The sequence below is a fragment of the Haloarcula montana genome, assembly GCF_035666295.1.
Taxonomy (GTDB): Archaea; Halobacteriota; Halobacteria; order Halobacteriales; family Haloarculaceae; genus Haloarcula; species Haloarcula montana.
In genome coordinates, this window is the sequence record NZ_CP142027.1 from 57,672 (window position 1) to 280,509 (window position 222,838).

General features: G+C 64.3%; 227 protein-coding genes and 5 tRNA genes (2 of these 232 only partly in view). 104 read left to right on the forward strand and 128 right to left on the reverse strand.

All coding sequences use genetic code 11. From position 1 onward, the window contains the following. The 5 genes from VJ109_RS00275 to VJ109_RS00295 all read right to left on the reverse strand — a co-directional run. On the reverse strand, positions 1-236 hold the beginning of the coding sequence (locus VJ109_RS00275) for a YqjF family protein (RefSeq protein ID WP_324758155.1). It extends 466 nt beyond the left edge of the window; the window shows 236 of its 702 coding nt (coding positions 1-236); the start codon lies at positions 234-236; its stop codon lies off the left edge, out of view. Positions 237-400: 164 nt separating this feature from the next. Next, positions 401-1,435 carry a tyrosine-type recombinase/integrase gene (locus tag VJ109_RS00280; protein ID WP_324758157.1) on the reverse strand — a complete coding sequence of 345 codons (1,035 nt, stop codon included), beginning with the start codon at positions 1,433-1,435 and terminating at the stop codon, positions 401-403. Beyond that, entirely contained in the window at positions 1,432-1,851 is a 420-nt protein-coding gene (locus VJ109_RS00285; protein ID WP_324758158.1) for a DUF5805 domain-containing protein, read from the reverse strand. The genes VJ109_RS00280 and VJ109_RS00285 overlap by 4 nt, the downstream gene beginning before the upstream one ends. 384 nt (positions 1,852-2,235) lie before the next feature. Further along, a complete protein-coding gene (locus VJ109_RS00290) occupies positions 2,236-2,967 on the reverse strand; it encodes a hypothetical protein (protein ID WP_324758159.1) in 732 nt (243 codons plus the stop codon). 172 nt (positions 2,968-3,139) lie between these two features. Next, entirely contained in the window at positions 3,140-3,427 is a 288-nt protein-coding gene (locus tag VJ109_RS00295; protein WP_324758160.1) for a winged helix-turn-helix domain-containing protein, read from the reverse strand. Positions 3,428-3,736: 309 nt separating this feature from the next. Here VJ109_RS00295 and VJ109_RS19595 point away from each other — a divergent pair, with 309 nt between their 5' ends. The 3 genes from VJ109_RS19595 to VJ109_RS00315 all read left to right on the forward strand — a co-directional run bounded on the left by VJ109_RS19595 (position 3,737) and on the right by VJ109_RS00315 (position 5,308). Further along, on the forward strand, positions 3,737-4,069 hold the full coding sequence (locus VJ109_RS19595) for a winged helix-turn-helix domain-containing protein (RefSeq protein ID WP_491745813.1): 333 nt from the start codon (positions 3,737-3,739) through the stop codon (positions 4,067-4,069). A gap of 83 nt (positions 4,070-4,152) precedes the next feature. Beyond that, positions 4,153-4,362 carry a hypothetical protein gene (locus VJ109_RS00310; protein ID WP_324758162.1) on the forward strand — a complete coding sequence of 70 codons (210 nt, stop codon included), beginning with the start codon at positions 4,153-4,155 and terminating at the stop codon, positions 4,360-4,362. A 454-nt stretch (positions 4,363-4,816) separates the two neighbouring features. Next, positions 4,817-5,308 (forward strand): type IV pilin N-terminal domain-containing protein, encoded by a 492-nt coding sequence (locus tag VJ109_RS00315; protein WP_324758164.1) that lies wholly within the window; start codon positions 4,817-4,819, stop codon positions 5,306-5,308. A gap of 31 nt (positions 5,309-5,339) precedes the next feature. Here the strand turns inward: VJ109_RS00315 and VJ109_RS00320 are convergent, their stop codons facing one another. Next, a complete protein-coding gene (locus VJ109_RS00320) occupies positions 5,340-5,927 on the reverse strand; it encodes a site-specific integrase (RefSeq protein WP_324758166.1) in 588 nt (195 codons plus the stop codon). A 122-nt stretch (positions 5,928-6,049) separates the two neighbouring features. Then, positions 6,050-6,889: a hypothetical protein gene (locus VJ109_RS00325; protein ID WP_324758168.1), complete on the reverse strand. Its 840-nt coding sequence runs from the start codon at positions 6,887-6,889 to the stop codon at positions 6,050-6,052. A gap of 308 nt (positions 6,890-7,197) precedes the next feature. Here VJ109_RS00325 and VJ109_RS00330 point away from each other — a divergent pair, with 308 nt between their 5' ends. The 7 genes from VJ109_RS00330 to VJ109_RS19600 all read left to right on the forward strand — a co-directional run bounded on the left by VJ109_RS00330 (position 7,198) and on the right by VJ109_RS19600 (position 13,856). Beyond that, a complete protein-coding gene (locus VJ109_RS00330; protein ID WP_324758170.1) occupies positions 7,198-7,593 on the forward strand; it encodes a DUF8023 family protein in 396 nt (131 codons plus the stop codon). A gap of 23 nt (positions 7,594-7,616) precedes the next feature. Further along, positions 7,617-7,820, forward strand: a complete 204-nt coding sequence (locus VJ109_RS00335) for a hypothetical protein (protein ID WP_324758172.1) — start codon at positions 7,617-7,619, stop codon at positions 7,818-7,820. 254 nt (positions 7,821-8,074) lie between these two features. Continuing rightward, complete coding sequence (locus VJ109_RS00340; RefSeq protein ID WP_324758174.1) at positions 8,075-10,624, forward strand: carboxypeptidase-like regulatory domain-containing protein; 2,550 nt, start codon at positions 8,075-8,077, stop codon at positions 10,622-10,624. An 85-nt stretch (positions 10,625-10,709) separates the two neighbouring features. After that, entirely contained in the window at positions 10,710-11,276 is a 567-nt protein-coding gene (locus VJ109_RS00345) for a DUF8063 family protein (protein WP_324758176.1), read from the forward strand. After that, the gene (locus VJ109_RS00350) at positions 11,276-12,088 is read left to right on the forward strand and encodes a hypothetical protein (protein ID WP_324758178.1); all 813 of its coding nucleotides are present in this window, start codon (positions 11,276-11,278) and stop codon (positions 12,086-12,088) included. Before VJ109_RS00345 ends, VJ109_RS00350 begins: the two co-directional genes overlap by 1 nt. 6 nt (positions 12,089-12,094) lie before the next feature. Beyond that, positions 12,095-13,294 carry a hypothetical protein gene (locus tag VJ109_RS00355; RefSeq protein WP_324758180.1) on the forward strand — a complete coding sequence of 400 codons (1,200 nt, stop codon included), beginning with the start codon at positions 12,095-12,097 and terminating at the stop codon, positions 13,292-13,294. A 184-nt stretch (positions 13,295-13,478) separates the two neighbouring features. Beyond that, positions 13,479-13,856, forward strand: a complete 378-nt coding sequence (locus VJ109_RS19600; RefSeq protein ID WP_491745814.1) for a PD-(D/E)XK family putative nuclease — start codon at positions 13,479-13,481, stop codon at positions 13,854-13,856. A gap of 118 nt (positions 13,857-13,974) precedes the next feature. Here the strand turns inward: VJ109_RS19600 and VJ109_RS00360 are convergent, their stop codons facing one another. From VJ109_RS00360 to VJ109_RS00400, 9 genes are all read right to left on the reverse strand, one after another. After that, entirely contained in the window at positions 13,975-14,580 is a 606-nt protein-coding gene (locus VJ109_RS00360; protein WP_324758182.1) for an RsmD family RNA methyltransferase, read from the reverse strand. Further along, positions 14,573-15,244 carry a hypothetical protein gene (locus VJ109_RS00365; protein WP_324758184.1) on the reverse strand — a complete coding sequence of 224 codons (672 nt, stop codon included), beginning with the start codon at positions 15,242-15,244 and terminating at the stop codon, positions 14,573-14,575. Before VJ109_RS00365 ends, VJ109_RS00360 begins: the two co-directional genes overlap by 8 nt. Then, positions 15,241-15,963 (reverse strand): hypothetical protein, encoded by a 723-nt coding sequence (locus tag VJ109_RS00370; RefSeq protein WP_324758186.1) that lies wholly within the window; start codon positions 15,961-15,963, stop codon positions 15,241-15,243. Before VJ109_RS00370 ends, VJ109_RS00365 begins: the two co-directional genes overlap by 4 nt. Before the next feature lie 107 nt (positions 15,964-16,070). Continuing rightward, complete coding sequence (locus VJ109_RS00375; RefSeq protein WP_324758188.1) at positions 16,071-16,268, reverse strand: hypothetical protein; 198 nt, start codon at positions 16,266-16,268, stop codon at positions 16,071-16,073. Further along, positions 16,265-16,732, reverse strand: coding sequence for a hypothetical protein (locus VJ109_RS00380; protein ID WP_324758190.1), 468 nt, complete (start codon positions 16,730-16,732; stop codon positions 16,265-16,267). Before VJ109_RS00380 ends, VJ109_RS00375 begins: the two co-directional genes overlap by 4 nt. Positions 16,733-16,909: 177 nt before the next feature. After that, positions 16,910-17,041: a hypothetical protein gene (locus VJ109_RS00385; protein WP_324758192.1), complete on the reverse strand. Its 132-nt coding sequence runs from the start codon at positions 17,039-17,041 to the stop codon at positions 16,910-16,912. Next, positions 17,038-17,376: a hypothetical protein gene (locus VJ109_RS00390; RefSeq protein WP_324758194.1), complete on the reverse strand. Its 339-nt coding sequence runs from the start codon at positions 17,374-17,376 to the stop codon at positions 17,038-17,040. Before VJ109_RS00390 ends, VJ109_RS00385 begins: the two co-directional genes overlap by 4 nt. Further along, complete coding sequence (locus VJ109_RS00395) at positions 17,377-17,814, reverse strand: hypothetical protein (protein ID WP_324758195.1); 438 nt, start codon at positions 17,812-17,814, stop codon at positions 17,377-17,379. It lies immediately after the preceding gene. A 374-nt stretch (positions 17,815-18,188) separates the two neighbouring features. Further along, the gene (locus VJ109_RS00400; protein WP_324758197.1) at positions 18,189-18,590 is read right to left on the reverse strand and encodes an SWIM zinc finger family protein; all 402 of its coding nucleotides are present in this window, start codon (positions 18,588-18,590) and stop codon (positions 18,189-18,191) included. A gap of 972 nt (positions 18,591-19,562) precedes the next feature. Here VJ109_RS00400 and VJ109_RS00405 point away from each other — a divergent pair. Together VJ109_RS00405 and VJ109_RS00410 are read left to right on the forward strand one after the other, a co-directional pair. Further along, a complete protein-coding gene (locus VJ109_RS00405; protein ID WP_324758199.1) occupies positions 19,563-19,913 on the forward strand; it encodes a hypothetical protein in 351 nt (116 codons plus the stop codon). Between the two features lie 737 nt (positions 19,914-20,650). Then, entirely contained in the window at positions 20,651-20,773 is a 123-nt protein-coding gene (locus VJ109_RS00410; RefSeq protein WP_276221173.1) for a hypothetical protein, read from the forward strand. 423 nt (positions 20,774-21,196) lie between these two features. Here VJ109_RS00410 and VJ109_RS00415 read toward each other — a convergent pair whose 3' ends face one another. From VJ109_RS00415 to VJ109_RS00425, 3 genes are all read right to left on the reverse strand, one after another. Continuing rightward, entirely contained in the window at positions 21,197-21,625 is a 429-nt protein-coding gene (locus VJ109_RS00415) for a CopG family ribbon-helix-helix protein (RefSeq protein ID WP_276221172.1), read from the reverse strand. A gap of 275 nt (positions 21,626-21,900) precedes the next feature. Beyond that, positions 21,901-23,820, reverse strand: a complete 1,920-nt coding sequence (locus VJ109_RS00420; protein WP_324758202.1) for a PDC sensor domain-containing protein — start codon at positions 23,818-23,820, stop codon at positions 21,901-21,903. 2 nt (positions 23,821-23,822) lie between these two features. Beyond that, positions 23,823-25,175 carry an ABC transporter substrate-binding protein gene (locus VJ109_RS00425; RefSeq protein ID WP_324758204.1) on the reverse strand — a complete coding sequence of 451 codons (1,353 nt, stop codon included), beginning with the start codon at positions 25,173-25,175 and terminating at the stop codon, positions 23,823-23,825. Positions 25,176-25,341: 166 nt separating this feature from the next. On the opposite strand from VJ109_RS00425, the gene kdgK1 reads away from it, so the two are divergent. The 3 genes from kdgK1 (at position 25,342) to VJ109_RS00440 (ending at position 29,211) form a co-directional block, all read left to right on the forward strand. Then, positions 25,342-26,301: a bifunctional 2-dehydro-3-deoxygluconokinase/2-dehydro-3-deoxygalactonokinase gene (kdgK1, locus tag VJ109_RS00430; RefSeq protein WP_324758206.1), complete on the forward strand. Its 960-nt coding sequence runs from the start codon at positions 25,342-25,344 to the stop codon at positions 26,299-26,301. 118 nt (positions 26,302-26,419) lie between these two features. Then, a complete protein-coding gene (gene pyk / locus VJ109_RS00435; protein WP_324758208.1) occupies positions 26,420-28,183 on the forward strand; it encodes a pyruvate kinase in 1,764 nt (587 codons plus the stop codon). Between the two features lie 53 nt (positions 28,184-28,236). Beyond that, complete coding sequence (locus tag VJ109_RS00440; protein WP_324758210.1) at positions 28,237-29,211, forward strand: ROK family protein; 975 nt, start codon at positions 28,237-28,239, stop codon at positions 29,209-29,211. A gap of 74 nt (positions 29,212-29,285) precedes the next feature. On the opposite strand, the gene VJ109_RS00445 is transcribed toward VJ109_RS00440, so the two are convergent. After that, entirely contained in the window at positions 29,286-30,461 is a 1,176-nt protein-coding gene (locus VJ109_RS00445; RefSeq protein ID WP_324758212.1) for a Cdc6/Cdc18 family protein, read from the reverse strand. A gap of 167 nt (positions 30,462-30,628) precedes the next feature. After that, positions 30,629-32,161, reverse strand: coding sequence for a glycerol kinase GlpK (gene glpK / locus VJ109_RS00450; protein WP_324758214.1), 1,533 nt, complete (start codon positions 32,159-32,161; stop codon positions 30,629-30,631). A 566-nt stretch (positions 32,162-32,727) separates the two neighbouring features. Here glpK and glpA point away from each other — a divergent pair. The 3 genes from glpA to VJ109_RS00465 are packed head-to-tail and all read left to right on the forward strand — an operon-like array spanning position 32,728 to position 37,131. Next, the gene (glpA, locus tag VJ109_RS00455) at positions 32,728-34,500 is read left to right on the forward strand and encodes an anaerobic glycerol-3-phosphate dehydrogenase subunit GlpA (RefSeq protein WP_324758216.1); all 1,773 of its coding nucleotides are present in this window, start codon (positions 32,728-32,730) and stop codon (positions 34,498-34,500) included. Beyond that, on the forward strand, positions 34,490-35,764 hold the full coding sequence (gene glpB / locus VJ109_RS00460) for a glycerol-3-phosphate dehydrogenase subunit GlpB (RefSeq protein ID WP_324758218.1): 1,275 nt from the start codon (positions 34,490-34,492) through the stop codon (positions 35,762-35,764). The genes glpA and glpB overlap by 11 nt, the downstream gene beginning before the upstream one ends. After that, on the forward strand, positions 35,761-37,131 hold the full coding sequence (locus tag VJ109_RS00465; RefSeq protein ID WP_324758220.1) for an anaerobic glycerol-3-phosphate dehydrogenase subunit C: 1,371 nt from the start codon (positions 35,761-35,763) through the stop codon (positions 37,129-37,131). Before glpB ends, VJ109_RS00465 begins: the two co-directional genes overlap by 4 nt. A 32-nt stretch (positions 37,132-37,163) precedes the next feature. On the opposite strand, the gene VJ109_RS00470 is transcribed toward VJ109_RS00465, so the two are convergent. Together VJ109_RS00470 and ppc are read right to left on the reverse strand one after the other, a co-directional pair. Continuing rightward, positions 37,164-37,616, reverse strand: a complete 453-nt coding sequence (locus tag VJ109_RS00470) for a universal stress protein (protein ID WP_324758222.1) — start codon at positions 37,614-37,616, stop codon at positions 37,164-37,166. A 103-nt stretch (positions 37,617-37,719) separates the two neighbouring features. Next, a complete protein-coding gene (gene ppc, locus VJ109_RS00475) occupies positions 37,720-40,416 on the reverse strand; it encodes a phosphoenolpyruvate carboxylase (protein WP_324758225.1) in 2,697 nt (898 codons plus the stop codon). 229 nt (positions 40,417-40,645) lie between these two features. Between ppc and VJ109_RS00480 the strand changes: the two genes are divergently transcribed. The 10 genes from VJ109_RS00480 to malQ all read left to right on the forward strand — a co-directional run bounded on the left by VJ109_RS00480 (position 40,646) and on the right by malQ (position 51,602). After that, a complete protein-coding gene (locus tag VJ109_RS00480; protein WP_324758227.1) occupies positions 40,646-41,350 on the forward strand; it encodes a helix-turn-helix domain-containing protein in 705 nt (234 codons plus the stop codon). Positions 41,351-41,422: 72 nt separating this feature from the next. Continuing rightward, a complete protein-coding gene (locus VJ109_RS00485; protein WP_324758229.1) occupies positions 41,423-42,868 on the forward strand; it encodes an ABC transporter substrate-binding protein in 1,446 nt (481 codons plus the stop codon). Position 42,869: 1 nt separating this feature from the next. Then, positions 42,870-43,667, forward strand: coding sequence for an ABC transporter ATP-binding protein (locus tag VJ109_RS00490; protein ID WP_324758231.1), 798 nt, complete (start codon positions 42,870-42,872; stop codon positions 43,665-43,667). After that, a complete protein-coding gene (locus tag VJ109_RS00495; protein WP_324758233.1) occupies positions 43,664-44,362 on the forward strand; it encodes an ABC transporter ATP-binding protein in 699 nt (232 codons plus the stop codon). The genes VJ109_RS00490 and VJ109_RS00495 overlap by 4 nt, the downstream gene beginning before the upstream one ends. Beyond that, complete coding sequence (locus VJ109_RS00500; protein WP_324758234.1) at positions 44,359-45,348, forward strand: branched-chain amino acid ABC transporter permease; 990 nt, start codon at positions 44,359-44,361, stop codon at positions 45,346-45,348. The genes VJ109_RS00495 and VJ109_RS00500 overlap by 4 nt, the downstream gene beginning before the upstream one ends. A gap of 109 nt (positions 45,349-45,457) precedes the next feature. Beyond that, positions 45,458-46,621 (forward strand): branched-chain amino acid ABC transporter permease, encoded by a 1,164-nt coding sequence (locus tag VJ109_RS00505; protein WP_324760363.1) that lies wholly within the window; start codon positions 45,458-45,460, stop codon positions 46,619-46,621. After that, positions 46,618-47,631: a 3-oxoacyl-ACP synthase gene (locus VJ109_RS00510; protein WP_324758236.1), complete on the forward strand. Its 1,014-nt coding sequence runs from the start codon at positions 46,618-46,620 to the stop codon at positions 47,629-47,631. Before VJ109_RS00505 ends, VJ109_RS00510 begins: the two co-directional genes overlap by 4 nt. 60 nt (positions 47,632-47,691) lie before the next feature. Beyond that, complete coding sequence (locus tag VJ109_RS00515) at positions 47,692-48,495, forward strand: alpha/beta fold hydrolase (protein WP_324758237.1); 804 nt, start codon at positions 47,692-47,694, stop codon at positions 48,493-48,495. After that, positions 48,488-50,044, forward strand: coding sequence for an AMP-binding protein (locus tag VJ109_RS00520; RefSeq protein ID WP_324758239.1), 1,557 nt, complete (start codon positions 48,488-48,490; stop codon positions 50,042-50,044). Before VJ109_RS00515 ends, VJ109_RS00520 begins: the two co-directional genes overlap by 8 nt. A 55-nt stretch (positions 50,045-50,099) precedes the next feature. Further along, the gene (gene malQ, locus VJ109_RS00525) at positions 50,100-51,602 is read left to right on the forward strand and encodes a 4-alpha-glucanotransferase (RefSeq protein ID WP_324758241.1); all 1,503 of its coding nucleotides are present in this window, start codon (positions 50,100-50,102) and stop codon (positions 51,600-51,602) included. Between the two features lie 61 nt (positions 51,603-51,663). Here the strand turns inward: malQ and malA are convergent, their stop codons facing one another. After that, positions 51,664-53,592 carry an alpha-amylase MalA gene (gene malA / locus VJ109_RS00530; RefSeq protein ID WP_324758243.1) on the reverse strand — a complete coding sequence of 643 codons (1,929 nt, stop codon included), beginning with the start codon at positions 53,590-53,592 and terminating at the stop codon, positions 51,664-51,666. Between the two features lie 117 nt (positions 53,593-53,709). Between malA and VJ109_RS00535 the strand changes: the two genes are divergently transcribed. Continuing rightward, positions 53,710-58,233, forward strand: coding sequence for a DUF7997 domain-containing protein (locus VJ109_RS00535; protein WP_324758244.1), 4,524 nt, complete (start codon positions 53,710-53,712; stop codon positions 58,231-58,233). Between the two features lie 20 nt (positions 58,234-58,253). Here VJ109_RS00535 and VJ109_RS00540 read toward each other — a convergent pair whose 3' ends face one another. Beyond that, positions 58,254-58,757, reverse strand: a complete 504-nt coding sequence (locus VJ109_RS00540) for a hypothetical protein (RefSeq protein ID WP_324758245.1) — start codon at positions 58,755-58,757, stop codon at positions 58,254-58,256. A 119-nt stretch (positions 58,758-58,876) separates the two neighbouring features. Beyond that, complete coding sequence (locus VJ109_RS00545) at positions 58,877-61,735, reverse strand: PAS domain S-box protein (RefSeq protein WP_324758247.1); 2,859 nt, start codon at positions 61,733-61,735, stop codon at positions 58,877-58,879. 204 nt (positions 61,736-61,939) lie between these two features. Between VJ109_RS00545 and VJ109_RS00550 the strand changes: the two genes are divergently transcribed. Then, positions 61,940-62,740, forward strand: coding sequence for a hypothetical protein (locus VJ109_RS00550; RefSeq protein ID WP_324758248.1), 801 nt, complete (start codon positions 61,940-61,942; stop codon positions 62,738-62,740). A gap of 17 nt (positions 62,741-62,757) precedes the next feature. On the opposite strand, the gene VJ109_RS00555 is transcribed toward VJ109_RS00550, so the two are convergent. The 3 genes from VJ109_RS00555 to VJ109_RS00565 all read right to left on the reverse strand — a co-directional run bounded on the left by VJ109_RS00555 (position 62,758) and on the right by VJ109_RS00565 (position 66,552). Continuing rightward, entirely contained in the window at positions 62,758-63,531 is a 774-nt protein-coding gene (locus tag VJ109_RS00555; protein WP_324758249.1) for a CPBP family intramembrane glutamic endopeptidase, read from the reverse strand. A 452-nt stretch (positions 63,532-63,983) separates the two neighbouring features. Then, entirely contained in the window at positions 63,984-65,234 is a 1,251-nt protein-coding gene (locus VJ109_RS00560; protein WP_276221140.1) for a mandelate racemase/muconate lactonizing enzyme family protein, read from the reverse strand. Between the two features lie 124 nt (positions 65,235-65,358). After that, positions 65,359-66,552: an ABC transporter substrate-binding protein gene (locus tag VJ109_RS00565; RefSeq protein ID WP_324758251.1), complete on the reverse strand. Its 1,194-nt coding sequence runs from the start codon at positions 66,550-66,552 to the stop codon at positions 65,359-65,361. A gap of 103 nt (positions 66,553-66,655) precedes the next feature. Here VJ109_RS00565 and VJ109_RS00570 point away from each other — a divergent pair, with 103 nt between their 5' ends. From VJ109_RS00570 to VJ109_RS00585, 4 genes are all read left to right on the forward strand, one after another. Then, the gene (locus tag VJ109_RS00570) at positions 66,656-68,119 is read left to right on the forward strand and encodes a methyl-accepting chemotaxis protein (protein WP_324758253.1); all 1,464 of its coding nucleotides are present in this window, start codon (positions 66,656-66,658) and stop codon (positions 68,117-68,119) included. A gap of 55 nt (positions 68,120-68,174) precedes the next feature. Then, positions 68,175-69,143 (forward strand): sugar phosphate isomerase/epimerase family protein, encoded by a 969-nt coding sequence (locus tag VJ109_RS00575; protein WP_324758254.1) that lies wholly within the window; start codon positions 68,175-68,177, stop codon positions 69,141-69,143. Positions 69,144-69,282: 139 nt separating this feature from the next. After that, complete coding sequence (locus tag VJ109_RS00580) at positions 69,283-70,392, forward strand: Gfo/Idh/MocA family protein (RefSeq protein WP_324758256.1); 1,110 nt, start codon at positions 69,283-69,285, stop codon at positions 70,390-70,392. Positions 70,393-70,458: 66 nt separating this feature from the next. Next, a complete protein-coding gene (locus tag VJ109_RS00585) occupies positions 70,459-71,172 on the forward strand; it encodes a TIGR00266 family protein (RefSeq protein WP_324758258.1) in 714 nt (237 codons plus the stop codon). Here VJ109_RS00585 and VJ109_RS00590 read toward each other — a convergent pair whose 3' ends face one another. Then, positions 71,173-72,063 carry an NAD(P)-dependent oxidoreductase gene (locus VJ109_RS00590; protein WP_324758260.1) on the reverse strand — a complete coding sequence of 297 codons (891 nt, stop codon included), beginning with the start codon at positions 72,061-72,063 and terminating at the stop codon, positions 71,173-71,175. Between the two features lie 77 nt (positions 72,064-72,140). Here VJ109_RS00590 and VJ109_RS00595 point away from each other — a divergent pair, with 77 nt between their 5' ends. The 3 genes from VJ109_RS00595 (at position 72,141) to VJ109_RS00605 (ending at position 74,635) form a co-directional block, all read left to right on the forward strand. After that, positions 72,141-72,587, forward strand: coding sequence for a DUF5799 family protein (locus tag VJ109_RS00595; RefSeq protein ID WP_324758262.1), 447 nt, complete (start codon positions 72,141-72,143; stop codon positions 72,585-72,587). Positions 72,588-72,715: 128 nt separating this feature from the next. Continuing rightward, positions 72,716-73,498: a class I fructose-bisphosphate aldolase gene (locus tag VJ109_RS00600; protein ID WP_276221126.1), complete on the forward strand. Its 783-nt coding sequence runs from the start codon at positions 72,716-72,718 to the stop codon at positions 73,496-73,498. A gap of 3 nt (positions 73,499-73,501) precedes the next feature. Further along, positions 73,502-74,635, forward strand: coding sequence for a hypothetical protein (locus VJ109_RS00605; protein WP_324758263.1), 1,134 nt, complete (start codon positions 73,502-73,504; stop codon positions 74,633-74,635). A 1-nt stretch (position 74,636) separates the two neighbouring features. On the opposite strand, the gene pfkB is transcribed toward VJ109_RS00605, so the two are convergent. The 12 genes from pfkB to VJ109_RS00665 form a co-directional block, all read right to left on the reverse strand. Next, positions 74,637-75,545, reverse strand: coding sequence for a 1-phosphofructokinase (gene pfkB / locus VJ109_RS00610; RefSeq protein WP_324758265.1), 909 nt, complete (start codon positions 75,543-75,545; stop codon positions 74,637-74,639). Further along, positions 75,542-76,303, reverse strand: a complete 762-nt coding sequence (gene glpR, locus VJ109_RS00615; RefSeq protein ID WP_324758268.1) for an HTH-type transcriptional regulator GlpR — start codon at positions 76,301-76,303, stop codon at positions 75,542-75,544. The genes pfkB and glpR overlap by 4 nt, the downstream gene beginning before the upstream one ends. A gap of 68 nt (positions 76,304-76,371) precedes the next feature. Then, entirely contained in the window at positions 76,372-77,355 is a 984-nt protein-coding gene (locus tag VJ109_RS00620; RefSeq protein ID WP_324758270.1) for an isocitrate/isopropylmalate dehydrogenase family protein, read from the reverse strand. A 78-nt stretch (positions 77,356-77,433) separates the two neighbouring features. Further along, a complete protein-coding gene (locus tag VJ109_RS00625) occupies positions 77,434-77,829 on the reverse strand; it encodes a hypothetical protein (RefSeq protein WP_324758272.1) in 396 nt (131 codons plus the stop codon). A 392-nt stretch (positions 77,830-78,221) separates the two neighbouring features. After that, the gene (locus VJ109_RS00630) at positions 78,222-78,962 is read right to left on the reverse strand and encodes an HFX_2341 family transcriptional regulator domain-containing protein (protein ID WP_324758274.1); all 741 of its coding nucleotides are present in this window, start codon (positions 78,960-78,962) and stop codon (positions 78,222-78,224) included. 71 nt (positions 78,963-79,033) lie between these two features. Further along, positions 79,034-79,678 (reverse strand): 3-isopropylmalate dehydratase small subunit, encoded by a 645-nt coding sequence (gene leuD / locus VJ109_RS00635; protein ID WP_324758276.1) that lies wholly within the window; start codon positions 79,676-79,678, stop codon positions 79,034-79,036. Then, positions 79,675-81,096, reverse strand: a complete 1,422-nt coding sequence (leuC, locus tag VJ109_RS00640; RefSeq protein ID WP_324758278.1) for a 3-isopropylmalate dehydratase large subunit — start codon at positions 81,094-81,096, stop codon at positions 79,675-79,677. The genes leuD and leuC overlap by 4 nt, the downstream gene beginning before the upstream one ends. A 36-nt stretch (positions 81,097-81,132) precedes the next feature. After that, positions 81,133-82,155, reverse strand: a complete 1,023-nt coding sequence (ilvC, locus tag VJ109_RS00645; protein WP_324758280.1) for a ketol-acid reductoisomerase — start codon at positions 82,153-82,155, stop codon at positions 81,133-81,135. Then, positions 82,148-82,735, reverse strand: a complete 588-nt coding sequence (gene ilvN, locus VJ109_RS00650; protein WP_276221111.1) for an acetolactate synthase small subunit — start codon at positions 82,733-82,735, stop codon at positions 82,148-82,150. Before ilvN ends, ilvC begins: the two co-directional genes overlap by 8 nt. Before the next feature lie 14 nt (positions 82,736-82,749). Continuing rightward, positions 82,750-84,513 (reverse strand): biosynthetic-type acetolactate synthase large subunit, encoded by a 1,764-nt coding sequence (ilvB, locus tag VJ109_RS00655; RefSeq protein ID WP_324758282.1) that lies wholly within the window; start codon positions 84,511-84,513, stop codon positions 82,750-82,752. A gap of 336 nt (positions 84,514-84,849) precedes the next feature. Further along, positions 84,850-86,058 (reverse strand): LeuA family protein, encoded by a 1,209-nt coding sequence (locus tag VJ109_RS00660; RefSeq protein WP_324758284.1) that lies wholly within the window; start codon positions 86,056-86,058, stop codon positions 84,850-84,852. Between the two features lie 79 nt (positions 86,059-86,137). After that, entirely contained in the window at positions 86,138-86,824 is a 687-nt protein-coding gene (locus VJ109_RS00665; protein WP_324758286.1) for a VOC family protein, read from the reverse strand. A gap of 78 nt (positions 86,825-86,902) precedes the next feature. Between VJ109_RS00665 and VJ109_RS00670 the strand changes: the two genes are divergently transcribed. The 3 genes from VJ109_RS00670 to VJ109_RS00680 are packed head-to-tail and all read left to right on the forward strand — an operon-like array spanning position 86,903 to position 88,394. Continuing rightward, the gene (locus VJ109_RS00670; protein WP_276221106.1) at positions 86,903-87,202 is read left to right on the forward strand and encodes a DUF5779 family protein; all 300 of its coding nucleotides are present in this window, start codon (positions 86,903-86,905) and stop codon (positions 87,200-87,202) included. A gap of 58 nt (positions 87,203-87,260) precedes the next feature. Next, positions 87,261-87,941, forward strand: coding sequence for a hypothetical protein (locus VJ109_RS00675; protein ID WP_324758288.1), 681 nt, complete (start codon positions 87,261-87,263; stop codon positions 87,939-87,941). 42 nt (positions 87,942-87,983) lie between these two features. After that, the gene (locus tag VJ109_RS00680) at positions 87,984-88,394 is read left to right on the forward strand and encodes a JAB/MPN domain protein-containing protein (RefSeq protein ID WP_324758289.1); all 411 of its coding nucleotides are present in this window, start codon (positions 87,984-87,986) and stop codon (positions 88,392-88,394) included. Here VJ109_RS00680 and VJ109_RS00685 read toward each other — a convergent pair whose 3' ends face one another. The 5 genes from VJ109_RS00685 to VJ109_RS00705 all read right to left on the reverse strand — a co-directional run bounded on the left by VJ109_RS00685 (position 88,395) and on the right by VJ109_RS00705 (position 92,640). Then, a complete protein-coding gene (locus VJ109_RS00685; protein WP_276221101.1) occupies positions 88,395-88,604 on the reverse strand; it encodes a ribbon-helix-helix domain-containing protein in 210 nt (69 codons plus the stop codon). Between the two features lie 36 nt (positions 88,605-88,640). Continuing rightward, positions 88,641-88,799, reverse strand: a complete 159-nt coding sequence (locus VJ109_RS00690; RefSeq protein WP_324758292.1) for a hypothetical protein — start codon at positions 88,797-88,799, stop codon at positions 88,641-88,643. Between the two features lie 166 nt (positions 88,800-88,965). Further along, on the reverse strand, positions 88,966-90,138 hold the full coding sequence (locus VJ109_RS00695) for a M24 family metallopeptidase (protein WP_324758293.1): 1,173 nt from the start codon (positions 90,136-90,138) through the stop codon (positions 88,966-88,968). 37 nt (positions 90,139-90,175) lie between these two features. After that, positions 90,176-91,378, reverse strand: coding sequence for an outer membrane protein assembly factor BamB family protein (locus VJ109_RS00700; protein ID WP_324758294.1), 1,203 nt, complete (start codon positions 91,376-91,378; stop codon positions 90,176-90,178). After that, positions 91,375-92,640 carry a PQQ-binding-like beta-propeller repeat protein gene (locus tag VJ109_RS00705; RefSeq protein ID WP_324758296.1) on the reverse strand — a complete coding sequence of 422 codons (1,266 nt, stop codon included), beginning with the start codon at positions 92,638-92,640 and terminating at the stop codon, positions 91,375-91,377. The genes VJ109_RS00700 and VJ109_RS00705 overlap by 4 nt, the downstream gene beginning before the upstream one ends. Positions 92,641-92,732: 92 nt before the next feature. On the opposite strand from VJ109_RS00705, the gene aroA reads away from it, so the two are divergent. The 3 genes from aroA (at position 92,733) to VJ109_RS00720 (ending at position 95,998) form a co-directional block, all read left to right on the forward strand. Beyond that, positions 92,733-94,028: a 3-phosphoshikimate 1-carboxyvinyltransferase gene (gene aroA, locus VJ109_RS00710; protein WP_324758298.1), complete on the forward strand. Its 1,296-nt coding sequence runs from the start codon at positions 92,733-92,735 to the stop codon at positions 94,026-94,028. Between the two features lie 142 nt (positions 94,029-94,170). Continuing rightward, positions 94,171-95,370 carry a chorismate synthase gene (aroC, locus tag VJ109_RS00715; RefSeq protein WP_324758300.1) on the forward strand — a complete coding sequence of 400 codons (1,200 nt, stop codon included), beginning with the start codon at positions 94,171-94,173 and terminating at the stop codon, positions 95,368-95,370. A 1-nt stretch (position 95,371) separates the two neighbouring features. Beyond that, positions 95,372-95,998 carry a uracil-DNA glycosylase gene (locus tag VJ109_RS00720; RefSeq protein ID WP_324758301.1) on the forward strand — a complete coding sequence of 209 codons (627 nt, stop codon included), beginning with the start codon at positions 95,372-95,374 and terminating at the stop codon, positions 95,996-95,998. A gap of 6 nt (positions 95,999-96,004) precedes the next feature. Here the strand turns inward: VJ109_RS00720 and VJ109_RS00725 are convergent, their stop codons facing one another. Next, on the reverse strand, positions 96,005-96,523 hold the full coding sequence (locus VJ109_RS00725) for a hypothetical protein (protein WP_324758303.1): 519 nt from the start codon (positions 96,521-96,523) through the stop codon (positions 96,005-96,007). Between the two features lie 123 nt (positions 96,524-96,646). Here VJ109_RS00725 and VJ109_RS00730 point away from each other — a divergent pair, with 123 nt between their 5' ends. The 10 genes from VJ109_RS00730 to VJ109_RS00775 all read left to right on the forward strand — a co-directional run bounded on the left by VJ109_RS00730 (position 96,647) and on the right by VJ109_RS00775 (position 102,274). Then, positions 96,647-97,384, forward strand: a complete 738-nt coding sequence (locus VJ109_RS00730) for a hypothetical protein (protein WP_324758304.1) — start codon at positions 96,647-96,649, stop codon at positions 97,382-97,384. Positions 97,385-97,425: 41 nt separating this feature from the next. Continuing rightward, positions 97,426-97,507, forward strand: a tRNA-Ser gene (locus VJ109_RS00735). A gap of 141 nt (positions 97,508-97,648) precedes the next feature. Beyond that, positions 97,649-99,055 (forward strand): PGF-pre-PGF domain-containing protein, encoded by a 1,407-nt coding sequence (locus VJ109_RS00740; RefSeq protein WP_324758305.1) that lies wholly within the window; start codon positions 97,649-97,651, stop codon positions 99,053-99,055. 44 nt (positions 99,056-99,099) lie between these two features. Then, positions 99,100-99,399, forward strand: coding sequence for a DUF5785 family protein (locus VJ109_RS00745; protein ID WP_324758307.1), 300 nt, complete (start codon positions 99,100-99,102; stop codon positions 99,397-99,399). A gap of 58 nt (positions 99,400-99,457) precedes the next feature. Beyond that, positions 99,458-99,793, forward strand: coding sequence for a DUF7344 domain-containing protein (locus tag VJ109_RS00750; protein WP_324758308.1), 336 nt, complete (start codon positions 99,458-99,460; stop codon positions 99,791-99,793). A gap of 49 nt (positions 99,794-99,842) precedes the next feature. Continuing rightward, entirely contained in the window at positions 99,843-100,610 is a 768-nt protein-coding gene (locus tag VJ109_RS00755; RefSeq protein WP_324760365.1) for a GTP cyclohydrolase III, read from the forward strand. Positions 100,611-100,681: 71 nt separating this feature from the next. Continuing rightward, positions 100,682-101,257 carry a CBS domain-containing protein gene (locus VJ109_RS00760; protein WP_324758309.1) on the forward strand — a complete coding sequence of 192 codons (576 nt, stop codon included), beginning with the start codon at positions 100,682-100,684 and terminating at the stop codon, positions 101,255-101,257. A 39-nt stretch (positions 101,258-101,296) separates the two neighbouring features. Then, a complete protein-coding gene (locus tag VJ109_RS00765) occupies positions 101,297-101,764 on the forward strand; it encodes a GNAT family N-acetyltransferase (RefSeq protein WP_324758311.1) in 468 nt (155 codons plus the stop codon). A 31-nt stretch (positions 101,765-101,795) separates the two neighbouring features. Continuing rightward, positions 101,796-101,869: transfer RNA gene (locus tag VJ109_RS00770), tRNA-Thr, on the forward strand. A 138-nt stretch (positions 101,870-102,007) separates the two neighbouring features. Beyond that, positions 102,008-102,274, forward strand: a complete 267-nt coding sequence (locus VJ109_RS00775) for a PRC-barrel domain-containing protein (protein WP_324758313.1) — start codon at positions 102,008-102,010, stop codon at positions 102,272-102,274. A 165-nt stretch (positions 102,275-102,439) separates the two neighbouring features. On the opposite strand, the gene VJ109_RS00780 is transcribed toward VJ109_RS00775, so the two are convergent. Then, positions 102,440-102,580: a hypothetical protein gene (locus VJ109_RS00780; RefSeq protein WP_324758316.1), complete on the reverse strand. Its 141-nt coding sequence runs from the start codon at positions 102,578-102,580 to the stop codon at positions 102,440-102,442. Positions 102,581-102,757: 177 nt separating this feature from the next. Beyond that, a complete protein-coding gene (locus tag VJ109_RS00785) occupies positions 102,758-103,705 on the reverse strand; it encodes a hypothetical protein (protein ID WP_324758317.1) in 948 nt (315 codons plus the stop codon). Positions 103,706-103,821: 116 nt separating this feature from the next. Here VJ109_RS00785 and VJ109_RS00790 point away from each other — a divergent pair, with 116 nt between their 5' ends. Further along, complete coding sequence (locus VJ109_RS00790) at positions 103,822-104,271, forward strand: reverse transcriptase-like protein (protein WP_324758319.1); 450 nt, start codon at positions 103,822-103,824, stop codon at positions 104,269-104,271. Positions 104,272-104,355: 84 nt separating this feature from the next. On the opposite strand, the gene VJ109_RS00795 is transcribed toward VJ109_RS00790, so the two are convergent. After that, entirely contained in the window at positions 104,356-105,039 is a 684-nt protein-coding gene (locus tag VJ109_RS00795) for a haloacid dehalogenase type II (protein ID WP_324758321.1), read from the reverse strand. Between the two features lie 198 nt (positions 105,040-105,237). Here VJ109_RS00795 and msrB point away from each other — a divergent pair, with 198 nt between their 5' ends. Both msrB and VJ109_RS00805 read left to right on the forward strand, forming a co-directional pair. Then, positions 105,238-105,645, forward strand: a complete 408-nt coding sequence (msrB, locus tag VJ109_RS00800) for a peptide-methionine (R)-S-oxide reductase MsrB (RefSeq protein WP_324758323.1) — start codon at positions 105,238-105,240, stop codon at positions 105,643-105,645. Between the two features lie 47 nt (positions 105,646-105,692). After that, a complete protein-coding gene (locus VJ109_RS00805; protein WP_324758325.1) occupies positions 105,693-106,370 on the forward strand; it encodes a DUF7978 family protein in 678 nt (225 codons plus the stop codon). A 54-nt stretch (positions 106,371-106,424) separates the two neighbouring features. Here VJ109_RS00805 and VJ109_RS00810 read toward each other — a convergent pair whose 3' ends face one another. The 6 genes from VJ109_RS00810 to VJ109_RS00835 form a co-directional block, all read right to left on the reverse strand. Continuing rightward, positions 106,425-106,670 (reverse strand): glutaredoxin family protein, encoded by a 246-nt coding sequence (locus VJ109_RS00810; RefSeq protein WP_324758327.1) that lies wholly within the window; start codon positions 106,668-106,670, stop codon positions 106,425-106,427. Between the two features lie 76 nt (positions 106,671-106,746). Next, positions 106,747-107,211 carry a nucleoside-diphosphate kinase gene (gene ndk, locus VJ109_RS00815; RefSeq protein ID WP_324758328.1) on the reverse strand — a complete coding sequence of 155 codons (465 nt, stop codon included), beginning with the start codon at positions 107,209-107,211 and terminating at the stop codon, positions 106,747-106,749. After that, positions 107,211-107,603, reverse strand: coding sequence for a 50S ribosomal protein L24e (locus VJ109_RS00820; protein ID WP_324758329.1), 393 nt, complete (start codon positions 107,601-107,603; stop codon positions 107,211-107,213). Before VJ109_RS00820 ends, ndk begins: the two co-directional genes overlap by 1 nt. A gap of 2 nt (positions 107,604-107,605) precedes the next feature. Further along, positions 107,606-107,833, reverse strand: a complete 228-nt coding sequence (locus VJ109_RS00825) for a 30S ribosomal protein S28e (protein ID WP_276221069.1) — start codon at positions 107,831-107,833, stop codon at positions 107,606-107,608. 11 nt (positions 107,834-107,844) lie between these two features. Continuing rightward, positions 107,845-108,207, reverse strand: coding sequence for a 50S ribosomal protein L7Ae (gene rpl7ae, locus VJ109_RS00830; RefSeq protein WP_324758330.1), 363 nt, complete (start codon positions 108,205-108,207; stop codon positions 107,845-107,847). 210 nt (positions 108,208-108,417) lie between these two features. Next, a complete protein-coding gene (locus VJ109_RS00835; protein WP_324758331.1) occupies positions 108,418-109,413 on the reverse strand; it encodes an NAD(P)H-dependent flavin oxidoreductase in 996 nt (331 codons plus the stop codon). Between the two features lie 79 nt (positions 109,414-109,492). Here VJ109_RS00835 and tmcA point away from each other — a divergent pair, with 79 nt between their 5' ends. Genes tmcA through VJ109_RS00850 form a run of 3 tightly spaced genes read left to right on the forward strand, consistent with a single transcriptional unit; the run spans position 109,493 to position 112,388 of the window. Then, a complete protein-coding gene (gene tmcA, locus VJ109_RS00840) occupies positions 109,493-111,721 on the forward strand; it encodes a tRNA(Met) cytidine acetyltransferase TmcA (RefSeq protein WP_324758332.1) in 2,229 nt (742 codons plus the stop codon). Between the two features lie 8 nt (positions 111,722-111,729). Beyond that, positions 111,730-112,227 (forward strand): DUF456 domain-containing protein, encoded by a 498-nt coding sequence (locus VJ109_RS00845; protein ID WP_324760367.1) that lies wholly within the window; start codon positions 111,730-111,732, stop codon positions 112,225-112,227. Continuing rightward, positions 112,224-112,388, forward strand: a complete 165-nt coding sequence (locus VJ109_RS00850; protein ID WP_324758333.1) for a DUF8014 family protein — start codon at positions 112,224-112,226, stop codon at positions 112,386-112,388. The genes VJ109_RS00845 and VJ109_RS00850 overlap by 4 nt, the downstream gene beginning before the upstream one ends. Here VJ109_RS00850 and VJ109_RS00855 read toward each other — a convergent pair. The 12 genes from VJ109_RS00855 to VJ109_RS00910 form a co-directional block, all read right to left on the reverse strand. Beyond that, the gene (locus tag VJ109_RS00855; protein ID WP_324758335.1) at positions 112,385-113,116 is read right to left on the reverse strand and encodes a GNAT family N-acetyltransferase; all 732 of its coding nucleotides are present in this window, start codon (positions 113,114-113,116) and stop codon (positions 112,385-112,387) included. The two genes, VJ109_RS00850 and VJ109_RS00855, sit on opposite strands and share 4 nt — an antisense overlap. 60 nt (positions 113,117-113,176) lie before the next feature. Beyond that, entirely contained in the window at positions 113,177-113,536 is a 360-nt protein-coding gene (locus VJ109_RS00860; protein ID WP_324758336.1) for a DUF8055 family protein, read from the reverse strand. Then, positions 113,533-115,191: an FAD-dependent oxidoreductase gene (locus VJ109_RS00865; RefSeq protein WP_324758338.1), complete on the reverse strand. Its 1,659-nt coding sequence runs from the start codon at positions 115,189-115,191 to the stop codon at positions 113,533-113,535. The genes VJ109_RS00860 and VJ109_RS00865 overlap by 4 nt, the downstream gene beginning before the upstream one ends. After that, a complete protein-coding gene (locus VJ109_RS00870) occupies positions 115,184-116,845 on the reverse strand; it encodes an electron transfer flavoprotein subunit alpha/FixB family protein (RefSeq protein ID WP_324758340.1) in 1,662 nt (553 codons plus the stop codon). Before VJ109_RS00870 ends, VJ109_RS00865 begins: the two co-directional genes overlap by 8 nt. Before the next feature lie 2 nt (positions 116,846-116,847). Further along, positions 116,848-117,702 carry an electron transfer flavoprotein subunit beta/FixA family protein gene (locus VJ109_RS00875; protein WP_324758342.1) on the reverse strand — a complete coding sequence of 285 codons (855 nt, stop codon included), beginning with the start codon at positions 117,700-117,702 and terminating at the stop codon, positions 116,848-116,850. A gap of 281 nt (positions 117,703-117,983) precedes the next feature. Continuing rightward, entirely contained in the window at positions 117,984-118,313 is a 330-nt protein-coding gene (locus VJ109_RS00880; protein ID WP_276221057.1) for a 4Fe-4S dicluster domain-containing protein, read from the reverse strand. 261 nt (positions 118,314-118,574) lie between these two features. After that, positions 118,575-119,582, reverse strand: a complete 1,008-nt coding sequence (locus tag VJ109_RS00885; protein WP_324758343.1) for an arsenic resistance protein — start codon at positions 119,580-119,582, stop codon at positions 118,575-118,577. Between the two features lie 18 nt (positions 119,583-119,600). Beyond that, entirely contained in the window at positions 119,601-120,422 is an 822-nt protein-coding gene (locus VJ109_RS00890; RefSeq protein ID WP_324758345.1) for an alpha/beta hydrolase, read from the reverse strand. Continuing rightward, positions 120,392-120,685 carry a hypothetical protein gene (locus tag VJ109_RS00895; RefSeq protein WP_324758347.1) on the reverse strand — a complete coding sequence of 98 codons (294 nt, stop codon included), beginning with the start codon at positions 120,683-120,685 and terminating at the stop codon, positions 120,392-120,394. Before VJ109_RS00895 ends, VJ109_RS00890 begins: the two co-directional genes overlap by 31 nt. Before the next feature lie 52 nt (positions 120,686-120,737). Further along, positions 120,738-121,775, reverse strand: coding sequence for an aspartate-semialdehyde dehydrogenase (gene asd, locus VJ109_RS00900; protein WP_324758350.1), 1,038 nt, complete (start codon positions 121,773-121,775; stop codon positions 120,738-120,740). Positions 121,776-121,839: 64 nt separating this feature from the next. Further along, complete coding sequence (locus VJ109_RS00905) at positions 121,840-122,274, reverse strand: DUF7960 family protein (RefSeq protein WP_324758352.1); 435 nt, start codon at positions 122,272-122,274, stop codon at positions 121,840-121,842. Positions 122,275-122,340: 66 nt separating this feature from the next. Next, entirely contained in the window at positions 122,341-122,811 is a 471-nt protein-coding gene (locus tag VJ109_RS00910) for a GDP-mannose mannosyl hydrolase (protein WP_324758354.1), read from the reverse strand. 95 nt (positions 122,812-122,906) lie between these two features. Here VJ109_RS00910 and VJ109_RS00915 point away from each other — a divergent pair, with 95 nt between their 5' ends. Next, positions 122,907-124,148, forward strand: coding sequence for an MFS transporter (locus tag VJ109_RS00915; protein ID WP_324758356.1), 1,242 nt, complete (start codon positions 122,907-122,909; stop codon positions 124,146-124,148). Here VJ109_RS00915 and VJ109_RS00920 read toward each other — a convergent pair whose 3' ends face one another. Beyond that, entirely contained in the window at positions 124,149-124,748 is a 600-nt protein-coding gene (locus VJ109_RS00920) for a DUF4864 domain-containing protein (protein WP_324758358.1), read from the reverse strand. It abuts the gene before it with no gap. An 85-nt stretch (positions 124,749-124,833) separates the two neighbouring features. On the opposite strand from VJ109_RS00920, the gene VJ109_RS00925 reads away from it, so the two are divergent. From VJ109_RS00925 to VJ109_RS00950, 6 genes are all read left to right on the forward strand, one after another. Then, on the forward strand, positions 124,834-125,511 hold the full coding sequence (locus VJ109_RS00925) for a DUF4013 domain-containing protein (RefSeq protein WP_324758360.1): 678 nt from the start codon (positions 124,834-124,836) through the stop codon (positions 125,509-125,511). Between the two features lie 48 nt (positions 125,512-125,559). Continuing rightward, positions 125,560-126,597 carry a tyrosine--tRNA ligase gene (locus tag VJ109_RS00930; protein ID WP_324758362.1) on the forward strand — a complete coding sequence of 346 codons (1,038 nt, stop codon included), beginning with the start codon at positions 125,560-125,562 and terminating at the stop codon, positions 126,595-126,597. A 94-nt stretch (positions 126,598-126,691) separates the two neighbouring features. Continuing rightward, on the forward strand, positions 126,692-127,357 hold the full coding sequence (locus VJ109_RS00935) for a class I SAM-dependent methyltransferase (protein ID WP_324758364.1): 666 nt from the start codon (positions 126,692-126,694) through the stop codon (positions 127,355-127,357). Between the two features lie 56 nt (positions 127,358-127,413). Beyond that, a tRNA-Gly gene (locus tag VJ109_RS00940) sits at positions 127,414-127,484 on the forward strand. Between the two features lie 381 nt (positions 127,485-127,865). Then, positions 127,866-128,258, forward strand: a complete 393-nt coding sequence (locus VJ109_RS00945) for a hypothetical protein (protein WP_324758365.1) — start codon at positions 127,866-127,868, stop codon at positions 128,256-128,258. A 10-nt stretch (positions 128,259-128,268) separates the two neighbouring features. After that, positions 128,269-128,862, forward strand: coding sequence for a hypothetical protein (locus tag VJ109_RS00950; protein ID WP_324758367.1), 594 nt, complete (start codon positions 128,269-128,271; stop codon positions 128,860-128,862). A gap of 992 nt (positions 128,863-129,854) precedes the next feature. On the opposite strand, the gene VJ109_RS00955 is transcribed toward VJ109_RS00950, so the two are convergent. The 3 genes from VJ109_RS00955 to VJ109_RS00965 are packed head-to-tail and all read right to left on the reverse strand — an operon-like array spanning position 129,855 to position 131,621. Beyond that, complete coding sequence (locus tag VJ109_RS00955) at positions 129,855-130,250, reverse strand: hypothetical protein (protein ID WP_324758369.1); 396 nt, start codon at positions 130,248-130,250, stop codon at positions 129,855-129,857. A 53-nt stretch (positions 130,251-130,303) separates the two neighbouring features. Beyond that, entirely contained in the window at positions 130,304-131,110 is an 807-nt protein-coding gene (locus VJ109_RS00960; protein ID WP_324758371.1) for an HD domain-containing protein, read from the reverse strand. Between the two features lie 37 nt (positions 131,111-131,147). Further along, positions 131,148-131,621 carry a redoxin domain-containing protein gene (locus VJ109_RS00965; protein ID WP_324758372.1) on the reverse strand — a complete coding sequence of 158 codons (474 nt, stop codon included), beginning with the start codon at positions 131,619-131,621 and terminating at the stop codon, positions 131,148-131,150. Between the two features lie 249 nt (positions 131,622-131,870). Between VJ109_RS00965 and VJ109_RS00970 the strand changes: the two genes are divergently transcribed. Next, complete coding sequence (locus tag VJ109_RS00970) at positions 131,871-132,107, forward strand: twin-arginine translocase TatA/TatE family subunit (protein WP_324760369.1); 237 nt, start codon at positions 131,871-131,873, stop codon at positions 132,105-132,107. A gap of 71 nt (positions 132,108-132,178) precedes the next feature. Beyond that, positions 132,179-132,252: transfer RNA gene (locus VJ109_RS00975), tRNA-Arg, on the forward strand. A 451-nt stretch (positions 132,253-132,703) separates the two neighbouring features. Here VJ109_RS00975 and VJ109_RS00980 read toward each other — a convergent pair. Continuing rightward, positions 132,704-135,358, reverse strand: coding sequence for a 5'-nucleotidase C-terminal domain-containing protein (locus VJ109_RS00980; protein ID WP_324758373.1), 2,655 nt, complete (start codon positions 135,356-135,358; stop codon positions 132,704-132,706). 170 nt (positions 135,359-135,528) lie between these two features. Further along, entirely contained in the window at positions 135,529-136,425 is an 897-nt protein-coding gene (locus tag VJ109_RS00985; RefSeq protein ID WP_324758375.1) for a halocyanin domain-containing protein, read from the reverse strand. A 238-nt stretch (positions 136,426-136,663) separates the two neighbouring features. Here VJ109_RS00985 and VJ109_RS00990 point away from each other — a divergent pair, with 238 nt between their 5' ends. Then, on the forward strand, positions 136,664-137,026 hold the full coding sequence (locus VJ109_RS00990) for an ArsR/SmtB family transcription factor (RefSeq protein WP_324758377.1): 363 nt from the start codon (positions 136,664-136,666) through the stop codon (positions 137,024-137,026). Further along, positions 137,023-137,325: a DUF7521 family protein gene (locus VJ109_RS00995; protein ID WP_276221033.1), complete on the forward strand. Its 303-nt coding sequence runs from the start codon at positions 137,023-137,025 to the stop codon at positions 137,323-137,325. The genes VJ109_RS00990 and VJ109_RS00995 overlap by 4 nt, the downstream gene beginning before the upstream one ends. Here the strand turns inward: VJ109_RS00995 and VJ109_RS01000 are convergent, their stop codons facing one another. Beyond that, positions 137,326-137,922 (reverse strand): halocyanin domain-containing protein, encoded by a 597-nt coding sequence (locus tag VJ109_RS01000; protein WP_324758379.1) that lies wholly within the window; start codon positions 137,920-137,922, stop codon positions 137,326-137,328. Between the two features lie 248 nt (positions 137,923-138,170). Here VJ109_RS01000 and VJ109_RS01005 point away from each other — a divergent pair, with 248 nt between their 5' ends. Beyond that, positions 138,171-139,697: a cryptochrome/photolyase family protein gene (locus VJ109_RS01005; protein ID WP_324760371.1), complete on the forward strand. Its 1,527-nt coding sequence runs from the start codon at positions 138,171-138,173 to the stop codon at positions 139,695-139,697. A 1-nt stretch (position 139,698) separates the two neighbouring features. Here the strand turns inward: VJ109_RS01005 and VJ109_RS01010 are convergent, their stop codons facing one another. From VJ109_RS01010 to VJ109_RS01040, 7 genes are all read right to left on the reverse strand, one after another. After that, entirely contained in the window at positions 139,699-141,408 is a 1,710-nt protein-coding gene (locus tag VJ109_RS01010; protein ID WP_324758380.1) for an ABC1 kinase family protein, read from the reverse strand. 52 nt (positions 141,409-141,460) lie between these two features. Continuing rightward, positions 141,461-141,760 (reverse strand): DUF8011 family protein, encoded by a 300-nt coding sequence (locus tag VJ109_RS01015; protein ID WP_324758381.1) that lies wholly within the window; start codon positions 141,758-141,760, stop codon positions 141,461-141,463. A 107-nt stretch (positions 141,761-141,867) separates the two neighbouring features. Beyond that, positions 141,868-144,456: a heavy metal translocating P-type ATPase gene (locus VJ109_RS01020; protein ID WP_324758382.1), complete on the reverse strand. Its 2,589-nt coding sequence runs from the start codon at positions 144,454-144,456 to the stop codon at positions 141,868-141,870. A 139-nt stretch (positions 144,457-144,595) separates the two neighbouring features. Next, positions 144,596-145,189 carry an AsnC family transcriptional regulator gene (locus tag VJ109_RS01025; RefSeq protein WP_324758383.1) on the reverse strand — a complete coding sequence of 198 codons (594 nt, stop codon included), beginning with the start codon at positions 145,187-145,189 and terminating at the stop codon, positions 144,596-144,598. Between the two features lie 45 nt (positions 145,190-145,234). After that, positions 145,235-145,942: a TMEM165/GDT1 family protein gene (locus VJ109_RS01030; RefSeq protein ID WP_324758385.1), complete on the reverse strand. Its 708-nt coding sequence runs from the start codon at positions 145,940-145,942 to the stop codon at positions 145,235-145,237. Next, on the reverse strand, positions 145,939-146,634 hold the full coding sequence (locus tag VJ109_RS01035; protein ID WP_324758387.1) for a metal-dependent transcriptional regulator: 696 nt from the start codon (positions 146,632-146,634) through the stop codon (positions 145,939-145,941). Before VJ109_RS01035 ends, VJ109_RS01030 begins: the two co-directional genes overlap by 4 nt. A 67-nt stretch (positions 146,635-146,701) precedes the next feature. Next, entirely contained in the window at positions 146,702-146,833 is a 132-nt protein-coding gene (locus tag VJ109_RS01040) for a hypothetical protein (RefSeq protein ID WP_324760399.1), read from the reverse strand. Between the two features lie 92 nt (positions 146,834-146,925). Here VJ109_RS01040 and VJ109_RS01045 point away from each other — a divergent pair, with 92 nt between their 5' ends. Beyond that, positions 146,926-147,414, forward strand: a complete 489-nt coding sequence (locus VJ109_RS01045; protein ID WP_324758388.1) for a metal-dependent hydrolase — start codon at positions 146,926-146,928, stop codon at positions 147,412-147,414. Here VJ109_RS01045 and VJ109_RS01050 read toward each other — a convergent pair. The 9 genes from VJ109_RS01050 to VJ109_RS01090 all read right to left on the reverse strand — a co-directional run bounded on the left by VJ109_RS01050 (position 147,407) and on the right by VJ109_RS01090 (position 154,974). Continuing rightward, positions 147,407-147,655 (reverse strand): MTH865 family protein, encoded by a 249-nt coding sequence (locus VJ109_RS01050; RefSeq protein WP_324758390.1) that lies wholly within the window; start codon positions 147,653-147,655, stop codon positions 147,407-147,409. The genes VJ109_RS01045 and VJ109_RS01050 overlap by 8 nt on opposite strands. A 132-nt stretch (positions 147,656-147,787) precedes the next feature. After that, positions 147,788-148,381 carry a DJ-1/PfpI family protein gene (locus tag VJ109_RS01055; RefSeq protein ID WP_324758391.1) on the reverse strand — a complete coding sequence of 198 codons (594 nt, stop codon included), beginning with the start codon at positions 148,379-148,381 and terminating at the stop codon, positions 147,788-147,790. A 73-nt stretch (positions 148,382-148,454) separates the two neighbouring features. After that, positions 148,455-149,252 carry an HAD-IIA family hydrolase gene (locus VJ109_RS01060; RefSeq protein ID WP_324758393.1) on the reverse strand — a complete coding sequence of 266 codons (798 nt, stop codon included), beginning with the start codon at positions 149,250-149,252 and terminating at the stop codon, positions 148,455-148,457. Between the two features lie 36 nt (positions 149,253-149,288). Next, positions 149,289-150,671, reverse strand: coding sequence for an ATP-binding response regulator (locus VJ109_RS01065; protein ID WP_324758395.1), 1,383 nt, complete (start codon positions 150,669-150,671; stop codon positions 149,289-149,291). A gap of 60 nt (positions 150,672-150,731) precedes the next feature. Beyond that, on the reverse strand, positions 150,732-152,132 hold the full coding sequence (locus tag VJ109_RS01070; protein ID WP_324758396.1) for a hypothetical protein: 1,401 nt from the start codon (positions 152,130-152,132) through the stop codon (positions 150,732-150,734). Further along, positions 152,129-152,851 (reverse strand): ABC transporter ATP-binding protein, encoded by a 723-nt coding sequence (locus VJ109_RS01075; protein ID WP_324760372.1) that lies wholly within the window; start codon positions 152,849-152,851, stop codon positions 152,129-152,131. Before VJ109_RS01075 ends, VJ109_RS01070 begins: the two co-directional genes overlap by 4 nt. A gap of 30 nt (positions 152,852-152,881) precedes the next feature. After that, positions 152,882-153,526 (reverse strand): DUF998 domain-containing protein, encoded by a 645-nt coding sequence (locus VJ109_RS01080; RefSeq protein ID WP_324758397.1) that lies wholly within the window; start codon positions 153,524-153,526, stop codon positions 152,882-152,884. Positions 153,527-153,567: 41 nt separating this feature from the next. Then, a complete protein-coding gene (locus tag VJ109_RS01085; RefSeq protein ID WP_324758398.1) occupies positions 153,568-154,254 on the reverse strand; it encodes a DUF2071 domain-containing protein in 687 nt (228 codons plus the stop codon). Between the two features lie 39 nt (positions 154,255-154,293). Next, positions 154,294-154,974 carry a YqjF family protein gene (locus VJ109_RS01090; protein WP_324758400.1) on the reverse strand — a complete coding sequence of 227 codons (681 nt, stop codon included), beginning with the start codon at positions 154,972-154,974 and terminating at the stop codon, positions 154,294-154,296. A gap of 96 nt (positions 154,975-155,070) precedes the next feature. On the opposite strand from VJ109_RS01090, the gene VJ109_RS01095 reads away from it, so the two are divergent. Together VJ109_RS01095 and VJ109_RS01100 are read left to right on the forward strand one after the other, a co-directional pair. Next, the gene (locus VJ109_RS01095; protein ID WP_324758401.1) at positions 155,071-155,571 is read left to right on the forward strand and encodes a macro domain-containing protein; all 501 of its coding nucleotides are present in this window, start codon (positions 155,071-155,073) and stop codon (positions 155,569-155,571) included. After that, complete coding sequence (locus tag VJ109_RS01100; RefSeq protein WP_324758403.1) at positions 155,568-155,798, forward strand: DUF8145 family protein; 231 nt, start codon at positions 155,568-155,570, stop codon at positions 155,796-155,798. Before VJ109_RS01095 ends, VJ109_RS01100 begins: the two co-directional genes overlap by 4 nt. A gap of 5 nt (positions 155,799-155,803) precedes the next feature. Here the strand turns inward: VJ109_RS01100 and VJ109_RS01105 are convergent, their stop codons facing one another. The 5 genes from VJ109_RS01105 to VJ109_RS01125 form a co-directional block, all read right to left on the reverse strand. After that, complete coding sequence (locus tag VJ109_RS01105; RefSeq protein ID WP_324758404.1) at positions 155,804-156,082, reverse strand: hypothetical protein; 279 nt, start codon at positions 156,080-156,082, stop codon at positions 155,804-155,806. Positions 156,083-156,220: 138 nt separating this feature from the next. Then, positions 156,221-157,198, reverse strand: coding sequence for an aldo/keto reductase (locus tag VJ109_RS01110; protein WP_324758405.1), 978 nt, complete (start codon positions 157,196-157,198; stop codon positions 156,221-156,223). Between the two features lie 30 nt (positions 157,199-157,228). Further along, positions 157,229-158,317, reverse strand: a complete 1,089-nt coding sequence (locus VJ109_RS01115) for an ABC transporter permease (RefSeq protein ID WP_324758406.1) — start codon at positions 158,315-158,317, stop codon at positions 157,229-157,231. Further along, positions 158,310-160,193 carry an ABC transporter permease family protein gene (locus tag VJ109_RS01120; protein ID WP_324758407.1) on the reverse strand — a complete coding sequence of 628 codons (1,884 nt, stop codon included), beginning with the start codon at positions 160,191-160,193 and terminating at the stop codon, positions 158,310-158,312. The genes VJ109_RS01115 and VJ109_RS01120 overlap by 8 nt, the downstream gene beginning before the upstream one ends. Further along, the gene (locus VJ109_RS01125; RefSeq protein WP_324758408.1) at positions 160,194-161,111 is read right to left on the reverse strand and encodes an ABC transporter ATP-binding protein; all 918 of its coding nucleotides are present in this window, start codon (positions 161,109-161,111) and stop codon (positions 160,194-160,196) included. A 60-nt stretch (positions 161,112-161,171) separates the two neighbouring features. On the opposite strand from VJ109_RS01125, the gene VJ109_RS01130 reads away from it, so the two are divergent. Beyond that, a complete protein-coding gene (locus VJ109_RS01130) occupies positions 161,172-161,609 on the forward strand; it encodes an SRPBCC family protein (protein ID WP_324758409.1) in 438 nt (145 codons plus the stop codon). 36 nt (positions 161,610-161,645) lie between these two features. On the opposite strand, the gene VJ109_RS01135 is transcribed toward VJ109_RS01130, so the two are convergent. The 4 genes from VJ109_RS01135 to sucC all read right to left on the reverse strand — a co-directional run bounded on the left by VJ109_RS01135 (position 161,646) and on the right by sucC (position 165,232). Continuing rightward, positions 161,646-161,879 carry an HVO_2901 family zinc finger protein gene (locus VJ109_RS01135; protein ID WP_276220992.1) on the reverse strand — a complete coding sequence of 78 codons (234 nt, stop codon included), beginning with the start codon at positions 161,877-161,879 and terminating at the stop codon, positions 161,646-161,648. 145 nt (positions 161,880-162,024) lie between these two features. Next, on the reverse strand, positions 162,025-162,996 hold the full coding sequence (locus VJ109_RS01140; protein WP_324758410.1) for a sensor histidine kinase: 972 nt from the start codon (positions 162,994-162,996) through the stop codon (positions 162,025-162,027). A gap of 218 nt (positions 162,997-163,214) precedes the next feature. Further along, the gene (gene sucD / locus VJ109_RS01145) at positions 163,215-164,087 is read right to left on the reverse strand and encodes a succinate--CoA ligase subunit alpha (RefSeq protein ID WP_324758411.1); all 873 of its coding nucleotides are present in this window, start codon (positions 164,085-164,087) and stop codon (positions 163,215-163,217) included. Next, positions 164,084-165,232 carry an ADP-forming succinate--CoA ligase subunit beta gene (sucC, locus tag VJ109_RS01150; protein WP_324758412.1) on the reverse strand — a complete coding sequence of 383 codons (1,149 nt, stop codon included), beginning with the start codon at positions 165,230-165,232 and terminating at the stop codon, positions 164,084-164,086. Before sucC ends, sucD begins: the two co-directional genes overlap by 4 nt. A gap of 126 nt (positions 165,233-165,358) precedes the next feature. On the opposite strand from sucC, the gene VJ109_RS01155 reads away from it, so the two are divergent. Further along, positions 165,359-166,618 (forward strand): glycosyltransferase family 87 protein, encoded by a 1,260-nt coding sequence (locus tag VJ109_RS01155; RefSeq protein ID WP_324758414.1) that lies wholly within the window; start codon positions 165,359-165,361, stop codon positions 166,616-166,618. A gap of 1 nt (position 166,619) precedes the next feature. Here VJ109_RS01155 and VJ109_RS01160 read toward each other — a convergent pair whose 3' ends face one another. Together VJ109_RS01160 and VJ109_RS01165 are read right to left on the reverse strand one after the other, a co-directional pair. Continuing rightward, entirely contained in the window at positions 166,620-166,901 is a 282-nt protein-coding gene (locus VJ109_RS01160) for a hypothetical protein (RefSeq protein WP_324758415.1), read from the reverse strand. Positions 166,902-167,093: 192 nt separating this feature from the next. Beyond that, positions 167,094-167,387 (reverse strand): hypothetical protein, encoded by a 294-nt coding sequence (locus VJ109_RS01165; protein WP_324758417.1) that lies wholly within the window; start codon positions 167,385-167,387, stop codon positions 167,094-167,096. Between the two features lie 93 nt (positions 167,388-167,480). Between VJ109_RS01165 and VJ109_RS01170 the strand changes: the two genes are divergently transcribed. Further along, positions 167,481-168,263 (forward strand): Sir2 family NAD-dependent protein deacetylase, encoded by a 783-nt coding sequence (locus tag VJ109_RS01170; protein ID WP_324758419.1) that lies wholly within the window; start codon positions 167,481-167,483, stop codon positions 168,261-168,263. Here VJ109_RS01170 and VJ109_RS01175 read toward each other — a convergent pair. Continuing rightward, on the reverse strand, positions 168,260-168,682 hold the full coding sequence (locus VJ109_RS01175) for a DUF5793 family protein (RefSeq protein ID WP_324758420.1): 423 nt from the start codon (positions 168,680-168,682) through the stop codon (positions 168,260-168,262). The genes VJ109_RS01170 and VJ109_RS01175 overlap by 4 nt on opposite strands. A 133-nt stretch (positions 168,683-168,815) precedes the next feature. On the opposite strand from VJ109_RS01175, the gene VJ109_RS01180 reads away from it, so the two are divergent. The 5 genes from VJ109_RS01180 to VJ109_RS01200 all read left to right on the forward strand — a co-directional run bounded on the left by VJ109_RS01180 (position 168,816) and on the right by VJ109_RS01200 (position 175,978). After that, positions 168,816-169,316, forward strand: a complete 501-nt coding sequence (locus tag VJ109_RS01180) for a TIGR04206 family protein (protein WP_324758422.1) — start codon at positions 168,816-168,818, stop codon at positions 169,314-169,316. A 97-nt stretch (positions 169,317-169,413) separates the two neighbouring features. Continuing rightward, the gene (locus VJ109_RS01185; RefSeq protein ID WP_324758424.1) at positions 169,414-171,036 is read left to right on the forward strand and encodes a type II/IV secretion system ATPase subunit; all 1,623 of its coding nucleotides are present in this window, start codon (positions 169,414-169,416) and stop codon (positions 171,034-171,036) included. Position 171,037: 1 nt separating this feature from the next. Continuing rightward, the gene (locus VJ109_RS01190) at positions 171,038-173,482 is read left to right on the forward strand and encodes a type II secretion system F family protein (RefSeq protein WP_324758426.1); all 2,445 of its coding nucleotides are present in this window, start codon (positions 171,038-171,040) and stop codon (positions 173,480-173,482) included. Positions 173,483-173,520: 38 nt separating this feature from the next. After that, positions 173,521-175,185 carry an ATP-dependent DNA ligase LigA gene (ligA, locus tag VJ109_RS01195; RefSeq protein ID WP_324758427.1) on the forward strand — a complete coding sequence of 555 codons (1,665 nt, stop codon included), beginning with the start codon at positions 173,521-173,523 and terminating at the stop codon, positions 175,183-175,185. A 46-nt stretch (positions 175,186-175,231) separates the two neighbouring features. Further along, entirely contained in the window at positions 175,232-175,978 is a 747-nt protein-coding gene (locus VJ109_RS01200) for an MBL fold metallo-hydrolase (RefSeq protein WP_324758429.1), read from the forward strand. Here the strand turns inward: VJ109_RS01200 and VJ109_RS01205 are convergent, their stop codons facing one another. Both VJ109_RS01205 and VJ109_RS01210 read right to left on the reverse strand, forming a co-directional pair. Beyond that, on the reverse strand, positions 175,979-177,292 hold the full coding sequence (locus VJ109_RS01205; RefSeq protein WP_324758431.1) for a coiled-coil domain-containing protein: 1,314 nt from the start codon (positions 177,290-177,292) through the stop codon (positions 175,979-175,981). Next, positions 177,289-177,870, reverse strand: coding sequence for a hypothetical protein (locus VJ109_RS01210; RefSeq protein WP_324758433.1), 582 nt, complete (start codon positions 177,868-177,870; stop codon positions 177,289-177,291). Before VJ109_RS01210 ends, VJ109_RS01205 begins: the two co-directional genes overlap by 4 nt. 93 nt (positions 177,871-177,963) lie before the next feature. Here VJ109_RS01210 and VJ109_RS01215 point away from each other — a divergent pair, with 93 nt between their 5' ends. Both VJ109_RS01215 and VJ109_RS01220 read left to right on the forward strand, forming a co-directional pair. Next, on the forward strand, positions 177,964-178,419 hold the full coding sequence (locus VJ109_RS01215; protein WP_324758434.1) for a DUF7992 family protein: 456 nt from the start codon (positions 177,964-177,966) through the stop codon (positions 178,417-178,419). A gap of 46 nt (positions 178,420-178,465) precedes the next feature. Then, positions 178,466-178,645, forward strand: a complete 180-nt coding sequence (locus tag VJ109_RS01220; protein ID WP_324758437.1) for an HEWD family protein — start codon at positions 178,466-178,468, stop codon at positions 178,643-178,645. Positions 178,646-178,720: 75 nt separating this feature from the next. On the opposite strand, the gene VJ109_RS01225 is transcribed toward VJ109_RS01220, so the two are convergent. Further along, entirely contained in the window at positions 178,721-181,621 is a 2,901-nt protein-coding gene (locus tag VJ109_RS01225) for an oligosaccharyl transferase, archaeosortase A system-associated (protein WP_324758439.1), read from the reverse strand. Between the two features lie 94 nt (positions 181,622-181,715). Between VJ109_RS01225 and aglG the strand changes: the two genes are divergently transcribed. Together aglG and VJ109_RS01235 are read left to right on the forward strand one after the other, a co-directional pair. After that, positions 181,716-182,651: a glucosyl-dolichyl phosphate glucuronosyltransferase gene (aglG, locus tag VJ109_RS01230; protein ID WP_324758441.1), complete on the forward strand. Its 936-nt coding sequence runs from the start codon at positions 181,716-181,718 to the stop codon at positions 182,649-182,651. 3 nt (positions 182,652-182,654) lie between these two features. Further along, positions 182,655-183,794, forward strand: a complete 1,140-nt coding sequence (locus VJ109_RS01235) for a glycosyltransferase (RefSeq protein WP_324758442.1) — start codon at positions 182,655-182,657, stop codon at positions 183,792-183,794. On the opposite strand, the gene VJ109_RS01240 is transcribed toward VJ109_RS01235, so the two are convergent. After that, positions 183,791-185,209, reverse strand: a complete 1,419-nt coding sequence (locus VJ109_RS01240; RefSeq protein WP_324758443.1) for an oligosaccharide flippase family protein — start codon at positions 185,207-185,209, stop codon at positions 183,791-183,793. The two genes, VJ109_RS01235 and VJ109_RS01240, sit on opposite strands and share 4 nt — an antisense overlap. Before the next feature lie 111 nt (positions 185,210-185,320). Beyond that, a complete protein-coding gene (locus tag VJ109_RS01245) occupies positions 185,321-186,376 on the reverse strand; it encodes a glycosyltransferase (protein WP_324758445.1) in 1,056 nt (351 codons plus the stop codon). Positions 186,377-186,749: 373 nt separating this feature from the next. Here VJ109_RS01245 and VJ109_RS01250 point away from each other — a divergent pair, with 373 nt between their 5' ends. Next, the gene (locus tag VJ109_RS01250; RefSeq protein WP_324758446.1) at positions 186,750-187,865 is read left to right on the forward strand and encodes a glycosyltransferase family 4 protein; all 1,116 of its coding nucleotides are present in this window, start codon (positions 186,750-186,752) and stop codon (positions 187,863-187,865) included. A gap of 100 nt (positions 187,866-187,965) precedes the next feature. Here VJ109_RS01250 and VJ109_RS01255 read toward each other — a convergent pair whose 3' ends face one another. Then, on the reverse strand, positions 187,966-189,042 hold the full coding sequence (locus tag VJ109_RS01255) for a glycosyltransferase family 4 protein (RefSeq protein WP_324758448.1): 1,077 nt from the start codon (positions 189,040-189,042) through the stop codon (positions 187,966-187,968). Between the two features lie 327 nt (positions 189,043-189,369). On the opposite strand from VJ109_RS01255, the gene aglJ reads away from it, so the two are divergent. Then, the gene (gene aglJ / locus VJ109_RS01260; protein WP_324758449.1) at positions 189,370-190,377 is read left to right on the forward strand and encodes an S-layer glycoprotein N-glycosyltransferase AglJ; all 1,008 of its coding nucleotides are present in this window, start codon (positions 189,370-189,372) and stop codon (positions 190,375-190,377) included. Positions 190,378-190,400: 23 nt separating this feature from the next. On the opposite strand, the gene VJ109_RS01265 is transcribed toward aglJ, so the two are convergent. Together VJ109_RS01265 and VJ109_RS01270 are read right to left on the reverse strand one after the other, a co-directional pair. Beyond that, a complete protein-coding gene (locus VJ109_RS01265; RefSeq protein WP_324758451.1) occupies positions 190,401-190,727 on the reverse strand; it encodes a DUF5789 family protein in 327 nt (108 codons plus the stop codon). An 83-nt stretch (positions 190,728-190,810) separates the two neighbouring features. Next, on the reverse strand, positions 190,811-191,155 hold the full coding sequence (locus tag VJ109_RS01270) for a winged helix-turn-helix transcriptional regulator (RefSeq protein ID WP_324758452.1): 345 nt from the start codon (positions 191,153-191,155) through the stop codon (positions 190,811-190,813). Positions 191,156-191,291: 136 nt separating this feature from the next. On the opposite strand from VJ109_RS01270, the gene VJ109_RS01275 reads away from it, so the two are divergent. Further along, positions 191,292-191,711, forward strand: a complete 420-nt coding sequence (locus VJ109_RS01275) for a DoxX family membrane protein (protein WP_324758453.1) — start codon at positions 191,292-191,294, stop codon at positions 191,709-191,711. A 66-nt stretch (positions 191,712-191,777) separates the two neighbouring features. Next, entirely contained in the window at positions 191,778-193,445 is a 1,668-nt protein-coding gene (locus VJ109_RS01280; protein WP_324758454.1) for a rhomboid family intramembrane serine protease, read from the forward strand. Here VJ109_RS01280 and VJ109_RS01285 read toward each other — a convergent pair whose 3' ends face one another. The 5 genes from VJ109_RS01285 to dph2 all read right to left on the reverse strand — a co-directional run bounded on the left by VJ109_RS01285 (position 193,446) and on the right by dph2 (position 198,674). Continuing rightward, the gene (locus VJ109_RS01285) at positions 193,446-194,072 is read right to left on the reverse strand and encodes an METTL5 family protein (protein WP_324758455.1); all 627 of its coding nucleotides are present in this window, start codon (positions 194,070-194,072) and stop codon (positions 193,446-193,448) included. A 52-nt stretch (positions 194,073-194,124) separates the two neighbouring features. Further along, a complete protein-coding gene (locus VJ109_RS01290; protein ID WP_324758456.1) occupies positions 194,125-195,195 on the reverse strand; it encodes a hybrid sensor histidine kinase/response regulator in 1,071 nt (356 codons plus the stop codon). Positions 195,196-195,197: 2 nt separating this feature from the next. After that, a complete protein-coding gene (locus tag VJ109_RS01295) occupies positions 195,198-195,644 on the reverse strand; it encodes a response regulator (RefSeq protein ID WP_324758458.1) in 447 nt (148 codons plus the stop codon). After that, entirely contained in the window at positions 195,637-197,565 is a 1,929-nt protein-coding gene (locus tag VJ109_RS01300; RefSeq protein WP_324758459.1) for a PAS domain S-box protein, read from the reverse strand. The genes VJ109_RS01295 and VJ109_RS01300 overlap by 8 nt, the downstream gene beginning before the upstream one ends. Before the next feature lie 62 nt (positions 197,566-197,627). After that, a complete protein-coding gene (gene dph2, locus VJ109_RS01305) occupies positions 197,628-198,674 on the reverse strand; it encodes a diphthamide biosynthesis enzyme Dph2 (RefSeq protein WP_324758461.1) in 1,047 nt (348 codons plus the stop codon). Positions 198,675-198,903: 229 nt separating this feature from the next. Here dph2 and VJ109_RS01310 point away from each other — a divergent pair, with 229 nt between their 5' ends. The 4 genes from VJ109_RS01310 to VJ109_RS01325 all read left to right on the forward strand — a co-directional run bounded on the left by VJ109_RS01310 (position 198,904) and on the right by VJ109_RS01325 (position 201,645). Next, entirely contained in the window at positions 198,904-199,305 is a 402-nt protein-coding gene (locus VJ109_RS01310) for a YlbF/YmcA family competence regulator (RefSeq protein ID WP_324758462.1), read from the forward strand. A gap of 127 nt (positions 199,306-199,432) precedes the next feature. Continuing rightward, on the forward strand, positions 199,433-200,635 hold the full coding sequence (locus VJ109_RS01315; RefSeq protein ID WP_324758464.1) for a DUF7343 domain-containing protein: 1,203 nt from the start codon (positions 199,433-199,435) through the stop codon (positions 200,633-200,635). 67 nt (positions 200,636-200,702) lie between these two features. Then, positions 200,703-200,777: transfer RNA gene (locus VJ109_RS01320), tRNA-Glu, on the forward strand. A gap of 139 nt (positions 200,778-200,916) precedes the next feature. Then, a complete protein-coding gene (locus VJ109_RS01325; protein WP_324758465.1) occupies positions 200,917-201,645 on the forward strand; it encodes a hypothetical protein in 729 nt (242 codons plus the stop codon). Positions 201,646-201,647: 2 nt separating this feature from the next. On the opposite strand, the gene VJ109_RS01330 is transcribed toward VJ109_RS01325, so the two are convergent. Beyond that, positions 201,648-202,865: a PQQ-binding-like beta-propeller repeat protein gene (locus tag VJ109_RS01330; RefSeq protein ID WP_324758467.1), complete on the reverse strand. Its 1,218-nt coding sequence runs from the start codon at positions 202,863-202,865 to the stop codon at positions 201,648-201,650. A gap of 33 nt (positions 202,866-202,898) precedes the next feature. On the opposite strand from VJ109_RS01330, the gene VJ109_RS01335 reads away from it, so the two are divergent. After that, positions 202,899-203,393 (forward strand): TRIC cation channel family protein, encoded by a 495-nt coding sequence (locus VJ109_RS01335; protein ID WP_324758469.1) that lies wholly within the window; start codon positions 202,899-202,901, stop codon positions 203,391-203,393. A 27-nt stretch (positions 203,394-203,420) separates the two neighbouring features. On the opposite strand, the gene VJ109_RS01340 is transcribed toward VJ109_RS01335, so the two are convergent. Both VJ109_RS01340 and VJ109_RS01345 read right to left on the reverse strand, forming a co-directional pair. Continuing rightward, complete coding sequence (locus VJ109_RS01340; RefSeq protein WP_324758470.1) at positions 203,421-204,080, reverse strand: RAD55 family ATPase; 660 nt, start codon at positions 204,078-204,080, stop codon at positions 203,421-203,423. 10 nt (positions 204,081-204,090) lie between these two features. Continuing rightward, positions 204,091-204,675 (reverse strand): response regulator, encoded by a 585-nt coding sequence (locus tag VJ109_RS01345; RefSeq protein WP_324758471.1) that lies wholly within the window; start codon positions 204,673-204,675, stop codon positions 204,091-204,093. Positions 204,676-204,800: 125 nt separating this feature from the next. Between VJ109_RS01345 and VJ109_RS01350 the strand changes: the two genes are divergently transcribed. Then, positions 204,801-205,382, forward strand: coding sequence for an MBL fold metallo-hydrolase (locus tag VJ109_RS01350; protein WP_324758472.1), 582 nt, complete (start codon positions 204,801-204,803; stop codon positions 205,380-205,382). A 30-nt stretch (positions 205,383-205,412) separates the two neighbouring features. Here VJ109_RS01350 and VJ109_RS01355 read toward each other — a convergent pair whose 3' ends face one another. From VJ109_RS01355 to VJ109_RS01370, 4 genes are all read right to left on the reverse strand, one after another. Next, positions 205,413-206,228, reverse strand: coding sequence for an ATPase (locus VJ109_RS01355; RefSeq protein ID WP_324758473.1), 816 nt, complete (start codon positions 206,226-206,228; stop codon positions 205,413-205,415). Beyond that, positions 206,225-206,494 carry a DUF5827 family protein gene (locus VJ109_RS01360; protein ID WP_324758474.1) on the reverse strand — a complete coding sequence of 90 codons (270 nt, stop codon included), beginning with the start codon at positions 206,492-206,494 and terminating at the stop codon, positions 206,225-206,227. Before VJ109_RS01360 ends, VJ109_RS01355 begins: the two co-directional genes overlap by 4 nt. Before the next feature lie 93 nt (positions 206,495-206,587). Continuing rightward, complete coding sequence (gene sod / locus VJ109_RS01365) at positions 206,588-207,199, reverse strand: superoxide dismutase [Mn] (protein ID WP_324758475.1); 612 nt, start codon at positions 207,197-207,199, stop codon at positions 206,588-206,590. A gap of 424 nt (positions 207,200-207,623) precedes the next feature. After that, positions 207,624-209,027: a cryptochrome/photolyase family protein gene (locus tag VJ109_RS01370; RefSeq protein ID WP_324758476.1), complete on the reverse strand. Its 1,404-nt coding sequence runs from the start codon at positions 209,025-209,027 to the stop codon at positions 207,624-207,626. Between the two features lie 90 nt (positions 209,028-209,117). Here VJ109_RS01370 and VJ109_RS01375 point away from each other — a divergent pair, with 90 nt between their 5' ends. Both VJ109_RS01375 and VJ109_RS01380 read left to right on the forward strand, forming a co-directional pair. Beyond that, positions 209,118-209,912: an enoyl-CoA hydratase/isomerase family protein gene (locus tag VJ109_RS01375; protein WP_324758478.1), complete on the forward strand. Its 795-nt coding sequence runs from the start codon at positions 209,118-209,120 to the stop codon at positions 209,910-209,912. 71 nt (positions 209,913-209,983) lie between these two features. After that, a complete protein-coding gene (locus tag VJ109_RS01380; RefSeq protein WP_324758479.1) occupies positions 209,984-210,496 on the forward strand; it encodes a winged helix-turn-helix domain-containing protein in 513 nt (170 codons plus the stop codon). 37 nt (positions 210,497-210,533) lie between these two features. On the opposite strand, the gene VJ109_RS01385 is transcribed toward VJ109_RS01380, so the two are convergent. Both VJ109_RS01385 and VJ109_RS01390 read right to left on the reverse strand, forming a co-directional pair. Next, positions 210,534-210,815, reverse strand: coding sequence for a UPF0058 family protein (locus VJ109_RS01385; protein ID WP_276220923.1), 282 nt, complete (start codon positions 210,813-210,815; stop codon positions 210,534-210,536). A gap of 71 nt (positions 210,816-210,886) precedes the next feature. After that, on the reverse strand, positions 210,887-211,102 hold the full coding sequence (locus VJ109_RS01390) for a ribbon-helix-helix domain-containing protein (RefSeq protein WP_276220921.1): 216 nt from the start codon (positions 211,100-211,102) through the stop codon (positions 210,887-210,889). A gap of 230 nt (positions 211,103-211,332) precedes the next feature. Between VJ109_RS01390 and VJ109_RS01395 the strand changes: the two genes are divergently transcribed. Beyond that, positions 211,333-212,667, forward strand: coding sequence for an isochorismate synthase (locus tag VJ109_RS01395; RefSeq protein WP_324758481.1), 1,335 nt, complete (start codon positions 211,333-211,335; stop codon positions 212,665-212,667). After that, positions 212,664-214,433: a 2-succinyl-5-enolpyruvyl-6-hydroxy-3-cyclohexene-1-carboxylic-acid synthase gene (gene menD / locus VJ109_RS01400; RefSeq protein WP_324758482.1), complete on the forward strand. Its 1,770-nt coding sequence runs from the start codon at positions 212,664-212,666 to the stop codon at positions 214,431-214,433. The genes VJ109_RS01395 and menD overlap by 4 nt, the downstream gene beginning before the upstream one ends. Positions 214,434-214,450: 17 nt before the next feature. On the opposite strand, the gene VJ109_RS01405 is transcribed toward menD, so the two are convergent. Next, the gene (locus tag VJ109_RS01405; RefSeq protein ID WP_276220915.1) at positions 214,451-214,903 is read right to left on the reverse strand and encodes a UPF0179 family protein; all 453 of its coding nucleotides are present in this window, start codon (positions 214,901-214,903) and stop codon (positions 214,451-214,453) included. 32 nt (positions 214,904-214,935) lie between these two features. Beyond that, the gene (locus VJ109_RS01410) at positions 214,936-215,313 is read right to left on the reverse strand and encodes a DUF5820 family protein (RefSeq protein ID WP_324758483.1); all 378 of its coding nucleotides are present in this window, start codon (positions 215,311-215,313) and stop codon (positions 214,936-214,938) included. A gap of 436 nt (positions 215,314-215,749) precedes the next feature. Between VJ109_RS01410 and VJ109_RS01415 the strand changes: the two genes are divergently transcribed. The 4 genes in view from VJ109_RS01415 to VJ109_RS01430 are tightly spaced (each overlapping or abutting the next) and all read left to right on the forward strand, a layout consistent with a single transcriptional unit that may run on beyond the window. Continuing rightward, positions 215,750-217,822 (forward strand): PrkA family serine protein kinase, encoded by a 2,073-nt coding sequence (locus VJ109_RS01415; protein ID WP_324758484.1) that lies wholly within the window; start codon positions 215,750-215,752, stop codon positions 217,820-217,822. Continuing rightward, complete coding sequence (locus VJ109_RS01420; RefSeq protein WP_324758485.1) at positions 217,822-220,104, forward strand: PrkA family serine protein kinase; 2,283 nt, start codon at positions 217,822-217,824, stop codon at positions 220,102-220,104. The genes VJ109_RS01415 and VJ109_RS01420 overlap by 1 nt, the downstream gene beginning before the upstream one ends. After that, complete coding sequence (locus VJ109_RS01425; protein WP_324758486.1) at positions 220,095-221,408, forward strand: YeaH/YhbH family protein; 1,314 nt, start codon at positions 220,095-220,097, stop codon at positions 221,406-221,408. Before VJ109_RS01420 ends, VJ109_RS01425 begins: the two co-directional genes overlap by 10 nt. Then, positions 221,405-222,838, forward strand: partial view of a SpoVR family protein gene (locus tag VJ109_RS01430; protein ID WP_324758487.1) — the 5' portion only. 600 nt of this gene lie beyond the right edge of the window; only the first 1,434 of its 2,034 coding nucleotides appear in the window; the start codon lies at positions 221,405-221,407; its stop codon lies off the right edge, out of view. Before VJ109_RS01425 ends, VJ109_RS01430 begins: the two co-directional genes overlap by 4 nt.

Consider the following 222,838-nt stretch of genomic DNA (forward strand, 5'->3'; position numbering starts at 1 on the left):
CCGTCCCTGGTAACGTAGGTCCTGACGTTGAGTTCCGGCAGTCGGACGCCGAACCGCGCCGGGACGCCTTTGGGGCGAACAGCGACGTTGGTGAACGGAACGACCGAGAGCCATGCGGACCCATCAAACACATCCGGTTCCAATCCGTCGGGAAGGTGTGTGTCCATAACGACTGGATCAATCGGCCAGTTCTCGAATAACAGATGCCGCCACCCCATTTCCAGTGATACGACCATAGGTTATCTGCGAGACACGAACAGAAGGCCGTTGCGGACGTTTGCGGATCACACGATATTGCTGTCCCGCAGAGAGTACGGTAACTGTCTCATTCGGACGACCAGCGGGTCGATTGAGTATAGCGATATATGATTTACGAGTTCGAAGCTCGCCACCAATATTGTCAAATTACTGAATATATGTGGGTCGAGTATACGTCCCGAACGCGCGATCCCCACTCGTGTGTGTACGTATCGATGACATCCTGGGCGACATCTCCGCGGAGATACTTCACGATCCCCCTGTCGCCGGTCCGATCACGGAGGTGTGTCGTGAAGAAGTGTCGGAAGTAGTGTGGTGTCACGTTTACTTCGGCTCCACCCCCGGACTCGTACCAGCCACGTTCCCGTGCGTGGGTCTCGACGATGTGATGGACCATATCCGGCGTGAGGCGCTCACCCCAGCTGTCGACCGTCGAGACGAACAGCGGATCAGCCTCGGACTGCGTATCGGGACGAATCGCCAACCAGTGGCGTAACACGGTCGCAAGTTCACCGTCAATCGGTATCGTCGTATCGCGTTTTCGCTTGTTCGATGCGGATCGTTCCTCGCCGTTGACCACTGCCCCGCGAGTCGGTTCCGAATCGACATACAGCGAGTCCGGTCGTCCGTCGATAGTAGCCCGGATCGGAACGGCCGGCCGTGGCCCCGATCGGTCGAGATGGAGATCTTGGAGGTCCAGATTACAGAGTTCACCGGCCCGTATCCCGGTCTTGAGCAACGTCACGACGACAGCGCGGTCGAGTGGGTGTCCAATATCGGCGACGAACGAACGCATGGACTGAATATCTATCTCCCGGCGTGTCGGATCGGTGTTGATCGATTCGTCCATCTCTTCCATGACGAGAGCCATCGGATTCGAATCGAACACACCCACCTGTGCCATATAGTCGAAAAACCGGTGCAGATAGGACGCGTAGGTCGCAACAGTGCCCTCTCCGAGGTTCCGCCGAAGTCCATGGACGTACGCCAGACAGTCCCGGTGTGCTGCCTCGCTGATCGAATCCCCTTCGAGAAACGCCTCGAAGTCCCGCAGTACTCGTTCGTAGAACGCACGAGTTCGTTCGCTTTTCCCATGGAACGTGATATCGTCGAGGAAGTACGCAATCGGATCGTCGGTGGCCTGTGGATCGGCCGAGTGGCTCCGTTCGGGACTCATGTGTCGATCACGTACCCACCATGGCGACCACTGTGCGTCACAGTGTCTTCAGCCTGCAACTCCCGAAGCGCGTCTTCAAGTTGATCTTCAAGTCCATTTGTCAATTCATCGAGTAGGTCATCCCAGTCGTGGTACTCCCCGTCGGCTAAAACATCTTGAACCCTGGTCTTCACCCCGTTAACCCCCGGGGTAGCCTCGGGAGAACCGGGTTGCTCGCTGTGTTCCGTCGCACTGCTCGCCGACGTGTCGTCTTCGGACGGGTCGAACCCACTCCGACCTGCCTGGACCATCGTTCGAACGAACTCGCTTTGACTCATGCCCAGTTCGTCGGCGTGGTCCTGCCAGAGTTGTTTCTGATATGCAGGGACGTACGTGCGAACGGAAGTCCGTTCAGTGTCTCCACGTTCGTCTGCCATACGACAGTCGTCACCCGGCGCCCATATCAAACTATCCCTAGGTACACCGATAAAGAGCCTTATTTGGGAAACTCGACTCACATTCGGCCGTCTTTGCAGTGTCACACTCACAGTTCTTAGGGGCCGTGTCGGGCTTATAGGTCATTTTCACAAATATATGGGTTCCTGTCGGCGTTCTGGTACAACAGGGCCAAACCACGGGCGAGTTCGTGCTTACTGATCCGGTCTTTTCCCGTCGACTCGGCTCCGGTAGCTTCTCGAAAGGCGCGCAAAACTCCCTTTCGCTCAAGCCGAAACGCGAGCCAATCAGCTTGGTGTTCGAGTGGCCACCGTCGCCACCCCGGAGGAAGGTCCGGGGGTTCCTGTTTCCCTCAGTGTCTGGGGTCATTGTGCTAGTGCCTCCTTCTCCTCAGAGTGGGCTAGCTTCTCAGCTAGAAGCGTCCGGCGATACTTCGGGGCGACTCGGTAGCGGTACGGTCGTTCGCTCTCGTCACGTTCGAGAAAACCGCGCTTGTGAGCTTTTCTGAGGTTCTTGGTAGCGGCGTTAGTGGGATCGCCTCGGTGGTCCCACGTATCCTTTCGCTCGGCTACCTCCTCACTGGTCAGATACTCGGCGTCGGCTTCGACTATCGCCATCACCGCGTCGTATGTCTGTGTCTCTGGATTCAGGACAGGGTTCTCGGCGTGTCCGTTCGTCTCCTCCTCGACGGGTTCGGCGTCGGACTCGACGGCGGTGGGCTCCTCGACGGGCTTGGGTGCCGTCTCTACCTCGATCCGTAGCCTCTGGATTCGGTCGGCGTCGACAGCGCCGAGTACCGCGTTCGCTCTCTCTGCGACGTTGCCACCGGCGAAATCGTAAACGTCGGTGTTGGGACTCGTAAACTCTTTATCGCTATACGTTTCGGTCCCCCCGTCGCACCGAACTGGGGCCTCTTTCCAGCGGTGTTGTGGGTCCCTGCTACTCCCCCCGGCACACTGTGAGGGTGGTGGTACCTCACCCTCGGGGGAGACAGCTTCACATCGGGTGCAAACGTGGCGGTTTTCGGGCTCGTGGTCCGTCTCGAAGTGGTCCGTGTCATAGTCACTCGGCGGATCGGCAGCAGCGACCGGCGTCACACCGCACAAGCGGTTACACCGACCACAGGTTTGGGCTCCCGTGCCGGGGCGAGAGTCGGAGACGTCCCGGTTGCCACAGTCGGGACACCGAAGAACGAACTGCTCGGGGTCGTGCCGGTCGACAGTGTAGCCGGCGGGGAGCCGGGGACCACCGACCGACCGGGTGGCCGTCTTACTCATCGTCCCGGCTCCGTTCGTCGAGGAAGGTACTCACGGCCTCGCCCGCGTCGGTGAGCCCGTAGATACGGCCCTTCTTGCGGTCCTCGGAGACGAGAAGCTCCACGATCTCGGCGTCTCGCATCTCCTGAAGCGCCCGCGAGACGTGAGAAATATCGTGAGGCGTACCGTCCGCGATCTCCGAGGGAGTGGCCGGCCCGTGGGCGAGTTCACGGACGGCGGATTCTCGGAAACTGCTGGACTTCACAACCGACACGTTGTCAAAATCAACGTCGGCGCTCATGCTCTGACGCCTCCGTTCACCGCAGTCTTTTCACCGCTCGATTCGAACCGTCCAGTCCGGGCCAGCATACGGCCCGGCGAGTTGGTTCCGTTCATGTTCCACAGCGGAACCACCTTTCTCGGGCCTGCGGTGCAACGCAGGCCCGATATTACCGGAGTAGTAGGCCCCGGCATAGTGGTACGTAGGTGGTTCCTACATACACTACTAAGCCACTATTACAAAAATGCAACGGTAAACTAAAACCGACTGAACCAGTCTGTATTGTAAATTTCATAGGTTGTTCCTAAGGCTGTCTCAAATGCTTAATCAATGCGCAAATCTGGTTCGTGGATGACTATATGGGATGACCGGGTTCTAGAATTTCTTAGGGAAAATGGGCCGAGTTCAGTAGGCACAATAACTGATTCCCTCCAAGTGTCGAATGCCACAGTTTCCCGAAGATGTCGGAAACTCACAGAACACGGTCTAACTCGCGCCGTAGGGAATGGTGTCTACATGATCGAGGAGCGGGGAGAACTCTATCTTGACGAGGAGATCAGCACCTACGAGGACGAACCGGACGAAGTACCGGAGGTAGACGATTCGACCGAGCCGCCGAGTACAGAGGAACCCGACGGTCCCAACGGAGTCGGTAACTCGTGAGGCAGCCGGCGCAGTGGATGACCCGGGAAGATGATCGGATACTCGAACACCTCGATAGCGTACGGTGGTCAACGCCTCGGATCATGGCGACGGAGTTGTTCAAGCAGGTGAGGGAAGGCCACGTTCGGGAGCGGCTACAGTATCTCGAATACGCGGGACTGGTGGCTCGGTTGTACGCGGATACCTGGATGATAACGAGCGAAGGGAGCCGGTACGTCGACGGCGATCTAGACGTTGCCCACCAACCACGGCCGAACCGGGGAAACGTGTTCGAGAAGTGGGTACTGGTCTGAATCTAACTCGTCAGGTACTTTACGCACAATTGGATAGTATCTAGTGCGGGGAACCTACGTCTCATCCCCCCTTCCCCGCATTTCTGAAACGAGATTACCGATCAAAACGGGCTTGAGGGGAATAACATCAATTCCCTCGATTTCAAGGGTTTGACCGGGTTTCAAGGCCGGCTTGAAGCTACACAGGGCCGGGTTGTAGCGGGGGAGAGTAACCAAACAAAATCCAGTAGATATTTGCGTAGTAACTGGGTATTGTCTTGGTGCGGGCAGACGCCCGAATCTTGGGGTAATACGGCATTCCCGGGCCTTGAACAGGCCACTAGGATCCATTACAGGGGGCGACTTTGCCCCCCTTTCAGCGCGAGATTGTTACTTCCAAGAGAGGTTTGAGAGTCTGGTAAATTCTGAAAGGTCTGGCTACTTTATTACAGTACCCTCCTACTCGATAGCTGGAATGCGCATCAAAGAACTGTTCAACGACGATGACGCTGTTTCGCCGGTTATCGGCGTCATCCTGATGGTCGCGATTACGGTTATCCTCGCCGCAGTGATTGCATCGTTCGTCCTCGGACTCGGGGACCAGACGCAGAGCGCCACGCCACAGGCCAGCTTCTCGTTCGACTATGATGCTGGTCCCGGTAACGATACAGAAGGTGTCCTGAGCATCACTCACGACGGTGGTGACACGCTCAACGGAGATGAAGTGTACGTGCGTGGGAGTGGCTTGACGGACGACGGTGCTGGGTCAATCCCTGCAGCCGACTACGATCTCGACAGGAATACTTCACCAGCCTCTTGGAGTAATGCTGGTGGCTCCACGGAAATCAGTGCTGGAAACGGTGTTGATGTCGCAGTCCGGAACTTCTACGATATCCGTGTCGTCTACGAGTCCGCAGAGGGCGATTCCTCGGCCACGCTTGGTCAGGACACCGGTCCCGAAGCGTAACTGACTCGCCGCTTTTCCGTTTTTTCAGCTGCTATAGCCAGTCGACTTTCTCCCGTTCTCGACGTTGTGCCTCGGGGCTGTGGGTTCCTCGATAGTGGTCTAAGAACGTCTGTAGATCGTCCCACCCGCCCCAGTCGCAGACTACCATAGCGTCGACATCGGCCGACCGGAGAGAGGTAGCCCACGTTCGGCGTAGATCGTGCATCCCGACGTAGCTCCATCCCGGGTCATTTGTCACAGATTCAAGTTCGTCGGTAGCGTCTCCTATCCAGTTCCGAAGGGTCCGGGTGGTAGCGTCGACGGCGGGCTCGTCGGCGGGCTCGTCTCGAATGTCTCCGACGGTTCGGATTGTCGTTGCCAGATTCGGCGGCACAGGCGTCTCTCGGTACTTGTCGGTCTTGGCCGACTCCCACACCCTGAGCATGGTACCGGCGTCTGTGTCGGCTACGTGGGCCGGTGCGACGTTCAATACCTCGGCCGACCGAAGGCCACACCGAGCGGCTAGCTGTATCGCTATCCGTCTCTCGGTATCCTCGAATTGCTCGATTAGTTGCTCTACCTCTCCCTCGGACAGCCACACCTTCATACCGTCCTGGTTCTCGTATTCTTCTAGATTCATTTCCGGTATGTTTGCATAGCGGAAGGATAACCTAGAGTCTTGGGGTGCCGGCGGGGGTGTTCGGGGGTAGATCGGGCCGATTCTTTCCGGGTCTATGGACAGAACCGGAAGTAGGATATTGATTAACGGACTGGATCATCGTAGAGGTCGGATTGAATCACCTCGAAATCAAGATTATAACTTGAACAAATACTCTGCAATAAGTCCTTCATCCATCCCGGGGAAGTCGGTGATAAATAAATTGTCTCGATGAGAGATTCAATATCCACGGAAACATATTTTCCATCATCTAAATCATCCCAATTAATCCTTCTAGCCGGTGCCTGGACTTCTTCATCATATTCGACTTCTCCCGTGGTTGGTAAATCATCTATAATTGCTCTCAGCTCTTTTTCATGCTCAAAGCTCTTTCTTTTGTGTAAGAATCGGTGGTACATATTGTCCTCTGGTATAGAGGTGTCTTGATAATCAATGTATTTTACCTCACCAATTCGAACCAGATAATCTGATTTTTCAAATGCAGAAATCATGGACCTAACAGTTGATTGAACGGCTATTCCAGCGTCTGAATCAGAATAAACATCCCACATGGCCGCAGATTCGTACTCATTCATGTGCCAGCAATTTAGGAAGAACATTTCTCGCGAATACTCAAAATCATCTAACACAGGACCAGATTTAACGCTATCAACAACTGCCTGAGTCAATCCAGGACTCCAGTACGAGGTTAGTTCTTCAAGCTTCTCCCCACGTTTCTTTGTCTCTGAGACGATTTCATCCCTATTCTCAAAGTTCGCTGGAGGATATTCACCTTCAAATGGGTCCTCAAATTTATCAGATCTATTGAAAAATAGAGATTCTCTTTCTACCAGAGACATGAATTGGCTGAGTCCCATATATCTCCAAATTTTGGCTTCATGATCTTCAGGGGTAGTAACTGATGGGTGGGGTTCGTATGGCATTGGGGAGAATATAGTCTGGAATAAGTAGAATCTACTGGGGTCAATAACCCCTGGAACGATTGAATTCGAATTTTTCGGACATGGAATCTGTGTAGGGGATCGGAAGCATCTGAACACACCCCTATCAAGATAAAGACTGGGAGAAACGCACAGTCTGTACGGGAACGGTGGTTAGTGTACGGGGTGGCCGGCTACCCAGTCATTTAGTCACGCAAATAATCGGCTTCACTTTCACTGTGCATTGTGAGATATACTTACCCTGTGGCTTTGGAATCGAAACTATCGGTCCAGTCCGGGCCGGTGATCCAATGGCAACAGGCAGATTCGACCTACCCGACGCGGCTCTCTCGCCCATTTTCGTAGCGGCGAGTATGATTTCGCTCGGGTTGATCGACTCGCAGTGGTTCGGTATCGACTTCGCTAACGCGGTCTACACGTTTTCGGGCTCGTCGGGCTCGACGGAGATCACGATAGCGACAGTAATCAGCCTCGCCGTAATCGGCTACGCCTACTATACCAACAGGCAGGACATTTCGTCCTTCGAGCGGCTGGAAATCTGGATTATCACGGCTACAGTGGCCCTAATCCTCGCTCCGCCGTTCGTGCCGATTCTGGAGGACTTGGTTAGTGGGGGCGACTTCCCGGCGTTCATCGCTCTCATCATCCAGGCAGGCGGGTACTACTCCCTGAGTTTCACAGGCTAAACAAATCGCTCAGAACACAACACATGGACGACCTACTTAACATCGCGACTTGGGCAGTAAACGGAGTGGCCGCCGTCAACTGGGGGCTACAGGAAGCAACGGACACAAACCTCCTGACAGACACGCTGTCGCTCGATCCGGGAGCGGCCGGGATCGTGTATATCATCATCGGACTGTCCGGGGTTCTCGGACTATACCAGCTGGTCGAAGCGGAGTACATGGAGTAAACCATGTTCCGGCTCGACAGTCTGGAATCCACAATCAAGCCATTCGAGGTACTGACGGCGCAACTCAGTATTACCTCTGTGGCGGCTCTGTGGGTTCTAGCACCGAGTGAACCAGTGAGTCTCGTCCCGTCGCTCGGGCTGGCCTACGTGGTTCACTCGGTGCATAGCAGGAAACAGGAAGCGGAATCGTGGGTCGGAAACGACGAGATCGAGGGGGCCGAACAGTGAGGCTACGCGGTCATAGAGCTTTCTCTGTGTTCATCGGGATCCTCGTCGTTACGTCGACAGTCGCCGGGCTCGGGATCATCAGTATGCCAGTTGCAGCGGGGTCTACAACCTCAGACTTTGAGGATGGTAATAACCCGTTTAGCAACTCAGCTATCAGGACTGGTGACGCCGCAAGCGGCGATAAGTATATTGAGGTAACTGGTTATCCCGCGATGGCGAGTGTATCGCCAGATAACAATGTAGTGATTTATGTCCGGCCGACCAGCGGAAACGGACAATCTCAAGTAGCGACACAAGACAGTGGCGGAAACTTAGTACATAATCTGGAGATAAACAAAAACGGTGGGTTTGACATATACGACGCCTATGGAAGCCAATTAGCGGATACTCAAGAAGGAGTGTGGTACAAACTCAAAATTGGGACCGACAACACGCTGCAAATCACGGATACGAGGGACGGAACAACCCTCTACAGCGGGAGTCTTGGGACCGGCAGCGGAAGCGGAGTCTCCGATATATTCGCAGATCAAGGGGTAGACCTAGATCTGCTGAAAGTGGATGAGACACCACTAAGAACCGTTAACGGAACGGTACAGGATGCAAGCGGCCAAGCTCTCACTAACGCAGGCATCCGGGTCATGGAATCATCAGGGAGTCTAGTCGACTCAGCAACGACAGACGAAAACGGGACGTTCTCAATCGAAGCTCGGGGGCAAAAGCAGGTAACGGTTGGCAGTGATAAGACCGGATACCGGCCGGCTTCGACTAGCTTCACGGTTAATCAGTCGGTGTCCCCGACTCTGACTCTCTCAGAACAGACGGACCCGGCAACCGGGAAAGTTTTAACCGGATTTCAGGAGCCCGCGACGGGCGCACTGATCGAGGTTCGGGACGATACCGGTACGGTAGTCGAGACAACCCGAGTCGACGGGAACGGGACGTACTCGGTGGGCTCAGACGTTACGAACGGCTCGGTGCGAGCCTCCGGTTCGGACTACGTGACAAATGACACGGCGTACGTCGACACGGTGAACGGGGCGAGTATCCCGACGCTGTACCTCGAAGTGGAGGCTACGCCCCGCGACGGGTACGCGGAGGACGTGACGGACCCGATCATCCACTCGGACTATCGGCAACTCAATACCGAGAGTGTCGTCGAGAAGTGCGGAGGCACGAACACCGACACGGCTACCACAATCGCAGAGGACCGCCATCTGATAGACTTAGGCTCGATGACGTGGCAGGGTTGGGACGGCATCGGTCCGGATGAAGTGGCCTGCGAGGTAGAAGCGGACTCGGAGAACCAGACGCGGAACAACATGGTCGCGGTTAGTGCCGTCACGAACACGACGGGACAGACGACGCGGGCGACCATGCGGAATTACCTCACCGACAGCCGTGGGGCGTCGATCAGTGAGGCGAAGGTGAACGCCTGGAACGCGCTGGCGAATAATTCGACGGCGAAGCAGGCGAAGATCGAGACGAACGCCTCTGTTGATGGGTTCTACCACGCACAACAGGAGAACCTCGGAGCGTCTTGGTCTGCGGCCGTCGAGCAGGCTCAGTACGCCTATCAGGAGGAACAGAGAGTAACCGGAGAAGTAGGCGACTGGGTGACGGTGAAGACGGCTAGCGGGACGGTCCAGCTAGACCACTCTAACCCGTTCCAAACGTCGACGGTGGAGACGGGACACGACAACTTCACGATCACGACGTTCAGGACGGCGAACGGGAACGTGGTAACACCGTTCCCGTCGTCTACCACCGCTCCGAACGGTGGGCCGTACGTCCAGGGACCAGTCCTGCAAGTGTCGGCCGACCCTGTGGCGACGGCAGAGGATCAGGGCGACGGAACGGGAGCCTACACGACCCTGGCCCGGTCGTCGGACTACAACGGGATCGTCAGCACCATCGACACGCAGAACCAGCAGACGAAGGACAACGCCGCGAAGGTGATAGACGACGTGTACACGAACTACACGGCCGAGAACATCACCGAGGCGAACGCGACGGACTTCCTGACGCCTAACGAGATCGCTAGCCGGGCGGCAAGCGACTACAACAGTACCGGCTACTACTCGTATTCGGCGGTTCAACTCGCCGCGAGCGGGTACGGGGGGAACGTGACGGCGGCTCACGTAATCGAGCTAGGCGACGGGACGCGGAAAGAGGGAGCCCTGTTCTACACTGGGTTTGACGACCTCGCCAAGTTCGAGCGAAACAAGACGTACGATCCGGCAGACTACAACGGCACGTTCCTGATAGCGACCAACGACGGAACGGAGACAATCGGTCAACCGTTCGAGATCGTCGAGCAGTACAACACCAAGACAGGGAACACGACGGAGAACGCGACAGTCGAACAGTACACCTACGAGACGACCGATGTAACGGGGCTCTCGGACCAGTTAGACGGTCTGTCGGAACTCCAGACGGCGTATGATAGCGCCGACACCCGGACGATCCTAGGCGGTGGCGGTGGAGGGTCCGGCGGGTCGCTCGTCGGCGGAGACATGGCGATGTTCGCGCTGGTGTTCTTGGGGGTGATTATCCTAGTCGGCTCTCTCATCAACTGACGGTATCGGCACGTTCCTATCCCCTACCCTTAGCGACCCTGTGGAGGTTCCGAGACGGCGGTTCAAATCCGCCGGCAGGGAGTGTATGAAACGGATAACAGCGATTATCGTAACGCTGGCACTGTTGACAGTGGCTCTTTCGGTCGGGCTGGCCGGTACTGGCTCGGCCCAGTCGGTCCCCGAGAATCCTGTGACAAATGACACTCAGGACGCGACGGAGACGCCGGAAAGCGACGGCGTAGTAGCTTACATAGACGGCCAGACGAGAATCCTGAATCAGAGCTACAATCAGGAGGCAGGCACGGTATCGCTAGTGATCGAGAGCGACGGCCCGCAAAGGATCACAGTCTCAGACGGCGGCTTTCTAGCAGACGGCAAAAGTGGACACATCCCTACTCAGTCCGTCCGAGGGAGCGGGAAACACACTATCACGGTGTCAGTAACACAGGTGGACGGGATGATAGCGGTCGGAATCACCACGCAGGCAAGCAACTACGGGCACGTGATCGAGCCTAAGCGAACGTCGATTTGGGAGCGAACGAACTCCCGAGACGGCTGGTTAGGCGGGGTATCGGTGACGATCGCTATGGGGTTCGTCGCCGCGTATCGAGTCAAGAACAACGATCCAGATAGCCCGGAGGAACCTGAATAATGGACTTTGACCCTGGCACGGTAGTCCCGACGTTCAAGAACAACAAAGACCGAGCGGTGTACCTCGCCGCAGAGTACAAGATTCCACTGTCGATCATGGCGCTGGCCGCCGGTGTATGGGCGTTTGCCGTCTCTCCCGACCTCCCGACGCCGACACAGAGGCAACTCACGTTTGCGACTCTGTGGGGAGTGCTGGCCCTCCCGACCTACTACGCGCAGAAACAGATAGCCGAGTATCTATACTCTCCTGACTGGGTGTACGTCGGTATCTGCGACCCCGGAGAGGAGGAGATTTACCACGTCGAGAAGGTCCCGCCGGAACTGTGGGAACGCAAGCAGGTACACGGAGCGAACCCGTTAGTCCCCGATGACGGAATCTGCGACTACGTGGTAGTTCGGTACAACTACTACGAGGAGATAGACGAGTTAGAGGTTCGAGGAGTCGAAAAAGAGGATATGAGTCCGGCGGAGGCTACGCGGTACGAGACGCGGGTGGACGAATACTATGAACACCACCACGAGGTTCGGCGGGCGTACGCCTCTCTCAAAGCGACGGTACAGAGGTTTACGACGCAGGTTCACGACGATACGCTAATGCGGTTAGTCGAGGAGCAAGAGGAGTCTCAGCTAGTGCCGGGATCGTCCTCGCTGGAATTGATCGAGGAGATAGAGGAGGAAATCGGGGATATGCCAGACGGCCCGGCAGGAGAGCCACCGGAGCCCGAGACCGTCCTCGATGAACAATTCCCCGATCTAGACGAGGCTAACATTCCCGAGCCCGTCGAGAATCAAGAACCCGAACTAAACGACTGAGTGACTATGACAGAGAACGGAGAAAGCGACGGGTGGGCCTACTCGGAGTCGAAGGACTGGAAAGACGGCCGACACAGACGGGAGAATCGGTTTGTACGAGACGAAGCGGGAGAGGTAACGAACTCCCGAGCCCGTCGAACTCTCACGAAAATGCGGGCGGCGTATGAGAGGATGTACCGACAGGGACGGCTAGCGGCCGACGCGCCGGCCAGTATCGAGGATACCCACGCCTACAGGGAGATTCGAGAACACTACGATACGGAGGCTTTCGCCCGTCGAGTCGAGGAGGGAGACGCCGAGGGACTGCGGGCACAGGTAGGCTCTCAGAACGACGAGGTAGACGTCTCTGGGTGGCACGACATCGAGACGGTCAGGAGCATAGCGACCGAGCAACACCTTCGACTGTACGAATTTGGGGAACCGGGGACCGGCAAGACAAGCGCGGGGTGTCTCGTCGCCCGGCACTGGTTAGACGCTCGCAGGAAGGAGGGACACACAGACGCGCGGATACTTACTAACATCCGGTCGCTGGCCGAGCGAGTCGAGGCGTGTATCTACGTCGGTAGCTGGCCGGCTCTAGACGAGAAGATCAGGGAAGAAATGGCCGATGTTCTCGATGAAAACGTGACGCCGTTTCTGTTCCTGTTTGACGAGGCTAGTAGCCAAGCGTCCGGCGGGAAGGACGGCTACGAGGCTTCTACCAAGCTCGCCACGCTAGTCTACAAGATTCGGAAGTACGGCGGGGCGCTCATCATCATCGGCCACGACGGGAAGGACGTTCACCCATCGATCCGGCTCCTGTGTACCGTTCTAGAGAAGGAGAGCAAGAAACAGGCTCGATTCTACAACACGGTGAAGAATAGGAGCGGGAAAGACCCTCTCACGCCGGAAATCACAGGCTGGCCTGATTCAAAGTGGAGTCCCAACGACAAAGATCCGGCTCCGTGGTCGTGGTCGGACGACGCGGAGGACGATTCCGCCGATAGTGATGGACACATAGCCCGAGAGGAGGCTTATCGGGAGATGGCGATTTGGACGGTAATCAACGAGAGAACTGGGAGCGGCAAACCTACCTCGTTCGCAGATATAGCCGACAAGAGGCTTGACGGACTCTTTAGCGCGGAATGGTGTCGCCAGCGGTGGAACGAGTACGACGGCGGGCAACACGCCGAGGTAGTTGGGAACGTCACGGAGACAATTGGGTGAGGGCGGTACGATGGACGAATCCCAACCACCACGGACCCCCACTTGTGTTAGAGGAAAGACCGCAGGGATAGACGATAATTATGGTATGACATGACTTGCCAAGCCGGGGGGTGGAAGAAATATATCAAACGCGGGCGCGAAAGTGTCGGACTCAAAGCAACAGAATACAGGAGAACGAGAAAAAATGAAAAATCGCAGTAGTAACGCGGCTCGGTACGGTTCGAGAGCGGAGTACAAGATAGCCGAGAAGTACGGGCTCCAGATCGAGGGCACTCACGCAAGCTGGAAGGACGCCGAGTTTCAGAACGGGAGCCCGGTAGAAATCAAGTCTTGCATGGTCAGCACGGGGTATTTCCAGATATACAAGAAGTATCACAATATCCTACGGCGAAAGGGTGGCTGGTACGCTCTCGGCGTCTACAAGCCTCACGGGCGAGGGATACGGCTTCTGAAAACCAAACTCAAGCGGCCGAGTGAGCTACCACTGTCGACATGGAGCCCGACGAACCATAGCCAACGGCAGTCAGAGAAAGCCCGGCTCAAAATCGGGGACGTGTTCTAGAGCGGTCGCTATCCGGTTACAAACGGCGGAACCCGGAAAAGTTCTCCCGCAGTCAAGACGGGAGAACCGGGCTCCGTACCTACGGATATGTAGGACGCTAGGAAAAAGGTTCGGGTGGCTATTCGTCCGGCTTCCCGCCAGTATCGGATAGGGTCATCTGCGTCTTTTTGTCGACCGTCATCAGTATGGGGTGTCGGCCCGGCATGGCTCGACGAAAGAACCGCTTGTGTTCCCGGCTCCATAGGTCGAAGTAGTCAGACGCCCCCCACATATCCCAGCCAAATTCTACGATTCGGCCGCCGGGTTTCACGAGTGGCGCGACGGCTCGACGAATGTCTCCCATATCTCGGGCGTGAAGTCCGTCGTATAGTTCATCTGACTGCGTTTGGTCAAACGGTGGGTCAAGTACCACAACGTCGAACGTGTTTTCGTCGAACATCTGACCGAGTTCGACAGCGTCGACGTGATAATCCGCGTCTCGCTCCGGGTTGAGGTCGTTACGGACTTCCTCAATGCCGTTCTTGTAGTCTGAGAGTCGCGTTTTACCAGCAAATGCGTTCAATACCCGACCTTCGAGCCACGAGAGTAACTCGTCTCGGACCTTCTTTGTCTGAAAGGTCCACCGCCCGATAGCGGCAGGCTTTCCGTTCGGCTCTTTGCCACCGACGTTTACGAGGTCTTCTTCGTCAATCTCTCCGGTGTCGGGTTCCCTCGTCTTACTCATTTACAGATTCCTCCGAGTTATCCTCATAATCGGTGCCCCCATCCGCGAGGGTCTGCTGGTCGGTTCCCGAGCTGGCTTCGAGCGTTCGGAGCCGATGCCAGTACCCATTCCGAACGATGCTGGTCGTGTCGACGCTGTCGGCCCCGAGGTCCGCTGCCCACGTGAGCCGGTCGCCCGGTTTGCCGATGTGAGCTAGGATTCCGTAGTCGTGGGCCGTCATCACGTACTGGCCGGCGTACTCGCGTTTGAAACCGTCCGAGCCGCCGACAAACACACCCGACGCGCCGAGGTCGACGGCGGCCCGAACGGTCTGCTCGACGTTCCGCATCCCGTCTTGGACCGGGAGGTAGTGGTCATACCCGTAGGCGTCCGCCAGCCCGGCGTAGCGCGCGCTTCGGACAAGCGAGCGCATCCCTTCCTGATACACGTCGGGGAGTACCACCCAGTCCGGCCCGCCTGCGTACTCGCCAGCTCGTTCCAGCGCCCCGACCCACTCCGCGAGGTCGAACGCCGACGTGTACGCGCCGTTATCGAGTATCCAGCGGGCCGAGTGTGACCGGCTCATCCGGTACGGTGGGTATTCCGCGCCGTGTTGGAACGACGGGGCTTCACGGCGGGCGCGGGCCAGTTTCGACTCGGATGGGACGCCGTGGTAGATGTTCATGCTGTCACGCTCCCAAGAGTCGACTGTTCATCGCTGCCGAGTTCGTTTTCACGCCGACGGCGATACGCTTCGCGCGCTTCGGGTTCGCAGTCGATAGCGACCCACTCACGGCCGAGTCGTTCGGCAGCAATCGCAGCCGGAGCAGTGCCAGCACACGGGACGACAACCCTCTCGTCGAGGTCCGTGATGCTCTCAATCCACGCTTCGTATGGCGCGACCGGCTTCACGCTCCCCCAGCCGTATCGATCCTGCGGCCGCCGGGCTATCTGCCGGGCGGACTCGGACCACCGGCGATCCGTCTCGCCTTTGTGAGCGAAGACGACAGGGTAGCCACCCGTAGAGCCGTACATTCCGGGCGTGCTCCGGTCGGGCTCGCCGCTCGACGACGTGAGCGTAACTCCGCCGACCTTTCTATACCCGTTCTGGTACGTCTCCGCGGCGTTCCCCCAATTCTCGGTCAGATAGTCGAGAAGTTTCGGGAGAAGCCAGTCGTCGGCGTCCGCTATCAGCCAGCCACCGGGTTTGAGCACCTCTCGGCAGGCGGAGAGGATCTCCGCCGTCTCCTCGAAGCCGTGGGTCGGGTACTCCACGCCGAAGGCGTCCCCGCGCTTCGGTCGCGCCCAAGCGTCGTCGAGACAGACGACCGCCGCGCTTTCGCTCCCGAGCTGGCGTAGCTCCTCGGCGGCGTCACCGATGAGGTAGCGGTCAGTATCGCCCATCTATACATCATCCTCCGACTTTCCGACAGTCTCGGTGGTGGGTACGGGCCGGTTCTGCGGGTGGTTCTGGTGTCCGGTTCTCCGGTCGTTCTCTGTTTTTCGGATAGTCATTTGTCACACCGTTTTCTGTCGGTTAGCTCGTCCTTCTCGAAGGTCCCACAGTCGGGACAGTGGTAGTTACCTGACCGAACGTGGCCGTGGACTTGACGGCCACAGTCGGGACAGGCGAACCGATAGGGCTCCTCAGAGTCGGGCTTACGGGCGTCGGAAGGGCTGATCGGCTCGGGGTCGGATAGATCGCTCATAGATTGTCCCTCCTGTGTATCCAAAACCCAACAGCGAACCAGAGAATGATGATAGGCTGAGGGATGCCAAGCATGGCGGATAGGCTGGATACACTATCAAATATCGTGGGGAAGGCTTCAATAGCGAAGCCGGCAGAGATACCAGCGATAACAGCGTAAGTACCGAAAGATGAAATAAAACCTACTGTGTCTTTGAGGGCAGTTCGCAGGAGGTTCTGAGGCTCTATCTCTCTGGCTTCTCGAACGATACGCTCCGTAGTAGTTTCCTCAAGGGGTACGTCTAGCGTTTCCTCGATACACCCAGCACACAGGTTTCCGGCCGTCTCTCCCCCGACTTCGATACCGCGCACTTCGTCGGGTTTCCACCACTGGTTACAGTTCCGACACCGAATTTCTTCGACTTCCTCCGTCTTCTCGACCACTTCGGTCGTCTCGATCTCGCGGGTCCGAATGTCATCTGTCATGTTACCACCGCGCCACAGTCGGTACAGCGGTATATCTCGTCTATCCTAATCCCTCGGTAGGAGCCGGGAGAGTAGGGATAGATGTGTGTGAGCCACTGAATCGTATCCTCGTGGCATTCGTAGCAGTAGGCGATCCGACGGGGACAGACAGGGCGACCGAGGGTAGGGCTCTTGGGGCTACTCATGGCGGGCGTCCCTCACGATTTCCAGCAGGCTCCGGTTCTGGCCGTGTCTCTCCCACTTGTAGAGGGCATAGACGCCCCACAGGACGATAGAGACGGCCGTGCCGAACATCTCGAAGGGCGTCACTGTTCGGCCTCCCGGTCGACAGCGGTGGGCTCCTCGTCGGACTCGTCTATCCAATCGGGGCGGGCCATTCGGTCGGCAAAGTAGTTCTCCGTGGTGTAGTTCCGATAGGCGAAATAGAGACAGGCGGCGAGTACGAGGGCCGGAACAAGTATCATCGTCTCGCTAACGGGGAGATAGGCGGCGTTATAGCCGTACTGGGTAGATTCGCCGGGGGTAGCGACTCCTCGATCCGGCAGGGAGAGGATAGTAACGAGCGTCCCGACGACGTAGGCGGCTCCGAAAGCGGCCAGTCCGACCGAGATTTCCCGGTCGGTGAGGCGGTCCCTAAGGGTCATTTAGTCATGCACCTCCGTTTTGAGAGTGAGGGATGGGACGGCTAGACGGCCCCATTTGACGGTAACGGGAAAGTCTGAGTCTCCGAGCGGGCGGAGAATACCGTCCTCGATTTGCTCTTTAGAGGTGTTCGGGAAGGCTGTGTTCGCTAGCTCGGTCTTAGCCTTCTCGACGGAGAGAACCCGTTTCTCCCCACAGGCCAGCGCGAGGTAGGCGTCTGCCAGTTTGGGGTCTTTCGGGACGGCGTAGGGAGTCGTTTCGGCGGCGGGTAGGTACTCGTCTAGCGCTTCGCGGACGAGTTCACTCTTGTTCATCCCGTGGTCGTTGATGTACTCTCGGGCTCGGGTTTCGAGATCGCCTTTTAGCCGTGATTCGACTCGATACTCGGATTTGTGCCGGTCGTTGCTAACCGAGTCTCCGGGGAGTCGGCTACCGCTCATTGTTCGTTCTCCGTGTCCGCAGATTGGCGGGTGGCTGCGGGTCCACATGAAACGGGGGTTGGATCGCCCCGGATGCGGGGGGTTCGATTACTGGGGTCGTTTCGGCTGGAGTGTATGGTGGCGGCACCCCCCTCCCCACTACGCTCTGAGGGGTGTGGGGGGCTTCCTGTGTTCGCTGTTCGTACCGGACGACGGCCAGAGTAACACCGGCTCCAGCGACAGCGCCGACGGCGGCGGCGACGGCGGGGCTACTGGCGAGGGGCATTAGTGGGCCTCCTCGCAGTTCTCGAAGTGGTCTATCTTGATGTGCTGGCCGTCGTGGACATAGAACGTCTGTCCGCAGTGGTCGCACCGTAGGCGTCCCTCGGCTCGGCTCACTGGCCTACCTCCTGATCGTCAACAGACAGCCATGCGGGGGGCCGTCGAAGGGTTCGGTCGGCGTCCTGGTCGACTAGCCACGTTTCCGAGCGGGTCCAGTGCCACCAGATCGCGGCGACGTGGGCGCAAAAGCGGCGGTGGGTCCATCCCCGGCAGTCACAGTCACAGCAGAGAGTTCCGTCTTGGACGACAGCGGTAGTGCGGTGGATACTCCCGTCGCCTACCTGAACCATGTATTCGGCGTCGTTAACGGAATTCACGGCCGTCTCCTCGTCTTGAACCCGTTGCCAGCTAGTCGACATAGGCCAGTCGGCGGGGAAGGTGAGGGCGTCGGGGCCGGCGACTGTCTCGCGTTCGGGCTCGGGCTCCTCGACGGCGGGGTAACGGGCTCCGCTCATAGTTCTCCACACTCCGGGCAATAGCGGCGAGGGATAGCCGAACCTGATGTGGTGCCGGTTTTCATCCGAGCGCCACATTCTGGACAGTATCGAAGACTAGACATTATGCGACCACTCCGGTAGAAATGTGACGGAACAACCGCAAGACAACGGTGGGAGACGAGACTTCTAAGGAAGTGTCAGAAAGGAGAGCCTTATCTGGGAACGTGGTCCTATATTTCGCCGTCTTTTCGGTTCACATTCACAATTCAAAGGAGTCCTGTCGGGCCTATAGGTCACTTTCACAAATATACGGGTTCCTGTCGGCGTTCTGGTACAACAGGGCCAAACCCCGGGCGAGTTCGTGCTTACTGATCCGGTCTTTTCCGGTCGGTTCGATTCCGACAGCTCCCAGATACCCTCGCAGGACTCCACCTCTCTGCAGCTGGGAAATCACAATTGGGCTGTCGATGACAGTCACGATCCTACTTAGCTGGAAGTCGAGAACCCGAGTTCCTCCCAAATTCTGATATTATCCATCTGAACACTCTGACAGAGCCGAGTTTCGTGTTCGAGCATTATACAATCTGCCCCGAAAGGTGAACAGTGTTGCCCGTCTCTGTCTGACCCTGCACTCGTAAACTACTAACCGCTATACAATTCAACCCTCTGTGAATCGCCATACAGTTGCTCGTTTTACCTCGTCATTATGTGTGAACCTTCCGACTTGGTGAGTTAAACGAGAATGGGAAATTAGCAAGCTATCGTAGCCAATGAAAATCAATACAGACCCAATCGCACGACTGCAGTTCGATCAGTGTGGTAATTGTTTGAATTGGTACTGTAGTGTCGACAAACCGATTGAGAGGCAAAGTGCAAGCATATGTGTTGAAACTGGTGGGGCTCGTCTAACTGGGAGTTTCTATCGCGAGTCTCGTTGCTGGACCGAGAGTCGTGCATTCAAGGTCGTTGCAGTCAACCTATCAGGTAACAATGGAACGAAGACACTTCCTGAAGCTGACGGGCTCTTCTCTGTTGGCGACCAGTAGTATCCTTGTATCCGGATGCTCCGCATTCGGGGGATTAGAGGTATCAAGTGTCGACGCCGATACCACTGCGCTGGGGAATATCGAAGTGCTAGTCGTTGTAGAAAACACGGCCAATAGCTCTCAGGACGGGGAACTAACGACACAAGTCGACGTGCAGGGCGGAGACACCTACACCCAGGGTGAGGAAATCACAGTCCCCGGAGAGTCCGAGAACAGCTACCGACACACCCACGATCTTTCCCTTTCAGAATCACTCTCAGCGGATTCCTTTGACTATTCTGCGAGTGTAGAATAGCACTGGTGCGCTGTGAAGAGCACTCTCTACGCGGGCGTGTTCTGTGCTGTCTCGCGACTGCTGAACAGTAAGGGGTAAGATACGCATCTTCGACATCTGAGTCTACGTTTTCCCGTAATTGGCCTGTTCGATCCCAGTCTTCGAACGTTCTGATCCGGAGCCTCGCCGATCACATCGTCTCGGCATCGAGAGTCCTCGTCGTCTCTTCGGACAACTCATGGCTGGCGATAAAAATTCTACACCTCCCACCAGCGAGCGCGACAGTTCGGATCGTATACGCTCTGTCTCCTCATATTATCTATCTACCAGTTCAGCGACTGTGGTAGAGCACCGTCCCGGTTGCAGCAACTTCAACCGTTTACACTGCCTTCTTCCTACCCAGTACCGTCTAAGGGATCTGTAACACGTGCTCATGTCTTGACGAGAGCTTCTCCGAGCCCTTGCCTCCGCCGGCCCTGAATAGAACGAACTAGAGTGTCATGGAACGGTCCACATATCTTAGTAGCTTCCAGAAAGCCCGCGTTCAAATTTGTCATATTATCTATTCAGAAGCGGTAATAGCGGTCGACTCGATCAATTTTAGAAGACCATGAACTGTTCCATGACACCGGCCTCTACGATATCTGAGACAGTCTTCCCGACGAGTAATGACGGAACCCATTAGGTGTCTCGTGGCAAATCAGTAGCCATGTGTACGACAGGTCCGTCGACGATCATGGAGCAGGCCGGTGGTTCCGATGGCTGATCCTGGAGCTGTTCGGGTCATCATGATCGGTATCGTTCTTCTTGCGATGGTCGGTAGCATTTTGGGATCGGTACTCTTGCTCAAGTTCCTCATGCGGTACACCTTCGAATCCTGACTGGCTGCTCCCCCCGCCAAACCGACCTTCGTGTCGTGTATATATCATTAATTTAGTCACAGGTCCGTTTCCAGCAAGACAAATAAACTGTATAGTGCTATATCGAATAGATGGAAGAGCTCTTCGGACTTCGGGTTTGGACTCCCACAGACCACCGACTAGCTAATACTTCTCGCCGAATGAACACAACTGGAACTCCTCGATCGGACGGTTGCTGACGGCCCCGCGTGTATCCTTCCGCTCCGACGACGGTTTCGGGGATCACGTAGGCGTGCGTGGAACGGTCGGAATACCGCAGTCCCCGGCGCCCGGATCTCGATCTCCTTACTGTTCGCTGTACGACGCTTCCATCGCTGTCTGGCAGCGATGCTACCGATTGGCTGTATCGGCACCCCAGCAGAGCAGTTTAACGCGGTCGGAAAATCAGTTCATATCCGCGAGCGGGCCGAAGTCGTCGACGGGTAGCACCGAGTAGTCAATCGTGAGCGTATCTTTGGTCGCACGGATCTTCCCGACGAACGTCGAGATCTCTTCGAGCGAGCCTTCGAGGACGAACAGCTCCATGCAGTGGTGACCACCGACGTGACTGTGGAAGTTCGCGGCGACGATGCCCTCGTGTTCGTGCCGGAGATGCATCATCTTCTCTTCGACACTCGTCGTCTCGTAGTCGAAGACGACAGTAACCACACCCATGAGGTCTCGATCTTCGAGTTTCTTGTCCTCAAACTCCCCTAGCAGATTACGGCTCGCTTCTCGAAAGACTTCACTGCGACCCGTGTATCCGTGGTCTTCAGCGAACTGATCGATCCGTTCGAGCAGTTCCTCAGGCATCGAGACGCTTACGACACTCATATAACAACTCAGGGCCGCTGAAATATTAAAAGTTATTATTAACGATGTAGGGGTTGCGATAATTACGGAGACGAGAGTCCTCGCTACGGATTCGCCGGAACTCAGCGAACAAAAAGCACACAGCAATCCCAGCCTCCGAAGCGGGTGATTTCGATCCCCTGTTCGTTGGACAGGATCACGAGACCTGCTCCGTGAGCGGCATCGGGACCCCATCAACGCGACAGACGACCGCAAAGAGCCAACGAAAGACGGCGCGACAGTGCCGTCGCGTGGTATCAGTTGTTGTCGTCGTTCTCGCCGAGGCCCTGAGAGGGGCCACCGGAGAAGACGAACTCGTGTTCGGCTTCGGTCTCGAAGCGGCCGAGGATGTCACCCAGCGGCTGGGCGTAGCGTTTCAGCTGCTCGGCACGCGAAGAGACCTCGTTGAGTTCGGCGGCTTGCTCCTCGGCAGCACCCGCGACCGTCTCGGATTCGGCCATCATCTCCTCGCTGGTGTCGGCCGCGTCCTGCAGTGTCGTCGCGACCACCCGGAACTGGTCTAACGACTCCTGAATCTCGACATCGGGGTTCGTCTCCTGGAGCTGTTCGAGCGTACTGACCAGTTCGTCGAGGTCCTCCGAGAGTTCCTGGAGTCGCTCTTTCTGATCGTAGGCGTCGTCGGAGACCTTCTGGATGGATTCGGCCACCTGTTCGGAGGCTTCACGCACCGACTCGGAGCTGGTCAGGACGACATCCCCGGACTCGGCGACCTCGCCGGCGAAGCTGTTGAGCTGCCCGACCGTCTTTTCGAGTTCGTTGATCATGCCGTTGAACTCGCTGGCGATGCGGTCCATCGACTCGTTCTCACCGTCAGTCTCCATGCGCTTTGTGAGGTTCCCACCGGCAGCAGCCTCCATGACGTCGGAGAACTCCTCGGCTTTCTCCTGGAGGTAGTTGTTCATCTCCATGGCCTCGGCCCGGGAGACTTCCGCCTCCTTTCGGGCACTCTCGGCCTCTGTGATCTGTTCTTGCAACGCGTCACGCATCTCGGAGAACCCGTTGTACAGTTGGCCGATGTTGTCGATCCGGCTCGTCGAGATGTCGACATCCAGGTTGCCCTGGCGCATCTCTTCGGTCTTGCGAGTCAGTCGGTCGATGGAGGTCGCGGTGTTGTACCCGAGAGCGGCACCGACACCACCGATGACCAGGACCATCAGTCCAGTCCCGATGAACCCTAGGAGACGGACGTTCTCGACGAACCCGAAGACCGCCGAGTACGGCGCGTGGACGAGGACGACCCAGTCGGTTCCCTCGATGGGCGCGTAGCCGACCGTGTAGCGTTCGTCGATGACGTTGCTGTTTCCGGGCATCTCACGGATGACGCCGGCCGCCTGGGTCGAACCGCGCAGCGTCTCGGCCTCCTGGATCGGCAGGCGTGCCTGGTCGCTACCGCCATACGAGGAGAGTGTCGCCTGCCCGCTGGCGGTCCCGGACCCGACCGGCTCGTCGATCATGACGACGTTCGACGCGTTGACGACCTGTGTAAACCCTCCTTCGGCCCGGTCGGCACCTTGGAGAGAGCCGGCGATCCTGTCAGTGGAGTACTCGACGACGATAAACCGGTTCTGTGAGGCGTCGACCTGGCTCATGAACCCGACGACGGGGCCGTCCTGTGATTGATACACGTTCGACATCTGTACTTCGCCGGCCCGGCTGAACGTGGTGTCTTCGGTCCATCCACGGCCCGCGTCCTGGACACTCGTCCCGGAGCTAAGCGCCGTACTCGCGATAATCGTCGTTCCCGACGGACTTCGTTCGAGGACGTGGATGTGCTCGACATCGGCAGAGAGCCCCGCCCGCTGGTTCTGGAGTTCTGTCTCCAGATCCGCAGTGTCGTCAGCGGTCCAAGCGCTACTCGAGGAGATAAACTGTGCTGCCAGCTCGTTGCGCTCGATCCAGCGCTGGATGATATCGCTTTCCTGTGCCGCGAGCCCCTGGTACTCGCCTGTCACCTGTTCTTCGGTGTAGTCCTGGAACTGCTGGGTGGCGACGATACCGACAGCACCGACGGAAAGCGCCATGATTACCAGGACGATACCGAACTTGAGCGCGAAGTTCTTCCGGATGAAATCCGGAACCACCGTCCCAAGGAGACCCGCACTCGGTCCGTCTTCAGAAGCCGTTCCACCTGTCTGTGATTGGTCCTGCGAACTCATTGTTAGCTACCTCCCAGCGAACACTCGCTCGCTGGTTCTTCTTGACACGAATACTCAATGTCACGGGTCGTCTTGATCACGTCGAAATACCGGCCGAAGTCCTGCTGGCTCTCCGGGCGCCCACGGACGATTGGGACCGGACGGATCGCCTGGTGGTCACACGCTCGCATCGTCTGTGCCCCGATCCCTGCACCGTACTGTGCTCCCTCTAGCGCACTGATGACCTGGTTCGGGTTGAACGTCCCTGCCCGTGCGACAGCACTCGCGTACAACAGCGTTTGGGTATAGGCGATGTGGGCCGGACCCGACGGAACCGACGAACTGGACGAGGCGGTTCCCCCCTGATACTCGTCGGCGAACGCCGACCGGAACGTGCTCGACAGCGGCGTATCGATCGACGGGTCCCAGGCTGCCGTTCCGATGACGTCCTCGATGGCCCCACCTGCCGTCTGTGCGACTGCTCTAGTGTACACCGGAACGACAATGTTCTCGTCCGGGAACGCTTCGCGGAAGGTCCGGAGGGCGTTCGCTGCGTCCAGCCCACGGAGGTTGAGGATCAATACGTCCTCCGACGAGTTCTCGATGTCGGAGACGTACTGGGAGAAGTCACGGGTCCCGACCTGTGCGACCAGGCTGCCGGTGAACTGCCAGCCGGCATCCCTGAGCGTCTTCGCGAACAGTTGGCGCTGTGCGTTCCCCCAGTCGTCCTGCGAGTAGATCTGGAAAAACTGCGCGTCCTCACCGTATTCGTCGAGGAGAACCGGTGTCAGCGCCCTGGTCGTCATCGTGGAGTTGAACATCTCCCGGAAACTGAAACGGTTGCAGTTCTTGCCGGTGAGACTGTCGATCTGTGCCATCGTCGCCATGTAGATAACCTCGGACTCACCGGCGATCCGTTGATGTTCGAGGGCCGTATCGCTCGTCGATCCCCCCGAGAGCATGATCACGTCCTGGTTGTCGACCATCGACTGGGCCGAAAGTCGGGCGGATTCGGGGTCACTCTCGGTGTCGCCCACGACGAAGTCAACGGTCTTTCCGAGGAGTCCCTCGCCGCTGAGGCTACTGAAAAGACTCTCCCCGACCCACCCACCGCCGTCGTTGATATGTTTGACAGCGAGTTTGTGTCCGCGGAGTTCCTCTTCTCCCGCGGTCGAGAACGGGCCGGACTGTGCGACGTTGAATCCGAACGTAGCGGTCTCGCCAGTTAGTGGGTAGTTACCGATCCGCTCGCCAGTTGGGGTCCCGTTACCACCGCCACCACAACCGGCCAGACCAGCGATACCCGCTGCCCCGACGGTTCTGAGAATCGACCGACGTGAGACACCGGACTCACGACGCACTGACCTACGTCCCATAGACTTGTGTGCAATATTCGAGTACAAAAGCTTTTGGAGCGTTTCGGCTGTTCGATGGACGAACGTAAACAGGGAGCCCCTATTCGTGCTAGACAGTACCACATATGGACGGTATCGGCCACTCGTTTCTCCAGGATTTATACCGGCTCCGGGTCCACTGCGGAGTATGACAGATCTCGTTACATTCGGCGAGACGATGCTCAGACTCTCTCCACCCCAACAGGAACGGCTGGAGACGGCCGACCAGTACGATGTCCATATCGCTGGGGCGGAATCGAACGTTGCCGTCGCCGCACAGCGGCTCGGGCTCGATACGGCGTGGCTCTCGAAACTCCCGGACTCGCCGGTCGGGCGACGCGTCACGGGAGAGCTTCGGCGCCACGGCGTGACGGTCGAGGTCTGTTGGGACGACAGCGACGATGGGCGGCAAGGGACCTACTACCTGGAACAGGGAGACATACCGCGTGGAAACGAAGTCATCTACGACCGGGCGGGTGCGAGCATCACGACACTCGCCACTGGTGAAGTCCCCGAGGGACTCGTCGAGGACGCAGACGCGATCCACACCTCCGGGATCACACCGGCGCTCTCCGACCGGGTCGAAACGACCACCGCAGACCTGCTCGAACGGGCGAGCGATGCCGGAACGACGACGTGTTTCGATCTGAACTATCGGTCGAAGCTCTGGAGCCACGCCGAGGCACAATCCGTCGTCACCGAGCTGTTCCCGGATATCGACGTGCTCGTCGTCGCCCAACGTGATGCCGAACAAGTGCTCGGGCGGACCGGCGATGCCGTCGACGTCGCTGCTTCGTTGACCGCCGACCACGGGTTCGACGTGACTGTCGTGACACGGGGCGCGGACGGCGTCGTCGCGGCGACGCCCGACGACGAGTACGTCCAGGGTTCCTTCGAGGCCAGCGATGCACACCCGGTGGGCTCCGGGGACTCGTTCGTGGGCGGGTTCCTCTCGCAGTATCTCACGACGGGGTCGGTCCCCGAAGGGCTCGAATGGGGCGCTGCAACTGCTGCTCTGAAACGCTCCGTCCCCGGAGATATCGCGGTCGTCTCACCCAGCGAAGTCCGCGAACTCATCAGGGGGGAGACGGCAGCGATCAGTCGATAACTCTCGGTTCCGTCGGTGGGTTTCGCGCATCCGACAACCTTCTTATCCCCGGCCACGGTATCCACCGCTATGTTCCCACGAAATATGCGCGCTCTCCGAGAGATGGAGGGTTCTGCTGATGCGTAGTGCGAAGATCGTCTGTACACTGGGGCCGGCGAGCGAGTCGCCGGACCAGATCGCCTCTCTCGCGGAAGCGGGGATGTCTGTCGCCCGGTTGAACGCCAGCCACGGCTCTCCGGAGCACCGCCGGGAGATGATCGACCGGATTCGAGAAGCCGACAACCGGGTCGAGACACCGATCGCGGCGATGCTCGACATGCCGGGGCCGGAGGTCCGGACCGCACCGATCGAGGAACCGATCGAGTTGATCACGGGATCGACGGTCGAGTTCGTCGTCGACGACGACGCGACACCCGAACGCGTCGGTCTGTCGAAGTCGATCAGCGCCGCGAAGGCGGGTGACAAGGTGTTGCTCGACGACGGCCGGATCGAGACGACCGTCGAGCGCGTCGAGGGAGAGACGGTCTACGCCCACGTCGAGAGCGGCGGCAAACTCAGCTCCCGGAAGGGGGTCAACGTCCCCGGTGTCGAACTGGACCTGCCGACGATAACCGAAAACGACGAACAGGAACTCGACGTCGCCGCCGAGAAGGAACCGGACTTCGTCGCCGCGTCGTTCGTCCGCACGGGGCAGGATATCTACGATATCAACCGTGCTCTGGAGGACCGCGGCGTCGACATTCCAGTCATCGCCAAGATCGAGCGGGCGGGCGCCGTCGAGAACCTCGATTCGATCATCGACGCGGCCTACGGCGTGATGGTCGCCCGGGGCGACCTCGGGGTCGAGTGCCCACTCGAAGACGTGCCGATCATCCAGAAACGGATCATCCGGAAGTGCCACCAGGCCGGCGTCCCGGTGATCACCGCCACGGAGATGCTCGATTCGATGATGCACTCCCGGCGGCCGACCCGTGCGGAGGCCTCGGACGTGGCAAACGCCGTCCTCGACGGCACCGACGCCGTGATGCTGTCGGGAGAGACGGCGATCGGCGATCACCCGACGCGGGTCGTCGAGACCATGGATCGGATCGTCCGCGATGTCGAGGCAAGCGAGGAGTACGCCGAGTCCCGGGAGCAACGGGTCCCGGCGGCCGGGGACACCCGGACAGACGCGCTGGCCCGCTCGGCGCGGTTCCTCGCCAGGGACATCGGCGCTTCGGCGGTCGTCGCCGCTTCAGAGTCGGGATACACGGCGCTGAAGTCGGCGAAGTACCGACCGTCGATCCCGATCGTCGCCTCGACGCCCAACGAGCGAGTCAAACGGCGGCTCGCGCTCTCGTGGGGAATCATCCCGGTCCTCACCGAGTACACCACACAGGGGGCGGACGCGATCATCCAGAGCGCCGCCCAGGCGGCCCTGGACACGAACGCCGCGGAGGGCGGTGACACGGTCGTGGTCCTCTCGGGGATGATGACCGAACTGGAAGGGCTCAACACCGCCAACATGCTGAAAGTCCACGTCGCCGCCGAAACTGTCGCGAACGGCCGCTCCGTGGTCGAGGGTGTCACGACGGGGAAGGTCTACCGGACCGACGACGGGAACATCGAACACATGCCCGACGGCGCGATCGTCTGCGTTCCGAGCGGCTTCGAGGGCGAGTTCGTCGGGGACACCGAGCGGATCGGCGGGATCGTCGACAGCAATCAAGGGATGACCAGTTACGCGGCGATCGTCGCTCGCGAACTCGGAATCCCCATGATCGCGGACACGAAACTACCTGATAGCGTCGGTGACGGATCGACGGTCACGCTCGACGCCGAACGGGGGGTCGTCTACGAACAACCCGTCGATCGCGAGGGTGACGCGGACCGGCGGCGCTGAGTCAGCGTTGAATATGTGTAGTTAAGTATCGGAAGGGCCACGTTCCCACCAGCATGGGCGCATACGCTGGGGTCGACCTCGGTGCGACACACATCCGGGCGTTGATCGCCGACGAGACCGGATCGAAGATCGCGTCACACAAACTCAAGACCCCGCGCGGGCCGACCGGCATCGCCGTCACGGAGGCGGTGCTCGAAGCGCTGCGCGAGGCCGCTGACGCCGCCGGTATCGTCCCCACCGACATCGTCGCAGCCGGTATCGGTTCCTTCGGTCCGATGGATCTCGCCGAAGGCGTTGTCACCAATCCCGCGAACCTCCCGGATACGATCGACCGGATTCCGCTGACCGGCCCCGTCGAGAACCTCATCGGAAGCGACCGGGTCTACCTCCACAACGACGCCATCGCCGGCGTCATCGGCGAACGGTACTATTCTGATCGCAACCCCGACGACATGGTGTATCTCACGATCTCCTCGGGGATCGGTGCGGGTGTCGCCGTCGACGGAAACATCCTCTCAGGGTGGGACGGCAACGCCGGCGAAGTCGGCCACATCACGATCGACCCGACCGGCTACATGACCTGTGGCTGTGGGCACGACGGGCACTGGGAGGCGTACTGCTCCGGTGAAAACATCCCGCGGTACGCCACGCGACTCCACCGCGAGGACCCCGTCGAGACGGCTCTGCCAATCGACGAGGAGGAGTTTACGGCTGCGGACGTCTTCGAGTACGCCGGCGAGGACGACTTCGCTGCCCACGTCCTCGAACAGGTCAACCACTGGAACACCATCGGCGTCGCCAACATCGTCCACTCCTACGCGCCCATCGTCGTCTACGTCGGTGGAGCCGTCGCGCTCAACAACCCCGAACAGGTCCTCGATCCGATCCGCGACCGTCTCGACGATATGGTCATGGCGAACATCCCGGATATCCAACTGACCACCCTCGGCGACGATGTCGGCGTTCGGGGCGCGCTTGCGTCCGCGCTCACCGGCGGGACCGGCGACCCGAGCGACGGGGTACAGTAGATCGGGTCCGCCGTCGGGATAGGCTGGGCGGTGGACACCCTGCGCGTTTCGGAACCGAAACACGCCGGACGGCCCTACTGGGACAGATCGTAGAGCTGGCGGAACGCAGTCGGTGGAAACCGTGGTTCCAGCCTGCTTGGCGGGCGCCCTTGCCCCGTGTCCGTCGTCGACTGTACGCGCTCGACGATTCCGACCTCTGCGAGTTCATAGAGGAACCGCTTGACGGTCCCCTGTGAGAGATCAACTGCAGCCTGCTGGGCGATCGCCTCTGTCGTCTTCGTCACCGAGGCAGTCTCGTCGGTACCGAGATCGACGAGTTCCCGAAGGACCCGTTGTCTGTTGGCCGGCAACGAGAGGACACGACCCAGTGACACACAGGGCTCGGGGATCTCCTCGATCGCGGCAGTCACATCGGTCTCGGCGATCCGATCACGGCCACTGCTGTCGGCGTGGACGGCGGCGATCAACAGGGCTGCGAGCGCGTCGTGTGCGTTCCCGTCGGCCCAGTCCGCGATCGTTCGCGCCGATCGATGGTCGAGCGCCTGCTGGGCGAGGCCGTCAGAGGCCCGCGTCATCACCACGTCGACGAGCATCTGTCGGCGGTAGCGATCCACGCGGATCGACCTGGCGGTGTACTCGGTCACCTCGGTCTGAGATGGATCGAGTTCACCGATAGCCAGCCAGCTGGCCTTGCTCGGGAGGCCGGCGAACAGATCGACGAGATCGGTCGTGTCGGTCCCACTCGGATCGTCGATGTGGTCGACGCCGACGACGACCCCGGAGTGGCGTCCGGAGAGTGTCTCGTGAAGCCGGGATCGTAAGGTCTCGGTCCCGATCCCGTGTTCGGGAACCGACTCTTCGATGATATTGTCCAAGATCGCGTGATAGAACGCGAACTCACTCGTCGTCGTCCGCGTGTCGACGTAGACGAACGCCGGTGAGGTCGGCGTCTGTGCACGCGTCGTCGTGTGGATGACCGCCCGTGCGTCCGTCGGGAGCTGTTCGAGATGACCGAACAACGCCGTGACGACGGCCGACTTCCCGGCTCCAGCGGGACCGTGGACGTACGCGTTCGGCGGTAACTTCCCCTCGAAGACGGGATCGAGGTGGTCCAAGAGCCGTTCGAAGACCGGGCCGCGGTCTGTCGGCTCTGTGGCGTGGGACACCGGTGAGAGGGCCTCGTAGTCGAGGATCAGCCGGTGCTCTCCGTCGCGGCGTTGGCGCCGTTTGATTCGCGCTTCGATATCCATAGGCGTTCGAAATGCGTTCGTTGTCAGCTACCAACGGCTGAAGCCGCCGGTTTCCGCGCTGTTTCCACTGCAGCGATCAGTCGGGTTCCGGCGCGTGGGATCAGGGTGAACTGCTCCCCTCCGATCCCGATGAGCACGTCCCGAAAGAGCGTATCGTGCATCCGTGATCACTCCTCCTGTGCCCAGTCGAGGGAGCGCTCGACTGCGTCGTCCCAGCGGTCGTAGCGTTTGTCGACTTCCGCGCTGGATTTCTCGGGGGTGAACTCGCGGTCGACCTGCCAGTTGTCACGGAGTTCGTCGACCGTGTCCCAGTAGCCCACCGCGAGTCCGGCCGCGTAGGCGCTTCCGAGTGCGGTCGTCTCGTCGACTTCCGGTCGGACGATCTCGGTCTGGATGATATCCGACTGGAGTTGACAGAGGAAGTTGTTCTTGACTGCGCCGCCGTCGACCCGCAGCGATGTCGTCTCGATGTTCGAATCCGCTTCCATCGCCTCGGCTACGTCCCGGGTCTGGTAGGCGATCGACTCCAGTGTCGCGCGGACGATATGCGCCTTCTCCGTCCCGCGAGTCATCCCGACGATCGTGCCGCGCGCCCGCCCGTCCCAGTGGGGAGCACCCAGACCGGTGAACGCGGGAACCATGTAGACGCCGTCGGTCGAGTCGACCGAACGGGCGAGTTCGGCCGTCTGTGCCGCGTTGTTGATCAGATCGACGTCTTCGAGCCATTCGATCGCTGCGCCCGTAATGAAGATCGACCCTTCCAGAGCGTACTGGACGGGTTCACCGGACATCTGGAAGCCGATGGTTGTCAGGAGGCCGTGGTCGGAAGCGACGGCCTCCTCGCCGGTGTTCATCAGGTAGAACGAGCCGGTGCCGTAGGTGTTCTTGGCGTCGCCCTCGTCGAAGCAGGCCTGGCCGAACAGGGCTGCCTGCTGGTCGCCCAGCGCGCCGGCGACGGGGATCTCCTCGCCGAGGAAGCCGTCGGGGTCGGTGTAGCCGTAGTAGTCCTCGTCCGAGGAGGGTCGCACTTCGGGTACCATCGACTCGGGAACGCCGAACTCAGCCAAGAGTTCGTCGTCCCATTCGAGGTCCCGGATATTGTAGAGCATGGTCCGGGAGGCGTTGGAGACGTCGGTGATGTGGTTGCCGGTGAGATTGTAGATGAGCCAGGCGTCGATCGTGCCCATGAGGAGTTCGCCGTCCTCGGCGCGGTCCCGGAGGTCGGCACCGCGTGAGGACTGCATCTTGAGTGGTTCGGCGTTGTCGAGGACCCACTCGGTTTTGGTCGCCGAGAAGTACGCATCACATTCGAGGCCGGTTTTCTCCCGAATCCACTCGACCTTGTCTTGCTCCTGAATGTCTTCGACACGGTCGGTAGTGCGGCGGTCCTGCCAGACAAGCGCGTTGTGGACGGGTTTGCCGGTTTCCTCGTCCCAGACGATAGTCGTTTCACGCTGGTTGGTGATACCCAGCGCTTCGAGTTGGCTGGCGTCGAGGCCTGCTTCTTCGAGACCGTCGATGACGACCTGCTGGGTGTTCTCCCAGATTTCGATCGGATCGTGCTCGACCCAACCGGGTTCGGGGTAGATCTGTTCGTGTGTTTCGTACGCGTTCGCGACGACCTGGCCGCTGTGGTCGAACACCATGAAGCGGGTGCCTGTCGTCCCTTGGTCGATCGAACCGACGTATGTGTCTGCCATTGATGTGTACTCCGTTGGCGGCATTGTTTATGAATTATGCCGTGATGGTAGTAAACAAGATAGTGAACCGGTATAAAAATTACTCACAGTGGGGGGCCTTCGGTAAAACAGATTCGTTCACGACATCGGAGGGGAAATTATACCTTACGAGGATGCCAAACGGGGAAACTGAACTCACAAGCTCCAACAGACCGATACTTGCTGTAGTAGCCAGTGAAGATCGATGCACACCCGATCGCACGACTGCAGTCCGATCGGTGTAAATCGTTTCAATTGGTACGATAGTGTCGCCGAAGCATCGGCCGCTACCCATGGCGAGAGAAGTTTTTATCGTCTCACCCAGAACGGGTTGTTCTGGTACCGCGCGCAGGCGGGAACCGATCGATCGGATTTGCGTGACTGAAACCCCGTTCTACCGGCGGCGTACTCGCGATAGCTTCGTTGTATACCGGGAACGGTCGCGTCAGTCGTCTCTGTTGACGTTCATTATCTCTCATAAAATTTATCGAGCGAGGGGATTCGACGGTAAAATAAAGTGGATGGGCGCTAAACGCTACGTAAGATAAATGGCTCCATCACCTCACGTCGTCGTTATCGGTGGCGGTTCCACCGGGGCGGGTATCACACGGGATCTCGCCATGCGCGGGTTGGATGTCACCTTACTCGAACAGGGGAACCTCACTCACGGGACAACGGGGCGGATGCACGGGCTCCTCCACAGCGGCGGCCGATACGCCGTCTCTGACCAGGCGAGCGCGACCGAGTGTATCGAGGAGAACCGTGTCCTCCGGGATATCGCGTCACACTGTGTCGAGATGACCGGCGGGCTGTTCGTCAAACGACCGGAAGACACCGAGGAGTACTTCGAAAAGAAGCTCTCGGGCTGTGAGGAGTGTGGCATTCCGGCTGAGGTCGTCTCCCGCGAGGAGGCCCGGGAGATCGAGCCACACCTCGCGAAGGACATCGACAAGGCGATCTCGGTTCCCGACGGCGCGATCGACCCGTTCCGACTGGTCGTGGCCAACGCGGCAAGCGCCCAGGAACACGGCGCGCGCGTCGAGACACATTCGACGGTGACGGACCTCGTCGTCGAATCCGGGGAGGTCGTCGGCGTCGAGGTCGACCACAGCGCCGGCCCCGGCAAGCGCGTCCACGGGACTGAAGGCGGCACCGAAGAGATCCGCGCGGATTACGTCGTCAACGCGACGGGCGCGTGGGCGGGCCGCATCGGCGATATGGCCGGTGTCGATATCGAAGTCCGCCCCTCGAAGGGCGTCATGACGATCATGAACTCCCGACAGGTCGACACCGTCATCAACCGCTGCCGACCCAAGGGCGACGCCGACATCATCGTCCCCCACGAGACCACGTGTATCCTGGGGACGACCGACGAGGAGGTCGATGACCCCGAGGACTACCCCGAGGAGCAGTGGGAGGTCGACATGATGATCGAGACCCTCTCGGAGCTGGTCCCGATGCTCCAGGAAGCCCGGACGATCCGGTCGTTCTGGGGCGTCCGCCCGCTGTACGAACCGCCGGACGTGGGTAGCGACGACCCGACCGACATCACGCGGGACTTCTTCTTGCTGGATCACGAGGAGCGGGACGACTTGGACGGGATGACCAGCATCGTCGGCGGGAAGTTCACCACCTATCGGATGATGGGTGAGCAGATCTCCGACCACGTCTGTGATCAGTTCGGCATCGACGCGGACTGTCGGACGGCGGACGTTCCACTCCCGGGAAGCGACGATTTCACCGTCCTGCGGGACTACATGGACGAGTTCGGCCTACGGTCGCCGATCGGCCGCCGGAGCGTCGAGCGACTGGGCTCGCGGGCCGACGAGGTGCTCAAAACCGACGGTCCGAACCCGACCGTCTGTGAGTGTGAGGGCGTCACCCGCGCGGAGATCCAGGACGCCATCTCCCAGTCCGGTTCCGATCTAAACGCCGTTCGAATCCGGACCCGCGCGTCGATGGGCAACTGCCAGGGTGGCTTCTGCGTCCACCGGATGGCGAGCGAACTCCACGGCGTCCCCGCGAGCGGGGGCTCGGCTGACGGAGCGGCAGCCGGCGAGTACGACGAGGCCGTCGCCCGCCAGGCCTGGGACGAACTGCTCCAGGAGCGCTGGAAGGGCCAGCGCCACGCCCTGTGGGGCCAACAGCTCTCCCAGGCCATGTTGAACTACGCCCTGCACGCGACGACCCAGAACCGCGACAACGATCCGGCCGACGGCGACGCGATCGACTTCGCCGCCTTCGACACGGGATCGGGACGGCCCGGTGGAGCGACCGGAGCCGACGTGGCCGCGGACGGAGGGCGAACGGATGGCAATTGAGTCGGAGGTACTGGTCATCGGCGGCGGTCTCGCCGGCCTCTCCAGCGCGCTCGCGGCCGCTCGCGAGGGGGCCGACGTTCGACTCCTCTCGTACAAACAGAGCACCCTCCGGAACGCCTCCGGGCTGGTCGACCTCCTCGGATACACCCACGAGGGCGACGGGCCGCTGACCGACCCCTACGACGCGATTCCCGCCCTTCCGGAGGAACACCCTTACCGGACCGTCGGCGTCGACGGCGTCCGCGAGGCCATGGCGATGTTCGACGACGTGACCGACTACCGAGGGGATCACACAGACACCAACGCCCTCCTGCCGACCCACGGCGGGACGGTCAAACCGACGGCACGCTACCCGCGGGGGGCGGCCGCCGGGTTGGCCAGCGACGACCGTGACGTGTTGCTCGTCGGCCTGGGATCGATGGTCGATTTCGACGCGCCCCACGTCGCCGCACACCTCGAGGCCGCCGGTGTCCCCTTCGACGCCCGCGGCGTCACCATCGAGTTCCCCGGGGACCTGCGGGCCGACGCGAAAGTGACCCGGTACGCCAAGCTCCTGGACACCAACGGCGAGGTCGCGGTCGACGGGCGGATGGTCGGCGCCCGGGACGCGCTCGCCGACACGATCGAACCCCATCTCGACGGGGAGAAACGCGTCGGACTCCCGGCCATCCTCGGGGACGACCACCCCGGCGCAGTCCGGGCCGCGCTCGGTGACCACCTCGGTGTCGACGTCTTCGAGGTCCCGATGGGACCGCCGTCTCTGCCGGGCCTGCGGCTAGAAGACGCCCTGTTCGAGGCACTGGACGAAGCCGGCGGGAACTTCGAGACGGGCAACCCCGTCGTCGACTACGCCGGCGAGGACGGACACATCGAGGAGGTGTACATCGAGAAAAACGGCGCGAAGATCCCCGTCAGCGGCGATCAGTACGTCCTCGCGACGGGCGGCCTCGTCGGGAAAGGCGTCGAGTCCGACCGCGAGGGGGTGTACGAACCGATCTTCGACTGTCACGTCCCTCACGCCGAGGACCGCTACGACTGGTTCGACCTGGACGTGTTCGGAGACCACCAGTTCGCACGGTTCGGCCTACCGACAGACGAGCAGTTGCGCCCACTGACAGCGGACGACTCCGTCGAGTTCGACAACCTGCGTGCCGCCGGGAGCATCCTCGGGGGCTACGACTTCGCGGCCGAGAAGTCAGGTAGCGGGGTGTCGATCGCGACGGGCCACGCGGCTGGCACGACCGCCGCACAGGAGGTACAATGAGCGACGCCGAATCATCTACAGAGTTCGACCCGACGGCACCGAACACGGGCGAGGACTTCGAACCCGTCGACGTCTTCCCCGACAGTGACGACTTCGACCTGCGCCCCGGCGCGGATTCGTGTTACAAGTGTTCGATTTGTGACACTAACTGCCCGGTCGCGGAGGTCGACGACGACTTCCCCGGCCCGAAGTTCCAGGGGCCGGAGCAGTGGCGCCTCAAGCAAAACGAGGACGACTACACGATCGACGACTCGATCACGGACTGCTCGAACTGCATGCGCTGTGACAACGCCTGTCCGTCGGGGGTACCCCTCTCCCAGATGCACAACACCGCCCGCGGGGAGTACGTCAGCGAGCAGATGAGCAAGTTCTCTGTCGAGTACGTCCGGAACCGCATCCTGGCGAACTACCGGACCTCAGCGACCATCGCCAGCAAAGTTCCGCGGCTGGCGAACTTCGCGATGAACTTCGGGCCGGCCCGGTGGGTCATGGAGAAGACCATGGGGATCACCAGCGAACGCGAGTTCCCCGCGTTCGCGAAACAGACCTTCCGGGAGTGGTGGTCTACTCGGGGCGGCGCGGCGGCCTCGAAAGAGAACGCACAGGCGGCCCGTGAACGGCGGGACCTGGACCGCGACGCCGACAAGAAGGTCGCGTACTTCCACGGCTGTTACTCCAACTACAACACCCCCGAAGTCGGTAAAGCGATGGTTCGGGTGTTCGAGGAGTACGGCTACGAGGTCGTCGTCCCCGAACAGCGCTGTTCCGGGACGCCGATGTTCGCCAACGGCATGTTGGACGACGCCCGCCGGGGTGCGGAGGTCAACGTCTCCTCGATGGCCGACCTGATTGAGGAGGGGTACGACGCCATCGCCTCCTGTACGTCCTGTTCGATGGCGCTGCGCCAGGAGTACCCCGAACTGTTCGACATCGACGGGATCGACGAGGTCGCAGCGAACACCTTCGAGTCGGTCGAGTATCTGCGCATCAACGAAGACCTGAAAACCGACCTGCAAGCGGCCGAGGTCGAAGGCGACCTCGCTCGGGAGTTCGCCTACCACGCGCCGTGTCACGCCCGCAACCAGGGGTTAGAACACCAGTCCGTCGAACTGTTCCGCGAGCTGGACGGCACCGACATCGAGGACGTCGGCGAGTCCTGTTCGGGGATCTCCGGGACCTACGGCTGGAAGGCCGAGAAATACGAGAAGTCGATGGCGATCGCCGACGAGATGTTCGACCACATGGACGACGCCTCGGGCGACACCGGGATGACGGAGTGTCCCACGTGTGCGATGCAGATGGAACACGGGACGGGGTACGACATCCGTCACCCGCTGGAACTGCTAGAGGCAGCCCTGGTCGAGTGAATATAACTGTGGGACCCCCGAAGTAGACGGTCCTAGTCTTCGCCGCGGACGAACGTGACCGGACAGGGAGCGCTGAGCATGACTTCCTGTGCGGTCGAGCCGAAGACAGCTTTGCCGGTCGGTGAGCGCTTGCGGCCGCCGACGACGACGAGGTCGGCACCGACACTCTCCGCGAGACTGACGATCTGTTCCCCGTGGTTACCGACGGCGCCACGGACGCTGGTCTGGAGATCTGCCTCGCCCAGTCGTTTGAGGAGTTCTCGGACGGTCGTGTGCCGATCAGCTACCTGGTCGGGGTTGGCTTCGGCGACCGACTCGAACTCCAGTCGGTCGACGACGTTCTCGTACTCCTCGTCAGTGAAGACGTGTGCGACGATGACTTCCGAACCGGCCGGACCCGCGATGTCCGTCACGGTGTCGGCGAGTTCGTCGATGCGGTCCTTGTCGTTCGGGCCGACGGCAAGCAGAATCGTCTCAAGTGCCATAGCAGCCATGCAGCCGGCGGCGGCGTAAATCCTTCGGTAGGTACCACGGGTGTAGTAGCTCGGAGCGGTGCGTGAGCCGGGATAGAGCGGACCCGACGGGGAGTTATCCGGTGTTTTTCATCCCGGCGGCGATTCCCAGGACGGTCAGCCGGAGCGTCTGCTTTTCCTCCTCGGTGAGGTGTGACTGGGCGAGCAGCCGGACCTGCAGCAGGTTCAGCGGGTCGACGTAGGGGTTGCGGCGTTCGAGGTTCTCTTCGAGCCAGTCACGCGAGAGCAGTCCCTCGCGCTGGGTAATCTCGGTGACCAGATCGACGGTCTCCTCGTACTCGTCTCTGATCCGCGGGAAGATGCGCTCGCGGAGGTCGTCGTCGGCGAGATCGGCGTACTCCTCGGCGATACCCATCTCGGTGCGGGCAAGCGCCAGGGAGGCGTTGTCGAGCTTCGTCTTGAAGAACGGCCACTCCTCGTACATCTCCTGGAGCGTCTCGATGTCGCCGCCGCTGTCGAGGTAGGCGTTGAGTCCGGTGGCGATGGAGTACCACCCGGGGATGATACAGCGGGCCTGGGTCCAGGAGAACACCCACGGGATCGCACGCAGGTCCTCGACGCTGCGGTCCTCGCTCCGGGAAGCCGGGCGCGATCCCATGTTGAGGTTCTCGATGACCGTGATCGGAGTCGCCTGCTCGAAGTAGTCGACGAAGCCGTCGGTCTCCAGCAGCGACTGGTACTCCTCGCGGGCGGCCTCGGAGGCGGTCTCCATAGCCTCGACCCACTCGTCGGGAACGTCCTCGACCGGCTCTTCCATCGCGTTGTGGCGCGCCCGGATCTGGGCGTTGAGCATCTGTTCGAGGTTCCGCTCGGCGATGTCCTCGTTGGCGTATTTCTCGGCGATCGCCTCACCCTGTTCGGTGAACTTGATCTGTCCGGTCACCGTCTCGTTTGGCAGGGCCAGCATGGCGTCGTTCATCGGGCCGCCACCGCGGGAGATCGAGCCACCGCGGCCGTGGAACAGGCGCATATCGACGTCGAAGTCGTCGGTGATGTTGGCCAGCCGCCGTTGGTTGTTGTACAGCGACCAGTTGGCGGCGAGGTAGCCGTTCTCCTTGTTGGAGTCGGAGTAGCCAAGCAGGATCTCCTGGACGGTGTTGCGTGCCTCCAGAGCCTGTGCGTAGGCCTCGTTCTCGAACAGCGTCCCCATGATGCGCCGGGCACCCGAGAGCGCGTACTCGGATTCCAGCAGCGGGACGATATCCAGGCCACAGTAGCCAGGTAGGTCGACGATGCCGACCTGATCGGCGAGGAACAGAACTTCCAGCACGTGGCTGGGTTCCTCACACCAACTGATCGCGTAGGTGTCGATCGCGTCGACGCCGAACTCGTTTTGCCAGTCGGCGGTCTTACGGAACCGACGCAGGACCCGGATCGAATCCTCCGAGAGCCCGTCGGTGTTCTCCATATCGATGACCGAACCGTTCTGGAGGATCGCCTCCGTCAGGAACTCGACGCGCTCGTCCTCGGACATGTCCTCGTAGTCGATGCCCTGGCGCTCGACCGCTTCCGCGATAGCGTCGGTGTGCATCTTCCGGTGGTCACGCAGGTCCAGGCTCGCGAGCGTGAACCCGAACGTGTCGACCTTCCGGATGAGGGGGTCGACGTGGGACTCGGCGATGACTGCCGCGTCGTTGTCACGGAGGCTGGCAGCGATCGTGTGCAGATCCTTGAGCAGGTCCTCGGGACTGTCGTAGCCGCCCTGCCGGACGTCGTTGACCCGCAGGACCGATTCGCGCATCAACTTGAGCTTCTGGCGGTACGGTTCGTCAGGATACCGCTCTTCGGCCTCGGCGGCGACTCCGGGGAGCCGCTCTTTGTGTTCGGCCAAGCGCTCCTCGAATTGCTCGCCGATCGAGAGGTTCGAGGCGTCCTGGCTCAGGACACCCGAGAGTGCTTTCAGCCGGTCGCGGTACAGCGGGAGGACCGTCTCACGCTGACGTTCCAGCGTCTCTTCGGTGACTTCCGGCGTGACAAATGGGTTGCCGTCACGGTCGGAGCCGGCCCATGAGCGGAACTCGTAGAGTTTCGGGACGTCGAGTTCCTCGTCGTACTCCTCGCCGATAGCGCGTTCCAGTTCGTCGTAGACTTCGTCGATGACCTCGAAGAGGACGTTCTCCAGGTACCACTGGATGTTCAGTGCCTCGTCCGTGACCTCTGGCCGGCGATCACGGACCTGTGGAGTCTGCCAGAGGCTCGTGACCTCCGAACGGACGTCCCGGCGGACAGTGTGTTCCTCGCGGTCGGTCAGGCGGACCTCGTCGAGCGTCTCCAGTCCGTTCGCCACGCTTCGGAGCTTCGCTTTGACGGTTTTCCGGCGGGCCTCGGTCGGATGTGCGGTGAAGGTCGGCTCGATGAACACGTCGTCGAGTACGTCTTCGACCGTCTCCGAACCGACATCGGCGTCGGCGAGTCTCTCGATCGCCTCGGCGACGCTGTCCTCGATCGTCCCGTCCTGACTCCCTTCGCGGATCTCTCTGACCCGCTCGCGTTCCTCGGCCAGGTTGATCAGTTCGAAGTAGGTAGTGAACGCCCGGGCGACGACGCCTTCCATCTCCGGGTCGAGTCGGTCGAGCGTCTGCCCGATCGTGTCCCGACTGTCCAGATCGCCTTTCCGATAGTCGATCGAGGCTGTGCGGATCTGCTCGACCGTCTCGAACGCTTCGGTAGAGGATTGGGTCTCCAGTACGTCGCCCAGTAACTCGCCCAGTTCCCGGACATCCTGGGGGAGATCTCTGGCGTGCAAAGTCATACCAGTCCTTCCAGAGTGAAGCCCTAAAACAGTATTGGAACGGGGTGGGACGAGGCCACGACGTAGGTAGATAATGATGATGGAACTACGCCGCTACCGGCCTGAAACAGCAGTACTGTCAACCATCCAATGATCGCGGAGCAGCCGGTTCCGGACCGATAGAGTAACCCTCGTGGGAAGAATAATTTATAATTGTGGAGGACTCCCGTTCGAGTAGCGGACACCGTGCATGATTGACATTGCCCTGGACATGGAGCAGTACGACTGTCCGTTCATCGATACCACTGCCGACCACGGGATGGCCTTCGCAGCGATGCAGTGGGAGTTCGATCAGAACGTCCGCGAGCTAGAGACGCGGATGGTCGTCGAAGCCGACGACAGGGCTGCACTCGATGCCGGATTGGAAGAGTTACAGACACATCAGAACATGAACGACTTCTCGCTACTTCGCCGGCAGGGCGAGGTGGCCGGGATCAGGACGGTTATCGAGGAGACCACGGCGATGCAAACGATCCGGGACAACGACGGCTACATCACCGGGCCGTTCCACATCGAGGCCGGCAGCGAGGTCTGGCACGTCGGCTTCGACACGAGCCAGGACGCCGACAGGACCCTCTCGGAACTGGACCGGGACAACGAGTTCGACGTGGTCGAACGGGAGAACACCGGTCTCCCGGAACTCCAGGACGTCGTCCAGAACGCCGGCGCGGCGATGACGCTGGTCAACGGCTGTCGGGACCTCTCGGAGACGGAACGGGAGACCCTGGAGACCGCTGTCTCCGAGGGCTACTTCGAGAGTCCGCGTGGCGCGACACTGGGGGCTCTCGCCGACGAGTTCGGTGTCTCGAAACCGGCCGTCTCGAAGAACCTCCGGCGGGGCGAACGCAAGATGATCGAACGCGTCGTCGAGGCCCTGGACGACATCGACGAGTAACACCTTCTCGCGGTCGCCGTTAACATGTAAACGCCCGCTACTATGGGTATCCTACACGATAGATTACTGTGTATGAGAGATTATGCCACACGACGCCGTGTACTGGGCGCACTCGGTGCCGGACTGACCGGTCTCGCCGGCTGTGTCAGCGAAGACGGTGGGAGCGGTGACGGGAGCAGCGGGAGCGACGGCAGCGACGGAGATTCCGACATGAACGGCGACGGAGATTCATCGAGTGACGGCGGCAGTACTGGCGACGGATCAAGCGGGACGACGAGCGTTTCGATCGGGATGTTGCAACCGCTCGCGGGCGATCTGGCCTACTACGGCCAGCAGTCGCTGTGGGGCTTCCTCTCGGGCCTGGCCTACAAGGCCGGGGACTCCCCACCGGCCGAACCGAGTACCGGCGAGTTGACGATGACCGTCGACGACGTGGAATACACCATCTACGTCCGGGACACGCAGTTCTCGGCCGACACCGCACAGACGGCCGCGACGACCCTCGTCGAGGACCAGGGTGTCGACATTCTCGCGGGGTGTGCCTCCTCTGCGTCGGCGAGTCGCGTCGTCACGACCGTGGTCAACCAGGCCAGCGTCCCGATGATGGTCGGGCCGGCGGCCTCCGCTGGGATCACCTCGAACAGCGAGACCTGCGGTGATCTGGTCTACCGGGCCAGCGAGAACACGGCAATGGACGCCCGCTCGGGCGGGAAATACGTCGCAAACGAGACGGACGTCTCCAAGGTCTACCTGTTCGGCGCCGACTACAGTTTCGGCCGTGCGGTCGTCAACAACTACAAGGCCGTCCTCCAGAACGAGGGCGTCGAGATCGTCGGCGAGCGGTTCGTCGAGCAGGGGTACGCCGAGTGGGAGGGACTGCTGGACAACGCCGAAGAGGCCGGTGCCGAAGGCGTCGTCGGCGGATTCACCGTCGCGACGCTGCCCAACATGTTCAACGCCTTCCTCTCGGGGGACTACTCCTACCGCGTGTTCGGCGGGTACGCGACCAGGATCACCAACAGCGTCGTCGGCGGGACGATGCAGAACGTCCTGGGCGAACCGCTCACGACGGAGAAGATCCGGAACTCGAAGCTGGGGCCGTTCACGACGCGATACCACTGGAACCAGTACGACAACGAGATCAACAACTCCTTTGTCGACACCTACACGGACACCTACGGCGTCGTCCCGGACCTGTTCACGTCGGGGACGTTCACCGGCGCGTCGGCGATCCACCAGGCTGTCCAGGAGGGCGGCTCAAGCGAGGGTGCCGACATCGCGAACGCGCTCAAGGGGATGACCGTCACGGACACGCCGAAAGGCGAGGGTGGCTACACCTTCCAGGAGTACAACAACCAGGCCCGGTCGGCGATGACCGTCGCGGACCCCATCCCGACGACCGACGAGTGGGCCGACAACTGGGGTGCAGCGATCATGCCCGGTGAACCCCTCTCGCGGATCGGCGCCGACGAGACGACGATTCCGGCAGACAGCGACCAGATGGACTGCTCGCTGTAACATGCTCAGAACGCGGGACCTCACGAAGCGGTTCGGCGGTCTGACCGCCGTCGACGACGTATCGTTCGAACTCGGCGACGAACTCTGTTCGCTCATCGGACCCAACGGTGCCGGCAAGACGACGTTCTTCAACCTCCTGACGGGAGTGTTGGAGCCCAGCGACGGGACCGTCGAACTCCGGCGGGACGAGCAGTGGGACGACATCACCGACGCGCCGCCACACGAGACGGCACAGCGGGGCATCCACCGGTCGTACCAGGTGACCTCGGTGTTCCCCAACAGCACCGTCCTCGAGAACGTTCGGGTGGCAGAACAGGCCCATGGCAGTGATTCGACCCGCTTCTGGCGCAACGTCGATCACTTCGAGGAGTACACCGAGCGCGCACACGAGATTCTGGAACGTGTTGGGTTAGCGGACCGGGCTCACGACCCCCCGAGCACGCTCAGTCACGGCGCCAAGCGAAAACTGGAAGTCGGGATGGCACTTGCCGGCGATCCGTCGGTCCTGTTGCTGGACGAACCCAACGCCGGCGTCTCCTCCGAGAGCGTCGACGAGGTCCGCGACCTCATCGAGGATGTCGCCGAGGACCACGCCGTGTTGCTCGTCGAACACAACATGGACATCGTGATGGACGTCTCCGAGCGAGTCGTCGTCCTCCACCAGGGTGCTGTCATCGCCGACGGCCCACCCGAGGCGGTCCGTGCCAACCCAGACGTCCAGTCGGCGTATCTCGGCGGGTACGAGCCCGGCAGTCTTGACGAGGGCGACGAGTCAACCGACGAGGGGGGTGTGGCATGAGCCTACTGGAACTCTCGGGAGTCAACACCTACTACGGCGACAGCCACATCCTCCAAGGGATCGACCTGACCGTCGCGGAGAGCGAGGTCGTCGCGCTGGTCGGGCGAAACGGCGTCGGAAAGACGACGACGCTGCGCTCGATCCTCCAGTTGACCCCACCACGGGAGGGTGAGATCACGTTCCGGGGAGAATCACTTGTCGGGTTGGAGACCCACGAGGTCGCCGACCGCGGCGTCGGCTGGATTCCCGAGGAACGGCGCATCTTCGGGCAGTTGACCGTCGAGGAGAACCTCCGGGCGGCGATCCCCGACACGGATTCGATCTCCGAGGGACTCGGGCTGGCCTTCGACGCCTTCCCGATCCTCGAAGAGCGACGCCGGCAGGACGCCGGTACGCTCTCGGGGGGCCAACAGCAGATGCTCGCCATCGCCCGCGGATTGGTCGGCGAGAACGACCTCCTACTGGTCGACGAACCCAGCGAGGGACTGGCCCCACAGATCGTCGCGGACGTGGCGGAGGCGCTCTCGGAAGCGAGTGCCGAAGCCACGATCCTGCTCGTCGAACAGAACCTCCCGCTGGCGCTCGACCTCTCGGATCGGTTCTACATCGTCGACCACGGGGTCGTCGTCGACGACGGGGACTCGAACGCGGTCTCGGCCGAGGACGAGCGGTTCAGGAGGTATCTGTCCGCATGATCCTCGAAACGCTTGGTGAGTTCCTGACGATCCCGGAACTCGGGACGGTCGTCGTCAACGGGCTGGCGAAGTCCGCGCTGTACGTGATGATCGCCAGCGGGCTGACGCTGATATTCGGGCTCATGGGCGTGTTGAACTTCGCGCACGGTTCGCTGACGATGGTCGGTGCCTACCTGGGCGGGCTGGTGATGGTCACGGCCGTCGGGCAAGCGACCGGATCGGTGACCCGGCTAGCGGTGTTTTTCGTCGCCATCCTGCTGGTCTTCGCCGTACTCACCGTCCTGGGCGGGGCCATCGAGACCTCGCTCATCCGACCGCTGTACGACCGGCCGCCGATCTACCAGATCCTGCTGACTTTCGGCCTGACGCTCGTGATCGACGAGATCGTCCGCATCGTCCTGGGCGTGTTCGGGATGCAGCCGATCTCGGACTGGCAGGCGGCGTTGGCGACGAAACCGCAGTTCCTTCGCGAGCCCGCGGCCGTCGCCGGGATCAGTGTCCGCTGGCTGGCCGTCTTCCAGATCGTTCTCGGGATCGTCACCGTCGTAGGCATCTGGGCGTTCCTCACCAAGACCCGCTATGGGTTGTACATCCGTGCCGGCAGCGAGGACTCCGAGATGGCCGCGGCGTTGGGGATCGACGTTCGGCAGGTGTTCACCGTCGTCTTCGCGCTGGGGATCGGACTGGCCGGTGCGGCCGGGACCCTGTTGATGTGGGACGCGACGTGGGGCGCGAGCGTCCCGCTCGCAGCGGAGACGCTGCTGCCGGCGTTCATCGTCGTCATCGTCGGCGGCCTGGGGACCTTCCGCGGGACCGTCGTCGCCGCCGTCGTCGTCGGGATGACCGACTCGGTGATGACCTGGTGGTTCCAGAACTACATCCAGTTCACCGGGCTGCCGGAACTCGTCCTGTTCCTGGTGCTCGTGGTGACGCTGATCGTCCGGCCACAGGGGCTGTTCGGCGTCGAGGGGGTGGGTGGCCATTAGCACCGAGACCCAGGCCGGGACGCCGACCGAGGTGTCCTGGCCCGTGGCCTACCTCCGCTCGCACGCCGCCCACGTGGCGATCATCCTCCTGTTGGCGGTGTACCCCTCGATCTACCACACGCTGTTGAACTCCCCAGTCCAGTACGAGGCCGAGATGCTGTTGCCGACTGTCGAGACGATGGTCGGCGTGCTGTATTTCGGCCTGTTCGCGATGTCCTTTGACTTCATCAGCGGCTACACTGGCTATCTCTCCTTCGGCCACGCGGCCTTCTACGGGACCGGTGCCTACACCGTCATCCTCGTCGCCAACGGGAAGTTCCCACTGCTGGGGCCGGAGACGCCATTCATGCTCTCGCTGCTGGTCGCGGGACTGCTGGCCGTCGTCGTCGCCCTGCTGGTCGGGTTGGTCTCGTTCCGGCTGTCGGGGGTGTACTTCGCGATGATCACGCTGGGGTTCGCACAGGTGCTGTACGTGTTCATCAGGGGCTGGGACTACGTCGCGCGCAACCCCCGTGACGGTCCCGCCGTCGGCCCCAGCCACGCCAGCGGCTTCGAGATCGGGGTCCCGTGGGTCGACCAGCTCAACCTCGCGATCGGCGTCCTCACCGGCGACGAGGTGTCGCTGCTGGGGACGACGCTGTCGGGGACGACCGTCTCGTTCTACATGGTCGGACTCGTCGTCATGATCTGTTACTTCGCGATGCAGCGGATCATCCACTCGCCGTTCGGTCGCGTGATGATCGCCATTCGGGAAAACGAGGAACGGGCGGTCGCGATCGGCTACAACACCTACGTCTACAAACTGGCCGCCTTCTGTATGAGCGGCTTCTTCGCGGGCATCGCCGGTGGCCTGTTCGCCGGCTTCAGACGGTCGGCCAGTCCCGAGAACTCCTTCTACTTCCTGGTCTCCGGTGACGCCCTCCTCGCGAGTATCATCGGCGGGTTCGGGACGCTCGCCGGCCCGCTGTACGGCCGGTTGTTCGACGAGACGGTCCGCGAATTCCTCTCGAAGTCCGGGCAGGGTGGCGGGTTGCTCCCGTACCTCCGTCTGCTACTCGGCGAGGGGACCCTGTCGACGCCGGTCGTCGGCGGGATGACCGTCGGTGGCCTCATCGACACGCTACTGAACGGCCACGCCAGCCTCTATGTCGGTGTCGTGTTCGTGCTGTTCGTCCTCTACGTCCCCGACGGCCTGCTGGGGACGATCAGAAACCGTCTCGGTGGGACCTTCGCCGACGCCCTCCCGGCGAAACTCCGGGACGGGGACGAATGACCGTCCACGTCACCGGGCTGGGGACCTACCTCCCCGAGCCGACGATGACCGCCGAGGAGATCGCCGACCGGAGCGGGATTCCCGAAGCCGTCGTCCGTGAGAAGATGGGGGTCCGTCGGAAACACGTCTGCCCGCCCGATGCCGACCATCTCTCGGAGATGTGTGTCGCGGCGGCCCGGGAGGCACTCGATGACGCCGGCATCGGCGCCGACACGTTGGATATGGTCCGGTACCACGGGAGCGAGTACAAGGACCACGTGGTCTGGAACGCCGCGGCCGCCGTCGCCGAGGAGATCGGTGCGGCCGGTGCCGGCGCGACCGAGAGCTACGCGCTCTGTGCTGGTTTTCCCGTCGCACTCAGGGAAGCGAGGGCGTTGCTGGCCGCCGAGCCGGCGACGGAGCGGGTGCTGCTGGTTGCCGCCAGCCGCGAGGAGGACCTGGTCGACTACGACGACGGCGACACCTCCTTCATGTTCAACTTCGGTAGCGGTGCGACGGCCGCGGTCCTCGAAGCCGACGGCGGCGACCGGGCGCTCGCCAGCGTCCGGGAGAGCGCGAGCCTGACTGACGGGAGTTTCGCCAGAGACGTGATCGTCCCGGCCGGCGGAAGCGCCCGTCCGGCGAGCCACGAGACGGTCGAGACTGGCGCGCATTCCCTCCGAGTTCCCGACCACGAGTCGATGAAGGAACGCCTCGCCGAGGAGAGCCTGCCGAACTTCAGATCGGTCGCTACCGACGCACTGGACCGGTCGGGGTACGGGATCGGCGAGATCGACTTCGCCGCGATCACCCACATGAAGCGGTCGTTCCACGAATACCTGTGTTCGGAGTTCGGGCTGGCCGACGACCAGCACCGGTATCTGGACGACTACGGCCACGTCCAGAGCTGTGACCAGGTGCTCGCGCTGACGGAGTGCCGGGACGAGAGAGACGACGGCGACGTGGTCCTCTGTCTGGCGGCCGGCACCGGCTACACCTGGGCGGCGAGCGTCCTGAAGTGGACCGCCTAGCCCCGGGACGTTCACATGGTAACGTCTCCCTTGAAGGAGAACGCGGGAGTACGATACGATATGCCATATGCGAACAACGACGGCGTCCGTCTGGCCTACGAGCGCGAGGGACCGGGCAACGCCGAGACCGTCGTCTTCGTCGAGGGACTGGGCTATGGTCGGTGGATGTGGCGCTGGCAACACCGGGCCGTCAGCGACGACTACGAGAGCATCCGCTGGGACAACCGCGGCACAGGGGAGTCCGACGAACCCGACGGCCCGTACACCGTCCCGGAGATGGCGAGTGACCTCGAAGCCGTCCTAGACCACGCCGGCGTCGAGTCGGCCCACGTCGTCGGCGCGAGCATGGGCGGGATGATCGCCCAGCAGTACGCGCTGGAGTACGACCGCGCCCGCTCGCTGACGCTGATGTGTACCTCACCGGGCGGTCCCGAGGAGGCCCCCATTCCCGAGGAGACGCTGGAACGGATGTTCGGCGTCCCCGAAGACGCCGACGAGCGCGAGGCGATCCGGTACAAGATGCGCCCGGCCATGACCGAGGGGTTTTGGGCCGACAACCAGGAGCTGATCGACCGGATCGTCGAGTGGCGACTGGACAGCGACGCCAGCGAGCAGGCCCGGACCTGGCAGGCCGCCGGCGTCGAGGCCTTCGACGTCCACGACCGACTCGGCGAGATCACACAGCCGACGCTGCTCGTACACGGTACCGCCGACCGCGTCGTCCCCTACGAGAACGGCGAACTGCTGGCCGCGGGGCTTCCCGACGTGGAGTTCGTCACGTTAGAGGGCGCCCCACACCTCCTGTTCATCGAGCGCCGGGAACGGGTCACCGACCGCCTGCTGGAGTTTCTCGACGATGTTTGATCGATCGGCCCCCCAGGAGTGGGTCGGCGCCTGGAGCGAGAAACGGGCCGCATTGACCCCCGAGCGGGAGGGGCTGGTCGACGCGACCACCGGCGAGCGGTTCACCTACGCCGACCTGGACCGGCGGGCCAACCGAGCGGTCCGTCTGCTCCGGGAGTACGGCGTCGGGACGGGCGACAGCGTCGCCGTCGTCTCGCGAAACCGACCGGCGGTAGTCGACCTGTTTTTCGCCACCGCGAAGACCGGGAGTACCCTGGCACCGCTCTCCCACCGCCTCGCACCGCCCGAACTCGGTGAACTGCTGGCCCGCGTCGACCCGACGGTCCTCGCGGTCGAAGCGCCGTTCGCGGCGGATGTCGCGTCGGCGCTCGACGAGGGCGGCGTCGACCCTGCCGTCCTCACGCTGGGAAGCGGTGATGGGGACGCCGTCGATGGGTTCCGCGATCCGGTGCCGTACGACGAAGCACTTCCGGCGGACGGCTCCCCCGTCGAGACGCCACCCGTCGCGCCCGAGGACCCCCATCTCCTGTTGCACACCGGCGGCTCGACCGGGACGCCGAAAGAGACGGTTCTCACACACGAAGGTATCGTCTGGAACTCGGTCAACACGATCACCGCCTGGGGGTTGCGCGACGACGACGTGACGCCGATGGTGTTTCCGATGTTCCACACCGGTGGCTGGAACGTCCTCACGGTCCCGCTGTGGCACATGGGTGGGACCGTCGTCATCGCCCGGGAGTTCGATCCCGGGGGAGTCCTCTCGGTCATCGACGAGGAGGGCGGGACCGTCCTCGTCGCCGTCCCGGCCGTGTTGCGGATGATGACCGATCACGACCGCTGGGCGACGGCCGACCTCTCGCAACTGCGGTTCGCCAAGTCCGGCGGCGGCCCCTGCCGACAGTCGGTCATGGAGACGTGGTGGGACCGGGGCGTCGACCTCTCTCAAGGGTACGGCCTCACCGAGTGTGGCCCTAACAACTTCGCGATGCCCGACGGGTGGCCCCCCGAGAAGGCCGATGCTGTCGGGAAACCGGCGCTCCACGTCGACGCCCGGATCGTCGACGACGACGGCGACCCGGTCCAGCAAGGCGAGATCGGCGAACTGGTCCTCCGATCACCCCACGCCGCCGCCGGCTATCTCGACAATCCCGAGGAGACCGCTGCGACCTTCGGGGCGTTCGTCGCGACCGGCGACCTCGCTCGCGAGGACGCCGACGGGTACTACCACATCGAGGGCCGCAAGAAGGAGATGTACGTCAGCGGCGGCGAGAACGTCTACCCAGCCGAAGTAGAGGACGCCATCGCCGACCATCCCGATGTCGCGGAGGTCGTCGTGATCCCCGTCCCGGACGATCAGTGGGGACAGGTCGGGAAAGCCGTCGTCCAGGGCGACGACGCCCTGACGCTGGCTGACCTCCGCGGGTTCCTGGAGGACCGACTGGCCGGCTTCAAACACCCGCGACACCTCGCGTTCGTCGAGGAGATGCCCACGAGCGGCCCGTCGAAGATCGACCGACAGGCTGTCGAAGCCCAGTTCGGCGAGGAATGACCGACCACGGTGACGAGGGCCGGGCTTTTGTGCCTCCCTGTCGAAGAGGTCCGGCATGGAGTTCGAGCGGTCGAGTGGGATCTTCCTGCATCTCACGTCGCTACCGAGCCCGGACGGGGTCGGGACGCTCGGCGACCCGGCCGAACAGTTCGTCGACTACCTCGCCGCCGCGGGTCAGGGGCTGTGGCAGATCTGTCCGCTGGGGCCGACCGACGGCGCCTTCGGGAACTCCCCGTACCAGACTCACTCGTCGTTCGCCGGCAACCCCCTGCTGGTCAGTCTCGACGAACTCGTCGCCGACGGGTGGCTGACCGACGACGACCTCGCGGACCGGCCCGACTTCGACGGACACTGGGTGGAGTACGACCGTGTCGGCGAGTACAAACAGCGGAAACTGCGGACCGCCTTCGACAGGTTCCGGGAGACGGCAGGCGAGAGCGAGAACCGTGCGCTGGACGAGTTCGCCGCCGACAACGACTCCTGGCTGGCCGACTACGCGCTCTTCCGGGCGCTGAAAGCCCACTTCGGCGGCGACGGCTGGACCCAGTGGCCCGCCGACGCCAAACAGCGCGACCCCGACGCTCTCGCCCGGTACCGGGACGAACTGTCCGAAGAAATCCGCTTCCGGGAGTTCGTCCAGTTCTGCTTCGACCGCCAGTGGCGACGCGTCCACGAGTACGCGAACGAGCACGGCGTCCGGATCATCGGGGACATGCCCATTTATATGGGAATGGACAGTGCCGACGTCTGGGCGAACCCGGAGCTGTTCGACCTGAACGACGACAACGAACCCGCCGCAGTCGCCGGGATGCCGACGAATCCCAGCGGTGACGGGACCGGCCAGCGCTGGGGCAACCCCCTCTACGACTGGGACGCGATGGCAGCGGACGGCTACGAGTGGTGGATCGAGCGGTTCGAGGCGTTGCTCTCTCGGGTCGACATCACCCGCGTCGACCACTTCAAGGGGTTCGAGAGCTACTGGGCCATCCCGGCGGACGCCCCGACCGCCGCCGACGGCGAGTGGCGCGAGGGTCCCGGCCGGGCACTGTTCGAGGCCGTCGAGTCGGCGCTGGGCGAACTCCCGATCATCGTCGAGAACCTCGGCGGGATCACCCCGGAACTGCGCGAGTTGCGCGAGTCGCTGGGCGCGCCTGGCATGAACGTGGCCCTCTACGCCGACTGGTGTACGGAGGACCACATGTACATGCCCCACGTCTACCCGCAGGACTCGGTGGCCTACACCTCCACCCACGACACGAACACCGTGATGGGGTGGTACCGCGACGAGATCAGCGACCGCCAGCGGGACTGTCTGCACTTCTACATGGATTCGGACGGCCACGAGATCAACTGGGCCGTCGTTGAGGCCGTCTGGGCCGCCGACTCGATATTCGCGATCACGCAGATGCAGGACCTGCTCGGACTGGGCGGCGAGACGCGGTTCAACACGCCCGGGACCGCCGAGGGCAACTGGACGTGGCGGATCACCGAGGATGGCTACGACCAGGGTGTCGCTCAGCGACTCCGGAACGTGACCGAACGCCACGCCCGGGACTGACAGAAAGGGACCACCGTACCGGGATGGGGTCGCCTCGCCGGTCACGACGGTGCCGGAACGCTCAGTCGCCGGCGGGCAGGACGACGACGTTGTCGACGGTCGCGTCACCGTCGCCCGTGGCGACGCCGTCACCGGACACCGCGTCGGTCGCGTCGACGGACTCGGCGGGGAACGAGACCGTCGCGTCACCCTCGCCGAAGTTCAGTGCGACGACGTAGCGCTCGTCGGCCTCGCGGGCGTAGGCGACGACCGCCTCGCTGTCCGCCTGGTACTCGATATCCTCGTAGTCACCCTCGTACTGGAGCGCCGGGATGGCGTTGCGGGCGCTGGTCAGGCGCTTGTAGTACTCCCGGAGGTCCTCCTGGGCGTGCTCCCAGTGGATCTTCCCGCGGCGGTTGCGCTCGCCGATCTCCTGGCCGGCGTAGATCATCGGGACGCCGGGCAGCGTGAACTGCGCGGCGGCGGCGGCCTCGACGGCGCCGCGCCCACACTCCTCGACGTAGCGGGTCTCGTCGTGGTTCTCGATGTAGAGCATGAAGCCGGCGTGGTCGGGGAAGCCGGTGACAGCGCGCTGTCTGTAGGCGTCGGTCAGTTCGTCTGCCGGCACGTCGCCGCGACCGATCTGGCGCAGCGTGAAATACAGCGTCGTGTCGAAGTGGATGTCGAAGGCCAGATCGTGGAAGTCCGCGATGTAGGGGATGGTCTCGTCGAGCAACAGGAACTCGCCGTCCCGGGAGCGCAGACGTTCGCGGATCTCCTGCCAGAACGGGTCCGGGACGGCCCAGGCCATGTCACAGCGGAACCCGTCGACGTACTCGGCCCACTTGTCGACGGCGTCGAGCAGGTGCCGTCGGACCTCCAGGTTGCGGTAGTTGAAGTTCGCGATGTACTCCCACTCGAAGTAGGTGCCGGGGGTGCCGTCCGCTTGCCACTCGTAGTAGTCGCGAAACTCCGGATCGTTGGCCTGTGCCCGCTGGAAGAACTCGTGGTCGCGCGCGGAGTGATTCAACACGAGGTCGAACAGGACGTGCATGTCGCGGTCGTGAGCCGCCGTGACGAGGTCCTCGAACTCCTCTTCGGTGCCGAGGTCGTCGGCGACCGAGAAGAAGTCGGTGATGTTGTAGCCGTGGTCGTAGCCGTCGTGTTGGAGGATCGGCGTGAGCCAGAGCGTGTTGACCCCCAGGTCCTGGATCTCGTCGAGGTTGGCCTGGATGACCTCGAAGACCGACTGGTCCCCGTCGGCCTCCTTGTAGCCCCGGACGTACACCTCGTAGAGCGTCATCCCCGTGCTCCACTCGGGGGGTTCGTTGAGGTTCTCGACGGCCCCGTCCGGATGGACGCGGACGGTGTCCGGCACGCTGTACTGCTCGCCGAGCGCCACCGCACGTATCCGGACCGGCTCGTCGATCGAGTCGAGCGAGAACGTCGCGGTCCGGTGGTCGGTCTCGAAGTCCTCGGGGATAGAGTCGCGGTCGTCGACGACGAACTCGACGGCGAGCGTCTCGTCTTCCTCGTCCCCACGGGGAGTCGTCTTGACCGTCGCCCGGACCGTCACGACACCGTCCTCGGTTTTCCCGCTGAGTTTCAGCCGGGGACGGGCTTGCTGGTCCCCCTGGCTGGCGAGATTACCCGAGCGGGCGCTCCCGCTCTGGCCGCCCGAGAAGCCGCTCATACCGCTGGCTCCCGAGAATCCGGAGCCACCAGCGTACCCGCTTTCCCCCGTCCCGCCGCTCGCGACCGCGATGTCGGCGGGGAACACGCGCAGCGTGAGGTGGTGGGTCGTCTCGGGCGTCGACAACGAAGCCGTATACTCGCCGGGTTCGTCGGGTGTGAAGTAGACGACAGCCTCGTCGTCTTCGAGTTCGACAGCGCTGTCGTCGGGGCTGTCCGAAATCTCCCAGCGGTACGTCACGGCGGGGTCTGGGTCACGCGGTGCGAGTTCCGTCGTCTCACCGACGGCGAGAAACCGGGGTGGTCCTGGGTGGTCCATCTCTACGTATCTCCTCTCGGGACGCCGTAAAAGAGCTTTCTCACTCGGGTACTACGGGTGGTATTAAGACTCGCCTCCATCACAGGTGTTATGAATGATCTCCGCTCTCTCTCAAGCATGCGCCTGCGCACGGCACTAAATGACTACAAACGCCGCCTCGACGAGCCGTTTCCCGGCGAGGCCCCGACGACCACGGGGACGTTCTCCGGGTTCGGCGACCGACTCCTCTACGTCGAGCGCGACGGATCGTTCCGCGACTACTCCGCGGAACTCTCCGGGCTCCACGGCGTCGACCGGTCCCGGCTGGGGATCGACACCGGCGACGGCGTCTTGTGGTTCGACCACACCGAGCCGATCCGACAACACTACTATCGCGAGACCGCTCTCGTCGAGACCGAGTACGACGCTGGGGAGTTCAGTATCCACCAGTACGACCTGACACTCGGACGGGCACACCTCACGCACGTCGAACTCCGCGGCGAGGTCCCGCCGGACGCACAGCTCGTCGCGTTCCTGACGCTCGCACCCGAGGGGAAGGAGACACAGGTCAGCCGTCTCATCCACGAGGCGGCCGGCTACAACGACGAACGAGTCGTCGAGGTGTACCACCGCCGGGAACACGACTACGTCGCCGCCTCGACACCCCTGGAGATGGCCATGGGCAACCGCGTCGAGCGGATGGGCGAGTTGCTCGACGACGCGTCGATCCAGTACCCGCGTGAACGCAACGAGGGCAAACCCGATCAGGAGGCGCTGACGGGCGACATCGTCGTGACCGCCGACCTCGAACAGGTCGGCCGGGCGGCACGGACGACGCTGACCACACAGCTGTCCGACCACGACGAGACGAGCCGCGAGCAGGCACTCATCGACGTGACCCACGCCGCGCGGTCACACGCCTCCGTCGACGATCTCCGGGACGCCGCGCTCGAACGCTCGATGGACGAGGTTCCCGCCGATACGCCGAACGAGGACGCCGTTACTGCCGACCTCCGGGCGCTGTCGCTGCTGACCGGCCCGACCGGTGCGCGGCTCGCCGCCCCCGAGTTCGACCCGTTCTTCGAACACACCGGCGGCTACGGCTACACGTGGTTCCGCGACGACAGCGAGGTCTCCGCCGCACTGCTCGATGCCGACACCCGCCTCGGGCTCGACCTCGACGACCGACTGCTCGACAGCGCGATGCTGTACTGTCGGACCCAGCTCGACGACGGAACCTGGCCACACCGGATCTGGGCCGTCGACGAGCGGCTGGCCCCGGGATGGGCCAACGAGCGGCTCGAAGGCGAGGGCGACGGCTACCAGGCCGACCAGACCGCAGCCGTCACGACCTACCTCGCGGAGTTGCTGAGCGAGCGCGAGAACGTCCTGACTGCCGAGACCCGTTCGAAGATCGTCGAGACCATCCACGACGCGGTCGAGGGCCTCGACGAGACGCTCGCCGACAACGGCCTCCCCGAGCGGTGTCAGAACGCCTGGGAGGACATGTCCGGACAGTTCGCCCACACGACCGCGAAATTCCTGGAGGCGTACGCGACGGTCGCCGACGCCCCCCTGGAACCCGGCCTGCGTGAACACGCCGCCGCCCAGGCCGAGCAGGTCTACGGCGCGGTTGACGAACTCTGGAGCGCCGACCGGGAGTTCTACGCGATGCGGCTCGACGACGGGACTCTCGACGAGGTCGCCGACTCCGCCGCGCTGGAACTGGCCGGTGCCGTCCGGGCCTACGCCGAGATCAACCCCGTCGACGAGGTGACGCTGACCCGCCTCCAGTCACACGTCGAGAACGTCGTCGACGCGCTGTACCGGGACGCCGGCGACGGCGTCACCGGGCTGATCCGTTACGAGGGAGACAGATGGCGGACCAACGGCCAGGGCCACGAGAAGCTCTGGTCGGTCGCGACAGCGCTGGGGACCACTGCGGCCGCGGAACTCGGGATGCTCCTCCAGTCCGAGGGCGAGGCTGCCGAGGACGTCCTCGATCTGGCCGGCGAGCTGTACAGACCTCTGGAAAGCGACGGCCCGTTCGTCACGGACGCCGGCTACCTGGCCGAGCAGGTCTTCGACGACGGCCGGCCCGACAGCGCTGCGCCACTGGGGTGGACCCACGCGGTCCGGCTCCGGGCGACAGCCGTCCTCAAAGACTTGGGGGCGCTACCCACGCCGTCGGCGCCCGAGGGGCCAGGTAACCAACCGACCTGGACGACCGGCGAGAAGTTCGGCGTCGGGACCGTCGCCGACCACCACACCGACGGCTCGTCGAAGGTGTGGTTCACGCTGACCGAGGGGGCGTTGACCGAGGTTCGGTATCCCCGGATCGACACGATGAACCTCCGGACGATGGACTTCCTGGTCGTCGACACGGACGAAGACTCCGAGTACGTCGCCCGGACCCACAACGAGACCCGCACGGACGACCACACCGAGACGATCGAGCGGTCGGCCCAGCTCGTCGAGGAGGACGCGCTCGTGTTCCGTCATTCCATCGTCGAGACTGGCGACAGCCACGGCCACAAGTGGACGCTGATCGTCGACTACGTCACCGACCCCGAACACGACGCCCTGCTCGCGAAGGTGACCTTCGAGGCCGACGACGACAACACCTACGACGTCTTCACCGTCGCGGACACGGCGTTGACGAACACAGGCGATACGGACCGTGGGCTGTTACTCGGGCAACCGGGCGACTACTCGCTGGCCGCCCGGGACGCGACCGCGTTCGACCTTCACGACGAGGACCCGCTGTTGGTCGACGACGACGGCGAGCCGTTCAACGTCGCCGTTGCGCTGTCGAGCGCGTCCTCGTTCGACTGGGCTTCGGCCGAAGTGGCCGGCACGGATCGTATCCACGGCCTGTTTGTCGACGGCGAGATCCCCGACTCGACCAACGAGGTCGACGAGGAGAACGTCGTTCTCGTCGGTCGGATCGGTTCCGGCCAATCGCTCGGTGAGACAGTCGCGCTAGGCTTTGCCAGGGAGTCCGACACTGCTGGCGCGCTCGGTGAGGCAGACGGTGCCCTCGCACGTGGGTTCAGTACCGTCAGAGACGGCTACGAGGACAGTTGGGAGTCGTTCCTGGCCGACAAGGAACTCCCGGCCTCGGTGGCCCACGACGAGGAACTGACGGCACAGTACAAGGCCTCGTTGATGGTCTTGCAGGCCTGTGAGGACAAGACATACCACGGAGCGGCCATCGCGAGTCCGTCCGTGCCGTGGGGCGAGGCCGTCCCGGCGGACCAGCAGAAGGCCTACGGCTACAACTTCGTCTGGTCGCGCGATCTCTACCAGACGTTTACGGCCTTCCAGGCGGTCGGGGAACTGGAGACCGCACAGGAGGCGCTCTCGTACATCTACGAGTACCAGCAGGACGAGCAGGGGTTCATCCCGCAGAACACCTACCTCCAGGGTCGGACCCGCTGGGGCGGCGAACAGATGGACAACATCTCGTTCCCGCAAGTGATGGCCTACCACCTCGCCCAGGAAGGTATCGGCTTCGGCGACGCCGACTACGAATACGAGAACGTCCAGCGCTCGTCGGACTACGTCGTCCGGAACGGCCCGGTCACCGCACAGGAGCGCTGGGAGGAGGAGTCGGGCTTCTCGCCGAGTTCCCTGGCCGCGGAGATCGCCGGGCTGACGTGTGCCGGCTCGCTGGCGACAGCGGAGGGGAACACGGCCGATGCGCTCGTCTGGCACGCGGTCGCCGACGCCTGGGTCGACGAGGTCGAGGACTGGACCGCGAGCGGAGAAGGAACGAGCGGGCTCGACCAGACGCCGTACTACTGCCGGATCACGCGCCACGGCGACCCCGACGACGGGTCCCGCCGGGCGCTGGCAAACGGCGGGCCGACACTCGAAGAACGTGCGATCGTCGACGCCGGCTTCCTCGAACTCGTTCGCCTGGGGATCAAACCGTGGGACGACGAAACGATCCGCAACAGCGTCTCCGCGGTCGACGACACGATCCGCGTCGAGACCCCCCACGGGCCGGCCTTTTACCGGTACAACGGCGACGGCTACGGCGAACTCGAACGCGAACGCGAGGGCGCGCCGTGGCACCCCCACGAACCCGACGGGAAGGGGCGGCTCTGGCCGATCTTCACCGGCGAACGTGGCGAGTACGAACTGCTCGCGGGTGCAACGGACGAAGACGCGCCCGAACGGCTGCTGGAGACCATGGAAGGGTTCGCCAACACCGGCCGGATGATTCCCGAGCAGGTATGGGACATCGAACGCCCGAGCGACTACAACTGGGAGTTCGGCGAGGGGACCGGCTCCGCGACCCCGCTGGCCTGGTCGATGGCGCAGTTCGTCCGGCTGGCACACGGGATCGACAACGGCGAACCGATCGAGACGCCCGAAGTCGTCCGACAGCGCTATCTCGAAACCGAACGGCCCGACGGCCCGGAACTGTGGGTCGACACGAACTACGAGGCCGGCGCACTGGTCGTTACCGTCGAGACCGACGGGGATCTCGTGGCCATCAAGACACCGGCCGAGACCGCCGTCACCGAACCCACGAGCGGGAAGTTCGTCGTCAGACTCGACGTGATATCGGGTGAGAACCAGGTGACAGTCGCCGCCGCGACGAGTACCGATCTGGAGACCGCCGGGACCACTGTCGATCAGTTCACGCTCTGAGCACGTTCCGGGACCCGTTTTCAGCCGACACCTGCACTCTGGACGAACAGGAGACCCGTCCAAAGGGCGGTCAGCACGCCGGCAACGGCCATCGATCGCGTCGCCAGCCACACCGGCGCTGCGAGCAGATATCCCAGCGGACGCACCGATCCCGGAAGCGCCTTCGCGGTCCGGAACAGCGAAGCAGTGTCGGTGTCGCTTGGCAACGCCGTGAACCCGAAGGCGATGCCGAGCCAGAGCCAGAACCACTGGGCGGGACCGGCAGTGGCGTGGACGGCCCAGAACGCCACGAAGGCAAGCATCGAGTTGACCGCGAAAGGAGCGACCGCGATGGGGAAATCGGCACCGAAGGAGTCGACCGGTTCGTGTTCCAGAACCGCGTCGTCTGCAAACGGCCGAACCGCAGGCGGCGAGTACACGTCGACTCCCGTCAGGCGACACGCCAGGTAGTGGGCGTACTCGTGGGCCAGGATGCCGGGGCCAACGGCGACAGTGATCACTAGATTCGAGAGGGCGGGCGCCACACCGACTCGTTGGGGGGCGCGGCCAATGGCTCTATCGGAGCCCCGCCACAAGTGGCGTCGGTGGGCGACCGGTGACAGTCGAGTGGGGCCTGACAGACCGGGAACAGTTCTTCGCCCGATCAATCCGACGGATCGGTCACCACTTCGAACCGTGCGCCACCGTCCTCACTCTCGGTCAGCGAGAGGTCCCACCCGTGGACCGACGCGATGCGGTCGACGATGGCGAGGCCGAACCCGGTACCGTCGGGAGCCGTCGAGTAGCCGCTCTCGAAGACCTGCTCACGGTCCTCCGGCGGAATCCCCGGCCCGTCGTCGGCGACGTAGAACCCGGGGTCCGACGACAGTACCCCGACAGTGATGGTCACGCCCTCACCGCCGTCTTCGACGCTGTCACCGGACTCCGGCCGGTTGTCGGTGGAGCCGTCCTCCACGGCGTCATCGGACGCTGTCGGATTGTCCGTCGAACCGTGTTCGACGGCGTTGCGAAACAGGTTCTCGAAGAGCTGTTTGAGTCGGCTTTCGCTCGCGGGCAGTTCGATAGAGCCCTTGACTTGGAGCCGTGCCCCGCCGGTGGCGACGGTCGCCCAACAGCGTCTGGCGACGGTCCCGACGTCGACCCGATCGGTCTCGGTGACCGGCCGTTCTTGCCGGGCGAGCGACAGCAGATCGTCGATGAGCTGTGCCATCCGCTCGATCGCACGACGCCCTCGATCGAAATGTTCCTGATTTCCCGTCTCTTCCGCGAGTTCTAGCGAGCCGCTGATTACCTCTAACGGGTTCCGCAGGTCGTGGCTGACGACGCTCGCGAACTCCTCCAGCCGTTCGTTCTGGCGTGTGAGCTCGCGCTCCCGTTGCTGGAGGAGGGATTCGCGGTCGACGCGGCGAAGCGCCACCGTCAGCGCGGACGTGAGTAGGTCCACGAGCGCCCGGTCTGTCTCGTCGAAGACGCCCGGGGAAGTCGAGGAGATGATGAACACGCCCCGGTCTTCGATCGGCTGGATGATACCGCTACGAGCCGGTGTGTTCCCCGCCAGCCGGTCGTGGTCGGCCGTGTCCGACACGTAGAGCGGGTCGCCCGACTCGAAGACCTCCCAGACCACCTCCGAGACCGGGTCCTCGCTCTCCCGGTCGTAGCCGGGCGGCTGCTCGAACGTCTCGCTGATCGGCTCCGTCTCTGTGACCAGTCGCAATTCGCTTCCGTCCTCGGTGAGTTCGTGGAACCCACTGAGTTCCGCGTCTAGTACCTCCTGGGCAGTCTCGACAGCCACCTGTGCCGTCTCGACGACCGTCTCTGTCCCCATGAGTGACTGGGTCCGTCGCTGTATCGCTTCGAGGTTCCGGAGATAGGTTCGTCGCTCGGTGACGTCCCTGACGACACAGATGAGTTGGCCGTTTTCGAGCCTCGTCAGTGAGACCTCCTGTGGGAACGTCTCGCCGTCGGCCCGGACCCCCGTGGCTTCGCCGAACCACTCCCCGTGTTCGGCGAGTTCGGGGAAGACCTCTCGCTCGAATCGGGCTGCCTCGTCGGGCTTGTAACACAGTCGCCAGCTCTCACCGAGGAGCGCGTCGGGGTCGTCGTAACCGTATATCCCGGCGTGGGCCGGATTCACGAAAATATACCTGTTGTCGGCATCCAGAATCGCCATCCCGTCGTAGGCCGCCGTGAGCGCTTCCGACTGTGTCTCCAGTATCTGTTCGCGCTCTTTCCGGTCACTGATATCTCGGCTGTGGACGACAAACTGGGTGTCACCGTCCACTCGGGTCTTTCGGAGGTGGACCGCGACGGGGAACGTCGACCCGTCCTCGCGGCGAAACCTCGTCTCCACTTCGTGACGGCTCCCGTCGTCCATCCGGTCCCAGAGCGCCCGGGATTCGGCCGGGTCGGTCTCAGGGTCGATATCCCAGACAGACATCCCGACGAGTTCCTCGGGCGCGTAGCCCAACTGTTCGCAGATGGTCTGGTTCGCGTCGACCAACGTCCCGTCAGCCTCGTGGACGGTGATCATGTCGGGTGCATCGGCGAACAACGCTTCCATCCGGACGGTCGTTTGCCGGAGTTCGTCCCGGATTCTGCGGCTGTGAAGCGCGTGAGCAATGTCGTCGCCGAGATCCCTCAACAGGTCTCGCTCCGCCTCGTCGAAGGCGTATGAACGGTCGGCATACACCACGAGCAGCCCGTATCGCTGTGACTCGTACCGCAGTGGGATCGCAGCGACGGACTGGAACCCGTACTCTATCGCGGTGTCGTGCCAGGGTTCGAACGCCTCGTCGTCGTAAATGTTCTGTGAGACAGCGATCTCCCCCGTCTTGGCGGCCCGACCTGCGGGACCGTTTCCCGTCGGCGTCTCGTCGGCAGTGATCGTGATCGAGTCGAGATATTCGCCCGCGTCGCCGTCGTGAGCACGCGGTTCGATCCGGTCGGTCTCCGGGTCGACGCCGCCGATCCACGCGAACGTGTACGGGTCGGCGTCGCCGAGAATCTCACAGCAGTCCTGCTCGATGTCGGCCTCCGAATCTGCCCGGACCAGCGCCCGATCGACAGCTCTGATCACCCGGCTGACCCGTTCCTCGGCGGCTGCTCGGCGGGTTGCACGGTACCGCTCGACGGCGTTCCGGACGCGGTTCGCCAACAGATCGAACTGTTCAGTCTCCTCGTCTCTCCGGATGTAGTCGGTCGCACCGCCGGTGAGTGCTTCGCTGGCGACCGCTTCCGATCCGGCCCCGGTAAAGATGATAAACGGAAGGTCCGGGAACTCCTCACGGACACGTTCGAGAAGTGCTAGGCCGTCCATCCCAGCGATCTCGTAGTTGGAAATAACACAGTCGATACGGGGCGTAGACAGCTCGTCCAGCGCCGCGGTTGCCCCCGAAACCGTCCGGACCCGGAACCTGTCCCCGACTTGGTCGAAGTACTCACGAGTTCTCTCAGCGAACTCCGAGTCGCCTTCCACGTGCAGAATTTCGACCCGGTCTCCCATATACACCTAACTACTGTTTGGTTGGTAAATACATTCGGCTGATTACAAGAACTGATACTCGACCGTGCCACGGAGCCCCCGAATGGTGTTTTCCCGACATCGGGGCTGTTTTTGTCGTCGCGTTCGTTGCTCGACTGTGATGTGCACCCTCCCTACAAGATCGATCTCAGAGAACTCAGTCGGTGGTCGCCCGGAACCAAGCCGATGCGGTCAGTCACTCTCCGCCCGCTGATACCGATGTCTGACAGCGAGCGGTTCGAGGACAAACCAGCGTCACTGCTGACCAAGACACAGCGGTCCCGCATCCGTGACGGGTTCGCCGATCAGGACGAACACCAGCGCCGCCGGGACCAACAGCAGATCCGCGAGCGGGTCCGGGCCGGTGTGACCGACTTCGAACTGCTCGCCGACTATCCGGACCGGCAGTTCGAACTCGCGTTCGACGACCTCGACGAGGAGGAAGTAACGGCTGCGCTCGCGGACGCTCGCCTCGTCACCGAACGGCTACGCGCACTCCAGGGGATCGACCGCGACCGGGTCGTCGACCGGGCGAGCGACCGTGCGTCGGCGGTGTCACGACGCATCGCGGACGGTGAGAGTCTGGCGGGCGTGGAACTCGTTCCGGCGGCGACGTACCGGCAGCAGGGGCGTGCGGCCGCCGAAGCCGAACACGAGAACCGGTGGGACCGACGGGCCGACGCCATCCTGAAGACGGCTGCCGTCGCCGCCTTACCGCTCTTGCTGGGCTGGTTCGCGGATACGGTGACCGAACAGAACCTGCTGGCGACTCGGGCCGACATCGCTCTCGTGATGGGACTGTCCGCGCTGGTCGTGCTTGCCGGGTTCGCTGGCGTTCTCCTCATCAAGGGCGCACAGGCGCTGAAACACGACATCATCCCCGGCGTCCGGCGGCTCAGGCACGAGCCGGGGGCCGTCGTCAGCGATGGGTCAGCACTGCTTCGCCGGCCCGGCACGAAACTCCGTTCGGTCTGGGAAGAACTCTAGACGGACCCTGTCTGTCCTCAGATCGGAGTCAGTTTCAGGACCAACTCGTGGAGGGTGATCGTCCACGTCATCGCGTGGGTGACCGCCGTCACTGCCAGGTTCTCGGTCCGTTCGTATGCGTAGCCCCACACCATCCCCGAAAGGGCGGTGGTGATGCCCCAGCGGAGCGCGCCGGCCGGCGCCACGCTCGGCGTGAGGAGCCCGATCAGGACGTGCATGAGTCCGAACAGGAGTCCACCCAGCACCACGACCCCCGCTAGATCGAACGCCCGGCGGAGCGTCCCCTGGACGATACCCCGGTAGACGAGTTCCTCGGCCGGAGCAGCAAAGAGGAACATCCCCACGAACGCGACCGGCCACAGCAGCGGTCTCGTCGCCAGATCGACGCTCCCGACCGCGGTCCCCGAGTTCGGGTGGGGAAGCCCGAGCGCGGCCAGGACCGGGGAGAGGACGACGCCCTGTGCAACGAACACCAACGGGATGACCGCGATCCAGGCCGCGTCTTCAGGTGTCGGGATGCGAACTCTGCAGTAGCGAGGGAGATCACCACGCCAGGCGAGGAAGGCAGCGGCGAAGACTGCGAAACCGACCTGGACGGAGTGGAGTTGGAGAGCCCAGACAGCGGGGGCGGTCAGGACGCCGGCGACCCGGAGGACCGCGCCGGTTCCGACGATGCCGACGATGCCGGTCACGAGCGCGAGGACGGTGACGCCGAGGGCTGCCAGACCAGCCCGCAGTCGTCGGGAGATCGAGGACCCGCTGTCGGCCCCCCGGTCGGTGACGGCGCTCACGCCTCACCTCCCTGTAGCGGCCAAACTGGAGCGCAGTCGGAGGCGGTACCGTCGCTCCGGCAGCGGGACCGGACTCGTGGTCGGATCGTCGACATCGCAAGTCGAGCCGAGGGACGAGCCGCATATAATCCCGAGCGGCCGTTTACGGGCGGTGTACGACCGTACACCGAGAGGTCCCTCTCTTCCCGATCCGGGTGTACGGCCGTACACCCAACCTCTGGAACGGTGTAACCGATGCTCGGGTTCGGAAAAATCGAATAATTGCGTCCTCGACGACTCGTTTCACTCCTCGTCGAAGACCGACAGACTCGCTACGCCCGCCTATCGTGCGTGATGAAGCTCCGCTTCGCTATGCTTCGTCGAACACCGCCGGACAAACCGCGTCCGGCGAGCCCGCTCCGGCTTACGCCGGATCGAACGCCGAAACTCCGTGAGTTTCGTGCTCGACGAAGCTATGCTTCGTCGAACACCGTGTCGCCGTCGACCATGTGCTCCTCGACGGCGTCCATGTCGAGGGTGAGGCCGAGACCGGGTTCCTCGGGGATCTCGATGTAGCCGTCCTCGATGACGGTCTCCTCGACCAGGTCGTCCCACCAGCCGAGTTCGTAGGAGTGGTACTCGACGGCCAGGGAGTTCGGGATGGCGGCACCCACCTGCGCGCTCGCCATCGTCGCGATCGGCGAGGAGACGTTGTGCATCGCCACCGGGATGTAGTACTGGTTGGCCACGTCGGCGACCTTCTGGGTCTCGCGCATGCCACCGACCTTCGGGAGGTCGGGCGCGATGATGTCGACGGCCTGGTTCTCGATCAGGCGCCGCTCCTCGGTCACGCGGTAGCGGTTCTCGCCGACGGTGATCGGCGTGTTCGTGGACTTCGTGACCTCCTCCTGCACCTCGAGGTTCTCCGGCGGGACCGGGTCTTCGAGCCACCAGACATCGTAGTCCTCGATAGCCTCCGCGAGTCGCTTGCCCGACCCGCCGCTGAAGGTCCAGTGACAGTCGAAGGCCACGTCGGCCTCGTCTTTGACCTCCTCGGTGACCTTCTCGACGATCTCGGCCTTGTGGCGGATCTCGCCGGGGCGGAGGTGACGGTTCGCGCGGTCTTTCTCCAGGCCGCTGGGAACGTCGAGGTCGAACTTCAGGGCGTCGTAGCCGAGTTCGTCGACGACGCGACGGGCCTCGTCGGCGCAGGCGTCGGCGTCGGCTTCCTCCTCGGTATGGCAGTCACAGTAGACGCGTACCTCGTCGCGGTACTTCCCGCCGAGCAACTGGTAGGCCGGGACTTCGAGGATCTTGCCGGCGAGGTCGTGCAGCGCGACCTCGATACCGGCGATCGCCGTGACGGTGACGCCTTCGACGCTGCCTTCGCCCGACATCTTCTGGATGAGGTGCTCGTAGAGGCGGTCGATGTCCAGCGGGTTCTCGCCGACGACGAACGGCTTCATCCGCTCGATGAGTTCCGGAACACCGGCTCCCCAGTAGGCCTCGCCCGTTCCGACGATGCCAGCGTCGGTGTAGATCCGGACCAGTGTCCACGGGAAGTTCCCGTCGATCATCGTCGTCTGAACGTCGGTGATCTCCACGTCGCGGCCGCCACCGCGTTTGGCGGTGACGCCCATCGTCTCTGCGGAGAGTTCGCGCATCGTATACTCCGCGTTCGGATCGTGCAGGTCAGCGTAATCCACGTCGTTTGCCTGTCCCATAGGTGGCCATTGCTACCCCCGTCACAAAAGTGTAGAGGAAATCACGATGGGAGAGTTCAAGCACGTGAGGGACACACACTGTTGACAACGGGCCTTTGAGAAACGGGCGGCTGTCGTCCGCGTGTTAGGACGTTTGCTCCAGGGCCGTGATCACGGAATCGGCAGCCGACTCCACGTCCCACGTGGAGACGAACGCGGAGACAGCCGTCTTGAGTTCGATAAGCTGGTCCGGGCGAACGCCGAGTCCGTGCGTGATCGAGAGCGGTTGACCCCGGGACTGCTGGAAGGCCCGTTGTTGCTCCTGGAGGAAGGGCGTGAACTGTCCGGTGTCGACATCAGTGCGGGGCGGGATCGACCCCTTCTTCCGGTTGAACCGGCGCTGGCCGTCGGCGGACCCGACGTAACGCAGGAACGTCTCGACGGCGTCGGGGGCGTCGGTGTCGGCGGCCGAGACCACCGAGTCCATGTTCATCGCGTAGTACCCTTCCGTCCCCGGGAACGGGACGTGCGACCACTCGGAGTGGTAGTCGAACCCGTCGGTCTCCGTGTACGCACCGGCCGCCCAGTCGCCTTGATGGAAGAACACGGATTCGCCCTCGATGAACCGCTCGTTCGCGTCGGTCAGGGAGAGATACGCCCGGTCCTCTGTCGCGACCGCGCCGTAGCGCTGTACGATCTCCAGGGCCTGGACGATCTCGCGACGATGCGTGCTCGCACGCCCGTCACTGATCGCTCGATAGGTGTCGTGTCCCTGTTCGCCCAGGAGGACCGTCTCGAAGACCTGGAGCACCGTCCACGGGTTTTTCATCGGGAACAACATCCCGACGTGGTCGGTCTCGGCGTCGATCCGCTCCAGTTCCTCTGCGAACGCACTGGGGCTGTCGATCCGGGCGGGATCGACACCGACCTCGTCGGCGAGCGAGGCGTTGACGAACAGGTTGTTGATCCGATGGATGTTCAGCGGGACCGCCCGGTACGTGTCGTCTATTCGAGCGGCGTCTTTCGGGCCGTCGAGGTAGTTCTGTTCCATATTGCCGTCGGTCCAGATAGCTGAGAGATCATCGACGACACCCGCATCGGTATACGGTTTGAGGTTCTTGCCCGGCCATTCGATCCAAACGTCAGGCGGGTCCTCTTTCAGGATGCGGCTCTTGACCGTGAGACTCAGGTTCTCGTTGGTGACATCGCCCAACGGGACGTTGGGATGCTGCTGTGTGAACCCGTCCAGTAGCGCGTCGAGTGCAGCCCCGCCGTCACCGCCCACGAGTCGGTGCAGGAGTTCGATATCCGCGTGGCCCCCGGTCGATACCCGTGACATACACCCCGGTTTTCGGCTCGTGGTTATCAAGCTACCGCGCACATTCTCAATCCTGAACACGGAGGGCAAGAGGATTTATATTACCGAGGAAAACACGGGATCAATGGCACGGACAGGACATCGGTGGGTGACCGCTGGTACGGCAGGTCAGTTCGCCCACGCCCTCTACCAGGTGATTGTGGTCGGGTTCGGCCCGCCCGGACTGAAGTGGCCACTGGCACTGGGTGGTCTCGTCGTCGCGGCGATCGTGGGATGGTACACGATCGTTTCCGTCAGGGCTCGGCTGACGGACGCAGTCACGGAACGTGACCAGCGGCAGGCAAAACGGGACGGGGCACGCACGGCACTCGCCGAGACCGAGGGCGAACTCGCCACGGTTCGGGCGGAACGCGAGGTCACGACGGGCGGAGTGGCCCAGCAGGCTCCCGCGGCGACCGACGGCGGCGTCTCTGCCGCCGATGAGATGAGCCACGAGGAGCTATCTGCGTACATCGAGGAGTGCTGTGCGACGATCGACGCCACCAACGAGGGGGATCTCAGCAGGCGTATGGCCGTGGATACACCGTCGGCAGCACTGAACGAACTTGGCACGGAATTCAACGAGATGGCCGCTGCCTTCCAGCAGACGATCGAGACCGCCGACGAGTTCTCGGCGGACGTTGCGGGATCGTCCGAACAGGTGACCGCCGCGACCCAGGCAGTCAAAGAAGCGTCACAGAACGTGGCAGAGACCGTCCAGGGGATCGCCGACGTCTTCCACGAGCAACACCAGCAGATCACGACCATCAGCGACGAGATGTCACAGATGTCTGCGACGATCGAGGAGATCGCCGCCTCCTCGAAGGAAGTCACCGAGATGGCGGACAAGACCGAACGCCGGACCGTCGAGGGGATCGAAGCGGCTACAGTCGCCCAGGAGACCATGTCCGAGACGGTCACGCAGACGGACGAGGTCGTCGAGACCGTCCGAACGCTTGACGATCAGATGACCGAGGTCGGTCGGATCGTCGACCTCATCGACGACATCGCCGAACAGACGAACATCCTGGCGCTGAACGCCTCGATCGAGGCGGCCCACGCGTCCTCGGGGAGCGCGAACAACAACGGGTTCGGCGTCGTCGCCGACGAGGTCAAGACGCTCGCCGAGGAGACCAAGGAGGCAACTACCGAGATCGAGACGCTGATCGGCGAGATCCAGACACAGACCGAGGACGCGGTCGACGAGATTTCCGAGATGCAAGCCGCCGTCGAGGACGGCCAGGACGCCGTCGAGGAGGGACTGACCGCGCTGGAATCCATCATGGAACACGTCGAAAAAACCTCGACGGGCGTCAAGGAGATCAGCAACGCGACCGACGACCAGGCTGCGACCTCCGAAGAGGTCGCCTCGATCGCCGACGATGTCGCGGAGACCTCCAGAGAGAACGTCGAGGAAGCGGAACACGTCGCGGCGATCGCCGAAGAGCAGAACCTCGCACTGGGTGAGGTATACGTCAACGCGAAGATGCTCACGATGCGGGCCAAGCAGTTGACAGCGCTGTTCGAGCGCTACGATACGGACCGTTGACGGCTGTGGCCGAGGACAGCAAGGATTTATTGTCGTCATTTTCGCAATACGAGGTATGCAAGTCGGTGTACTCACCGTCCCGCTGGGGGACCAGTCGCTCGCGGACGCACTGTCGTACCTGGATAGTATCGGCGTCGACGCCGTTGAACTCGGCTGTGGCGGGTTCCCCGGCGACGACCACCTGCCACGCGATCAGTACCTGGACGACGAGGACGCACAGGCCGAACTACAGGACCTGCTCGACGAGCACGGGATGGCAGTCAGCGCGCTGGCGACACACAACAACCCGCTGCACCCCGAGGAGGAACGCGCGAGCGAGGCCGACACGGAACTCCGGGAGGCGATCCGGCTGGCCGACCAACTCGGCGTCGACGCCGTGACCTGTTTCTCCGGGCTCCCGGCGGGCGGCCCGAACGACGAGGTGCCCAACTGGATCACGGCCCCGTGGCCCAGCGAACACGCCGACGCCCACGAGTACCAGTGGGAGGTCGCGACCGACTACTGGGGCGACCTCGCCGACCACGCCGCCCACCACGACGTGGACGTGGCCATCGAGATGCACCCGAACATGCTCGTCTACGAGCCTCGTGGCATGCTGAAGCTCCGCGAGGCCACGAACGACCACGTGGGGGCGAACTTCGACCCCTCACACCTCTACTGGCAGGGGATCGACGTGACCGAGGCGATCCGGCTACTCGGCGAGGAGGGCGCGATCCACCACTTCCACGCCAAGGACACCAAAGTCTACGACTCCGAGGCCCGCGAGAAGGGCGTCCTCGATACGACCGCCTACACCGACGAACCGAACCGCTCGTGGCTGTTCCGCTCGATCGGCTACGGCCACGACGAGAGCCACTGGAAGGACGTGGTCTCGACGCTGCGGATGGTCGGCTACGACGGCACGCTCTCGATCGAACACGAGGACTCGCTGACCAGCGCGCGCGAAGGACTGGAGAAAGCCGTCGACGTACTCGACCGCGCCGTCTTCGAGACACAACCAGGAGACGCCTACTGGGCGGAATAACGATGACTGAGACACCACTCACCATCGGCTACCTTTTTCAGCGTCGGGTGCGCTGCGCGCACCACTCCTCGAAAAACGTGGGCAAAAAAGGCCGCTCGCTCGCTACGTTCGCGAGCGGTGAGCAACTGGAGACGACAGCATGACTGACACACCACTCGACATCGGCGTCCTGGGGTATCGGTTCATGGGCAAGGCACACGCCAACGCGTTCGCGCGGCTCCCGATGTTCTTCGAGGACGCACCGGCGCTCAACCGCGACGTGATCGTCGGGCGCGACGAGGACGCGCTGGCCGAAGCCGCCGACAGACTCGGATTCGACCGCTACGCGACGGACTGGCGCGAGGTCGTCGACGACGTCGACGTCTTCTACAACCTCGGTCCCAACCACGTCCATCGAGAGCCGACCGTCGCGGCGTTGGAAGCCGGGACGCCGACGTTCTGCGAGAAGCCGCTGGCCCCGACCCTGGACGACGCCGAGGCGATGGCTGACGCGGCGGCCGACGCTGGCGTGCCGGCCGGCATCGCGTTCAACTACCGGTTCGTCCCGGCGATCCAGTACGCGAAGGGACTTATCGAGGACGGCGAACTCGGCGAGATCCACCACTTCCGTGGCCGGTACCTCCAGGACTGGCTCGTCGATCCCGAGGCACCGTGGTCCTGGCGCAACGACGCCGAGATGGCCGGCAGCGGCGCGCTGGGGGACCTGGGCGCCCACACTGTCGACTTGGCGCGGTTCCTGATCGGCGATATCGACCGACTCAGCGGCCACCTCACCACCTTCGTCGACGAACGGCCGGTCGAGGGCGGCGACGAGACGCGACCGGTCACCGTCGACGACGCCTACAGCGCACAGGTCGAGTTCGAGAACGGCACCGTCGGCACGCTGGAGGCCTCACGGTTCGCCAACGGCCACAAGAACGACCACACCATCGAGATCCAGGGCTCGAAAGGGAGCCTGCGGTTCTCCCTGGAGCGACTCAACGAACTGGAACTCCTCAGCGAGGACAGCCGGGGCTACGAGACGATCCTTGTGACCGACGAGAGCGACCCCTACGTCGACCACTGGTGGCCCCCGGGCCACGTCATCGGCTGGGAGCACACGTTCGTCCACGAGAACTACGAGTTCTTGTCGAGCGTTGCGGCCGGCAGCGAGTACGAACCGGACTTCGCCGACGGACTGGCGGTCCAGCGGGTCCTGGATGCCGTCGAACGGAGTGACGAACACGGCGAGTGGGTCAGCGTGGAATAAGGCGCCCTCACACCGTTCCTGTTCTTCTGCTTAACTTTATATATCATACCGAGCGAACTCCCCGCCATGGAGATCGAACTCACGCACAAGCCCTCCTACACCCACGTCGTCGTCGATCTCGAAGGCGGCGAGTCGATCATGGCCGAACCCGGCGCGATGGTCAGCCACACGACGAACGTCGGCATCGATACGACGACGAGTCGGGACGGCCTGCTCAGTTCCGCGAAGTCGATGCTCGGTGGGGAGTCGTTCCTGGCGAACGAGTTCACCGCCGAGGGCGGGCGGGGGACGATCACACTCGCACCACCGACGCCAGGTGACGTGAACCATCACGTGCTGGACGGGGAGACACTGTACGCCGTCGACGGGGCCTACCTCGCTTCGGACCCCGAGATCGACATCGATTCGGAGTTCGGCGGGCTGAAGTCGATGCTGGCCGGCGCGAGCATCACGCCCCTGGCCCTGAAAGGGACCGGAAACGTCCTCATCGAGGCATTCGGCGGCATCGAACAGAAGGAGCTGGCCGACGGCGAGACCTACACCGTCGACAACGAACACGTCGTCGCCTGGACGGAGTCGGTGACCTTCGACGCGCGGCGGGTCGGCGGGCTGAAGTCGACGCTGTTGAGCGGTGAGGGTCTGGTGATGGACTTTACGGGACCAGGGACAGTCTGGTACCAGACCCGCGGGCTAGACTCGTTCATGGCTGCCATCGCCGAGTCCTTCGGCGGGGGCGGCGACCAGGGCGGGGACGCCCCGGACATGACCGACTTCCTCTGATCAGTCGTCCTCGACGGTCACGTCGGTCACCGCTTCGAGCGGTTTGATGACAGCACCCATGTCCTCGCTGCCGTGTCCGCTGCCGCGTGCAGCGCTGAACGCTTCCCGAGCCGCGGCCGTCTGTGAGAGCGGGACACCGAGGTCGCCGGCCCGGTCCAGGGCCAGCGAGAGGTCCTTGTGCTGGTAGTCGACGGGGAACCGCGAGTCGAAGTCCCGGTCGGCGATCAGCGCACCTTTCCCCTCGAACAGCGGGCAGTCCAGCGCCCCGTTCTCGACGACTTCGAGCATGTCGTCGACGCCCAATCCGTTGGCCTTCCCGAAGACCAGCGCCTCGGCGAACGCGCCCATCGCGTCCCCCAGCAGGAGGTTGATGAACAGCTTCATGTTGGTCCCCTGGCCGACCTCGCCGCAGTGGACCACCGGGTCACACATCGCTTCGAGGACCGGCCGTACTTCTTCGACGACGCCTTCGGGGCCGCTTGCCAGGCCGACGAGGGTTCCCTCACGGGCCGGCCCGACGGTTCCCGAGACCGGCGCGTCGACGAACCGGGCGCCGGTTTCTTCGACGAGTTCGGCGGCGGCCATCGTCTCTGCGTAGCCGATCGTACTCATCTGGACGACAGTCGTCGCTTCGTCGAGGCCGGCCAGAATACCGAGGTCGCGTTCGAGGACCGCCTGGACTGCGTCACCGTCGCTGACGATCAGACAGACCACGTCGACACGTTCGGTGAGATGTTTCGGGGAATCAGCGACAGAGACGCCCGCCTCGGCAAACGGTTGTTCGCGGTCGGTCGTCCGGTTGTAGACGACCAGGTCGAAGCCTGCGTCGTCGAGGTTCCACGCCATCGGTGCACCCATCGCGCCGAGGCCGATGAAGCCGACGTTTGTCATGTCGCGGTCTTGGAGTTCGGGTCCCTTGTAACTCGGGGCGGGAAACGCTCATACACCAGGCCCCCCAACCGACAGCCATGAGCGACAGCAACTGGACCGACCGGATCGCAGCCGAGCGGATGCAGGTCGACCAACAGTTCAACGACCAAGTCGAAGTCTCCTCCTTTTCCAGCCAGCAGTGGGGGCTGGTGATGACCGCCGTGGAGTTCGAGATCGAGAACGCTGAGGACCCCGATTCGGCCCGTATCGTCGCGAACACCTCGAAACTCCCGAGTATCATGCCCGAACTCGATCGGATCGAACAGCAGTCGGCGATGAGTGGGGCACCGGACGGCGACTCCGGTAGCTCTGGTGGCTCCGGCGGCGGTCTCTTTTCGGGCGTCAAAGACGCACTCGGGCTCGGCGGGAAGGGAGACGACGAGCGTATGGAGGAAGCCGACGAGCTGGCACAGCAGTACGCCCAGGAGCTACAGGAGCAACTGGAGTCGAACGGCCGCTGGGAGTCGATCCGCGAGCAGGCCTGAACGACCGATCCGCCGGTGTGCCGGGTTCCGCTACCGGCAGACGGGGGTGTCGAGCAAAAACGAACATGAACAGTAGTAAACGATAGATACCGAAAACGGTTAATGTCCGTTCTGGGTAGTTCGGATACATGCGACCAGTGGATGACTCCCCGATCGTTCGCGACGACAAGACGCTCGTGTTAGCCCACGACCACGGCCTGGAACACGGCCCCAAGCAGTTCAGCGGCGTCGAGGAGCGCCTCGACCCCCGGGAAGTGTTCGAGATGGCGACCCACGACGCCGTCACGGCGCTTGCGGTCGGTAAGGGGCTGGCCGAGACGTACTACCCCAGCTACGAGGACGACGTGAACCTGCTGGCGAAGCTCAACGGCAGTTCCGACCTCTGGATGGGCGACCCCTACTCCCCCCAGAACTGGTCGGTCGACTACGCCGCGGAGCTGGGTGCCGACGCGATCGGCTACACGATCTATCCCGGAATCAACCGCGAACCGGACTCCTTCGAGGACTTCCGGCCGGTCCAGGAGGCCGCACGCGACCACGACCTGCCGGTCGCGATGTGGTCGTATCCGCGCGGACAGGCCGTCAAAGACCATCGGACCCGTGATATCATCGCCTACGCCGCACGGCTCGGGCTGGAACTGGGTGCCGACTTCACGAAGGTCAAGTACCCCCGAAGCAAGGAAGCGATGGCCCACGCCGTCGACGCGGCCGCGGACAACCGCGTCCTGCTGTCGGGTGGCTCGAAGACCTCCGACCGGGACTTCCTGGAACTCGTCGCGGACTGCATGGACGTGGGCGTCTCCGGGCTGGCCGTCGGCCGGAACGTCTGGCAGCGCGAGGACCCCTACGACATCCTCGACAAGCTCGACTCGGTCGTCTTCGATGGCGCGGCCGCGGACGACGTCCTGTAGGCGATGGCGGAGCCGACACCGAGCCAGGAGACGCGGGACGCGGTCGCCCAGACACAGCGTGGCCTCGCCGACGGCTTCGAGCCGGCCGACTACGGCCACGTCGTCTTCGGGTTCGACGGCTACCTCGACCGTGTCCGTGAGGTCGTCGCCGACCGTTCGGACCCCGAGACCTACGAGCGACTGGCGACACTCTCGGCGTTCGGCGATCGCGTCGACCGCTCGGTCGCGGCCGAGAGTTCGCTGACATTCGAGTGGCTCCAGGACGGGAGCCGGACCGGCGGCCACACCTGTCACCTGGCGCGGGCGTTCGACACCTGGGCGTTCGAGACGACGATGATCGGGATGTACGACGACCCCGTCAGGGAGCCGTTCGACGCCGAGTTCGGCCACCTCGACTTCCACAGTATCGGCGCGCCCGGTGTCACCGACGCGGTCGAGTTCGATGACGGGAAGCTGATGCTGACCGAGATCGGCGACACGATGGAGCTCGACTGGGCGGCGCTGGAGGAGTGGTTCGGCCACGACAGTCTGCTCGATCGCCTCGACGGCGCCGCACTCCTGGGAACCGGCTACTGGTCCGAGACGCCGGACCTCCCGGACATCTACGACGGCCTCCGCGACAACTGGGATCGGATCGACGATCCGCCCGGGACAGTGTTGATCGACCCCGGCGATGTCCGGAAACTCGACGCGGACAGGCTCCGGGCCGGGCGGAACGCCATCGGCCGGTTGGACGCCGTGACCGACGTGGTCGTCTCCTCGAACCGGGCGGAGACCGGTGTCCTCGCGGACGCCTACGCCGGAGACGGGGACCGGACCTTCGAGGAGTCCGCGGCGGTCGCCTACGACGCGCTCGAACCGACCTGGTTCGTCGGTCACGGCGTCGACCGCTCGGTGGTCGTCACGGCCGAGGGGACCCACAGTGTCGAGGTACCGGCAGTCGACGACCCGGCGTTGACGACCAGCTCCGGCGATCACTTCAACGCGGGGCTGGCCGTCGGGCGCGTCCTCGATCTGGGTGCCCCGGCGTCGATCCTGCTCGGGAACGCAGTCGCCGGCTACTTCGTCCGGACCGCAGATCAGCCCTCCCCGGCCGAGATCGAAGCGTTCGTCGAGGAGTACGTCGAGAAGTTCTGAGTTACAGGGTCTGGACGGTCACGTCTTCGCGTAGCGACTCGACGCTGGCGAGCGACGGGATTCCGGTCCCAGCCTGGGAGACCAGCAGCGACGAGACCGCGACACCAGTTCTGAGGGCCGCTTCATTGCTCTCGCCGGCCTCCCAGGCTGCGAGCAGGCCCGAGAGCAACGCGTCGCCGGCACCGACAGTATCGACCACGTCGACGTCCAATGCATCGGCGTACAGGAGCTGTTCGTCCGTCGCCAACACCGCGCCGTCGGCCCCCAGCGACGCCAACACCCGGTCGAACCCCTGGTCCCGGAACGAGCCAGCGGCCCGCGCACACCCTTCCAGGGTCGAGACGTCTGCGTCGGTCGCGTCGCCCAGTTCGTGACGGTTCGGTTTACACATCGAGTACTGGGCGTCCAGTCGCTTGAGGATCGTCCCCTCCACGTCGACGATCGTCTCCCAGTCGCCGCCGGTCGCGATCCGGTCGATGTCTTCGATCTCCAGGCCCGGCGGGAGACTCCCACCGACGAGCACCCAGTCGGGGTCGTGAGCGCGGACACGTTCGAGGACATCGTCGACGATGCCTCGATCGACAGCCGGGCCGCTGAGATTGAGTTTGAACTCCTCGTCGTCGGCTATGGCGGTCGTGTTCAGCCTCGTTATCCCCTCGATCTCGGTGAAGTCGGTCTCGACGCCACCGGACTGCATGTCCTCTCGGATGAACCGACCGGTGAATCCACCGGCCAGTCCCGTCGCGACACAGGGTTTGTCCATCGCAGTGAGGAACTGGGCGACGTTGATCCCCTTCCCGCCGGCGTCGTAGCGGGCACTCTCGGCCCGCATGACGTGGTCTGGTTCCATCGGCTCGTCGAACTGGACGGTCTGGTCGACTGCTGGGTTGTAGGTGACTGTGACGATCATTCGTTGACTCCTTCGACGGTGACGCCGGCGTCGTCGAACGCTGCCGCGAGCGTGCCTGTCGGTGATCGGTCGGTAACGAGTAGATCGATCGCCGAAAGGTCGGCAAACGAGACGAAGCTTCGCTCGCCGAACTTCGAACAGTCGGCGACCAGAACCACGCGGGAGGCTTTGTCGACCATCTGGGACTTCACGGCTGCTTCGTCCTCGTTCGGTGTCGAGAGTCCCGCGGTCGAATCGACCGCGTTCGTCCCGAGCACGAGCAGGTCGAAGTTCGTCCGGTCGAGAAACGCTTCGGCCGTCGGCCCGACGAGTGCCCGGGTCCGAGCGCGCAACGTCCCGCCTGTCAGTTTCACCTCCAGGTCCCGTCGGGAGAGTTCCGTCGCCAACTCCGGCATGTTCGTCGCGGCGACGAACTCCGTCTCCGGGACCGCACGGGCGACTTCCATCGTCGTCGTCCCGGCGTCGAAGAAGACGACGTGGTCTTCACGGATCTCCTCGCTCGCCCGACCGGCGATCGCACGTTTCGCGTCGAGGTTCTCGACTTCCCGCTGGTCGTACGAGCGTTCGGTCCCGACGGAGGAACTGGGGACCGCGCCGCCGTGGGATCGCTCGATGCGCCCCTCGGCTTCGAGGTCCCGGAGGTCCCGACGGATCGTCGCCTTCGAGAAATCCAGTTCCGCCGCCAGTTCCGCGACTGAGCAGCCGTCTCGCTCGGTCACCAGTCGGACGATCGTCCGTTTGCGCTCGGCCGGGAGCATCCTCTTGCTAGTGATCGTTTCGCTCCGGTTTTACGCTTTTCTATCGGATACTGACTGTTTTTGCTCGGTTACAGCGCATCCAGGATCGCAGCGGTGACTTCCTCGGTACTGCCGTCGCCACCGAGGTCCGGCGTCCGGGGACCCTCGTCCAACACCGTCTCGACAGCCTCTCGGACCCGATCCCCTTCTTCGTCGTATCCGAGGTGATCCAGCAGCATCGCCGCCGAGAGGACCATCGCCGAGGGGTTGGCGATCCCTTCGCCCGCGATGTCCGGTGCGGAGCCGTGGACCGGTTCGAACAGCGCGTTCTCCTCGCCGACGTTCGCCGACGGGAGCAGACCGAGCCCGCCGACCAGTCCCGCCGCCAGGTCCGAGAGCATGTCACCCGCGAGGTTCGGACAGATGACCACACCGTAGTCCTCGGGATGCATCACCAGATGCATCGCCAGCGCGTCCATCAGGGCCGTATCGTACTCCGCGTCGAGATCTTCCCCGACCCGCTCGGCCGTCTCCAGAAACAGGCCGTCGGTCTTCTGCATGACGTTTGCCTTGTGGGCGATCGTCACGTCGTCGAAGCCGTTCTGCCGGGCGTAGTCGAAGCCGAACTCGGCGATCTTCTCGGACGCCTCTTCGGTGATGACGCGGGTACAGGTGGTCACACCGTCGGTGATCTCGCTCTCGATGCCCTTGTAGACACCTTCGGTGTTCTCCCGGATGAACACGAGGTCGGTGTCGGGCTGGACAGCGTCGAGTGCCGGGTACGCGACCGCCGGGCGGACGTTGGCGAACGACCCGACGACCTGCCGCAGCGGGAGGATCACGTCCGCGGCCGTCTCGCCGGCCGCACCGAACAGCGTCGCATCGGCGTCGGCAGCGAGCGCCGCGGTCGCCTCGGGAAGTGCCGTCCCCGTCTCGGCTTTGACGGCGTCACCGGCGTCGCCTTCGACGAACTCGAAGTCGACTGTCTCGATTGCCTCCAGTACCTCGACGGCGGCGGGCGTGACCTCCTGGCCGATCCCGTCGCCGGGGATGACGGCGATCTCGTGTGTCATGTTCCAGCAGAGACGAGCGGAGAGTGAAAGTGGTTCGGTTTTCCGCGGTCCGCGGTCGTGGTTCGTGGGTAGGTCTCCTTACAGCGCGCCCGCTGTCTGTGACTGCCGGCGGTGTCGATCGAAGACGTACAGCCCTGCGACGACGACCGGCGAGGCGACGAGCCAGTACGTAACCAGGGTGAACGGGTCCGGCGGTGCTGCGATGGCCGCGACTGCCAGAGAGAGGACGGTCCCGACGGCTGCCGCTCGGGCGAGGTAGTACCGACCGTCGGGCAGGCGGACGCGGGCACTCCGGCGGCGCAGTAGATAGAACGCCAGTGGGAATACCGGGTACAGCGGGAGGGATAGGAGCCCCCACAGAAGCGGGTTCTCGTCTCTGGTCCGAGCGTCGAGTGCGACCCAGAGGACGAGCGATCCGACAGTCGCCCCGAGTAGCAGGCCGAGTAGCGGAACCAGGGGACCGTGCTGTGTCACTGTCGGCAGTTCACGGTGAATCGAGAAAAACGCCGCGGTCGACTGTACCCGTCGTGGCGTCAGGGGGACCGTCAGTGGACCGAACGGGCCTCGGGCGAAGGCCCGTCGTGCGTGTCAGAGGCACACTCCCACCGCACGCAGTGAGAGCGGGCGCGGGGTGGCGACGCCGCCGGGGTGCCCGCGTTGGAGGGCCGAAGAGGGTGGACACCCGACGACGGTTCGTCGCCGACCCGTGCGCATCCATTGATTTGCGGGATCGGTATGTACATTCTATCCAGATACTATCGATACAACAGATAGTATCAGAACAGTCTATACTATTAGAACGTTCTTCATCGACGGAATATCTGACCCCCGTTGACGATCGACCGAAGCGACAGATCGTGGCCCGATCAGAGCTTGTGACGGAACGCGTGAAGGACGTTGCGTCCGGTCTTGGTGAGCGTGATCTGTTTCGTGCGCCCGACCTCGCGGACGGCGATATAGCCGTCCTCGATCAGCGGATCGACGATGTTCGCGTTCAACAGCGCGAACTTCGCCTTGTCGTTGGCCGGGTCGGCGTCGTCGATGAACGCCAGACCGGCTTCCTCGGCGAACTCGATGAGGTCTTTCTTTTTGGCGGTGTAGCTCTCGGAGTTCGTTCGGTCGAGGTAGTCCAGTACCGCGACCTGATCGCGGGAGATGGCCTCGATCGGATAGGACGGCAACACTTCCGCGTTCTGCATTCCCCGTGTGAGTGGCTCTTCGGCGACCGCCGGAACGTGGCGCTCCGGGTGGACGTAGTAGGCCGTCGCCGCCGTCGCCATGCAGGCGATCGCGCTCCCGATCGCCGCCAGTTTCGGGCCGCTGGAGACGTTGACCCGGACGATATCGTCGGCGTGATCGGCCGTGAGTGTCGTCACGACGGCTAACACGTCGTAGAGATCGTGGAGGTCGGTCTCGTGGATAGCAATAGTGATGCCGTCGGCTTCGAGGTCCTCGACGAGCGCCTGCTGGTACGGCGTGAACCGCTGCCTGCGCTCGCTCTGGTTGAGCAGGTAGACGGTGTCGGCGTTGTGTTCCCGGATGGGCTCGACGATGCGGTCGCGTTCGTGACCCAGCGGGGCGATGTGGATCTCGCGTATCCGCTCCATGTCGGAGAGGCGACCCGACGGTAGATGGATCTTGGCATCACGACCTGTGCTACCCGAAAAAACGGCCCGATTCAGTCGTCAGCCTCGACGTCGGACCGGGTCTGATCGAGATACGGCAGGTTCGCTGCCGTCTCCTCGATGGCGTTCCGGTTTGCCTTCATCAGCGCCGTGGTGTCCCAGATCCCCTCGACCAGCGCCTGCCGCTGGGCGTTGTCCACGCTGACGGAGATCTCGTTGCCGCCGTACCTGACGGTCTCGGCGGCCACGTCGACCTCGATCTCCTTGTCGGGGTTGTCGTCGACCCACTGCTGGAGCGCGTTGATCGTCTCGTGGTCCGCGGTGACCGTCGGGATACCGAGTGCGAGACAGTTCCCGGCGAAGATCTCGGCGAACCCTTCGCCGATGATCGCGTCGATGCCCCAGCGCATCAGCGCCTGCGGGGCGTGTTCGCGCGAGGAGCCACAGCCGAAGTTGTTGTTGACGACCATGACGTTGGCGTCCTGAAACCGCTCCTCGTTCATCGGGTGATCCTTCTGGTTGTCCTCGTCGTCGAAGCGCAGATCGAAGAAGGCGAACTCGCCCAGGCCGTCGAAGGTGACGACCTTCATGAACCGCGCGGGGATGATCTGGTCGGTGTCGATGTCGTTCCCGCGGATCGGGATGCCGCTCCCCTCGACGTAATCGACCTCGGGGATCTCTTCGGTAGCGTCGCTCATGCCAGGTTCACCTCCTTCAGGTCGCGCACGTCAGAGACCTCGCCGGTGATCGCCGCGGCGGCGACCATCCGGGGGTTCATCAGCACTGTCCGGCCGTCCTTGCTCCCCTGGCGGCCGACGAAGTTCCGGTTCGAGGAGCTTGCACAGGCCTCGTCGCCCTCCAGCTGGTCCTCGTTCATGCCGAGACACATCGAACAGCCGGCGTTGCGCCACTCGAAACCGGCCGCCTCGAAGATGTCCTTGAGCCCTTCCTCCTTGGCGGCCTGTTGGACCCGCTGACTTCCGGGGACGACGAACGCGCGTACGTCGTCGTCGACCTCACGACCCTTCACGATTCGGGCCGCGCGGCGCAGGTCGGGCAGCCGGGCGTTGGTACAGGAACCCAGGAACGCCACGTCGATGTCGTAGCCGTTCATGGTCTCGCCCGGTTCGACGCGCATGTGCTTCTGAGCGCGGCGGGCGGTGTCGACTTTGTCGTCGGCCAGCGATTCGGGCTCGGGAATCGGATCGTCGATGCCGATGCCCTGGCCGGGCGTGGTCCCCCAGGTGACGACGGGGTCCAGTTCGCCCGCGTCGATCTCGACGACATCGTCGTACTCGGCGTCCTCGTCGGAGCGGATAGACTCCCAGTACGGTTTGAGTTCCTCGAACTTCTCGGGGTTCTCCTGGAAGTAGTCGGTCTCTTCGAGCCACTCGTAGGTGGTCTCGTCGGGGTTGACGTAGCCCGCGCGAGCGCCGCCCTCGATGGACATGTTACAGATCGACATCCGGCCTTCCATCCCGAGGTCCTCGATAGCCTCGCCGGCGTACTCGTAGACGTAGCCGACGCCGCCTTCGGTCCCGAGCCGGCGGATGATCTCGAGGATGATGTCCTTGGCCTCGACGCCCTCGCCGAGTTCGCCGTTGACCTCGATCTTCCGGACCTTCTGTTTCTCCATCGCGATGGTCTGGGTCGCCAGCACGTCCCGGATCTGGCTGGTCCCGATCCCGAACGCGAGCGCGCCGAAGGCACCGTGGGTCGAGGTGTGGCTGTCCCCACAGACGATCGTCTTGCCGGGCTGGGTAATCCCTTGCTCTGGCCCGATGACGTGGACGATTCCCTGATTACCGGTCGTCGGGTCCGAGAACTCGATACCGGCGTCCCGGACGTTCTCCTCCAGTTCGGCCATCATCCGTTCGGCGGCGTCGTCGGCGTAGGGCCGGTCCTGGTTCGCCGTCGGGACGATGTGGTCGACTGTGGCGTGGGTCAGGTCGGGGCGTGCGACTTCGAGGCCGCGTTCCTGGAGCATCCCGAACGCCTGCGGACTCGTGACCTCGTGGATGAGGTGGAGGCCGACGAACAGCTGGTCCTGCCCGTTGGGCAGGGTCGTTACCTTGTGTCGGTCCCACACCTTGTCGTACAGCGTGCCGTTGCTCATGCTGTGGTCTCCGTTGTGGCGGAGCTACGTACGTGGTTAGTCATCTGCGGGTACTTCTTCGGATTCTTCCTCGTCGTCCCAGGCGAACAGTTTCCGCAGTTCGCCCCCGACCTGCTCGACCTGGTGGCTCTGCTCTGCGGCGCGGTACTGCTTGTAGGACGGCCGGTTGGCCTGGTTCTCGTTGATCCACTCCCGGGCGAACTCGCCGTTCTGGACGTCTTCGAGGATCTCTTCCATCCCTTCGCGGTTGATGACTTCCTCACCGCGGGTGAGTCCGCCGTACTCGGCGGTGTCGGAGACGGAGTTCCACATCTCCATGTTGCCGCCCTCGTACATCAGATCGACGATGAGTTTGAGTTCGTTCAGACACTCGAAGTAGGCCATCTCCGGCGCGTAGCCGGCGTCGACCAGCGTCTCGAAGCCGGCCTTGACCATCTCGGTGACGCCGCCACAGAGGACGGCCTGCTCGCCGAAGAGGTCGGTCTCGACTTCCTCCTGGAAGGTCGTCCCGATGACGCCAGCCCGGGTACAGCCAAGCGCCTTCGCGTAGGCCAAGGCCTCGGCTTCGGCGTTGCCGGTCGCGTCCTGATAGACCGCCATCAGGCCGGGCGTTCCCTCGCCGCGCTCGTAGGTCCGCCGGACCAGATGGCCGGGGGACTTCGGCGCGACCATCGTCACGTCGACATCCTCGTCGGGCTCGATCTGTCCGTAGTGGATGTTGAACCCGTGGGCGAACTGGAGGGTGTCGCCAGCCTCCAGGCCGTCCTTGATCGCTTCGTAGACCGCCGGCTGGATCGTGTCGGGGACCAGCATCACGACACGGTCGGCCGCGGCGGCGGCCACGTCGGGAGTTTCGACGCGCAGGCCGGCGTCCTCGGCCTCGGCCCACGAATCGGAGTCCTCGCGCAGACCGACGATCACGTCGATCCCGGAGTCGTTGAGGTTCAGCGCGTGGGCGTGGCCCTGTGAGCCATAGCCCAGTACCGCGACAGTTTCGGTTTCGATTGTCGATACGTCGGCGTCGTCGTCGTAGTAGACGGGTGCGGATATGTCAGTCATGTTTCTCCAGTGTCTTGGGACCACGCTCTAAGGCGGCGGCCCCGGTGCGAACGATCTCCTGTACGTCGAACTGCTCGAACGCCTCGACGGCGGCGTCGATCTTCTGTTTGCTGCCCGTGATCTCGACGGTCACCGAGTCGGTCGAGGCGTCGACCGCCTGGCCGTCGTACATCTCCGCGACGGCGTTGACGTCGTCGGGTTTCTCGCCACCCACCTTGATGAGCGCGAGTTCCCGCCGGAGCGCCTCGGGTTCCAGTTCCATCACCGAGACGACGGGCACGAGCTTCTGCAGTTGTTTCTTCGCCTGTTCGATACCCGGCCGCGGTTCCTCGATGAGGATCGTCATCCGGGCTATACTGTCGTCACTCGTCGGACCGACAGTGAGGCTTTCGATGTTGAACTGCCGTCGGCTGAACAGCCCCGAGACCTCGGCGAGTACACCGGGCCGGTGTTTGACGAGGGCCGAGAGCACGGCCTGTCGTGGTTCGTGAGTCGCTTCGGCTTCCGGGTCGACGCGAATCCCCTGGGAGTTGCGTCGTCCCTCGGGGCGCATCCGGTCGTGTGGCGCAGGGCCAGGCATTCCTCCAGTCATCGTTAGATCTCGTCCAGGTGGTCTTCGTTCAGTGCGAACAGTCCGTTGTCGCCGCCGCTTGGCACCATCGGGAAGACGTTCTCCCCGGGGTCGATGTGGGCGTCGATGACCGACGGCCCGTCGTAGTCGCGTGCGGCCGCGATCGTCTCTTCGACGTTCTCGTAGTCCTCCAGGCGGAAGCCGGCGGCACCGAAGGCCTCGGCCAGCTTGTCGAACTGCGGAATCCACGGGTACTCGGAGGCCATCCGACGACCCTCGTAGAAGCCGTCCTGCCACTGGCGGACCATCCCGACGGCCTCGTTGTTGAGGACGACGTAGGTGATGTCCAGTTGCTCACGGACCGCGACCGAGAGCCCCTGGACAGTCATCAGGAACGAACCGTCGCCGTCGAAACAGACGACCTCCTGATCGGGGGCAGCGAGTTTCGCGCCGATCGCGGCGGGCACGCCGTAGCCCATCGTCCCCAGGCCGTGTGAGGAGACCCAGGTTCGGGGTTCGGTGTACTCCCAGAACTGGGAGGCCCACATCTGGTGTTGCCCGACACCCGTACAGACGATGGTGTCGTCGTCGGTCACGTCCGAGAAGTGCTCGACGACGTACTGCGGTTTCAGCGGCTCGTCGTCGGGCGTATCGTAGCTCATCGGGTACTCGGCTTTCCACGTCTGGCACTGCTCGCGCCACTCGTCGGCGTCGGGCGCCCGCGGCATGGCGTCGAACAACTGTCGCAGGACCTGCCGCGCGTCGCCGATCAGCGGGTGGTCGGCGTAGATGTTCTTGCTGATCTCCGCCGGATCGATGTCGACGTGGATGATGTCGGCGTCCGGTGCAAACGAGTCGACGCCGCCGGTCAGCCGGTCGTCGAAGCGGGTCCCGATCGCCAGCATGCAGTCCGTGTTCGTGATCGCCAGGTTGGCGTAGCCGGTGCCGTGCATCCCGGCCCACTCCAGGGAGAGTTCGTGGTCCTCGGGGAAGCTCCCGATGCCGGGCATCGTCGTGATGACCGGAATCTCGTACTCCGTAGCGAACTCACGCAGGGCGTTGGAGGCGTTGGCCTTGATGACGCCGCCGCCGGCCAGGATGACCGGCCGCTCGGCGTCGGAGAGCGCTTCGGCGGCTTCCTGGACAGCCTCGTCGTCGGCCTCTTCGGGCACTTCGTAGGTATCGGGCGTTTCCGGCGCTTTCGGCTCTACGTCGGTCTCACCCTGGGTGATGTCTTTCGGGAGGTCGACCAGGGTCGGCCCCTGGCGGCCGGCGTCCGCGAGTGCGAACGCCTCGCTCACGTCGTCGCCGACGGTGTCGGAGTGGCTCGCGAAGTAGCTCTCCTTGGTGACCGGCTGGGTGATGCCGACGGTGTCGGTCTCCTGGAAGGCGTCGTTCCCGACGAACTCCGTGGGGACCTGGCCGGTCAACGCGATCATCGGGTCCGAGTCCATGTTGGCGTCGGCGATGCCGGTCACGAGGTTGGTCGCGCCCGGGCCGGACGTGGCGAAGCAGACGCCCGGTTCGCCCGAAACGATGCCGTAGGCGTCGGCGGCGTGGGAGGCGCCCTGCTCGTGGGCCATCGTCACGTGGGTGATATCGGAGTCGTACAGCGCGTCGTAGACGGGCATGATCGCCCCGCCCTGGACGCCGAAGATGTACTCCGCACCGGCGTTTTCGAGTGCCCGGACGACCGACTGTGCACCGGTCGTGACCGGTGCCTGTTCCTCGTCGGCCTCGGTCTCTGTCTGTTCGTCCTCTTTCGGAACTGATGCGCGTTCGCTCATGATGAGTGCCCTCCTGTGGGTCGGTCGGTCGTGGGTGTGAATGGAGTCTGCATTGTGGTGTCGCTGATGTCGGATCGAACCTCGATACAATCGGCGTCGGTGTGGGATGTAGTGGGGGCTATAGCGCCCCTACAATACCCTCGCCGAGAAGAACGGACGCGGCGCTGGGAGTCGAGCGGACTCGACGGCCAGCACGCGCTATCATTACGTACGATATCACTCCGCCCCGGATAATAAACGTTCTGTGAGAGGTGCTGACGAACGGCCCGGGACGGCGAGCGACGGGGCTTCACCCGCGGCTGCTGGCGTTGGACTGCGACCGACGAGGACATGGGCCTACGCCCGGACCTCCTCGGACTCCTCTTCGACGCCGACCTCCTTGGCGAATCGCTCCAGTTCGGTCATGGTGACCTGTTCCTCCGCGCCGAACTCCTTGACGCGGCGGGTTACCTCGCGGACTTCGGCGTCGGTCGGGTCGTAGCCGGCGTCGATCAGCCGTTCCCGCACGGAGTGAGCGCCCGTGTGTTTTCCGAGCACCAGTTCGCGCTCGGCGCCGACCATCTCTGGGGTCATGACGCCGGGCTCGAAGGTGTCGGAGTTCTCGATGACGCCCGCGGCGTGGATGCCGCTCTCGTGGGAGAAGGCGTTGCGGCCGACGACCGGCTTGTTCGCCGGCACCGGGATGTCGGACTTCTCCTCGACGATCCGGGACAGTTCGGTGATCCGGGTGGTGTCGATGCCGGTGTCGACATCGTACAGCGACTCCAAGGCCATCACGACCTCCTCGTAGGCCGCGTTGCCCGCCCGTTCACCGATGCCGTTGACCGACACCTGGGCCTGGCTCGCGCCCGCCTCGAACCCGGAGATGGCGTTTGCCGACGCCAGCCCGAAGTCGTCGTGCGTGTGCACGTCGATGCGAGCGTCGGTGTGGGCGTCGACCTCCTCGATGAGGTCGTAGAACCGCCGCGGCGTCGCGACCCCACAGGTGTCGGGGATGTTGATCCAGTCTGCGCCTGCCGCCGAGGTCGCCTCGATGACCTCCAGGAGGAACTCCCCGTCGGTCCGAGTGGCGTCCATCGGCGAGAACATGCACTCGACACCGGCGTCTTTGATCATCTCGACACAGTCGACGGCCGTGTCGAGCGCCTCCTGCCGGGTCGCGTGCATGGAATCCTGCAACTGTACGTCCGACGTCGAGACGAAGGTGTGGACCATATCCACACCGGAGTCTAAGGCCGCCTCGATGTCTTTCTCGACCACACGCGCCAACCCACACGTCGTCACGTGGGTAGCTTCCGCGATGTCGCGGACGGCCTCGAACTCCGCGTCGGAGTTGACGGGGAACCCTGCCTCGATGACGTGAGTCCCCATCTCGTCGAGGATCGCCGCGATCTCGCGTTTGTCCTCGTAGTTGAACGACGTGCGTGGCGACTGCTCACCGTCACGCAGTGTGGTGTCGAAAATCCGTGCGTCTGTAATCTCAGACGTGGAATCCAGTGTGCCCTGGAAGAACTCGATCCGCCGGAGATTCCGACGTGCCCTCAATGTTGGACATAATCACCCGTATCTGGTCGCTTCCGGTACTTATAGTTGTTCATCGGTCCCGGAGCTGTCGGCGACGGGCCTACTCACCGACCAGCGTCAGGTAGTGGCCGTCCGGATCACGGATGCGGACGCCCTCGTCGACTTCTGTCACCGAACGCGCACGGTCGGCTACCTCACGGGCGACCGAGTCGGGGGCCTCCGCGACGACGCCGAAGTCGACGTGGACGCCGCCGCGCGCGTCGGCGATCCCCAGCCGGGGCTCCCACAGTTCCAGGTCGAACGCGCCCGTCGAGAGCCGGACACGACCCTCCGCACGGCCGTCGTCGACGACCTCGAAGCCGAGGTCGGCGTAGAACTCGACGGCCCCAGCTAACTCCTCGACTTCGAGGACGAGTTCGAAGAGGTCCGAGACGCCCCCGGGCGCGTCGGGGCGCTCGCCCAACTCGACGCAGTTCCCCTCGGGGTCGTAGAAGTACAGCGACCGCTGGTCGCCGAAGGTGTGTTCGACGAGGTCGAACCGCTGCTCAAGGGCCTCGTACCAGTCGTCGTACTCCCCCTCGGCCACCATCAGCGCGTAGTGGGTGTGGAGCCCACCCCGAGGGACCTCGCCGGGCGCGCGCAACCGGAGGGCCGTCTCGCCGGCCGAGAGTACCGCCTCCTGCTCGGACTCGGAGACGACATCGAGTTCCAGGAACGCCTCGTAGAAGGCCGTCAGCCGGTCCGGGTCCTTCGCCTCTAGCGTGAGCCACGCCGGCGTCGAGAGCATACTCGGGTGTTTACCGCCCACGATGAAAACTGCCTCGGCGTGGGGAGGATTTTTCTCTCCGCCCGTCAACCCTCCCCCATGAGCGATTTCGAGGGGCTCGACCTACAAGCCGTCGAGGACCAGATGGACGAGGGCGGGGACGGCACCAACAGCGACCGCGTAGTGCTTGGCGTCCTCGACGGGACGACGCCCGACGCCGAGTGGATCGAGACCGTCGAGGACGGCGCTGTCCTCGTTCTGAACGTCGACGGGGACCTGAACCAACTGGCAGCCGGGTTCGCCCGACCGGTCAAGGAAGCCGGCGGGGAACTGATGCACTTCCGTGGGTTCCTGGTGGTCACGCCCCCCGGCGTCGAGATCGACTCCGACCGGCTCTGAGGCGGTGCGGTGCCATTGGGGTGAACGGGCTTAAGAGCCTCAAAGCCTCAGAGACAGTATGCCGATGAAAGGTTCGGGCACGGCGACGAGCTGGGAAGTGACGAACCGCTGGGATCGCGGGGCGAGCTGGTTCGCGTACCCACACGAGGAGATGGTGCGGGCCAGCCACGTCTTAGCGACCGAGGCCGGCGTGTTCGTCGTCGACCCGATCGACGCGGACGGGATCGACGACCTGTTCGCCGAGTACGGGGAGGTGGCTGGGACGGTCCTCCTGCTGGACCGGCACAAACGCGACACCGACACCGTCGCGAACCGCCACGACGTTCCCGTCTACGTCCCGGAGTGGATGTCCGGCGTCGAGAGCGACCTTGACGCCCCCGTCGAGCGCATCCACCGGCAACTTCCCGGGACCGACTACGGCGTCCACGAGCTACGGAACAACCCGTTCTGGCAGGAAGCGGCTCTCTACGGCGACGAGGACGACACGCTCGTCGTCCCCGAGTCCGTCGGGACCGCGTCCTTTTTCCTGGCCGACAGTGAGCGGTTGGGCGTCCATCCGATGTTGCGGCTGCTCCCGCCCAAGAAGCTCACACGCCTCGACCCGGACCGGCTTCTGGTCGGGCACGGCCACGGTATCATGGAAGACGCCACGGAGGCGCTGGCCTACGCTGTCCGCGGCTCCCGCAGTCGGACGCCGAGCCTCTACGCCAAGACGGTCAAATCGCTGCTCTTCGGGTAGGGTCGGCGACGGGGTTTTAGCCGTGCCACCCGAACGTCGACTGTGGTGTACGTCACTCGCGGTCTGGTCGAGACGCTGTTACAGATGGCGAGCGACGCGGAACCCGACTCCGTGACGATCTCGCTGGCGATCACGACGGCTGGGGAGCTTCCCGACAACGATCTCCCGCCGGAGACACCGGTGTTTACGGACTTCTATCTGCCCTCCGCGGGCAGTTCCGTCAATGCGGTCTTCGGGATGGACCTGGGGACGCCGGCCGGACAGACACAGGGTCGGTTCGTCTCCCATCCGAGCGGACGGATGGGCGTCGACGTGACCGACGATCTCCACGAGGTCGTCTTCGTTGGGATTCCACCGTGGACGGCGGACTCCTTCGGCGCGTACGACCGTTCGGGCCGCGAACAGACGGTTGAGGTCCTCGACATCGAACCGCCCGAGCGGTATCCGGCGTAGCTACTCCAGGTAGCCCAGGTCCCGCAGTTCGTCGGCGATGTCCTGGAACTCCGCTTCAGTGAGTTCGCCCTGGCGCTGGTGCTGGACGACGATGCTGCGCAACAGAAACCGGACGAGATCAGAGGTACTGGAGAAACTTGTCCCTTCGATTGTCTCGTCGACGCGGTCAGCGAGGTCTTTCGGGATCGAGACGGTCGTGTAGTCGGCCATGGTGGGGAGACGACCGCCCCAGCCAAATGCGTTCTGTTACTGTGGCTCGTCGGCTTCGGTGTCGAACTGGCCCATGGCGGCGGTACTGGTCGGCGAGAACATCATCGGCGCCCGGTCGCTCCGGTCGGTGTCGCCGAGGTGGGTCGTGGTCGGGTACGATTCGTCGTCGGTGGGTGTCGTGATTCGTGTCGTCATCCTGGGGGTCGTGTGGGTCGCATCGTGTAGTCGGTGGCCGGTTCGGGGCGTGTCGGCAGCGAGCGTACTTTGGGTACAAGCATCGGGTACCACCCACTTTCGGCCCATATATAATAAAAGTTCATGATGTATTCTGTGAGGGGTTCACACACCCCGTGATAACTATTCAGACGACCAGCGTCTGCTCGTACTCCGTGAAGTTCTCGTAGCCGTCCTCGGTGACCACGGCGATGTCCTCGATGCGGACGCCGCCGATCTCGGGGTCGTACAGCCCCGGTTCGATGGTGACGACGTGCCCCGGACGCAACTCCCCGCCGTTCGGCGAGAGTCGCGGGAGTTCGTGGACGTCCAGCCCGACGCCGTGGCCGGTGCTGTGGATGAACCCCGTCTCCGTCCGCTCGTCGCTTCGCAGCGTCGGTTCGCCGGCCTCCTCGTAAACGTCACAGACGGCGTCGTGGACATCCGCGCCCGTGGCACCGGGTTCGAGTGCGTCGAAGGCAGCGGCCTTCGCCCGCTCGGTCAGGTCGTACCACTCGCGGATCTCGTCGCTCGGCTCGCCACGCAGGAACGTCCGTGTCATATCCGCGTGGTACTTCGTGGATTTGTCCTGCGGGAAGATGTCGACGATGATCGGTTCGTGAGCCGACAGCGGGCCGCTCCCGCGGTCGTGGGGGTCTGCCGCGTCGGCCCCGCAGGCGACGATCGTCTCGTCCAGCGCACAGCCGTGGCGCAACAGCGTCACCTCGATCTCCTCTTTGACCGCCTCGCTGGTCAGCGCCTCGCCGTCCCGGACCAGCGTCCCGTCCTCGATGTCCGCGCCGGCGACGAGGTCCTCCGCGGCGGCCATCGCCGCCTCGTTGGCCCGCTGGGCCGTCCGGACGTGATCGAGTTCCGTCTCTGTCTTCGTCGCTCGGATTTCGGTGACCACACTGTCCGTGTCGGCGGTGACGGTCTTCCCCCGGTCCCGGAGCCCGTCGGCCGTCCGGAGCGGGAACCGCGACGGGACGGCCACCGACTCCACGTCGTAGCTGTCGAGAAACGCCGCGAGGACGTGCGAGACAGCCTCGTCGGGGCCGTGTTCCTCGACCAGCCGCTGGTGGTCGAAGTCGACGTACCGCTCGACGGTCTCGGCACGGGACTCCCGTTTCGCTCGACCGAACTCCAGGCTCCGCGGGAACAGCAGGTGTGTCTCGCCGTCGTACAGCGTCACGAACGGGTCCGGCGCGTCGAAACCCGAGAGATAATACTGGTCGGACAGCTCCGAGTCGGCGTCGACCAGGTAGCCGTCCACACCGGTCTCGTCGAGATAGTCGTCCAGTCGCGAGAGATCGGGGTCCATACCCACGTCTCGGAGCGTCGGCGGCAAAGAGCTACCGCTAGCTGAATCGCCCGATTCCGGTGTGGCCGGTCGTGTATACGGCCCCGTCGACCACCGCCGGACCGCTCTCGAAGTACGCCTCCTCCATCCCCCACGTCGCGAGCCGGTTACCCGTCGCGGGATCGAGTGTCACGAACCGGCCTTCGCGGTCGTCAGTGGCGGTGTACAGCCGGCCGTCACCGACGGCGACGCCGGCGTTGTAACCGCCGTTGAGGTCGGGTCTCGACCAACAGACCGTCCCGTCCGCGGCTGCGAGAGTATGGAGGGACTCCCCAGCCGTGACGTACACCCGGCCGCCGTCGGTGGTCACCGTCTCCGGCACCAGCCGATCGCCGTCCTCCGTCGGAAGCCGATAGCGCCACTGTCGGCTCCCGTCGGCGGCGTCCAGCGCGAGAACGACGCCGTCCCGGGAGCCTGCGAAAACCCGACCGCCGCCGACGCTGACGTTGGCGTCGATCCGGTCGTCGGCCTTGTATCGCCACCGCTGGCTCCCGTCGGCCGCCGAGAGCGCCCGGACGTAGGTATCGTTCCCGCCGACGAAGACGGTGCCGTCGGCGACCGCTGGCGTCACGTCCGACTCCAGTCCGGTCGCGTGTCGCCACTCCGTCTCGCCGGTCGCCAGGTCGAGCGCGTGGGTCGCGACACCGACCTGAACGTAGGCCGTCCCGTCGGCGATGACCGGGCGAGCGTCGAGGAGCCGGCCCCCGGTCTCCAATGCCGTCCACAGCGTCTCCCCGGTCGCCGCGTCGAGGGCTCTGACGTCCTGATCCGCGAAGTAGACAAGCGTTCCGTCGGCGACCGCCGGCGCACCCGGGAACTCGGGAACCCTCGTCTCCCAGCGCAGGTCTCCCGAGAACGCGTCGAGCGCCCACATGGTCGTATCCAGGTCGCTGACGTAGACAGTCCCGTCGACGACGATCGGCGTGTGGTGGCCGATCGCGGTCTCGAACTCGAAGGTCCAGTCGTGGTACGGCTCCGGCCCGGGCATCGCTCCCGCCGGGACCGTGGCGGTCCCCTGCCGACCGCCCAACCGTGTCGTCCACCCCGCCGTCGGCGAGACCGAGGGGTCGTACTCGGGGCACGACCCGACCGGATCGGAGCTGTCGGTGGATTCCGATCCGATGGCGGAACAGCCGGCACCACCCGCGATACCGGCAGCACCGATCGAGCCGAGCACCTCCCGGCGAGTCCGGTCGGTCATGCGAACTTCTGCACCCCCCGAACCGCGTGTGTCAGGTAGAGGCCGTCCGCCGTGACGGCGAGGTTCGCCATCGGGACGCGGTCGTACGGGTCGGTGAAGTACTCCCCCGAGTCGGCCCAGCTATCGGCGTCGCTCCCCCAGCGACGCGACCCGTCCTCCGGGTCGAACCCCGCCGCCCGGAAGTAAACTGTCCCGTCGGCGATCGCGGGGCGTGCCAGGAACGGGACGCCGTTGATATCGGTGGTGCGCTGTGGAACCGACTCGTTGACCACGCGCCAGCGCTCCGTCCCGTCGGCGGTATCCAGCGCGTAGAGGTTCTTCGCGGCGACGTAGACGCGGTCGCCGTCGGTCGCCGGCGGTCCGGCGCTGTCATAGCCCGTGACGAACTCCCAGTCGAGTTCCCCGGCGGCGTCGACCGCGGTGACGGTCCCGCCGTGGGAGAGGTACAGCGTTCCGTCCGCGAGAGCGAGTCCCCGAGGCCCCACGCCGTATCCCCTTTCGGACTGGAGTTCGAGACGCCACTCCCGCAGGCCGGAGTGGTCGAAGGCAGCGACGACCGATGTGTCTCGGTCACCGGTGCTGAACGCGGTGTAGATGCGTTCGCTGTCGACGGCCGGAACCGCCCCACGAATCGGGTCGTCGTCGCCAAGCAGTCCGTCGAGCGGGTTGCGCCGGGAGGCGGTCCAGCGTGCCGATCCCGACCGGTCGATACAGTGAAGCGCACCGCTCCCGTCGGGGACGTAGAACCTGTCCCCGAAGACAGCGGGGGTCAGCCCGGCCCCGTCGAGTTGGGCCGTCCAGGCGACTTCGCCGTCCTCGACCGCGAGCAGGCGGCCGTCGGAAGTGCCGACGACGACCGTCGAACCGACTATCGCGGGCGCGCCAGTGATCCCTTCGGTGACGGTGTGGGTCCACAGCGGGTCCCCGGTCTCGGGTGAGAGGGCGGCCAGGACGCTGTCGAGTCTGTCGGCGTCGAAGTAGCCCCTGGCCATCCCGGCGACGTAGACCGCGTCGCCGACAGCAGGCTCTCCGAGGTAGCCATACAGCGGCGGGTCCATCGCTTCGCGGTCGAGCGTCCACTGTTCGGTCGGGGCGTCGGGGCCGGCGGGTGCGTGACTGGTGCCGGCGGGGCCGTAGCCGGCGGCGGGCCAACGGTCTGTGGGCTGTTCGAACGACCCGGTGTACGTCGTGTCGCTCGAACAGCCGGCGACGGCGGTCGAGAGGGCAGTCGCACCCGCCGCGAGGAGGTCGCGGCGGCGCACACTCGACGATTACCGAGGCTGGGTGAAGTGTCTTCTGGGGGACAATCCCCGGGAACGGTAACCTCTTGTCGCCCGGCCGCAACGCCCCCAGCATGGACGTTACTATCGGCGAATCGACGGTCGACGGGACCGCACAGGCCCCGCCGTCGAAGAGCTACACGCACCGCGCGATCCTGGCCGCCGGCTACGCCGACGGCGCCGTGGTCACCGACCCGCTGGTCAGTGCCGACACGCGGGCGACGATGCGGGCTGTCACGGCCTACGGCGGCAGTACCGACCTCTCCGCGAACGAGCGAACCCTGACCGTCGAGGGCTTCGACGGCCGCCCGGAGACCCCCGACGACGTCATCGACTGCGCCAACAGCGGGACGACGACTCGCCTAGTCACCGCGACGGCCGCCCTCGGGGACGATCTGACGGTTCTGACCGGCGACGACTCCCTCCGCTCCCGCCCCCAGGGCGCGTTGCTCGACGCCATCGAACAACTGGGCGGCCGCGCCGAGAGCACCCGACGGAACGAGCAGGCGCCGTTGGTCGTCGGCGACGGGATCGACGGCGGCCACGTCGCGATCCCCGGCGACGTCTCCTCGCAGTACATCACCGCGCTGTTGATGGCCGGTGCGGTCACCGACGAGGGCATCGACATCGAACTGACGACCGGCCTGAAGTCCTCGCCGTACGTCGACATCACGCTGGAAGTGCTGGACGCCTACGGCGTCGACGCCGAGAAGACGGCCGAGGGCTACAGCGTCGCGGGTGGCCAGAGGTACGCTCCCGAGGGCGGCGAATACCACGTCCCCGGCGACTTCTCCTCGATCAGCTACCTCCTGGCGATGGGTGCGCTGGCGGCCGACGACGAGATCATCGTCACCTCGGCCGTCCCGAGCGCCCAGGGCGATACCGCCATCGTCGACATCCTCGAACGGATGGGGGCCGACCTCGACTGGGACGAGGACGCCGGCGAGATCACCGTCCACCGGAGCGATCTCTCGGGGATCGAGGTCGGCGTCGAGGATACGCCGGATCTCCTGCCAACCATCGCGACGCTAGGCGCAGCCGCCGACGGCGTCACCCGGATCACCGACGCCGAACACGTCCGCTACAAGGAGACCGACCGTGTGAGCGCAATGGCCGAAGCGCTCACGAAGATGGGTGCCGAGGTCGAGGAGCGCGAGGACGAACTGCTCGTCTACGGCGAGGATACCGACCTGCAGGGTGCGACCGTCGACGGGCGGGCCGACCACCGGATCATCATGTCCCTGGCGGTCGCTGGCCTCGTCGCCGACGGCGAGACGACGGTGACCGGTGCCGAACACGTCGACGTCTCGTTCCCGAACTTCTTCGACGTTCTGGAGAAGCTGGGAGCGAACCTCGTCCGCAGCGAGTGAGCGGTACGGAGCCGCGATCCTACTGTCTCACGCAGGGTGTACTGTTATCGCCCGCTATCTCGGACTCAACAGCGGGCGCTCACGGCGTAGCCGTCGGTTACATCTACAAGGTTCAAATGCCCCCGTCCCCCAGACGTTCGTAATGAACGGCAACGAGTTCGGTCGTCTCTTCCGCATGACGACCTACGGCGAATCACACGGGGAGGCGATGGGGTGTGTCGTCTCCGGTGTCCCCGCGGGGGTCGAACTCTCCGAGGAGGACATCCAGACGGACTTAGACCGGCGGAAACCCGGGCAGTCGATGATCACGACCTCCCGGGGGGAACCGGACAAGGTCTCGATCAACTCCGGCATTCAGGACGGCTACACCACTGGGACGCCCGTCGGCATGGTCATCCAGAACAAGGACGCCCGCTCGGGCAAGTACGAGCCGTTCATCACGGCACCGCGGCCCTCCCACGGCGACTACACCTACTCGGCGAAGTTCGGGACGCGAAACTGGGGTGGGGGCGGCCGCTCGTCGGCCCGCGAGACGGTCAACTGGGTCGCCGCCGGCGGCATCGCGAAGCAGGTCCTCGAACAGTCCGACTACGACGTACAGATCAAGGCCCACGTCTGCCAGATCGGCGACGTCGAGGCCGGCCCCATCACCTTCGAGGACATGCTCGAACACAGCGAGGAGAACGAGGTCCGCTGTGCGGACCCCGAGGCGGCCGAGGAGATGCGGGAGTTGGCCGACAAACACCAGAACGAGGGCGACTCCATCGGCGGGGCCATCTACTTCGAGTGTCGCGGTGTTCCGTCCGGTCTCGGTGCGCCGCGGTTCGACAGCTTCCCCTCCCGGCTCGCCCAGGCGATGTACTCCATCCCCGCGGTCAACGACTTCGAGTACGGGATCGGCCGCGAGGCCCGCACGACCAGAGGCAGCGAGTACAACGAGGACTGGGAGTTCGACGACGACGGCCACCCCGTCCCCGAGGGTAACGACCACGGCGGCATCCAGGGCGGTATCACCACTGGCCAGCCGATCTACGGCGAGGTGACCTGGCATCCGCCGGTCTCGATCCCCAAGACCCAGACGACCGTCGACTGGGAGAGCCGCGAGGAGAAAGAGATTACCGTCACCGGCCGGCACGACCCCGTCCTGCCGCCGCGTGCGGTCCCCGTCGTCGAGGCGATGCTGTCCTGTACGATCCTGGATTTCATGCTGCTCGGCGGACGGATCAACCCCGACCGGCTCGACGACCGATCCGGCGAGTACGACACCGACTACCACCCGTCCAGCCCGCAGAACGATCCCGAGGACGCGGACACCCGCGCGACCACTGTCGACGAGGACTGAGATGGACGCCAACCAGGAGGAAGCGTCCAACCCCTTCGGGATGGACGAGGACTGCCAGAACTGTGAGGCTCTCTGTGAGAGCCGCGAGCACGTCGTCCACGGCTACGGCGACGTGAGCGCGGAGTTCCTCGTCCTCGGGGAGGCCCCCAGCGCGACGGCCGACGAGTCCGGCGTCCCGTTCACGGGCGAGCACGAGCGCGGCCTGCTGGACATCCTCTCGGCGGTCGACATGTGCGACGATCCCGACGCCGCGGAGCCGACGCTGGACAACGCCTTCCTGACGTACGTCACCCGCTGTCGGCATCCCGAGCGTGGGGCCACCGACGAGGAGGTCCGGAACTGCGAACTGTATCTCAACAGCGAGATCCGGATGATCAACCCGGAGCTACTGCTCCCGGTGGGTCAGCGGGCGCTGGAGGCGCTCGCCTTCGAGTACACGACGATGAGCGCGGACGAACTCGACGTGGCCGAACGGCACGCTACGACGATCCGCGGTCGGGGCTTCGAACTTCTCCCGATGGTGACGCCGGCCGAGCAATCCGACGACCAACGGACCGCCTTCCTCGACGCGTTCAGCGAGATCCTGGGCGCCGACTACCGCCAGACGAAGGGCCGTCGAGGCAGATAGCCGGGCTCACCCGAGCGCGCTCGGATCTGCCAGCGTCCCGTAGTCTGTGCCGGCCTGGAGCCGTTTACGACCGTCCCGGCGGAACTGCTCTGCGAGTCGGTGTAATGACTGTTCCCTGGCGAAGGTCGCCCCGCTGAGTAACTCCGTCGCCTGCCAGAAACACGTGGCTTTCTTCCGGGCCTGTTCACACGGTTCGGCGACACTGTCCCGCCGGACCCGACCGACAGCGGTCGTGAAGTGCTCGACCGCCGTCTGGAACTGGTCGGCCGCCGCTTCGATGTGCGCCCGGGCGTCGGTCCATCGCTGGCCGGCGTACCGGTCGAGCCCGACAGTCAGCCGGCGGCGCCCCTCGACGTACTTCGCGTAGCCGAGGCGGTACTCCCGCTGGGCAGTACAATCCCCACAGAGCCGTCGCTCCCGTCCACAATCCGGGCAGGTAACCGTCGACTGGGCGGAAAAGCGCCCGCCAGCCGCATCCGTGTTTTCCCCACATTCACACGTCTGCTCGGTTCCAGTCTGTTCCATACCGGGGTTCCACCGGTGTCGAACAAAAGTATGGACCGCCTACGGTCCGCTCAGGACGGTCCCGCCGACTCGGTCCCGGCCACGAACGCAACCGACAAATCCGGGACGGTCGGAGGAGAGGGTATGACGACTGTTGCAGTCCTGGCGGACCCGCCCGTCGAGGGGGCCGTGCTCGAACGGTTCTCCGGGGGGCTTCTCGACGCTGGCGAGGCGGCCGACCTCTACACCGCGATGGTACGTGACATCTGTCGTGCCGTCGAGGACAGCGGCGGCGAACTACTCGTGAACTACCGGCCAGCCGATCAGGTCCCCGCGGACGTGGACCCGGAACAGTCCCTCCGGGAGGTTCTGGAGCCGGCGCTAGCCTCGCCGGACGAGGCTCGGTACGAGGTCCAGGTCGGGGAGACGTTTGCCGGTCGTGTCGGTAACACCGTCACGTACCTCCTCGAAGAGGAGAACGTCACCACCGCCGCGGCTGTCGACCCGACTGGGGCATTGCTCTCCCGGAAGCGTATCGACAGCGCGGCGATGAAGCTCCGCTCCAGCGAGGTCGTGCTCGGGCCGTCGACGGAGGGACGGGTCTACTACGCTGCCTTTTCCGACACCATCGATTTCGAGGGCGCCTACGCGACACCGGCGGTCGAGACGCTGACAAACCGCGCCAGAGCGGCCGGCCTGGCGGTCGATTTCCTCCCGAGTGATCCGGTCGTCGCCCGTCCCAGTGACCTCCGGAGTGTCATCCCGCTGCTCAACGCCCGCCAGCGGGCCGAACGACTCGTTCCACCGCGGACTACGGAGTGTCTGGCGGACCTCGGTCTCACCCTGGACGTCGACGGCGACGACCTCTCGCTCGTTCGGTGAACCGACAGGCCTTAGAGGAGTCACACGCAAGTGCCGACCGCGGTGGGATGGCAGAGCGGCCTATTGCGCCTGCCTTGAAAGCAGGTACCGTAAGGTTCCTGGGTTCAAATCCCAGTCCCACCGCTTCGCCCCGCTGTGTCGTGAACCGTCAGTATCGACTCGTCGTCATCCGTCGATCCGGCCGGCGGCGATGCCGCCCGCGGAACTATCAGTTAGATAACAACTGTGCAGTTTTATGCCGCTGGTGTTGGTCAGACACAGACGATGGAGCACCAGCAACGGTCCTCGGCAGCGGCGATCGGTCTCGCTGCTGTCTGTGTCGCCGCACTCGCGCTCGCGGGAGTCGCCTCGACACCGGCAGCTGCCGTGCCGAGCACGTACGTCGCCGACGCGAGTGTCGGTCAGTCGTCGGTACTGGTCGGGGAGAGCGTCACCGTCACGGCCGTCGTCGGCAACCTCGGAACATCGCAAGGCGGCCACACGGTCGAGTTTACACGCAACGGGAGTTCGATCACGACAGAACGGGTCGTCGTCGCAGCGGACGAACGGGAACGGGTCTCGACGAACGTCAGCTTCCAACAGCCAGGGGTGTACGAACTCCGTGCCGACGACGAACTCGCGGGGTACGTCCGGGTGACGCGGACGCTCGCGACAGTCGAATCCCAAACGGAGAGTCAGCGTCGCTTGTCCGTTCGCGTCGACGGGGTCCCGCGTCGGTCGACACACAGCGTATCGGTACCGGCAGCCACGAACCGATCGCTGAGCCTCCGGCAGTGGAACGTGACGACATCGGAATCCCGCTTCGAACAGACCGTCACCGAATACACCGATCCGACGGACGCGCCGGTCCCGATTCCCTCGTCGGACGCGACCGTCGCCGGGGTCGTCTCCGTCTCGTCGTCGGCGTCTGTCCAGTCGACCACAGCGAGAGTGGCGGTCAACCAATCACGGCTCCAATCGCTCGGACTCGCCCCGGAGAACGTCTCGCTGTACAGCTACGAGGACGGTCAGTGGCAACAGATCGAAACGAGAATCGTCGACCGCCAGACAGCGGTACTCGTCTACGAGGGGACCGTCCCCAACGGCTCGACGTTCGCCCTCGGGAGGATGTCGCCCGCGTTCTCGATCACCGGAACGGCGCTCGACACGGAAAACGCCCCCGAGGGCCAGCGGATCATCGTCGAGGCCACTGTCGCGAACGACGGCGCGGTCGCCGGCGACTACGAGGCGACGATGACGCTGGACGACGAACCAGTCAACGAGACGACCGTCACCGTCCAGCCCGGCGAGGACCGGACGGTGACGCTCTCCGCGGTCACTGACTCGGCCGGCGCTTACAACGTGGGGGTGAACGAGCAGGCCGTCGGCGTCGTTCGGATCGTCGACAGCCAGGTCCAGACCCCGACACCGACCGCGCCGACGGAGACACAGACCGCGACGGCGACTGCAACACCGACAGCGACAGCCCAGTCCGGCGGGGGCGGGAGCGGTGGCGGTGGCGGACCAGCCGGCGACGGACTGCTCCCCAGTTCGCTCCCGGACACTATCGCCGGCATCCCGACGGTCCTCGTCGTCGGCGTTGGCGCCGGTGTCCTCGTCTTCTTGCTCATCGGTGGCCTGCTGTGGCGCAGCGGACGGTCCGGCGGTCGGTCCGACCCGAACCGGTGGTGACGCTGAAGGCAATTCTTTTTGTCCCGCTGGCCTGAGGTCCAGACATGGACTGGCCGCACGATCCCGATGGAGAGGAGGGGAGCGAAGGACGCCGCAAGTACGGACACGCGGTGCTCGCGAAGAAAATCAACGAAGAGGAGGATTTCCCCCTCTCGGCCGCGGACTACGTCGACCAATACGGCGACCACCCGGTCCGTATCGACTACGAGACCGTCGTCAGCGTCGCCGACATCTTCGAATACGTCGACCAGGAGGAGTTCCAGGACTTCCCGGACTTCCATACGACCCTGGGCGAGGCCCTCCGAGAAGCGGACTGGTGGCCGTATCGGCTCTCCCACGCCTGACGATCACGTGGTGTGAGAACGCGACACATACTTGTACCGGGCCGTTGTAGTGGCGACCATGGCCACACGTAGCTCGAACGGGACGGAACGGCCGACGCAACTGCCCGACTACGTCGTCGCGGACCTGTTGGCCCACGATCGCTGCCGGCGGGCGCTCGAAATACTCCGTGAACGGGACGGCCCCGTGATCGTCGCGGACCTCGCAGCCGCCGTGTTGGCCGCTGAGCGAGACCAACCGCCTGCGAACGTCGACCAAGGAGCTGTCGAGGAGCTCCGGAGGGAACTGTACGAGGAACATATTCCGAGGCTGACGGCGACGGGAATCGTCGCATACGACTCACTGAAAGGCACCGTCGAACTCCAACGGCCCGACCTACTGTCGGGAGCCGACTGACGCTGTTCCGACAGACCGATACTGTGTGGGTCCCAACTACCGACCGACAGTGACGAACACGCAGGTAACCCACGTCCAGATCGATAACTACGGTCCCTGGACGGTTACGCCGGAGCCGAGACGCGAGGTCGACCTTCAGACACTCCAGTCACGGTTGTACGCCGATCTGGCGCAACTGTTTGGCAACCGCGACGGCTACCTCTTTTTCTCACGGTTCGACAACATGATCGCCGTCACCAACGGGCTGGACCGGAACGACCACGCACGCATCCAGGAGTCCGTCGGGAACCGCTACCCTGTCTCCATGAGCCTCTCGGTAGCGACCGCCGACACGCCAGCGGACGCGCTGGGTACTGCGACCGAACGACTCCAGCAGGCCGGGAGCGCACAGGACGACGGCCGTCGGGAAGTCCTCAAGACGGATATCCTCCCCCCTGGAGATCGGACACCGACCGACGTGCAACTCGCTCACTTCGACGTCGACGACGCGACCGGGAAGTACACCGACCAGCTCAACGAGTTCGACACGTTCATCCAGATCGAACAAGGGTACGCGACGCTGATGAAGTACATGCGTCTGGCTCACGACTCCCTGTCGTTTTTCGTCGGTGGGGACAACATCATCGCCGTCTGCTCGGCGCTGGACCGCGACGACTACCGCGACGCGATCGACCACGTGCAGGACTCCGTCGGTGTCGAACTCAAGGTCGGTGTCGGCCGTGGCCGAGACGCCGCCACCGCGGGGATGGACGCGAAACACGCGCTCGAAGCCTGTCGCGAGACCGGCCGACCCGTCACGTTCGCCGATCGGAGTTAGGAACGTAGGCCGCCGCGGAGCATAAGCGTGGTGGAGGTACCTTTTAGGTAGCTCGTGAGATATTGACACGCATGAAGACTGCGGTGACCGCCCGAGAGGTTATGAACCGTGAGTTCGTCGGGGCCAGCGAGTCCGACGACCTCTACGAAACCGCCGAGTTACTGGTTCGCGAAGACGAGACGACGGCGCTCGTCCTACGAGGGAACGAGCCGATCGGCGTCGTCACGGAGCAGGATCTCCTCGGGCATCTCGTCGACACCGACGACGCCAGCGATTCGACGGTCGGCGACGCGATGGTCGAATCCGTTCCCTCTGTCACACCCGATGCCCGCCTTACCGACGTGCGTGACACGATGCTGGAGTGGTCCGCCGGGTGGCTCCTCGTGATGGAGGACGGCGATCCGGTCGGGACCGTCACCGAGCACGACGTGCTCGCGGCCGCACGGATGGAAAGCGAGAGCACAGAACAGGTCACCGACAGCCAGGAGGTCGCTACCGCCGGGCAGGCCGCCACTGCGGACGGCGCTACGACTGCCGCCGAGGACCGGTTCGAACAACAGGGGATCTGTTCGGCCTGCGGAACCTTCACCCGGAACCTCGCCTCGTTCAACGGCCAACTCCTCTGTGCGGACTGTCGGAACGTATAGCGGGCCAAACGTTTTCTCGATGCCAGCCCGAACACCGGTGTGGAACTCCGGCCCGCACAGCGCGGTGACACCGACGCGATCGTCGACCTCTGGATCGCTCTGGCAGCGGATCAACGCGCCCACGGCTCCCATCTGTCCGCCGACTCGAACCGCGCTTCGATCCGTGAGGTGGTCCTCCGGCGAGCGGTCAGCGACCGACTGTGGGTCGCACTCACCGACGAGGAGATCGTCGGCTTCGTCATGTTCGCGATCGAATCCGGTCGGTACGACCAGGATGTGGTCCGCGGTGTCGTCGAGAACCTCTATGTCGTTCCCCCGGCCCGAGACGACGGCATCGGAAGCGAACTCCTTGCCGCGGCCGAGAACGTACTGACTGACCGTGGCGTCGATGTCGTCTCGCTGGAGGCGATGGCGGACAACGAACGGGCACGCCGATTCTATCGGACCCATGGGTACACTCCACACCGGATCACGTTCGAGAAGTCGACCGAAAGCGATACTCTCTAAATGGTCCCCGCAAAACTACCGGGTGCGACGCGCCAGGGGAGCTTGGGTGGTCCAAGCACTCGACTTGTAATCGAGAGTTCGTGGGTTCAAATCCCACCCCTGGCTTGGGCGAGTTGGTGTGCGGACGCCGGTTTTCGCGATCGCGTCTCGATCTGTGTGCCGGTACCGTGAACCGACAGCCCGGTCCGCATCGCTACTGGACCCTGAAACGGCCCGGATAGTTTTATTTGGCTCTCGAACACAATGGCGACTGTGTCCCCGATGCTTGCGAGTACCCTCTCCGGAAAACAGGTGATGAGTACCGACGGCCAACAGGTCGGCCGACTGCACAATATCACGATAGATCCCGCCACCGGCTCGCTGGAGTCGGTGATCGTCGAAACCGAGCGAACTGAGATCTTCGGGACCGAGCAGGACTCGGACGGCCACATCGAGCTACCAGCAACCGTCTTGGAGGCAGTCCGCGACCACGTGATCATCACGCCGCCGCCGACTGCTCAGCCGGAGTGAGCAGGCCGCACTCACAAACACGAGACGATTGCGAGTCCCGAGTCGAACGCCTCAGGAAGACGAGAACAGTGGCGACGCCCTGGCAGCGATCGAACGGGTGGCATCGATGACGGTTGAGCGCGCGAATCGTGACGAGAGTAACCCAGCAACGGTGCCGTGAGTCGGTTACTCGTCGGCTTGGCCGTACACCATCTGGAGTGACTCTCTCAGGTGGTACCGTACCGTGTCGCTCTCGGCGTTCTCAAGTGCCGCCTCAAGGTGTTTTTCGAGGGGCGTCGACTCGGGCGGTGATGCCGTCGGTTCCATACACCGCGATTTCCCTGTATCATACTTTATTCTGGCTATTTAATCTTCGTTTGTAGTAAATTACACGGGTAACTGAACACAATGTCGAAGTCCCGAGGAGACAGTTCGTGAGAGATTTGACGATCGCTGCTACGTCTCAGGTTCTCGAAAATCGGGGAATCAGCACTACTGACCGGTTCAATTGTCAGGAGAGCCGGTTGTGTCGTCCGCAGTGGCCACGACGATCGGTTCGTCTTCCGGGACGTACTGATCGAACCGAACCTCCGTCCAGTACCGGCGACCGTCGTAGCGGACGAGCCAGGACCCTTCGGACTCGGAGACTGTCACCGGGCGTCGGTGACGGAACCGGTCGACGAGCGACTCGAAGCCGGGATCACCGGTCTCTTCGACGTAGTGTGTCCCGCCAACGGCCTGGTCGACGATCGCCGACTCGTTCTCCGAGAGGTTCGACAGCGTGAACGCGTACCGACGATCCAACTGCCTGGCATACGCCTGACTACCTGTCGCGACCAGCGTTGCGTCGTACCGATAGGTGTCCAGTGTCGCCCGTTCGACATCGACGGTGATCGCGTACGTCTCGCCCTGGTACCGAACGCCATCGTAGGTCCGGTTCGGGACCAGCACCGAGGCACTTGCCTCCGTGTCGGTGTAGGCGACCGGGATGTCGATGTCGGTCCCCGGCTCGTCGCCCTCGCGAGGGGGTGCCAACAGCGGTTCGAGGGCACGCTGGTCGGAGTCAGGTAGCTGATCGTAGGCGACGACCCGGCCGTCGACCGAACTGGTGTTGTAGTCGATGCCGATCTCGCCCCCGTAGCCCGACTGCTGGCCGACGACGGCCGTCGAGACGTTGTAGTACCGACCGTCGTACTCGTAAGGGAGCCCCGGATCGACTGTCGAGTGTGTCGCGTTGACCGTCGCCGAACCGGCCCGAATCGCTCGTTCGATGTCGCGGTACTGGTGGCGGTCGTACGTGTTTGGATCCTCCGGGATGTCACGGCTCGCCTCGGCCGCCAGCGACTCGCTGTCTTCGACCGGCGTCATCGAGATGCTGCCGGCCGCAGAGCAGCCGCCGAGGGCGGCGAGTACGAGGAGTGACCCGAACGCGAGGACCAATCGGTGAGTCACGTGCCAGCCTACCGGAACGGTCGGTGAATACTTTGTGAAACTGACAGCCTATCGGGAGCGCCTGCGCTATCGCGCGCCACCGAGAGCGTTTTTTCCGAGGGCGGAGAGTGAGACGTATGGCTCGGCCACCGACCGGTCCGCTTGTGGTGTCGTTCGACGCGAGTCTCCGGTCCGTGAACGACGACACGACCCCGACCTCCGCCGCAGTGGGCTGTGTCGTCACCGATGGCAGTGAGACGGTCGCGACCCGGTCGATAGCGGTCGATACGTTCGTCTCCAGTTCGACCCTCGAACTCCGGGCACTGGTCGAAGCCGCCCGGACAGTGTCGACCATCGGCACCGCGGTCGGTGCCGTCCACGTCAACGGCGACGCCGACGCTGCCGTCCACGCGGCCGACCCGGACCACCCGTCGACACCGTCGACGCGCCTGGCTCGTCGCCGTGTCCGGACGATCCGGTCGTGTTTCGCAGCGATTCCAGTCGTCACCTATCGGGTCGTTCCGCGGCGGGAGAACGTCCGTGCCCACGAACTCGCGAAAGCAGGCCACAGCCGTCACCGCTGTTGACCGACACAGTCTGATCGAGCGGGCGAAGTAGGGCGGTCGAACTGCTCGGTCTGCTCTCCCGGAACTCACGAGCCTCGGTGCGTGTTAGGCTCCTACCGTCTCTGCGAGTTCGTGTATCGTCTCGATCGTGAGATCCGGCTCGGGACCGAACGGCTCCCAGGGCGACGACTTCCGATCCACCCATGCGGCCTGCATTCCGGCGTGATGTGCACCCATCACGTCGAACCAGCCAGCGGTGGCGTGGACGATCTCGTCGATCGGCGTGCCGGTCCGGCCAGCGGCGTGTCGATAGAGATCGGGAGCAGGTTTGAACAGCCGAACTTCGTCGGCACTGATCGTATCTTCGAGGATGTCGCCGATATCGGCGTGGTCGACCATCGCGTCGAGCATCTCGGGGTTGCCGTTAGACAGGACGTAGCAATCGTAGCCCGCGTCCCGGAGCCGCTCGATCCCGTCACGGACGTCGGCGAAGACATCCAGTTCGTGGTACACCGCGAGAATCTCGTCTCGGGCCTCACCGCTGATATCGACGCCGTACGCGTCGAGTGCGTACTGGAGGGCGTCCCGGTTCATCTCGTAGAACGGTTGGTACGCATCGATCTGTGTAGCTACGAACGTGTATTCGAGCGAGCGCGCACGCCAGAGCTTGGAGACCGGCTCCGGATCGTCGACTCGTCGAGCGAGTGCTTTTTCGGCGGCGTCTACGTCGACGAGTGTACTGTACGAGTCGAAGGTAACTGTCGAAACCTGATTGGGTTCGAATACCATTATCGGTCCGAAGAGAACGTACGGGTGTCTGTGTGACAATACTGCTGCTTGTATTCCCCCGTAAGAGTCGTCGCTCTCGTCTCGGTCCGTCTCGGCGGCGCGGGACGGTTCCAAGCGGCAGCTCAGCGAGCTGATGGTGGTTCACACCGGGTGTCGATCACGCCGGATGCTTTTACCGCTCGGGACCGTATACTGGGTATGAGCGAACAAGCGAGTGACACCCCGGAAAACGACGAGGAATGGCGTGAGATACTTACAGACGAGGAGTACCGCATCCTCAGAGAAGCAGGCACCGAACCCCGGTTCAGTAGTGAGCTACTGGACGTAAAAGGCGAAGGCGTGTTCACGTGTGCCGGCTGTGGGGCCGAACTGTTCGACAGCGACGAGAAGTTCGACTCCGAGACGGGATGGCCGAGCTTCTGGGACATCTACGAGGAGGGCAACGTCGAGACACGGCTCGACGAGAGCCACGGGATGCGCCGGACAGAGGTCGTCTGTGCGACCTGTGACGGCCATCTCGGCCACGTCTTCGACGACGGTCCGGAACCGACCGGCAAGCGCTACTGCATCAACGGAGCCGCACTGGAGTTCGAGTCCGACGAATAACCGCGACCACCACCAGACTCATTTTCCGCCATGCTGTAGCTGTGTCAGTGACGACCCAAGCCGAACACGATGGAGACGACGAGTCAGGTGCTGACGACCATTTCTTCGCGGCTAGCCTCCGGGAGTTCCCGTGGCCGTGGGCTGCCAGTGCAGCGGTCGCGACCTTCGTCGTCGAGTACCTCCTCGTGGCAGCGCTGTTCGTCCTCGGCCCGTCGTCGGTCGATCGCTCGGTACCGATCATCAACTCGACGATAGCCGTCCTCGTCCAGTATGCACACATCCTGTTTAACGCCCACTTCGTCTGGATCGTCCAGGCCGCGACCGTCCCGAACGTCCAGATCCCTGAGCCGTTCTCGAACGATCTCTGGCTTGCGCTACTGAGCGGCGGCGCAGCGACACACCCACTCGTCTATTTCCTGCTCCCGGTCGTCTCGCTCGTCATCGCAGGCGCTGTCTTCGAGCGTAATCGCGACTCGCCGGCCACCGGTCGGTTCACCGAGGCCGGCCTCGTCGGCGCCGGGTTCACCGTCGGCTACCTCGCCGTGGGCATTCTGGGTTCGGTCACGCTTGTCCAGCGGGTCCCGATCAACGGTTCGGACGGGTTTCTCACCCAACAACCCGATCTGTACTTCACGGCGATCATGTTCCTGGTGTTCCCGATGCTGTTTGCCACGCTCGGTGCCGCGCTCGCGTACGACCGCGATCAGGCGTCTAGTAGCCATTGAAAACCAATGCACACCCGATCGCACGACTGCAGTGCGATCGGTGTGTAAATCGTTTCAATTGTTACTATAGCTTCGTTCGACGAACTGCAAGATCTTCTCGGACTCGGCCATCGTCACGCCGTAGTCGTCGTCGATCAGGACCGGAACACCGCGCTGGCCCGACACTCGTTTGACCTCGTCACGGTCCGAATGGAGCGCGTCGACCCAGACGCTTTCGTAGTCGATCCCGAGTTCGTCCAGCCGGTCGGCGACCTTCTCGCAGTACGGACAGCCGTCGAGTTGGTAGAGGGTTCGCGTCATATCAGCCCGTAGGAACCGATGGCTGATGGGCGTTGTGACTGGCCCAGGGGAAAGACCGCAGAAACGCAGTGGGTGGTTATTCGTACAGCCAGGTCTCGTCGACGCGCTCCCAGTCGACGAGTTCCTCCTCATCGAAGAACAGCGCGATCTCGCGTTCGTTCGCGCCCTCGTCCTCGTGGTCAGAGCCGTGGATGACGTTCCGACCGAGGTCGAGCCCGTAGTCACCGCGGATGGTACCTGGTGCGGACTCGGCGGGGTCGGTCTCGCCCATCATGGTACGGACCTGCCGGGTCGCGTCCTGGCCCTCCCAGACCATCGCGAAGACGGGACCGGAGGTGATGAACTCGACCAGTCCGTCGAAGAACGGCTTATCCTCGTGCTCGCCGTAGTGCTCTTCGGCGAGTTCCTGGTCGATCTGCATGAACTTGCCCGCGACGAGCTTCAGACCGCGGTCCTCGAACCGGGAGACGATGTCCCCGATGAGGCCACGCTGGACGCCGTCGGGCTTGACCATCACGAAGGTGCGCTCGCTGTCGGACATCAGGCTTCGGCCTCCTCTGCCTCGTCGTCCTCGCTGTCCTCGTCGTCCCCCGCCTCGGACCCCTCGGCCGCTTCCTCGGCGGCTTCAAGATCCGGTGCGGCGTCGGACTCCTCGCCTTCGGCCGGTTCGTCGTCCTCGGTGGACTCGGGTTCGGCCTCGGCGGCCGCGGCGGCTTTCGCTGCTTCCGTCTCGGCTGCGGCGGTCTCCGCGGCGTCGGCCTCGCGGCCGGCCTCGGTCCAGCCGAGGTTGCGGGCCTCCCGGCCCAGGTCGGCGTTGTTCTCACACTTCGAGGAACAGAAGTGGATCGTCGCTCCGTTGTTGCGGACGAACATCGTGCCCGTCCCGGGCTCGATGTCGGCCCCGCAGTAGTCACATTCGCGTGTTCGGGGCATCGTTACTGCCCTCCGATCGAGTCGGCCTCGCGGGCGGTCTCACGCAGCTGGAGCACGTCGCCCTCTCGGACCGGTCCGAGCACGTTTCGGGTGATGATACGCCCCTGGTTCTCGCCCTCGCCGATGCGGCACTTGACCTGCATAGCCTCGCCGTGCATCCCCGTCTTGCCGACGATCTCGATGACCTCGGCGGGCGTGGAACCGCTGCCTTCGGATTCCTCAGCACTCATCCGTCGTCACCTCACCGAAGCTCCTCGACCTTGTCGGCGATGTCCTCGACGTCGGCGTCGGCATCGCCGGCGTCGACGATGGCGGCGGCAGCCGAACCGACTTCGAGGCCAGCAGCGTGACCGAGGTCGTCCTGCTGTTCGACGAAGATGAACGGAACCCCTTTCTCGTCTGCGAGTTCGGGGATGTGCATGACGATCTCCTCGGGCTGAACGTCCTCAGCGATCAAAACGAGTTCGGCGGAGCCGCGCTCGACGGCCTTGGTCGTCTCGTTGGTTCCTTTCTTGACTGTCCCTGTGTCTCGTGCGACTTCCAGCGCTTCGAGGGCGTCGTCCTCGAGGTCGGCCGGAACGTCGAAATCTACGTATACTGGCATTGGTATGTTCACCTCCTGCGCGCGGGCTCAGGCTCCCCCGCCGTTCGCGGCCGTTCCGCGGCGCACCCCGACAGTGCGCGGTGTCCTGAAAAGGCTGGGAGCATCATCAACCCGGCGCAGGCTGTATCCCATTCTGTGCTACCGGCCCTAAAAGCGCTTTCGAAGCCGAAACGACGTGCCAGGCCGCCACACGGTCGCCCTCGGGTGGTCCTACCCAGTTCGCGGAACGTCGCGCAGTGCCGCCGTCGCCTCCGAAACCAGCGCGTCGACGACTCGACCGGCAGACGGTACCTCGTCGGCCAGGCCGACGCTCTGTCCGGCGTAGTGCGGCAGGGCCTCGATATCCCCGTCTAGCCCGTCGACTGGCGGGAGGTCGGCGTACCGTTCGACGGCCTCGCCGTCGGGGGTGTGAGCGACCGTCTCGCCCTCGCCCGGACGGTCCTCCCGCTCCCCTCGTCGGAGTTCCGGGGTCGCGAGCGCCCGGTGGGGTTGCCCGGGCCAGCCACGGTCGAACGCGGTCGTCCGTCGCGTGTCCGTCTCCGTCGCGTCGCGGAGCGCACTACGGTAAGACTCGTGGGCACCGGACTCCCGGGTAGCGACGAAGCGGGTCCCCAGCCACGCGCCGTCGGCCCCGAGTGCCAGCGCGGCGGCCAGGCCGCGACCGTCGCCGATCCCACCGGCGGCGACGACAGGCACGTCCACAGCGTCGGCGACACGCGGAACCAGTGCCATCGTGGTCACGTCGCTCTGGACGTGTCCGCCGGCCTCGCTTCCCTGTGCGACGACGACATCGGCCCCGAGGTCGGCCGCTCGGCGTGCGTCGGCTGCGCTGCCGACGGTCACCATCGCCAGCCCGCCGGCGTCGTGGACGCGCTTGACGAACCCGGAGGGGTCGCCGAAGGAGAACGAGACGACCGTCGCGCCGGCGTCGAGGCAGGCGTCCAGACACGCCGCCGGTGAGTCGACGCCGGTCGCTTCGTCGAGCACCACGTTGACCCCGACGACGCCGTCGGTCGACGCGGTCGCTCGCTCGAAGGTCTCCCTGATCGCGTCGGCGTCCCGCCAGGACATCGCGAGCATCCCGAGTCCGCCGGCGTCGGCGACGGCAGCGGCCAACTCCGGCGTCGAGACGCTCCCGACCGGTGCCTGGACGACCGGGTGTTCGATGCCCAGCCGATCACACAGCGGCGTTCGCAGCGAGGACATGGCGGAAGGTCCACGTGCTGTCCCCAAAAGCAGTCTGGACGACCGTCAGGCCCATACCGCCGGGTCGACCACCACCGGTATGGAGATCGCGCGGTCGCTCAGAGCCGAGGCGCGACGAGCCGACGAGCGACGCGTCCTTGTGCTGTCTGGCGACCGAAAACGGACGCGCAAACGAGCCGCCGCCGCGCTGGAGGCCGCCGAGATACCGTGTTCGTGGACGACGCTGGTCGGTCCCGATCCGTTCCTCGACTGCGAGCAGTACCCCCAGTCGCGGGCCTCGGAACTGCTCGGTCGGACCCGGACCGCGGTCGTGCTGGACGTACACGACGAACTGCGACCGAACGCGTTGGGTACCGCGGTCGGTGCGGTCGATGGGGGCGGGCTGCTCGTCCTGTTGACGCCGCCGCTTTCGGCGTGGCCCGAGCGACGGGACGCCTTCGACGAGACACTGGCGGTCCCACCCTTCGAAGTCGGAGACGTGACCGGTCAGTTCAGAGAGCGGCTGATCGAGACGCTCCGTGCGCATCGCGGTATCGCGATCGTCGACGTCGACGCCGACCGGGTCGAACGCCACGGACTGACCGACCCGCCGCCCCGCCGACCGCGACAGCCGAGTACACCGCCTGCGGATACGTCCTTCCGAGCCGAGAGTTACACGGCCTGTCTCACGGACGACCAGGTGAGTGCGGTCCGTGCCTTCGAGACGCTGTTGGCGGCCGGACACGCCGTCGTGATCGAGGCCGACAGGGGACGCGGGAAGTCGAGCGCGGCCGGGCTGGCGGCCGCGAACCTCGCGCTGGACGGGCAACGAGTCCTCGTGACGGCGCCACAGTACCGCAGCGCCGCTGAGCTGTTCACGCGTGCGAGCGAACTGTTCGAAACGCTCGATGTCGCGGTCGACCGGGACGACGCCGATCACCCCAGACGGCTCGCCGTGAACGGCGGGGAGATCCGCTTCGAACGACCCGACAGCGCCGTCGAGTCGCTGGGGACAGCCGACGTGGTGATCGTCGACGAGGCCGCCGCGCTACCGGTCCACCGGCTCCGGGCGTTGCTCGGGGCTCCCGCTGTGGCGTTCACCACGACCGTCCACGGCTACGAGGGGGCGGGCCGCAGTTTCGACGTCCGCTTCCGTGACCACTTGGCCGACAGCGACCACGAGGTCACCGACGTGACGATGACGACGCCGATCCGGTACGCGCCGGCCGACCCCGTCGAGAGCTGGGCGTTCCGGGCGCTGTTGCTGGACGCCCGACCAGCGGTGGACCCGCTCGTCGCGGACGCGACCCCGGAGACGGTCACCCACCGGCGACTGACGACGGCCGACCTGCTGGCCGACGAACACCTGCTTCGGGAGGTCTTCGGGCTACTCGTGCTGGCTCACTACCGGACGGAGCCGGGCGATCTGGCCCGCCTACTGGACGCGCCGAACCTCTCATTGCACGCACTCCTCCAGGACGGCCACGTCGTCTCGGTGGCGCTACTGGCCCGCGAAGGGGGTCTCTCAGCCGAAACCAGGGCGACGATGTACGACGGCGGCCGCATCCGGGGGAACATGATTCCCGACGTGTTGACGACGCAACTCCGCGACGAAACGGCCGGCGTCCCGGTCGGCTGGCGGGTACTCCGTATCGCGACGCACGCTGCCACACGGTCCCGAGGGCTGGGCTCGAAACTGCTCGACGAGATCCGCGACCACGAGGCGGACGAGATCGACTGGCTCGGCGTCAGCTACGGCGCGACACCCGAACTCGTCCGGTTCTGGCGGGCGAACGGGTACCGGACCGTCCATATCTCGACCTCGCGAAACGACGCCAGCGGGGAGTACTCGGCGGTGATGCTCTCGCCGTGTTCGCCAGCCGGCCAGGCGCTCGCGGACCGCCATTCGGAATGGCTCTGTAATCGGGCGGCAGCGGTGCTTTCGGACCCGGTCTCCGACGCCGATCCGGATGTCGTCCGGACGCTCCTCCGATCGGTGGACGCGACCCCGAACCCTGCCCTCTCGGAGTGGGAGTGGCGCGTCGTCGCCGGCGTCCCTGGCGGCGCGTCGATCCTGGAAACCGATCCCGAGCCGTTCCGCCGGCTGGCGCTCCGCCATCTGGTCGCCCCCGCGGACCCGACAGCCCTGACCGACCGCGAGGAGCGACTGCTCGTCATGAAAGCCCTCCAGGCACGGCCCTGGAAGGCCGTCACCGAGGAATTAGGGTTCGTCTCCCAGCGCCAGTGTATGCGGACGCTGGGCGGAGCCGTCGAAAGATTGACGCGTCTGTACGGAGACACCAGCGTACAGGAGGAACTCGATAGATGAACTTGCCCCTGCCGGTCCTCGGTTTCGAGACGACACTCCTCGTGCTCGCGTTCGTCTTGCTGGTCGCCGGTGTCGTCGGGAGTCTCGTGCCACAGGTCCCCGGAGCGCCCCTCTCGCTCGCCGGCGTCTACGTCTACTGGGTCGGAACCGGGATGACCGAACCCGGCGTCGTCCTGCTGGCCGTCCTTACGATGACCGGTGCGTTCACCTGGCTCGTCGACTTCGCCGGCGGCGCGGTCGCTGCCCGGGTCGGGGGTGCCTCGACGAAGACGGCCGTCGCCGCCGGGCTCGTCGGCCTGGTGCTGTTCTTCGTAACCGGTCCGCTCGGCATCCTGTTTGGCGTCGCGATCACTGTCTTCGCCCTGGAGTTCTACCGCCAGGAGGACGCCCGCAAGGGTCTCAAGGCCGCGCTGGTCACCACTGTCGGTATGCTGGCCTCCGGTATCGTCCAGGCACTGCTCACCGGATCGATGCTGGTGGCGATGCTGGGCGTCGCGCTCCTATGACGACCTGTGCGGAATCGGGCTGTGAGAACGAGGTTGCGGTGGAGCTACACGTCCCCTGGGCGGAGAACCGGCGGGTCTGTACGGCCCACGCGAGAGTGTGGGCACGGAAAGACGGCGTCGTCCCGGAACCGCTGGCTGGCCACGAAGACGAGTGGCCCTAGAGCGACTTGGCGAGCATCACCTCGTCGGCGTACTCGCCGTCGATCTTGTAGTGGTCCGCACGCACCGCTTCAGTCTCCCAGCCGTGGACTTCGAGGAACTCGATCGCGTTCTCGTTCGACGAGGGGACGGAGTTGTACAGTTTCTCGTAGCCGTGGTCCCTGGCCCAGTCGGTGCCGCGGGTCAACAGCCGGGAGCCGATACCGTTCCCCCGGTACTGTGCGAGCACGCCCAGCGTGAGTTCGGCGGTGTGGTTGCGTTTGGCGATCTCGGGGTGTTTGAGGTGGACCCAGCCGATCACGTCGTTGTCGATACAGGCGACGAAGAAGATGCGTGACTCCAGTTCGTTGTGCCGCAACAGGACGCCCTCGCTGTCGATGACATCGGCGACCGTCTCGGCGTCGACGTACTCGCCGCTGCCGATCGCCGCCCGGATCGCGCCGACCAGCCCCGTCAGGTCCTCCTGGCGGGCCTGCCGGATCGTACACTCCACGTCGTCGACCTCGAACTCCTCCTCGCTGCCGCCCTCGTAGGCGATGCGGAGTTCCCCGTTTGCCTCCGTGAGCACGCCGTCGCGTTTCATGATCGCGACGTGGTGGCCGAACGGGTGGGGATCCATCCGGAGGGCTCTGCGGGCCTCCTCGGGGTCGACCGAGCCGTGTGACTCGACGTACTCGTAGATGTCTTTCCGATCGGCGTGGTCGAACTGCGGCGGTTCGGTCAGCTCCATGTGTACTGGTACCACGACCCAGAACTTAATCTTTTATCACGTTGTTTGTCCGATGACACGCTACCGCTCGGGGACGCCGGTCAGCACGACAGCGACATCCTTGATGTTGTGGGTATCAACGAGCAGTTCGGCCGCCTCGCGGATGGTATGGGTGGTCTCCAGTTCGACGCCGTAACACCGGGCGTACAACGCCAACCAGTCGTTCATCGTCGCCTCCAGGCGGTCGAACTCCGCCTCGCCGAAGCGGACCCAGGAATCGCCGGTCCGGGCCTCACAGTACAGCGAGACGGTCGGCCCCACCCCCTCCCGAAGCAGTTCCATCGCGCGGTCCTCGGCCGGCGGGTCCGGGTCCAGCGACTCCCCGGCCCGTTCGGCCCGCCGTTCCAGCGCCCGGATGCGGTCGTGGTACTGGTGGCTCATCCCTGCCTGTAGTCGACTCCTTTCCCGCCGGCGGGGTGTTCCCAGTCGGTGTCGGCGACGACGGCGCAGGTGCCACACTCGACACAGGGCTGGGTGTCCAGACTCACGAGGTGTTCCTCGTGACCGTTGGTCTGGACCAGTTCGTCGCGGTAACAGCCCCCGCCGAACTCCTTGGCGCTGACCGGACAGGCCGTCACAGCCGTCCCGGAGGCCTCGAAGGAGTTGTCGACCAGTTCGATGTGGGGGTCGCCCACGTCGTAGGTCAGGTCACCGATGCGGTCGTCCAGTTCCGGTGGCTCGACCGTGTTCTCGTCGGTGACGTAGTCGCCCAGTTCCTCCGCGATGACGGTGGGGAGGGTGACGTAGGGCAGTTTGGTGTCGGGGATCATCGAGACCAGCGTCGGTGAGGCGTAGGCCCGTTCGAGCAGGCCACCGGCCGCCCGGACGCCGAACCGGCCGACCGCGGAGTCGGCGATAGCGTTCGAGAGGTCGTCGATGGGTCCGACTTCCCCGAGTTTCCCGACGACGTTGTAGCTCGTCGGCCGGAGTTTGTCCATCACGCCCTCGTCGTGGAGTTTCTTCTCGTAGCGGTCGCCAGCGTCGTGAGGGTCTCCCCGTGTCCGAGCCTCGGTGAACGCCTCGGCGGCCAGGGCGCCGGCCGTGACGGCATGGTTCATCCCCTTGATGATCGGTCCCTGGGCCTGCATCTGTCCGGCCGCGTCCCCGACCAGGACGAGGCGGTCCCGGTGTGGCGCGGTGTGAGCCACCTTCTTCGAATCCGGGACGAGTTTCGCGCTGTACTCCAGTTCCTCGTAGTCGTCGCCGAGCCACTGGGCCAGCAGTGGGTGGGTCAGCAGGCCGTCGAGTAGTTCGTGGGGTTCGGCCTCCTCCTCGGCGATCGAGTCAAGGTGGAAGACGGTCCCGATCGAGAGCGACGCCTCGTTCGTGTAGAGGAACCCACCGCCCCGAACGCCGTCGAAGAGGTCGCCCGAGAACAGGTGAGCGACCCCCTCGTCGTCGCCGATGTCGAACCGGTCGTTGATCGTCTCGGGGTCCATCTCGACGACGGCTTTGACGCCCTGGAACCAGTCCTCGGGGTCGTCCCAGTCCATCAGCCCCGCATCGCGGGCGAGTTCGGAGTTGACGCCGTCGGCGGCGACGACGATGTCGGCCTCGATCGGGTCCAGTTCCTCGCAGGTGACGCCGACGATCTCGCCGCGCTCGCGCAGCAGACCGGTGACCCGTACCTCCGTCAGCAGGCCGCCGCCGGTCTCGCGGGTGAGTTCGTGGACCCGTTGGGCCAGCCAGGAATCCATCGTCCGGCGCAACACCGAGTCGGCCCACTCGGTGTCGTGGTGGTGCAGGTCGCCGATATCGAAGGACTTGACCTGCTTGCCGGCGATGTTGTGGATGTAGTTCTCCGTCACCGGGCGCTCGCTGGCCTGCTCGCGGAAGTCGGGGAACAGGCTGTCGATGGTGTAGGGCGCGGACTCCTCGGCGTAGATGAGCCCGCCCGAGACGTTCTTCGACCCGGCGTCGACGCCCCGTTCCAAGACGAGGGTCTCGACGCCGTTGCGTGCGAGCGTCGCCGCGGCCGCGGCCCCGCCGGGGCCACAGCCGACGACAACGGCCTCGTAGGACTCGTACTCAGTCATCGCTGGCCTCCACGGCCGCGGCCAGTTCGCCGCGTTCGACGGCCTCTGTCAGTCTGGGGAGGACCTCGAAGAGGTCGCCCTCGATCACGTAGTCCGAGAAGTCCGCGATGTCGGCGTCCGCGTTCGTGTTGATCGCGACGATCGTATCGGACTCGTCACAGCCGACCTTGTGCTGGATCGCTCCCGAGATGCCCGCAGCGATGTAGATGTCCGGCTGGATCTCCTGGCCGGACTCGCCGATCTGGCGCTCCTCGGTGATGTACTGCTCGACGTGGCCGTCGAAGGAGTACGAGGAGGTGATAACCCCCCGCGAGAGCCCCAGGTCGGCCTCGTCGAAGGCGTCGACGAGGTCCAGCGCCAGTTCGACGCCCTTCGTGGGATCGTCGCCGATGCCCCGGCCGACGGCGACGACGACCTCGTTCCCGGTGAGGTCGACACCGCCCGAGAGTCGGTCGAACTCGGTGACCTCGACGAGGAACCAGTCGTCGTCGAGAGTCATCTCGTAGTCGACCACCTCGGCCTCCCGCTCGGGGTCCGGCTCCGGAATCTCGAAGCTCCCGGGGATGACCGACGCGCCCTGCGGGTGGAAGTCCCGGTTGGGCTTGTCGATACAGAGGATCGTCGAGTACTCGAACCCGGAGAAGTCCGGCCGCTTCATGTGCAGGACGCGTTCGAACTCCTTCTTGTCGCCGGCCTTTCCGGTTTTGGCCGGGTTCGAGATCATCGCCGCCTCGATGTACAGCCCCGAGCAGTCCGAGGCCAACCCGGAGTCCAGTTCCCCCTGGACGAGCGCCGAGAGGTCCCGGCCGTTGTTCGTCGCCGGGAAGACGGTGTACCGGGGTTCGTGATAGTCCTTCCAGTCGACCGCCTCGCGGCCCTCGGCGGCCAACTCGCCCCCTGCCCGGGCCATGTCACAGAAGATCGCCGTATAGGGCTTGTGTCGGAACCGGTCGAGTCGCTCGTCCTCGTGGTAGACCACCAGATCCGCGCCGTAGGCGATCACGTCCTCGACGTGGTCGCTGGCGTCGGCACCGATCAGGACCGCGACGACCCGCTCGTCCGCTTCGTAGTCCTCGTTGTACTGGTCCATCAGTTGGCGGGCCTTGCCGAGCATCTCTTTCGAGACGTCGACGAGTTCGCCGGCCTGGGTCTCACAGTAGACCCACATGTCCCGATACTCGGCGCCGACGGTCCCCTCGACCCACTGCTTGTCGTTGGTCGGATGGTCCAAGTCGGGATACTTCTCCTCGGGCGGGACGTACTCGACCTCGCCCACTTCGCCCTCGTCATCTGCACTCCCCTCGACGGACTCGATCCGGCTCTCGATCCGAGAGAGGGCCGTCTTGCGGTTCTTCCCCTCCTGCTCCCGTTCGAGCATGTCCCGGAGCACGTCGCCGTCGTCGACGCTCCGGACCAGGTTCGCGATGTCGGCGACGGTCAACTCCGAGAGGTCGACGGTCTCGGGGTCGATCTCGTCGTCGCCCTCGTCTTCGAGTTTGTCGATGCGGCTCTGGATCAGTGTCTTGACCGGGACCCGATCCTCGCCGGCTTCCTCCAGGGAGAGCATCTCCCGGAGAACGTCTTCGTCGTCGACGTCTTTGATCTTCGGTCCGAGTTCGGCGATCTCGTGTTCTGTGGGGTCGATCTCGACCATCGTCAGTCACCTGCCGCAAACGGCGTTAGTTCGTCCAGTACCTGTTCCATCCCGGCGTCGTCGCCGGCCTCGACGTGGGTCGCTTCCCGCTCGGAGGGGGCTTTCGGGATCGGATCGACGCCGGCGACGATGGTCGGGGAGCCGTCCAGGCCGATGTAATCCGGGTCGAGGTTGAGATCCTCGTGATCCCAGACGGTCACGTGGTCCTCGTAGTGCTCGGCCCGCGCCTGGGTCTCCTCGCGGAGGTCCTTGTGTTTCAGCCGGTGGCTGGCCTTCCGGTAGGTCGGCTCGAACTCGGGGTCGGCGACGACAAAACACGGCATCGGGGCCTCGACAGTCTCGATCTCGGAGACGTCGCCGTCGACGAGCCGTTTCGCCCGGACCCGGCGCTCCGCCTCGTCGATGTCAAGCGAGATGGCGTGTGTGATCGTCGGCCAGTCGAGACACCAGGCGGTCTGTGGCCCGGTGTGGCCGGTCTCCCCGTCGGCGGTCTTGAACCCGGCAAACACGAGGTCAGGTTCCGTCTCCAGCTGCTGGAGACCGGTCGCGACGGTCATCGCCGTCGCCCAGGTGTCTGCCGCCCCCATCTCCCGGTCCGAGAGCAGATAGAGGTCGTCGGCGTAGACATCGGCCATCCCCTCCTGTAACACCTCCTTGTAGCCCGGCGGTCCCATACTCATCAGGGAGACGTGCCCGCCGTTGCGGACCTTCGTCTGGAACGCCGCACGGAGCGCGTGCTTGTCGTTCGGGTTCATCACTGTCGGCGTCTTCCCTCGTTCGAGGTGGCCGTCCTCGTCGAAGGAGACCTGCCCCTCACGGAAGTCGGGGACGCCCTTCGTCAGAACTACTGTATGCATGAGTTTCTCACCCTCGTGAACGATTGTCTACCTGGGAGACTAATAACATTACTCACGATTAACCACAATATTTCTGAGCCATCAGGTCGGCCGGAGCGAGAGGTGCCCCTCAAATTCCGGAAGACGCACTGGGTTACTGGTTCGTAACACCGGCGTCAGTAGCTCCGGCGATCGAATGCTGAAGCTGACACGTCGGAGCGAGGTAACTGAAGCGTCGGTGACACCCTCCTCGACAGAAGCGCTCGTCGTCGTCGGTAGACGGGCAGTATCCCGAAAAACCGTCAGATCCGGCCGGCGCGGCCCGGGTCGACGTCGATGGCGTCGACCGGACAGACGTCGACACAGAGCATACAGTCGATACACTGGTCCTCGTGGGCGGGGTCGGCCTTGATCTCGCTCTCGGGGTGGTCGGGCGTGTCGACCCACTCGAAGACGTCGACCGGGCAGTCCTCAAGACAGGCACCGTCGGCCAGACAGATGTCGAAGTCGACGGCGACGTGTGTGCCGTGAATCCCCAGTGTGTCGGGCTCCTCGACGGGTCCCCAGACGTTGTGGCCGTCGTGCTGTTCCACGATGTCGCGGTTCTCCTCGAACTCGGGGTCGATGGCCATTGCTATCTAGCTACACTTCGGCTGCGTAGTTAAACCTTTGACCGGACGGGCGTTCGTGCCGGCGATACCTCTCCGGAACCTGGGTACCGACAGCAATAATCCGCTCGGTTTCGGTCGGGCGCCTGAACGGACAGTTCTAGCGTTGCGACCCGGCCGACGGTAGCGTGCGGGTCCGAGAGAGCCACTGCCCGGTGCCGGTGATCCACGGGTTTCCGGAGCGCGGCCGGCACGTCGGCGGACCGTCGACAGCAGTTCGCCGGTTCACTCTTCCCGTGGGCCGTCCGGACTAGCGGAGTGACACGCGGTATCGGGGACGAGCCTCCCCGGGACGACACGCGTAAGGACGACCATCCCCGATAGCTCGACGAGCGTCTGTGTGACGACGACCGCCGGAGCGAGCCCGTAGCCCGACGGCAGTGCGAGCGCCAGTGGCAAGACGACCAGTGAGTTTCTGGTCACGGACGTAAACACCAGCGAACGGCTCTCCCCGACGCCCATCCCGAGTATCCCTGCCGTGAGTCGTCCGAGGAGCGGCATAACGACCAGAAACGCCACGTACACGGGGACGACGGCGACGATCTGTCCGATCGAGTCCCACACCCGGGGCAGTTGTGAAGCGACGATGACGAACAGCGTCACACCCATCATCGGTACCGGGAACCACCCCATCGCGTTCCGCCATCCCTCGCCGCGGGCGGACCGCTCCGCCCAGGACTCGGTGACCCACGCGAGCGACAACGGGGCGGCGATGATCACGACGAAGGCTTCGAGGAACGGGCCGGCCTCGATGAAGTCGGCGACCGTCGGGCCGATAAACAGCCACAAGTACACCGGTAGCAAGACGAGCTGGACCAGCATGAGTACGGGCGTCGCGGCGGTAGTCAGTTCGGCGTCGCCCCCGCCGAGTTCCGTGAACGTGATGACGTAGTCGATACACGGGGTCAGCAACACCATGAACGCGCCGACGAGGATCACCGGCTCCCGTGGGAGGAACCGGGAGAGACCGAACACGACGAACGGAACGACGACGAAGTTCATCCCGAGGGCGGCGCCCATGAACCGGCCGTTCCGGAACGCCCGTCGGATGCGGACGAACGGGACCTCCAGGAAGGTCACGTACAACAGGACCGCCAGGACTGGGTTGATCAGCGGTTCCAGGACCCGGCTCGTCTCCGGGGCGACGGAACCGACGCCCACCGCGACGAGCACGGCGACCGCGTACAGCGTGACCTGATTGCGCTGAATCCGGCGTTTCGAGAGTTCTACCATCGAGACGCACCAGACAGTTCACCGACGGCGGTCCAGGAACGACGCCGTCCGCTCGAACACGCTGTCGTAGCAGTGGCCGTGAAACGGGAAGGCGTGGTCCTCCTTGCGGAGTTCGAGTTCGGCGTCGGTCACCGGTTCCAGCAGTTCGTGGAACAGTTCCGACTGGGCGGCGGGGACGACTTCGTCGTCGGTGCCGTGGACCAACAGCGTCGGCGGAGCGTCCGTGTCGACGTGGCTCGTCGGCGAGGCCAGTTCGGCCCGATCGGGGTCGTCTGTCGCCGCCACACCGAGGTAGCCGACATCGACCCGTTCGTCCGGGTCGGGATCGTCCTCGCGCTGTCGAGCCGCCGCTAGGAAGTCGTAGATGCCGGCGTAGCCAACGACGGCGTCGACCGCCGAGGACGCGCCCGGATACGCTTCGGGTTCGAACGCGGGGTCGTTCTGTGTGACACCGGCCATCGCGACCAGGTTCGCGCCGGCGGAGTGACCGACCAGCGAGACGCTGCTCGGGTCCGCGCCGAACCGCTCGCCCTCGCTGCGGACCCACTCGATGGCTGCCTTCACGTCGACGACCGGCGCGGGGAACTGTGCGTCCGGGGCGAGGCGGTACTGCGGTTCGATGGCGACGTACCCCTCGGCGGCGAAGTCCATGGCCTGGCGGGCGAACTCGCCTTTGTCGCCCACGTGGAATCCGCCACCACGGACGAGGACGACGACCGGGAGCGGTCCGGTCACGTCTGTCGGTTCCACAACGTCGAGGCGGAGTGTCCCCCGGTCCGTCTCGTGAAACGGGAGGTCCCGGGTGACCGTCAGCGTCTCCGCGGGCTCGGGCTGGCGCATGGGCTGGCTCCGCCGCCCATCGGTTTCAACGTCCCGGTGTCGGTACACTCGGACTCGTCGACGGATCGGTAGTCAGCCTCGTAGAGCCACTCGACGGCGCGGTCGGCGGCCGCCGCCGAGTAGCCGGCAGCCTCGACGGCAGCGGCCACGGCCGCGTCCGGGACGGGACCGTCCGACTGTTCGTCGAGCAGTTGCCACTCCTCCAGCGCACAGAGTTCCGCCGCCGAGTGGTCGGCCATCGTGAGCCAGACGCGCCCTTCCATGGACATAGGATCGGCAGCAGGCAGTAAGAAGCCCCGTCAGACGGGCGGCAGACTACAGATAGCCGTTCTGGAGGAGGAGTTCGCCGTTGAGGATGCTCGCGCCGGCGGCGCCCCGCATCGTGTTGTGCGCGAGGCAGTTGAACTGCACGCCGTCGGTCGTCTCGCGGAACCCGCCCACGGCGACGCCCATGCCGCCCTCGGTGTTGCGGTCCAGGCGGGGCTGGGGACGGTCGGGTTCCTCGAAGACCTTGATCAGGTGTTCGGGCGAGGACGGGAGGTCGACGCCGGTGACCTCGTCCATCGCGTCCGCCGCCGCGTCGGCGGTGACATCTTCGGCGGTGTCGGCCCAGACGTTCTCCAGGTGGCCGTCCAGCGTCGGGATGCGGTTACAGGACGCGGCCACGTCCATGTCGTGGAGACGGACCTCGGCGCCGTCGAACTCGCCGAGCAGTTTCCGGGACTCGGTCTCCATCTTCTGTTCCTCGCCCCCGATGTGGGGGATGGCGTTGTCGATGATCTCCATCGAGGAGACGCCGGAGTAGCCCGCACCCGAGACCGCCTGCAGCGTCGAGACCCGCACGTCGGTCAGGCCGAACGCGCGGTCCAGCGCTTCCAGCGGTGGAACCATCGTGATCGTCGAGCAGTTGGGGTTTTTCAGCAGCGCGCCGTCCCAGCCGCGCTCGTCGCGCTGGACCTCGATGAGGTCGACGTGTTCGGGGTTGACCTCGGGGATCGTCAGCGGGACGTCGGGGTCCATCCGCCCGTTCGAGGAGTTCGAGGAGACGACGTAGCCCGCTTCACAGAAGTCGGGTTCGACCTCGGCACCGACACCGGAGGGAAGTGAGGAGAAGATCAGCGAGACATCGTCGGGGACGTCCTCGGGTGTTGTCGCGCCGACCTCCATCTGTGCGACTTCCTCGGGGATGGGCGCTTCGACGCGCCACTTCGCGGCCTCGCGGTAGCTCTTGCCAGCGCTTTCCTCGCTGGCTGTCAGTGCAGCGATCTCGAACTCGGGGTGGGGGTCGAGCAGTTGGATAAGTCGCTGTCCGACAGCCCCAGTCGCTCCGAGTAGACCGACGCGTACAGTCATCGGTTGACACACGGCCGTGGGTGGTCAAAACAGTTTGGATACGCCCCGCCGCGCCCGCTTGCGATCAGGCTTCGGCAGTATCCTCGAACACCCAGGTGATCACGCGCGCCTCGACGAGGTCACGATCCTCGACGTGTGGGTCCCCGGGGGAGTCGAGAACGTCCTTGGCCTCCCGTCGCATCCGCGCTTCGACCGCGGAGTGATCCGGCTCGTCGCGGATGTCGTTGAGCAGCGCCTCGAAGTCCTCCCGCAGGTCGAAATCCGCACGGGCCGCGTTACACCGTGAGAGCGGGCTCATCCCGGTCTCCAGGACGAGGTCACGAACCGTCTCCCAGTCACTGTCACAGAAGTACAGCGACACCTCGCCGACGATGTCCTGCCAGGCGATCGGGCCGGCGTGTTTCAACATCGGGACCGCCCGCGGCGGGAGGTCCAGCCGCGTCGCCACGTCCGGGTTCCCACACAGACAGCAGGCCGTCTCTCGCTTCCCGGTGTACATGTCCAGAGGTTGGCCTGGACGGACTTGTGTACTGCGTTCGCCGTCTCCCGAGGAACGACGCTGGGGCTACGCCGCGTCCGTGGCGACGCCGGCGTCGACGAGATACGCGCGAACGTACGGATGGAGGTCATCGGTGTCGACCGGCGTCGGCTCCCACCGCAGATCGGCGTGTTGGTCGTCGGTCTCGGTCGCTCGCGAGTCCGCCGTCACGAGGTAGCCGATCGGGACGTAGTGTTTCCCGTCGGCGACGTCGGCGTCGGCAACGTCATAGAAGTGCTCGTAGACGCCCAGTCGACGCTCGATCTCCACCGTGACGCCGAGTTCTTCCTCGGCGATCCGATGGACCGCGTCGTCGAGCCGCTCGTGTTTCTGGACGGTCCCGCCGGGGACGAACCACTCGCCTTTCGCGGGGTCGTTCGCTCGCTTGCCGAGCGCGATCGAATCCTCGTGTTGAACGACCAGATCGACCGAGACCAGCGGGACGTTCCCGACGATCGTTCGCCACTCTTCGTCGGGAATCCGTTCTCCCTGTGTCATGCTGGATCGGGTCGAACCGCTCGCTGAAACGAGTTCCGTTCGACGCCGCCGGCCTGCAACGACATCCCTAACTTCGTACGGTCGTTCAGGGGGATATGGGCCGATTCGTCCCCGAGCGCAGCGGTTCGCGGACCGTCGTCCTGGCGGTCATCGCGAGCACCTTCTTCGTGGGCTTCGGCGGGGGCGTCGTCTTCCCGATCCTCCCGAACCTGGGCGCGTTGCTCGGCATCTCGCCGTTCGTCGTCGGACTCATCCTCAGCGCCAACCGGATCACGCGAATCGTCGCCAACGCCCCGGCGGGGTCGCTCATCGACCGCGCCGGGACGCGGACGCCGTTCGTCGTCGGCCTGTTCGTCGAGGGACTGGCGACGATGGGCTACGTCGTCGCGCTCGACGCCAGCGCACCTGCGCCGGTGTTCCTCCTGGCACGAGTGCTGTGGGGGATTGGCAGCGCGCTCGTGTTCGCGACGGCCTACACAATCGCCGCCGACGTCAGTACTGCCGACACCCGCGGAGCGAACATGGGCGTCGTCCGTGGCGGGATCACGCTGGGGTTCCCGGTGGGCCTGTTGCTGGGCGGGATCGTCAGCGACCTCTACAGCGTGACCGCGGCGTTCGTCCTGGCGGCCGGATTCGCCATGCTCGCCGGCGGGATCGCCTACCGGCTGGTCCCGGAGACACACGTCGACGGAACGCGGGAGAACGTCGCTCCCTGGGAGATCGAACGGAGCGCGACGACGTTGACGGTCGGACTGGTCAACTTCGGCCTCTACTTCGCGTATCTGGGCGCGCTGTTCTCGACGCTCGTGTTGCTCGTCGACGCCAGGAATCTGCTGGTCTGGGGGTACGGCCCACAGGGAACATCGGGGCTGTTCATGGGACTGACCGTCGCCGCCGCGTCGGTGTTCATGCTGGGCGGCGGGAAACTCAGCGACGGCGACACCGGCCGGCTCCCGGTCCTCCTGGCCTTCCTCGCGGTCTCGTTCGCCGGCTTCGTCGCGCTCGTGTTCGCTCAGTCGCTGCCGGTCCTGGTGTTGTCCTGTCTGTTCATCGGAGCCGGACAGGGTGGGACCAGCGGACCATTGATCGCGTTGCTCGCCGATCTCACGCCAGCCGAGCGGATGGGTCGGGCGACCGCGACGAACAACGTCCTGGGTGATTTCGGCGGCGCGCTCGGACCGCTGGTGTCGCTGCCCGTCGTGGATACGCTCGGCTTCGTCCCGGTGTACGTCACCTGTGCCGTCGTTCCGCTGGCGGCCGCGGTACTGCTGGTCGGCAGTATCTACGGCGAGACCGGTGCGCTCTCCTCCCTGGCCGAGAACGCACCGCCGGAGTAGCTATCTCTCGACGACGCCGGTCGTCATCCAGCAGCCCTCGTAGGGGGGTGTCGTCTGCTTCTCGACGATCCACCGGTAGGTCCGGACAGTGCCGTTCGACGTCCTGACGGTGACGTTCCGGCGTGCGGTCCCAGGCCGGCTATCGCGTTCGATGGGGTCGTAGGTGACCGACTCGGCGTCCAACAGGGGCCGGTACTCGTCGGTCACCACGTCGACGAACGACTCGTAGGACGGGAACGAACCGCGGTTCGACGGCGCCGCGAACCGCCAGGTCGTGTTGATCCCCGCGTGGGTCTCCGGGTCGTCGGCCCGGAGCGCAGACACCTGGATGTGGATGACCAGCCCCGGCGGTCGGTCGCAGTTCGGTTCGAGCGAGTACAGTCGCGTCCTGTTGGGTTCGTCTCTGGTGGCGGTGATACTCCCCCAGTACTCGTACTGGGGGCTCGGTCCATTGGGTTCTCCCGCCGTCGTCATCGTCGGTACGGGGGCTGGTGTGACCGCTGACTCCGAGGGCGGCCGTGTCTCACTGCCCACAAACTGGCTACAGCCGGCAGTGACCAACAGGATCACGAGGGCGAGTCCGTACCGGCTGCGGGACATACCCACACAGTGGCGCTGGAACGGCTTCGGTGTTGTCCTTCGACCGACCGCGGGAGATAAGTCGATCCGTCGAGCAGCGTGATTGATGCTCGGCGACGCACTCCGGTACCCACAGCGCGGGCCGGGCTGGCTCAAGACCATCGCGATCGGGAGCGTGCTGACACTGGTCGGTGCGGTGACGTTCGTCCCGCTGATCCCGCTCCAGGGGTACCTGCTTCGCGTTCTCCGGACGACGATCGAGGGCCAGGACCGCCCGCCGGCTTTCGGCGACTGGTCGGACCTGTTCGTCGACGGCGCCCGAGCGATCGCCGTCCAGGTCACCTACGCGCTCCTCCCGGTGTGGCTGTTGTTCGCCGGGTTCGTCGTCTCCGGCTACGGCGTCTTCTCCAGTCTCGGCGGCACCGATCTGGGTGCGACCGTCGAGGCCCTCGGCTGGGTGCTCATGGCCCTCTCGGCCCTGACGTTCGTCGCCGCCGTCTACCTGGTTCCGGCGGCGTTGACCAGGCTGGCGCGGACAGGTCGGCTCCGGGCTGCCTTCGACCGCCGAGCGATCGCTGCCGCCGGTCGCCGCCCGATCTACGTCGTCGCCGTGATCGAGGCATACGTCGCCCTGCTGGTCGTCACCGGCGTCGGGACCGTCCTCACCGTCATCCTCGTCGGTGCCGTATTCGTCTTCTACGGTCAGGTAGCCGCGTTCTATCTGTTCGCACGAGGGTACACCGAAGCCAGCCGAGGGGCGGACGACAGCGCGGGGTCGGCCTGACGACTCCACACAGGAACGTTTTACTCCTCCGAGCGGGGACCGGGCCGTATGGATACTGACGAGCGCCTCGCCCTGACGACCCGCCACACGCGGGAGGTCGTCACCGAGGACGAACTCGCGGCGCTGTTCGAGGACGGCGACCCGTCGGCCTACATCGGCTACGCGCCGACCGGCGAGATGCACATCGGCCACTTCACGACGATGCGAAAGCTCGCGGACTTCCTGCAGGCCGGCATCGACGTGACGGTGTTGATCGCCGACCTCCACGCCCACTTGGACGACGAGAAGAGCCCCTTCGACCTGCTGGACGCACGCTCCGAGTACTACGAGGCCGCTATCGAGGGGATGATCGAGGCGGCCGGCGCCGACCCCGACGACATCGAGTTCGTCCGCGGGACCGACTTCCAACTCGACGAGGAGTACTCCCTGGAGATGTATCGCATGGCTGCGGAGACGACCATCGCCCGCTCACAGCGGGCCGCAAGCGAGGTCGTCCGCGAATCCGAGAGCCCCAACCTCGGCGGCCTCATCTACCCGCTGATGCAGACACTGGACGTGAAGGCGCTCGACGCCGACATCGCCTACGGCGGGATCGACCAGCGGGGCATCTACATGCTCTCCCGTGAGGTCCTCCCGGACCACGGCGGCGAGTCGCCCGTCTGTCTGTTCGCCCCGCTGCTGTCGGGCCTCTCCGGCGGCAAGATGAGCGCCTCGGATGCGAGTTCGAAGGTCAACCTCAACGACGCGCCCGATGTCGTCGAGGAGAAGATCGGCCAGGCCTACTGTCCACAAGGCGAGCGCGAGGACAACGGCGTGTTGGAGTACCTGGAGTACCTCGTCTTCCCGGTGCTGGCCGAACGTGGCGAGGACCTCGTGATCGAGCGCCCCGAAGAGTACGGCGGCGACCTCGTCTACGGGAGCTACGACGACCTGGAAGCGGACTTCCTGAGCGGCGACCTCCACCCGGCGGACCTGAAGCCGGCCGCCGCGGCCGCCATCTCCGCGGTCATCGACCCGATCCGGGAGCGCCTCGATGCGAACCCGGAACTGCTCGAAGCCGCGTACCCCGAGAAGTACGACCAATAGCGACCGGGCCAGTGTGTCCAGCGAACGACGACCCCCCTCGTCCGGTCGAAAGCGGTAAGCCACCGTTGACGGACAACAGGATAGAGACTGAACCGTGACCAATCACTCCCGTCAAACGGTCCGCGAAACCTACGAGACCATCGGGTCACACTTCGCGAAGACACGCGAGTACGCCTGGCCGGAGGTCGAGTCGTTCGTCGACGATTACGGGGACCGCGCCGAGGATGGGACGGCCCTCGACATCGGCTGTGGCAACGGCCGGCACGCGGAGTTGCTCGCGGCCGTCGCGCCGCGTGTCGTCGGGGTGGACGCGAGCCGGGAACTGCTCTCCGTCGCCGTCGACCGAGTACCCGAGACTGTTGCGCTCCTCTGTGGCGACGCCTCGCGGCTCCCGCTGAGGACACGTTCGGTCGCGCTCGCCGTCTACGTCGCGACGCTCCATCACCTCCCGTCAGCGCGTGCCAGACAGGCGAGCCTCTCGGAGCTGGCCCGTGTGCTCTCCCCGACCGGCCGCGCGCTGGTCAGCGTCTGGAGTACCGCCCACGACCGATTCGACGCGCCCGCCGACGCCGACTCCGGATTCGACACGACGGTCGACTGGACACTACCGGGCGGCGAGACGGTACCACGGTTCTACCATATCTACGCACCCGCCGAGTTCGAGCGATCCCTCGAAGAGAGCCCACTCCGGACGGTCTCGTTCGACGTATCCAGCGGGAACTGCTACGCCGTCGTCGAGTCCGAAGGGAAAAGTCCTTAATCACCGTGCGTCTACGGTCGGTTGCTTCCGCTTGCGATCCGCCAGCGGAGGAGTACGCGGCGGTGGTCTAGTGGTAGGACCTGAGCCTTCCAAGCTCATGGCCCGGGTTCAAATCCCGGTCGCCGCATGAGGCACCGCAGACGACTTCTACGGTCAAATTACGCTTCAAAAGAGGTACGTAAATAAATACGTACCAAAACACGCCTAACACTAACGACAAAACCCCACGCCGTCTGGTGGTTTTACAAACGCCCAAAGCTCAACGATGAAAATTAATAAAGAATCGAAAGAAAGCGTAAAGATTCCGTTCCCCATAGTTGGAAATGACAACGAAGAATACCTACAACAACAAGGACAACTCCAACTGGACGACTATCTCCAATTCAAAGAACAATTCATTGAGTGACATCATCCACTATCGATAATCACGGTGTGTGTGACGTTTATTCTTGATGTAACAAACCTGTACTATCAAAAGTTTTACTGGAATCACCTGAGAATTTCGACCATGCCTTCCAAATCACCAAACGAAGAACATCTTAACGAAACGTTTCGTCGGTGGCGCAATATGTACGATATTGATGAGATGAGTAAGTGGGAAATCAAAGACATAGAGAGTGAAAGGTACGAATTCAAGGCTCGGGTTGATGTGCTTAAAACAAGGTTCAACCAGGGTAGCAAAGTGGATGAAGAGATGTTAAAATTAACCAACAGTTGGTCGGGTGAGCAACCGCTGACCAGTCATGAACGCCAACGAATTCACGATGTCGAGAGGGAAATCCTCGGACGGTTCAAAACAGCAAAAGGAATAAAGTCTGAGAAGAAGACGATTGCACACGCCCAATTGATGGAAAGTCTCTCCAAATTTGTGCCTAATATTGTTCTGAAATTATTCGGGTGACTCTGTCCGTATGTCTTCTGATAAAACCGAGATTTTTCGCAGCGCATACGAGGAGTATAAAAAGACGTACGAGAGGCAATTAGAAACTCAATCATCTGTCAATAGCAAAGCCATTGAAATCATCAAAATTGACCTTCTGTTAGGGAGTGTTGCAGCCACGATAATAACGTTCAGTCCTTCATTTGTGGATATTCCTTACTTTCTTATTGGTTCTATATCATTAGTCTTCTCTATTACTTACTGCGTGACCGTTTTCTCTCCAACAAACGAATACGATGTAGGTACGGCAGAGAGTGCGTTTGAGGACATGAAAACGGCTTCGAACTTGGAGACTCACTACGAGGACCTCGCCAAGAGCTACAAAAATAGCGTCGGTAATTTTGATGAGAAATATGAAGAAGAAAAAGCTGATTTTGAAAGGGCTATCTGGTTTGCTACGTCGACAGTACTACTGTATCTCACAGGAGCGGGTTCTACTCTGTGGTCGTATTCAACCGGCTTCCGAACGCCGATTCACATAGACTTCGTAGTCATTCTATTGGTTGGCATTCTGACTATGTATATTAGAGAAAAAGCTATGGGCAAGCTTGAATACGCGTCCTAATCTAACACGGACCATGTCGGATGATAACGACAATTCGGACGATGATGACGGATACGACCGGAAACCAATCGAAAGAGAGCACGACCCCGACGAATAGCTCAAGGTAATCGCCCACGGGGTCGGTATTGAATAGCTCTCAGGATGGGGGTTGAGCTAATCATAAAGCTTCGTTGAACCCCGCCCCCGCACAGCAGATAATCACGGTGTGTGTTGTGGTGGGGTTAATACAGTAAGTCAGTATTCCTGTTTGGTCCGTTCAGGGAATCAGTGAGAGCGGGGGTCAAAGAAACTTAATGGTCAGAGGGATGGGAATTTCAACTCCTCAGGCCACTCGAATTTCTCATCTAACTCAAGAACTACTGTTCCTCGGTCATCATCAGCCGCCTCGGTGACAGTGCCAATACCCAAGGTGTCTAACAACTCCATCCGTGTTAGAACAGTAGGTCGACTAACGCCAGCAGCGGCTTCGACATCACTCGCCGTCATTACACCCACCCACTCATGTTAACCCGCTCCCCGGTCACGTCCACGGACGTGTACGAGGACAAATAGCGTTCGCGCTTAATGACTTCGACCAAGTTCAGGACCCGCGGCTGATGGATGGCGACTATTTCGACATGGGATTGGAGAAGTTCGGTTCGCTCAGTTCCTAACAGGCCATACTAAAATAGTCTAATTGTCAGTAGAAATTATGCTGAATGAGCCACGGGCTTATAACGTGGAACATCCGGGATTTTGACCGATTAGTATATAAACCCCTGAATCCGTATTCTCTCGATACCCAAGGATAGCAGGCTACTCCGGCGGCAACTCCGGTGGTGGCCCTGACGAGCGTAGCGAGTCACCTGGAGCCTTCCAAGCTCATGGCCCGGGTTCAAATCCCGGTCGCCGCATTCTGCGAGAAACAGACGTGACGAGCGAACGTATTCTCCGGCGAGTTGGATTACAGAGACCCGAGCGACAGCGAAGAACCGGGCTCGGGACAGGGTAGACTACGGCTCGACAGTCCAGTACGTATCGGACGTGATCGTCGCGTCGGGATTTGCGCCGAGCGAGAGTGTCAACCGGTCCGCGTGCTCCGTGGTGTCGAGTTCGACCGGATTCTCACTGGCGTCGCCGCGGGCTGGCATGACCAGAGGCGTCTCCCGCTGTGGAAGATCATCGACCGCGAAACGGGTAGTGTGTGCCGATGGCTCGGCCCGAGAGAGCGCCATCGTCTCGGTGGTGGACTCGTCCGTAGCGCCGAACAGTTTACGAGCGAGTGGGAGGCGGGCGAGGACATCGCCGGCCCGTGCGCGGAGTCGGGACCACAGCGACTCCGCCGACGCCCCGTCACGAGCCGTCTCGTGCCGGTTTCGCTGTCGTTCGTCGAGGGGCGTGAGACTCATACGCATAGCTACGGCGTGGGTAGATAAAACGGTTGTGTCGACGACAGGACGGTTCAGAGTTCGATCCGTTCGACGATCTGTTCGTCGCCGTCGTGGATGTTCAACGCGACGATACGGACGATCTCTTCGAGTCCCGAATCGTTCAGCTTCGCCTTCAGAAGGTTGTCGACCTGATAGACGCCGGCGGCGTTGTTCATCTCGATCTCGACGAGGACCGGGGACCCGTCGCCGGGTTTGAGCGTCACCCGCTCGATGGCCTGGCTGGAGACGGTGTTGATACCGCGACCGCCACGTTCGTAGGGAATCCGCGAGCGGCCGTGTTCCATATCGAGGGCGTCGGCGATACGAACGACACCCGCTTCCAGTGTCAGGGGTGTCTCTTCGGTGTGGTGACAGAGGATCGCGTGCAACACTTCACCCTTCACGCGGACGGCCTCGGGGATGTCGTAGAACTCCGGGAGGAAATCGTCCAACAGGTCCGCCGCGAGGGGAATAGAGTAGTACGGGTGATGGTCGCGGTGGACGACGTGGCCGATATCGTGGAGCGTCGCCGCGAGTGCGATGATGACAGCTTCGTCGGCTTCGTCCAGCCCCTGTTCGGCGGCACCGTTGAACTCGACGCCACCCTGCTTGAGCAGATCGTAGAGACACAGCGCCCGGTTACGGACGATACTGATGTGTTTCCGCCCGTGGTCGTTGTACCGCTTTCGCGTGACTGGATTGACGTTTTGGGCCTCCAGGTACGCCTGTATCTCGGTGTTCTCCTCGATAGCCCGGAGAATATCGTTGACTCGTTCGTCCGGGAACGCGTGGGGGGCCTGTGGATCGTAGATCCGACCACTGTCGTCGTCGGTGCTCATATCCCGACCACCGCGGCCAGGGAGAAAATCCCCTCGGTTACGCCGACTGGACGGCCTCGATGACCTCGTCGTAGTCCGGTTCGACACCGGGATCGTCGCTGACCCACGCGTACGTGACGACGCCCTCGTCGTCAAGGACGAACACCGCACGCTTTGCGACGTTGTGGACGCCGAGTTCGGCGAAGTCCATCGAGACGTCGTAGGCGTCGACCAGCGTCCGGTCGTTGTCGCTGATCAGCGGGAACGAGAGGTCGAGTTCGTCACGGAAGGCGTTCTGTGCGAACGGCGTGTCGATGCTGACGCCGAACAGCGTCGCGCCGGCCTCCTCGATGTCGGCGATGCGGTCCTGGAACGTACTCATCTCGTGGCTGCAGACGCTCGTGAACGCACCGGGGAAAAAGGCCAAGACGGCCGGTCCGTCGTCGAGTTCGTCCGCCAACGAGATCTCGTCGACGTCGCCGTTCGCGAGCGGTGCCGTGAATCGCGGTGCGTCGTCACCTACTTCGACCATATTCGTCTAACCGTACCGGCGGCCCGTTCAAATCCCTTCCGAGATCAGACCGTCACCGCGATCCCAGTGGGACAGCCAGCGATAGCCGACGATCCGTCAACCGCCCGTTCGAACGCACGGACCGTCCGGAACGGCCGGCGTTCAGGAGAACTGCCGTCTCACGGAAGCAGAGCGAGCAAAAAGACTATAATAGCAACCACGTTACGTTCGGTTACAATGTCAGGGACATTCGTACCACTGTTCCCAGGGATGCCGGGGACGACCGAGATGATGGTCATCCTCCTCATCGCTGTCCTGCTGTTCGGGGCGAACAAGATTCCGAAACTCGCACGCTCGACCGGTGAGGCCATGGGCGAGTTCCAGAAGGGCCGTGAAGAAGTCGAGCAGGAACTCGAAGAGATGCGTGATGGGCCAGGCCAGACCGAGGAGTCGACGAGCGCATCGACGAACACGTCGACCGAGCGAGCGACTGAGTCCGAAGAATAATCGGCTATATTCTCCGGTTTTTACAGACCACGAGCGAAAGCGTTTTTCACGCCAGTGGAGACACTCCGACAGGGCGTGTGGCCTAGTGGACTAGGGTGAGGGGTTCCTAACCCCTAGATCGCGGGTTCGAATCCCGCCACGCCCGTGCAGCGAACGGAGTGAGCGAACCGGCATGGCGGGATTCTGATCAGGGAGGTCGCGCGCAGCGCAGCGAGCACGTCCGACCGTGGTTCGAATCCCGCCACGCCCGTTCTCTGAGAAGCGGACGCGACGAGCAGCTATCACTCACGCCCAGTTCCGGACAGTGAGATAGGCGACGTTCATCAGGGCAACTCAGAGGAACGCGATGGCCTCCACGGCGAGCCCAGACTGTCGACAGTGGAGTGCGAGCGTGGCAGACTCAGCAGTGACAACGCGGCCCGCGAGAGTGGGAACGCGAGACAGATCGCGGCCAGAATCGTCACGGTCGGTCATTCAGCAGACAGAATCGTGGCTGCACAGACGATATGGAGGAGGGCACAGTGAGAGTGTGGGAAGCACCCGTGAAAACCCCGGGCAGAGAAACGGATCGAACCGAGTGCGTTGCAGCCGAGGGGTCAGACAGCCGCTTCAGTGTTGTACGCGGCGATCACCGCTCTGACGTCCGTGAGCGTGACCGGTTCGCCACCGACCTGCGTGTCGGCGTTGTACGCGGCGATCGCAGTCAGAACTTCCGTCATTCCGATCCGGCCGTCCTGTGGGGCGGTGTCGAACCGGGCCAGCGACGAGGTGTTCGTCCCGACCGCCTCCGTGACATCGGCGTTGAGCACGGAACTATCGAAGCTGTTTCGGTCTCCATCGAGTGCGCTGTCAGTGTAGCCGGCGTACAGCTGGAGCGTCTCGCTCGACTGAGCCAGGGGATCGAGGGCCGAGCGCTCGAACGTCGCTGTCAGCGTGCCGTTCGAGACTGACGCATCCGACGCATGGACGACGCCGTCGGAACTGTTCTCGATATGGACTGTCGAGGCGTCGACGGACTGGACGGTCTCGGGCACATCGAAGGAAAGCTGCGTCGTCGCGTCAGCTTCGGTCGCCGATGCACCGGAGACGGTCCGCGTGACTCGTCTGATGCGATCCTCGCCGTCGGGCGAGATCGGTGACGTGTCGTCGATGTACTCGGCGGTCGCCGTGCCGTAGAGAGTGTAGTCCGAATCGACGGTCCGGAGGTCGCTCATGTTCCAGCCGTACCGTTGACCGAACGTCCAGCCGGCCATGTAGGAGTTGACCGTGACGTCGTAGGTGGTGGTCGGATCGAGCGGTTCGCCTTCGACGTAGACGTCACCGACAGTGGTCTCGGCACCTGGTCGGTCGACGAACTCGTAGGTGACACCGCTGACCTGGAGCTGTGCCTGTGCGCCGTACTGGGCGTCGAGTCCCGTGACCTGGCTGGCGAGCAGTTCCCGCAGTTGCTCGCCGGTCATCTCCTTCGTGACGAGGTGGTTCCCGAACGGCAGGGAGGTGTAGATATCGTTGTACGTGACGGGTCCGGGATCGATGACGAAGTCCCCGCGGATACCGCCTGCGTTGGTCGCGGCGACGTTGGCACCGGTCTTGGCTCGGAACGCGTCCGTGACCGTGTTACCCCAGGCAGTCTCCTGTGCGTAGTTCGAACTGAACGTCGAGTCCAGCGGGACGGTCGTCCGGCCGGCGACCGTCGAGAGGTACTGTCCGCGGGCGTTCGCGACGGTGTCGTTCGCCGTCTGGTTGATCGGGTAGCCGTTGGAGCCATCGAGGGTAATGAGACGACCGCTGTCGAGGGACGTATCGTCCTGCCCGACCGAGAGGTTCGCCTCGCCGAGGTAGGCAGCGCGCGCCTGGGCTTCCATGACGACGGTCCCGTCGACGGTCTTCGGACCGTAGGTCACCTCGTCGTCACCGGTGACGATGACGTCGATGTTCTCCGTGTTGCGTGCGAGGGTCTCGGACTCGGGCACGCCGACGTGTGCCGCCGCGATGACGACGTCGACGTTCTCCTCCTCTTTGAGCGTCGTCGCGACGCGGCTCCCGGTCGAGACGTAATCCGTCACTTCGTACCCCTCGTCCTCGAAGTCGACTGCTGTCTTGGACGTGATCGCGTCGTCGACGAGGCCGACGATACCGATGGTGACGTTCCCGCGCTGGACGACGGTATAGCTCTCCGTCCCCGGGATAGTTCCGCCGTCCTCGTGTCGAACGTTCGCGACGAGCCACGGGAACGCCGAGTTGTCGCTGTACTCCTCGACGGCGGCGAAGCCGTAATCGAGGTCGTGGTTCCCGACGACCTCGGCGGCCGGATCAAGCGTGTTCAGCGTCTCGACGGGGACCGTGTGGTTGCTGACCGGCGAGAGCGAACTCGGACTGACCTGGTCGCCGCCGCCGACGACGACCGTCGGGTTGTCGATGGCCGCCTCACGGCTGTTGACGGCACCGACGAGTCGGCCCATCTTCGTCGGATCGGAGGCGGCCGTCTGGATGTCGTTGTACGAGAGGACGGTCAGCGTCGTCCCGTCGACCGGCGCGGACGAACCGTTGTCTGTCGGTGCCGTGTAACCGGCCATCGCCGTCGGTTGGATCTTGAACGCGCCGAAGGTGTAGTGGACCGGCCCGGAGAGGCTGTCGATGGTCCCGCCGGTCTCGCTCGGAACCGTGACGTTCGCGTGTGTCACGTCGTCGACGGCGATCTCGCCACTGCCGTCGGAGACGGCCCACTCGCCGTACTCTCCGGGCGTGGCGGTCACCGAGAGGTTCGAGACGGTGACCAGGACGCCTTCGTAGGCCTCTGTCGACGCCTCGTCGGTGCTGACGGCCGTGGCGTCGGGGACCGGCGCGGTCCCGGTGACGCTGACCGCCCCGGCCGCGGCGCCGATGTCGATCTCGGTGACGCCGTTGTACTCTTTGACGAGGCCGGTGACGGTCACCGTCTCGCCCGCCGAGACGGTACTGTTCCCGTAGACGTAGACGCCGCTGTACGGGCCGGTCCCGTTCTGGAGGAAGAACCCGCTCTCGGTGACGGCGGTGACGGTACCTGACGTGGTGACGTTCTGTCCATCGTAGGGTGAGGCGTCACCGCTCCCGCTAGGGGTCTGGATCTCGCTGATCGTGACGGTACTCGCGGTCGCACTGGGCTGGCCCACTGCCGTCACCCCGGCCGGCACCGTGGCCAGGACGACGAGCAGTGCAACTGCCAGCGGTGTGATCGATCGTAACTGTCTCGGTGGTGAATCTACCGACATTCGCTTCCAATCCTCATCCCCTCGGGTAAAGAGTCGTTATATTGTTATGATATACCGCTCGTATGTGAACGGTTGGAATATATAGCCGTCAGCGGGACCATCAGGGAACCGAACGGGGTGAGCGCTGGAGGGCCGAGGGAGGGCGGGAGGGGCCGTAGGGACGGATCGGCCTACTCGACGATGATCGCACCGCGCTGGCCGATCGCCTCGTGGGGCGCACAGTAGTAGCGATAGATCCCGTCGGCCTCGAAGGTGTGTTCGAACGTCGCCGAGGGCTCGTGGTCGATCCCGTCGGACCCGATGTCGTGGTCCTCGAAGACGACGTTGTGGCCGCCGCCGTCGCCGGTCCACTCCCAGCGGACCGTCGTCCCGGGAGCGATCCGCAAGACGGGCGGGGAGAACGCGAAGTTCCCGCCGTTGCCCGCGGCGCCGACGGTGACTGTCGCCGGGCCGGACCCGTCGTGGTCGGTGACGGTTCCGTCGAAGGACCCGGAGGTCGCGAGCCACTCGTCGACCGCTTCGTAGCCCGTCGACGGCGGCTCCCTGACGAGGACGGCGCCTTTCATCCCGTCCTCCCGGTGGGGCTCGGAGACGTACGCGTAGCTTCCCGTCTCCTCGAAGAGGTACGTGTAGCAGGTCCCGTCCTGTGCGTTCGTGCGGCCGCTGTCGAAGGTCCCGTCCAGTGCGACCACGTTGTGCTGGCCGCCGTGACCAGTCCAGTCCCAGATCACAGTCGTCATCGGCGGGACCTCGATCACCGGGGGAGAGAACGCGAGGCTGTCGTCGGTTGGATGGCCGACAGCGATTCTCGGCCGGGAGCGGATGCCGTAGCGGCGACGCTCGCCGTCGTAGCCGTTGGCGTCGGCGAGCCACTCCGAAAGCGACTCCGGTGGCGTCCGTTCGGGCGTCCCCGTCGTCGTCTGTGTGGTCGACGATGGGGATGTCTCGGCATCGGCGGCCGGGACCGCCTGTGCCGTCTCGTCAGTCGAGGTACACCCGGCTACTGCGGTGAGACCGGCCAGGGCAGTACACTGCAGGAACCGTCGTCGGGTAGAGGGCTGGCGCATAGCACTACGATAGTTGGCAGCACGGGACCCAAAAGATCGGGTCCGCTTTCCAGATTCTGGAAATCAACGACCTCCCTTTCAATACGGGCCATTTATTACCGGGTGGACGGACCCGAACCCCCCTCGTGACCGCCATCTTGAAACCCATCCCGTTGGACGGGTACCACGACGGTCACGTCCGTCCACCGGTACGCCGGCGTCCCAGACTCCCCCTGCCCCCAGTAGGAGGTCCCCAGTCGTGAGACGAGACGAGGAAATCGACACCCAGGCGGTGTTCGACGCGCTGGCCGACCCGGATTGCCGCGAGATCCTGGCGACGCTCGACGAGCCACGGCCGGCGAAACAGGTCGCACAGGACTGTGGGATGCCCCAGACGAGCACCTACCGAAAACTCGAACGGCTCAGTGAGGCCGACCTCGTCGCGGAGGAGACGGAAGTCCGATCCGACGGCCACCACGCGACGCGGTACGTCCGGGACTGCTCAGGTGTCTTCGTTACGGTGACAGCCGAAGACCAGTTCGACGTTGATGTCCTCCGGGACCAGGAGACGCCCGACGAACGCCTCGTGAGCCTCTGGACGCGGATCAGTGAGGAACTATGAACGAGAACATCCCAGTCGTCGTCCTCGGTTTCAAGACAGTGACGCTGCTGCTTGGCGGGTTCATCACCTACTTCGCAGCGAAAGCGGCACGAAAGACACGCTCGGACGCGTTGACCTACCTCGCGCTCGGGTTCGCGACGGTTACCTTCGGATCACTCCTGGCCGGCGTGGCCGATCAGTTGTTCGGGCTGGAGACCGGCGCCGCGCTGATCTTCGAAAACGCACTCACGGCGATCGGCTTCGCCGTCATCGCCTATTCGCTGTACGCGACCAGCGGCTCCTCGATGGACCGACCGTAGCTACTCGACGACAATGGCACCTTTCATCCCGACGCCCTTGTGGGGCAGACAGAAGTACTGGTAGACCCCGCTGGACTCGAACGTGTGCGTGAACTCGTGGCCCTCCTCGGTGACGGTCTCGCTCTCGAAGTCGCCGCCCTCGTCGACGACGTTGTGACCCGCGCCTTCGCCGGTCCAGGTCCAGGTGACCGTCGTCCCGGTGCTGATCCGGACGGCCGCAGGAGCGAACGCGAAGTTCCCGCCGTTGCCTTCGGCCCCGACCATCACCTCGACGGAACTACTTCCGGTCTCGTCGACGACCGAGCCGTCGAAGTTCCCGACGTCCGAGAGGTAGTCGCTGACCTCGGCGGGGACTTCACCGCCGCTCGATCCCCCGTCCTCGGCGCTCCCGTCTGCGTCACCATCGCTCGACTCACCGTCGCCAGAACTCCCGTCAGAGCCTCCGTCGCTCGATCCGCCGTCGTCGGAACCACCGTCCGATCCGCCATCGCCGGAGCCGCCGTCCCCGCCGGACCCACCACACCCAGCTAACAGGCCGACCCCGGATACGACTGCGGTACTACGGATGAACGTCCGCCGATTCAGGTCGTCTGACATACGTCCCGAGGTTGGGACCGTGTACTGAAAAGTGAGTCGATTGTGATAGTAGCGACCGAACGATAATGGAGGTTTTAACCCACTATATCCAGGAAATTTCGCAGATGCACATAAGCAAACCGCCGAACATGTAAGCCATCTTTCTACGGTCTCGACAGGGAAAAACGGACCGACTACCAACACAGTTCGGACGGGGCTTCTTTATGGCTCAGTCCCTGTACTCGATCGATGAGACAGAGGGATCTGCCGTGACCGTCTGGGTACGTGGCGACCACCTCGTCCGCAACCGGGGACCGCTGGCCCGTCGCCCGGACGAGCGAGTGCTTCTCGTCGAAGCCGAGTCGTTCGGCCGGAGGCTCCCGTATCACCCCCACAAGCTGACGCTCGTGTTCAGTGCGATGCGCCACTTCCGGGACGCCCTCCGCGAGGACGGCCGGGCAGTCGACTACCGGCAGGTCGATACCTTCGCCGACGGACTGGCTGCTCACTTCGAAGCCCATCCCGAGGAGACGCTCGTCACCACCGAGCCACAGACCCACGGCGGCCGGGAACGCATCGAGAGTCTCGTCGCCGACGCCGGCGGCGAGGTCGAGTTCGTCCCCGACGAACGCTTCTGCTGTTCACCCGAGCAGTTCGACGCGTGGGCGGATGGCGGACAGTACCGCCACGAGGAGTTCTACCGGTTCATGCGACGCGAAACTGGGTATCTGATGGACGGCGGCGAACCTGTCGGCGGGGAGTGGAACTACGACGACCGGAACCGCGAGACGCCGCCCGAGGACTGGGAGCCGGCCGCCCCACCGGCGTTCGACCCCGACGAGACGACCACGGCGGTCGCCGAGTGGGTCGAGACGACCTTCGACGGTGGGTACGAGGGCCAACCCTACGGTGGGTCCTGGGCCGATCCCGAGCCGTTCCGCTGGCCCGTGACCCGCCGGCAGGCCGTCCGTGCGCTGGATCACTTCGTCGAGCACCGCCTCGCGGAGTTCGGTCCGTACCAGGACGCGATGCGGGACGGGGAGTGGGCGATGAGTCACAGCCTGCTGTCGACCTCGCTGAACCTGGGCCTCCTGCTGCCAGAGGAGGTGATCGAACGAGCCATCGCTGCCTACGAGGACGGCGACGCGCCGCTGAACAGCGTCGAGGGGTTCGTCCGGCAGATACTCGGGTGGCGGGAGTTCCTCCGGCACGTCTACCGCCGGGAGATGCCCGAGCTGGCCACGGCGAACCAACTCGGCGCGGACGCCGACCTGCCAGAGTTCTACTGGACCGGCGAGACCGAGATGGCCTGTCTCTCGGATGTCGTCGACGGTGTCCGCGAGCGGGGTTACTCTCACCACATCGAGCGGCTGATGGTCCTCTCGAACTTCGGCCTGCTGTACGGCGTCGAGCCCGCACAGCTCAACCGCTGGTTCCACGCCGGCTACGTCGACGCCTTCCACTGGGTCACCACGCCCAACGTCGTCGAGATGGGGCTGTACGGCGCCGGCGTCTTCGCCACCAAACCGTACGCGTCCTCGGCGAACTACGTCGACAAGATGAGCGACTACTGTTCGGGCTGTCCGTACTACAAGACGAAGACGACCGGCGAGAGAGCCTGCCCGTTCAACACGCTGTACTGGGACTTCCTGAAACGTAACGAGGACGACTTCCGGTCGAACCACCGGATGGGACTGATGTACAGCCACGTCGACGACAAGGGCGACGAGGAGTGGGACGCGATCTCAGATCGGGCCGAGGAGGTACGGACGATGGCCGACCGGGGCGAACTCTGACTCACTGGTCGGAGCTGTCGTCCCGCCGCTGTCGCAGCTCGTGGCGGGTGAACTGCGGGGTTCCGAACTGCGGGCCACGCTGCCGTCGGAACGACCAGACGAGGACGCCGGCGACCACTGTCGTCACACCGGCGGCGACGGCGGCCGGCTGGAGCCCGCCGGCCAGATAGAGGAAGGCGACGAGTGGAACGCCGACCGCGACGGCGAGCCCCAGCAGGAGCCGCCGGGCCATCAGCCCGAGCAGGCCGTCGCTGTCGGCCAGCACTGTTCGCAGGTGGAGGTCGCCCCGGTCTGCCCGGTCCAGTGCGTCCTCGGCCCGTGGCCCGCCGGTCACGAGCGACCGTCCCGACGAGGCGACGGCGTCGCGGATCTCCGCGCCGATGGCCTTGCCGGCCTCGCTCCGCTGTTGATCGGTGACGTACTCCGTGATGACCTCGATGAAGTCGAACTCCGGATCGAGCGTCCGACAGACCCCTTCGAGGACGGTCGAGACGCGGACTACGAGCGCCAGATCCTGCGGGAGCCGCATCGGGAACGCGTACAACTGGCTCTCGAACTCGCCGACGAGCTGTTCGATCCGGAGGTCGCTGATGTCCTCGCCGCGGAACTGGTCGATGACGATTTCGAAGGCCTCCCGCATCACTTCGCGGTCGGCGGCGGGATCGAGTGCGCCCATCGCCACGAAGGCGTCCATCACCCGATCCACGTCGTCGGCCGCCAGCGCGACGTAGAACTCCATCAACTGTTCGCGGGTCCGGGGTCCCAGGTAGCCGGTCATCCCGAAGTCGTAGAAGACGATGGTTCCGTCGGGCTGGACCGCGAGGTTCCCCGGATGTGGGTCGGCGTGAAAGACGCCGTCCTCGACGACCATCTGCATGTACACCTCCTCTAACCGCTGGACGAGCGCACTCCTGTCGACACCGATCTCGTCGAGCCGTTCGACGTCGTCGATCTTCACCCCGTCGACGTAGCTCATCGTCACCACGCGGTCCGTCGAGTGACTCCCGACGACCTCCGGGACGGCGATGCGGTCGTCGTCGGCGAAGTTCCCGCCGATCTCCGTGAGCATCCGGGCCTCGTGGGCGTAATCCATCTCTCGGCGGATCGTCGCGGCGAACTCCTCGGTGAGGTTCTCCAGCGTGAACGCCTGTGCCGGCTCCGCTCCGCGGACCAGGATGGGCGTCAGCGTCTCCAGAACCCGCAGGTCCGACTCGACCCGGCTCCGGATATTCGGCCGGAGGACCTTGACGGCGACGCGCTGGCCGTCGAGTTCCGCGGTGTAGACCTGCCCGAGCGAGGCGCCGCTGATTGGATCGCGGTGGAACTCGTCGAACCGCTCGTCGATGGGTCCCAGTTCCGCCTCCAGCGCGGGCCGGATCTCGCTCCAGTCCTCGGGTGGGACCTTGTCCTGCAGTTCCGAGAGGATCTCCGTATACTCGATCGGAAGGGCGTCGGGCCGGGTCGAGAGCATCTGGCCGAGTTTGATGAAGGCCGGCCCCAACTCGACGAAGGTGTCCTTGAGAAACTCGGCGCGGCGACGGCGGTCCGCGCTCGTGACCGTCCGCGAGCGGCCGACGACCAGGAACCGCCGTCGGTCCCGGAGCCAGGCGACCGCGAGCGGGACGAACTGCCAAGCTACGACGAGCGCACGCCAGATGGCTCGAAGGCGGATTCCGAGCCCCGAGGGACGGGGGCGCTGGGACTCACTCACTATCGGCGTTCAGTGTCCAGCGCAAATGAACGTACTGGATAGGCACCGTCGTCTATCCGGTCACGATGCCGGGGGAGAGGACGATCGCGGCGATGAGACAGACGAACGTGAGGATCGATGCGACACGGAGCGTGCCGGCTATCTTTCGCCGGTGTATCGGGAGCGACTCCGCGGTGCCCGAGAGCACCGCCCCGAGCGCCATCGCGAGTACCCAGGTACCCGATGTCCCTCCCAAGTACACGTAGAAGTACAGATATATCACCAGGAAGGCGAACGCGCCGGCGAACTGCACCAGCGAGTTCGGTCGGCCGGAGGGCTCGCTGAACAAGACATCATTGACGGTGGAGGGCATCGTCCGACGGAACGCCCGCGGCCGACAAAAATCTCGGGGTCGGGACGCCCGCGACCACAGCCGGAGAGTGAGTCGACGGCTGATCGAAAGCTCGCTTCCGGGCCAGCCTACGGCCGCAGGAACCCGAGTAGCCGGTAATCGCTGTCGGGGACGTACCGGCGGAACGCGAGACTGTTCGCCAGCACCGATACCGAGGAGGCAGCCATCGCCCCCGCGGCCAGGGCCGGCTGGAGCAGTCCCAGGGAGGCCAGGGGGATCATCACGGTGTTGTACCCCAGCGCCCAGAAGAGGTTCTGTTTGATCTTCCGGAGCGTGGCCTCGGAGATGCGGATCGCCTTGAGCACGTCGGCGGGGTCGTCACGGAGCAGCGTCACGTCCGCGGCCTCGATGGCCACGTCGGTGCCAGAGCCGATGGCACAGCCGACGGCTGCGGCGGCGAGTGCCGGCGCGTCGTTGACCCCGTCCCCGACCATCATCGCCTGCCGGCCGTCGGATTGAAGATCGTCGACGGCGTCGGCCTTGTCCGCCGGCAGGACGCTCGCCTTGACGTTGTCGGGGTCGATGCCGACCTGCTCGGCGACCGCGCGGGCGGTCCGCTCGTTGTCGCCCGTGATGAGCCACACGTCGGTCCCCCGCTCGCGTAGCTGTGAGACCGCCTCGGCGGCCGTCTCCTTGACCGTGTCGGCGTCGGCCAGCACGCCCAGCAGACGGTACTCGTCGTCGCCGTCGGCCCGGAGCGCGACGAGCATCGCCGTCTTCCCCTCGCGTTCGAGGGCGTCCAGACGGTCCTCGGCGGGACCCACGTCGACGCCGGCCTCCGAGAGCAGCGTCCGGTTGCCCACCAGCACGTCGCCGTGGCTCGTCGTCGCCCTGACGCCCTGGCCGGGGACGTTCTCGAAGGAATCGGGCTCCTCGACGTCGATCCCACGCTCGCGTGCGCCCTCGACGATAGCTTCCGCGAGCGGGTGTTCGCTTCCCGATTCGGCGCTGGCGGCGACTTCGAGGACGAACTCGGCGGTCCGCTCCCGTTCCGGCCGCAACTTTCCACCGTCGGCAGTGGGACCGACCGCCTCCACGTCGGTCAGTTCCATCTCGCCTTCGGTCAGCGTGCCCGTCTTGTCGAAGACGACGGTGTCCACGTCGCGGACCCGTTCGAGGATGTCGCCGCCCTTGAACAGGACGCCGTTGCGGGCGCCGATTGCGGTGCCGACCATCGTAGCCGCCGGTGTCGCCAGCCCCAGCGCGCAGGGGCAGGCGATCAACACTGCGGAGGCGAACACGACGACGGCGAACTCGGTGACGCCGACGGCGGCGGGGCCGCCGGCCGCCAGCCCCCAGATCGGAAGCCCGCCGACGAACGACGCCAGCAGGTCCGGAACGAGCGCCCAGACGACCGCCCACAGGACGGCGTTGGCGATGACCGCGGGGACGAAGTACGCCGAGATGCGGTCGGCGACGTTCTGGATGTCGGGCTGGCGGGACTGGGCCGCACGCACGCGCTCGGCAATTTGCTGGATTGCGGTCTCCTCGCCGACTTTCGTCGCCTCGACGACGAGGACGCCGTTCTGGTTGACCGTCGAACCGACGACCTCGTCGCCGGGTTCCTTCTCGACAGGGACGGACTCGCCGGTGACCATCGACTCGTCGACCGCCGAGTTGCCGTCCCGGACGACCCCGTCGGTCGGGATCTTCTCTCCGGGCCGAACCTTCAGTCGGTCGCCGACTTCGACTTCGGAGAGTTCGATCTCCGCCTCGCTGCCGTCCTCGTGGACGACCGTGGCAGTGTCGGCCTCCATCTCCAGCAGTTGCTGGATGGCCGCGCCGGCCCGGCTCTTCGAGCGGGCTTCGAGGTAGTTCCCCAGCGTGATGAACACCAGGATGAACGCCGCGGTATCGAAGTACAGGCCCGTCGAGGCGATCAGATTGAACAGGGCCGCGACGGAGTAGAAGTACGCCGTCGACGAACCGAGTGCGATCAGTACGTCCATGTTGGCCCGGCGGTTCTTGACGAGCGCCGTGTAGGCGTTCTCGTAGAACGGGCGCCCGAGTACCGCCTGGACCGGCGTCGCCAGCAGGAAGGCGACGATCCCCTGATACTGGCCGACGACCGTCCCAGCGAGGAGGCCGAGACCCAGCAGGTGATCGGCCATCATCACCAGCAGGGGAAGCGAGAACGCGGCCCCGAACAGCGTCAGCCGGCGCTGTCTCCGGGTCTCGGCGTCGCGGGCGGCGTCCCGGCGTTCGCTGGAGGACTGGCCGTCCTCGCCGTTATCGTCCTCGCGGACGGGCGTGTAGCCGGCGGACTCGACGGCGTCGTAGAGGTCCTCGATCGACGCGTCGGCCGGGTTGTAGGTGACCTGTGCCTCGTCGGTGGCGTAGTTCACGTCGGCGCTGACGACGCCGGGCGTCGACCCCAGGGCTTCGGCGTTGGTCTCCGCGCAGTTGGCACAGGACATGTCGGTGATGCCGATGGTCACCGTTTCCGTGACGACGCCGTAGCCCGCGTCCTCGACCGCGTCGAATATCTCGGCGAGCGTCACCTGGTCGGGGTCGTACTCCACCGATCCCTCGTCGGTGGCGTAGTTCGCGTCGACGTGACTGACCCCCGCTAACTCGCCGACGCGCTCCTCGATGGTCGCCGAACAGTTCGCACAGCTCATGCCCGTTAGCTCCAACCGGGCTGTTCTGGTGGTCATCTTGGGTACTAGTACGCCCTCCCCGTTGATGCGGTTTGTGCCTACGATACAGGAGCTGTGTGCGGGCAAAACTTTGGAACATATGGAGAGAAGCGGAGCTGTACTTCAGAACCGAAAACCAGCGTCGCGGCCGGGCGGTCTAGATTCCGTCTTTCAACGACTCGTACTGGTCGACGAACCGCTTGGCACAGGACTCACAACAGAAGTAGTACGGCTCCCCGTCGAGGGTCCGTCGGACCCCCTCCTCGTCGACGGTGTTGCCACACTCGGCACAATCAGGAGCGAACTCCGGGCCGGCCAGGCCGGGCCGCCACTCGCTGTCGGCCAGCAGTCGGACCTCGTAGTCCGCCACGTCGCTCATGTCCTCGACAGCACGGTCCAGCAACGCGCCCACCTCGGTCTGGTGGACGGTGGCCGTCACGAGAACGTGATCGTCCGCCGTTCGAAAACTGTGTTCGACGGCGTCGGTGTCGGCCACCCCGGCGGCGACGGCTTCTCCCCGCCCGGGCGCAGCGTCGATGTCGATCAGAACGGGGACGCCCGACCGGAGCAGCGAGCGGTCGATATCGACGGTGAACCCGCGGATGATTCCCATCTCGTGTAATCTGTCGACCCGGTCGGAGACGGCCGGCGCCGAGAGGCCGACCTGCTCGGCGATATCGCTGTACGGTCGGCGTGCGTCCGAGAGCAAAAGATCGAGGATCTCGCGGTCGGTGTCGTCGAGGCCACGCATGGGCCAACAATTTCACAGCCGGAAGAAAGGCGTTTCGTCGGCCGCTCAGACCGGAAGGGCGTTCGCTGCCGTGGTCACGAGCTGTTCCCAGACGGAGACGCCGAGGGTCACCTTCAGCCCGAAGTCCAGCGCGAAAAACAGGAACAGGGCTGCCCCTGCGAAGTGGGCCTTCCGGATGTCGAAGGAGTGTGAGAATCGATGGAAGAACAGCGCGTTAGCGAGGCTCACGGGGATGATCGCCAGCATCTCGCCGGTCCAGATCGCCGTCGGATGGGCGGCGTACTGCGCCGCCAGCGAGACGGTGATGATCTGGGTCTTGTCGCCGAACTCGCCGAAGGCCATCATGGCGAAGATCGGGAGAAAGCCCCCGAGTGCGTTGGGAACTTTCCAGTCCAGAACCGGGACACGAACGTCCAGTTCGCCGCCGTCGGTCGTGATGGCGCTGGAGGGCGACCGCTGGGGGGCGTCTTTCCCGGGCGCTGTCCGGACCAACAGGTACGCGAACACGAGAAACAAGACTGCCGTCAGCGCGTCCAGTACGATACCGGGCAGGAGCTGCAGGACCGTACTCCCCAGCCAGATCTCGATGGCCGTCCAGCCGGCGAAGGCCGTCCCTGCGGCGGCGACGACCAGATAGGGGCTAAACCGCGTCGAGAGGCCAGCGATGATGAACTGGACTTTTTCCCCGGGTAACACAGCGAGTTGCGACCCGGCCGCGATGAACACGACGGTGAACCAGGTGACCTCGCTCACGCTTTGGTCACTCCGTTCTCGGCGCGGTCGCTCTCCGGCGGGTGGACCTGGATCGCGTCCGCGACACCCTCCGGCAGCGAGACCGAGCCCCCCGAGTCGAGCGAGACGGTAACCATCCCGATCGGCGCTACCTCGGTGATACTGAGCACCGTCCCGGGAGTGATACCCACTCCGTCGAGATACGTGAGTTCGTCGGGCTCTCGGTCCCGGACGCGAGCGACCTCCAGCCGGACCCCTTCGTCGTAGTCCGAGAGGACCGATACCGGTACGTCCTCGATCGGCTCCAGGGCGTCGTTGGGGATCGGATCGCCGTGGGGATCGACGTCGGGATCGTCCAGTGCCTCGGCCAAGCGCTGTTCGAACTCCTCGCTGATGTGGTGTTCCAGGATCTCGGCTTCCTCGTGGACCGTCGCCCAGTCGTAGCCCAGTTCCTCCGTGAGAAACGTCTCCAGCAGCCGGTGGTGGCGGATGACTTCCAGCGCGATGGTCTCACCCTCCGGCGTCAGGGTGACACCTTTGTACTTCTCGCGTTCGAGAAACTCCTGGTCGGTCAGTTTCTCGATCATGCTCGTCGCTGTCGGCGGGGTTACACCCACTGTCTCGGCGATCGTCGAAGTGGCGACTGGCGCCCCGTCCTCCCGTTCGAGCCGATAGATCGCCTTGAGATAGTCCTCCATCTTCGCACTCAACATACGAGAGGATTAGACTAGTCTAATGTAAAAGTGTGCTGGTGTGAAACAACATTTGCTAACGGTCGAATCATTCGTCCGCTACGTATGTTTCCCGCCGTGAACGGGTGATGACCCAGAGGACGAGGTAGCCGATCGCACCGAGGACAAACAGCGTCGCCGGGATCAGAAACGGTCCGAACGTCCCCACCAGTGTCCGCACAACCGACATAACAGCCATGCGTGGCTTAGGAGTGGACGGCTCATAAACGACCGGGCAGCAGATTCAAACAGGTGGACCCTCTCCTGGCAGCTATGTACCGGCTCGGCCACTACGGGACGGCCCTGCTCGTGTACGCGCCACTGGGGCTGGGGTTGCTCGTCGCCGACCTCCCAGACCTGGCGGTCCTGGGCGGCGCGCTCTCACTGGGACTCGTACCCGTGCCCGACTACGATCAGCGGCTCCCGCTCGTGAGTCACCGCGGGATCACCCATACGTTCCTGTTTGCCGGCGTCGTCGGCGGAGTGTTGGGTGGCCTCGGCTGGGCCGTCGGTGCGTCCACCGACGCGCGCTCCGCCATGCTCCTGGGAGCGTTCGGCGCGCTCGTCGGAACGACCAGTGTCCTCGCGCATCTACTGGCAGATATCATCACGCCGGCCGGTATCGCGCCCTTGTGGCCACTGTCGGGACGGACCTACACGCTCGATCTCGCGCGAGCGGACAACACGCTGGCGAACTACCTCCTGCTCGGACTGGGTGTCCTGGCAGTGACGGCGGTCGCAGCGGTGACGCCGATCAGATGAGGTCTTGGTCTTCGAGCGACGCCATCACGTCGTCGACGAAGTCGTCGACGCTGTCGTAGGGGAACTCGCCGTCGAGTTTCGTGTTGAGTTCCATCGCAGTCATCGAGAACTCCCCGGACTCGAACTTCGTCGACGGCCCGGCCGGCAGCGCCGGTACGAGATCCATCGGGCTGGAGATGGGGTACTCTGCGTCCTGGAACGCCTCGGTGAACTGCTCGCGAAGGTCCGCTTTGTCGACCATGATTCGTCTCCCACTAACGAGACTGGTCCCATAAACCGTTCGTTTTTTGACCACTCTCACGTTGTTGTAAGTTTATTCTAGAGCTGTGGGCGTCTTACACCCCACCAACAACCAACGCCGGTGTGGCCGGCGTCAGTCGTCGGCCGCGATAGCCGCGTCGCCGTGGCTCACTTCGTCACCCAGCAGCTCCATGAACTGCGCGACCCACTCCGGGTGGTCGGGCCAGGCCTGGCCGGTGACAAGGTTTCCGTCGGTCGTTACCTCGTCGACCCACGAACAGCCCGCAGCCTCACACTCCGCGCGAACGGCGGGATAGGCGGTCATCTCGTAACCGTCCAGGACGCCCGCAGCAGCGAGAATCTGGGGGCCGTGACACAGCGCCGCGACGGGTTTGTCGGCCTCGAAGAAGTGCTGGACGGTCTCGATGACCGAGTCGTAGGTCCGGAGATACTCCGGAGCGCGCCCGCCAGGGACGACCAGGGCGTCGTACGTTTCGGGGTCGATCTCGGCCATCGTGGCGTTCAGTTCGAAGTTGTGCCCCCGCTCTTCCAGATACGTCTGGTCGCCCCGGAAGTCGTGGATCGCCGTCTTGATCGTGTCGCCGGCTTCTTTCTCCGGACAGACCGCGTCCACCTCGTGGCCGACTGTCTGGAGTGTCTGGAACGGCACCATGATCTCGTAGTCCTCGCCGAAGTCGCCGACGATCATCAGGATGTTCTTGCCCATTGGTATCACCATTCAACGCTACGCGGGGCTGCATCATAAACGTGTAGCTCAAGCGATGGGAGCGACGAGCGAGTCAGTTCGCGGTCAGTTCTTCGACGATCGGGACGACCTCTGCCAACGAGTCGACAACGTAGTCGGGCTGGACGTCGCTGTGTTCGACTGCTTCCCGGTCGGATACCCCGGTCGTCACGAGCGCGGTGGTCATCCCGCTTCGTTCGCCCATTCGAATGTCCGTGTCGAGGCGGTCACCGACGACGAGACACTCTGAGGCCGTGCAGTCGAGTCGCTCCAGTGCCGCCCTGACCGCCACCTCCGAGGGTTTCCCGAGGATGCGGTCGGGGTCCCGATCGAGGACGCCCGCGACGGCGCGGATGATCGCGCCCGACCCGGGGACCGGTTCGCCGTTCTCGTCGGGGAACGTCCGGTCGGGATCGGTCCCCAGGAACGTCGTGTCGTTCCCGACGACCCGAAGTGCGGCCGCCAGATCCCGGTAGTGGAAGGCGTCGGTCCAGGACGCGAGCAACACGTCCGCTGGCGCTGGCTCGTCAGTCAGGGTGGCGCCAGTGTCACGGATCTGTTCGCGGACCGCGTCGCTCCCGATGACGAACACCTCGTCGCCGGCGTGTTCCGCGTGGAGGTATTCGCTCGTGACGACGCCCGAGGAGCAGGCCTCACCCGGCCGTGCGTCGACGCCAAGCCCCTGGAGCCGCTGGACGTAGTCGTCCCCGTCGTGGATCGGATTGTTCGAGAAGAAACAGAGCGAGCAGTCACGCCCACGAACAGTTTCTACGAAGCCGTCCACGCCAGGCAACACGTTGTCGCCGTGATACACCGTCCCATCGAGATCGAGTACGACGCCCCGGAGTGCCATCAGCGGTGGTTGGGGCCAGGGAGGCAAAAGTCCGTCTCACACGGGATCGACGCCGGTCACCTCGAACCGCGCGCCGCCGGTGTCGCTCTCGGTCGCCTCGACCGTCCACCCGTGGGCGGTCGCGATCTCGCTGACGATCGCCAGGCCCATGCCGGTCCCCGCCTCGCTAGTGGAGTTACCCATCTGGAAGATGTCGTCGACCCCGTCGTCGATCCCGTCACCGTCGTCGGCGACGTAGAAGCCGGTTCCGTCGGTCAGCGTCCCGACTTCGACAGTGACAGGACTGTCGTTGTGCTCGACAGCGTTACGGAAGACGTTCGCGAGCATGTCCCGGAGACGGCTGGGGTCGGCCCGGAACGTGAAATCGTCAGTGACGATCAGCTCAGATTCGACAGTCTCGACGTAGTCCCAGGCGTCGGTCGCGATCGTCGACAGCGAGACGACCGAGGGCTCGTCGACGGTCTGGCCGTTCCGGGCCAGTGCGAGCACGTCGTCGATGATCGCGGCCATCCGATCCAGGGACCGGTCGATCTTCGCGTGGTACTCGGCTTCGGTCTCGTCGTCCGGTTCCGACAGCAGGTCCAGCGCGCTGCTTGCGACGTTGAGCGGGTTCCGGAGGTCGTGGCTGACGACGCTGGCGAACTGGTCGAGACGTTCGTTCTGGCGCTGGAGTTCCTGCTCGCGCTCGATCCGTCCGGTGATATCTCGGGAGACGAGTTGGACCCACTCGGTTCCCCGGTGGCCGTCGACGGGGACGAACTGGTTGCTGTAGTATCGGCCGGCGACAGTATCTTCGGTGTGAACGGGGTCTCCGGTTTCGACGGCCTCACGCGTCGCCTCGATACGGGCAGTCGCGGTTTCGGTGTCCATGACAGCCGTCAGTTGTCGATCGGTCAGTTCGGTCCGTTCCCCACGGAGTTGTTCGGCCATCGCCGGGTTGACAGACAGTAACCGCCCGTCAGTGTCCAACTGGGCGATCCCGTCCGGCGAGTTCTCGACGAGCGACTCGAACTTCTTGCGTGTCCGGTTCTGTGAGACGACGTTCTCGATGCGGTTGGCGAGGCGGCCGTACTGCTTGTCTTCGACGACTTCGAGTTTCAGGAGATAATCGGCGACGCCGGCAGCGATCGCTTCGCTCGCCGTCTCCTCGTCTCCCCGACCCGTCAGAAGAATAAAGGGGAGTGTCGGTTCGAACTGCCGGATCGAGCGCAACAGCTCCAGACCGTCCATCTCGGGCATCTCGTAGTCACTGACGACACAGTCGAACGACTCCGCTCGAATCCGCTCCAGCGCACTCTCTGGGTTGTTCACCGCCGTCGCGTCGATACCGTGCTTTTCGGACAGGGTGTCGGCGGTCATCTCGGCGAAGAAGTCGCTGTCGTCGACAACGAGTGCCCGTATCTGGTAGCTGCCTGTCATTCCTCTATCTATCGTACTGGACAATCGGTACATCCGTACTTATAGCCACGTGACCTGGACTCAGGACGAACGGAGTCGGCGGTCCCAACGGGGACCAGCACGGCGAGTGAGCCACGCGCCGATCACGCCCGCGACGGTCGCAAGCGCCACCGAACCGACAGTCAGCAGCGTCGGCGCGGCAGTGACTGCCAGCGCAGCGACGAGCAACGGGACCGCGAGTGCGCCGAGCGCTGCGCCGAACGCCAGGAACAGCGGCGTATCGAACAGCAGTTCGTTCGGCGAGAGCCCGGTGACGAAGGCCGTCACCCCGAAGACGTACACTGCTACGCCCGGGAGGACGAGGACGCCAACTGCGAGCTGCGGGGTCGGGAACCACAGCGCGGCGAGTGCGAGATACGCCACACCGGCGGCCAGCGAAAGCACGAGATAGGCCAGCCGGAGCGAACGGAAGACCCGCCCGTACGTCACCGGGAACCGCAGGTACTCGCGGGGATCGTCGAACTGCGTCACCCAGCTGTACGTCGTGAACGTCCCGAGCCCCAGCAACGTCCCGAAGGCGATCCCCGAATGGGGGCGGATTCCCGTCGCCTGTGTCACCTGCTCTAGCAACAGCGCCGTCACCAGGAACAGGACCCCCATCGAGAACGCGACTTTCGAGACCGACCCCGAGGAACGACTGACTGCGAGGAGTGAACGCCGCGCGAGCGGATCGGAGACGGTCGTGAACAGCCCGTCGAGCCAGCGAGTCCCCCCACCGTCGTCGGCGTCGGTAGTCGGATCGAACAGCCAGACGCCGGCGACTGCCAGCACTGCCGTCGGAGCGAGCCCCTGGAAGGCTGTCGCGGGGCTGGGTGCCGCATAGAGCGCGTAAGGCGTGTACGCCACCGGATCGACGTTCCCGACCAGGACCGCGACAGTCCCGACAGCCAGCACTGCCAGCAGTGCCGCTTTGGCCCGGCTGGCGACCGCGATGAGCGTGAGCGAAAGCGACGCGCCGAAGGCGAACGCCGCGACGACAGCGACCCACAGGAGCGCCACGCTGGCGACCGAGCCGCCCGTGAGGACCGCGACGACGCCGTAGCCCGCTACGACCGGTGTCAACACGAGCGCGGCGTAGTAACAGACGTCTTTCACCAGAAACGTCGCGAGCAAACGCCGGAAGGACAGCGGCAGCGTCCGGGCCGAAAAGACCAGCAGGGTCACGTCGCCGAGTACGTCACGGAGCGCGTCACGGCCGACCAGCCCGATTGTCCCGACCTGGAGCCCGAAGAAAGCGACCAGGGCGACGAGGCCGCCGGCGACCGTCGCCGTCCCGGTGCCTGTCACGCCTAGCAGCCAGGTCGCCAGCCCGGTCAGGGCCGCGATCGCCAGCGGGAACGCACCGAACCGGGCGCCACCGAAGAGGTCGCTGTGGAGCCGCCACTCTTCCAGGACCATCCAGCGGAAGACGGCGGCGGTCATGCGGTCGCCTCCGGCCGGGCACCCACCTCCGCGATGAAGTACTCCAGCAGTTCGTCCTCGGACATCCCGCGGGGGTCACACTCGGCGACGAGGCGGCCGCCGTCGAGAATCCCGACCTGGGTACAGAGTTCGGCCGCCACGTCGACGTAGTGCGTCGAGAGAAAGACCGTGTTGCCCGCCTCGCAGTAGGCCGCCAGCTGCTGTTTGACCTGTTCCTGCATGATCGGATCGAGGTTGACCAGCGGCTCGTCGATGAAGACCAGCTCCGGCTCGTGGAGGAACGCCGCCGCGAGCATCACCCGCTGGCGCTCGCCCTCCGAGAGTCCCGTCGCGAGCGCCTCCAGGACGCCCTCGAACTCCAGCCGCTCGGCCCACTCGTCGATGCGGGACTCGATATCCTCGACCTCCCGGACCTCGCCGACGAACGTGAGGTACTCTCTGGGCGTGAGGAAACTCGGCGGGTCCTCGCGCTCGGGGAGGATGCCGATGGCCCGCCGGACGGCGAGCGGGTCCGTGGCGGGGTCTTCCCCGACGACTCGTGCGCTCCCGTCGCTGGGTTCACGCTGGCCGGTCAACAGTTCGATCGTCGTCGTCTTCCCGGAGCCGTTCGGACCGAGCAGCCCGAACAGCGCGCCGTCGTCGACGGTCAGCGTGAGGTCGGCCAGTGCCGTCACGTCGCCGAACCGCCGGGCGAGGCCCGTCGTCTCGATGGCAACCATGGCGATGTTCCCAGATGCCACGCCACGAACTTAGCGTTCACTGTCGTCCGGGGCGGGTGCCCCCGGTCCGCCGGCGAGGGTCCACAGTGGCCGACGGTGCGTGACCGCGACGAGGACGACCCACGCGGTGACCACGGCCGCGCCGGCCGCTTCGGGAATCGCAAGCCCATCCCGGAACACCGGACCACCGGTGGTCCAGCCGTACCAGACGCCGACGTGGAGCCCAGTCAGGGCGAGCGTAATCGCGGCATATCGGCGGCCACCGGTGACGAGCGCGCCGATCCCGGAGAGTGCCATCGCTCCCATCGAGAGGACGTAGAACCCGATCGCGACGGGGCCGTGCAGCGGCTGTGACTGCGGGAACACGCCGATCCCGGCCATCGAGACCATCGCCGCGACGAATACCGGGACGGCGGCCCTCCCGACGGTCCCGCTGCCGGTCCAGAGCGCGTAGGCGAAGCCGACGCCGACCACGCCGCCGACGACGAGGCCGCCGTCGAACAACAGCGTCGTCAGCGGCGTCGCGACGGCGTGGCCGGGCTGTCCGAGGTTCGAGAGGGCGTTGTCGGTCCAGCGAAACCCCGGTGATGCCAGCGTCGCCGAGAGGATCGCGGCGTTCGTCACCACCACCGAGACGAGACCCGCCCAGAGACTGGCCCGTTCCGTTCCGACCATGGAGGATACCCTACCCACGGGCTACTAACTGTACCCCACGGTCAGTCCAGTCCGGCCGGGACCGGCGGGGCCAATGCGATCGTCCCGCCCGGGCTGGCGTGGACGAGCGGCTCACCAGTCGGAACGGGGAGCCCCAGCCACGGGAACACCTGCTCCCGGCAGGAACCGGTCACGCTCTGGAGCCGCCAGGTCGGCTGGCCGACGCTACAGACCAACGCCCTGCCCGGAGGGCCGTCGAGGAAATACCGCTCGCGGTCCGCGAGAAAGCCCGCCAGCGAGTCCGGCGGCGCGGCCGAAGCTACGTCGAGATCGGCGTCGTGCTCGACGGCGAGTAGCTGTCGGTCCGCGACGGCGACGGTCCGTCGCAGGCGACCGCGGTTGAGAGAGTGCTCGACAGAAGCGGGTTCCACCGGGAAGGAAAACAGCGAGAGCGCCTCCGAGAGCCGTCCCCGCGGCAGGAAGACCGCGAGCGGATACGCCCCGCGCTGGTCGGCGGGGCCACGGACCGGTACCTGGACGGTGACGACATCCGTGGAGCCACCGATAGACCGGCCCAACGCCCGGATCGATTCGACGGTGTATCCGACTGCCGTCAGCCAGGCGGTGTCGTCGGCCGTCTCGACGGTCGCCCACTGTGGGACCGCCCCGGCGACCCCCGCCCTGTCGACGGGCCAGTGACAGAACGAGACCGGCCCGATCGTTGCCTCCAGCGGAGTGAGCGAGAGCACAGTGGGAGTGAGCGGCGTCGGGCCATCAGTCTGCCGGCCTCAGAGCCGGTGGAGTCGCCCGGCGGTGACCGGGAGCCCGTCGCTGACGTGGACGAGCAGTTCACCGTCGGGAGTGTCGAACCCGTTTGCCTCGAACAGGTCGTTCCGCCGGACCGTCGCCGCGCCGGGTCGAAGCTCCCAAGGTTCGTGGTCGATGTCGGCGTAGTAGAGCCGCCCCCCGTCGCTGTCGACGTAGAAGCGGTACCGCTCGACGAGGAACGCCGGCAGCGAGCCCGGTTCCGGCGTCGTCGCGACACCGTCGGGTTCGTAACTGGCGTCGAACCGGGCGGTGGGGGTGCCGTCGTGGGTCCGGCGGCTCCGGAACCGCACCGCGCCGTCCCGCCGGTCGACGCGCATTCGGGCGCGGTAGTAGGGTAACTGGAACAGCCGGCGGGCGACGCCGACCCCCAGCACGTCGTCGGCGTCGAGGTTGTAGAAGTAGACGCCGGGGACGCCGTCGGCCTCGACGTATGTCCGGAGGTTCAACTCGCCGAAGGATCGGCCGATCGGGCTCCCGCGGGGCCTGATATCGGCCATCCGGAAGGGGACGACACCGAGGTAGGCGTCACCGTCGTAGGTGTCGACCGACAGCCGGTCGGGCAGCGTCTCGGCGACCGTCCCGGGGTCGACCGCCCAGTGCAGGAACCCAACGTCGCGCCAGTCCATGCGCAACAGGTCCATAGTCGTCAGGAGGGACTGGAGAGGGTTCGGGGTTTCGTGAGACTGAGTCACAGGGTCGCCAGTAGTTCTTTTTGGGCTCACGCCGACCGCTCGCGTATGGAGTTCGAGGTCATCCAGGGAGACATCGCCCAGCAGTCGGCCGACGCACTGGTCAACGCTGCGAACACGAGCTTGCGGATGGGATCGGGCGTCGCTGGCGCGCTCAAGCGGGCCGCGGGGTCGGGCCTGCCCGACGAGGCCGTCGCCAAGGGACCGGTCGACCTCGGCGGCGTCGCGACGACCGACGCCTACGACCTCGACGCCGACTACGTCGTTCACGCCGCCGCGATGCCACCGGGCGGCCAGTCGACGGCCCGGAGTATCCGGGACGCCACGCGGAACGCGCTCTCGGAAGCGGACGCGCTCTCGTGTGAGTCGCTCGTCCTCCCGGCGATCGGCTGTGGGATCGCCGGCTTCGACTTCGAGGACGGCATCCGCATCATCTGTGAGGTCGTCGACGCGTTCGAACCGGCGTCGCTGACCGACGTGCGCCTGATCGCGTACTCGGACGACGATTACGAGACGATACAGCGGGTCGCGACGGAGGTCCGCGGGTGAGCGCAGACACGGAACCGGACGAGCCCGTCGTCTGTCCGGTCTGTGGGAGTGCGTTCTCGTCGGCATCGCTCCACGACGAGGGGTTGCTGGTCGAACTCGGCGACGACAGCCAGTTCGACCGGGTCTGTGTGGAGCCGGTCAGCACCGACGACGGGACGCCGCTGGTTCGGCTGTTCCAGCATCCACGGGAGGACGAACAGAGTGCCGCCGGCGGACGGGTTCCGTAACTCGGTCAGCCGGCGACCAGCCGTCCCGCACGCCACTCCCAGAGGACCTCCAGGACGGCCCAGAAGGCGATCCAGAGCGAGATAAAGAGGAAGAGCACAGCCGTCGAGGAGAGATACCGGAGCGGCTCGGCCATCGAGACGACCGAGGAGTACGCGACGAGTGCGACGAGAGCCGTCACGGCGAGGCCAACCAGCCCCGTCAACCAGTGCTCGAAGCTACTGGCGGACTGACAGCACGGTTCCGAGCGACGACCGTCGGTCCCGTTCGATTCGGGGTTGTGCATTGGTACCAGACACCGTACAAGGACCTCGGCGACCGAGCGTAATAAATGTAGCCTCTAGAATGTTTTGGGAATCGAGCAAATCCATCGTTTCGATCGATGGAGCGAACAGTGCGTTCGGCCGCCGTTCACCCGCCAGTCTCACTCGTGGCCCGAGACCCGGACCGGTTCGTAGGGCGCTTCCAGCCACTCGATGTCGCTGTCCGAGAGGTCGATCTCCAGGGCTTCGACGGCTTCTTCCAGATGTTCCACGCTGGAGGTCCCGACGATTGGGGCGTCGACGGCGTCCTGTTCCAGTACCCACGCCAGTGCGATCTGGGCCATCGAGGCGTCGTACTCGTCGGCCAGTTCCTCGACGCGCTCGTTGACCTCGCGGCCGCCGCCCTCGAAGTAGGGATGTTCCCGTGCGTAGTCGTCGGTCTCCCCGCGGGTGGTCGCCTCGAACTCCTCGTGGGGCCGGGTCAGGTAGCCGCGAGCCAGCGGACTCCAGGGGATCACGCCGACGCCCTCCCGATCACAGAGCGGGAGCATCTCGCGTTCCTCCTCCCGATAGAGGAGGTTGTAGTGGTTCTGCATCGTCTCGAACCGCTCCAGTCCCGCCCGCTCGCTGACCCGCTGTGAGTGGGCGAACTGGTGAGCCCACATCGAGGAGCCGCCGACGTGGCGGGCCTTCCCCCGCCGGACCGCGTCGTCCAGAGTCCGCATCGTCTGTTCGATCGGTGTGTCGTCGTCCCAGCGGTGGATCTGGTAGAGGTCGACGGTGTCCATCCCCAGTCGGTCCAGGGAGTTGTCCAGTTCCTGTTCGAGCGCCTTCCGCGAGAGGCCGCCGGAGTTAGGGTTGTCGTCGTCCATCTGGAAGTACCCCTTCGTGGCGACGACCTGGGCGTCGCGGTCGTAGTCGTCGAGGACGGTCCCCAGCACGCGCTCGGACTCGCCCTCCGAGTACATGTTTGCGGTGTCGAAGAAGTTGATCCCCAGATCGATCGCCCGCTCGATGACCTCGCGGCTCTCCGCCTCGTCGAGGACCCACTCGCGCCAGTCGGGGGTCCCGAAGCTCATACAGCCCAGGCAGATGCGGCTGACCTCCATCCCCGTCGAACCGAGTGTCGTGTACTCCATACCGACACGCGGGCCGGCGACGACAAAAAGCTACAGCGTCTCCGGTTCGACGGTTCGGACGTATCGTCGGACGACCAGATAGCCCCCGACCGCCACTGCGGCCATCAGGCCCACGTGGGCGTAGGTCAGCGTCGTCGGGCTGTCGACGGCGAGTTTCGCCATCGTCGTCGACGGGTGTTCCGGCAGGACGACCGCCCCGCCGAAGATCACCAGCGTCAACACCGAGTACAGCAGTTGCGCCGGCCGCCGCCGCCCCATCGTGACACCGAGGACCAGCCCGATCGCGACGACGATGACGGAGATGGCCGTCACGAACAGGACGATCGGGACGACGTTGCTGACCGCGATCCCGTTGGCCGAGAGCAAGCCGATCCACAGCAGCGCCTGGGCCGGTGCGATGGCCGTCATCCCGAGTGCCTTCCCCTCCACGATGTCCAGCAGCGAGACGGGTGCGACACGGAGCAGTTCCAGCGTCCCGCGCTCAATCTCCTCGGTGATCGTATCGACCGCGACGGAGCCGCTGATAAACGGCGGCAGGAACAGCAACAGCGGGATCAACACTGTGTAGGTGAAGCCGAAGTACGGGCTGGCGCCGATCTCGGGCGGTCGTGGGACCGGCGGCTCGTCGAGGTAGAACGACCGGTCAAGCCGCTCCTGTCGTTCCAGCGTCCCCAGCAACTGCCTGATCTGGACGACGATCAGCGTCGAACGGATACTCCCCTCGGGGATCGTCGCAGTCACTCCGATCGCCCGGCCGTCGCTCTCTTCGCGCTCCTGGTAGTCGGCCCGTAACAGCGCATCCACCTCCCCGCGGTCGAACTGCCGTTGGGCCTGCTCGGCGTCGGCAAAGGCGACCACGTCTGTCTCGGGGTGTTCCCGAGATGCCTCGACGAGTTCGGCCCGAGCGTCGCCGGTGATGGCGACCTCGACCTCGCTCGTCGCGACCGAGCCGGGGTCGTACAGCGAGGTCAGCCCGACGACCAGGAACGACGAGAAGCCGGCGACGAACAGCTGGATCAGCAACGCCAGCACGATCGTCTTCTCCCGGGAGAGCGAGGCCACGTCGCGTCTGGCGATCCGGAGCCGAGCGTCGGAGAGCAGCGAGCGGTCCTCAGACATAGCCGCTCACCACCGTGACGACCGTGAAGTTGTAGGCGAAGTGAACGAGGATCGCCAGGCCGATGCCGAGCAGATACCCCCGCACGCCCCGCGTCGCGCCGACCGACGAGATGCTCGCCGTGACGGTGTGTAACGCCAGCGGGAGCAACAGCAGGACGCCAGCGAGCCAGAGCGGGGTGCCGGCCGGTGCCGAGGCCCCCTGGAGCGCAGCCTCACCGATCGGCAGCGTATCGAGGTTCGCCAGCCGGGCGATGAGCAGGCCCTTCTCCGCGACGAAAAAGCCCAGCCCCGAGAGGACGCCCAGTCCCAGCGCCGACCGGAGCGTCGCCTCGTACTTGGCGTTCGTGTAGCCGGCATAGAGGTGGAGGCTCTTCGCTAGCTCCTCGACGACGGCGACGACCACGAGGATCAGGACGATCCCCAGCGTCTGGTTCGTCCCGAAGACGTTCAGCGATACCGAGTCCAGCACGAACAGGAACGCGATGGCGACCAGTTCCGCGACGATGATCAGCGGCAACAGGATCACGGTGATCTTGAACGCGCTCCAGCGGGAGTTGATCCGCCCCGACAGCGTATCGAGCACCTTCAGCGGGATCGACCGTTGGGTGAACATGTCCTCCTCGCGGTAGAGTCCGGCACCGAGTCCGAACAACAGGAACGCGGTCAACAACGGCGGCGCCGTCGAGAACGCGAACTCCGCGAGTTCGATCGACTGTCCGGTCAGGTCCATCACCACGAGCGTCAGCGGCGAGATGAGCGCGATCGGTGTCACGTCCGTGAAGATCGCCGGCACGAACGCGTAGGAGGTCAGCGTGACGGTGATCGTGACGGTGACGAAGGTGAGTTCCTTGAACGAGCGGGCGAACATCGCGCCACAGAACGTCGCCGAGAGGAACAACAGCGCGACGGGTGCCACCGCCAGCACCGCGATCGGGCTCCCGCTGGGCGCGATACCGGTCAGCCGAAGCGCGCCGGTGATGACCGCCGCGACGCCGACGGCCCCCAGCAGATACGGCAGCGTCTTGCCGCCGATAATGTCCGCCCGGGATGCGGGGGTTACCAGCAGGAGTTCTCCCCGCCGGTTCAGCCGCTCGGAGAGCATCGAGGAGCCGTAGGCCTGGATGACGAAGTTCATCGGAACGATATAGAGGAAGGCGAGCACGAGCGACTCGAAGGGGAACGGTGGCGAGATGTCGCCGGGCGTCCCGCCGTCCACGTCGCCCGAGAGCCGCGCACCCAGGCTCCCGAGGTTCGCGCCGCCGCCACCGCTTGCGGCTCCGTCACCGTCGTCGCCCCCGCCAGCAGCGCCGTCGCTCGCACCGTCACCACCGCCGGTTCCGCTCCCGCCGTCGGCAGTGCCGTCCCCGCTCCCGCCGTCAGTCCCACCGTCGCCACCGGTCCGGGGATCGACCAGGCTCGGGCCGTCCTGTTCGGCGTAGCGCAGCGATACCGTCACCGGGAACGCCGCCGTCCGGTTGTCGTCCCGGCCCAGCAACTCGTCGTTGTACCGCTCGGTGCTCCCGCCAAACTCGGCGAGCGCTGCCCGCTGTTTGGGCGTCCTGGGGGCGTGCTGGAGGGTCGTCCCCTCGAAGGTCAGTTCCTGACGGGTTCCGGCTGCCACCCCGGGGACGGGCTGTTGGACCTGGAACGTCGAATCGCTGGCCGCGACGGCGTAATAGGGGCTGGACTGTTCGACGCCCACGCGATAGATTCCCTGGTCGAGCGCGGCCGCTCCGCCGCCGCCGACGGCCGTCGCGGCGACGACACCCATCGCCAGGATCGCGAGTGCCATCACCACGATCGTCCGCTTGTCGACGCCGCCGGCGTTTTTCGTCACTTCCCACTTGGCGATCCGGAGGAGCTTCCGCGGGTGCATCTACGCCCCGTCCCCCGATTCCCCGTCTTCACCGACGTAGCGGGTGCCGCTGGTCCCGGACTCCGCGACGTTGAGGAACACCTCCTCCAAGCTCGACTCCTCGGTCCGGATGTCGACGACCTCGCCGCCCCGGTCCTGGGCCAGCGAGCGCGTCTCCTCGACGGCGTCCATGCTCCCGACCTCCCGGACGAAGTGGCCGTTCCGTCGGGCCGCGTCGGGGACCTCGACGGTCGTGTAGACCTGGTACCGCGTCTCGCCGTACTCGCGCTGGAGCGCCTCCAAGTCGCCGCGGGCGACGATCTCCCCCTCGTTCATGATCGCGACGCGGTCACAGATCGACTCGACGTGAAAGAGGTTGTGCGCCGAGAAGACGATGGTCTTGCCCTCGGCGGCCAGTTGCTCGGTGAACTCGATGACGTAGTTCGTCGTCAGTGGGTCTAGCCCGGACGCAGGCTCGTCGTAGATGAGGACATCGGGATCGTTGATCAGCGAGCGGGCGATGGCGACCTTCCGTTTCATCCCCTTGGACATGTCCCCCAGCTTCCGGTCGCGGTGTTCCAACTGGAGTTCGTCCAGCGTCTCGTGCATCCGCTCGTCGGCGACCTCCTTGGGTACGTCGTAGAGGTCGGCGAAGAATCGCAGATACGAGACCGGCGTCATCTCCTCATACAGCGGGGACTCCTCGGGGAGAAACCCGAGTCGCTGGCGCATCTCAGTCGTCTCGGTGTCCAGGCCGGCGATCTCCGCCTCGCCGCCGGTCGGGTCGAGTAACCCGGCGAGCATCTTCAGCGTGGTCGTCTTGCCGGCACCGTTGGGGCCGATGATGCCGAAGACCTCGCCTCGGTCGACCGAGAACGTGCTGCCCTCGACAGCGACGAAATCGCCGTACTCCTTCCGAAGGTCCCGGGCGTCGATCATTCGATCGGGGGTTGTGACCGGACCAACCTATACCTTGGCTCCGCCCTATCTTGTCTGATAATGTGGGCACCCTACGGCGCGAGGGCAACGATCGAACAGACTCCCGACGGCCGCCGGATCGTCGTCCGGCGGGACGTGGACGCACCAGCCGACGCGGTGTGGGACATCCTCACCGACACCGAACAGTGGCCCGCGTGGGGACCGTCCGTCTCCGATGTCGAGTGTGACGACCAGTACATCGAAGCCGGGACGACCGGCCGGGTCCGTGTCGCCGACGCGGCCTGGTTCCCCTTCGAGGTGACCAGTTGCGAGAGCTACCGCTGGACCTGGACCGTCGCACGGCTCACGGCGACCGGACACCGGGTCGAACCGGGGCCAAGTGGAACCGTCGTCGCCTTCGAGATCCCGCCACTCGCCGCTGGCTACGTCCCGGTGTGTGCGCGAGCGTGCGCTCGCATCAACGAGTTAGTCGAGGAGAGAAAACGACAGACAGAGTAGTGCAGACGGGCTGTCGGAGGTCCTCCGGGGCTCCGATCAGTTGGTGATCCGCGCGTCGGAGACGTTGTGGATGTCCTCGCCGATCCCGCTGCCGTCACAGTCCTCGTTCGGACAGCGATAGTGCCAGCCGTCCTCCGTGGCGGCCCGTTCCGAGAACCGCTCGCCACAGTCGTCACAGAACAGTTGTCCGTCCGAGCAGACGTCGAGGTGGAGTTCGAGTTCGAGTTCTGTTCCGAAGGTCCGCTTGCAGTTCCGGCATGTATGAGGCATAGTCCGAACTACCGATGCCTCTGTAATAACTACACCGGAATGTTCACGTCAGGCGTTTCCTGACGGCTGGAACGTCCGGTTTTCGCCGGAAGCGGTTGCCATCACGCAACTTCCGGCACCGGGTTCGGGATGCCTACCGCCCCGGTCACGTCGTCCGAACGTCGATCCGTGCCCCGCCGGCCTCGCTTTCGGTCACGGCGACGCGCCACCCGAGGGCGTCGGCGATTCGCTTGACGACGTACAGACCGTATCCCTCGCCGTCGCGGGCGGTCCCGTAGCCGGCCTCGAACACCCGCTTTCTGTCGGCGTCGTCGATTCCCCCGCCGTCGTCGGCGACGTAGAACCCGCCGGCCGTCTCGCCGACCTCGACGGTGACGTCGTCCCCACCGTGTGTGACAGCATTGTCGAAGAGGCGCTCGAACAGTTCACGGAGCCGGCCGTCCTCGGCGGATACGTCGCCGGTCGCTGTGACCGAAAGCGTCGCGTTCGGGACGTTCATCTCCCCCCAGACGTTGGTCGCGACCGTTTCGATGGAGAGCCGTTCGGGGTCGACGACCGGCCGGGCGAGTTTCCCGACCGTCGAGAGTTCGTCCAGCAGCGTCCCGACCCGACTCAGCGAGCGGTCGATCGCGTCCTCGTGTGTCGCGTCGACGTCGAGCAGTTCCAGTCGTCCGGTAACGACGTTCAGCGGGTTTTTCGCGTCGTGTGCGAGGCCGCTCCCGAACTCGGCGTACTCCGCTGCCTGTGCGAACGGGTCCAGCATCGGCCTGGTCGCGTAGCCGCGAACGCGGGCCGCCAGCGATGGGGCATCCGTCCAGCAGACGTAGTCGGTGACGCCGGCGGCGATCGCCGTCTCGATCCGATCGGGAGCGGGATCGGTTCCCACCAGCAGGACGGGGAGGGAGGACTTCGTCCGGGCCGCGAGAAACAGATCGACGCCGTCCCAGTCAGGCGGGTCGTCCCGGATCACCACGATATCCGTGTCGCCACCGCCCAACCGGTCCGTGAGTGCATCGCCGTCGATCCTCTCGGAAGCGACGCCGTCGGCGTCGCGCAACGCCGACCGCACGGTCCCACCCTCGTCGTCGACCACCAGACACGCCACCGTATCGGCCATGCTCGCGACCTACGAAAACGGGGGATAAGAAACCGTCGGCAGTTTCAGCGTGTAACCTACAGCAGATCTTCGACGTGATCCGCGACTTCCTCAGGCGTGTCCCCGACCGGAACGCCGATAGACTCGCTGCGCTCGCCTATCGAGCCTCGCCTCACTTCGCTCGGCGAGACGCCGTTGTTCTCCAGTTGATAGTCCGCTCCTGTGTCGATAGGAGACCGTTACAGCAGGTCCTCGACGTGATCGGCGACTTCCTCTGGCGTGTCTCCCACCGGAACGCCGTTGTTCTCCAGGGCGTTGATCTTGGACTCGGCGGTCCCGGTTCCGCTCCCGGAGACGATGGCACCGGCGTGGCCCATCCGCTTGCCCGGCGGTGCCGTCCGGCCGGCGATGAAGCCGACGACCGGCGTGTCCATGTGTTCGCCGATGAAGCGGGCGGCCTCCTCCTCGTCCTCGCCGCCGATCTCGCCACACATCGCGACGGCGTGGGTGTCGGGATCGGCCTCGAACAGTTCCAGCGCGTCGACGAAGTCGGTCCCGATGATCGGATCTCCGCCGATACCGACGGCGGTGGTCTGCCCGATGCCGCGTTTGGTGAGGTTGTCGACGACCTGGTAGGTCAGCGTCCCCGAGCGGGAGACGAGTCCGACGTTACCCGACGAGAAGATGTTGCCAGGCAGGATGCCGAGTTTCGCGACGCCGGGCGTGATGACGCCCGGACAGTTCGGCCCGACGAGGTGGGTGTCGGTCTCCTGGAGTTTGCGGTAGACTCTGCTCATGTCCTGGGTCGGGACTCCCTCGGTGATCGCGACCACGAGGTCGAGCCCGTTGGCATCTAGCGCCTCGAAACAGGCGTCGGCGGCGAACGCCGGCGGCACGAACACGACCGAGGCGTTTGCGTCCTCCTCGCGGGCGGCCTGCTGGACCGTGTCGTAGACCGGGACGCCGGCGACCTCTTGGCCCCCGCGGCCGGGGACCGCGCCGGCGACCACGTTGGTCCCGTACTCCAGCATCTGCTCGGTGTGGAACTTCCCTTCGCCACCGGTGATACCCTGCACGACGACGCGTGTCTCTTCGTCGACTAGAACACTCATGCTTCCACCTCCTTTGCGTACTCGACTGCACGCTGGACGGCGTCCTCCAGCGTATGCTCGACGGTAACCAGATCCTCGTTGAGGATCTCCATCCCTTCCTCGGCGTTGGTCCCGGCGAGTCTGACCGTCACGGGCTTGGGGATCTCGTCGAACTGTTCGAGGGCCTGGTTGATCCCGTTGGCGACCTCGTCACCGCGGGTGATCCCGCCGAAGATGTTGAACACGACCGAGTCGACGTTCTCGTCGGAGAAGACCATGTCGAGCGCGTTGGCGATCCGCTGGGCCTTCGCGCCGCCGCCGACGTCGAGGAAGTTGGCGGGTTCGCCGCCGTAGTAGTCGACCAGATCCAGCGTCGTCATCACGAGGCCGGCGCCGTTGCCGATGATGCCGACGTTGCCCGACAGGCGGACGTAGTCGAAGCCGTACTCGTCGGCCTTCTGTTCGAGTTCGTCGCCCTCGCTGGCTTCCTCGCCCATCTCCGCGATTTCGGGCTGGCGGAAGAGGGCGTCGTCGTCGATGTTCATGACCGCGTCAGCGGCGATGACCTCGTTGTCGGCCGTGATCATCAGCGGGTTGACCTCCACGTCGCTGCCGTCACGGTCGTCCCAGAGCTGGTACAGCGTGGTCAGGACGCTGGCCACGTCGTTGGCCACGTCGCGGTCGACGCCGGCCTCGTAGACGACCTTCCGGGCCTGGAAGGGATGCATCCCGAACGCGGGATCGATGTGTTCGCGGGCGATGGCGTCGGGGTCTTCCTCGGCGACCTCCTCGATGTTGACCCCCCCCTTGGTCGAAACCATCGCGACGGGCTTGCCCTCGCCGCGGTCCATCGTCACGCCGACGTACAGTTCGTTGACGAAGTCGACGGCCTCCTCGACGAGCACCGTCGAGACGTGATACCCCTTGAGGTCCATCCCAATGATGGCCTCGGCGGCCTCGCGGGCCTCCTCTTTGTTCTCGACGAGTTTGATGCCGCCGGCCTTCCCGCGGCCGCCGACGTGTACCTGTGCCTTGATCGCGACCGGGTAGCCGATCTCCTCGGCCGCGTCGACGGCCTCGTCCACTGTCTCGGCCAGCTGAGATGCGGGTGTGGGAACCCCCGCGTCGGCGAAGACCTGCTTCGCCTGGTATTCGTGCAAGCGCATGTCATACGGAAGGGCGAGCGGTGGCGGTTTAAATCCGTCTTTCTCCGACGGCCACTACCGGTTTCGGCCGAACTGGTTGTCAGAAGACATTTACATCCCGACAGTGAGGAGTCGATTAGCTAACGGATGTCCACTGTCGCCCGACTCTGGTCTCTCCGGCGGCAACGACCGGTGTTCGTCGCCGTCGTCGCCGTCACCGCCCTCTCGCTGTTGGCGTATCCACTGGTCGACTGGTGGCTCCGGTCGACGGAGGTCGCACCGCAGTTCGTCTACTGGGACTTCGGCGCGTTCAGCGGCGCCGTCGACCGCTGGGCGGCCGGTGACACCCTCTACGTCAAAAACGACGACGGGGGATACCACGGCTCGTACCTCTATCCCCCGCTGGTCGTGTTGCTGTTCGCCCCGTTCACGGAGTTGGGGACTGAAGCCGCGACCGCCTGGAACGTCCTCAGTGTCGCCCTTCTCTGGCTCTCCCTGCAGGCACTCGTGACCTCGCTGGGCTACCGGCTCCGGTGGTGGGAGGCGAGTCTCATGCTTCCGCTGATCGTCGGGTTCCAGCCGCTGCTCATCTCGCTGAAACTCGGCCAGATGGCACCGTTCATGGCCGGTCTGCTCACCCTGTCCGCCGCGGTGATGGTCCGTTCGGACGGCCGTCTAGGCCAGGGCGTCAGCGGTGTCGCGACGGCGGTGGTCGGCCTCGTGAAGTTCGCGTACGCACCGGTCGGTGCTCACCTGATCCGCAGTCGGACGCGGTTCCTCGGGGCCGTCGCGACGGGCGTCGTCTTCGTGGGGGCCTCGGTCCTGATCTTCGGCGTCGAGACCCACCGGACCTACCTCGACGTGCTCGCCTGGGGCGTCAGCCAGGGCGGCGGGACCCGGCCCCCGACGCTGTGGCTGCCCCCGTACTACCGCCCGATCCACTGGCTCCCGGGTGCGCAGGCACTACGGGTCCTGGGCAGTCTCGCGATCATCGCGGTCGCCGGGTTGACCGACTGGGGGTCGGACCGGACGCTGTTCGCGCTCGGCGTGAGCGCGTTCACGTTGTTGACACCGTTACCCTACACCTACTACTTCGTCGCGTTGCTGCCGGCCGTCGTGCTGTTGCTGGCCGAGGAACTGGAAGCGGACAGCTATCCGGCGCTTCCGGTACTGGGGTTGCTCTGTATTCACCTGCACGCATACGGGTTGAACGTCCTCGCGAACTACCTGCCGTCGGTGGTTCCGCCGGTACAGGTCCTCGAACCGTACTTCGTCCTCCAACCGGGCCTATGGGGGAACCTGTTGCTCGTCGGCACGGCGACGCTCCAGATCGCACGGGACGCGACACTGCCCGAATGGGTCCCCGACAGTACCGAAGACGCTGACCCCGCCTCGACCGACGATTGAGTCACGGAGACCTCGACACGTCTGTCCCACCGGCACGGGCACGGATTCGCTGGACGAGCGTCCCGGCGGCGAAGACGCTCTCGTGCAACACCGCACCGAGGGCAACGCCACCGACCGTGCTGGCGGCGACGAGCCAGGGCGGTGCGCCCTCGAACAGCAGGACTGCCAGGACCATCACCCCGGCGAGCGCTCCGTTCCGGAGCGCACAGACCAGTTCCGACCGTAACAGCTCGGGGAGCGGCGTCTCGACCACGTCGTCGTCGACGAGTCGGTCGTAACACATAGCTCCCGCTGAGGACTGGACCCACATAAATCACCACCGTCGAAATCCACAGAGGTGGACGAATGTGACGAACCCGGACCACGAGTGGCATCACCGAGCGGCCGTCTCTGTCCAGAGTGTGCCGGCCCGCTGGTCTCGAAGACGGCGGCCGGTTGAGGGAGACGGCCCACAGCGGTTAGTGTTCGGCTCGGTTCAAAACAGCGACTGGAGACGGTCGAACATCGACGACGTGTTCGTGTACGGCGAGGGACGCGAGACGGTCTTCCCGGGCAGTTTCAGCAGTGGGTCTCGATCGCTCTCGCTGCGCTCGTATTCGACGACAGCGGCGACGAGGTTTCCCACTGCCTCGCGTTCGACAGTCCCGACACCGGAGCAGTCGGTAGTCGGGTCCTCTGCGATCCACATTCTGTCGGCGTCGAGTCGGCCCGGCGGACGGCGGTGTTCGACGATCGCCCGGTCGACGATCTCGTCCGGCATCGAATCCATACACTCCATACGGGCTATCGAAATATATGTGTGGGGCCAGGCCGTGACAGCTGAGTCACAACAGCCACTACGCTCGGCTGTCTTGGTTCACCTATGACGACCGACCGAACGGAGCCAACCCCGACTGTCGACGAGGGGGACGTGGACGCACTCGCGGAGTCCGTCGGGGCCGCGTCCTCGACCGTGGCCCTGACCGGAGCCGGCGTCTCGACCGCATCGGGGATCCCCTCCTTCCGGGGCGAGGACGGGCTCTGGGACCGATTCGACCCGATGGACTTCCACAGACAGCGGTTCGACGCCGATCCGGAAGGGTTCTGGCGGGACCGTCTCTCGCTCCGGACGGCGGTCTACGGCGACCACGACCCGGAGCCAAACGCCGCCCACCGCGCGCTCGTCGACCTGGAATCGATGGGCTTCCTCGACGCCGTCCTCACGCAGAACACCGACGGCCTCCACGACGACGCGGGCACCGAGCGCGTCGTCGAGCTACACGGCACTACCCGCCGGGTCGTCTGTGACGACTGCGGCGACCGTGCGGAAGCGTCGCCGGTCTTCGAACGAGCGGCAGACGGGGACTGTCCACCGCGATGTGGGTGTGGTGGCGTCTACAAACCCGACGTCGTCCTCTTCGGTGAGTCCCTGTCCGAGGGGACCATCGCGACGGCACAACGGCTCGCACAGGAGTGTGATCTGCTGCTCGCGGCGGGTACCTCACTCGCCGTCAGGCCGGTGTCGCTCCTCCCGAAACTGGTCGTCGACGGGGGCGGGACGTTCGTCGTCCTCAACCTGGAAGCGACAGAACGTGACGCGCAGGCCGATCTGATCGTCAGGGGAGACGTGACGGCGGTCCTCCCGTCGGTCGTCGACCGGCTCTAGAGTTCGACGCCGCCGGGGATCAGGCTCCGCTGGCGGAGGAGGCTCCCGTCGTGATCGTAGACGAGCAGTGTCCGTTTCTCGTAGACCCGGGACTTCCCGGTGCTGTCGGTCAGTCTGACCTCGTAGTGGCCGTCCTCGCGGTCTTCGGCCGCCTCGATCAGGGAGTCGACGAGCTCGATGGTGACGTTCGCTTCGAGGACGTACTCGCCGGTCAGTCGGTTCGTCAGCGAGAGGACACCGGTCGAGGCGTCCGGTTGCCGGCGAAACGTCACGTCGATCTCACTCGCGTCCAGAACGTCCGCTGCTGTCGTGAGGCGCTCCCTGAGCTCGCCGTCGGGGCCGTCGTAGTCGATTCGAACGGTCGGCGTACCGTCGGGGGACTCGCTCGCGATGTCGACGGTGAAGTAGTCACGCCTCATTTGGGTATGCCATCCTTTGGCGTGTGGCGCAATGAACGTAACGGCGCCGGAAGTCGAACCCGTCACCTGACAGCGTTCCCCGGGTCGGACCGGTAGCTTTTCTTCGACGCCCATCGCCTCTGGGGACAGACAGATGGTGTGGGTCAAATCAGAGTACGCTGGCGAACTCGCGGTGCTGTCGACGTGGTTGGTCGGTCTCGCCCCCTGGTCGGTCTCAACGTTCTCCGTTTCGGGGTTGACCGTCGCCGCCTTCCGGTTTCTCCCCTTCCGCGTCCAGTACATCTTCGGTGGGACTGTGCCGGGCGAACGCCCGTTTCTCTGGATGTGGGAGATCGGCTCGTTCCAGCAGTCGACGGAACTGGTCCTCGCTGGCCGACTCGGGACAGCCGCGTTTCTCGTCTACCTGGTACCGTTCTGGCTCAGTCTCTACTACTACTACGAGGAAGAGCGGGTCGCGGCAGTGTTGCCGGTCGATCCTGTCAGGCTGTTCGCCGCCCTGCTGGGACTGGTCGGCGTCCTCTCGCTGGCCGCCAGTGCGCTCTTCGTCCGCTACTTCGCGGGGTTTACCGTTCCCGTCGGGTCGGTACTCGCACTGGTGTTCGCCTACCTGTTGGCGACTGTCGACCGAACCTGACGCCGCCGTTCTCAGCGATCGTTACCGGCGGAGCGATTTAAGTAGGTGGCTACGCAACGATAGACAAGCGACGGCAGCACGCGCCAGCCCTATCTCCATGTCTAACCCCGAGACACCCGACGCAGGTGACGATGTCCGGAACCCACTCAGTCAGATCCGTGATTGGCTCTCCCAGACGGCGACACTGCTGGGTGGGGGCGCCGTTCCCGAATCCAACTACGATCCGAGCCGACACGGCCCACTGGTCGATTTCGACGGGCTGGAGGGGTACGAGGAGATCGATCGGTACTGGCTCAACACCCCGTTCGCGTTCGTCTCGATCAACCGCGATATCGAACGCGACGAGCACCGGTATCACGTGGTCGAGCCGGAACTCGACGAGGTCGAAGCGGACCTGCTGGACCGTCTCTTCGAGGACATCCGTGGCCCGCTTATCTACCGCGACGTCGTCGACGACGACCCGGAAGTCGCGCTCCACGAGGAGCTGCGAGCCCGTCTCGAAGAGTACGGCGTCGTCGTCGAACCCGAGACGTACTACCGGCTGTTTTACTACCTCTATCGCTCGTTCCAGGGGTACGGTCACATCGACCCGCTGATGCACGATCCGAACATCGAGGACATCTCCTGTGACGGATCGAACCTCCCGATCTTCGCCTACCACGACGAGTACACGGACATCGAGACCAACATCGTCTTCGAGGAAGAGGAGCTGAACAACTTCGTCATCCAACTGGCACAGCGGTCCGGCCGACACGTCTCCGTCGCGGACCCGGTCGTCTCGACGACCCTGCCCGACGGTTCGCGTATCGAACTGGCGCTGGGCGAGGAAGTCACGCCACGCGGGTCGGCGTTTACGATCCGGAAGTACGCCGACGAGCCCTTTACCCCGATCGATCTGCTGGAGTACGGGACCTTCTCCCTGGAGATGCTGTCGTACCTCTGGCTGGCGATCGAGTCCAACCGCTCGCTCATCTTCGCCGGCGGGACCGCCGCGGGCAAGACCACCTCGATGAACGCGGTCTCGATGTTTATCCCGCCCCGCTCGAAGGTGCTGACCATCGAGGACACCCGCGAACTGTCGCTGTACCACGACAACTGGCTCTCCTCGGTGACACGCGAGCGGCTGGACGACTCGGACATCACGATGTACGACCTGCTGCGGTCGGCGCTGCGACACCGCCCCGAGTACATCATCGTTGGCGAGGTCCGTGGTGAGGAGGCGATCACGCTGTTCCAGGCGATGAACACCGGCCACACGACGTTCTCGACGATGCACGCCGACTCGGTCCAGACGGTCATCAACCGCCTTGAGAACGAGCCGATCAACGTCCCGCGACCGATGGTCCAGAGCCTGGATATCCTCTGTGTACAGGTGCTGACCCGCTCGGGCGACGAACGCGTCCGGCGGGCCAAGACCCTGGCCGAGATCGAGGGGATCGACCAGCGGACCGGGGAGCTGGACTACTCGAACACCTACAACTGGCAGGCGACGGAGGACCGGTTCCGCGAGAACAACAGCGAACTCTTAGACGAGATCCGTGAGGAACGGGGCTGGAGCCAGTCTCAGCTCCTCCGGGAGCTGAACAACCGACAGCAGTTCCTCAAGTACCTCCAAGACGAGGGCATCCGTGATTATCGTCGGTTCACTGCGATGGTCAACAAGTACTACGCCGATTCCGAAGCGGTGATGGAACGGATCGACGCCACGGTATCGGTCTGATATGGCACTGAATCCCCTCGGACTGGCACCGCTTGCCGGCCTCCTGTTTATCGCCGGGCTCGTCGTCCTCAGCGTTACCAACGAGTCCGTCGATCGCAGGATGACCAGGTACGCCAGGCGCGTGTTCGGTCGGTACGTCTCCGAGTCCGAAGAGCGCAAGCGACAACTCGAAGCGGCCTACATCGGCCAGTCGTACCGCAGCTACGCCGCCCGGACGCTGCTGTTTACCGGGCTGAGCGCGATCGGTGGAGCGCTGGCGGGCGCGTATCTCTTCGGCGGCCTGTTGCTCGCGCTCCCGACGATCGTCGATCTCATGATGGGGCTGCCACGGACGATGGTCAACGCGCTGGGAATCAGAGGGTTCGAACTCGTCTTACAGCCCCAGCAGACTCTCGTCGTGCTCGTCGCCGGTGGAGTCTTCTCGGGGATCGCGGCCGCGGCCGTGACCTACACGATGCGCTGGGAGCTGCCTAAGAGCGATGGGGAGGTCCGCGCGCGCAGCATCGACGAGGGGATGGCACGGACGATCGCGTTCATGTACGCGTTGTCCCGCGGGGGGATGTCGTTCCCGGAAGTGATGGGCGTGCTAGCTCGCAACGAGGCGATCTACGGCGAGGCGGCCCGGGAGATCGGCGTCGCCGTCCGCCAGATGGATCTGTTCGGGCGGGACATGATCACGGCGCTCCGTCACGTCTCCCATCGGACGCCCAGCGAGACGTTCAAGACGTTCTCCGAGAACCTCTCCAGCGTCCTCCAGAGCGGCCAGTCGCTGTCGTCGTTTCTCCACGAGCAACACCAGCGTCACCACGAGGAGGCCGCCGAGCGCCAGTCCGAGCTACTGGAGCGACTCGCGACGATCGCGGAGGCGTACGTCACCCTCTTCGTCGCGGGGGTCCTCTTTCTCATCACGATCCTGCTGGTGTTCGGACTCACGACGACCGACACCCTCTGGATACTCCAGTTGCTCGCGTACCTGATCATTCCGCTCGCCAACGCCGGGTTCATGGTGTATCTCGCCCAGAAGCTCGACGCGCTGGGGATCGGCGGCACCGGCTCCAGCAGCGTCCTCAATCAGTACGACACTTCGACGTTCGGGCAACCGTCGAAGACGGCATACCCGTCGAAACTCGCCGACGGTGGCGTGACCGGATCAGTCGGGGACAACCTGGCACGGCTCCGGACCTACGACAAGTTCAAGTCGATCAAACGGACGGTACGCTCCCCACTGGAGTCACTCCTGTGGAACCCCGGCCGTGTCCTGTATATCGCCGTCCCCGTCGCGATCGTGTTGTTCGCCGTCCGTGTCCCGGCCGCGTTCCAGACCTCGGCCGTGAACGTCAGACTGTTGGACGACCTTGTCATCCAGTCACTACTGCTCGTGTTCGGTTCGTTCGCTATCGTCCGGTACAGTTACACGCAGCGTATCCAGCGGATCGAGAACGCAACGCCGGAGTTATTGGAACGGCTGGCGAGCCTCAACGAGGCCGGGATGACCATCGTCGAGAGCCTGCGACGGCTCCGCGGGAGCGATATCGGCGTCCTCACGCCGGAGGTCGACCGCATCTGGGCCGACATCAAGATGGGTGCCAACGTCGACGACGCCCTGGTCCGGTTCGGTCGCCGAATCCGGACGACGGCGATCACCCGGGTTGTGACGCTGTTGACGAACGCGATGCACTCCTCGGGCCAACTGGGTCCGGTGCTCCGGATCGCGTCCAAACAGGCCCGTGCCGACACCCGCCTCCGGAAGCGGCGCCGACAGCAGATGTTTACCTACCTCGTCGTCATCTACATCTCCTTTCTCGTCTTCCTGGTCATCATCGTCTCCGTTCAGGAGGTGCTCGTCCCGGCGCTTCCCTCGAACATCGCCACGCCGGATTCGAGCCGTCTCGGGGTCAACGCCGACCAGTTCGCTCGCTTCGGCCGGGTCGACAAGGCGGCCTACACCCTCGTGTTCTTCCACACCGCGATCATCCAAGCAGTCCTGACTGGCTTCATCGGCGGCCAACTCGGTGAGGGAACCCTGAAAGACGGGGCGAAACACGCCGCGATCCTGCTGGGCATCGCGTACGTCGCCTTCCTCCTGTTGTCCTCGCCGGTCGCGTCCCTGACCGTCGACCAGCCGACCGCGACCGGCGGCGAGTTGACCGTCGACTCGGTGTCGCTGTCTTCGGGCGGGTTCGTCGTCGTCCACGCCCTGGAGGCCGACGGGGAGGTGATCGGGACTTCCCGGTATCTCGAACCAGGAACGCACAAGGACGTCACGATCCAACTGTCACGGACACCGGATGCGAACAGGGATATCGTCCTCGTTCCCCATCGCGACACCGACGGTAACGAGCAGTTGGGTTACCAGTTCGAGGGGCCACCAGGGGAGACGGACGCCCCGTATCCGGCGTCCGGACAGGACGAGTTCGTCACGGTGACGATACAGTTAGGGTCGTGACGCTGGGTTTAGGGCGGCTCGTCCGATAGGGAGCACCGATGGAGTTCGCCACGTTCGCCGACCACGCCACCGCCATCGAGGCCGAATCCGCCGATACAGCGATCGTCTCCGCCGTTGTCGACCTCTTTACGATCGCGGGTGACGACCTCGCGACGGTAGCGCGGTTCGTCCAGGGTCGTGTCTTCCCAGCCTACGACTCCCGAACGCTCGATATCGGCCCGCGGCTCTGTTACGAGGCCATCGCACGGGCGGCCGGTCATAACGTCGACGCGGACGACATTGAACAGCGGCTGGCCGATCAGGGCGAGATCGGTGCCGTCGCCGCCAGCTACGAGTTCGGCGGCCAGCAGGGACTGGGATCGTTCACTGACAGCGGGACCGACGGGGTGACCGTCGCGGAGGTCGCTGATCGCCTCTCAGAACTCGCGGCGGCCGAGGGCGACGGGAGCCAGGCGACGAAGGTCGATACCCTGTTCGGGCTGTTCAACCGCTGTCGTCCCGAGGAAGCGCGCTATCTGGCACGGCTCGTCCTCGAAGAGATGCGGATCGGCGTCGGCGAGGGGGCCGTCAGGGACGCGACGGCGGCGGCGTTCGACGTGCCGGTCGAGGCGGTCGAACGCGCCCTCCAGGTCTCGAACGACTGCGGCAGAGTGGCGACGGTCGCCCGCGAGCAGGGCGAGTCGGGACTCGACGGGATCACGCTGGAAGTCGGCCGCCCGGTCAAGGCGATGCTGGCACAGGCTGGGACCGTGACCGACGCGCTGGCGGACTGGGACCGGGCAGCCGTCGAGTGGAAGTACGACGGAGCGCGGGTTCAGGTCCACTACGACGGGGAGACCGTCCGGCTGTTCTCCCGGAACATGGAGGACGTAACCGACCCGTTGCCGGAAGTCGTCGAGACGGTCGAGACCACTATCGACCGGCCGGTGATCCTCGACGGCGAGGTGGTGGCAGTCGACGACGGCGGCGACCCGCTCCCGTTCCAGGCAGTCCTCCGGCGGTTCCGTCGGAAACACGACGTGGCACAGGCCCGCGAAGCTATCGCTGTCAGGTTCCACGCGTTCGACTGTCTGCACGTCGCCGGGACGGACCTGCTCGACACTCCCCTACAGCAGCGACGCGAACGGCTCGACGGACTCTTTCCGGAGGACAGTGATATCGTCTCGGCGTGCTGGACCAGCGACGAGCCCGACCGGATCGCCGAGATCGAGCAGGCCGCGCTGGATGCCGGCCACGAGGGGATCATGCTCAAGGACCCGGAGTCGACGTACACACCTGGAAAGCGCGGGAAGCGCTGGCGCAAGCGAAAGCCCGACGTGGAGACGCTCGACTGTGTGGTCACCGGTGCCGAATGGGGGGAAGGCCGGCGGGCGAACGTCCTCGGAACGTTCGAACTGTCGGTCCGGACCGACGGCGGTGACGGGTACGCGACCGTGGGGAACGTCGCGACGGGGATCACCGACGCCGAACTGGAATCGCTGACCGAACGGCTCGAACCGCTCGTCACCGCCGAGGACGCCCAATCCGTGACCCTGTCCCCGGAGGTCGTCTTCGAAGTCGGCTACGAGGAGATCCAGACCTCGTCGGCGTACGAATCGGGCTACGCCCTCCGGTTCCCGCGGTTCCTGGCAGTTCGTGACGACGCCGGACCCGGCGATGCCGACTCCCTGGAGCGTATCGAGCGGCTCGCACAGTCACAGTGAGCCAGGGACCGATACGCGTATGCCGGTGGTGGGAGTACCGGCTGGCATGACCATCCGACACGACGGGATCACCGCCGAGTGGCTCGGCTACGCGACACTGCGTCTCGAAGGAAGCGACACGGTCGTCTACCTCGATCCGGGACGGTACGGCGTTCTGACCGGCGAGTGGGAACCCGACACCCCGGGGGCCGGTCACCCGCCCGCCCGAGAGTACCGGCCCGAAGACGGCGACATCGTCTGTGTCACCCACGTCCACCACTACGATCCCGACGGAATCCGGCGCGTCGCGAGTGAGGACGCCACCGTCGTCGCCTTCGAGGGGATCGACGTCCACCGCTCGGACCGCGACCTCGACCGTCTGGCCGATCTGCCCTACGACGTCCGCACCGTCCCGATGGAGGCCGACATCCTCGTCGACGACGTACCGATCTGGACGATGCCGGCGTACAACTACGAGGACGGCCCCAACACCGACGCTGACGGGAACCCCTACCATCCAAAGGGAATCGGCTGTGGCTTCCTGCTGTCGGTCGATGACACCCGAGTGTTCTGGCCGGGCGACTCGGACGTGCTGGACGGGCACGCCGAACTGGACGTCTCGCTGTTCGTCCCGTCGATCGCACAGAACTATACGATGGACCGCCACGCCGCGGCCGACCTCGCCGAGGAACTGGACCCCGACCTCGTCTTGCCGATCCACTACAACACCTTCGCCAATCTGGCAGCCGACTCCGGCGCGTTCGCACAGGACGTCGCGAAACGGGGTGTTCCGGTCGTCCTCGACGAGCGCTGACTACTCCGCAGCCGATCGAAGGAGGTGTGTCACTTCCCCGGTGATCTCGGCCGTTGCTCGCGCGTACTTCTCGACGTACCAGTACTGCGCGAAGAGCGCGTATCCGCGGTCGGTCCCGTTCTCCACGTCCAGATCTGCCTGACTGAGTTCGGTGTATGCCGGCGTAATCGTCAGTGTCGCGACCGGATCCACACCGGAGTCGGTCGCGTTCCGGTAGGCTTGGATCGCCCGCTCACGGGCGTTGGCAATCTCGCCGAGGGACGGGTCGCTTGGAACCGACGGAGCGGCGTCACCCTCGCCCACACCGATCTGGCGCGAGACCGTCGAGAGCGCCCGCAGGGCAGTGCGGCGCTGTGCTGCGTATCTGACCGCATCCGCGTAACCGCCTTCCCCGATCCGGTCGAGGAGTTCGTCGTTCGTGTAGTTACGTGCGGTTTCTGCCGCGAGGTTGTGCAGGTGGTCTGCGGGCGAGTCCACCGCGTCCCGGTCGACCGGGAGCGTATCGGCGGCCAGAACTGACTCGAACCGTGCTGCCTGATCGCGAGTCCGACGGCGGAGCCAGGTCGCGGTCGCCATCAGCGCCGACCGGTATCGGCCCGTCGATCGGTTCGCCAGCCGGTTCCGGAACTGTTCGGCGTCGTCTATCACCGCCGCCGCTGCCTCTAGTTTCCCCGCAATGTACCCGACACGTTCCGGGACAGCCACGGCCGAATCGGGAAACAGCGGCCAGGGCTCCAGTTCGTGGACCGCCCGATCGAGGAGTGCCTCCAGTTCGGCGTTCGCGGCGACGGCGTCGACGGGGCCATCACCCCGATAGTCCCAGGCTGCTCGGAACGCCGCCAGCCGGTCCCGAAGGTCGTCCCGCTGTTCAGTGATCTGCCGGCGTTCGATGGCATCGGTCGCCGCCAGCGACAGTCCCCTGAGTTCTCCAGCCTGACCGCGGATATCTCGGAGAGTGGCGAGCCGACGGTATGCCGGTCTCTCCTCCTCTATCGATTTGAGCCGTTCGGACAGTGTCTCCCGACGTTCGCGGATCTCCCGGGCGATTGCCTCGTTGGGCACCGATGGCTTGGCCGGGACAGCGTCGATCTGTGTCCGGATCCGGTCACGATGGGCCTGTAACTGGGCCTGCGGGACGGGAAACGGGAACTCGGCCCGATCCGGAAGCGACGTGTCGTCCAGAACCCGTCCCAGTCTCTCCCGATCGTACGACCGGCTACCGTCGCCACCCGGCAGCGCAGAACAGCCGGTCAGCGCGACCAGAGAACCACCGACACCGGCGAGGACGGCTCGGCGGGACCGCTCTTCGGTCACGTGTTGTCACCCGTCGTCGTCCGGAGCGGGCCGAATTGCTTCCGACACTGTGATCCGACAGAGGCGGCCAGTTCGTCGTCCGATACGTCGGTCATCCGGAATCTGAGCGCCACCGCGCCGCTACGCCTGCGGTCCGTCCGACACGCGACATCGGCCGGTCGTCGGGGAATACAGAGCTCCGCCCTGAGTTCCTCCGGGCGGCGTCGGACAGTCTGGACGCCGAGTCGGCGACACTCCGGAAACGTTCGCTGGAACAGCGCAACCGAGCTATCAGTGAACGACGTAGCATCGACGAACGCCGAAAGCCGTTCCCCCCGGTCAGTAAACCGGATGTCGTCTCGATCGCTCGGAGCAGTAAGCAACACCTGCTGATTGGACCGGTCGGCGTCTAGCAAGCGAAAGAGCGGGTGCTCTCCGGGGACGTGGACGACCCGCTGCTCGTAGTTCCGGACCGGATCTCCAGGCGGTGCCGGCTCGTCTGTCTCTGTCGACTGACCGAATCCGCTACAGCCGCCGAGAGCGACACTTCCCACTCCTGCCGTCGCTCTGAGGAGGGTGCGTCGAGACCAGGGGACCATGACTGCTGGTTGTCGACCCGGGTCGTAAACCGTTTCCCTCTGTCCGTTGCGATCGGCGCGGTGATTTATCCCCGTCGGCCCCGAAGTCCGGGTATGACACTCGACGTACCGACACCGGAGCCTCCGGCGCTCAGCCCGGCGGCCGGGACCGACGAGTACGACGACGTATCGGTTGAGGGCGACGACTACCGCCGAGAGGAACTGGCGACTGCACTGGAGGACGGTGCCTGGGCGCAGGCCTTCGACGAGTGGGCCGCCGACACGGGGCTTGACGCCGAGGCGTGGGCCATCGTCCACGACCTCGAACTGATCGCCGAGTTCGACTTCTTCTGGGATTCCTTTGCCGGCCGCGTCGGCTACCACGCACCCGGGCTCCCGGAGAACTGGCGCGAACGGGAGCTCCATCCGGAACTCGGCTCCTGGGAGACGGTCTCGGGGATCAACGCCGCGCTGACCGAACTGGGACAGACCGTCTGTGACGTCCTCGCCGAGGACTATCTCGACTGGGAGGCCGAGGAAGTCGTAGACGACGACCTGCCGGAGTTCTGAGTTCGTGACCGGCACGCTGATAATCACCGCCGTACTGTCATCGACTATGGCAGAGATCGAACCGCCCCGCGAGCGGACGTGTGAACGATGTGGACGACACGACGTCTGGGACGACGAACTGGTCAACTGGGCGATCACCACCGAAGACGGTGAGAAACAGGCCGGAAACCCTCACTGTCTCCACGAGTGGGACATCAACGGGACGTTCAACCCGCTGACGAACTGAGCCGCTTCCGGGACACGTTTTCGTCCAGCAGAGTGCAATAAGCCGCGGAAGAAGAATCGGGGTATCGGCGAGCGATCAGTTTTCTGCTGGGACAGCAGCGGGCGAGAGCGAGCCGCTACTGGCAGCCTGGGGCTGTTGCCTGGTGAGTTCGACCGTCGAGGCCGTCTCGTTCTCGCCGATGACCTGCCCCTCGGTCACGTGCGTCGTCCCGGTTGACCGGACGACAGTCCGGTTCTGCAACGTGACGGCGCGGAACTGGTAGGGACCCTCCGCACGGACACTAACGTTCGTGTGGCCGTCGGCGGGGCCGTACTCGTCGTAGCCGGTCGTCGAGTACGGAACCGTCGTCTCGAAGTTCCCGTTCTCGTCAGTCTGGACCGTCTGCCGGTAGGTGAACGTCTCGTTGGTCTGGGTGTTGCGCATCGGAACGCTGACCTGAACGGCCGTGTTGGCCGGTCCGGTCCCTTCGATGGTCCCACCGGGGACGCGCTCGAAGATCTTCGTCCACGTCGGCGAGTTCTGGTGCATCAGGTTGGCGATCTGGTCGGGCGTACAGTAGTTCGACCCGCCGATCGGCGCCGAGGTCTGGTTGGTGCCACAGGTGTCGCTGGTCGGCTGCACGGGCAAGCGGAGTCCCTGTGCCTCCGTGAGGATCGCACGGTTGTGTTCGGAGGACTCGTAGGCCGTGCGGTCGCTGGAGCCGACATAGCGGTAGTGTTTCAGTGCCGGGACCCGCTGGCTCGGTACCGTCCCGACGCCGCCGACCTGTGCGGTGCCGTCTTGCTGGACGTAGTTCTCCGCGGCGCTCATATTGGAGAACGTCCGGATCGGCGTCTCAGCGGGCACACGGCGGGACTGCCCGTTCGCCGTCGAGCGCTCCCAGTCGACGACGATCGGCTGAGCGTTGACCGCGCTCCCGTGGTACTCGTAGAGCCGGACGACAGTGCTGTTGTAGTAGTCCTGGGTCCGGTAGTTGAAGAAGAAGTTCCCGTCCCCGGCGACGATGGGACGGTAGTAGTCCGACTGGTTCGAGTCGTCGTCGAACTGTGGCGGTGCGAAGAACTTCCCACCGTAGCCGCGTCCGGCCTTGACCTGCGTCATCTTCCAGTCGACGGCGACGTACTCCGTCCGGGCGTCGTCCTCGTCGTACGTTTCGAGGACATCGTTGGCCTCACTCTCGTTTTGGGCCAGCAGGAAGTTCGCAGCCACGTCGGTCCCTTGCTGGAACGGATTGGCGTTCGGGACCCGCTCTGCGCGGGTCGTGATCCAGTGTCCGTAGTCCCACCAGGAGAGGACACCGTAATCACCGGTCTGGTAGTCGAAGTCCTCGCGGTTCTTGTAGGTGCCGTAGTAGTCAAGCGACTGTTCATCGCCGGTGTCGTAGGCGCCGACGGCGGGAGTGTTCCCCTCCATCCACTGGAGGCTGTCGTCCCAGTTCTCGATACCCTGTCCCGGACCGTTCGAGCCGCCGTAGTCCATCGGCGTCGGGGCGACGATGAGCAACGGAGCGACGACGACAACGAGCAGCGAGATGACTGTTAACACTTCGTACGGGGCAATATCGCCGTCACCGGAGAGATCGACCCAGCTGACCAGCCGACCGACGAGCAGCCCGGTGATCGCACCGACCGGGAAGATCAGGTAGTAGGCGAACCGGCCCTGGGTAAACGTCGCGGCCAACAGGAAGACGCCCCAGATCGCCACCAGCAGTTCCTCACCGTCGGGATCACTGGCGAGGAACTGCTCGGCGACGATCGCGATAACGCCGATCGCGGCGATAAAGACGGTGAGCCCGTACTGCGGGTAGAGATCGTTGGGGTTGTACGGTTGTGCTTCCCCGACGGTGCCGGCGGTCGGGCTGACCGAGAACCCGATGACGCGCAGGACGTTGTCGACGAAGAAGTTGAACAGGTCGGGGGTCACCACGGCGGCCAGCGCGGCCAGGACACCGATGATACCGAAGACGGTCACCGGGTAGAGAGTCGTATCTAGGGACTCCCGATCGAAGTATCGGGCGAGCCATGCCATGAACGCACAGCCACCGGCGATCGCGAAGGCCAGGCCGGGCTGGAGCAGCGAGTGTCGCGTCGCGCTGACAGTCAGCGTGTCTAAGCTCACGAGCGTGAGTACTCCCGTCGTTGCCAGCGCGATCGTCCCGACGATCGCGGTGTGTTCCGGGCTCTGCCCGCGGACGAACTCGATGATGAGACGCAGGAGGAAGAACGTCCCCAGAATACCGATCAGGAGGACACCCGGCGGCCACGTCCAGAGATACGTCGCGACGGCGAACCCGCTCAGCACGGACCACAGCACCGTCGATCGGAGGGCGTCGATGTCACGGTCGACGAACTGCTCGAACACCGGCTTGTCACGGTTCGCAGCACTGATCGCGACCATCATTCCGAGGACGGCAGTCGTCTGGAGGAACGCCTCGGCGACGTGGTGGTCGAAGGTGCCGACGAGACTGCGGCCGAGGAAGGCGCCGGCCGAAAGCGCCAGGACCAGGACAGCGGTCACGCCGCCCAGTCGGCCGGCCAGGCGCCGTCCCATCACGTACAGCGGGATCGCGGCGAGCGTGCCGAGGACTGCCGGGAAGAACAGCGCGACCATCGCGATCGTACTCTCGCTGGGTGAGCCGAGTCCGACGATCAGCGCGAGTGTCGCAGCGACCTGATCGAACAGCGTCCCGAACTGGCCCGGCGAGGAGCCGATCGGGAACTGCGTCCACGGATCGAACGGCATCGTGCCCGGCCAGTTCTGGACCGTATACACCGTCGTCCGGTAGTGGTACCAAGGGTCGTTCCCGGAGAACAGCACTTCACCGTCGACGATGAAGTTCTGCCAGCTACGCACACGATTCCACAGCATGAACCCGAGCAACGCCAAGAGGACAGGGACGTGGTACCACCGCTCGACCTTGTCCAGGGCAGCCTCGAGTTCGGGGTTATCCTCGAATTGGCCCCGCCATTGACTCATTGGACGGAAAGACTGGCATGTCGCGCATAAGCCTTTTGACCTTCGCCGAGGAGGGATGGAAACGCCTAAAACGGCCCGTGGCACACCTGCGAGCATGCGTGTCTCGGTCGTCGTCTGTACGCACGCGATGGACCGGTACACTGACTGTTACGAGGCCGCCCGGAGCGTGCTCGACCAGTCCCACGACGATGTCGAACTCGTGTTGGTCTCCGACGGCGACGAGGCCATCGCCGACCGGTTCGAAGACGACTTCGGCGACCGAACGGACGTCCGGGTCCACTGCAACGACGAGAACGTCGGCCTGGCGGTCAGCCGCAACAACGGCGCCGCGGTGGCGACGGGCGACGTGGTCGCGTTCCTGGACGACGACGCCATCGCCGACCGGGAGTGGGTCGCCGAACTGGTCGAAGTCTACGAGCGCGAGGATGTCCCCGCCGTCGGAGGCAAACAAGTACCTAGATGGGTCGCCGGAAAGCCCTCGTTCCTCCCGGCGGAGTTCTACTGGCTGATCGGAGTCACACACCTGGGCTTTGGCCCCGACGGCGACCCGGACGAGCCCGGCGAAGTCCGCAACACGTTCGGGTCGAACATCTCCTTCCGGATGGATGTCTTCGAGGACCTGGGTGGTTTCGAGAAGGAGATCGGCGGCCGGAAAGGGGACAAGAACCTCCAGGGAGAGGAGACGGAGTTCTGTGCCCGCCTGAAAGCGGCGTCCGGCTACGGCGTCTACTACAACCCCGACGCGGTCATCGCCCACAAGATATTCGACTACCGGACCGACCCCGGGTGGCTGATCGACCGAGCGTTCTGGCAGGGCTACTCCAAGCGGGGGATGGAAGTGCTGGTCCCCGAATCGACGGGCGACGAGTCGGAGTTCCTCTCGTCGCTGCTGTTCGACTCCGTGCCGGACCGCCTCGACGGCATCGTTCGGTCGCCCTCGGTCGCGGGCGTCCTCCAGTTGGTCTTCCTGTTCGTCCTGACCGGTGCGGTCGGGGCCGGCTACCTCTACGGGACGACGGTGTGGAGGTGACCGATGGCCGAAGAGCTCCCGGACGTCTGTGTGGTCACCCATCCGCTGGCGGCGGCCGGCGAGAACGCCACGCGGAGTCTGCTCGATATTCTCGCCGCGATCACTGGAGTCGCCCTGGTGACGGCCAATCTCCCTGCCGACTCTGAGATCCGGGACACGCGCGAGTTCGTGGAACTCACACAGAAGGGAGCGGGTGGCTCGGTCGCCGTCGCTGCCGGTCGCTTTCTCCTGAACCAACTCCGGATGTGTCGCGTACTGGCCGACCGCGACGAGGAGGTCGTGCTGTTCTACGGCGCAACGTCGTACGTCCTCCCGATCCTGGCGGCGCGGCTCCTGGGGAAGACCGTCCTCGTCGAGCCCCGTGGGGACGTACCGCTGACCCTCCGGTTGACCTGGGAACAGCAACTGCCGTCCCCCCTCCCCCGGACGCTGGCTGGTCTCGTCCGGCTGCTCGAACGGATCGGGTTCGCGCTCGCGGACGGCGTCGTCACCTACACGCCCGAGATGGCCAGACAGCTCGACCTCCACCCGGAGGCGCCCGACGTCTACCCGACCGGCGCTCGCTACGTCAGGACCGACGAGTTCGACATCGAGACGCCCTACGACGAGCGCGATCGCGTCGTTGGATTCCTCGGTCGGCTCGACGAGGAGAAGGGTATCCGCGAACTCGCCGCGGTAGCCCGCGACCTCCCCGAGGATGTCACGTTCCGGTTCATCGGTGATGGCGACCTCCGGGAATGGCTCGAAGCCGAACTCGCCGACGAGATCGCCGCCGGCAGTGTCGAACTGACCGGCTGGGTCGACCACGACGGCGTCCCCGAGCAGTTGAACGCCCTCTCCTTGCTCGTGTTACCATCACAGCCGACCGAGGGGTTGCCGACGACGATCCTGGAGGCGCTGGCCTGCGGGACACCGGTGCTGGCGTCGCCGGTTTCGGGCGTCCCAGACGTGGTTCGTGACGGCGAGACGGGGTTTCTCATCGAGTCCCGCGAGCCGGAACAACTGCGGACCACCGTCGAAACGATCCTCGACCGGAACGATCTGAGAACTGTCAGTTCGCGAGGGCGAGAGCTGATCGAGTCGACGTACAGCTTCGAGTCCGCGTGTGACCGCTATCGGTCGATCTTGCAAAAACTCGATTAGAGATCGGCTACCCGCAACACTTTCTCCCGGATCGGTGACGAAATCGCGAGCAAGAGGGAGCCATACACGGCCGCTCCAACGAATACCAGGCCAACAGCACTCAACAGCGTGTCCGGAACGAACAGTGTGAGAGTGTAGACGACCGCCGTCATGACGACACTCGAAACGATCTGTTTCCCGATGCCGGTTACGGGGAACGAGATATCCCCGATTTCAGCCGAGAGGACGACCCATCCCGCGGAAAAGTAAATACAGCTCGAAAGCAGTGTTGCGATCGCTGCCCCATACCAGCCGAGCCCGTACTGATCGAAGATGAATACGAGCGAGATATTAAGTACGAGGTTTGCCGAGATGAACAGCGCATTGATTCTGAACGTACGCTGTGGATAATCGAGACCGTTGAGCGCGTTGATTGCCTGCCGTCCGAACGTGTGCATGGTCCGTGCCAAGATCAGGACTAACAGGATGAGTGCACCACGTGAAAACTCTGCCCCGTACACACGGAGGAGCTGGTCACCGATCACTGCAGCCCCGAACAGCCCTGGGATGAGGAAGATCCCGGTAAACAGCAAACTATCCGAGATGAGTTCGCGCGCCTTCGAAATCCGCCCGTCGCTCCCGAGCTGACTCAGCTCGGGAAAGAGAGTAGACGATATCGATTTCCCCGCCAGCGCGAGGAAACCAGTCAACGTCCAGACGGCGGTATAGATGCCGATAAAATCATCGGTGACAAAATAGCCGAGCACCAGTAAATCTAACCAGTTGATCGCCACACCCTCCACGTTGCTCAACCAGGAATACTGCGTGAACCGGCGAAGGTCGCCGAACTCCGAGAGGGACGGTATCGTAAGTCGCTCGCGCAGGAAATACAATCCGACCATCGTAATCGCGGCCATGGAGAGAATATGCCCGTAGACGAGACTGAGTAGCATCGCACCGCTGAGAGCGAAAGCGATCTGAGCGAGCAACCGGATGATACTTTCGAGCGTGTTGAGCCACCCCGAGAGCGCAACCCGTTTCGCCCCTTCGATTCCGCCCCGGCTTATATCAAGGAACATATTTGTCGCCAGTAATAAGAAGGCGAGAGCCGCGACTTCTACCCCGAAATACTCGTTTATTCGCGTCTCGAAGACGTAAATCACCAGTCCGACAACGGTGCCGTATCCCAATATCGTGAGGGCGCCGGCGGTGAAGTGACCGGTTACAGCCTCCGATTCCGACATCCGTTTCGAGACGGCAGTTCGGATACTGTTTCCGGGGAGTTTGACCCAAAAGAGAACCGCCAGTAGTTCCGAATAGATTCCGAGACCGCTCGCACCGAAGTACTGGGCGGCGAACAACGTCGTTCCGAACCCGGCTATCGATCTGACAACCTGCGAAACGAAATGTAGTACTGCACTCCGGTCTCGACGCATGGATAAATCAGGGTAGCGTGCTCTCAAGAGCCCGCAGTACGTTACGAACGAATCCAGTGAGACGTATCGAGTATCCGCTACCGGGTGACATTGTTTGAGTTAGATTCTGCTTTAGCGGGGCTGCCCTGTCGAGCGATCCCGGGCTCCGAGCCGTCTGTAAACGTCGAGATGTGTCTCGATGGCACTCTCCAAGGTAAGATCCATCTCCTCCATCGTCTGAAAGCCACGGTTCACTTGTGATTGGTAGTACTCCGGATCAGACATCAGTTCGTCGACGGTTTCCAGAACGGATTGCGAGTCCCGATCTGCCCAGACGTACGTCCCACGGTTCTTAAAAATTTTCTCAATTTTTCCGGAGGCAGTCGTTATTACTGGGGTTCCACACGCAATCGATTCCAGACCGACATTCGACGTGACATCGTATTTCCGAGTCGCAGCAGTGACATCAGCGATATTGTAGAGCTGAGGCATCGATTTGTTATCGACGAACCCCTCGAAAATCAGGTCCGACCGGTCACGAAACCGCTCTTCGAGTGGTCCGGCGCCAGCGACAATATACTGAATACTGTCGTCGTCCTGTGTTATCCGAGCCATCTCGTCGATGATCGCGGCACCCTGCCCCTCGGTCAACTCACCGACATAGAGGACCACGGTCTGTTCACTGTCAATCCCCCGTTCAGATCGGAGTTGGTCGATACGTTCGGGCTCGTATTGATAAAAGTGAGATCGGTCAATCGTAGCTGTGACACTTGCCGTGGTGTAGCCTAATTGTTCCCACTGTCGCTCGTCTTCCTGTTTCTGTATTTTGACACTGATACCGAGGAACCGACCCAGAACGCGATGAAATAGCGAGTTTTGGATTCCCGGGCCGACACCGGCAACCAGCGGACCGAGATACGCCAGTCGGACGAACAGCACCTGATAGATATTGATCGGAACGTGTACAATGTCGACATCACTGAACGCTCGTCTCGCTTTCAGGAACGTCTCGATGGGGTTCCGGATGTCGATTTGCGTTACTTCGGCATCAGCGGAGACGACAGCAGGTTCGTTGGTGAGGACGACGACGTCACACTCAGATCGGTTGGCTACTCCGTTGATTATATCCGCCGCACGGGTACGTGGACCCGTCCCCGAGAGTCGGTAGCAAAAATAGCCGATCTTCATACGGTCCGAAATCTCGATGATAGCAAAAAGGTTCGGATATAGACAGACCGTGTCCTCCAGGGCGAGGGTCTGAACGGCTACTGTCGCGGTAGGCGGGGATCGCTCGTGCCGAGCACTCACCAAGTGGCTGTTGAAACGATTGAGACACCGATCGCACTGCAGTCGTGCGATCGGGAGGACAGTGAGTTTCAACGGCTGATATAGATCCACATGTTTATTTGGACTGCAAATGTTCCTCCGGTACGCAGCGACAGTACCAGTGAAACCCAAAATCTCCCTGATCGCACTGCCGCCGTACAACCGGTGTGTAAACCGCCTCGGTCGGTCCGTCGAGCGCTGTTAGCACAGTCGGAAACACCTACTGTAATCTAACATGAGAATAGCGGTCGCCTACGAGAAATTCGCGACAGCACAGTCAGGCGGGGCACGCGAATCCCTCCTGACACTGTTAGCCGGTATCAGCGATCATCGTGATATAACGGTCGACGTGTACCAGACACCGCCCGTTGACGACCCACCGGAGACAGCATACGACTACACGATCAACGAGAAGCCACTGACGACGGTCCCGAAATTGACTTGGACCGATCAAGTCTGTACGCGGTTCCAGTGGCGTCGATACTTTCACTCAGAACTCGATCCTGAGACCGACCTCCTGTGGACACAGAACCAACTGGCTCCTGCCTCGGTGGCTGTCGCAGCGGAGATGGATATTCCCTCTCTGTTTTTCGTGAGGAGTATGGCACTGACGGGCTACGAGAAGTACGACGCCACACGCGGCATCCTCTCCAATCTGTTGCGGACAGATCTGGGCGGCCGGATCCAGTTCCCGTTTCTGTGGCAGAATTTTCGCGAGTACCGGCGCGCGGCGCGTACGGCGACAGTGACGATCGCGAACAGTTCACATACTGCCGAGCAGATATCGGAGCTGTTCGGGGTTGATACCGAAGTCGTCTATCCGCCCATCGAACTAGACGAGTATCGCGTTGAGTACGATCCGGACGGCTCTATCCTGATGGTAAATCCACGGGCGGAGTACAAGGGTGCGGATATCTTTCTCGATATCGCGAGCGAGCTTCCGGATGAGCGGTTTCGTCTCGTCGGACCGATCGCCTCCTCGGAAATCGCGTCCCAGGCTCGGAAGATGGAGAACGTATCGCACACTCAGTGGTGTGACGATATGCGGACAGCGTACGCCAGCGCGAAGCTTGTTGTCGTGCCCTCCCGGTGGGAGGAGCCGTTCGGGCGTGTCCCGGCAGAGGCAATGGTGAGCGGTATCCCGTGTGTCGTGAGCGACCGCGGTGGGTTACCCGAGGTCGTCGGAGAGACTGGAGCAGTCGTTACCGATATTGAGTCGACCACGGCATGGATCGACGCGATAGAGCGTGCGTTGGCTGAGCACAGTCCAGCCGCCCAACAGAACCGGGTACAGAAGTTTTCCGCCGAAACACAGACCGAGACGCTTCTCAAGCTAATCGACGGGCTGTAAGCGCCTCGCGACCGCTGCTACGACCGGCTACACACGGTGCCGTTTTCCGTACGAGGAAAACTCGCCACGAGGGGGCCTGCGGTATGAATCGGTACTGAACTTACCTGATTGCTTCGTATAGATCCCAGTACTGTCGAGCGACGGCCTCGAGAGTGTAGTTCCGTTCGACGAGAGAGCGGCCAGCCGCCCCCAGTTGTGCTCTTCGATCCGCGTCACCCGATAACTGACACAGAGCATCGGCGAGGGAGTCGACATCAGTCGGATCGTGAAACATCGCGACGTCCTCGTAGGCCTCGACGAATGGACCGATATCTGAAAACACACAGGCTGTTCCACTGGCAGCTGCCTCGATAGCAGCCATGCTGAACCCCTCCCACAGGGAGGGCATTGCGTACACGTCTAACTCGTGAAGCACGTGATACACCCGTTCTCTTTCCAGACGGCCGGGGAAGTGAACCGAGTCAGCGATCCCTTCACTGCGGGCGGTTTTTGACAGTTTCTCCCGGAGAGGTCCGTCCCCGACGATGACAAGCTCCATTTCCGCACCACGATCCCGTGCCCGTGAGACACCACGAATCAGCGTCGCCTGGTTCTTCTGTTCTGTGAGCGATCCCACCGTCCCGACGAGCAAGGAGTCCGCTCCGATATCGACCGCGTCGTCGAGGCACCACCCCATCTCCTCGCTCGAATCAATTGCGTCGATGTCGACACCGTTGGGGATGTACTCGATCTTGTCACGGTCGAGGATTCGGTTCTCCCAACCCCGGAAAGAGTCACGGACTGCTCGCGAGTTACAGACGACACGGGCCGCAAGCGGGTTTGTCAGCCCATTGGCGACGAGTCCCAACATCGGAAAACCGTCTCGCGTGTTCCCTTCACGTGAGACCGACGGGACACCGTTATATCGGGCGAGGAGTTTGGCGTAGGCACCGGAGTGGTTGTGAGTGGTCTGAACGATATCGGAGTCGCGGATGACTTCGTTGGCTGCAGAGAGCGTCCGATAGTCGATTCCCGTCCGCGTGTCCGGTGCATCCAGATCGACTACATCGACGAGTTCGTCACCGTAGAACCCCTCGGCGGTGAACCACGCCATGACCGTGACATCGACGTCCGTGTACCGTTGGAGTGCGACCGCGATATCCACCTCAGCGACGGTCTGATCGACCGCATTGACCACAAAACAAACGCGTACCGATCCCATTACAGAGTCGTATCACGTCGCCTTCCCCTCACGCTTTCGATCCGACACGAGGCGACTCGTACTGGTGGCTGTACCACACTGAAGGAATCGCTACCCCCGGATAGCGACTATCGGTCCGAACGGACAGCCAGCAGTATCACCGTTCGACCAGTTGTCCCGACGTGAACCACAGGGAGCTGCTACTACATTGTCCAGTCGCGCCGAGAGAGTACCCGAATCGTCCGACACTGTGTCGTCGCGGGAAGTCCGTCGGAGCTACGGATACCCGTATTTATTTCACGCTCCGTAGATGAGGGTCGCGTAATGGCTGACCGCGACGACGTCTGTGTGCTGTTGCCGACCTACAACGAGGCCGCGACGATCGGGGCAGTCGTCAATGGGTTCCGCGAGGAGGGGTTCGAGAACGTCCTCGTCATCGACGGCGGGTCGTCCGACGACACCACAGATATCGCAGACTCGGCCGGGGCACGCGTCGTCGAGCAGTCCGGGAGCGGGAAAGGGCAGGCCGTCCGGGAGGCAGTCCGGCGCCATATCGATGCGGCGTACGTGCTGATGGCTGACGGCGACGAGACCTACCGGCCGGACGAGGCCGACCGGATGCTCGAACCGCTCTTCGACGGGCGAGCGGAACACGTCATCGGCAACCGCTTTGCGGACATGCAACCGGGCGCGATGAGCCGCCTCAACCAGACCGGAAACAGGGTCATCAACTGGGCGTTCTCGGTGATCCACGGCCACCAGTATGTCGATATCCTCTCGGGCTATCGCGCCTTTACTCGGGAATCGTTCGAACAGCTCTCGCTCTCCTCGGACGGGTTCGGAATCGAGACGGAGATGGCTGTCGAGTGTGTCAAACACAGCGTCCGTGTCACCGTCGTCCCGATCACCTACGAACCTCGTCCGGACGAGTCCGAGACCAACCTCAACCCGTTCCGGGACGGCGCGACGATCATCCTCACGCTCTACCGGATGGCCAAGACGAACAACCCGCTGTTTTACTTCGGAAGCGTCGGCTTCGGTTCGATCGGTCTCGGGATCGTGCTGGGGGCGTACGTCGCCTACGACTGGTTCGCCAACAGCATCTCCCACGAGGTGATCGCGATGGTGGGGGGTATCGCGATCGTGTTGGGACTGCAGTTGCTGATGTTCGGTGTCCTCTCGGACATGATCGTCACGGTCAACCGCGAACAGACTCGGCGGCTGGAGGATATCGCCAGAAAACTCTCGGAAGACTCTCAGCAGGCAGCGACCTCCGAGTCGGACGGGCAAAACGAGGCCGAAACCGTCGCCGCCGGCAACGGCGAGGACTAGTCGGAACAGTCCCTGCCGGCGGATTAAAACGGTACGAGCGCGCGCAGTTGTGAGATGATACTGTTGCGCGTCGCCTCCCGTTTGCGCTCGAACACCGGGTGCAATGCGTCCAGCAGTTCGTGCTCGTTCTCGAACCGTCGAACGCTGGTCTCGCCGAGCGCGTCCGCGACGGTGACCGTGTGACCGGCCGCGTCGAACGGGACCTCGACGTGGCCGGCGGCGTCACGGACCTCCTCGGCGGTGGCCGGATACGAGATCTCGATATCGGTCAGTCGAGCGTCGAGGGCGGCGATGCCGAACTCGATGACATCGGGCTCGTCGGTGTCGTCGGCTGGTGGCCGTACTCCCATCAGTAGCTAGTTGTACGTACTCGGTGGAAAGTCCTGTGCTGTCGACGCATACTACCGGCAAGCACGGTGGATCGGGAACTGGCTCACTCCATACCAGGCGCAAGCCACTCGTCGGCCCAGTCTTCGATCTCCTCGAAGACGGGACAGAGCGACCGCCCCTTGTCCGTGAGCCGGTAGTAGGTCGCCACCGGCGCGTCCTCTTCGAGTCGACGCTCGACGAACCCCATCTCCTGAAGATCGTCGAGGACCCGCGACAGCGTCCGGGAGCTTGCGTCGGTCGCTCGCTTGAGTTCGTTGAACCGTCGCTCCCCGTCCTGGAGTTCGTGGAGGACGACCAGCCGCCAGCGGGAGCCGATCTGGTCGAGCGACTCGATGACCGCACAGGGGCCGGTCTCGGCCTCCGATTCGTGGCGTAGTTGGGATGACATCGGTGATACCTGATTACCTCTATGTCCGGGAACCGATATATAGGTTCGGATGCGAACCAAGTAACGTAATGAAACCACACCTGCAGCACCGTCGTACCGACCTTCGATCGACCGTCAGTCCGGAGGTGAGCGCCTGATGGCCTTCGAGACGGCCGGCGCGGCCGAACTGTTCCTGCTCGGTCGACTCCTGTTCGGGGGAGTCCTCGCGTTCACGGGCCTGAATCACTTCCTGAACGACGAGCAGATGATCCCCTACGCAGACGCGAAGGGGCTGCCCGCGCCCACCGCCGCTGTCTACGGGAGCGGCGGACTGCTCGTAGTGAGCGGTCTCCTCGTCGTTCTCGGGGCCTACCCCGTGATCGCCGCCGGTGCGCTGGCGACCTTCCTCGTCGGATCGGCACTGACGATGCACAACTTCTGGGCGGTCCCCGAGGACCAGCAGCAAGACGAGATGACGCAGTTCCTGAAAAACGTCGCGCTGGCCGGCGGCGCGTTCGCGCTGCTGGCTGCCGCCGGAACTGCCTGGCCCTACAGCGTCGCTCTCGGACTGGCCTGAGCGCCGCCGACGTACCCTGGTTTCTGCCGTCACGCATAAGCCACTACCACCCACAGGTGAGGGTGAATGTTCCAGTCGTCGCCAGTCCCGACCGTCCCGGGGTGGCTCCCGCTTCGGGCGCTGGTCGTCGTAGTCGTGGTGGGGCTCTCCCTGGTGGCGGTCCGCCGGCTCTCGGGCGAGCGGCTCACGGACCCGCTTCGCAGCAGGCTGTTACTGGGGGTTCCGTGGGGGACGCTGCTGACGATCACCGGCGTTCTCCTGGTGTATTTCGTTCTCCAGGGTGCGTGGAACAACGCCCGCCCCCTGGTGACGCCGTTCCGGACGTGGTCGTACTTCTATCCGCTGGGCATCCTGACGGGACCGTTCACCCACGGCGGCCAGGGCCACGTCACGGGCAACGTCGTCGGGACGTTGGTCTACGGGACCGTCGTCGAGTACGCCTGGGGTCACTATCCCACAGAGCGCGGGACACAGACGTTCACGTCGCTGCGGACGAACCCCTACGCCCGCGTGTTGGCCGTCCCGATCGCGTCGGTCGTCGTCGGCGTCTTCACCGGCCTGTTCTCGCTGGGACCGGTCGTCGGCTTCTCCGGCGTCGTCTTCGCGATGGCCGGGTTCGCGCTGTTGGTCCGCCCCTATCTGTTTCTGGGTGCCCTGGTCACGAACCGCGTCGTCGACCTGGTGTTGACCGCGCTCCGGTTCCCCGAACCGACCGTTCAGGGCCGGACTCGCTTTGTCACGCCCTGGTGGTCCGACGTTGCGATCCAGGGCCACGCCATCGGTATCCTCGCCGGCATCGTCCTCGCCGCCACGCTGCTGTGGCTTCGCGACCAGCGACCCGTTCCCAAACGGGTCTTCGGCGTGACGCTGGTGTTCGCCGTCTTTCAGGGGCTCTGGGCGGTGTACATCCCGCTGGGGAACGCCCGCTTCACCCTGTTTCGCTGGCTCGGGACGGCGCTCGTCTTCTTCCTGGCGGCGGTCATCGCGGCCGCGACGGCCGACACGGACGACCACTTCATCCTGCTGCCGCGGTTCGAGGCGGGCTGGATCGGCTGGGCAGGTATCGTCCTCCTGGTCGTGTTGGGGACGCTCAGTCTCGGTGCAGTCCCGGGCAATCTCACGACGATCGATTCCGGTGACGTCCCGGAGGACGGGATCGAGATCCGTGACTACGTCGTCGCCTACGAGGAGGACGTACTGAACCAGTACGCGGCCAACATCCCGACGCCGATCGAGACCGAACAGACCCGGGTCAACGAGAGCGGGATCGTCGTCGCCAGTGCCGACCGCGAGATATGGATCGCCGAGGTACCAAAAGGACAACTGGCGACCAACGGCCGCGCGTCGGTCGTCGTCGGCGGCGTCGGCTGGCGCGAGACGGTGTTCGCCAACCGAACGACCTGGAACGTCGTCGGCAATCGGTCGGTGTACGTCGTCCAGTTGTGGCGCCGGGGCGAGGACCCACGGACGAGCTACCGGTCCCCGCCGTCGACGGCCGATACGACGATCGCCGGCCGGAACGTGACGGTTCGGCCCGCGGGAGCGAGCTTCGAACTGGCGGTGACACGGGACAACGAGACGCTGGCGACGGGGCCGATACCCGCCAATACGTCGGCACGGGACATCGGCGGAATAACCTTCAGACACAACCGCAGTCGACTGTACGCCGAAATCGACGACACTCGCGTTCGGATCGCGACGGTTCGGACACCCCCGGGCCAGCGCCGTGAGTAGTCACGTCCACTCGATCCGGTACACCTCGACCGTGATCTCGCTGCGGTCGGCCTCGTGGAACTCGAACTGTCGGGGGAGTTCGAACTCGGTCCGGAAAGCATGTGTCACCGCGCCGCCGTTGTCCTCGGCGAAGGCCTCGACGAACGACTGGCTTCCCTCGTTGTGGATCGAATAGGAGACCGACGAGAGGGCTGCCGCGGTTTCGAGGAACGCGCGATCGGCGTGTTCGTTGTCGGCCTGGGCACCGAAAGGCGGGTTCATCACCACGGTGGTCTCTTCGACCGAGGGACACAGCGGCGGGACGGTCGCGTCCGCCCGGACCCACGACACCGAGGTCGTCGATCCGACTTTCCGCTCGTTGTCCCGCGCGATCGACAGCGGCCCGGCGTCGATGTCGAGGCCGACGACCGTCTCCGGGCCGCGCAGGGCCGCCCCGAGCGCGAGCATCCCCGTCCCACAGCCCAGATCGACGACGGTCCGGCCATCGAGATCACCCTGAAGGTCCGCCGTGTGGACGAGGTGGGCGGCGAGGTCCGGCGGCGTCCGATACTGTTCCAGACTGGCGCTGGGGTCGTCGAACCCCGCCACGACGGCGAGTTGCTGGGCGAGGGCGCTCTTCGTCGGCATCACGCGTACTACAGACGAGTCATGTAAAAATCCTCTTAATAATGCTTAGCAGTTATTCGGCTCTGGGCAAGTCCACGACGAAGGCGGCACCACCGGCGTCGCTCTCCTCGATCCAGATGTTCCCGCCGTAGCTTTCGATCATCGAATCGACGAAGTAGAGCCCGAATCCGGTCCCCGAAGAGCCGCTGCCTTTCTTCCCTCGCTCGAAGACGCGACGGCGCTGGTCGGGTGGGATACCGGACCCGTCGTCGGCGATCCGCACTCGCACGACGACGTCCTCGATCGTTGCCGTCACGTCGATGGTCACGTCCTCGCCGGCGTGTTCGACCGCGTTCGTGAACAGGTTCCCGAACACGTCCTCCAGCAGATCGTCGGCCTCGACCTGGATACCGCTCACGTGGTTGTCGACGGTACACTCGTCACTCATCGATCGCGCTCGGTCCGCGGCCTCGTCGAGCACCTCACCGAGGTCACGGCGCTCCATCTCGGTCATCCCGTCCTCCGAGAGCGTCTTCAGCACCGACCGAACCTTCTCCGTGAGGTCGATGATGTCGTCGCTCCAGTCGACGACCGTCTCGGCGTACTCCTGGTCGTCCCCGTCGAGCGTCTCCGTCAGCAACTCCGCACGCGACCGGATGACGTTCATGCCGTTGAGCATGTCGTGCTGGAGAATGCTGTTGAAAAACTCCATCTGGTCGCGCCGACGACGGAGAGCCCGCTGCTGGCGACTCCGGACGACGGCGTATCGGAGTGCTCGGACGAGTCGATCCCCGTCGAGCTCGGATTTCGGGAGGTAATCCTGTGCGCCGCGCTCGATGGCGTCCATCGACTTCCTGCGGTCCTGCATCCCTGTCAGAACGATAATGGGCAGGTCCGTGACCATCTCAGTCGCCCGATCGAGCGTCTCCAACCCGGTCGATTCGGGGAGGCCCAGATCCAGCAACAACACGTCGTACCCGTCGGTTTCGACATCCGCGACGGCACCGAGCGATTCGATGTGAGTAAGCTCGACGTCGTCGACGAAGTAGGTGGCGTCGGAACTATCGAAATGGTGTTCGACGAGTTTCGCGTCGCCGGGGTTGTCCTCGACGAGCAACACGGAGAGGTGTGTCGTCCCGGCCATGGTCATTTCGGCGGTTGTTTGACGACCCGAAGCCAGAACTCCTCGATGCTCCCGACGATGTCGACGAAGCCCGAGAAGTCGACCGGCTTCGTCAGGTACGCGTTGGCGTGGAGGTCGTACGATTCGACGATGTCCTCCTCGGCCCCGGAACTGGTCAGGACGACAACCGGGATGCGGCGCAGGTCCTCGTCGGACTTCATCTCGGCGAGCACTTCCTGCCCGTCCATCCGGGGCATGTTCAGATCCAGCAAGAGCAGGTCGGGACGGGGCGACGACTCGTACTCCCCTTCCTGTCTGAGGTAGTGCATCGCCTCGACCCCGTCGTTGACGACGTGGAGGTTGTTGAGTACCTTCCCCTTCTCCAGTGCCTTCTCGGTCAGTCTGACATCGCCGGGGTTGTCCTCGGCGAGCAGGATCTCGACCGGTCGGCCGTTCTCGTTCTCACTCATCCGTCGCCACCTCCGTTGCAGCCGGGAGCGTGAATCTGAACGTCGCGCCCGTTTCGGACGGCTCGGCCCAGATCCGTCCGTCGTGTCGCTGGACGATCCGCTGGCAGACGGCGAGCCCGATTCCGGTACCGTCCGTGTCGTGTGCCCCGCCGCGCTTGAATATCTCGAAGATGTCCTCCACCTTATCGTCGGGAATTCCCGGTCCGTTGTCGGTGATACAGAACTCGACCACCCCATCGGCTTCCGTCGCGTCGATCTCGATGCGAGGGTCGACACCCGCCTCGTCGGTGTAGTCGAGTGCGTTTTCTAGCAGGTTCTGGAACACCTGACCGAGCTGGTTGGTGTCCGCTCTGACCGCCGGGAACGATCCCGTCGAGACGGTCGCACCGACCTCGTCGATCCGCATCCGGAGGGATCCCAGTGTCTCGGAAACGACATCTCCCGGCTCCGTGCGCTCGAATTCCCCTGCCTGCGTCTCGACGCGGGAGTACCGCAGCAGCGCGTCGACCATCTCCTGCATGCGGTTCGCGCCGTCGACGGCGAAGGCCATGTACTCCGCGGCCTCCCCGTCGAGTTCGTCGCCGTACTCGCTTTCGAGCAGGTCCACGTAGCTCGACACCATCCGGAGCGGCTCCTGCAGGTCGTGGGAGGCGATGTAGGCGAACTGCTGGAGCGCCTCGTTCGACCGCTCCAGTTCGGTCTGCTTGGCTTTGAGCTTGGTCTCCCGCTCGACACGGTCCAGCGCGGCGATCGCCGTGCTCGCGAGGATCTCCAGCAGGAGCCGCTCGTCGCTGTCGAACGGCTCGCTCTCCGTGGAACCGATACACAGCATCCCGTGGTCGTCGAGTGGGAGACAGAAGAGCGTCTGCAGCGGCGTCTCCGGTGACGACGGGTTCGAGAGTGTCCGATAGTCCTCGACGACGGTCGGCTCGCCGGTGTGGAATATCCGGGTCTCGTCGTGGTCCGGCCCCATCGGTGACAGCCCCGACGGCCCGTCGGCGTCAGCCAACTCGGTGGCTGGTCCCGTGGCACCGATCGGATAGAGGGTGTCGTCGCTCTCGTCGTAGGACCACATCGCCGCGAACGGCCGCTCGATGATTCGCTTCGCGATCCCGGCGACGGTCTCGGCGACGGCTCCCTCCGAGCGGCTGTACAGCAGTTCGTTCGTCGCATCGCTGAGCGCTTCGACACGCTCCTCGTGACGCTTGAGATCGGTAATATCCCGGGAAACGCCGACGATTTGTGAGAGGTCGCCGTCGTCGAACAGCGGCCGATACCACGTCTCGAACACCAACTCGCCGACGTCCTGGGTGACGCGGACTTCCTCGCCGTCTAGGGCCGTCTCGACCGCTTCGACGACATCAGGGTAGTCGGCGTACGCCTCGAACACCGAAACCCCTTCGAGTTCACCCGGCTCTAGGCCCAAACTCGCCAACCCCTTGCCGGCGGAGTGGGTGAACACGCCGTCGGAGTCGATCGTGAACACGACGACAGGGAGGTTGTCGATGAGCGTCGTTAGCTGTTCGTTCCGTTCCAGACGGGCTCTGTTCAGCTCTTTCTGGTCAGTTATATCGTGGAAGAACGCGACGACGCGGCTCTCGTCGTCGATCTCCGCCCGCTCCAGGGTGACCTCGATCCACTGCTGTGCCCCGTCCGAATTCCGGACCGCCCATTCGACCGTCTTCGAGCCGTCCGAAACGGTCTCCTGGATGAGTCTGTTCGCGTCTTCGGTCGTGTATCCGGGCGGGCTGAACGCGCCGACGTGGGTGCCGACGAGTTCCTCCCGGTCGAACCCGAGCAACTCGGCGGCCGCCGGGTTCGAGCGGACGACTGCCCCGGTATCGGCGTCGTGAACGATGATCGGGTCCGGGGCTACCTCGAAGATGTCCCGGTAGAGGGGAGTGTCCCCTGTCGAAGCCATACAAAACTGGGGGCCGCTGGACACAAAGCAGTATCTCCCCAGTTCTCAACGGCGAGAACTGCTCACCAAGTGCCGTGGAAGGTGTCGAACTCCAGGGAGTCAAGGGGCTTCTCGCCGATCGCGATCTCGTACTCGCCGGGCGTGAGCATCGGTTTCTTGAACTGCGGGCCGTCGTCGGTCGTGATACGGGGACAGCCAGTGTTGACGTAGGCGTCCATCCCGAAGTTCGTCAGGCGGTCGGGCGTCACCTCGTCCATCGTGATGAGGTAGGCGTCGTCGTTGTTCTCGACGATCTCCTGGGCCTGGTCCCACCGTCCCTGGCCGATCTTCGTACAGAAGATGACGCCCCACCGCTCGGCGTCCATCGCCTTGTGGACGGAGGCGTAGCGCTGTTTCATGAACTGCTCCGTGTCCGCGACCGTCAGCGCGTTGTTGACCGGGTCCGCGATGACGACTTTCTTGTCGGGGTGTTCCATCGCCAGCCCGAGCGGGTGGAACTTCCCGCCGCCGACGTAGAGGATCTGGTCGGCGTCGACGTCGGCCGAGGCGTAGTTACAGCCCAGCACCTGCCCCTCGTGGGTCAGGCGGTCGTCACCCTTGCGCGTCTGGACGTCGTAACCGCGGTCTTCGAGCCACGAACGCATCTCGTCGAACTTGTTCATGTGCTGGGCGGTCGTGACGAGGCCGACCGCGTCTTCCTGTTCCGGCGGCGCCAGTTCCTCGTCGTGGGCCTGTTCCATGATCGGGAAGACGTCGACGTTCGAGAAGAGGGGGACGTAGATGATCTTGTCCGACTCCTTCATCGGCGAGTGGCCGAAGTGGACGAAGACGTCCGTCCGGCGCATCATGTAGGTATCCAGGTCGCAGGCACCGTAACAGGGCTGGCCGGAGATCATCACCTGGACGTTGTCCGGGAGTTCTCGACGGAGGTCGTCGGCGACGGCCGGGCCACGCCGTTTCAGTCCCTCGGGGAACTGCAGACCGACGGTCTCGGCGTCGCGTTCGTGGACGGCGTCGACGATTCGGTCGAGTTCGTAGTCCCACTCGCGGTCGTGTCTGAGTGAGAGACCGGTGTTTCGGAGGTCTCCCGCTGTCCGCTCTTGGCTCATTGGAACTGTGTACTGGCTCGTGGGGGATAACCTCAGTGTTTCTCCGTGGTCGCTCGCGGGGACAGCTGACAGCCTTTCGGAGTGGATGCTACCAAGGCCCCGACTGGGGTAGTCGCACGGATGGAAGGCTGATCCAAGCGGGACAAACGCCGAGTGCGATAGCGCGTCGTAGCAGCACTCGTTTCGCGTTCCGGCAGGCCTATACCGCCACAGTCGTTACATGTCGGTGATGAGCATCGAGACCGATACCGCCGCTGATCCGATCGGTGACCGCGTCGAGGAACTCGCGACCGAGTTCGGCGACGCCATCACCGAGTTGCCCGTCTACCAGCGATTCGCCGAGGCCAAGGAAGCCGTCGAGAACGACGAGGAGGCCCAGGAAGCGATCCAGGAGTTCGAGCAGATCCGCGAGGAGTATATGCTCGCCCGCCAGACCGGCAAGGCCTCCCAGGAGGACCTGCGAAACCTCCAGCAGGCCCAACAGGAACTCCACGACATGCCGGTGATGAGCGAGTATCTCCAGGCACAGAACGACCTCGAACTGCGCCTGCAGGAACTCAACGAGATGATCTCCGAGGAGTTGGTCGTCGACTTCGGACAGAAAGCCGGTGGCTGCTGCGAGGACGACTAACCGCTCGTCCGCTTCGGGGCTCTCCAGTTCGATAGCCCACGAAGACGGGGTCTCAGACAGGAGTTGACGGATTGCGGATTGTGGAAGCAACAGTGTTTTTGTGGTGTCCACGGGTCGTTCTAGTGTGATGTCTGCCCGGGCCGTGGTGGTCGTGGTCGCACTCCTGGCAGTCAGTGTACTGGCCGGTCTTCCGATCGTCTCTGGCGAGCAACAGCCCCAGCGGGTACAGACGCCCGAGGGATTCGAGGAGACGACGTTTCGCGTGACGGTCTATGCCAACGGCTCCGCCCGCTGGACGATCGAACACCGGACGCCGCTGAGCAACGAATCCGAGCGACAGCAGTTCGAGGAGTTCGCTCGAACCTTCGAGTCGACCGAGACGGCCCTGTACGCCGACTTCGTCGAGCAGGCCGGCTTACTGACCCAGTTCGCCACCAACCGGACGGGGCGGTCGATGGCACCCAGCGACTTCCGGCGGTCCGCCTCGATCGATCCGGTGCGACGAACCGGTGCAGTCAGGATGTCGTTCCAGTGGGGGAACTTCACCCAACAGCGGGACGGCCGGATCGTCATGAGCGACGTGTTCGAGGGGGGATTCTACATCGGACCCGATCAGTCGTTCGTCGTCCAGCGCGGGCCGGAACTCGCCTTTACCGACGCTCGGCCGACGCCCGATTCGCGGAGCAACCCGAACTCACTGGCCCGGAGTGAGACTGTCACCTGGGAGGGCGAGCAGTCGTTCAACGATCAGCGGCCCTACGTCGAACTGGGTCCCAGATCCGTCGTCGACACCGAGACGCCGACTCAAGAATCGACGACAACCGGATCGGTGTCCGGGGCTTCTGGGGGTGGTGACTCCGGCGGCCCCAGCGGAACAGACGGGACGACGCCACAGCAAAGCGGGGGCGGGTCGAACTGGCTGTTTGCCCTCATCGCCGTCGCGGTTCTCGCGGTTGGAATCGCCGCAGTCTGGTGGTTCGGTGGCCGGGGAGCCACCGTGACAGACGGTGCCGACGGGAGTGGGGCGGCACCGACCGACTCGGAACCGACGGGGACCGATCAACCGGACCCACAGGAGCCAGCCGTCCCCGACGAGGAACTCCTGAGCGACAACGACCGCGTGCTCCGACTCCTCAGGGAGAACGGCGGCCGGATGAAACAGGTCGACATCGTCGACGAGACGGACTGGTCGAAATCGAAGGTCAGTATGTTGCTCTCGGATATGGAGGCCGACGACGAGATCAGTAAGCTCCGCGTGGGTCGTGAGAACATCATCAGCATCGCCGGCGAAGAGCCTGACGCCGCCGGTTCACCGTTCGAGGAAGAGTGAGAAACCCACACAGAGCACGCCCGAAGCGCAATGGTTAAACGTCCTTCCTCGCTACCGATTTGTGTACGCTCCGTTGGTGTAGTCCGGCCAATCATATCACCCTCTCACGGTGATGACTAGGGTTCAAATCCCTGACGGAGCATTTTCCTTTCCGACGAACGGTAGTGATCCGGACAGCGCTAGTTGCGCGGTTCGACCCCGCCGATCCCACTGTAGCTGGCGGCCCCGTCGAAGCGGACCGTGAGACAAACTGGTAAGTACCAGTCGACACACCTCCCGGTATGGATCGGCGGGCGTTCTGTCTCACAGCAGTTGGCGTTTTGGGTGGTGTCGGTGGTTGTCTTCGACAGACGGCGGTCGACGCCGACGAGGGCGAGACGGGGCAGGCGACGACCACCGACGTTCCCACATCGGATCGAACCACGACGACGCCGGAGGCGACCGGTGACCCCACAGAGACAGCCGGCAGTACGACAGCGTCACCGTCGACACAGCCGGAAGGGCTCCCGACGAACGTCGAGACGCCGCCGCTGTCGGTCCCGTTCACCGCGTCCTTTACCGACGGACTCGGCGAGTGGGTTGTCGACACCCGCTACCGGACGGGGGACACGAAAGAGCCCGGCGCTGGCGAGTTCCCACAGTATCAACTGGTCAAGGGTGAGGGAGGGTACTCGGACGAACACGGCGGGAGCGTCCGTCTCCGCGTCGATGGTGGACCAAGCGCCGTCGGTCTCGCCCGGACTGTCGACGGCCTGAGCGCCGGGACGCGCGTCCGAGCAGCCTGGGAGTCACCGGACTTCCAGCCCGACCGCGGCCAGGTCCGGCTCGTCCTCTTCCCGCCTGGCCGTGGCAACGCGAACCAGAACCAGATCGCGACCAGCAAATCCCCCGGCGAGCCGATGACGGCGACGCTTTCGCGTGAGTATCCGCCAGGGACCGAACTGCGGTTCGTCCTGGGAGTCTGGCCCGGGAAACACACGGCGTTCGTCACGGAGATCAGTACCGAGTGAGGTCACCGCCAGATCGCGGCGACCGCACCCGCTCGGTCACCACAGACCACCGTCTCCGGGCCGACTGTGAGTCCGGTCGGCTCCTGAAGCGGTGTCTCGAAGGTTGCCCGCTCGTCCCCGGTCGCGGGATCGAAGACGTGGATGGTCCCCCCGTCGTAGCGGGTGGCGTACACCGCCCCGTCGACGATCGCCAGGCGGTTGAACCAACTCCGCTCGGTGTACGCCCACAGGGTCTCCCCGGTCGTCGGGTCTAGCGCTCTGAGCGACCGATCGGGGAGGTACAACCGTCCGTGTGCGAACTGCGGGTCCGGCGCGCCCGCCGCGCCGCCGACGCCATCGATCGTCCGCTGCCAGACGACACTCCCGTCGGCTGGATCGACCGCCGCAATCGTCCCGTTTTCCCCGGTCACGTAGAGGAGCCCCTCGAACGGGACGACACTGGAAGAGAGTGTGCCGTCGAACGTCCGTTTCCACTGTAGATCGCCGGTTTCGGCGTCCAGCGCGTACATCGGTGCGGTCTCTTCACCGTCGTGTGCGCCGGCCGAAACGAAGAGCGTCCCGCCCACGAGTGCGGGGCGGCCCCGCACGGACCCGCCGGTCGTGAACGACCACAGCAGCTCGTCGGCAGCCACGTCGAAGGCCCGGAGTGTACGAGCGCCCGTCGAAGACCCCAGATACGCGACGCCATCCCGGACCAGCGGTTTGTACTTTGCGCCGCTTGCGGTCCCCCAGGAGAGTCGACCGTTTCCACGTCCGACGGCTTCTGTCGCGAACGAACCGGCCACGAACAGGCGGTCACCGGCGACAGCGTGGCGCAGGTTCTCGGACTCCATCTTCGTCTCGTACGTCCAGCGCTCGGCCCCGGTATCGGTAGCCAGTGCCAGGACTCGATCGTCCTTCGTAGTCACGTACACCGTTCTGTCTGCGACGACAGGTCGTTCGGCGACGGCAGTCCTGGTCTCGTACCGCCAGCGGATGTTCCCCGGCGCCTGTGGTTCGAGGGGCGTCCGAGCCGCGGGCGATGACTCGCTGGTGGCTGTGCTCGTCTGGCGGGTCGTGCTGCCGGGAGTCGAACCGGCCGTTACGCGCTCGGTCGAGGGGTCGGCCGTCCCACCCTCGTCGGGGTCCTGCAACTGGAGACAGCCGGTTGTCAGTCCCACTCCGAGTGTCGCCAGCACGGCCCGCCGCGCCATCGATCGATCGGTCCCGTCGCCCCGCATGCCTGCACGCTGTTTGCGGGGATAGTTAGATGCTTGCACTCTCCACCGCAGTCGGCTTCCGCAGTCCGCAACACCTCCCCTGACGAGGGGCTATCCAGTGCCCGAAGTGTTCCTGCCCGTGGTGACCGTGTCTTCGACGACCTCGATCGCCACCCGGTCTCGGTCGTCTCCGACGCGATCGGTCTGGCCGCGTTCACGACAGCCGGGGCAACCGTCGTGACCGATGCCGGCGTCTCGGCGTTCGGCATCGTGGCTGTCGCGGCGATCAACGCCTGCGGTGGCGCCGCGTTCGCGGATATCCTGCTGGATCGCTCGCCGTGTATCCGCTTCGACGACTGCGACGCGAGCTGTTCGTCATCGGCGGTGTCACACACTGGACGGTCGTCGCTGTGGCGGTTCCGGCGGGCTCGCCGCGGGCGTCGTGCCAGTGACTGTCTGCCTCGGGCTCACGCAGTCACCGACGGCAAGAAATTGCCGATAGCGCAGGTGCTCGGGATCGTTGGGAAACAGGTCGGCGATACTCGGTGAGCGTCCCGCGAAACCCGGCTGTCAGACTCAGATATCTTGCCAGGGCGTCGGTTCGCCCGCGAGTCCGAGAACCCGCCCTTCGCGGCCGCCCCCGTCCGCGTCACGGATCTCGATGAGTCCGTCGAAGGCCTGCTTGATGACCTGAAGGGTCTGCTCGTCGTGAGCGCCCGAATCGATGGTGAACACGCCGATATACCCTGCGGAGTCGAGTCGCGAGGACAGGACGTGACAGAACTTGAAGACGGTCTTCTTGTCGGTGTAGGTCAGCATCGTCGACAGCGAGACCAGCGCCAGGCGGCCCTGTTCGCGACCGGAGTTGTGCAGCCCTTCGAGGGCTTTCGTGATTCCGATCCCGATGCCAGTGAGGTCCCCGGGCGAGGACACCTGGTGGACGTAGGCACCGTCGACCGAACCGTTGTCACTGCCGCCCTCGCCGCGGCAGTCGACGACGCCGAGCTGTGACTCTTCGAGTTCCGGGACGAGTTCACGGAAGTCGCTGACGATCGTCGCTGCCCCGTCGCTCGTCGAGACGACCACGGCACCGTCACCGTTCCGTGCGCCATCAGCCAGAATATCGTATGCCAGACGTTCTTTGCCGCTCATCGCAGGTCCGGAGACGAGGATATTGGACCCCGGTCGGACATCGCGAAGCGCGTCGAAATCGAGAACGGATGAGAGATCGTACATTGTCAGTAGCTCAGTTCTCGTCACCCTGGTCTAGTCCACGGAGCGTCGCGATGAAATCGTCGTCGTCTTCGATACCACCCAGCGCACCGGAGAGATCCTCCTTCATCGCTGTGATCTCGTCGGTCAGCTCCGCGTAGTCGTCGCTCTCGGCGAGTTCGGCGCTCGATTTCGTCGCTTCGAGCGTCGCCTGTTTCTCGACCAGCGAGTAGTACTCCTGAAGCAGCGAGTCGTACTCGGACCGTTCAAGCAGGTTTTCGACCGTCTCGTGGAGCTGTGCGCTTCGGATCGGTTTCGAGAGATACGCGTCGAACCCCATCTCCAGAATATCGAAGTCGGGTTCGACGGCCGTTACCATGGCGACACGACAGCTGAGGTCGCCCTCGCGGATCTGTTCGAGGACCTCGTCACCGGAGAGCCCCGGCATCATCCGGTCCAACAGGACCACGTCGACAGACTCGTCCAGCATTTCGAGACCTTCGTCGCCGTTCTGTGCCATGCGGACCTCGTACTCCTCCTGGAGCCACAGCTTATAGGTCTCCGCGACATCCGGTTCGTCTTCGACAATAAGTACCACAGGGGGGTCCGAATCTGACATTTCGTTTCTACTGGTGTCGTTAAAGTATCCACCTACAAAGCCCTGTGGGTCACCGTCGAACGGGCGACACGACAGGGGCGGCGAGTAACGACAACGACATTCCGTTCCCCCGCTAACAGCCGGGTATGAGTCAGATTCGGAACCTCGCCAACGGAGCCCAGGCGTTCACGAGCAACGTGTTTCTCGTCGTCGGCGACCGGACAGTTCTGGTCGACGTCGGCAACGAGTTCGACGTGGTCTCGGCCGTCGAAGACCACACTGACGGGCTCGACGCCGTCGTCCTTACGCACACCCACTACGACCACGTCGGGAACCTCAGCGACGTGACGGCGGCCTTCGACGTCGACGTCTGGGGATACGACACGGACCAGGACGGCGTCGATCACGCCATCGCCGACGACGAGACGGTCACACTCGGTGACGATAGCTACCGCGCGATGCACACCCCGGGCCACAAGAACGACCACCTCTGTTTGTACTCCACGGACGCGAACGTTCTCTTCGCGGGCGATCTGGTGTTCGCCAACGGGAGCTTCGGCCGGACAGACCTCGAAGAAGGGGACCGTGATCTGCTGGTCGAGAGTATCGATCGCGTGCTCGATGCCGTCGACGAGGGTCTAGGTGTGATGCACACCGGCCACGGTCCGAGTGTCACCGACAGGGCGTACGACAATATCGAACTGGCCGTGCAAGCTGCGCGGTTTTGAGTCGCTAGCTTCGTCGTCTGTCTGCCGCTCTCAGTCGAAGGCGGTCGCCAGCAACGCGTCGTAGGCGTGGTCGTAGGCGTCGGCGACGGCGGCCGGGTCCGACTGCGTCTCGCCGTCCAGTGCAGGGAGTCTCACCGCGCCGACAGCGTCGATCAGGTCGACGACGCTGTCGACGCGCTGTTCGAGCTGGCCCTCCTCCGGGCTGCCGGTGGCGATCTCGCAAGCTTTCGCGTAGCGACGGCCGTCGTAGAACCGCGCTCGGCCGGGCTCGACCACGGCGACGGCGTCGGGTTCGAACCCCTGGAGCGGCCGCGCCACGTCGCCGTAGGATTCGACGACTGCGCGGTCTTCCGCCGCGATGTCCTCACCGATGTCGGCCAGCGCCTCGGCGTGCATCGCCTGCATGAGGTCGTTGAAATCCGGGAGGGAGGTGACCCGTGGCGCCGCCGTCAGCTCCAGTCGGTCGGTCAACGCTTCCGGGAGGTCGACGGTGCCGTTGACGACGAACTCGCCGTCCACGTCGGCTCCGACCCTGTCGACGACGAACTGCTGGTCCTCGCGGCCGAGGATACCTGTCCCACCGCCCGGCGAGGGATGCCACAGCCGGTGGATGGGGTTGATCTCCTCGGGGACGACCTCCCCGGGCGAGGCCGCGGCCAATCGTTTGGCGTCTTTGCCGAACAGCCGGCCCTGTTCGGTCGCGTAGACGACGTCGTCCTGATCGAACCAGTAGTTGTTGCCCGCTCTGGGCTTGAACCCCCGAGCGTCGGTGTGTTCCAGCAGTCCGACGGAGAAGGTCGTCTTCCCGGCGTCGACACGGTCCGCACCGGCGACGAGGAGCTTCATGAGTCCGCGAGCCCGTAGAGTCCGACCACGTCCTCGTCGTCCGGTTCGGCAAAGACCAGCGCGTCCTGATTGTAGATCATCCACGGGATGGCCCAGTCGATGAAGACCGACTCGTTGAAATCGCTCAACTCCGCATCGGCGGGCAACCCCTGGAGCAGACGGGCCAGTTCCGGGATGGTGTAGAGCTTCTCCGGGTCGAGTACGTCATCGGGTTCGTGTAACTGGAAGGGGAGAATCTCGTCGAACTCGTCTTTGTCGGCTGGCATACTCCTCGGTTGGCCGAGCGCGTGGGTAAATCTCTCGGAGTCGGCGTGGTCGCCACTGAAGGACTCGCGCAATAAAAATGCAGGTGGGGAGCGTTACTCGAAGTGCCCGACTGCGGTCTGGTACTGATCCGCGACCTCGTCCCAGTCGACGACCTCGAAGAAGGCGTCGATGAAGTCGCCGCGGGCCGGACCGTAGTCGTAGTAGTACGAGTGCTCCCAGACGTCGAGGGCCAGGATGGGGTGTGAACCCCAGAGCGCGCCCTGGTCGTGCTTGTCGACGGCCACGTTGCGCAGTTGCTTGGCAACGGGGTCGTAGACCAGCAGCGCCCAGCCACCGGCGGCCGAGGCAGCTGCCTCGAATTCGCCCTTCCAGCCCTCGTAGGAGCCGAAGTCCTCCTCGATACGGGCCAGCAGGTCACCCTCCGGCTCGCCGCCGCCGTTGGGGTCCATGTTGTCCCAGAACAGCGTGTGGAGATAGTGCCCACTGCCGTTGTGGGTCACGTTTCCGATCGCGCCGGCCGAGGAACCGAAGTTCCCCGACTCGCGGTTCTCGGCGAGTGTCTTCTCGGCGGCCTCCAGGCCGTTTACGTATCCCTGGTGGTGGGTGTCGTGATGCCAGGTGAGGACCTGCTCGGAGATGTGTGGCTCCAGCGCGTCGTAGTCGTACGGGAGCGGTGGAAGCTCGGGTTCGGAATGTTCAGTCATAGGAAATTCCTCCATTCCTTCAATGGTCCGGCGCCCTGTTAAACGTTAGGAGCGCCACGATATCACACCACATGCACCCGCCGCCGTCCGGCGGTTCCGTCGACCGAGATACCGGCAGGCATCGCCGGAGGTGCTCTTGATCCGGACGGGGTTCCGATATGTCGGATGAGCCACTCAATCGCGTCCCGTCGGCGTCGGGGAATTACCCGGGTGTCCTCGTCAACAAGGGGGTCCTCGCTGGCGCGTACGCGTCGCCCGCTCCGCGGTTCGTTCCTCACCGCTCCGCCGAGAGCCGACGCTTACGCGTCGCTCGCTCCACGCCTCACTTCTTCGCCGTTCCACCTCGATGCCTTCGCTAGCGCTCAGGCATCGCCTCTCGCTCGCTCCGCGGTTCGTTCCTCACCGCTCCGCCGAGAGCCGACGCTTACGCGTCGCCTCTCGCCCGCTCGAACATCTCGATCGCCTCCTCCCGACGGGTGGAGTGATCGACGACCGGGTCGGGGTACTCCGGGGCGGCGTTGCGCCGCTGGGTCAGCGACGCCTCGTGCCACTCGTGGATGATCTCCGGGTCAGTGTCTTCGAGTTCGGGGACGTATCGTTTGATGTACTCGGCGTCCGGGTCGTACCGTTCGCCCTGTGTCATCGGGTTGAAGATCCGGAAGTACGGCTGGGCGTCGGTCCCCGTCGAGGCCGCCCACTGCCAGCCGCCGTTGTCGTTTGCGGTGTCGTGGTCGACGAGTTTCCGTCGGAACCAGTCGTAGCCGTGTCGCCAGTCGATGAGCAGGTCCTTCGTCAGGAAGGAGGCGACGATCATCCGGACGCGGTTGTGCATGTACGCCTCCTCGCGGAGTTGTCGCATCCCGGCGTCGACGATAGGGTAGCCCGTCTCGCCGTCCTTCCAGGCCTGGAGATGGTCCTCGTCGTGGTCCCACTCGATGGGGTGGTCGTACTCCTTGTAGTTGGCCGTCACCACGTCGGGGCGGTCGAACAGGACCTGTGTGTAGAACTCTCGCCAGGCGAGCTGTGACAGGAACTCCTCGACGGACTCCTCGCGATCGCTCCCGGGTTCGACCGCTTGTCTGGCAGTCCGGGTCTCCGCGTACACCTCTCGGATGCCGATAGTGCCGAACTTCAGGTGGGCCGAGAGCCGGGACGTACACTCGTCGGCGGGGTAGTCCCGGCGGTCGTCGTAACGGTACACGTCGTCGTCGAGGAACGCGGCCAGCAGTTCTCGGGCGTGTTCGGTCCCCGCCGATGGAATGTCGGCCTCCGGAGCCTGGAAGCCGAGGTCGGTCAGGGAGGGGAGCGGGTCGCTTTCGACGGATGCCAGCGCGTCGGCGGCCGGCGGGTCGTACGGATCGGCCTTCTCGCGGTCCTGCCACTTGCGCCCGAAGTAGGTGAACACGCTGTAGGGGTCGCCGTCGTTGGTCGTGATCTCGCCGGGTTCGTGGAGGACGGCGTTCTGGACCGCCGCGCGTTCGACGCCGGCGTCGTCGAGTTCGCGTCGGACGGCCGCGTCCCGCTCGCGCGCGAGACCAGTGTAGTCTTTCCCCCAGGTGACGGTCTCGGCACCGTACTCCCGGGCCAGATCGGGCAGGACCTCGCGTGGATCACCGCGAGCGACGACCAGGTCGCTGTCCCGCTCGCGGTACCACCGTCGTAGGCTGTCGAGTGCGTCGAGCATGAACGCCACGCGGGGCGGCGCTCCGTGATCCAGCACGTCCTCATCGAAGACGAACACGGGGACGACGGGGTCGTCCGCGTTCGCACGAGCGAGCCCCGCGTTGTCGGCCGCCCGCAGATCACGCCGATGCCAGTGAAGGCGCATACAGACCACTCGTCCCCGCCCCTTCAAAAGGTACTACCAAACCACTGTGGGGACACCAACGTTTTGCCCGGTCCGGGATTCCACAGGAGTATGTCGACCGACCCAGTGCTCCGCTCGATCGACGACGAGGTCGCCACCGTCACGCTGAACCGGCCGGACGTTCGCAACGCGCTCGCCGAAGACACGGCAGTGGCGCTGGCAGATGCCTTCGGAGAGATCGAGGACAGCGACGCCCGCTGTGTCGTCGTCGAGGGAGCGGGCGAGGCGTTCTGTGCCGGTGGCGACATCGAAGCGATGATCGAGGGTGTCGCCGGCGACCATCCGGTGGCCGAGCGGATCGAACTCATTCGTTCGGCGATCAACGGGGCCATCAAGGCCGTCCACGACTGTCGCTTGCCGGTAGTCGCGGCCATCGATGGAGCGGCCTACGGTGCCGGTGCGGGGCTGGCACTGGCTTGTGACGTACAACTGGCCAGTCCCGACGCGAAGATCGGGTTCGGGTTCCGGCGGGTCGGCCTGGCGATCGACTCGGGCGTCTCGTACTTCCTGCCCCGTCTCGTCGGGCCGAACAAGGCCAAAGAGCTCGTGTTCACGGGCGAACTGCTGGATGCCGACACCGCTCGCGAACTCGGCATCTTCACGCGGCTGTTCGAGGGCGACGCGTTCGAGGAGGGCGTCGACAACGTGGTCGCCGACATCGCGGCCGGGCCGACGGTCGCGTTGACACAGGCCAAGCGGCTGCTGGATCGAGGGACCGAACTGTCGTTCGAGCAGGCGCTGGACCGGGAGGTCACTGCACAGGGGATCGCTTTCACGACCGACGATCACGAAGAGGGAGCGACCGCGTTCATGGAGCAACGCGACCCGGAGTTCGAGGGTCGCTGACCCACAAGGGTTTCAGACGCCGTTTCCCCACTGAGCGTAACTATCAGGAGCCTTCCCACTGCAGATACCGTATGACCTCTGAGATGCCTGACTGGGAGTTCAAGGAGCGAGACGTCTACATCCTCCGTGAACTCGCGGCGGACCCACAGCGATCGTCGCGTGAGTTGGCCGACATTCTGGACGAACAGTACGGGATCGACGTCTCACACGTGACCGTCAGCGAATCGATCCGGGAGATGCGTGACGCGGGGGTGTTCAGGGAGGCGATCGTCCCCAACGAGTCGCTGTTCAACTTCGCGCTGTTCGAGTTCAAGTTCAACCCGGAGCACTTCGCCGACGCCTGGCACGACGCGATGGTCTACATCCGGGACGACCGCCACACGCTCTTCTATTTCCTCTCGGACGGGACCTACCAGTGGAAGTCGGTGATGATGTTTCCCAGCCGTCAGGCCGAGTCGAAGTGGATCCACGAGTTCTACAAGCGACACGGCAACGTCATCCAGAACGTCCGCAACTCCGTCGTCCACAACGTCCTGAAGTTCCGGACCGATCCGGAGCTGTTCACCGAGTTGACCGCAGAGTAGAAGAGCGCACAGAAGTAGAAGAGCGCACGCGGGCGGACTACAGTTTCCGCTCGGCGTCCTCGGCGAGTTCCTTCATGCGCTTGCCGACACGGCCGGCGTCGGAGAACTCGTCTTCGCTCATCGCGGTGGCTAGCCCGTTCCCGAGGACGAACACGGCGTGCTTGTGCTCGCTCTTGGATTTATGGACATCCGACGGACTGACATCGAGTTCGTCGTACTGATCGAAGAGACTCGGATCGACCGAATCCATCTCGTCGCGGAAGTACTGCATGATGGTGACCATCTGCTCGTGTAACTCCAGAAGCTCGTCTTTGTGCATCGTTGTCTTCTCTATGTGACGGGACGCGTATAAGAATTACTTGGGAAGAGCTGACAGAGTGTCACGTCCGTTCAGAAGACGTACTCGTCGTCGTGTCCCATCATCCCGTCCTCTTCGAAACCCGGTTCCTCCTCCTCGTCCTGTGGCCCGGACGTCTTGTACGCTTTCAACCCGGTCGACAGCAAGTCTTCGATTGCCTCCTCGCGGTTGAGGAACTCACCCTGGTCGACGAGTTGAGCGATCTGCATCTCCAGATGTTCCGGGATCGTGATCTCTACCTTTGGCATCGCTCTGTAGGCTGGTTCGAGCAAGCCATATTTAAACCTGACGGGGGTATGTTTCGGAAATACCCAGACACTATCTACGAACCGAAACTAATGTTTTCAGTCTATAATCAAGAGTTTTCGAAAACAGTATCGGATGTGCCGGTTGTGGGCGACCCGTTCACCGGACTGAGCCCGTCCAGACGGGGTGGGTATAGTTAGGCTCAAAGGTACGGAACCCTAATCCGTGGTCGATGGAACCACTGCGTGGTGAGGAAGTGACGGTTGCCGAGACGACAGTCACCACACGTGGGTGTCCCGTCGACCACGCACCGGTGCGAACGGTCCTCGATACGGACACCCGACCTCGGTTCGCGTGGGCGACAGGAACTGAAACGATCGCGGCCAGGGGTGCGGCTGCGACGATCACCGGCAGCGGCGGCTCACGGTTCGGCGACGTGCGGACAGCCGCTCGTACGTTGTTCGACGACCACGACGTCCCGGAGACGCTCCCGAGCGTCGCCCGGCCGCGGCTGTTTGGCGGGTTCGCCTTCCACGACGGTGATCACGACGGGGAGTCCCCCTGGGAGGGGTTTCCCGGTGCAGGCTTCTTCCTTCCGGCGGTCCAGCTGACTGTCCGTGACGGCGACGCCTGGCTGACCGTCTCTGCGACGGGGCCGGAAGCCGACCGGACGGCCGACGAGCGGCTCGCGGCGTGGCGAACGGAACTGTCGACGCTCGCCGACGAGCCGCAGTCCGAACCGCCGGGAATCGCCGGGCGCGAACGGACCCCATCCCAGTCGGCCTGGCGGCGGCAGGTCCGGGCGGCCATCGAGAAGGTCGACCGCGGGGACCTCCGGAAGGTGGTCCTCGCACAGGCGCTTCGGGTCTCGCTCGAAGCGGAGCTCTCGGTCCCGGACGTACTCGCCCGGCTGGCCGAGACCTACCCGGACTGTTACCGGTTCATGTTCTCCCCGGTCGACGCGGGGACGTTCTTCGGCGCGACCCCCGAGCGGTTGGTCTCGGTCCGGGGCCGGACAGTCAGAACCGAGGCACTGGCGGGTTCGACCGGTCGGGGAGACACGCCGGCCGAAGACGAGTGGCTGGCGAAGGAACTCCTCGAAAGCGAGAAGGACCGCCACGAGCACCAACTGGTGGCCGACGCGATCCGCGACCAGTTGGCGCCGTTCGCGACCTCGATCCGGACCGGCGAACGGACCGTCCGACGGCTCGCGACAGTCCAGCACCTCCGGACCTCGATCACCGCCGAACTCGGCGACGACGAACACGTCCTCGACCTCGTCGAGGCGTTACACCCGACACCCGCCGTCGGCGGGCTTCCGCCCGACGCCGCGCTGCGGACGATCCGCGATACCGAGGCGTTCGACCGAGGGTGGTACGCCGCACCGATCGGCTGGCTCGACGGCAGCGGCAACGGGACCTTCGCCGTGGGAATCCGCTCTGCGGTCGCCCGGGACCGGACCGCGACCCTGTTTGCCGGGGCCGGGATCGTCTCCGACAGCGACCCCGACCGCGAGTGGGACGAGGTCCAACTGAAGTACCGGCCGATGCTCGACGAACTCGAATGAGTCACCCGAACGTCAACACGCTCTGGGCGGAGACACTCGTCGCGGAGCTGGTCGCCGGCGGCGTCGAAGCCGTCTGTGTTTCGCCGGGAAGCCGGTCGACGCCGCTGACAGTAGCGTTCGCCGAACACCCCGATGTCACCGTCTTCTCGCATCTCGACGAGCGTTCGTCCGCGTTTTTCGCGCTTGGACGGGCACGCCGAACCGGCCGGCCGACGCCGCTTGTCTGTACTTCCGGCACCGCGGCAGCGAACTTCCACCCGGCCGTGATCGAGGCCGACCAGGCCGGCGTCCCGATGCTCGTGTTGACGGCCGACCGCCCCCCGGAACTCATCGACAGCGGCGCCAACCAGACCGTCGACCAAGAGAAGCTGTACGGCGACGCCGTCCGGTGGTACCGCGACATGCCCGAACCGGAGGCCGAACCGCGCAAGGTCAGGATGCTCAGGACCACCGCGGCGCGGGGGCTGGCCGCCGCGACCGCCGCCGATAGCGGGCCGGTCCATCTCAACTGCCGGTTCCGGAAACCGCTGGAACCGACGCCGGTCGCGGCCGACGATCCGGCAGGCGTCCCCGACGACTGGGACGAGCGTGGCCTCGCTGCCGGCGGTCGGGACGGACCGTTCGTCACGACGAGCCACGGCGTGCCGACGCTCGACGAGTCGGATCAGCGGCGCCTCTCCGAGATCCTGGCGGCGGCTGACCGGGGCCTACTCGTCGCCGGCCCCGCCCACGACGGCCTCTCGGCCGAGGGGTTGAGGGCACTGGCCGACGCCACTGGCTTCCCGGTGCTGGCCGATCCCCTCTCGAACCTGCGCTTTGGTCCCCACGTCGACGCCATCGATGCGCCGGTGTGTGGCGGCTACGACGCGTACCTCGGCAGCGATGTGGCCCGCGAGTGGCCCGACCCGGAGGTCGCCGTCCGCTTCGGGGCCTCGCCGACTTCCAAGCCGCTGCGACACTACCTCCGGGACGCGGACTGCCGGCAGTTCGTCGTCGACCCGGCCGGCGGCTGGCCGGAAGCCGAGTTCACGGCGACCGATCTCCTGATCGCCGACGAGGACGCGACGGCACGGGCGGTCGCCGAGGACGTGGAGACCAGCCCCCCCGAGGGATGGACGGAGCGGTTCGCCGACGCCGAGACGACCCACTGGAGCGTGGTCGAGGAAACCCTGGCCGATACCTACTGGGAGGGGGGCGTGCTGGCCGACGTGACTGCCACGGCACCGGACCCGGCGACGGTGTTCGTCTCCAACAGTATGCCGATCCGCGACATGGACCGGTTCGGCCGGCCACGGCGGGCGGATCTGACGGTGCTCGGTAATCGCGGGGCGAGTGGCATCGACGGCATCACCTCGACCGCACTGGGGGCCGGCAGCGCCACCGAGGACCCGCTGGTGCTGGTGACCGGCGACCTAGCGTACTACCACGACATGAACGGGTTGCTGGCGCTGGGTCGGTGTGGGGTCGATGCGACCATCGTCCTCGTGAACAACGACGGGGGCGGCATCTTCCACATGCTCCCGATCGCCGATCACGAGACCTTCGAGTCGCAGTTCAGGACCCCACACGGGTTGGAGTTCTCGCCGACCGGTGCCCTCTACGACCTCTCGTTCGAGCGGGTATCCGACCGGGCGTCGTTCGTCGCGGCGCTGGAGGAATCGGTCGGATCGGTGGGGACGCGGGTCATCGAAGTTCCCTTCGACGCCGGGAGCAGTCACGCAGTCCGGGACGACCTCGAAGCGGCCGTCGGCAGTCGGCTGAACTGAGACGACCTGGTGTCGTCTCAGGCGTCGTCGGGCGGTTCGAACTCCACCAACGTGAGATCCCGGTCCAGCAGACAGAAGTCGTGTGGCGGGTCGCCGACGATCGAGTCGATCCGGTACTCCTCGTCGAAGTCCGCCCCGGCGGGCTCGCAGTACCGGTGGCTCGGACATTCAGTGTGGGGACACGGACCGGCCAGCGTTGCGGCGCTGCCAGCGTAGGCGCCTTTCGTCGGGACGTTCGCTTTGACCGGGGCAGGCTCGACCTCGACGGCACGTACCCCGTCGTCGTGGACCGCACAGTCCAGGGTCTGGCCGCTCTGTCGGAGGTCGGTGATGCGGTACCGGCGACCCTCGGTGAGGTTGAGACACTGATCCCGGTACGGACACCCCTCACACCCGCTCGCTTCGCCGTGGTAGACGAACTCTTCGCCGACGGACGCGAGCCGAGTGCCGACGAGCGTTACCGTACTCATGGGGACTTGTAGACCACCAGGAGAGTTAAACGTCAGGAACGGCCGGTCCGGTCGTCGAGTTCGGCCAGGTACTCCTCGCGGGGGACCTGGTACAGCGATCGGTAGTCGATCTCGCCGTTCGCGAACCGGTTGGCCAGGTCGACGGCGCCGGCGACTGCGCTCTCGCGGTCGTCGTAGCTGTCGGCGTCTCTCTCGACCTCCGGCTCCAGATAGAGGGTGACGTACCAGGCCTCGCCGGCGCGCTGAGCGCCCGGTCGGCGGGTCCGCCTCCCGCGGGTGAGATAGATCGTCGGCAGACAGGGCGCGGGGAAGTCGTGGCTGTCGAAGACGTCGGGGCGGTAGACCAAGACCACCTTCTCGTCGGTCTCGTTCCAGACAGTCCACTCGTCGTCGAGGTCCGCGAATCCCATGCCCGGAAAAACGGTCCGACAGTCAATAATCCAGTGATCGACGGGTGGGGTATTTAAATCCTAACGAACGGACGTGCTGTGTGGTACCACGACCCCTCTTCGCAGTCTCCGCATTAGACCCGATATCGGGGTGTAAAGATGCGGTGTTTTATGGGTTACGGAGACAACTTTTTAAGTGTGAATCACTCATACAATAAATAGTATCGGAAACAGTCGCGCACTGTCAGCCGTTCACAGCCCGGGTGGAGTCGGCCCCGTCTCCCCCGTCGAAGACAAACAATGCCATGGGACTACGACCGGCCCACTCGGACGGGCCGAGTGCCGCCCGCTCGCACGCACGCCGAGCACGGCGGGCCTTCCGTTACCGACACGCTACCGCGAGCGATCCCCGCGGCGTCTGGTGGTACTGACCGCGAGACGGACTCACTGTGATAGCATGAGCAAGAACAAAGAGACACTGGAAGCGTTGAGCAAGGAGTACCGGGACACGATACCAGCCGACCTCCGGAAGTCGAAATCGTTCGATTGGTACTTAGAGCAGTTGTACGACGAACCCCGGATCGCCCGGAACGCTCACCAGCGGGTGGCGGACATGTTTGACTACTACGGGACCGAGTACGACAAGGAAGCCGGCGTCGTCGAGTACGAACTCGCCAGCCAGGACCCGCTGAACGACGGCGAGAACACGTTCTACGGCCGGGTCGTCCACGAGGCGATCCACGAGTTCGTCAACAAGGTCAAATCCGGCGCTCGTGGCCTGGGTCCACAGAAGCGGATCAAACTCCTGTTGGGACCGGTCGGGTCGGGGAAGTCCGATTTCGACCGCCAGCTACGGCGGTACTTCGAGAACTACACCCGCCGTGACGACGGCCGGATGTACACCTTCCGGTGGACGAACCTCTGTGATGTGGTCGACGACCAGGACCCGGCCGACGACATCGTTCGTTCGCCGATGAACCAGGACCCGCTGGTCTTACTCCCCCAGGAGCAACGCGACAGAGTCATCGAGGACATCAACGAGGAACTGGACGCCCCCTACACGATCCGCAACGAGCAGGCGCTGGACCCGGCAAGCGAGTTCTACATGGACGAGCTGCTCGCGTACTACGACGACGATCTCCAGCAGGTCCTGGAGAACCACGTCGAGATCACCCGCTTCGTCGCCGACGAGAACCGGCGGCGCGGCATCGAGACCTTCGAGCCCAAGGACAAGAAAAACCAGGACGAGACGGAACTCACGGGCGATGTCAACTACTCGAAGATCGCCATCTACGGGGAATCTGACCCACGGGCGTTCGACTACTCCGGGGCGTTCTGTAACGCCAACCGCGGCATCTTCTCCGGCGAGGAACTGCTGAAACTCCAGCGGGAGTTCCTCTATGACTTCCTGCACGCCTCCCAGGAGCAGACGATCAAGCCCAAGAACAACCCCCGGATCGACATCGACCAGGTGATCGTCGGCCGGACGAACATGCCCGAGTACCGGGACAAGAAAGGCGACGAGAAGATGGAGGCGTTCAACGACCGGACCAAGCGCATCGACTTCCCGTACGTCCTCCAGTACGAAGAGGAGTCGAGAATCTACCGGAAGATGCTCCGCAACGCCGACCTCCCGGACATCCAGGTCGAACCCCACACCCTGGAGATGGCCGGGCTCTTTGGCGTGTTGACACGCATCGAGGAACCCGACACCTCCTCGATCGACCTGGTCCAGAAGGCCAAGGCCTACAACGGCGAGATCGACGAGGCTGACGACATCGACGTCAAGAAGCTCCGAGACGAGGCCGAGAAGACCGCCGACATCGGCGAGGGGATGGACGGGGTCTCCCCGCGGTTCATCGGCGACGAGATCGCCGAGGCGATCATGGACTCGATGCACCGCGACCGGCAGTTCCTCTCGCCGCTGACGACGTTCAACCACTTAGAGGGGAACCTTGAGAACCACGGCTCGATCGCCGAGGAGAACTTCGAGGAGTACTACCGCTATCTCGAACTCGTCCGCGAGGAGTACAAGGAGCGGGCCATCGAGGACGTGCGCCACGCCCTGGCCTACGACATGGACGAGATCCAGCGCCAGGGCGAGAAGTACATGGACCACGTCATGGCCTACATCGACGACGACACCGTCGAGGACGAACTCACCGGCCGCCAGCAGGAGCCCGACGAGCAGTTCCTGCGCTCGGTCGAGGAGAAACTCAACCTCCCCGAGGACCGCAAGGACGACTTCCGCCAGGAAGTGTCGAACTGGGTCTCCCGGCGCGCACGCGAGGGAGACACGTTCCACCCGCAGGACAACGACCGACTGCGCCGCGCCCTGGAACGCAAACTCTGGGAGGACAAGAAACACAACATCAACTTCTCGGCGCTGGTCTCCAGCGGCGAGATGGACGACGACGACCGCAACCAGTGGATCGACGCCCTCATCGAACAGGGCTACTCCGAGGAAGGCGCCAAGGAAGTCCTGGAGTTCGCCGGCGCCGAGGTCGCAAAGAGCGAAATGGAAGAGTGATGACAGGCGAGGAGTACATCGGTCGGGCGGACGACTCGCTGGACCAGGCCTACGAGGCCCCGATGAGCCTGGCCGAGTACGTCGACCAACTCCTCGAAACGCCGGAACTGGCCGCTCACGCCTCGAAGTACCTGCTCGACGCCATCGAGGCGGCCGGGACACGGACCGTCATCGAGGAGGGCGAGGAGAAAGAGCGGTATCGCTTCTTCGACGACCCCCACAACGACGGCGAGCACGCCATCCTCGGCAACACCGACGTGCTCAACGCCTTCGTCGACGACCTGCGGTCGATCGCGGCCGGCCGGGGCAAAGACGAGAAGATCATCTGGCTCGAAGGCCCCACGGCGACCGGGAAATCGGAGCTCAAGCGGTGTCTCATCAACGGCCTGCGCGAGTACTCGAAGACGCCGGCGGGCCGGCGCTACACCCTTGAGTGGAACGTCGCCGGTGCGGGCGGCACCGACTCGGCGCTGACCTACGGCGACCAGCCCATCGCCGACGAGGACGACTGGTACGAGAGCCCCGTCCAGGTCCACCCCCTGACGGTGTTCCCCGAGGACGTCCGCCGGGACCTGCTTTCGACGCTGAACGAGCGGCTCGACGACCACATCCCGATCCGCGTCGAGGGCGACCTGGACCCGTTCTCCCGGGAGGCCTACGACTACCTCGAAGAGCAGTACCGCCGAAGCGGGACGGCGGACCTGTTCTCGGCGGTGACGGCGCCGGCCCACCTCCGGGTCAAGAACTTCGTCGTTGACGTGGGACGGGGCATCGGTGTCCTCCACTCCGAAGACGAGGGGACGCCCAAGGAGCGCCTCGTCGGCTCCTGGATGCACGGGATGCTTCGCGAACTGGACTCCCGCGGTCGGAAGAACCCCCAGGCCTTTAGCTACGACGGCGTCCTCTCGCAGGGCAACGGACTGCTGACGGTCGTCGAGGACGCCGGCCAGCACGCCGACCTGCTCCAGAAACTGCTGAACGTCCCCGACGAGAGCCACGTCAAACTGGACAAGGGGATCGGGATGGACATCGACACGCAACTCATCATCATCTCGAACCCCGACCTGGAGGCACAGCTGAACCAACACGCCGACCGTGAGGGCCAGGACCCGCTGAAGGCGCTCAAACGGCGACTGGACAAGCGGGAGTTTACTTACCTGACGAACCTCTCGCTTGAGGCCCAGTTGCTCCGGCGGGAGTTGACCGACGAGACGAGCGTCTGGGACCCCGACTCCTGGGAGCAACTGGAGCGCTGGATACAGGAGCCACTGACCATCTCGGTCCGGGACGAACTCGCCGGCGTGACCGAGAAGGAACTCGCGCCCCACACGATCGAGGCGGCGGCGCTGTACGCCGTCGTCTCGCGGCTCGACGACCACTCGGTCCCGGACGGGCTGGATCTGGTGGACAAGGCGCTGCTGTTCGATCGTGGCTACCTGATGGAGGGCGACGAACGGGTCGAGATCGACGACTACGACCTGGAGACGACCGCCAGAGACGGCGACCACGGGATTCCGGTCACCTACGTCCGGGACGTGGTCGCGGACCTGCTCCACGAGACACAGGACCGCCACCACCCCGACCTCCCCGTCGAACACGTCGTCATGCCCCGTGACGTGCTCAACGCCGTCGCCGAGGGAATGCGCGAGGCGCCGGTGTTCTCGGTCAACGAGGCCAGTGAGTACGAGGAGCGAGTCGTGGCGGTCAAGAACTACGTCTTCGGCCGGCAGGAACAGGACGTGCTGGACGCGATGATGCGGGACAAGCGTGTCGACGAGGCGACCGTCGAGGCCTACATCGAGCAGGTCTACGCCTGGGAGTCCGACGAGCAGATCGTCAACGACCGCGGCGAGTACGTCGACCCGGACCCCCTGGAGATGAAAGTCTTCGAGATCGAACATCTGGGCCGGTTCGACGAGAAGAACTACGCCGGCAACGAGCCCGACGAGGCCGTCAAGACGTTCCGCACCGACAAGATCATCACGGCGCTGAACCGCCACGCGTGGCAGCGCCGGGACGAGGAGTTCCAGGTCGGCGACGTCTCGCCGACGGAGATCCCCGTCATCAACACCGTCCTCGGGCGCCACGACTGGGACGATGTCGAGCGGACCTTCGAGGATTTCGACCCGCGGCAGTGGGACGCCCCACCCTCGGGGACCGAGACGGCCCGACTGAAAGCGCAGACAATCACCAACATGGTCGAGTTACACGACTACAGCGAGGCGTCGGCCGAACTGACGAGCCGACACGTGATGAACCAGGTGAGCTACAGATGGGATTGAGAGACGACCTCGAACGGTACCGCGAAGTGGGCGAGCAGCGCCGGCAGGACCTCGCCGAGTTCATCCAGTACGGTGACCTCGGTCAGTCACGGGACGACGAGGTCCGCATCCCCATCAAGATCGTCGACCTCCCGACGTTCGAGTACGACCAGCGGGACAAAGGCGGCGTCGGGCAAGGCGAGGGCGCCCAGCCGGGCGACCCCGTCGGGCAGCCACAGCCCCAGCCCGGCGACGGCGACGAGGACGGCGACCCCGGCGAGGAAGGCGGCGACCACGAGTACTACGAGATGGACCCCGAGGAGTTCGCCCAGGAGTTAGACGAACAACTCGGCCTCGACCTGGAGCCGAAAGGCAAGAAGGTCATCGAGGAGAAAGAGGGCGATTTCACCGACATGACCCGGACGGGGCCGTCCTCGACGCTGGACTTCGAGCGGCTGTTCAAGAAGGGGCTCAAGCGCAAGCTGGCGATGGAGTTCGACGAGGACTACGTCCGCGAGGCACTGAAAGTCGAGGGGTGGGGGCCACAGTCCGTCTTCGAGTGGGCACGCGAGAACAACATCCCCGTCTCGAAAGCCTGGATCGAGGACGCCTACGGAGAGCTCTCCAGCGACGAGAAGAGCCAGTGGGAATCCATCGAGGAGATGGAAACGGCGGTCGACCAGGTCACGACCGCCCAGCGCATCCGCCGGGACGGCGTCGACGAAGTCCCCTTCCGTCGGGAGGACGAACGGTACCGCTACCCGGAAATCGTCGAGGAACGGGAGAAGAACGTCGTCGTCGTCAACATCCGGGATGTCTCCGGGTCGATGCGCCAGCAGAAACGGGAACTCGTCGAACGAACGTTCACGCCGCTGGACTGGTATCTCCAGGGGAAATACGACAACGCCGAGTTCGTCTACATCGCCCACGACGCCGACGCCTGGGAGGTCGACCGCGAGGAGTTCTTCGGCATCCGCTCGGGCGGCGGGACCCGCATCTCCAGCGCCTACGAACTCGCCGCGGCCGTCTTAGAGGAGGAGTACCCCTGGAGCGAGTGGAACCGATACGTCTTCGCCGCCGGCGACAGCGAGAACTCCAGCAACGACACCGAGGAGAAGGTGATCCCGCTCATGCGGGAGATCCCAGCGAACCTCCACGCCTACGTGGAGACCCAACCGAGCGGCAACGCGATCAACGCCACCCACGCCGAAGAGGTCGAACGGAGCTTCCGGGACGCCGACAACGTCGCTGTCGCGTACGTCTCCTCGCCGGAGGACGTGGTCGACGCGATCTACGAGATACTCAGCACGGAGGAAGACGAATGAGCACCGACGACAGGATCACGAAACAGCGCATCGCCGCCGATCTCGAAGCACACGTCGCGGAGGCGAGCAACCTGGCCGAGAAGCTCGGGCTCTCGCCGTACCCGGTCAACTACTGGGTCGTCGACTACGACGAGATGAACGAACTGATCGCCTACGGCGGGTTCCAGCGGCGGTACCCCCACTGGCGCTGGGGGATGCAGTACGACCGCCAGCAGAAACAGACCCAGTTCCTCGGCGGGAAGGCCTTCGAGATCGTCAACAACGACGACCCGGCCCACGCCTTCCTCCAGGAATCGAACACGCTGGCCGACCAGAAGGCAGTCATCACCCACGTCGAAGCACACGCTGATTTCTTCGCGAACAACGAGTGGTTCCGGATGTTCGCCGACGGGATCACGAGCGGTAGCGAGGGCGAGCGGCGAGTCCGCAGCCCCGAGGCCGCGGAGATGCTCTCCCGGCACGCCGATACCATCCGGGAGTACATGCAAGACCCCGACATCGAGCGCGCGGCGGTCGAGCGGTTCATCGACCACGTCCTCTGTCTGGAGGACAACATCGACCAACACGAACCGTACGCGCCGGTCGAGACCGGCCCCGAGGAGTTCGAGGAACTGGAGGGCGTCGACGTCGCCGACCAACTCGACGAACTGGACCTCTCGGACGAGGTCAAACGGCAGGTCTTCGACGACGAGTGGCTCGACGCACAGAACGGCGACGATGACGGCGTCTCCTTCCCCGCCGAACCGGAGAAAGACATTCTCGGGTTCCTGCGAAAGCACGGGAACCGCTACGACGAGGACACCGAGAAGGCGACGGAGTTCACCGACTGGCAGCGGGACCTGTTGGAGTTGTTGCGCCGGGAGGCGTACTACTTCGCGCCACAGAAGATGACCAAGGTGATGAACGAAGGATGGGCCAGTTACTGGGAGTCGGTGATGATGACCGACGAGAACTTCGCCGGCGACGACGAGTTCGTCCTCTATGCCGACCACATGTCGAAGGTGCTGGGCTCGGGCGGGCTCAACCCCTACAGCCTCGGGCTGGCGATCTGGCAGTACGTCGAGAACACCGAGAACCGGCGGGAAGTGATCGAACGGCTCCTGCGGACCGAGGGGATCACCTGGCGGAACTTCCACGACGTGGTCGACTTCGCGGCGGTCCAGGACCAGCTCGAACCCCCAGCCTGGTTGACCGACGTGCCGGGACACCTCGACGACCTCGACTCCGAGGACCCCCGCGTCGACGCCGACGGACTGGCGGCCGCTCAGGACGACGAGTTCGACCTGGGGACCTACCCCTGGAAGGTGCTGACCTACGAGGGACTCTGTGAACGCCACTACTCCCTGGTCCGGCCGCAGAACCGCGGGTTCGTCTCGAACGTCGGCCAGGAGGAACTGGAACGGGTCTCGCGGTATCTGTTCGAACAGGAC

What these genes read in the sequence shown, in the direction of transcription:
- VJ109_RS01140 (WP_324758410.1), bottom strand. Translation starts at nt 162,996, where the DNA reads ATGGCCGATACGGTGGCGTGTCTGGTGGTCGACGACGAGGGTGGGACC.
- VJ109_RS00955 (WP_324758369.1), bottom strand. Translation starts at nt 130,250, where the DNA reads ATGAGTCTCACGCCCCTCGACGAACGACAGCGAAACCGGCACGAGACG.
- VJ109_RS00850 (WP_324758333.1), top strand. Translation starts at nt 112,224, where the DNA reads ATGACGACCTGTGCGGAATCGGGCTGTGAGAACGAGGTTGCGGTGGAG.
- VJ109_RS00995 (WP_276221033.1), top strand. Translation starts at nt 137,023, where the DNA reads ATGAACGAGAACATCCCAGTCGTCGTCCTCGGTTTCAAGACAGTGACG.
- VJ109_RS00775 (WP_324758313.1), top strand. Translation starts at nt 102,008, where the DNA reads ATGGCGACTGTGTCCCCGATGCTTGCGAGTACCCTCTCCGGAAAACAG.
- VJ109_RS01395 (WP_324758481.1), top strand. Translation starts at nt 211,333, where the DNA reads ATGGAACCACTGCGTGGTGAGGAAGTGACGGTTGCCGAGACGACAGTC.
- VJ109_RS00465 (WP_324758220.1), top strand. Translation starts at nt 35,761, where the DNA reads ATGAGCGACGCCGAATCATCTACAGAGTTCGACCCGACGGCACCGAAC.
- VJ109_RS00620 (WP_324758270.1), bottom strand. Translation starts at nt 77,355, where the DNA reads ATGACACACGAGATCGCCGTCATCCCCGGCGACGGGATCGGCCAGGAG.
- VJ109_RS01185 (WP_324758424.1), top strand. Translation starts at nt 169,414, where the DNA reads ATGTCTAACCCCGAGACACCCGACGCAGGTGACGATGTCCGGAACCCA.
- VJ109_RS01035 (WP_324758387.1), bottom strand. Translation starts at nt 146,634, where the DNA reads ATGTTGAGTGCGAAGATGGAGGACTATCTCAAGGCGATCTATCGGCTC.
- dph2 (WP_324758461.1), bottom strand. Translation starts at nt 198,674, where the DNA reads ATGAGCCAAGAGCGGACAGCGGGAGACCTCCGAAACACCGGTCTCTCA.
- VJ109_RS01355 (WP_324758473.1), bottom strand. Translation starts at nt 206,228, where the DNA reads ATGAAGCTCCTCGTCGCCGGTGCGGACCGTGTCGACGCCGGGAAGACG.
- VJ109_RS00395 (WP_324758195.1), bottom strand. Translation starts at nt 17,814, where the DNA reads ATGAGCGGTAGCCGACTCCCCGGAGACTCGGTTAGCAACGACCGGCAC.
- VJ109_RS00445 (WP_324758212.1), bottom strand. Translation starts at nt 30,461, where the DNA reads ATGGATATCGAAGCGCGAATCAAACGGCGCCAACGCCGCGACGGAGAG.
- VJ109_RS00420 (WP_324758202.1), bottom strand. Translation starts at nt 23,820, where the DNA reads ATGAGTTCGCAGGACCAATCACAGACAGGTGGAACGGCTTCTGAAGAC.
- VJ109_RS00320 (WP_324758166.1), bottom strand. Translation starts at nt 5,927, where the DNA reads ATGAATCTAGAAGAATACGAGAACCAGGACGGTATGAAGGTGTGGCTG.
- VJ109_RS00415 (WP_276221172.1), bottom strand. Translation starts at nt 21,625, where the DNA reads ATGAGTGTCGTAAGCGTCTCGATGCCTGAGGAACTGCTCGAACGGATC.
- VJ109_RS01275 (WP_324758453.1), top strand. Translation starts at nt 191,292, where the DNA reads ATGGCCTTCGAGACGGCCGGCGCGGCCGAACTGTTCCTGCTCGGTCGA.
- VJ109_RS00970 (WP_324760369.1), top strand. Translation starts at nt 131,871, where the DNA reads ATGCCGGGGACGACCGAGATGATGGTCATCCTCCTCATCGCTGTCCTG.
- VJ109_RS00985 (WP_324758375.1), bottom strand. Translation starts at nt 136,425, where the DNA reads ATGCGCCAGCCCTCTACCCGACGACGGTTCCTGCAGTGTACTGCCCTG.
- glpA (WP_324758216.1), top strand. Translation starts at nt 32,728, where the DNA reads ATGGCTCCATCACCTCACGTCGTCGTTATCGGTGGCGGTTCCACCGGG.
- VJ109_RS00685 (WP_276221101.1), bottom strand. Translation starts at nt 88,604, where the DNA reads ATGGCCGACTACACGACCGTCTCGATCCCGAAAGACCTCGCTGACCGC.
- VJ109_RS00570 (WP_324758253.1), top strand. Translation starts at nt 66,656, where the DNA reads ATGGCACGGACAGGACATCGGTGGGTGACCGCTGGTACGGCAGGTCAG.
- VJ109_RS00565 (WP_324758251.1), bottom strand. Translation starts at nt 66,552, where the DNA reads ATGTCACGGGTATCGACCGGGGGCCACGCGGATATCGAACTCCTGCAC.
- tmcA (WP_324758332.1), top strand. Translation starts at nt 109,493, where the DNA reads ATGGAGATCGCGCGGTCGCTCAGAGCCGAGGCGCGACGAGCCGACGAG.
- VJ109_RS01405 (WP_276220915.1), bottom strand. Translation starts at nt 214,903, where the DNA reads ATGAGTACGGTAACGCTCGTCGGCACTCGGCTCGCGTCCGTCGGCGAA.
- VJ109_RS00410 (WP_276221173.1), top strand. Translation starts at nt 20,651, where the DNA reads ATGGCTGATCCTGGAGCTGTTCGGGTCATCATGATCGGTATCGTTCTT.
- VJ109_RS00325 (WP_324758168.1), bottom strand. Translation starts at nt 6,889, where the DNA reads ATGCCATACGAACCCCACCCATCAGTTACTACCCCTGAAGATCATGAA.
- VJ109_RS01410 (WP_324758483.1), bottom strand. Translation starts at nt 215,313, where the DNA reads ATGGGATTCGCGGACCTCGACGACGAGTGGACTGTCTGGAACGAGACC.
- VJ109_RS01045 (WP_324758388.1), top strand. Translation starts at nt 146,926, where the DNA reads ATGTACCGGCTCGGCCACTACGGGACGGCCCTGCTCGTGTACGCGCCA.
- VJ109_RS00560 (WP_276221140.1), bottom strand. Translation starts at nt 65,234, where the DNA reads ATGGGACAGGCAAACGACGTGGATTACGCTGACCTGCACGATCCGAAC.
- sucC (WP_324758412.1), bottom strand. Translation starts at nt 165,232, where the DNA reads ATGCGCTTGCACGAATACCAGGCGAAGCAGGTCTTCGCCGACGCGGGG.
- aroA (WP_324758298.1), top strand. Translation starts at nt 92,733, where the DNA reads ATGGACGTTACTATCGGCGAATCGACGGTCGACGGGACCGCACAGGCC.
- VJ109_RS01125 (WP_324758408.1), bottom strand. Translation starts at nt 161,111, where the DNA reads ATGATCGACGCCCGGGACCTTCGGAAGGAGTACGGCGATTTCGTCGCT.
- VJ109_RS00295 (WP_324758160.1), bottom strand. Translation starts at nt 3,427, where the DNA reads ATGAGCGCCGACGTTGATTTTGACAACGTGTCGGTTGTGAAGTCCAGC.
- VJ109_RS00515 (WP_324758237.1), top strand. Translation starts at nt 47,692, where the DNA reads ATGCCATATGCGAACAACGACGGCGTCCGTCTGGCCTACGAGCGCGAG.
- VJ109_RS01065 (WP_324758395.1), bottom strand. Translation starts at nt 150,671, where the DNA reads ATGACAGGCAGCTACCAGATACGGGCACTCGTTGTCGACGACAGCGAC.
- menD (WP_324758482.1), top strand. Translation starts at nt 212,664, where the DNA reads ATGAGTCACCCGAACGTCAACACGCTCTGGGCGGAGACACTCGTCGCG.
- VJ109_RS00910 (WP_324758354.1), bottom strand. Translation starts at nt 122,811, where the DNA reads ATGACACAGGGAGAACGGATTCCCGACGAAGAGTGGCGAACGATCGTC.
- VJ109_RS01235 (WP_324758442.1), top strand. Translation starts at nt 182,655, where the DNA reads ATGGCCGAAGAGCTCCCGGACGTCTGTGTGGTCACCCATCCGCTGGCG.
- VJ109_RS00355 (WP_324758180.1), top strand. Translation starts at nt 12,095, where the DNA reads ATGACAGAGAACGGAGAAAGCGACGGGTGGGCCTACTCGGAGTCGAAG.
- aglJ (WP_324758449.1), top strand. Translation starts at nt 189,370, where the DNA reads ATGGCTGACCGCGACGACGTCTGTGTGCTGTTGCCGACCTACAACGAG.
- VJ109_RS01250 (WP_324758446.1), top strand. Translation starts at nt 186,750, where the DNA reads ATGAGAATAGCGGTCGCCTACGAGAAATTCGCGACAGCACAGTCAGGC.
- VJ109_RS00730 (WP_324758304.1), top strand. Translation starts at nt 96,647, where the DNA reads ATGACGACTGTTGCAGTCCTGGCGGACCCGCCCGTCGAGGGGGCCGTG.
- VJ109_RS01385 (WP_276220923.1), bottom strand. Translation starts at nt 210,815, where the DNA reads ATGCACAAAGACGAGCTTCTGGAGTTACACGAGCAGATGGTCACCATC.
- VJ109_RS00760 (WP_324758309.1), top strand. Translation starts at nt 100,682, where the DNA reads ATGAAGACTGCGGTGACCGCCCGAGAGGTTATGAACCGTGAGTTCGTC.
- VJ109_RS01380 (WP_324758479.1), top strand. Translation starts at nt 209,984, where the DNA reads ATGACCTCTGAGATGCCTGACTGGGAGTTCAAGGAGCGAGACGTCTAC.
- VJ109_RS00345 (WP_324758176.1), top strand. Translation starts at nt 10,710, where the DNA reads ATGAAACGGATAACAGCGATTATCGTAACGCTGGCACTGTTGACAGTG.
- VJ109_RS01180 (WP_324758422.1), top strand. Translation starts at nt 168,816, where the DNA reads ATGGTGTGGGTCAAATCAGAGTACGCTGGCGAACTCGCGGTGCTGTCG.
- VJ109_RS00335 (WP_324758172.1), top strand. Translation starts at nt 7,617, where the DNA reads ATGGACGACCTACTTAACATCGCGACTTGGGCAGTAAACGGAGTGGCC.
- VJ109_RS01110 (WP_324758405.1), bottom strand. Translation starts at nt 157,198, where the DNA reads ATGGAGTACACGACACTCGGTTCGACGGGGATGGAGGTCAGCCGCATC.
- VJ109_RS00915 (WP_324758356.1), top strand. Translation starts at nt 122,907, where the DNA reads ATGGGCCGATTCGTCCCCGAGCGCAGCGGTTCGCGGACCGTCGTCCTG.
- VJ109_RS01375 (WP_324758478.1), top strand. Translation starts at nt 209,118, where the DNA reads ATGTCGACCGACCCAGTGCTCCGCTCGATCGACGACGAGGTCGCCACC.
- VJ109_RS00480 (WP_324758227.1), top strand. Translation starts at nt 40,646, where the DNA reads ATGATTGACATTGCCCTGGACATGGAGCAGTACGACTGTCCGTTCATC.
- VJ109_RS00855 (WP_324758335.1), bottom strand. Translation starts at nt 113,116, where the DNA reads ATGGAGCTGACCGAACCGCCGCAGTTCGACCACGCCGATCGGAAAGAC.
- VJ109_RS00585 (WP_324758258.1), top strand. Translation starts at nt 70,459, where the DNA reads ATGGAGATCGAACTCACGCACAAGCCCTCCTACACCCACGTCGTCGTC.
- ilvN (WP_276221111.1), bottom strand. Translation starts at nt 82,735, where the DNA reads ATGCCTGGCCCTGCGCCACACGACCGGATGCGCCCCGAGGGACGACGC.
- malQ (WP_324758241.1), top strand. Translation starts at nt 50,100, where the DNA reads ATGGAGTTCGAGCGGTCGAGTGGGATCTTCCTGCATCTCACGTCGCTA.
- VJ109_RS00690 (WP_324758292.1), bottom strand. Translation starts at nt 88,799, where the DNA reads ATGACGACACGAATCACGACACCCACCGACGACGAATCGTACCCGACC.
- VJ109_RS01115 (WP_324758406.1), bottom strand. Translation starts at nt 158,317, where the DNA reads ATGTCTGAGGACCGCTCGCTGCTCTCCGACGCTCGGCTCCGGATCGCC.
- VJ109_RS00630 (WP_324758274.1), bottom strand. Translation starts at nt 78,962, where the DNA reads ATGGAGCGGATACGCGAGATCCACATCGCCCCGCTGGGTCACGAACGC.
- VJ109_RS00835 (WP_324758331.1), bottom strand. Translation starts at nt 109,413, where the DNA reads ATGTCCTCGCTGCGAACGCCGCTGTGTGATCGGCTGGGCATCGAACAC.
- VJ109_RS01020 (WP_324758382.1), bottom strand. Translation starts at nt 144,456, where the DNA reads ATGACCACCAGAACAGCCCGGTTGGAGCTAACGGGCATGAGCTGTGCG.
- VJ109_RS00510 (WP_324758236.1), top strand. Translation starts at nt 46,618, where the DNA reads ATGACCGTCCACGTCACCGGGCTGGGGACCTACCTCCCCGAGCCGACG.
- malA (WP_324758243.1), bottom strand. Translation starts at nt 53,592, where the DNA reads ATGGACCACCCAGGACCACCCCGGTTTCTCGCCGTCGGTGAGACGACG.
- leuC (WP_324758278.1), bottom strand. Translation starts at nt 81,096, where the DNA reads ATGAGCAACGGCACGCTGTACGACAAGGTGTGGGACCGACACAAGGTA.
- VJ109_RS01050 (WP_324758390.1), bottom strand. Translation starts at nt 147,655, where the DNA reads ATGGTCGACAAAGCGGACCTTCGCGAGCAGTTCACCGAGGCGTTCCAG.
- VJ109_RS00600 (WP_276221126.1), top strand. Translation starts at nt 72,716, where the DNA reads ATGCGACCAGTGGATGACTCCCCGATCGTTCGCGACGACAAGACGCTC.
- VJ109_RS00360 (WP_324758182.1), bottom strand. Translation starts at nt 14,580, where the DNA reads ATGAGTAAGACGAGGGAACCCGACACCGGAGAGATTGACGAAGAAGAC.
- glpK (WP_324758214.1), bottom strand. Translation starts at nt 32,161, where the DNA reads ATGGCAGACACATACGTCGGTTCGATCGACCAAGGGACGACAGGCACC.
- VJ109_RS01225 (WP_324758439.1), bottom strand. Translation starts at nt 181,621, where the DNA reads ATGAGTCAATGGCGGGGCCAATTCGAGGATAACCCCGAACTCGAGGCT.
- VJ109_RS00365 (WP_324758184.1), bottom strand. Translation starts at nt 15,244, where the DNA reads ATGAACATCTACCACGGCGTCCCATCCGAGTCGAAACTGGCCCGCGCC.
- VJ109_RS00675 (WP_324758288.1), top strand. Translation starts at nt 87,261, where the DNA reads ATGCCGATGAAAGGTTCGGGCACGGCGACGAGCTGGGAAGTGACGAAC.
- VJ109_RS19600 (WP_491745814.1), top strand. Translation starts at nt 13,479, where the DNA reads ATGAAAAATCGCAGTAGTAACGCGGCTCGGTACGGTTCGAGAGCGGAG.
- VJ109_RS00720 (WP_324758301.1), top strand. Translation starts at nt 95,372, where the DNA reads ATGGACGCCAACCAGGAGGAAGCGTCCAACCCCTTCGGGATGGACGAG.
- VJ109_RS00960 (WP_324758371.1), bottom strand. Translation starts at nt 131,110, where the DNA reads ATGAGCACCGACGACGACAGTGGTCGGATCTACGATCCACAGGCCCCC.
- VJ109_RS00810 (WP_324758327.1), bottom strand. Translation starts at nt 106,670, where the DNA reads ATGACGCGAACCCTCTACCAACTCGACGGCTGTCCGTACTGCGAGAAG.
- VJ109_RS01135 (WP_276220992.1), bottom strand. Translation starts at nt 161,879, where the DNA reads ATGCCTCATACATGCCGGAACTGCAAGCGGACCTTCGGAACAGAACTC.
- VJ109_RS00895 (WP_324758347.1), bottom strand. Translation starts at nt 120,685, where the DNA reads ATGGAAGGGCGCGTCTGGCTCACGATGGCCGACCACTCGGCGGCGGAA.
- VJ109_RS00575 (WP_324758254.1), top strand. Translation starts at nt 68,175, where the DNA reads ATGCAAGTCGGTGTACTCACCGTCCCGCTGGGGGACCAGTCGCTCGCG.
- VJ109_RS00315 (WP_324758164.1), top strand. Translation starts at nt 4,817, where the DNA reads ATGCGCATCAAAGAACTGTTCAACGACGATGACGCTGTTTCGCCGGTT.
- VJ109_RS00875 (WP_324758342.1), bottom strand. Translation starts at nt 117,702, where the DNA reads ATGCATACAGTAGTTCTGACGAAGGGCGTCCCCGACTTCCGTGAGGGG.
- VJ109_RS01325 (WP_324758465.1), top strand. Translation starts at nt 200,917, where the DNA reads ATGGATCGGCGGGCGTTCTGTCTCACAGCAGTTGGCGTTTTGGGTGGT.
- VJ109_RS01075 (WP_324760372.1), bottom strand. Translation starts at nt 152,851, where the DNA reads ATGGTTGCCATCGAGACGACGGGCCTCGCCCGGCGGTTCGGCGACGTG.
- VJ109_RS00405 (WP_324758199.1), top strand. Translation starts at nt 19,563, where the DNA reads ATGGAACGAAGACACTTCCTGAAGCTGACGGGCTCTTCTCTGTTGGCG.
- VJ109_RS00980 (WP_324758373.1), bottom strand. Translation starts at nt 135,358, where the DNA reads ATGTCGGTAGATTCACCACCGAGACAGTTACGATCGATCACACCGCTG.
- VJ109_RS01215 (WP_324758434.1), top strand. Translation starts at nt 177,964, where the DNA reads ATGACACTCGACGTACCGACACCGGAGCCTCCGGCGCTCAGCCCGGCG.
- VJ109_RS01315 (WP_324758464.1), top strand. Translation starts at nt 199,433, where the DNA reads ATGTCTGCCCGGGCCGTGGTGGTCGTGGTCGCACTCCTGGCAGTCAGT.
- VJ109_RS01285 (WP_324758455.1), bottom strand. Translation starts at nt 194,072, where the DNA reads ATGCCGACGAAGAGCGCCCTCGCCCAGCAACTCGCCGTCGTGGCGGGG.
- VJ109_RS00860 (WP_324758336.1), bottom strand. Translation starts at nt 113,536, where the DNA reads ATGAGCCACCAGTACCACGACCGCATCCGGGCGCTGGAACGGCGGGCC.
- VJ109_RS00795 (WP_324758321.1), bottom strand. Translation starts at nt 105,039, where the DNA reads ATGGTATTCGAACCCAATCAGGTTTCGACAGTTACCTTCGACTCGTAC.
- VJ109_RS01070 (WP_324758396.1), bottom strand. Translation starts at nt 152,132, where the DNA reads ATGACCGCCGCCGTCTTCCGCTGGATGGTCCTGGAAGAGTGGCGGCTC.
- VJ109_RS01420 (WP_324758485.1), top strand. Translation starts at nt 217,822, where the DNA reads ATGACAGGCGAGGAGTACATCGGTCGGGCGGACGACTCGCTGGACCAG.
- VJ109_RS01060 (WP_324758393.1), bottom strand. Translation starts at nt 149,252, where the DNA reads ATGGCACTCCGGGGCGTCGTACTCGATCTCGATGGGACGGTGTATCAC.
- VJ109_RS00550 (WP_324758248.1), top strand. Translation starts at nt 61,940, where the DNA reads ATGCGGTCAGTCACTCTCCGCCCGCTGATACCGATGTCTGACAGCGAG.
- VJ109_RS01330 (WP_324758467.1), bottom strand. Translation starts at nt 202,865, where the DNA reads ATGCGGGGCGACGGGACCGATCGATCGATGGCGCGGCGGGCCGTGCTG.
- VJ109_RS01280 (WP_324758454.1), top strand. Translation starts at nt 191,778, where the DNA reads ATGTTCCAGTCGTCGCCAGTCCCGACCGTCCCGGGGTGGCTCCCGCTT.
- VJ109_RS01155 (WP_324758414.1), top strand. Translation starts at nt 165,359, where the DNA reads ATGTCCACTGTCGCCCGACTCTGGTCTCTCCGGCGGCAACGACCGGTG.
- VJ109_RS00285 (WP_324758158.1), bottom strand. Translation starts at nt 1,851, where the DNA reads ATGGCAGACGAACGTGGAGACACTGAACGGACTTCCGTTCGCACGTAC.
- VJ109_RS00310 (WP_324758162.1), top strand. Translation starts at nt 4,153, where the DNA reads ATGGCGACGGAGTTGTTCAAGCAGGTGAGGGAAGGCCACGTTCGGGAG.
- VJ109_RS00880 (WP_276221057.1), bottom strand. Translation starts at nt 118,313, where the DNA reads ATGGCCATCGACCCCGAGTTCGAGGAGAACCGCGACATCGTGGAACAG.
- VJ109_RS00400 (WP_324758197.1), bottom strand. Translation starts at nt 18,590, where the DNA reads ATGAGCGGAGCCCGTTACCCCGCCGTCGAGGAGCCCGAGCCCGAACGC.
- ilvB (WP_324758282.1), bottom strand. Translation starts at nt 84,513, where the DNA reads ATGAGCGAACGCGCATCAGTTCCGAAAGAGGACGAACAGACAGAGACC.
- VJ109_RS01245 (WP_324758445.1), bottom strand. Translation starts at nt 186,376, where the DNA reads ATGAAGATCGGCTATTTTTGCTACCGACTCTCGGGGACGGGTCCACGT.
- glpR (WP_324758268.1), bottom strand. Translation starts at nt 76,303, where the DNA reads ATGCTCCCGGCCGAGCGCAAACGGACGATCGTCCGACTGGTGACCGAG.
- VJ109_RS00925 (WP_324758360.1), top strand. Translation starts at nt 124,834, where the DNA reads ATGCTCGGCGACGCACTCCGGTACCCACAGCGCGGGCCGGGCTGGCTC.
- VJ109_RS01310 (WP_324758462.1), top strand. Translation starts at nt 198,904, where the DNA reads ATGAGCATCGAGACCGATACCGCCGCTGATCCGATCGGTGACCGCGTC.
- VJ109_RS01165 (WP_324758417.1), bottom strand. Translation starts at nt 167,387, where the DNA reads ATGGATTCGATGCCGGACGAGATCGTCGACCGGGCGATCGTCGAACAC.
- VJ109_RS01025 (WP_324758383.1), bottom strand. Translation starts at nt 145,189, where the DNA reads ATGCGTGGCCTCGACGACACCGACCGCGAGATCCTCGATCTTTTGCTC.
- VJ109_RS00740 (WP_324758305.1), top strand. Translation starts at nt 97,649, where the DNA reads ATGGAGCACCAGCAACGGTCCTCGGCAGCGGCGATCGGTCTCGCTGCT.
- VJ109_RS00790 (WP_324758319.1), top strand. Translation starts at nt 103,822, where the DNA reads ATGGCTCGGCCACCGACCGGTCCGCTTGTGGTGTCGTTCGACGCGAGT.
- VJ109_RS01190 (WP_324758426.1), top strand. Translation starts at nt 171,038, where the DNA reads ATGGCACTGAATCCCCTCGGACTGGCACCGCTTGCCGGCCTCCTGTTT.
- VJ109_RS00495 (WP_324758233.1), top strand. Translation starts at nt 43,664, where the DNA reads ATGAGCCTACTGGAACTCTCGGGAGTCAACACCTACTACGGCGACAGC.
- ndk (WP_324758328.1), bottom strand. Translation starts at nt 107,211, where the DNA reads ATGTCCGACAGCGAGCGCACCTTCGTGATGGTCAAGCCCGACGGCGTC.
- VJ109_RS01105 (WP_324758404.1), bottom strand. Translation starts at nt 156,082, where the DNA reads ATGCACAACCCCGAATCGAACGGGACCGACGGTCGTCGCTCGGAACCG.
- VJ109_RS01345 (WP_324758471.1), bottom strand. Translation starts at nt 204,675, where the DNA reads ATGTCAGATTCGGACCCCCCTGTGGTACTTATTGTCGAAGACGAACCG.
- VJ109_RS01425 (WP_324758486.1), top strand. Translation starts at nt 220,095, where the DNA reads ATGGGATTGAGAGACGACCTCGAACGGTACCGCGAAGTGGGCGAGCAG.
- VJ109_RS01175 (WP_324758420.1), bottom strand. Translation starts at nt 168,682, where the DNA reads ATGAGGCGTGACTACTTCACCGTCGACATCGCGAGCGAGTCCCCCGAC.
- VJ109_RS00670 (WP_276221106.1), top strand. Translation starts at nt 86,903, where the DNA reads ATGAGCGATTTCGAGGGGCTCGACCTACAAGCCGTCGAGGACCAGATG.
- VJ109_RS01095 (WP_324758401.1), top strand. Translation starts at nt 155,071, where the DNA reads ATGGAGTTCGAGGTCATCCAGGGAGACATCGCCCAGCAGTCGGCCGAC.
- VJ109_RS01240 (WP_324758443.1), bottom strand. Translation starts at nt 185,209, where the DNA reads ATGCGTCGAGACCGGAGTGCAGTACTACATTTCGTTTCGCAGGTTGTC.
- VJ109_RS00695 (WP_324758293.1), bottom strand. Translation starts at nt 90,138, where the DNA reads ATGGACCCCGATCTCTCGCGACTGGACGACTATCTCGACGAGACCGGT.
- VJ109_RS00535 (WP_324758244.1), top strand. Translation starts at nt 53,710, where the DNA reads ATGCGCCTGCGCACGGCACTAAATGACTACAAACGCCGCCTCGACGAG.
- sod (WP_324758475.1), bottom strand. Translation starts at nt 207,199, where the DNA reads ATGACTGAACATTCCGAACCCGAGCTTCCACCGCTCCCGTACGACTAC.
- VJ109_RS00490 (WP_324758231.1), top strand. Translation starts at nt 42,870, where the DNA reads ATGCTCAGAACGCGGGACCTCACGAAGCGGTTCGGCGGTCTGACCGCC.
- VJ109_RS00965 (WP_324758372.1), bottom strand. Translation starts at nt 131,621, where the DNA reads ATGGTCGAAGTAGGTGACGACGCACCGCGATTCACGGCACCGCTCGCG.
- VJ109_RS01300 (WP_324758459.1), bottom strand. Translation starts at nt 197,565, where the DNA reads ATGGCTTCGACAGGGGACACTCCCCTCTACCGGGACATCTTCGAGGTA.
- VJ109_RS00580 (WP_324758256.1), top strand. Translation starts at nt 69,283, where the DNA reads ATGACTGACACACCACTCGACATCGGCGTCCTGGGGTATCGGTTCATG.
- aglG (WP_324758441.1), top strand. Translation starts at nt 181,716, where the DNA reads ATGCGTGTCTCGGTCGTCGTCTGTACGCACGCGATGGACCGGTACACT.
- leuD (WP_324758276.1), bottom strand. Translation starts at nt 79,678, where the DNA reads ATGAGCGACGCTACCGAAGAGATCCCCGAGGTCGATTACGTCGAGGGG.
- VJ109_RS01120 (WP_324758407.1), bottom strand. Translation starts at nt 160,193, where the DNA reads ATGCACCCGCGGAAGCTCCTCCGGATCGCCAAGTGGGAAGTGACGAAA.
- VJ109_RS01160 (WP_324758415.1), bottom strand. Translation starts at nt 166,901, where the DNA reads ATGTGTTACGACCGACTCGTCGACGACGACGTGGTCGAGACGCCGCTC.
- VJ109_RS00865 (WP_324758338.1), bottom strand. Translation starts at nt 115,191, where the DNA reads ATGACTGAGTACGAGTCCTACGAGGCCGTTGTCGTCGGCTGTGGCCCC.
- VJ109_RS01130 (WP_324758409.1), top strand. Translation starts at nt 161,172, where the DNA reads ATGTGGGCACCCTACGGCGCGAGGGCAACGATCGAACAGACTCCCGAC.
- VJ109_RS01390 (WP_276220921.1), bottom strand. Translation starts at nt 211,102, where the DNA reads ATGCCAAAGGTAGAGATCACGATCCCGGAACATCTGGAGATGCAGATC.
- VJ109_RS01370 (WP_324758476.1), bottom strand. Translation starts at nt 209,027, where the DNA reads ATGCGCCTTCACTGGCATCGGCGTGATCTGCGGGCGGCCGACAACGCG.
- VJ109_RS00605 (WP_324758263.1), top strand. Translation starts at nt 73,502, where the DNA reads ATGGCGGAGCCGACACCGAGCCAGGAGACGCGGGACGCGGTCGCCCAG.
- ilvC (WP_324758280.1), bottom strand. Translation starts at nt 82,155, where the DNA reads ATGACTGACATATCCGCACCCGTCTACTACGACGACGACGCCGACGTA.
- VJ109_RS00350 (WP_324758178.1), top strand. Translation starts at nt 11,276, where the DNA reads ATGGACTTTGACCCTGGCACGGTAGTCCCGACGTTCAAGAACAACAAA.
- VJ109_RS00870 (WP_324758340.1), bottom strand. Translation starts at nt 116,845, where the DNA reads ATGGTCGAGATCGACCCCACAGAACACGAGATCGCCGAACTCGGACCG.
- VJ109_RS00930 (WP_324758362.1), top strand. Translation starts at nt 125,560, where the DNA reads ATGGATACTGACGAGCGCCTCGCCCTGACGACCCGCCACACGCGGGAG.
- VJ109_RS01015 (WP_324758381.1), bottom strand. Translation starts at nt 141,760, where the DNA reads ATGCCCTCCACCGTCAATGATGTCTTGTTCAGCGAGCCCTCCGGCCGA.
- VJ109_RS01000 (WP_324758379.1), bottom strand. Translation starts at nt 137,922, where the DNA reads ATGTCAGACGACCTGAATCGGCGGACGTTCATCCGTAGTACCGCAGTC.
- VJ109_RS00780 (WP_324758316.1), bottom strand. Translation starts at nt 102,580, where the DNA reads ATGGAACCGACGGCATCACCGCCCGAGTCGACGCCCCTCGAAAAACAC.
- VJ109_RS00745 (WP_324758307.1), top strand. Translation starts at nt 99,100, where the DNA reads ATGGACTGGCCGCACGATCCCGATGGAGAGGAGGGGAGCGAAGGACGC.
- asd (WP_324758350.1), bottom strand. Translation starts at nt 121,775, where the DNA reads ATGACTGTACGCGTCGGTCTACTCGGAGCGACTGGGGCTGTCGGACAG.
- kdgK1 (WP_324758206.1), top strand. Translation starts at nt 25,342, where the DNA reads ATGACAGATCTCGTTACATTCGGCGAGACGATGCTCAGACTCTCTCCA.
- VJ109_RS01210 (WP_324758433.1), bottom strand. Translation starts at nt 177,870, where the DNA reads ATGGTCCCCTGGTCTCGACGCACCCTCCTCAGAGCGACGGCAGGAGTG.
- sucD (WP_324758411.1), bottom strand. Translation starts at nt 164,087, where the DNA reads ATGAGTGTTCTAGTCGACGAAGAGACACGCGTCGTCGTGCAGGGTATC.
- VJ109_RS00440 (WP_324758210.1), top strand. Translation starts at nt 28,237, where the DNA reads ATGGGCGCATACGCTGGGGTCGACCTCGGTGCGACACACATCCGGGCG.
- VJ109_RS00820 (WP_324758329.1), bottom strand. Translation starts at nt 107,603, where the DNA reads ATGCCCCGAACACGCGAATGTGACTACTGCGGGGCCGACATCGAGCCC.
- VJ109_RS00380 (WP_324758190.1), bottom strand. Translation starts at nt 16,732, where the DNA reads ATGACAGATGACATTCGGACCCGCGAGATCGAGACGACCGAAGTGGTC.
- VJ109_RS00885 (WP_324758343.1), bottom strand. Translation starts at nt 119,582, where the DNA reads ATGGTAGAACTCTCGAAACGCCGGATTCAGCGCAATCAGGTCACGCTG.
- VJ109_RS00665 (WP_324758286.1), bottom strand. Translation starts at nt 86,824, where the DNA reads ATGCTCTCGACGCCGGCGTGGCTCACGCTAGAGGCGAAGGACCCGGAC.
- ppc (WP_324758225.1), bottom strand. Translation starts at nt 40,416, where the DNA reads ATGACTTTGCACGCCAGAGATCTCCCCCAGGATGTCCGGGAACTGGGC.
- VJ109_RS00520 (WP_324758239.1), top strand. Translation starts at nt 48,488, where the DNA reads ATGTTTGATCGATCGGCCCCCCAGGAGTGGGTCGGCGCCTGGAGCGAG.
- VJ109_RS01340 (WP_324758470.1), bottom strand. Translation starts at nt 204,080, where the DNA reads ATGTACGATCTCTCATCCGTTCTCGATTTCGACGCGCTTCGCGATGTC.
- rpl7ae (WP_324758330.1), bottom strand. Translation starts at nt 108,207, where the DNA reads ATGCCAGTATACGTAGATTTCGACGTTCCGGCCGACCTCGAGGACGAC.
- aroC (WP_324758300.1), top strand. Translation starts at nt 94,171, where the DNA reads ATGAACGGCAACGAGTTCGGTCGTCTCTTCCGCATGACGACCTACGGC.
- VJ109_RS00390 (WP_324758194.1), bottom strand. Translation starts at nt 17,376, where the DNA reads ATGACCCTTAGGGACCGCCTCACCGACCGGGAAATCTCGGTCGGACTG.
- VJ109_RS00595 (WP_324758262.1), top strand. Translation starts at nt 72,141, where the DNA reads ATGAGCGACAGCAACTGGACCGACCGGATCGCAGCCGAGCGGATGCAG.
- glpB (WP_324758218.1), top strand. Translation starts at nt 34,490, where the DNA reads ATGGCAATTGAGTCGGAGGTACTGGTCATCGGCGGCGGTCTCGCCGGC.
- VJ109_RS00470 (WP_324758222.1), bottom strand. Translation starts at nt 37,616, where the DNA reads ATGGCACTTGAGACGATTCTGCTTGCCGTCGGCCCGAACGACAAGGAC.
- VJ109_RS00725 (WP_324758303.1), bottom strand. Translation starts at nt 96,523, where the DNA reads ATGGAACAGACTGGAACCGAGCAGACGTGTGAATGTGGGGAAAACACG.
- VJ109_RS00890 (WP_324758345.1), bottom strand. Translation starts at nt 120,422, where the DNA reads ATGCGCCAGCCCGAGCCCGCGGAGACGCTGACGGTCACCCGGGACCTC.
- VJ109_RS00905 (WP_324758352.1), bottom strand. Translation starts at nt 122,274, where the DNA reads ATGTACACCGGGAAGCGAGAGACGGCCTGCTGTCTGTGTGGGAACCCG.
- VJ109_RS19595 (WP_491745813.1), top strand. Translation starts at nt 3,737, where the DNA reads ATGCGCAAATCTGGTTCGTGGATGACTATATGGGATGACCGGGTTCTA.
- VJ109_RS00280 (WP_324758157.1), bottom strand. Translation starts at nt 1,435, where the DNA reads ATGAGTCCCGAACGGAGCCACTCGGCCGATCCACAGGCCACCGACGAT.
- VJ109_RS01200 (WP_324758429.1), top strand. Translation starts at nt 175,232, where the DNA reads ATGACCATCCGACACGACGGGATCACCGCCGAGTGGCTCGGCTACGCG.
- VJ109_RS01055 (WP_324758391.1), bottom strand. Translation starts at nt 148,381, where the DNA reads ATGGGCAAGAACATCCTGATGATCGTCGGCGACTTCGGCGAGGACTAC.
- VJ109_RS00590 (WP_324758260.1), bottom strand. Translation starts at nt 72,063, where the DNA reads ATGACAAACGTCGGCTTCATCGGCCTCGGCGCGATGGGTGCACCGATG.
- VJ109_RS00950 (WP_324758367.1), top strand. Translation starts at nt 128,269, where the DNA reads ATGTCTTCTGATAAAACCGAGATTTTTCGCAGCGCATACGAGGAGTAT.
- VJ109_RS00370 (WP_324758186.1), bottom strand. Translation starts at nt 15,963, where the DNA reads ATGGGCGATACTGACCGCTACCTCATCGGTGACGCCGCCGAGGAGCTA.
- VJ109_RS00485 (WP_324758229.1), top strand. Translation starts at nt 41,423, where the DNA reads ATGAGAGATTATGCCACACGACGCCGTGTACTGGGCGCACTCGGTGCC.
- pfkB (WP_324758265.1), bottom strand. Translation starts at nt 75,545, where the DNA reads ATGATCGTCACAGTCACCTACAACCCAGCAGTCGACCAGACCGTCCAG.
- VJ109_RS00825 (WP_276221069.1), bottom strand. Translation starts at nt 107,833, where the DNA reads ATGAGTGCTGAGGAATCCGAAGGCAGCGGTTCCACGCCCGCCGAGGTC.
- ligA (WP_324758427.1), top strand. Translation starts at nt 173,521, where the DNA reads ATGGAGTTCGCCACGTTCGCCGACCACGCCACCGCCATCGAGGCCGAA.
- VJ109_RS01350 (WP_324758472.1), top strand. Translation starts at nt 204,801, where the DNA reads ATGAGTCAGATTCGGAACCTCGCCAACGGAGCCCAGGCGTTCACGAGC.
- VJ109_RS00425 (WP_324758204.1), bottom strand. Translation starts at nt 25,175, where the DNA reads ATGGGACGTAGGTCAGTGCGTCGTGAGTCCGGTGTCTCACGTCGGTCG.
- VJ109_RS01170 (WP_324758419.1), top strand. Translation starts at nt 167,481, where the DNA reads ATGACGACCGACCGAACGGAGCCAACCCCGACTGTCGACGAGGGGGAC.
- VJ109_RS01080 (WP_324758397.1), bottom strand. Translation starts at nt 153,526, where the DNA reads ATGGTCGGAACGGAACGGGCCAGTCTCTGGGCGGGTCTCGTCTCGGTG.
- VJ109_RS01270 (WP_324758452.1), bottom strand. Translation starts at nt 191,155, where the DNA reads ATGTCATCCCAACTACGCCACGAATCGGAGGCCGAGACCGGCCCCTGT.
- VJ109_RS00750 (WP_324758308.1), top strand. Translation starts at nt 99,458, where the DNA reads ATGGCCACACGTAGCTCGAACGGGACGGAACGGCCGACGCAACTGCCC.
- VJ109_RS01290 (WP_324758456.1), bottom strand. Translation starts at nt 195,195, where the DNA reads ATGGCCGGGACGACACACCTCTCCGTGTTGCTCGTCGAGGACAACCCC.
- VJ109_RS00330 (WP_324758170.1), top strand. Translation starts at nt 7,198, where the DNA reads ATGGCAACAGGCAGATTCGACCTACCCGACGCGGCTCTCTCGCCCATT.
- VJ109_RS01220 (WP_324758437.1), top strand. Translation starts at nt 178,466, where the DNA reads ATGGCAGAGATCGAACCGCCCCGCGAGCGGACGTGTGAACGATGTGGA.
- msrB (WP_324758323.1), top strand. Translation starts at nt 105,238, where the DNA reads ATGAGCGAACAAGCGAGTGACACCCCGGAAAACGACGAGGAATGGCGT.
- VJ109_RS01360 (WP_324758474.1), bottom strand. Translation starts at nt 206,494, where the DNA reads ATGCCAGCCGACAAAGACGAGTTCGACGAGATTCTCCCCTTCCAGTTA.
- VJ109_RS00920 (WP_324758358.1), bottom strand. Translation starts at nt 124,748, where the DNA reads ATGTCCCGCAGCCGGTACGGACTCGCCCTCGTGATCCTGTTGGTCACT.
- VJ109_RS00945 (WP_324758365.1), top strand. Translation starts at nt 127,866, where the DNA reads ATGCCTTCCAAATCACCAAACGAAGAACATCTTAACGAAACGTTTCGT.
- VJ109_RS00375 (WP_324758188.1), bottom strand. Translation starts at nt 16,268, where the DNA reads ATGAGCGATCTATCCGACCCCGAGCCGATCAGCCCTTCCGACGCCCGT.
- VJ109_RS00700 (WP_324758294.1), bottom strand. Translation starts at nt 91,378, where the DNA reads ATGACCGACCGGACTCGCCGGGAGGTGCTCGGCTCGATCGGTGCTGCC.
- VJ109_RS01090 (WP_324758400.1), bottom strand. Translation starts at nt 154,974, where the DNA reads ATGGACCTGTTGCGCATGGACTGGCGCGACGTTGGGTTCCTGCACTGG.
- pyk (WP_324758208.1), top strand. Translation starts at nt 26,420, where the DNA reads ATGCGTAGTGCGAAGATCGTCTGTACACTGGGGCCGGCGAGCGAGTCG.
- VJ109_RS01265 (WP_324758451.1), bottom strand. Translation starts at nt 190,727, where the DNA reads ATGGGAGTACGGCCACCAGCCGACGACACCGACGAGCCCGATGTCATC.
- VJ109_RS00545 (WP_324758247.1), bottom strand. Translation starts at nt 61,735, where the DNA reads ATGGGAGACCGGGTCGAAATTCTGCACGTGGAAGGCGACTCGGAGTTC.
- VJ109_RS01295 (WP_324758458.1), bottom strand. Translation starts at nt 195,644, where the DNA reads ATGAGTGAGAACGAGAACGGCCGACCGGTCGAGATCCTGCTCGCCGAG.
- VJ109_RS01415 (WP_324758484.1), top strand. Translation starts at nt 215,750, where the DNA reads ATGAGCAAGAACAAAGAGACACTGGAAGCGTTGAGCAAGGAGTACCGG.
- VJ109_RS00500 (WP_324758234.1), top strand. Translation starts at nt 44,359, where the DNA reads ATGATCCTCGAAACGCTTGGTGAGTTCCTGACGATCCCGGAACTCGGG.